Origin of the sequence: Nocardioides luti (genome assembly GCF_014212315.1) — a bacterium.
GTDB classification, from domain to species: domain Bacteria; phylum Actinomycetota; class Actinomycetes; order Propionibacteriales; family Nocardioidaceae; genus Nocardioides; species Nocardioides luti.
The window spans coordinates 2029318-2256992 of record NZ_JACKXE010000001.1; the positions used below are offsets into that span (position 1 = coordinate 2029318).

Genomic DNA, 227675 nt, shown 5'->3' on the forward strand with positions numbered 1-227675 from the left:
AGCGAGACGAAGACCAGCAGCATGAGGAATGCATAGCTGTAGAGACCCGCGAGTCTGGCGTAGATGGTTGCGGTGTCCACACCGACCACTGCCAAGACCACAACCGTGAACAGTGAGACTACCGAGAGGACCACCGAGGCACGATGCGGCGAAACGTGGCGGACGTGTGCCTCGCCGAGCGCCTTCGGGAAGATGCCGTCGGCAGCCAGGTTGAACATGTATCGGGACGTGATGTTGTGCGCGGCAAGGACGAGCGCGAAGGAACTGGTGAACAGCATGATGGTTGCGACGTCGTAGGCGAACTGGCCGGTGTAGTCCTGGACGCTGGCGGAAGCAGATCCGGCGAGGTCGTTGGTGACGACATCCATGATGGCCGCTGCCCCGTATGCGTTGATGAAACACCACGCCGTCATGGCGTACATGAAGGCGAGCAGTGCGATGACGCCGTACGTCGCGGCCGGGATGGTCCGAAGCGGGTTCTTCACCTCGTCGCGGAAAATTACGGTGGCCTCGAAGCCGCCGAAGAGGCCGATAGCAAACAGGAAGCCGATGGAGACAGAGCCCGTGTTGAACTGAGCCCAGGTGAAGGAGTCGAATCCGATGCCACTAGCTCCGCCTTGCGCGAGAACCGAGACGTCGTAGGCCGCCATCAGGACCAACTCGCACCCGAGGAACGCGGTAAGGACCTTGGCAGAGAAACTGATGTTGAAGTACCCGAGTGCGCTGGCCGCGACAAGCATGAAGAGCGCGTAGACCCACCAGGCAACTTCGGGCCCGTTCAACAGGCTCTGGACCATGCTGTCGAACGCGATGCCGCCGAGTGCATAGACGCTGATGAGCGCAACGAAATAGCACGTCAGAGCGGTGAAACCCGCTCCAAGGCCCGGTACACGGCCGAGCCCGGAGGTGATCAGCGCGTAGAAACCGCCGGGCCGGCTCAGTCGTGCCGTCATCTTCAGCAGGCCGACGGCTACCATCGTGACGACGACCCCGCACAACAGGATCGTCACTGGAGTGCCTACTCCGTTGCCGAGCAAGATCGCGGCCGGGATGAAGCCTAGGAAGACCACGACAGGGCCGTTGTAGGCCACGACCGTAAAGATCAGCTCCAGAATGCCCATGTTGCCGCGCAAAGCGCGTGGCTGATCTGTCTCCACTATCCCGACACCGGCAGGCTCTTTGACCGCACTCATATTGAATCCTTCGGTATTGATCACTTTGCACGCCGCCGCGGCCTCCGAGTCGCACGTATGGCGTGCACCACGTGAAGGTGGATAGACGAGAACCTAAGGACGGTCCAGTTACGTCTCCATTGGTAGAAGTCCGAAATAGTTGGAGCCGATCTGACATCCGTACGGTAAGCGGACGCCACTCACAAGCTTGATTACTCAATTCTCATCTGAGTGCCCGCTACTGATGTACCTCTTGAGCTCCATGGCGGCGTCAGGAGAAGGGTCGCCAGCTGCAGCCGGACGTGCTCGACGCGCGCCGCCAGGAGCGTCTTTGCGTGCGTGCCGCGAACTGGCGAGAGCCGCCGACGACTGAACCCTCGAGGGCATCTCCTCCGGCGGCCAAGCGCGAGAGCCAGCCCCGGTTTTTTGCGCTGACTGACGCTTCTGGGTTGAACTTCTTCCTGTCAGCGCGGGCGCTTGGTGATCTCCTCGCTGGCGGCCGGGAGGGGCGAGTCGCCCACGACCCTGAAGGTGAGCAGCACGAACATCGGCCCTTCCTCGTGCTAGCTGGATGTGTCCCTATTCGGCGTCCGAATCAGCAAGCCGTCTGGCGAATCTGTCGCGGGCGGTCGAGACTTCGCGACATGACTCGATCAGTACAGCTCGTAGCGCGTAGTCAATAGCACAGGGCGTCAATGGCCAGCGAGTACAACGCGTCGATTGCGGTCGGTCCGTCGTGGTTGAACATTTCCACGACTGTGCGGCCGGCGTCGGGGTTGTGAAGGCAACGGACTCGAACCCGGGAAGTTCGCCGCCGCGCCCGACCGCGTCTGTGCAGTCGAGCGAGAACACCATCGTCCCGAGCCCATATCCGGGACCGCCGTGAGGGAGGTCGCCTCGATGTTCGGTCGTCCGGGTCAGGAGGTGGTGTGGCAGCAGCTCGCCGCGGTGCAGGCCCCGGTAGAAGGTTGCTAGGTGCACGGTCGTGCTGACGACCTGGCCGGCGCCGAAGATCCCGGAGATGTCACGTGGGGTCACGTCCTTGCCGTGGGAGTTGTAGCCGTGCGCGAGTCGGTGCTCGGTGCGCAGATCGGCGGGTACGTCGGTGGCCGCTGAGCCGCGTCCGGCCTCGATGGGCGCTCCATAGGCCCCGAAGTGTTAGCTGGTGAGAAGAATCCCCGGGCGACCTCCGAGCTGCCGGCGTGCGATGGCGACGGCTGAGCCGCCGACCGTCGGGCCGACGCTGAACAGGCTGCCGAGTCGACGGCTCACCGACGCGGTGGCAGGCGAACCAGCCAGGGCCGCGACCCAACTCGGCGACGAGCCCACTGCCAGCAGTACGTCGTTCGCCTGACCTGCCACCGTCACGGGTCGACCGAGCAATGAGCCGCCGCCTCGCATCTGGTGGATGGTTGATGCCGTTCTACATCAACACGCTCTTGGAGCAGTGGTGGCCGTGCACGACGGGCACACTGCAACCTGGAGATCTCCCAATGGCACGAGCGAGGTCATCAAGCGAGCCTGACGACGGCAATTATGTGAGTTGCTTCCACCCTATAAACAGAACGCTCCCTGATGGGTGACTCCTCACAGGGACCAACGGCCGAGTCAACGACCCTCCAGTCCCTGGCATGGCTCTCCGGAGAGGAGAAGTTGTGACGCACGTCCATCTCGTGTGGACCCACCCACGAACTGACTCGCTGACTGCAGCCGTTGTTGACGAAATGTCCAAGGTCTTCGTTGAAGCAGGCGCAACGGTTGACGTACTCGACCTATACCGCGCAGGCTTCGATCCTGTCCTTGGCGTCGACGACGAACCCCACTGGGAAGACCCCGACTGGACCTACACGGCTGAGGCAGAGGGCTTGGCCGAACGTGTGAAAGCTGCTGACCTAGTGTTTATCGTCTTCCCGGTGTGGTGGTACTCCTTGCCGGCAATGGCCAAGGGCTATATCGACCGGGTGTGGAACTATCGGCTTCTGTACGGCGAAGGTCACCGCATCTCGGCGGCGGTCCGATGGGTGGGCCTGGTCGGCTGGCCCGAGCATGCGCTCGCAAAGCGGGGCTTCGACGACATGATGGTCAAGCATCTGAACTCAGGCATCGCAGGATTCTGCGGTGTCGAGGACACCCGGGTGCATCTCCTTTTCGATTCGTTGGGAGACCCTGACGTGGCACGGTTTCGCAAAGGCGCGCGCGATGCCGCGATGCAATCGTTGGCCGCGGTGAGCGACGTCGCACGTTCGATCCAACACCCGCCGACCAGATGACGTGGACCAGAACCTCCGGCTGGGAGAGCGGCTGTTCAAAGGCCACATCCACTACAGACGTTCGGCGAAGAAGGCGTCGGCCGTAGTGTCCCACGGTTCGCTTCGCGTCCAGGCGGCCTCCGCGGTGCATTCGCTCGGCTCGTCGCCGCCGGACGGGCGACGATAGCTCGTGCTTGCGGTTCTCGTCTCGCGGCCCAATGCCGCTAATCGAGCCGCGATCCGGCGTGGGAGCGGACTATGCGGGACCTCGGCATGAACAGCAATCCCGCACAAAACGTTATCACCGACACGACGACCCAGCCCATAGCGAGGCCCGACGCACGGAGTGCCACCGACATCACCAACGGTCCCAAAGCCGAGCCAAGCATGCCGCCGGACTGCAGCGCGGCCCCAGCTGCCCCGGAACGTTCGCCATTAGCCATCAGCACTAGGGCGAAGGCGAGCCCAGACCACCCCCATCCGAGTGCACAGGCGATCAGCAGACCTCCCACCGCGAGGGTGGCGTGATCGCTCGCGAGGCAGAGCGCCCCCGCCGCACCCGACCACGTCATCGCGCTTACAATCCACCAACTTGCGAGCCCCCGTCGCCGAGACAACCGTCCGCTCGAGATCCTTGTGAAGATGCCGGCGAGACTGCCCACGGCAATTGCAGACGTTCGCCCCGAATGAGTCGGTGCGGGCGGCGTCGACTCGGTCCGGTATCGGCGGTGACCGGAGAATCTTCCTCGCACATCCCAAGCCAGCGACACTCGGATGACGTCGGCACAGGACGGATCAGTTGTCGTCGGGCCTAGCAGCCAGCTCATGAAGCACGGATGCTTCGCCGAATCCCGCGAACTCTTCTCGATGCTTCACGGGACCCCACTCGATCACCGGCGACAACTTCGCCACCGATCGGTCGAACTCACTCTTAACCTGGGCGACCATCACCGCTTCCCCAACCGTAGACTCCGACGAGCGACTCCGCCTCGCACACGGAAAGGCGCTTCCAATTCCCACACCTACCTCGAACGTTTAGGCGGGCCAGTCGACGCTGAGGTACTGCGTCTCCTGGAACTCCCGCAGTCCTTCGCGGGCGCCCTCACGACCGAGGCCGCTCTGCTTAAACCCCCCGAAGGGGGCGGATGGATCGGAGACCAGGCCGCGGTTAATACCGACCATGCCGGCCTCGATCCGCTCGCCGAGGCGGAGGGCGCGGCCGAGGTCTCCCGCGAAGACGTACGCCGCGAGGCCGTACTCGGTGTCGTTGACCAGGCGGAGCAGTTCCTCCTCGTCCTCCCAGACGACAATCGGGGCGACCGGGCCGAAAATCTCCTCGCGCAGGATCGTCGCGCCCGGCGCGACGTCGGCAAGCACGGTCGGCGGAAAGAAGTAGCCGGCAGCCTCGGGCAGCGCGGCCTGGTGGGAGATCCGGGCGCCCTCGGCGACCGCCTGCTCGACGGTACGGCGTACTCGGTCGACGGCGGCCGCCGTGATGAGCGGCCCGACCTCGGCGCCGTCGACTGCCAGACCGACCGACAGCTTCTCGACTTTTGCGCCAAGACGCGCGATGAAGTCGAAAGCGACATCCGAGTGCACGTAGATGCGGTTCGCCGCGGTGCACGCCTGCCCGCCATTGCGGAACTTCGCGACCATCGTGCCGGCGACCGCCGCGTCTAGGTCCGCGTCCTCGGCGATCACGACGGGAGCGTTACCGCCCAATTCCATCGATGCGTTGAGAACCCGCTCGGCAGCTTGGTGCAACAGGGCGCGGCCGACGCCGGTCGAGCCGGTGAACGACACCTTTCGGACCCGGTCGTCTGAGAGCCACGCAGAAACGATGTCGGCGGATGTGATCGTGGTCACAACCTCGATCGCTCCCTCGGGTACGCCGGCCTCCGCGAGGATTCGTGCTATCGCGAGCGCTGTCAGAGGCGTCTCCTGTGCGGGCTTGAGCACGACGGTGCAGCCGGCAGCTAGAGCAGGCGCGATCTTGCGAGTCGCCATCGCGGCTGGGAAGTTCCAGGGCGTCACCAAGGCGGCCACCCCCACGGGCCGGTGCGACACGAGGGTGCGCGCCCCGCCGGCGGGCGCCTCGCCGTACTCGCCCGCGGGCCGAACGGCCTCCTCGGAGAACCACCGGAAGAACTCTGCCGCGTAGTTCACCTCGCCGGCGGCGTCGACAAGCGACTTGCCGTTCTCGCGGGCGATCAGCTCGGTCAGCTCGTCCTTGTCGCGCAGCATCAGCTCGAACGCTCGGCGCAGCACGTTTGACCGGTGCCGCGGCGAAGTACGCGACCAGCCGGGGAGCGCGGCAGCTGCTCGGTCCACAGCAGCACGAGCTTCGACGACCCCCTGATTCGGCACATGTGCAAGGACTTCGAGAGTTGCCGGGTCCTCAACGGAGAATGTGGGTGAGTTGGTCATGGGTAGAGCCCTCTCTGCTGGTGAGCTTCAGCGACGCGGCGAACAGCGAGGCAGGTCGCCGCTTGTCGAAGTGGGAGGTCCCGACGGTCAGCCTCTGCGAGGACCTCATTCCAGGCGCTTTCCATGCGCTCGGCGAGACGTGCCTCGACCTCAGCCTCGCTCCACCAGTAGGCCTGGTTGGCCTGGACCCATTCGAAGTAGGAGACGACGACGCCTCCGGCATTCGCCAGAATGTCCGGCACGACGACGGTTCCGGAGTCCGCGAGGATGCGGTCGGCTTCAGTAGTCGTAGGTCCGTTGGCGCCTTCGACTACGATGCGTGCCCTCACGTAGGCCGCGTTGCCTCCGTTCAGTACACCTTCGATAGCGGCGGGCACCATCAGGTCGACTTCCAGAGTCAGCAGGAGGTCGCTCTCAATGGCGGTCGCTCCATCGAAGTCGACGACCGTCCCGGTCCGGTCGACGTGACTCTCAAGTGCAGGGATGTCGATCCCATCGGGGTTCCAGATCGCGCCGTGCTCGTCACTGACACCGGTGATGACGACGCCTGCCTCTGCGAGGAAACGCGCTGCTGCCCGGCCGACCTTACCGAAGCCCTGCACCGCAGCGGTGGCTCCGTGAACGGTGATATCGAGGTGGCGCAGCGCCGCCAGAGCTGTGAAGACGACACCGCGCGACGTCGCCGCCGCCCGTCCCAACGAACCGCCCAAGCCAACGGGTTTGCCTGTCACGGTTCCCAACACGGTGTGGCCGCTCGCGACCGAGAAGGTGTCCATCATCCAGGCCATCGTCTGTTCATCCGTCCCAATGTCTGGAGCGGGGATGTCTCTGGTGGGCCCGATGACGGGGAGGATCTCGGAGGTGTACCTGCGCGTCACGCGCTCGAGCTCGGCGGACGAGTACTGAGTCGGGTCGATCGTGACGCCACCCTTTGCTCCCCCGTACGGGAGTCTCATCAGCGCGCACTTCCACGTCATCCACATGGCGAGGGCGCGGACCTCATTGAGGTTGACGTGGGGGCTATATCGGAGACCGCCCTTGGCAGGGCCGCGCGAAAAGTTGTGCTGGACACGGTGTCCGGTGAGAACCTCTATCGTCCCGTTGTCACGCCGAAGCGGGATGCTGACGGTGACCTCACGGCGGGGAGCGGCGAGCATGTTGCGCGTGCCGTCGTCGAAGCCCAAGGTGACGACCGCCTGGTCGAGCTGCTCGAGTGCATCATCGAGCGGGCCTCTTGAGGCCGCGCCCTCGGTCGCCACGAGAGCATGCAGGGTCGAAGAGGCGCTCATTCGATTACCTCGAGGGTCGCAGCGAGCACGTCAAACGCGTCGTGGAGGAGCTCGTCGGAGATGGAAAGCGGCGGAAGGAAGCGGAGCACGTTGCCGTAGGTGCCGCAGGTCAGCACGATCACGCCCTGGCGGTGCGCGGCGCTGGCGACCGTCCTGGCCAAGTCAGGGTCGGGCACGTCGGTGCCGGCCTCGACCAGCTCGACCGCGATCATCGCGCCGCGCCCGCGGACGTCGCCGATGCGGCCGTCCTGGCCCTCGATCCGGCGCAGCCGTGCCAGCACTAGCTCCTCGATCTCGCGGGCGCGGCCGACCAGGTCCTCGGCCTCGATCGTCTCGATCGCGGCAAGGGCGGCGGCGCAGGCGAGCGGGTTGCCGCCGTACGTGCCACCGAGGCCGCCGGCGTGCGCGGCGTCCATGATCTCGGCGCGGCCGGTGACGGCGGACAGCGGCAGGCCGCCGGCGATGCCCTTGGCTGTGACGATCAGGTCGGGGACGACACCCTCACGGTCGCAGGCGAACCAGTCGCCGGTTCGAGCGAAGCCGGTCTGCACTTCGTCGGCGACGAAGACCACGCCGTTCGCGCGACACCAGGCGACGAGCGCAGGCAGGAAGCCGGTGGCCGGCTCGATAAAGCCACCCTCGCCCTGGATCGGCTCGATGACGATGCACGCGAGGTTGGCGGCGCCGACCTCCTTCTCGATCACGTCGATCGCGCGCGCCGCGGCCGTGACGCCGGCGGTACTCCCGTCGCGGTACGGATAGGAGAGCGGGGCGCGATAGACCTCGCCTGCGAAGGGCCCGAAGCCGTGCTTGTACGGCATGTCTTTCGCTGTCATCGCCATCGTAAGGTTGGTCCGGCCGTGGTAGGCGTGGTCGAAGACCACGATCGCCTGACGGCCGGTGTGCGACCGAGAGATCTTGACGGCGTTCTCGACCGCTTCCGCGCCGGAGTTGAAGAGCGCCGTGCGCTTGTCGTGGTCGCCGGGGGTGAGCCGGTTCAGCGTCTCCGCGACGCCGACGTAGCCCTCGTACGGCGTAACCATGAAGCAGGTGTGCGTGAAGGCGGCGACCTGCTCCTGCACCGCCTCGACCACCCGCGGCGCGCTCGCGCCTACCGAGGTGACCGCTATGCCCGAGCCGAGATCGATCAGCCGGTTTCCGTCGACGTCCACAACGATCCCGCCGCCGGCCCGCACCGCGAAGACCGGCATCGTCGTACCGACGCCAGCTGCGACCGCCGCGCTCTTGCGCGCCATCAGTCGCCGGGACTCCGGCCCCGGGATCGCGGTGCTGAGCAGACGCTCCTGTGGGACAGCGGACTGCTGAAGTGCCAGGGAGGCGGGCGATGCGGTCATGCGCTAATTGTGCGAGCGAACGAATTATGCTGTCCAATACTTCTCTTGTAGGGTTCCCATGCTTTGGAGGCATATATGCAGTTGCGGCATGTCGAGTACTTCGTCGCGACGGCGGAGGCGGGTACCGTCAGCGCGGCGGCCGTGCGGGTGCACGTCACCCAACCTTCGATGTCGCGTCAGCTGCGGCAGCTAGAAGCTGAGCTCGGGGTCGACCTATTCGTCCGCGACACCAGTCGTCTTCGCCTCAGTCGGACGGGGCAAGCCCTACTGCCGGCGGCGCGTGCATTGCTCCAGAGCGCTCGGTCTCTTCAAGATGCGGCCGCCTTCTACTCAAGCGGACGCATCGAACACCTAGTCATCGCCGCACCTACCGTCACCCTGACGGACATCGTCTCCCCATTTGTCGCGACAATGTCCCCCAACGACCCGGTGGTGGAGGTTCGGACCGGTGACGGGCAGACCACGGCCGAGATGCTCGATGCGGGCGCCGATCTGGCGATTGGCACTCGGCGTCCGCCGAGCCATTACGAGGCGCGCGAACTTGCGGTGCTACCGGTGTGGGCCTACGTGTCACCCGACGATCCGTGGGCAAAGCGTCTTGCCGTAGACCTAGCGGACTTGGTCACCCGTCCGCTCATCGGACTCCCCTCGACCGCTCATGCACGAGAAGCGCTCGACCACGCAGTCGCGGCGCAAGGTAGGTCGTACGCGAGTTTCCTCGAAGCCACGAACGGCACAGTCGCTCAAGCACTCGCAGCCTCCGGACGGGGCGTCGCTGTGGTGTCGGATGACCGTCGCTTCGACCTCCACCCGCTCGCGATCAAGCACGGTGAGGAGGCACTGCGGTTCCGCTTGTACGTCGCGTGGCGTCCAGACAGTGTTGCAGTGTCCACGATCGCTGGCACGGCTGAGCGATTGAAGATCTGGGTATCTCGCCGCTATCCAAATTGAGACGTAGAAGTGCAAGCCTGTAGCCGAAGACTTTGAATCGCTGGTCGACCAAGACGTCCACGACGTCGCCGGGGTCTGCGAGCTCGGTGCCGTCATATAGCGGTACGCCGCCAGATCCGTAGGTGAAGGCGCCTCCGTGGCGCCAGACCGTGGCGGGGTTGAACCGGAGGCCGTGGACGGAGCCCAGAGGTTGAATACCTGGCAGACCTCGGGCTCCGGGTTGGGGTCGAGCCAGGCGACTTGCGTGACCTGTCTCAGCCTGCGCTTCGTAGCGCCTGCACGCGGACGGCGGTCTTCTGCCGTCGCAGCGTGTCAGCTGTCTCCAGCACCTTGGCGCGTGTGTTGCTGGCCCCGCGTAAACCGCCCCGCATGACGGCGGATACGACCGAGATGGGAAGGGAGCTGAGCTGGGCGACCTCTTCGACGGATACCTGAACCGGCGGATGCGGCACGTGGGGGCGCGGCTGGCATTGAGACGCCCGGCGACACCCGGGGCATACCCGGTCGTCCTCGGGCGCGATCTGCCAGTAGATCGACCAGGTAGCGGTGCTCTGCCCGCACGCAGCCTGGTCTACCCCCAAGAGCTTGAGGTGTAGGCCGTACTCGAGCGCCGCTTGGGAGTCGTCCTGCGTTGCGGAGTAGGCCCCTCGCGGACCTGTGGCGTGCCAGTACGCCGGCTCGGCGACACGGTCACCCTCCGATCCTGAGGCGAGAGCGCGTTCGAACCCATGAGCGCCGATGCGCGGGTCCGGCGCTGCGCGATGTGGAGACGGCTTCCTGAGCTCCATCAGGTCCCTGTTCGCGAGTGGAGGAGCCTGCTGACGGCGCCTGCTGCACGGTGTCCGCTGCTGATCGCGCCCTCGATCCAGATGCGCCAGATCGAGTCGTCGATGTCAGTGCCAGCAAAGACGACAGGGCCCTCGGGGACGTTCATCGCTCGCAGGAAGTCGTAGGCCTCCCCCGGCCGGTCGATGCGGTAAGTGCCGTCGAAGAGAGGGTCGGAGTTCCAGTCGTGAGCGTCGACCGCGATGACGTCGGCATCGGGGTAGTACTCGCGCACTGCGGCCTCGAGTTCCTCGCGGCTGGTCGGGTCCGCCACAGAGTTCTCGTCGCCGAAACCCATGATGAGGCAGGAGCCGTCCTCGTACTCGTAGCCCAGACACAGTGCTTGCAGCTTGCCGCTGCCGAATGCGAACGAGCGGCGAGGAATGTTGCGGACCAACATCGACGGCTTGTATGCACGGCCCAGGTGGTTCTTGGTGAGAAACCTCGACTTCTCTGGTGGCAGCGATGGGGTGAAGGCGATGTTGCGAAGGACGTTGGTGGGGACGGCGACAACGCAGCTGCGTGCCCGGACGGTGTCGTTGCTGATGGTGCGGACGGTGACCTCTCCGTCGCGTACGTCGACAGAGGCGACGGTGTGCTCGAGTCGGATCTCCAGCCCCGAGTCGCGGACGATCGCGTCGAGGAGTGTTCCGGCGCCGCCAACGAACCGTTCGGTGAGCGCCCCGTAGAACCCGAACGGGCTGTGACCGAAGCCGGCGATCTGGGCGAGGGTGCCGAGCACGGACACCTTGGTCGGTTCGGCGCCGGTGTACCAGGCGACGGTGGCATAGAAGAGCTCGCGCGTCGCGGGTCCGAGGTCGAGGGGGGCGATGAAGTCCTCGGCTGAGATGTCGAGGTCACGGATGGGTTGGCTGCTCAGTCGCTGCGACGGTGCGATGCGCTTTGAGACGTCGCGCATGTGGCCGATGACTCGCTCGAGGTCAGCGAGCTCCGCCGCGGGCACCGGGAACGCGCGCCGCTGACCCGCACTGAAGAACACGGCATTCTCACACGGAAGGTCTTCGACGAGCTGACTGCCGTAGCGCTCGATCTCCTGCCGGACGGCTGGCTGGAGTTCACGGTTAACCCAACTCCCCCCGAGTTCGGCAGTGATGTGCTCGTAACCGGCGAACGGACGGGCGTAGGTCCGTCCTCCGATCCTGGTGCCCGCCTCGAGGACCACAACAGAGCGTCCTTGATCTACGAGGTCGCGAGCGGCGGTGATGCCGGCGAACCCGGCTCCGACGACAACTGCGTCGTACTGGGCGTTCACAGCTCTACTCCTTGAGTAGTCTCAAACTCATCCTGGAATGAGGCTGGTTCGAAGGTGATCAGCGGTTTGATGTGGCCGGTCGGCCGGGCCTTCAGGTCAGCGAGGGCTCGAGGGAGGTCACCGAAGCCGTACGTGCGGGTGAGGAGTGGGGTCGGGTCGATACGTCCGGTCTCGACGAGGCGGAGCAGGCGACCCATCCGCTCACTGCCGCAGCGTTGAAAGGTGCTCAGAATGGTCTTGTCGCCGATCCCCCAGCCCCAGTGAGCGAGCGGGATCTCGAGGGCGGCGTCTGCCGGTCCGTCGTAAGCGCTGAGAACCGCGAGAACGCCCCCTTCGCGCGTGGCCTCGACAGCCATTGGAAACGACGCACGGGCGCCGGTGGCTTCGATGACGACGTCTGCGCCGAGACCACCGGTCAGGTCACGGATCTCGGCCTGAACGTCGTGGTCCGCGAGGTTGAAGGAGAAGTCTGCTCCCAACGCCTTTGCGATGTGCTCGCCGCCGGGGCGCGATTTGACCGTGATGACCAGGGCTGCTCCGACGGCTCTGGCTGTCGCCGTGGCTCCGAGACCGATGTGTCCCTGACCGAACACAACGATTACGCTCCCGAGCGGCGGCTGAGCGGCCTCCACTCCTGTGCTTCCGGACGCGATGGTGTCAGTGATACACAGGGCTGCGGCATCGGAGACCTTGTCAGGGATGCTGACGACGTTGTACCCCGCCTGCGGAACGGTGAAGTACTCCGCGAAGGTCCCGTCGCGGCTCACACCGAAGGTGTAGCCGCCCCAGACCGCTTGGCGGCAGTGTCCGCTGAACCCGCGCTGACAGTTGGCACAGATGCCGCACGGGGTAGTTGACGCAGTGGTGACCCGTTGCCCGACCTCGAACTCAGTCACCAGCGACCCAACTTCATGGACCACCCCGACGCCCTCGTGGCCGAGGACGGTGCCTTCGGCGGCTGGGAACTCGCCGGACAGGCAGGCGAGCTCCGCCGAGCACGCAGAAACCGCGGTCGCCCTCACGATGACGTCGGTGGGACCCGCCTTTGGGAGTGGCCGCTCCTCGAAGCGTCCGCGTCCCTCGTGCAGGACAAACGCCTTCATCGTCTGAGTCACTCGGACACCTTCCTTACTGTCGGCCGATCCGGGCTGGACCGCAGGACGCAAGTTTCGCCGCACTGTGGGTCAGCCCTTGCGCTTGTTGATCTCCTCGGTGGCGGCCGGGAGGACCGTGTGCAGGTCACCCACGACACCGAAGTCGACCAACTCGAACATCGGGGCCTCTTCGTCCTTGTTGACGGCCACGATGGTCTTCGAGGTCTGCATGCCGGCGCGGTGCTGGATCGCACCGGAGATGCCGTTGGCGACGTAGAGCTGCGGCGAGACCGTCTTGCCGGTCTGGCCGACCTGGAAGCTGTGCGGCATCCAGCCCGAGTCGACGGCAGCACGCGAGGCACCCACGGCCGCGCCGAGGGCGTCGGCCAGTCCCTCGATCGGCTCGAAGTTGCCGCCGGTGCCACGACCACCGGAGACCACGATCGCGGCCTCGGTCAGCTCGGGACGACCGGTCGCCTGACGCGGCTGCGACGCCACGATCTGCGCGGTCTTCGCACCGTCGGAGATGGTCGGGGTGAACTCCTCGACCGCACCCGCACCCGCGGACTCCTCCGGAGCCGCGGAGTTGGGCTTGACCGTGATGATCGGGGTGCCCTTGGTGACCTTCGCCTGGACGGTGAAGTTGCCGGCGAACACGCTCTGCGTGGTGACCGGGCCCTCCTGCACGTCGACGGCGTCGGTGATCAGGCCCGACTCGAGCTTGATCGCGAGACGACCGGCGATCTCCTTGCCCTCGGCGGAGGACGGGATCAGGATCGCGGCCGGCGACGCCTTCTCGGCGAGCTGCTGCAGCGCCTCGGCCTTGGGGGCCACGAGGTAGCCCTTCAGCGGGGCGTCGTCGATCGTGTAGACCTTCTCCGCGCCGTACGCCTTGACCTTCTCGGCCACCTCGGCGGCCTTGTCGGCCGGACCGATGAAGACCGCGGACGGCTCACCGAGACGCTTGGCGAGGGTGAGCAGCTCGTACGTCGGCTTCTTGACTGCGCCGTCGACGTGGTCGACGACAACCAGAACTTCAGACATCAGACGCTCTCTCTCAGCAACTCAGATGAACTTCTTGGAGGCGAGGAAGTCGGTCAGCGCCGTGGCGCCCGACCCGTCCTCGTCCTTGACGATCTCGCCGGCGGTGCGCGGCGGGCGGGCCGTGGTCTCCTCGACCTCGGTCCACGCGGCACCGGCGCCGACCTCGCTCGCGTCGACGCCGATGTCGCTGAGCGACCACACGTCGAGCTGCTTCTTCTTGGCGGCCATGATGCCCTTGAACGACGGGTAGCGGGCCTCGCCCGACTGGTCGGTGACCGAGAGGACCAGAGGCATCGTGCCGCCGATGACCTCGGTGGCCGTGTCGCCGTCGCGCTTGATCCGCACCTGGTCGCCCTGGAACTCGACGACCGAGGCCAGCGTGACCTGCGGCAGGCCGAGACGCTCGGCGAGCATCGCCGGGACGACGCTCATGCCGGCGTCGGTCGAGGCGAGACCGCCGACCACGAGGTCGACCTTCTTCTCGGCACCCAACTTCTCGATGGCTTTGGCGAGCACCAGCGACGTCGCGATGGCGTCGGAGCCGGCGATGGCGTCGTCGAGGACGTGGACGCCCTGGTCGGCACCCATCTGCAGCGCCTTGCGCACCGCGTCGACGGCCTTCTCCGGACCCACGCAGAGCGCGGTCACGGTGGTGTCGTCACCGGCCTTCTCCTTGATCTGCAGCGACTGCTCAACGCCGTACTCGTCGAGCTCCGACAGCAGACCGTCGACGCCCACGCGGTCCACGGTGTTGTCCGACTCGAACTGCCGATCGGCAGTGGCGTCGGGAACGTACTTCACACAAACGACAATGTTCACGAGACGCTCTCTGGGTCAGTTGGCGGCAAGGGCGGCGCCCTTGACGGCCAGCAGGTTGCTGTTCAGGACGGCGATCCCGCGGTCGGGAAACACCTGCCGGTGGGTCTCGTAGGCGGCGCTCACGATGGTGCAGCCAATCACGATGGACTGAACGTCCCCTTCGGCCGCGAGCCGAGCGACAACCTCGTCGACGGCCGTCGCAGCCCCTAACGTGTCCTCGAGGATGTTGTCGCCCTCCCGACCTATGGCCGTAACGCCAGTGCAGGCGTCGCCGTAGCCGTAGGCGTGCACCAGGCCGGCGATGACAGTCTCCGCTTCTTCGATGTCGGTGATGACAGCGAACCTGGGGCCGTGCTGGATGGCGACGCCGCACGTGAGCTGGAGGGGAGCGATGACCGGAATCTTGCTGGCGAGGCGTGCATCCGCGACGGCGGGGTCGTAGTGGCACGCGATAATCACGGCGTCGTAGCCGTCAGCGTTGGCGCGCTGGACGGCGTTGACGACAGCGACGGTCTGCGCAGCGTCATAGTCCATGCCGTCGGACTCAAAGTACTCAACGTGATCCGCGACGACGGTGTCGTCAACGGCCGGTGCGATCAGCTCGGTGACGACCGAGTCGAAGTGGTCGTCGTGCTCCTTCTTGGCAAAGTGGAACGGGGTGAGGAAGAGCAGACGCCGACTCCCGGTGGCCCTGCCCGCGGCGTCTTGCTCGTCCCCGATTCGGGTGGTCTCCTGGTCGCGCCAGTTGACCGGTGCGATCGAGAGAACAAGTTCGGTGCCGGGTTTGCCGCCGTAGCGGACCGTGGTCCCCTTCGGGAGTGCGACTAGGTCACCGGACTTCGCGAGGATCTCCGACTCTTCCGCTTCCGCGCCGACAAGAAGCGACGCCTCCCCGGCCGCCACATAGATCGACTCCTCGTACTGCACGGTCCACGGGTCGGAGTGTCCACCGTCCGGGAACGTCATCAGGTATGTGCCGAGCTCGCTAAATCCGGCCTGAGCCGTGCGGTGCTCGATTACGGCAGGGCCAAAAGGTGTCGCCCGGTCGGTGTCGACGGGCAGAATCCGTGCAGGCTGAGTCGGCATGCTGTGTCCTCGAGTAGCTGGTTCAGAAATGGTCGGCCTCCACGGCAGTTGCCATGGCGGGGCCGTCGAAAGTGCAGTTGATTTCGGAGGCATCGAGCCGCCGACGCTCTTGGATGTAGGACTGCGGGGAACGTAGGTCAGGTGTGACGAACTCGCGATCGGCGGAGTCGACTAGGGCCAGGACACACCGTCCTGGCGCACCGCCCGCGAGAACCACGAGGCACCGCTGACGGGCGGCATGAAGAGGTAGACGAGCAAACCGGCCGTCGGTGTAGGCGCTGGGCATGAAGTGTTCCTCCTCAACGATCGTGTGGCCGGCGATGTCCGACCGTGCAATAAGGAAGACGGCCCGCCGCTTCCCAGTCTGATTCCGGAGGTCACGGCCAGGAACTGTGATCTCCACGAGGTCTGCCGGGATTGGTCGTGATTCCAATAGGAGCCCGATCGTGCATGCGTACCGTGGTGTCTGTGGTGCTGGGCAAATGCGCCGCGTGGGTACCGGTTCAGGTCGGCGCGGAGCGTGTGGGCGCGAGTCGCGATAACAGCATCGACCGGTGGGTGCGGGGCCTGCGACTTGGACTGCAATTCAGTCCGGCGTGGGCACGTAGACGGGGCCGCGCTCGACAACCGGCGCGACGAGCTGGTCAGACGCGATCTGGTCAGGGGTTGCCTGGGCAATGGGGTGACGACCCTGGCCGGGGTAGCCGAGGGCCTCTCGGGGCTCCCGGGTCATGTAGTACGCCGCGTGGAGCGCGAAGATGACCCGTTCAGCGTCGTCGCCGACCCACGTCTCCAGGTCATCGAGCGTACAGGTTTCGACCGCGGCGGCCTGTTCGCCGGCTGACCGAACGCTCGCTTCCAGCCCGGGGTCGGCCTGGAGGACGAGGTCGAGCATCTCGCGGTGTGCCTCGACCGCTCGCCCGGACGGCAACTGGGCTGTGCCGGGCAGCACGAGGTCGAGGATATTAACGAGTCCGGCTCGTGTTCGTTCGTCCAGGCGAATCTTGGGCTGGATCTGCAGGGTCATACCGGTACCTTCTGGTCGTTCGCGCGGTCCATCATGTTCTCCACGGCCCGAGCGGCGAACGCCACTATCGTCGAGGTTGGGTTGACCGACGACGACGTTACGAACACGCTCCCATCGAGGACGAAAAGGTTGGGAACATCGTGGGCCCGTCCGTACGGGTCGACGACGGAGGTGGCCGGGTCGTCGCCGCAGCGCGCCGTCCCCAGCATGTGCCAGCCGACGGCCGGCATCCAGGGGACGACCTTCGTCTCAACGGCACCGGCGGCCCGGTGCGCTTCGTGCATCCGCTCCACGTTCCAGTCGAGGTTGCTGATGCTGTCCTCCGACAACTTGTAGTTGATCTTGGGGGCCGGAAGGCCGGAACTGTCGACGACCTCGGTGCTGAGCGTGACGCTGTTGCTCTCGTCGGGAAGGTCCTCGATGGAGGCAGCCCACTCGAATGCACGACCGAGCGTCTTCTCGACCAGCGCCTGGCCGGCCGCTCCGGTGCGCTCTGCCAAGGGGAGATCGGCGTAGCGCTCGAGTACCTCCATTGGTCCAGGAATGGCCATCGCGGACCACTTCGCGCCGCGGGCAAAGCCGCGGGACAGATCGGTCTCGGCGAACTGGAGGGAGTAGAGGTTGGCGCCAAAGGGCCCAAACCAGCTCTCGAGCTGCTCCTCGTAGATCCCCATCACCCCGACGAACGGGTGCATCATTAGGCGCTTCCCGACCATGCCGGAGGAGTTGGCGAGGCCGTCGGGGAACAGCGAGGACGTCGACATCTGGAGGAGTCGCGGTGTGCCGACTCCGTTCGCGCAGACAATGACGACCGAGGCGGAGGTGTGCTGCTCGTTGCCGTCGGCGTCGAGCCAGGTGGCTCCATTGGCCAAGCCCGCCTTATCAACGGTGATTTCTCGGACCCGCGCTTCCGTGCAGACGGTCGCCCCGGCAGCGATAGCGGCCGGGAACATTGCGACGTCGAAGGACCCTTTGGCACCCTCGGGGCAGCCGGACATGCAGGTCCCCCATCGTGCGCACGCACCTCGGTCGCCGTGGGTGCGGGTGGCGATGGCCTGAGTGGCGGGCCACCAGTGCCATCCGAGCTTGTTCATGCCCTCGGCCGCCTTGACGCCGATCCGACCGACCGGGACGCCTGGCATCGGCGGCTCGACCGTCGGCGGGTACGCAGGGTCGCCGGGCCTGCCCGAAACGCCGACCATCTCGTCGAGCAGCGTGTAGTACGGCTCGAGGTCCTCGTAGGTCAAAGGCCAGTCGTCGGCAATGTTGTACAGGGTCTTCACACGGAAGTCCGAGGGAATGAAGCGCGGCCACTCGGCCCCGAAAAGCACGCTACTCCCGCCGACCCCGTTGAAGTTGAGCGGGTGTACGTCGGCGTCCTTCACGTCGCAGGGGTAGTCCCAAGTGTGGTTGCGGACGTTCGGGTTCAGCGACCAGGAGCTGGCCATGAGGACTTCGCGCTCGAGCTTGTCGCTGGGGTACTCGGCTCGGTTTACCCAGCCGCCCTGTTCCAGCACCGTGACGCGGTAGCCACTCTCAGCGAGGATGCGAGCCGCTGTGGCCCCCGATGGTCCTGCCCCAACGATGAGGACGTCGGTCGCAGCCTTACTCGGCGACGGACCGAAGGATGGCATTGGGACTCCTCGCACTCGGTGGCAGTATCGCGCTCAGATCCAGCCTGTTCGCGGCTGTCTCTGCGCTCGATTTCACGATAGGAACCATGGGAGGAGCTCATAACTGTGTTTTCTCCGAATCCTCCGAGCGTCCACGGTGGGAAGTCCAACGGTGCTCGCTGGCGTCCGATAGTCGCGCGGCCCGAGTCGTCGTGACGTCGTTCGGCCACGTTCGCAGAGGGCATACGGACGCGCTTGGGGTATTGCGATCAGCTAGATGTCGTCGTAGCCGGCCGCATGTGCGTCGTCTGCGCTCTAACCGCCATCATGCTTGATCTATGGAGGTGCATACTCGCGATCACGACGCCGAGCCGTCCCGATCGGCTGGCCCGTCGAGGCCCGCACCAGGTTTTAGTGAGTCACCCCGGCAAACCGAGCGACGTCCACGACCCTTCCGGGCTTCCCGAGAGTGCAGTCCTCGGTCGACGCGGCACTGCTGAGCCGTGCGCGTCGCTGGGCGCAACCATCTGCGGCAGCGTTTGAACATCGGTCGGCGTTTCCTCAACGGCGGACGTCAAGACTATTGATCCGAATGCAGGTCCGCTGGCACCTTCAGCACATCTCATCCGGGTCAACGCACCGGGGGCGCCACGTTCCCATCGAGCGGCGGGCACCCAGGCGGGTGGAGGTGTTTCTCCGACGACGTAGTCGCGTCTCGAACAGCGTGACCGACGCGGTCTTCTCGACCCACAGCGGGACATTGCAGCAGGTCAACAAGGTCGAGCGGCGGTGGCGCCAGGTTCGCCATGAGGCCGGTCTGGACTGGTTCACCCCCGACGTCTTCCATCGAGGAGCTCGGTCTGCCTCCGCGAGCCGGGACGGCATCGAGCGTTCGTGGTCTCGATGCTGCTACGCCACCGCGTCGTCGTCGGCGTCGCGGTCGAGCGCTGCCAGCAGGGCGTCCTCGCCGAGCACGGCCGAGTGGATCAACAGGGAAGCGTCGGGCTGCTCCGGTCGAAGGGTGCGCTCGAGCTGGGCGGCCGGTGCTGGATCGATGCTGCGGTCGCATTCGATGTAGTGGCCTTCGGTGATGACCGTGGAGGTGTGTCCCAGGAACGCGGCGGCCGCGTCCGTACCGATGGCGCGCGCGATCACGGTCGCTCCGGTCCGTCGGTACCAACGCAGGCTGATACCTGTCTCGGCAAGACCGGCTAGGACGAGGAACTCCCTGAAGTGCGGCGGACGTTGTACGGGCTGAGGGGACGACCAGTGCGGTTGGCGAAGACCGTCCCGTGCGGATCACGGACGGTAGCGAGCCGGCGTCGCAGCACCACGGCTGCGAACTCGGGCACCGGAATGGTCCGGATGGAGGCAGCGGTCTTCGGTCGGTCCAGGCGCTCCGTGCCACTTCCCTTGCGTTGCACGACCGTGCCGTTGACGGTGGCGACCATGCCCGAGGGCAGTTCCTGGATATCACACGGACGCAATGCCAGAACCTCCCCGATGCGCATGGCCGTGCCTAGGAGAACCTCGATGATGTCCCGGACCTGGCGGAGGCGACCGTCGAGGTCACGGACGCGGGTCTCGGCCACGACCCGAGAGCCGTCGCGTCGAGTGTTGATCGCACCGTGGGTCCCGATGGGTGTGTGTGCGGGGTCGGCCGGTGCGCATCAACCAGCCTGGCGGGGGTGGCGTTCGGCGTCGTCGGCCTCCATCTGGGCGAGCCAGGCGTCGACTTCGATGACTCGGAACCGAAGTTCACGGCCAACGCGGAACCCGCGTGGGCCGCGGCCCTGGCTGCGCAGGTCGTACAAAGTCTGGACGGTAACGCCCCGCTGCGCGGCGAGCTGGGAGAGGGTAAGGACGGAGCCGAGTCCCGTCTCGGAAGGTGTGGTGGTCGCCATACAGACGAGGTGTGCGAGCCGCGCCGCGGCCGGTCGAGACCGGCCCAGAGGGGCCGGGTGGCCCATGCATCCGATCGACTCTGTGCTGAGTTTCTGCCGACTTGCCACTGCCTGGTCCCGCATTCAGGATCCGGCAGGGCCTCTGACCAGCGGGTGTGGTGGAGCTGAGGGTGTGTTCCATCAGGACATCCCGGACTGATCTCTCAAGACATCCCGGACAGCTGATCTCAGGATCCGGGCGGTGTACATACACCTGCCGATAGGCCTCCGGGTGTGTCGAAAGCCCGCCTGGTCATCACCGCGATCGTCATCGAGCGCCGCCCACCGGCCGAGGTCATCGCCGAGTACGGCGTCTCGAAGTCCTGGCTCTACGAACTCCTGGCCCGCTACCGCACCGAGGGCGACGCCGCGTTCGAGCCCAGGTCGAAACGACCGCACACCTCACCAACCGCGATCGACCAGGCCGCCGTCGAGCTGATCGTGCGGCTACGCAAACAGCTCACCGAAGCTGGCCTCGACGCCGGCCCCGACACCATCGCCTGGCACCTCGAGCACCACCACCAGACCAAGATCTCGACCGCGACCGTGTCCCGGACCCTCACCCGGCAAGGACTCGTCGAACCCAGCCCGAAGAAGCGACCCAAGAGCTCCTACATCCGCTTCGAAGCAGACCTACCGAACGAGACCTGGCAGTCCGACTTCACCCACTACCGACTCGCTGATGGCCGCGACGTCGAGATCATCACCTGGCTCGACGACCACTCCCGCTACGCGCTCCACGTCTCCGGCCACTCCCGGATCACCGGCCCGATCGTGCTCGCCACGTTCCGCGAAACAGCAAGCCAACACGGCCACCCCGCATCCGTGCTCACCGACAACGGGCTCGTCTACACCACCCGGTTCTCCGGTGGCCGCGGCGGACGCAACGGGCTCGAGTCCGAGCTACGACGCCTCGACATCATCCAGAAGAACACCCGCCCGAACCACCCGACCACCACCGGCAAGGTCGAGCGGTTCCAGCAGACCATGAAGAAATGGCTCCGCGCACAGCCGACCCAACCCGCCACCCTCGAGGACCTCCAAGCCCTCCTCGACGCCTTCATCGACGAGTACAACCACCGCCGCCCGCACCGCTCCCTGCCCCACCGGGCGACCCCAGCCACCGCCTACCGGGCCCGACCGAAAGCCACCCCCCGCACCGACCGCAGCACCGACACCCACTACCGAGTCCTGCACGACATCGTCGACAAAGACGGCAAGCTCAGCCTGCGGCTCAACGGCCAGCTCCACCACATCGGAATCGGCGTCGAACACCGCCGAACCCCCGTCATCAAGCTCGTCGAGGACCACCAGGTCCGGATCATCAACGCCACCACCGGCGAACTCCTCCGCGAGCTCACCATCGACCCCACCCGCGACTACCAGCCACTCGGTCGACCACCCGGCCCCAGACCCGGACAAAACAGAAGACCGGACCCAAGAAATGGGTCCGGTCTGTCCGGGATCTCCTGAGAGATCACATGGTGGAGCTGAGGGGATTCGAACCCCTGACCTTCTCGTTGCGAACGAGATGGCCTACGACGCACCAACCGCGAGTTTTCCGCGAGTTTCCCGTGACTACGGCAACGACTCCGCCGACTCAACCACCCGCAGATCGACATCTGCGCAGGTCAAGGGCTTCTGGTGGAGCCGCCTGTCGGAATCGAACCGACGACCTTCTCATTACGAGTGAGACGCTCTACCGACTGAGCTAAGGCGGCGTGCTGCCCGGGTGGTCAGGGACCCTCCGAGCAACCCGGGGAAGTATACGGATGCCCCGGGTCGCGCGCGAAACCGGCGTGCGCGCGGACGTTCCGCCGGTCTCGACAGGCGGCGTCGGCGGAGTCGATCAGGCGGCGACGGGGACGCGAGCCGAGCGCGACGCGGCACGGCCGGTGACGAGCGTCTGCTCGGCGCCGCACCAGCAGGTGAGCTCGACGATGATGCCGTGGTCGGTGTTGGTGAGCGACGTGACCTGGCTCGGGAAGATCAGCTGGCGCTTGTCGCAGGCGGTGCAGAAGTGGTCGAACATGGGTGACCTCCCTCAGAGGTGGCGGACGGGTACACCGACAATTCTGGAGCCGGTCAAGTCATAGGGGTAGCCTCTCTTTCCGTTGGTACCTCAAGGAGACGCCTATGCTTTCGCTGCACCAGCTCCGTTGCTTCCTCGCGGCCTACGAGCACGGCTCCATCACGGCCGCGGCCGAGGAGCTCGGCTACGCCCAACCCTCGGTCTCCGAGCAGATCCGCTCGCTGGAGAAGACGTTGGGCGCCACCCTCTTCCGCCGCGTCGGCCGGGGCGTGGTGGCGACCACCGTCGCCGACTCGTTGCGCCCCCACGCCGAGGCGACCATCGCGGCGTCCGAGGAGGCGCGGCGCGCGGTCCGCAGCGTCGTGGCGCTCGAGACCGGGACCATCCGGTTCGGGATGTTCGGCACCGCTCGGCTGTACGCCGGGGCCGGGCTCGTCGCCGACGTGCTGGCGCGCCACCCCGGGGTGCGGGTCGAGCTGATCGGGCAGAACTCCAACGACGTCCAGGAGGACCTGCGTCGCGGGCGGCTCGAGGCGGCGATGATCGCCGTGCCCACCGTCACCAGCGAGGGCATGCAGGTCACCCCGGTGGCCCGCGACGAGCTCGTCTACATCAGCAACGACCCCGACCGGCTCCGCTCGCCCGTCACCGCGCAGCGGCTCGCCGAGGCCTCCCTGGTGATGCCCGAGACGACCTGGCGCGCCGACGACTCCACGCGCATCGTGCTCCGCCAGATGCTGCACGAGACCGGCCGCAACCCGCAGACCCGGATCGAGGTCGAGGACGTCGAGACCGCCGTCGAGCTGGTGGGCATGGGGCTCGCCGACTCCGTCATCCCGCGCGGCGCCGCGGAGCAGCTGCTCCCCCGCCTGGCGCCCGACGCCGGCTGGGTCTCGCTGCGCCCGAAGCAGTTCGACACCCTCGCGATCGTGCACCGCTCCGGGGCGACGCTGTCCCCCGCGGCACGCCTGATGATCCAGCTCGCGACCACCCGGATCCAGGCGATCGCCGAGCCCGTCACGCCCAGGTGAACGGACAACTCCCGCCGATGGGTTAATCTTGAGTGTCTTACTAGAGATACTCAGGGAGATCAGCATGACGCTCAGCATCGCGCGCGAGACCGAGAACGAGACCGACGCCGGGACCCCCACCGAGCTCACCGTCACCCGCCTGGGCGGCCGGATCGGCGCCCGGATCGACGGCGTCCGCCTCGGCGCCGACCTCGGCGACCAGACCGTCGCCCAGATCCGCCAGGCGCTGCTGCGCCACAAGGTGGTCTTCTTCCGCGGCCAGGGCCACCTCGACGACGAGGGCCAGATCGCCTTCGCCGAGCAGCTCGGCACCCTGACCACGGCGCACCCGACGGTCAACACCGGCAGCGCCCACGTCCTCAGCCTCGCCGCCACCCAGGGCATGGCCGCCAACAGCTGGCACACCGACGTGACGTTCGTCGACCACGTGCCGGCGATCAGCATCCTGCGCGGCGTCACGATCCCGCCGTACGGCGGCACCACGAACTGGGCGAACACCGTGGCGGCCTACGACGCCCTGCCGCGGCCCCTGAAGTCGCTTGTCGACGGCCTCTGGGCCGTGCACACCAACGAGTACGACTACGTCGCCGACAGCGAGGACCCGGAGAGCGACGGCCCGGACCGCGACGCCCTGGACCGCCAGCAGTTCCGCTCGACGTACTACGAGACCGAGCACCCGGTGGTCCGCGTGCACCCCGAGACCGGTGAGCGGGCGCTGGTCCTCGGCCACTTCGTGAAGCGCTTCATCGGGCTCAACTCCAGCGAGTCGACCGCGATCTTCCAGCTCCTGCAGAACCGCGTCACCAAGCTCGAGAACACCGTGCGCTGGCAGTGGCAGCAGGGCGACGTCGCGATGTGGGACAACCGTGCGACGCAGCACTACGCGGTCGCCGACTTCGACAACCACCGCCGCGAGGTGCGTCGGGTGACGCTGGTCGGCGACGTGCCGGTCGGCATCGACGGCCGCGAGAGCCGGGTCGTCGTGGGCGACTCGGACGCCTACACCCGCATCGACGAGCTGATCAGCTGATCCCCACCAGCCCCTGCTGGCCCGCCCCAGGGAGGCGGGTCAGCAGGACAGGCCGTCCTTCGGGACGGTCCCGTCGATCAGGTAGCCCTCGACCGCGTCGTCCACGCACGCGTTGCCGGAGTTGTAGCCCGTGTGGCCGTCGCCGTCGCGGCTGACGAGCACGCCGGACGCCAGCTGGTCGGCGAGGTGCACGGCCCATTGGTACGGCGTGGCCGGGTCGCGCGTCGTGCCCACCACCACGATCGGTGCCGCACCCTCGCCGCGGACCGTGATCGGCTTCTCCGTGGTGCGGGCGACGACGCCGCCGCACGTGGTCAGGCTCCAGGCGAAGACGTCGCCGAAGGTCGGCGAGGCCTTCTCGAAGTCCGGCTCGTTGGCCGGCACCTGGTCGGCGGAGATGGCGTAGGGGTCGTCGAGGCAGTTGATCGCGTAGTTCGCCTCGAGGCTGTTGTCGTCGTACCCGCCGTCCTGCGAGCGCGAGGAGTAGAGGTCCGCGAGCAGCAGCAGCGTCGACCCGTCGCCGGAGAAGCCCTGCTTGAGCGCCTGGCTGAGGATGTACCAGTTGTCGCGGCTGTAGAGCGGCAGCACGATGCCGTAGAACGCCTGGCCGGCGGCGAGCTCGCGGTCCGTGCTGGTGTCCAGCGGCTGGTCCTCGACCTGGCCGAGGAAGTCCCTGATCTTCGTCAGCCCCTCCTCGACGGTGTCGCCGAGGAAGCAGTCGTCGGCGGAGTCGAGGCAGTTCTGCACGTAGGCCCGCAGCGCGGTCTCGAAGCCGGCGGCCTGCTCGAGGCTGAGCTCGCGGGAGCTGATCGAGAGGTCCACGGCACCGTCGAGGACGAGCCGGCCGACCTGCTTCGGGAACAGCTCGGCGTAGGTCGCGCCCAGCTTGGTGCCGTACGACGCCCCGAGATAGGTCAGCTTCGACTCGCCCAGGGCCGCCCGCAGGACGTCCATGTCGCGCGCCGCCTCGATCGTCGAGATGTGGGAGGCGAGGTCGCCGGACAGCTTCACGCAGCCGGCTCCGAGGGCCTGCACCGAGTCCTCGTAGGCCCGCACCTCGGCCGGCGTGTCCGGGTTGGGGTCGCCCGCGACGTAGGTGTCGAGGGCGGCGTCGCTGAGGCAGTCGACCGGGTCGCTCTGGCCGGTGCCGCGCGGATCGAAGCCGACGATGTCGAAGTGGTCGAGCAGCGGCTGGCGGAAGACGTCCTTCGCGGAGGCGGCGTAGCCGGTGCCGGGCTGGCCGGGACCGCCGGGGTTGACGACGAGGGACCCCTCACGCGCCGACGGGTCGGCCGCCGGCACCTTGAGCAGGGCCAGGTCGATCGTCTCGCCGTCGGGCTTCGCGTAGTCGAGCGGGACGGTCAGGGTGGCGCACTCGAAGGAGTCCTGGCAGGGCTTCCAGGCCAGCCGCTGGCCGTAGAACGCGGCGAGCGCGGCCCGCGGCGGCTTCGTCGCGCCGGGCGACGGCGTGGTCGTCGGGGCCGGCCCGCTGCTACGGGAGGACCCTCCGGCGGCGTCGTCCGCGTGCAGCGCGGTGACCGCCGCGAGCACGCCCCCACCGACCAGCAGACCGACGACGAGGACGATCGCGACGATCCGCACGACACCTGGCTTCAACGACTGCTCCCCTCGGGCACCTTCAGGGCGACCATCATGGCCTCCAGCGCCAAGGCGACCGGGACGTTGAAGTCGAGCATCTGCTCGCGCGCCTCGAAGATCCAGGCGATCCGGCGCAGGTTCAGCTCCGGGGTGGAGCCCCGCACGATGGTGTCGATGTCGCCGCGGATCTCCTCGTTGACCAGGCGCCCGGCCGCACCGACGGACACCGCGATCGCGTCGCGGTAGACGGACACGAGGTCCATCAGGCTGCGGTCGACGACGTCGAGGTGGCGCCGCTTGGCCCGGGTCTTCTGGGCCTTCTCCATCTGGGAGAGGGCGGGGGCGTACTCGCGGGGGCGCCGGCCGCGCTCGACCACGCCGTACGCCGTGTCGAGGTCGGCCTTCTCGCGCGCGTCGAGGTCGCTGGTGATCGCGTCGGCCTCCTCCTTGGTGACCTCGGCGAGGTTGGTCGCCGCGGTCATGCAGGACCCCAGGCTGGTCAGCCGGGCCGGCAGCGAGACGACCTCGCGGCGACGGTTGCGGGTCGCCTCGTCCCGGGCCAGCGCCCGGGCCCGGCCGATGTGGCCCTGGCTGGCGCGGGCGGCGTACGACGCCAGCGCGTCACCCACGCCCTCGGTGCGGACCAGGAAGGCCGCGACGTCCTCGGGCGTCGGCGTGGTCAGCGTGACGAGCCGGCAGCGGGAGCGGATCGTGGGCAGGACGTCCTCGACGGTCGGCGTGCAGAGCATCCACACGGTCCGGTCGGTCGGCTCCTCGATCGCCTTGAGCAGCGCGTTGCAGGCCTGGTCGGTGAGCCGGTCGGCGTCCTCGACGACGAGGATCTGCCAGCGCCGGCCGACCGGGGCGAGCGCGGCCCGGCGGACCAGGTCGCGGACCTCGTCGACGCCGATCGAGAGCTTCTCGGTGCGGATCACCGACACGTCGGCGTGCGAGCCGGCCAGCACGGTGTGGCAGGCCTTGCAGGTGCCGCAGCCGGCCTGGCCCGCGTCGGCGAGGTCGCACTCGAGCGCCGCCGCGAACGCGATCGCCGCGTTGGAGCGCCCGGAGCCCGGCGGCCCGGTGAACAGCCACGAGTGGCTCATCCCCCGGCCGGCCGCGGCGGTGCGCAGGGCCTCGATCACCGCGTGCTGGCCGACCAGGCCGTCCCAGACGGTCACCGGCGGGCCTGCACGAGCAGGGGGGTCACCCGGTCGCGGACCGCGGCGGCGATCGCGTCGACCGGCTCGCGCGCGTCGAGGACGAGGTAGTGGTCGGGATCGGCCGCGGCCATCGCCACGAACGACGACCGGACGCGCTGGTGGAACTCCAGGGACTCGCCCTCGATGCGGTCGCGCCCCTCGAAGCGGCCGAGCCCGCTCGCCGGCTCCAGGTCGAGCACCACCGTCAGGTGCGGGCGCAGGTCGTGGGTCGCCCAGCGGGCGACCCGCTCGACCTCGGCGACCGCCAGGGCCCGTCCCGCGCCCTGGTAGGCCAGGGTCGAGTCGACGTAGCGGTCGGTGATCACGACCTCGCCCCGCGCGAGCGCGGGCTGGACGACCGTGTCGACGTGCTCGGCCTTGTCGGCGGCGTACAGCAGCACCTCGGTGCGGTCGGACAGCACACCGGTGGCCGGGTCGAGCACGATCCGGCGCAGCTCGCGGCCGACCGGGGTGTCACCGGGCTCGAAGGTCAGGAGCGCGGCGTAGCCCTCCTCGCGCAGCCAGGTCGCCAGCAGCCGGGACTGGGTCGACTTGCCCGAGCCCTCGCCGCCCTCGAAGCACACGAAGACGCCGACCGGGGCATGCAGTCCGTCGCTCACGGGGCCCACCCTAGAGGGGTCCGCCGACCCTGCCGGGGCGGGCCGGACACCCCGGACGTGCCGAGGGTGCCCCGCCACGGACGCTGCCGTGGGCGGGGCACCCTCGTACGGTCACTTCACCTTGAGCGTCGACACCTTCGAGACGGAGGCGAGAACGATCGTGCTGCCGAGGTACTTCGCCGACAGCTTGTGCGTCCCCTTCTTCAGCTTCTTCAGGGTGAGCTTGACGACGCCCTTGGCACCGGCCGCGAGGGTGAGGGTCTTGACGAGCTTCTTGCCGTCGTAGACCGAGACCTTGCCGGTCGGGCCGCTGACCCCGGTCGCCTTGACGGTGACCGTGTAGACGACGCTCTTGCCCGCCTTGGCCTTCGCCGCCGACAGCTTGCCCACCGTCGTCGACGCCACCTTCGAGACCGTCACCACGTTGCTGGTGCTGCTCCCGTCGCTGTAGCCGGCCTGCGTGGCGGTGACGAGCACCGACAGCGCGTGGCCCACGTCGGCGAGGGTGACGACGTACGACGACCCCGTCGCTCCCGCGATGGCGGTGCCATCCCGCAGCCACTGCCGGGTCAGCGCGACCCCGGCCGGCCAGGCGCCGTCCGTGGTCGTCAGCGTCTTGCCCAGCCCCGCGGTGCCGGTGACGGCCGGAGCCGTCGTGGCCGATGCCGCGTCACCCAGCGCGCCCGTCACGGCGGCGCTGGTGGTGGTGCCGTCGGCGTACCCGGTCCGGGCACCGGTGACCCGGGCCGAGATCAGGTGGCCCACGTCGCCGGCGACCAGGGTGTACGCCGCCGTCGTGGCGCCCGCGATCGGCGTCCCGTCCCGCAGCCACTGGTAGCTGCTGGTGACGCCGGCCGCGTCCCACGTCGGGGCGTCGACCGTGAGCTGCTGCCCGGTCTTGGGCGTCCCGTGCAGCGTCGGAGCCGCCGCCGTGGCGGCGTCACCGACGACCGCGACGATCCCGGCGCTGCTGGTCAGGGCGTCCGCGAGGCCGGCCTTGGTGCCGGTGAACCGGACCGCGATCGACTTCCCGAGGTCGCCCGGCAGGACGGTGTACGTCGCGCCGGTCTCCCCCGCGATCGGCGAGCCGTCGCGCAGCCACTGGCGGCCGCCCGTCGTGACCCCGGAGGTGGTCCAGGTCGGGGCCGTCGCGGTCAGCGCGGAGCCGACCTTGCCGGAGCCGGCCGCCACCGGAGCGGCGTTCACCACGGGCGCGTCGCCCGTGACACCGGTGATCCCGTTGCTGGTGGCGAGCCCGTCGAAGAACCCGGCCTTGGTGCCGGTGTACTTCGCCGTGATCGCCTTGCCGACGTCCCCGGCGAGGACGGTGTAGGTCGTGCCCGTCTCCCCGGCGATGGCGACGTTGTCGCGGAACCACTGGGGTGCCGACGTCGTGACGCCCGTGGGGCTCCACGCGGGAGCGGTCGCGGTCAGCGCCTGGCCGACCTTGCCCGACCCGCTGATGGCCGCCGGCGTGGTGGGTGTCGGCGCGTCACCCTTGACGATCGTGACCGGCCCGCTGGTGCTGGCGCCGTCAGCGAAGCCGGGCTTCGTGCCGGTGTAGCTCACCGTGATCGCCTTGCCGACGTCACCCGCGACGACGGTGTAGGTCGCCCCGGTCTCGCCGGCGATCGGGGCGCCGTCCCGCTTCCACTGGGGCGCCGAGGAGGTCACGCCACCGAGGCTCCAGGTCGGAGCCACCGCGGTGAGCACCTGCCCGGTCTTCCCGGACCCGGTGATCGCCGCCGCCGTGCTGGCCGTCGGCGCGTCACCCTGGGCGATCGTCTTCGGGTCGCTGGTGCTGGTCCCGTCGAGGAAGCCGTCCTTGGTGCCGGTGTAGGTCACCGTGATCGCCTTGCCGACGTCACCGGCCACGACGGTGTACGTCGCCCCGGTCTCGCCGGCGATCGGTGCGCCGTCCCGCTTCCACTGCGGCGCCGAGGTCGTGACCCCGCCGATGCTCCAGGTCGGAGCCACCGCGGTGAGCACCTGCCCGGTCTTGCCGGTGCCGGTGATCGCCGCCTTCACGGTGTCCGTGGGTGCGTCGGCCTTGGACACGTTGGTCGGCGCCGAGGTCGCCGTCGCGGCGGTGAAGTCCACCGGGCCGCCACGGCCGACCTCCTGCACGAAGTCCGGACGGTCGGCGGTCTGGGTGACCGTGATCGCCTTGTTCGCGTCGGCGGGCGTCAGGACGTAGGTCGCCCCCGTCGCTCCGTCGATCGGCGCGCCGTCACGCTTCCACTGGTTGGTGACCGTGGAGGTGCTGGGCCAGCCGGTCGTGGTCGTGCTCAGCGTGTTGCCGACCTTCGGGGTGCCCGTGATCGTCGGCGTCGAGGACGGCGCCGGCGCGGTGCACTCCAGCTTGACCAGCAGGTCCACCTGGATCGGCGGCACCTGCATGGCCGGGGTCGTCGTCGGGGCACAGCCGGGGGCGGTCGCCCGCACCTTGTACCAGCCGTCGACGACGTCCCACTGGAAGTACCCGATCGCGTCCGTCGTGTCCGGGTTGCTCCGGTTGGCGGGCGACATGACGTCCGAGCCGTCCGGCACGTCGGCGTACGGGCCGCCGATGAAGTCGGACCGCGACAGCGTCACCGTGGCGCCCTCGATCGGCCGGCCGTACTGGTCGGTGACGATCCCGGACGGGTCGATGTAGATGTGGATCTGCGTGGGCGGTGTGCCCGGGTCGCAGTTCGCGGGGACGTTGGTCGAGATCGTCGCGTCCCCGTGCGCCGGGTAGAACGCCGGGATCAGCGCCGTGAAGGTGATCAGGTCACCGGTCGCGGCGCCGGTCTGCTCCAGCGCCCCCGTCAGCGGCTCGTGCCCGTCGGTGAACGTCACGGTGTACGTCGGGTTCGCGGTGGCCGCGCACCCGGTGACGTTGAACCGCTGCGGGTCACCGAAGTAGACCGTCGGCACCCCGTCGTACGACCCGTTCTGGGTCGGGATCGAGACGTTGGCCGGCGGCGGCGTCGGCTTGGTCAGCCGCACCTCCTGGCTCTTGTCACCCGTGGCGGGCGTGTCGAGGTAGAGCTGCGCGGAGTGGTGGATCCCGTCGCCCCCGTCGACCGCGAGGTAGTAGTTCGCGGCGTTGCGGACCTGGACGGTGAACTTCCCCGCACTGTCGGTCACGCCGGAGGCGAAGCAGCTCCAGTCCGAGGTGTCGCAGCCCCAGACGCCGGCTCCGGCGATCGGGTCACCGGTGTCGTCGTCGCGGACCGTGACCGTCAGGTTGCCCAGGGCGACGTCCGCCGCCACGACCGGACCGACCGTGCTCGACCAGACCGTCTTGCGGTGGCCGGGGGCCGTGGCCGTGACGAAGGCGGTGAGGTACTTGTCCTTGTCGCTCGCGACCTGCGTGTACTCGAGCCCGTCGCTGCCGGGGTCGGCGTTGCGGGTCTGGTAGCCCGACGCCCAGCGGTAGGTCAGGGTCACCGGCTCGCCGTCGGCGTCCCAGTCCCCCGGGTCGAGGGTGAGCGTCTGGCCCACCTTCGCCAGCCCGGTCAGGGCCGGGGCCGTCACCTGGTCCACCAGCGGGCGGTCGGCCACCGTCACCGGCGCCGAGTCGGCGCTGACGTTGGTGTAGCCGGCCCGCTTGGCCACGACCCGCACGAAGATGTCCCTCAGCTCGTCACCGGGGCGGACCTCGTAGGTGCTGCCCGAGGCGTCGTCGATCCGGTGGGTGCCGCGGAACCACTTGTAGACGAAGGTCAACTGGTCCTGCGCCGCCCCGTCCGCGAGCGTCCAGGTGCCCGGGGTCGCGGTGATCTCCTCACCGACGGCCGGGTCGCTGGGCGACAGCGTCGGCAGCGTGTCGTTGGTGGCGACGGGCGGACCCGCCGGCACCTTGAGCCGGTTGCTGTAGGCGTACTGGTCGTCGAAGCCGTCGCGGTGGGCGATCACGACCACGTAGATCCGGTGGTTCGCGTCGCCCGGCTGGACGACGTAGGTCGACGTGGTCGGCGTTCCGGTGACGTGGTGCCACTGGTAGGTGAAGGTCAGGCCGTCGGCCGGCTGGCCGTCGATCTCCCAGGTGCCGTTCGTGACCGAGAGCGTCTGGCCCGGCTCCGGGGTGCCGGAGAGGACCGGATCCTCGACCGCCACCGGGGCCGGGGCCATGGTGAAGTCGTACGTCGCGGCCGTGAGCCCGGTGTGCAGGGTGTTCTCCGGCGTCCGGGTGCTGGGGTAGAACTCGCCTCCCAGGGCGAACGGCTGGTGGCCGTAGGCGTAGCCCCGGAGGAACAGGTCGGCGTTCTGCGGCACGGTGACCGAGTAGTGCCCGTCCTCGTCGGTGTAGGCCGAGTCGAACTGCGCGGGGTACTCGTAGCCGTAGTAGCTCATCCACTCCGACACCGGGACCCACACGTCCTCGATCGGCGTCCCGTTCGGCGTCGTCACCGTGCCCGACAGGGTCGTGCCGCGCTGCAGGACCAGGTCGACGCCCGACAGGGTGTCCCCGCTGTCGTCGACCGTGAAGACGCCGGGCGAGTCCGGCCCGGTGGGTCGCGCGTTGCCGCGCCAGCTGCGCACGTAGCCGGGCCCGTCGTTCGGGAAGTAGGAGGCCAGCAGGGTGTAGCTGCCCGGCCCGACGTCCGTGAAGCCGTAGGTGCCGTCGTCGGAGGTCGTCTCGTCCACGTACTCCAGGTCGTAGGACAGCGCGGTCGTCCCCGGGTCGCTGCTCTCGACGAGGCGGTAGAGCGTGAGGTCGGCCGTGCCGTCGAAGGGCTGGTCGTCGCTGGTGGTCAGGCTGCCGCGCACGATCCGCATGCCCGCGCTCAGCGTGACGTCGTCGGCCACGACCTGGGCGTAGTCCGCGACGGTGTACGGCGTCGCCGCGTCGACGTCCGCGACGTCCCCGGCGAACGTCGTCCCGAGGCCGGCCGTGGGCTTGCTGGCCGACACGGTGTAGATCCCGCCGGGGTTGACCGAGAGGAAGACGTAGCGGCCGGCGGCCGTCGTCCGGGTGTTGTCCATCTCGTACCAGCAGCCCGGCTCGCCGTCGCAGTAGTTGGTCCAGAGCTTCACCTGGGCCTTGGCGAGCGGCTGGCCGGCGGCGTCGAGGACCCGCCCGGCGAGACCGGAGGGCGTGAGCGTGACGTCGTCCACCGCGGTGGTGCCGCCGACGGACGGCTGGGTGAAGGTGGTCGCGCTCTCGGCGTTGTCGGTCCCCCCGAGGAAGGTGCGCCGGAAGCCGGCGTCCTCGTTCGCCGCCGACACCGTGAAGGTGCGGTCGCGGTCGACGCGCTCGAAGGTGTAGTTGCCGTCGGCGTCCGTGGTCGTGAAGTCCCAGTCGCTCCAGCAGCCGTCGGGCTGGCAGTAGTCGTACCAGAGCACCACGTCGGCGCCCGCGACGCCGTCACCGGCGTCGTCCACGACCGTGCCGGTCACCTCGCTCACGTCGAGCGTGATGTCGGCGACGTCCACGACGCCGCCCTCCTCGGGCACGGTGTAGACCGTCGCGTCCTGCGCACGGCTGACCTGGCCGGCGAAGACCTCGTCGAAGCCGGCGGAGTACTTCTGCGCGGAGACGACGTGCGGCGTCCCCGGGGCGACGTTGCGGAAGACGTAGTGGCCCGTGGCGTTGGTGGTGGCGTAGTCGTCCTGGAACCAGCAGCCGCCCTCGTCGGGGCAGTAGTCGGAGTAGAGCTCGACCGCGGCGTTCGCGACCGGGTCGCCGGCCTTGTCGAGGACCTGGCCGCGGATCTTGTCGCCGCCGGTCTGGGGCAGCGTGATCGGGTCGAGCGTCAGGACCGGCTGCGCCTCGCTGGGCGAGAAGGTCTGCGCCGCGTCGATGTCGGTCCCGCCGCCGAGGAAGATCCCGGCGCCGTCGTACGGGTCGGCCTGCACGGTGTAGGTGCCGCCCCACGGGAGGCGGAAGGAGTAGTCGCCGTTGTCGTCGAGGTAGCGGTAGCGCACCTGCTCCCAGGTGTCGTCGTCCTGCAGCTGCCAGACCGCGATCTCGGCGTACTGCGCACCGTCACCCTCGGCGTCCACGACGGACCCGCGGATCCGGGACTGGCCCACGCCGGCGTGGATGGCGCCGACGTCGACGCTGGTGTCGCCCGCGGCGACCGGCACCACGGTGGCCCCGGACTCGGACGTGCCGTCGCCCAGGAAGGTCTCCACGCCGCCGTCGTAGTCGTAGACGCTGACCGTGTAGGAGTAGCCCTTCGTCACGGCCGGGAAGCTGAAGTCGAGCGTCTCGTTGTCGACGTACGCCGAGTCGACGTAGTCCAGCGAGCCGTCGGGGTTCTGCAGGTAGAGCGAGGCGTAGTAGTAGCCGTAGTCCACGTCGTCACCGGCAGCCGGCACGTAGGTGCCGTGCAGCTCGGCGCCCGGGCGCAGGTGGATGGCTCCCAGGGCGTACGGGTCGGAGCCGGCGGGGTGGGTGAACCGGGTCGCAGCGGTCGGGTTGGGCACGTCGCCGAGCCACGTGTCGGTGAACCCGAGCTCGTCCTCACCGTCGTTGCTCCACCAGCCGTAGGCGAGCACGGAGTAGTTGCCCTGGTGCTTGACGCTCGGGAAGGTGTAGGTGCCGGTGGCGTCGGTGACCGCGCTGTCGATGCTGTCGTAGTAGCCCCCGGCGTACATCCGGACCAGCCGGACGTCCACACCGGCCAGCGGGTTGCCCGAGCCGTCGAGGACGGTGCCGGTCACCGGCGCGCCGTGGTCGGCCACCAGCGTGGTGTCCTCGAGCGTCACGGTGTCGTCGTCCGCGACCGTCACCGGGGTCCCGGCGCCGCCGCCGTAGTAGACCGTCTCGTAGACGTGCTGCTCGGCCCACTCGGGCGAGGAGAAGCGGATCAGGTAGTCGCCGGCGGGGACGTGCAGCTGGAAGGCGCCGTGGGAGGCGGCGTCCTGGTACTCGTAGGTGAGGTCGGAGGCGACGATCTCGCCGGTGGGGTCCGCGGCGGAGTACGCGTCCACCTGGATGTCGTCGAGGAGGTTGCCCTCGCTGTCGTAGACCAGCCCGCTGATCGTCGAGTTGTAGTCGTCGAGGGTGTTGATCCCCCGGATCGTCGGCGGTGGGTCGGCCTTCTGCCCGGCGCCCGCGCCGGCGGCGACGCGCGGCGCCGCGGTGGCCGAGGTGCTGAACCCCAGGGCGAGCATGGCGGTGACCAGAGCCAGCACCACGGCGCGGACGACAACACGACTGATTGACACCATGACGATCCCCAATTTCGATGGCCGAGACGTTCCCCGGATCGGAATGTAGGGCGCGGACCGGGGTCCGTCCCGGCCTTCGTCACATGCAGGCAACAATGGCCCGAACGGGTCATGCAGGGGGTCGCCCGGGTTAGCCCGGCGGTGCCGGTCCGGGTAGTCCCTGGGGCGCGTTCAGGCCAGCCCGAGCAGGGCGTACGCCGCCAGGGGCACCACCACGGGCGCCGTCGACGCCACGAGCCGCGGGAGCACTCCCGACGCGTTGCGCCACACCAGCCACACGAGTCCCGCACCCAGCAGGGCGGCGACGACGAAGGCGAGGAACGACAGCGACTGCAGGCTGCTGTCGGAGCCGCAGACCAGTCCCTGCGTCGGCGGTGGCTCGAGCAGCGCCCCGGTGCCGTCGCCGGGGTCGAAGCAGTGCCCGAGCTGGAAGACGACGAACGCGTAGCCCGACGCGACCGCCGCCACGGCCGTGGCGGCGGTCAGCCCGAGGGCGAGGAGCACCTTCGTCACGCGGTCACGCCTTCTTCGCGGTGGCCTTCGCTGCAGTCTTCTTGGCGGCAGTCTTCTTGGCCGCCGTCTTCTTCACGGTCGCCTTCTTGACCGTGGCCTTCTTGGCGGCCGCCTTCTTGGCCGGCGCCTTCTTGGCACCCTTCTTCGCGGCCTTCTTGGCCGGCCCGCGGGCGCGGCGGTCGGCGAGGAGCTCGGCCGCCCGCTCGAGGGTCAGGTCCTCGATGCTGTCGTCCTTGCGGAGCGTGGCGTTGTACTCGCCGTCGGTGACGTACTCCCCGAAGCGACCGGCCTTCACGACCACCGGCTGGCCAGACACCGGGTCGTTGCCGAGCTCCTTGAGCGGCGGGGCGGCCGCGGCCCGCCCCCGCTGCTTGGGCTGGGCGTAGATCTTCAGCGCCTCGTCGAGCGTGACCGTGAAGAGCTGGTCCTCGGTCGTGAGGGACCGGGAGTCGGTGCCCTTCTTGAGGTAGGGCCCGTAGCGGCCGTTCTGCGCCGTGATCTCCTGCTGGTCGGGGTCCTCGGGGTCCACGCCGACCACGCGCGGCAGCGACAGCAGCTTCACCGCGTCGTCGAGCGTGATCGTGTCGAGCGACATCGACTTGAACAGCGAACCGGTGCGCGGCTTGTCGTTCTTCTTCGCGTCGTCGGGGAGGTCCTCGGTGACGTAGGGGCCGAAGCGGCCGTTCTTCGCCACGACCCGCAGCCCGGTCTCCGGGTGGGAGCCGAGCTCGATCTCCTCGCCGGCCGGGTTCGCGAACAGCTCGGTGGCCTTCTCGAGGGTCAGCTCGTCGGGCGGCAGGTCGTCGGGCACGTTCGCCCGCTTGCCGATCGGGTTGCCCTCGTCGTCGGGACCCTCGAGGTACGGCCCGTAGCGGCCCACCCGCAGGTGGATCCCGCTGTCGGGCCCGCCGACGGGGAAGGTCGCCAGCTCGCGCGCGTCGATGTCGCCGAGCTCGGTCACGAGCGGGTGCAGGCCCTTGACGGTGTCGGAGCCGTAGTAGAACTCCGCCAGCTCGGTCCCGCGGTCCTTGCGGCCGGCGGCGATCTCGTCGAGGACGTCCTCCATCACGGCGGTGAACTCGTAGGACACCTGGCGGCTGAAGTGCTCCTCGAGGAGCCGGATCACCGAGAACGCCAGCCAGGCCGGCACCAGCGCCGTGCCCTTCTTGTAGACGTAGCCGCGGTCGGTGATGGTCTTGATGATCGAGGCGTACGTCGACGGGCGGCCGATCTCGCGCTCCTCGAGCTCCTTGACCAGCGTGGCCTCGGTGTAGCGCGCCGGCGGCTTGGTCTCGTGGCCGGACGCGGAGACCGACGCGGCCGAGACGGCGTCGCCCTCGACGAGCGCGGGCAGCCGCGCCTCCGAGTCGTCCTTCGAGTCGGAGGCGTCGTCGGTGCCCTCGACGTACGCCTTGAGGAAGCCGTGGAAGGTGATCGTGCGGCCGCTGGAGCTGAAGACGACGTCCTCGCCGCTGCTCGCCGCGCCGCCGAGGCGGATCGTGACGGTGTTGCCGACCGCGTCCTTCATCTGCGAGGCGACGGTGCGCATCCAGATCAGCTCGTAGAGCCGGAACTGGTCGCCGGTGAGACCGGTCTGCGCGGGCGTGCGGAAGGTGTCGCCGGCGGGGCGGATCGCCTCGTGCGCCTCCTGCGCGTTCTTGACCTTGGAGGCGTAGGTCCGCGGGGCGTCGGGGAGGTACTCGGCGCCGTACAGCTCGCGCACCTGGGCGCGGGCGGCCTCGACGGCACCGCCCGACAGCGTCGAGGAGTCGGTGCGCATGTAGGTGATGAAGCCGTTCTCGTACAGCCGCTGCGCGACCGACATCGTGCTCGACGCGGAGAAGCCCAGCTTGCGGCTGGCCTCCTGCTGCATCGTGGTCGTGCGGAAGGGGGCGTACGGCGAGCGGCGGTACGGCTTGGACTCGACCGAGCGGACCTCGAAGGTCGACTCCTGCAGCGCGTCCGAGAGTCCCTGGGCGCGGGTCCGGTCGAGGTGCACGACCTTGCCCTGGGCCGACTCCTTGAGCAGCCCGTCCTGGCCGAAGTCTGAGCCGCGGGCGACGCGGGCGCCGTCGACGGAGTGCACGCGGGCCGGGAACATCCGCTGCTCGTGCTTGGAGCCGGCGTCGAAGGTGCCCTCGAGGTCCCAGTACGACGCGACCTTGAACTTCATCCGGTCGCGCTCGCGGTCGACGACCAAGCGGGTGGCGACCGACTGCACGCGCCCGGCGGAGAGGCCGGACATGACCTTCTTCCACAGGACCGGCGAGACCTCGTAGCCGTAGAGGCGGTCGAGGATGCGGCGCGCCTCCTGGGCCTCGACGAGGTCCATGTCGAGCTCGCGCGGGTTCTCGGCGGCGGCCAGGATCGCCGGCTGGGTGATCTCGTGGAAGACCATCCGGCGCACCGGGATGTTCTTCGGCTTCAGCTCGTCGAGCAGGTGCCACGCGATGGCCTCGCCCTCGCGGTCCTCATCGGTGGCGAGGAAGAGCTCGTCGGCGTCCTTGAGCAGGTTCTTGAGCTTGCGCACCTGCTCGCGCTGGCGGTGCGGCACCACGTAGTGCGGCTCGAAGCCGTTCTCGACGTCGACCGCCAGCCGACCCCACGGCTTGTCCTTGATCTTCGCCGGCGTGTCCGCGGCACTCTGCGGGAGGTCGCGGATGTGACCGACCGAGGACTCGACGACGTACCCCTTGCCGAGGAACCCACCGATCTTCTGGGCCTTCGCCGGGGACTCGACGATCACCAACTTGTGTGCCACTGGGGTTCGTTCTCCTGCCCTTCAGGGAAGCAACCGGGCCCCGAAGAGGGGCCACGGCCGAACACGGTAGCGCGTCGGTCGAGCCTGACCAGCGCCGATGCCGGGCGGTGGTCGCCCGGGAGGGGTCCGGCGCGCCGTCCCGGCTGACCTAGACGTCGTGAGCCTCCAGGAAGCCCTCGACCACCAGCTCCGCCACGACGGGGAGGTACGTCGCCCGGGTCTGCGCCGCGTCGAGGTCCAGCAGCTGGGCCAGCGCGTCGAGGATCTGCCCGACGCTCAGCTCCCCGTCGCAGGCCCCGACCAGGGCGGCCTCGACCGTGTCGGCCCGACGTGCCCGGCGCAGGCCGCGCTGCTGGCGCAGGACCACGGTGTCCGGGTCCTCGGCGCCGGGCTGGCCCACGGTCTCCTGCTGCACGTCCGACCGAACGACGAGGCGGGAGTCCTCGCGCACCTCCACGCCCACCGCGTCACCCCAGGCGTGGATCGCCGGCGCGATCGGCTGCTCGACGTCGTACGGCCACTCGAGGAAGTCGCGGGTGCGGGCGCCCGGCTGGTCGGCGGTCGCGGTCCGGCGCAGGTTGATCCACCCGAAGCCGACCGCCTCGATGCCCTGGTCCTCGAACCACGACAGCCAGGTGTCGTAGCGGACCAGGTAGTCCGGGGCCCCGTGCAGGCCCGCGTCCTTGAGCCAGAGCTCGACGTACGCCGCCGGGTCGATCAGCTCGCGCTGGACGACGAACGCGTCGCAGTCGTCGGCGACCCAGCCGAGCAGCCGCTCGTCCCACGGCCGGTCCCGCGTGATCACCCAGTTGGCCAGCACCTGGCACCAGCCGCCCTCGGTGAGGTGGTCGGGGGCCGCCCGCACGATGTCCTCGACGACCCGGTCGCCGGGCAGGCCCGAGTCGCGGTAGACCAGCCGCTCCCCCGTCGCCGGCGAGATGACGAACGGCGGGTTGGTGGCGATCAGGTCGAACCGCTCGCCACGGACCGGCTCGAAGAAGGAGCCCTCGCGCACGTCGATCGGCGCCGGCGCGTCGTTCAGCACGGCGTTGAAGCGGGTCAGCCGCAGGGCGCGCGTGTTCACGTCGGTCGCGACGACCTCGCGGCTGTGCGTGGCCAGGTGCAGGGCCTGCACCCCGCACCCGGTCCCGAGGTCGAGCGAGCGGCCCACCGGCTCCCGCATCGTCAGCTGCGCCAGCGACGACGAGGCCGAGCTGATGCCGAGCACGTGGTCGGTGCCGACCCGGTTCGGACGGCCGTCCAGGCCCGGGGTCAGGTCGCTGACGACCCACAGGTCGTCCTCGCCGGTGGCGTAGGGGCGGACGTCGAGCCGCGCCGCGACCTCGCCGACGGTCTGCTCGACGAGCCCCTCCGCGGCCATCCGGTCCAGCAGCCCGGGCAGGGCCGCCTCCGCGGCCGTGGCCGCCACCGGGGTCTGCAGCAGGAACAGCCGCACCAGGGTCTCGAGGGGCGAGCCGCCGGCCGTACGGCGCAGCCCCGGCACCGTCTCGTTGCGGGCCAGCGCGTCGTGCGCGAGCGGTCCGAGCACCTCGGCCACCGCGTCGTAGGTGAAGCCGGCCTGCTGGAGCGCGGCCCGCAGCCGCGTGGGGAGCTCGCTCGTGGTCACCCCGCAACGGTAGGGCCCCCGGGCGAGGACCCCGCAACGACACCGGCCCGCCCGGTCTCCGGGGAGACGCGGACGGGCCGGTGCGGCAGCCGGGCGACTAGTGCGTCGGCGGCGGGAACTGCTGCGTCGGCGCCGGGTCGTGCCCGGTCGTCGGCGGGGCGTCGTACGTCGGCGCCTGGGTGGGGGCCTGCTGCGTCGGCGTCCCCGCTGCCGGCGGCGCGGGCGGAGTGCCCGCGTCGTCGCCCAGCGAGACCTCGCGCTGCTTGGAGATGTAGACCGCGCCGGCGATGATCGCGACCGCGACCAGCGCGATCAGGACCCGCAGGCCGTCGTGCTGGTCGTCCCCGACGCTCATGGAGACGACCGCGCTCGCGATGAGCAGCGAGACGAGGTTCATCACCTTGATGAGCGGGTTGATGGCCGGGCCGGCGGTGTCCTTGAACGGGTCGCCGACCGTGTCGCCGATGATCGTGGCCTCGTGGGCCAGCGAGCCCTTGCCGCCGTGGTTGCCGTCCTCGACGAGCTTCTTGGCGTTGTCCCACGCACCACCGGAGTTGGCCAGGAAGACGGCCATCAGGGTGCCGGTGCCGATGGCGCCGGCGAGGAAGCCCGCGAGCGCCGTGGCGCCGAGGCCGAAGCCGACGGCGATCGGCGCGAGCACCGCCAGGATGCCCGGCGTGACGAGCTCGCGCAGGGAGTCCTTGGTGACGATGTCGACGACCTTGCCGTACTCCGGGCGACCGGTGCCCTCCATGATCCCGGGGATCTCGCGGAACTGGCGGCGCACCTCGTAGACGACCGCGCCCGCCGCCCGGGCGACGGCGTTGATCGCCAGGCCCGAGAAGAGGAAGACGACCGCCGCACCGAGGAGCACGCCGACCAGGACGGCCGGGTTGAAGACGCTGAAGTCGAGCAGGTTCGCCTCTTCGAGGCTGGGGTTGGCGTCGACCAGCGACTCGGCGACCGAGGTCGCGTAGGACCCGAAGAGCGCCGTCGCGGCGAGCACGGCCGTCGCGATCGCGATGCCCTTGGTGATGGCCTTGGTCGTGTTGCCGACCGCGTCCAGCTCGGTGAGGATCTGGGCGCCCTCGGGGCTGACGTCGCCCGACATCTCGGCGATGCCCTGCGCGTTGTCCGAGACCGGGCCGAAGGTGTCCATCGCGACGATGACGCCGACGGTGGTGAGCAGGCCGGTGCCGGCCAGCGCGACCGCGAACAGCGAGACCGTCAGCGCGGCCCCGCCGAGGAGGTAGGCGCCGAACACGGCCGCCCCGATGACCAGCGTCGTGTAGACCGCGGACTCGAAGCCGACCGACAGACCCGACAGGATGACGGTGGCCGCGCCGGTGAGCGAGGTCTTGCCGACGTCCTTGACGGGGCGGTACTCCGTGCCGGTGTAGTAGCCGGTCAGGGCCAGGATGCCTGCCGACATCACGATGCCGATGACCACCGCGGCCGCGGCGATGAAGCGAGGGTCGCCGTCCGCGCCCGCGAGCTCCGGGGCGATGTTCGTGAACTCCGCGAAGCTGCCGGGCAGGTAGACGTAGGACAGGATCACGCTGGCCAGGGCGGCGATGCCGGAGGACAGGTAGAAGGACCGGTTGATCGTGGTCAGGCCGTTCTCGCCGACCTTGGGCTTGGTGAGGTAGACGCCGGCGACGGCCGTGAGGGCGCCGATGGCCGGGATCAGCAGCGGGAAGATCAGGCCCTTGTCGCCGAAAGCCTGGGAGCCCAGGATCAGCGCGGCGACCAGCGTGACGGCGTACGACTCGAAGAGGTCGGCGGCCATGCCGGCGCAGTCACCGACGTTGTCGCCCACGTTGTCCGCGATCGTGGCCGCGTTGCGCGGGTCGTCCTCGGGGATGTTCTGCTCGACCTTGCCGACCAGGTCCGCGCCGACGTCGGCGGCCTTGGTGAAGATGCCACCGCCGACCCGCATGAACATGGCGAGCAGGGCGGCGCCGAAGCCGAAGCCCTCCAGCACGTTGGGGGCCTTGTCCTGGAAGATCAGGACGACGAGGCTCGCGCCGAGCAGCCCGAGGCCCACCGTCAGCATGCCGACCATGGCGCCGGTGCGCAGGCCGATCGTCATCGCGGGCTCGCGCCCGGTGGTGTTGGCGGCGGCCGCGACGCGCAGGTTGGCGCGCACGGCGAGGTTCATGCCGAGGTAGCCGACGGTCGCGGAGAAGCCGGCGCCGACGATGAAGAAGACCGACCGGAAGATCCGGACCGCCGCGTCATCGGCAGGGAGTGCGAGCAACGCGAAGAACGCGATCGCCGCGAAGATCGCCAGCGTCCGGAACTGTCGCGTCAGGTAGGCGTTGGCGCCCTCCTGCACCGCTTGCGCGATGTTCTTCATGTTGTCGGTGCCCTCACCGGCGGCGAGAACCTCCTGCCGGAACATCGCAGCCATCGCGAGCGCGCCGAGCGCGATCAGGGCGACGACGATGACCAGCACGAGGTTGCCTCCGGAGACGTCCACGACAGCGGGATAGAACCCCGTCATGTGTTTCCTCCTGGAAGTGTGATTCAGGTCTCACGGACGGTCGGGAGTCTACGCACGGGGATGCCTGAAATAGCACGGAGGTGTGACGCGGGCCACACGGCGCGTCGCGGCGGCCACGGGTCGGGCGCGCGGCATCGACGGGCGACCACGAGGGGTGCCCGGGCGTGTCGGGAACGGCCCCCGGTGGGGCCGGTCAGGAGGGGGGAGCGGGGCTGCCGGTGGTCAGGAGCCCGCGAGCGCGGCGTCGGCCGACTCGTGGATGACGAACACCTTGGCCAGGCCGGTGATCCGGAAGATCTTCAGCAGCCGGTCCTGGTTGCAGACGAGCTGCAGCGAGCCCTCGTGGGCGCGGACCTTCTTCAGGCCGCCCACCAGCACGCCGAGGCCGGTGGAGTCGAGGAACTCGACGGCCTCCATGTCGATGACGAGGTCGTAGACACCCGCCGCGACCAGCTCGGTGATCTTGTCGCGGAGCTTGGGCGCGGTGTAGACGTCGATCTCGCCCCCGACGGCAACGATGGTCTTCCCATCGGCGTCGCGCGTAGCAAGCGTCAGATCCACGTGTTTCTCCCCTGAAGGCACAGATTTTCCCGGTGCCGATGTCTCGCGGCACACAAGCCCCGAAACTCGGCCAGCAATATGAAACCACGCGCGCCCCTCCGGCGCACAAAGAAGTAAAGACCTTGTTGAGGTGTCGCGCACGCTGTCGGCGCTATTTGGGACACTTCCATCATGGCACTCACGGTCGGACGGCGCCCCCTGCCCGTGGGTGATCTGGTCGACCGGCTCTCGTCGGTCCCCGGTCGCGAGGGCCGTCTGACCCACCTCGAGGTGCGGCCGCCCCGCTCCGCGGTCACCGCCGCGTGGCCCGCCTGGGCCGCCCCGGAGGTGGTCGCGGCGTTCGAGGCCCGCGGAGTGGTCCAGCCCTGGCGGCACCAGGTCGACGCCGCCGACGCCGCCCACGCCGGCCGGCACGTCGTGCTGGCGACCGGCACCGCGTCCGGCAAGTCACTTGCCTACCAGCTCCCGGCGCTGTCGCACGTCCGGGCGTGTCGCGGCGCGCGGGGCCAGCGCGGGGCCACGGTGCTCTACCTCGCCCCCACCAAGGCGCTCGCCCAGGACCAGCTCGCCGGGCTCACGGGCCTCGGCCTGGACGTGCGCGTCACGACCCACGACGGCGACAGCAGCCGCGACCAGCGCGACTGGGCGCGCGACCACGCCGAGTACGTCCTCACCAACCCCGACATGCTGCACCGCTCCCTGCTGCCCGGCCACGCCCGCTGGGCGGCGTTCCTGGGCTCGCTGTCCTACGTCGTCGTGGACGAGTGCCACCACTACCGCGGGGTCTTCGGTGCCCACGTCTCGCACGTCCTGCGGCGGCTGCGGCGGATCTGCGCGGCGTACGGCGCGCACCCGACGTTCGTGCTCGCGTCCGCCACCGTGGCCGAGCCGGAGGTCGCCGCGCACCGTCTCACCGGGCTCGACGTCGAGGCGATCACCGCCGACGCCTCCCCTCGCGGCCAGGTCACCCTCGCGCTGTGGGAGCCCCCCTTCACGTCGTACGCCGGCGAGAACGGCGCCCCGGTCCGGCGCGCGGCCTCCTCGGAGACCGCCGACCTGCTGGCCGACCTGGTGGCGGAGGACGTCCGCACCCTTGCCTTCGTGCGCTCGCGCCGCGGGGCCGAGCAGGTGGCGATGACGGCGGCCGAGCTGCTCGCCGAGGTCGACCCGTCCCTGCCGGGGCGGGTCGCGTCGTACCGCGGCGGCTACCTCCCCGAGGAGCGGCGCGCCATCGAGGAGGCGCTGCGCCGGGGCGACCTCACCGGTCTCGCCGCCACCAACGCCCTCGAGCTCGGCATCGACATCAGCGGTCTCGACGCGGTCCTGATGGCCGGCTTCCCCGGCACGCGCGCGGCCCTGTGGCAGCAGCTCGGCCGGGCCGGCCGGGGCGCCCAGGACGCGCTCGGCATCCTCGTGGCCCGCGACGACCCGCTGGACACCTACCTCGTGCACCACCCCGAGGCCCTGCTCGGGCGACCCGTCGAGGCGACCGTCTTCGACCCGACCAACCCCTACGTCCTCGGCCCGCACCTGTGCGCCGCGGCGCACGAGATCCCGCTCACCGAGGCGGACCTCGAGCTGTTCGGCCCCACCACCGCCCCGGTGCTCGACCAGCTGACGGCGGGTGGACTGCTGCGGCGTCGGGCGCGTGGCTGGTTCTGGACCGACCGCCGCCGCGCCAGCGACCTGGCCGACATCCGGTCCACGGGCGGGTCGCCGGTGCAGCTCGTCGAGGCGGGGACCGGCCGCGTGATCGGCACGGTCGACGCGTCCAGCTCGCACGGCACCGCGCACGCCGGTGCGGTCTACGTGCACCGCGGGGAGACCTGGCTGGTGCGCTCGCTCGACCTCGAGGAGCACGTCGCCGTCATCGAGCGCACCGAGGTGGACTACTCCACCTCGGCGCGGGAGATCACCGACATCACCGTCGTGGCCGAGCGCGAGCACCGCGACTGGGGCAGCTGCCGGCTGTCCTTCGGCGACGTCGACGTCTCGCACCAGGTGGTGTCGTTCCTGCGGCGCCGCCAGCCGGGCGGCGACGTGCTGGGTGAGGAGCCGCTGGACCTCCCGGAGCGCGCCCTGCGCACCAGCGCCGTGTGGTGGACGGTCCCCGAGCACGTGCTCGCGGAGAGCGGCCTGCTGCCGGCCGACCTGCCCGGAGCCGCGCACGCCGCCGAGCACTGCTCGATCGGCCTGCTCCCGCTCTTCGCGACCTGCGACCGCTGGGACATCGGCGGCGTGTCCACGGCGATGCACCCGGACACCGGCACCCTGACGGTCTTCGTGCACGACGGCCACCCCGGCGGCGCCGGGTTCGCCGAGCGCGGCTTCCACGCCGCGCGGGCCTGGCTGGGCGCCACGCGTGACGCGATCGTCGCCTGCACCTGCCTCGAGGGCTGCCCCTCGTGCATCCAGTCACCCAAGTGCGGCAACCAGAACAACCCGCTCGACAAGGCCGGCGCCGCCCGGCTGCTCGACGTGCTGCTCGCGGGGGCCCCGGCGGCCGAGCGGTAGCCTGCCGTCATGTTGATCCTCGGCCTCCTCCTGATCGCCGCCGGCGTCGTGGCGATCCTCGCGGCCGTGGCCACGGCCAGCGGCACCGTCGAGCTCCTCGGCACCGACCTCAACGCGCTCACGATCTTCCTCGTCGGCGTCGGCGCCGGCGTGGCGATCCTGTGGGGCTTCTCGATCTCGAAGTACGGCACCAAGCGCTCCCTCCAGCACCGCCGCGAGAGCAAGCGGCTCAACGAGCTGTCCCAGAAGCTGGACCGCGTCGAGGCCGAGCGTCGTGACGACCCCGCCACCGACCTCGACCGACCGCGCGAGGACCGCCCCGGCCACTGAGGCGGCCTTCCCCCTCCGGCGCCCTCAGGCCGGGCCGGCGCGGGCCTCCGCGTCGAGGTCGGCGAGCTGGCCCAGCCAGTGCGGTCCCTCGACCCGGGCCCGGACCTCGACGACCGCCCCCTCGACCCGGCAGGCCACGAGCCGGGCGCCGTTGGCCGCGGCGATGCCGGCGCCCCTGGCGCACGGGTCCGCCCCCGAGCGCACCGCCGCGGCGACCGCGAGCGCGCTGAGATCGGCCGCCGCCTGGGCGGAGCGGTGTGCCCGGACCATCGCCGCGACCACCCCGAGGGCGGCCCCCACGAGCAGCAGCACGGCCAGGCCGACCAGCACGACCGGCGTCGCGGAGCCGCGCTCGTCGCGGCGCCTCACGGCTCGACCGCCGCGACGGCGTCCGCGTGCACCTCGACGGCCGGGAGGAAGCCGAACAGCCCACCGGGGCCGTCGACCTGTCCGCTCGCGCGGGCCGTCACCGTGTCCCCCGAGGTCGCGACCGTGATCCGGCTGCCCGGCGGCGCGACCGTGAGCCCCCGCGCCACGGCGGCGGCCTCGTCCTCGCCCCGGGCCGCCGCCCGGGCCGTCTCGCGGGCGGCGTCCACCGTGCGCACCTGGGCGGCGCCGACCGACAGCAGCCAGACCAGCCCGATCGTCACCGCGACGAGCAGCGGGACGGCCATCGCGAGCTCGGCGGTCGCGGCGCCCCGCTCGTCACCCCGACCGGACGTCACCCGACCCCCAGCAGCCCGAGCACGTGGTCGAAGAGGGTGCGCAGCAGGTGGTCGCCGAGCCCCCCGGTGAGCAGCTTGTAGAGCAGCCCGGCCAGGCCCGCGCCGGCCGCGGTGCCGACGGCGTACTCGGCCGTGGTGATGCCGGCCTCGGGGTGGCGGCGCGACGGGCGGGTGGGAAGCGACATGGCGGTCCTCCTGGTCCTCGGCCGCCCGGTGCGGCCGTCCCGACCGACCCTCGGGCAGCCGGCGTCGCGGCGCAGCCGCCCGCGTCCGGGCTGTGGAGAGGCGTGCCCGGGCCGTCGTCCGGGACGGTCGGTGGGCCGGCCCGGGACGTCACAGCGACAGCGTCGACAGCAGCCCGACGACGAGCGGCACGATGCCGACCAGCAGGAACGCGGGGAGCAGGCAGAGGCCGAGGGGCAGGGCGGCCTTCACGCCGACGGCGCGGGCGCGCTCCTCGACGTCGGCGCGCGCCTGCCGGGCGAGGTCGTCGGCCAGCCGCTCGACCGACGGGACCACCGAGGCGCCGCTGGCCTGCGCGCGGGCCAGGGTCCGACCCAGCGGTGCGAGCTCGGGGTCGTCGGCCAGGGACTCCCAGACCCGCACGGGCTCCAGGCCCAGGGCCAGGCGCGCCGAGACGCTCGCGAGACGGGACGCGGCCGGCCCCGGGAGCGCCGCGCACACGACGGTGACCGCCGCGTCCGGGGCGGCGCCGGCTCGCAGTGCCGCGGCCAGCAGGTCGACGACGTGCGGCAGGTCCCGGCGGACCTGCTCGCGTCGGCGCCGGACGGCAGGGGGTTCCGCCCGCCCGATCACCACCCAGGTCAGGACCGCGGCCACCAGGCCGACGGCGGGCGCCGCGCCTCCGCCGACGAACAGCGCGGCGCCGAGACCGGCGCACCCGCACCAGAGGAGGCGGAAGCGCAGCATCCAGCCGCGACCGGCGACGTCCGCGGATTCAGCGAGGGGCGCGGGCCGGCCCGCTCGGGCCACCACCGGGCACAGCAGGGCCGCCGCCAGCGCGGCCGCGACGACCGCGACGACCGCACCGGGCGGAGACGACCCCGTCACGCCGACCGGTCCACGTCGCGGGCGATCGCCTCGATCCAGGCGAGCCCGGCGAAGCCGAAGGCCAGACCCGCGGCCAGGCAGGCCAACCCGGCAGGCTGGCGCAGCAGGAAGCCCCACGGGTCGCCGCCGGCGCCGGAGCCCATCGCGAGCGCCACCAGGGGCAGCCCGGCCACGAGCCGGGCGGTGGCGCGCGCCGACGCGAGCTCGCCCTCGACGACGCGACGGCTCGCGGAGGCAGCGCGCAGCGCCTGGGCGACCCGGTCGACCGCCTCGGCGAGCCCCTGGCCCGTGCGGTGCGCCACCTGCCAGGCCGCGGCGACGACGCGGAGGTCCTGGGCACCGGGATCGTCGGCGAGCCGCCGCAGCGCCGTCGGGACGTCGGCACCGACGCGGAACGCCTCGGCCACCGGCGCCAGCGCCTCCCAGTCGCGCACGGCCCGGTCCAGCGCCGCGCCCGGCGGCCGGCCCGCCGTCAGCTCCGCGGCGAGCAGCTCGCACGTCGCCAGGACGTGGCCGGACACCACCAGGGCGGCGCGCCGGCGGGCCCGGCCCCGCCACAGGGCCGCAGCCGCCACGGCCGCCCCCGCCCCGATCAGCACCAGCAGGGCCACGGAGGACGCGAGCCGCAGCAGGAGCAGCCCCGCGACGGACGCAGCCACCAGCAGGGTGGCGCGCCCGGGGCCACCCCGCCGGTCGACACCCCGAGGCCGCACGGGGACCAGCAGCGCGGCCGCCAGCGCCGCGCAGGTGATCGCGACGACGGTCACGACCCGAGCCGCGCGGCGAGGGCCTCGGCCGCGGGGCCGACGGTCGTGCTCCCGTCCGCGTGGAGGTCGAGGGCGGACGCCATCACCACCAGCCCGGTCTCCTCGCGGACGGGCACCGCCACCTGCGCCAGACGGCGTACGCCGTCGGGCCCGCGCGCCAGGTGGAGCACCACGTCGACGGCGGAGGCGAGCTGGGAGTGCGCCGCCGCCCGGCCGAGGCCGGCCGCCAGGGCGAGGGCCTCGATCCGCGCCGGCACGTCGAGCGCGGAGTTGGCGTGGAGCGTGCCGCACCCGCCCTCGTGCCCGGTGTTGAGCGCCGCGAGCAGCTCGACCACCTCCCCGCCGCGGACCTCGCCGACGACCAGCCGGTCCGGGCGCATCCGGAGCGCCTGGCGCACCAGGGTCCGCAGGTCGACCGCACCGGCGCCCTCGATGTTGGCCGGCCGGCTCTCCAGGCCCACCACGTGAGGATGCTCCGGTCGCAGCTCCCCGGCGTCCTCGACGAGCACGATCCGCTCCCCGGGCGCCACCAGCGAGAGGAGGGCGGCGAGCAGCGTGGTCTTGCCGGTCCCGGTCCCACCGGTGACCAGGAAGGCCAGCCGGTGCTCGACGACGGCTCGCAGCAGCCGGGCGCCGTCCGCGCTCAGGGAGCCCGCCTCCCGGAGCTCGTCCAGGGTGAAGACGCGCGGGTGCGGCACCCGCAGCGAGACCAGCGTCCCGGGCCGGGCGAGCGGGGCGAGCACGGCGTGCAGGCGGGTGCCGTCGGCCAGCCGGACGTCGACGTGCGGGGTCGCGTCGTCGAGACGGCGGCCGCCGAGGCTCGCGAGCCGCTGCGCCAGCCGGCGCACGGCCTCGTCGTCGGGGAAGCGCACCGGGGTGAGCTCGAGCCCGGCGCCGCGGTCGAGGTAGACGTGGTCCGGCCCGTTCACGAGCACGTCGGTCACGCCGGGGGTGCGGAGCAGGGGCTCGAGCGGGCCAGCGCCCACGACGTCGCGGCGGAGCGCCTCGTAGACCGCCAGCACGGCGGCGTCGCCGACCGGCCGCCCGCTGGTCCTCAGGGCCACCGCGACGCGGTGCGGGGTCAGCTCGCCGGGTTCGCGGGCCAGCCGGTCGCGGACCGCGTCCAGGTCCCGGGCGTCGACCGCGGCGCCGGTGCTCACGCGGCGGCGCCCATCACCCGCACCGTCGTGAGGAGGTCGCCGGCCGCGCGGCCCAGCGGCCCGCGGCGCGAGCGGACCGGCCCGAGACCCAGGTCGATCGCCTCGGCGAGGCCGCGCTGGTCGGCCATCCCGGCGACGACAGGCACCCCGGTGGCCCGGGCGATCTCGGCCGGCGCGAGACCGTGGCCCCGCACCACCAGGCGCAGCCGGGTGGGGTCGGCGAGCCGGCCGCACAGCCGGCCCGCCGAGGCGACGCCGGCCACCGTCGGCGCCACGACCACGAGCACCCGGTCGCAGCGCGAGACGACCTCGTCGATCACCGGGTCGGCGGCGCGCGGCAGGTCGACCACGACCACGTCGTGGCCGCGCTGGGCCGCCGACAGCGCCTCGCGCACCGCGAAGGCCTGCAGCGAGGAGGGATGCCCCGCGTGCCAGGTGAGGACACCGAGGTCACCGCGCCGCGGGAGCGCCTCGCGCAGGGCGCGGGAGCTGAGCCGGCCGGTGGTCTGGCACAGGGCGTCCCACCGAGCACCGTCGCGGGACTCCAGCCCCAGCACCCGGTCGATCCCCGGTCCGAGCGGGTCGGTGTCGAGCACGACGGCCGGGCCCGAGCGGGCAGCCACCTGACCGAGCGCGCAGGCCAGGGTCGTGGCCCCGGCACCTCCCGAGCCCCCGACCACCCCGACCACGAGGCCCCGAGTCCGCCCGGTGTCGCCGAGGTCCGTGAGCGTCTCGACCAGCCACCCCTCCGAGTGCGGCAGCGAGGTGACGTCCTCGGCACCGACGGCGACCGCCACCCGGAAGAGGTCGTCCCGCGCCGGCCCCCACGACACGACGTGCACCCCCGGCCTCCGCACCGGGCCGGTGCGCGCGGTCTCCGCCGCCAGGTCGGCCCCGAGGAGCACCAGCGGAGCGGCCGTCCAGGAGCGCAGCGCCGCCCCGGTGTCGTGGGCGACGTCGGGCGTGATCCCGGCGGCTGCCGCCAGCCGGAGCAGCTCGTCGAGGAGGGCGTCGTCGCGGGTGACGATGAGGGGTGCGGTCATGGTGGTGAGGGTGCCCGGGCCCGGCGACGGCCCAACCCTGCGCGCTCGGCGCCTGTGGAGGAGGGTGGCCGGAGCCCGCAGGTGGGACGGCTGGTGGCCCGCCCGGGGCGGGCGTCCCCGCGGACGGCGTACGACCCACCTACGATGACCGCATGGCGCCTCGCCCGACCGCGGCCTTCTTCGACCTCGACAAGACGATCATCGCCAAGTCGAGCACGATGGCCTTCAGCAAGCCCTTCCAGGCCGGGGGGCTGATCTCGCGGCGCGCGGTCCTGCGCTCGACGTACGCCCAGTTCGTCTACGTCGTCGGCGGCGCCGACCACGACCAGATGGAGAAGATGCGGCAGTTCATGTCGGCGCTGTGCGCCGGCTGGGACGTCGCGACCGTCCGCGAGATCGTCGCCGAGACGCTGCACCACGTCGTCGACCCGCTGGTCTACGACGAGGCGGTCTCGCTGATCGAGGAGCACCACCTCGCCGGCCGCGACGTCGTCATCGTCTCGACGTCCGGCACCGAGGTCGTCGGACCCATCGGCGAGATGCTCGGCGCCGACCGCGTGGTCGCGACCCGGATGGAGATCGCGGACGGCCGCTACACCGGCGACATCGAGTACTACGCGTACGCCGAGGAGAAGGCCCGCGCGATCCGCGAGCTGGCCGAGGAGGTCGGCTACGACCTCGACCGCAGCTACGCCTACAGCGACTCGATCACCGACTCCTTCATGCTTGAGGCCGTCGGCCACCCGCACGCCGTCAACCCCGACAAGGACCTGCGCCGGCTGGCCGCTTCGAAGGGGTGGCCGGTCCTGGTCTTCACCAAGCCCGTGGCCCTGCAGAGCCGGATGGCCCTGCCGCCGCGGCAGACCCTCGCGGTGATCGCGGTCGGCGGCGTCGTGGCCGTCGGCAGCGTGCTGTGGGCCGGTGCGCGCAAGCGCCGGCTCGGCGCCTGATCCGTCTCGTCCACCGGCCAAAAGTCAACCCTTGCAGGTGGCGGCCAGGGGGCGTAGAACGGAGGACAGAACGACAGATACAGCACGTGATCGTGGTACCCACGCGGCGATCTACCCTTCCAGAAGGGCGCGAGCCTCCGGGATGCTCCCGGGGCAGCAGTTAGACAGTGCACGCCTGGTAGCCACCTGTGTCACGTGTCAGCGGCGGCATCCGAACCCTCACCGGCCCGGGTGCCGCTCGCATGTGGCGCCCGACCGTCCCGGGCACCCGCCCGACTAGTCCGCCGCGCGGCGCAGCGGGCTCGCCTCGGCGCCCGCGGCGTAGGCCTCCGCGGCGTACAGCAGCCACGCGTGCACGCCCGCCGAGCCGCCGTCGCGGTAGCCCCGCAGGTTGGACTCGTACGCCGCGCGCAGGGCCAGGTGACCGGCCTCCGGCACGACCAGCGACTTCTCGTCCACCCCGCGCGCCACCAGCACGAGGCGCTCGGCCGCCCGGGCGACCAGGCCGTTGTGCGACGCGAACGGCTCGGTCGTGGCCAGGTCCGCGTGCACGACGGCGGCGACGAGCAGCGCCGGGGCGGCGGTCGGCGCGGTCAGCAGGTCCGCGAGCGTGCGGAGGCGTTCCGAGGACACCGCGTCGCGCGGGCGGCCGAGCCGCTCGTCGGGCAGCGACCCGGTCGCGGCCAGCGCGTGGATCCGCGCGAACGCCTGCAGCGGCGAGCGTCCCAGCGCCGGCGCGAGGGACAGCAGCTCGGTCGAGACACGGACCGCCGCGGCGGACGTCTCGTCGCCGGTGCCCTCCCGCACCTCGGCCAGCGAGGAGGTCGAGCCCTCGAGCGCGGCGCTCGCGTGCGCACCGCGGAGCAGGGACTCGGCCGTGGTCTCGGGAGAGGTACGGCGCAGCCCGCGGTCCCGGAGCATCACGTCGATCCCGTCCCGGGCCGCGGCGTACGCCGAGGGCACGCCCTCGAGGGAGCTCAGCCAGGCCAGCGGATCGGTGCTCATGGGGCAGAACGCTAGTGCGCGGTGGGGATCGGGCCCCCACCGAGCCGGTAGCCTGCGGGTGATGAGTGACGAGAATCCCGCCTGGGCGAGCTCCTTCGGCTCGGTCGCCGACGCCTACGACCGCGGGCGGCCCTCCTACCCCCGCGAGGCCGCCGCCTGGCTGGTCGGCCCGGACCCCGTGACCGTCCTCGAGCTCGGCTGCGGCACCGGCAAGCTCACCGAGCAGCTCGTCGCCCTCGGCCACGACGTGCACGCCACGGACCCCGACGCCGCGATGCTGGCGGTGCTCGCCAAGCGGCTCCCCGACGTCCGCAGCACGCAGGCGTCCGCCGAGGAGATCCCGATGGCGGACGGCTCGGTCGACGTCGTGGTCTGCGCGCAGGCCTTCCACTGGTTCGACCTCGACCGCGCCCTGCCCGAGATCGCCCGGGTCCTCAAGCCCGGTGGCCGGCTCGCGCTGGTGTGGAACTGGCGCGACGAGCGCATCCCGTGGGTGCGCCGCCTCGGCAGGCTGATCGGCACCCAGGACCAGAGCCCCGAGCCGCAGGAGCCGCTCGTCACCTCCTCGCTCTTCGGCTTCGTGGAGTCCGAGCTGTTCCGCTTCTGGCAGCTGATCGACCGGTCCTCGATCCAGGATCTCGTGCTCTCCCGCTCGAACGTCGCCGTCCTCGACGCCGAGGGCCGGGCCGCCAAGCTGGCCGAGGTCGTCGCGTTCTACGACGACTTCGGGCGCGGCATGGACGGCATGCAGCTGCCCTACGAGGCCCGCTGCTTCCGCGCCGTCGTGGTGGACAGGCCCCGCACCGTCGGGGCGGACGAGCCCGACGAGCCGGCCGGCCCGGGGACCCCCGGTGACGGCGACGGCGGCGAGGAGACCCAGCCGCTGAACCGCTCGGACCTGCGGGACGGGCGCGACGTGTCGGACGGCACCGACACGGACATGCTGCTCATCGACTTCCGCTGAGGGGTGGACGACGGGGGTCGCCCTGCGGGCAACCTGCCATTAACGTGACGGCCATCACACGTCGTACCTCTCTCGGAAGGCACCACGATGGCTGCACCCCCGCCCGCCCACGACCACGCCTCGCGGCACGACCCGGTCTACGACCGGCTCGCCGCGGAGCCCGACTTCCTCGAGCTCCGCAAGCGCTACCGGGGCTTCGTGTTCCCCGCCACCGTCGCCTTCCTGGCGTGGTACCTGCTGTACGTCGTCATGTCGAACTGGGCGACGGGCTTCATGGACACCAAGGTCGTCGGCAACGTCAACGTGGCCCTGGTCTTCGGCCTGCTGCAGTTCGCCACGACGTTCCTGCTCGCCTGGCTCTACAGCCGCTTCTCCGCGGCACGGCTCGACCCGCTGGCCCGCACCCTCAACGAGGAGTACGACGCCACCGCGGCCGACGACGAAGGCCGGAGGCACTGACGTGGAAGGCCACCAGCTCCTCACCACCGTGCTGTTCCTCTCGGTCGTCGCCCTGACGGTCGCGATCACCTTCTGGGCGAGCCGCCAGACGTCCGGCACCGCCGACTTCTACGCCGGCGGACGCTCCTTCTCCCCCGTGCAGAACGGCCTGGCGATCGGCGGCGACTACATGTCCGCCGCGTCCTTCCTCGGGATCTCCGGCGCGATCGCGCTGAGCGGCTACGACGGCTTCCTCTACTCCATCGGCTTCCTGGTCGCCTGGCTGGTCGCGCTGCTGCTCGTCGCCGAGATGCTGCGCAACTCCGGCCGCTACACGATGGCCGACCAGCTGGCGTTCCGGATGAAGCGGCGCCCGGTCCGGATGGCCGCGGCCTCCTCGACCGTCGTCGTGTCGATCTTCTACCTGCTCGCGCAGATGGTCGGCGCGGGCACCCTGGTCGCCCTGCTGCTCGACGTGGACAGCCAGGCGGTCAAGAACCTCACGATCTTCGCCGTCGGCATCCTGATGATCTTCTACGTCACCGTCGGCGGGATGAAGGGCACGACCTGGGTCCAGATCGTCAAGGCGGTGCTCCTGATGATCGGCTCGGCGCTGATCGTCGTCCTGGTCCTGGCGCACTTCCACTTCAACCTGTCCGAGCTGCTCGGCGCCGCGGCGTCCAACTCCGGCAAGGGCCAGGCGTTCCTCGAGCCGGGCCTGAAGTACGGCCTCACCACGACCAGCAAGATCGACTTCCTCTCGCTCGGCATCGCGCTGGTCCTCGGCACCGCCGGCCTCCCGCACATCCTGATCCGCTTCTACACCGTGCCGACCTCCCGGGACGCGCGGAAGTCGGTGCTGTGGGCGATCGGCCTGATCGGCGTCTTCTACCTCTTCACGCTGGTCCTCGGCTTCGGCGCCGCGGCGATGCTCAAGGGCGACCAGGCCGCCGAGGTGGCGACCAGCAAGGGCAACCTCGCCTCGCCGCTGCTCGCCGAGGCCGTCGGCGGCGGTGCCGGCTCGACGGGCGGCGCCGTGCTCCTGGCGATCATCGCGGCGGTCGCCTTCGCGACCATCCTCGCGGTGGTGGCCGGGCTGACGCTGACGTCGTCGGCGTCCGTGGCCCACGACATCTACAACAACGTCATCAAGAAGGGCCAGGCGACCGAGGCCGAGGAGATCAAGGTGACGCGGTACGCCGCCCTCACCATCGGCCTGATCGCGATCCTGCTCGCGATCCCGGCGCAGAACCTCAACATCGCGTTCCTCGTGGCCCTGGCCTTCGCGGTCGCGGCGTCGGCGAACCTGCCCGCGATCGTCTACAACATGTTCTGGCGGCGCTTCAACACCCGTGGCGCGACCTGGAGCATCTACGGCGGCCTCGCGTCGTCGCTGGTGCTGGTCTTCTTCTCGCCGGTGATGTCCGGCAAGGGCGAGATCGACGGGGTCAACCAGAGCCTGCTGCCGACGAGCATCGACATCTCGTGGTTCCCGCTCGAGAACCCGGGCATCGTGTCGATCCCGCTCGGCTTCCTCTTCGGCTACCTCGGCACGATCAGCCGGCGCGAGCCGGAGGCGGAGGACCGCTACACCGAGCTCGAGGTCCGTGCGCTGACCGGCGCCGGGTCCGAGCAGGCGGTCGTGCACTGACCCACGGCGTACGGCGGGACCCGGCTGCCCCACCCCACCCCACAGCGGGGCAACCGGGTCCCAACCCCGTCGGGGGGAGGCTGGACGCCGTCCGGCCGGCACGTCCTAAGGTGACGAGAGCCACCACCGAGACACCCAGTACGACCGAGTTCGGGAGAGACCGTGAGCGAAGAGACCCTGTCCAACCTGAGTCGCGAGGACCGCACGTTCGAGCCCCCGGCCGAGCTCGCCGAGCACGCCAACGTCACGGCGGAGGCCTACGAGCGCGCCGCGTCCGACCGCGAGGCCTTCTGGGCCGAGGCGGCCGAGCGGCTGGACTGGGAGCAGACCTGGGACCGCGTCCTGGACTGGGACGACCCGCCGTTCGCCAAGTGGTTCGTGGGCGGGCGGCTCAACGCGGCGTACAACTGCGTCGACCGCCACGTCGAGGCCGGCCAGGGCGACAAGGTCGCCTTCCACTGGGTCGGCGAGCCCGCCGACGACACCCGGACGCTGACCTACCAGCAGCTCCAGGACGAGGTCTGCAAGGCCGCGAACGCCCTGACCGAGCTGGGTGTGAAGGCCGGCGACCGGGTCGCGATCTACCTCCCCATGCTCCCCGAGACGGTCGTGGCGATGCTCGCCTGCGCGCGCCTCGGTGCGCCGCACACCGTCGTCTTCGGCGGCTTCTCCTCCGACGCGCTCGCCTCGCGGCTCACCGACTGCGAGGCCAAGGTCGTCATCACCTCCGACGGCGGCTACCGCCGCGGGTCGGCCTCGCCGCTGAAGCCCGCCGTCGACGAGGCGCGGGCCAAGGCGGCCGGCGAGGGCTTCGAGGTCGAGCACGTGCTCGTCGTCCGCCGCACCGGCCAGGAGGTCGACTGGGACGACGCCGTGGACGTCTGGTGGCACGAGGCCGTCGACAACGCCTCGAGCGAGCACACCTGCGAGTTCTTCGACAGCGAGCACCCGCTGTACGTCATGTACACCTCCGGCACGACCGGCAAGCCCAAGGGCATCCTGCACACCACCGGCGGCTACCTCACGGGCACGTCGTACACCCACCACGCGATCTTCGACCACAAGCCGGAGACCGACGTCTACTGGTGCACCGCCGACGTCGGCTGGGTCACCGGCCACTCCTACATGGTCTACGGGCCGCTCGCCAACGGCGCCACCCAGGTGATGTACGAAGGCACCCCCGACACCCCGCACAAGGGGCGCTGGTGGGAGATCATCCAGGAGTACGGCGTCACGATCTTCTACACCGCACCCACCGCGATCCGGACCTTCATGAAGCAGGGCCGCGAGATCCCCGACGGCTTCGACCTGTCGTCGATCCGGCTGCTCGGCTCGGTCGGTGAGTCGATCAACCCCGAGGCCTACATGTGGTACCGCGAGGTCATCGGCGGCGACCGCTGCCCCATCGTCGACACCTGGTGGCAGACCGAGACCGGCCAGATCCTGATCTCCCCGCTGCCGGGCGTGACCGCCGGCAAGCCCGGCTCCGCGATGACCGCGATGCCCGGCATCGAGGCCGACGTGGTCGACGAGGCCGGCGAGTCCGTGCCCGACGGCTCCGGCGGCTACCTCGTCGTGAAGTCCCCGTGGCCGGCGATGCTCCGCACCATCTGGGGCGACGACGAGCGCTTCAAGGAGACCTACTGGTCCCGCTTCGCCAAGCAGGGCTACTACTTCGCCGGCGACGGCGCCAAGAAGGACGACGACGGCGACATCTGGCTGCTCGGCCGCGTCGACGACGTCATGAACGTCTCCGGCCACCGGCTCTCCACCACGGAGATCGAGTCGGCGCTCGTGTCGCACCCGAAGGTCGCGGAGGCCGCGGTCGTCGGGGCCGCCGACGAGACGACCGGCCAGGCCGTCTGCGCGTTCGTGATCCTGCGCGACTCCGCGGGCGACGGCGGCGAGGACATCGTCGAGGAGCTCCGCAAGCACGTGCAGAAGGAGATCGGCGCGATCGCCAAGCCGCGCCAGATCATGATCGTCCCCGAGCTCCCCAAGACCCGCTCGGGCAAGATCATGCGCCGCCTGCTCAAGGACGTCGCGGAGCACCGCGAGGTCGGCGACGTCACCACGCTGGCCGACTCCTCGGTGATGAACCTGATCTCCGACGGGCTCTCCTCCGAGAAGGCCGACGACTGACGCGGGCGCTCACCCGGTCGCTAGGGTGGGGCGCGGTGCGCCGGGAAGTCTGGTCGGCATGATGCCGACGACCCCGTAGCCAGGAGCACCGTGACCTCCCCCCAGCACCCCCGTGGACCCGCGCCCACGCCCCCCGAGCGCCCCCGCCTCTTCGCCCGCGGCTCGTTCCCCGAGGCCTCGCGCATCACCGGGATCCTGCGCGCCGAGACGACCGGCGGGCTGCTGCTGATCGCGGGCGCGGTCGCCGCGCTGGTGTGGGCGAACACCCCCTGGTCCGGGGCGTACGCCGACCTGCGCGACGCCACGGTCGGCCCCGCGTCCCTCCACCTCGACCTGTCCCTCGGCACCTGGGCGGCGGACGGCCTGCTCGCGATCTTCTTCTTCGTCGCCGGTCTGGAGCTCAAGCGCGAGTTCGTCGCCGGGGACCTGCGCGACCCGCGGCGGGCGGCGCTCCCGGTGGCCGCGGCCGTCGGCGGCATGGTCGTCCCGGCGCTGGTCTACGTCGCGGTCAACCTGGCCGGCGACGGCGCGCTGCGGGGCTGGGCGATCCCGACGGCGACCGACATCGCCTTCGCGGTCGCGGTGCTGGCCGTGATCAGCACCCACCTGCCGACCGGCCTGCGGACCTTCCTGCTGACGCTCGCGGTCGTCGACGACCTCCTCGCGATCACGATCATCGCGCTCTTCTACACCGACCAGCTCACCCCGGCGTACCTCCTGCTCGCACTGCTCCCCCTCGCCGGCTTCGCGGTGCTGGTGCAGCGCCGGGTCCGGTCGTTCTGGCTGCTGGTCCCGCTGGCGCTGCTGGCCTGGGGGCTCGTGCACGCGTCGGGGGTGCACGCGACGGTGGCGGGCGTGCTGCTCGGCTTCGCGGTGCCCGTACGACGGCGCGACGGTCGTGACGGTCCGGGACTCGCCGAGCACTTCGAGCACCTCGTGCGGCCGCTGTCGGCCGGCGTGGCGGTCCCGGTCTTCGCGTTCTTCGCCGCGGGCGTGACCGTCGGCGGGGCGTCCGGGCTGCGCGAGGCGCTCACCGACCCCGTGGCCGTCGGGATCGTCGCCGGGCTGGTGGTGGGCAAGACCGTCGGCATCGCCGGGTCCACCTGGCTGCTGGCGACCTTCACGCGCGCGGACCTCGACGACGAGCTGTCCTGGGTCGACGTGGTCGGGATGTCGATGCTCGCGGGGATCGGCTTCACGGTGTCGCTGCTCATCGGGGAGCTCGCCTTCGGCACGGGCAGCGCGCGCGACGAGCACGTGAAGGTGGGCGTCCTGGTCGGCTCGCTGGTCGCCACGCTGCTCGCGACCGCGGTGCTGCGGACCCGCAACCGCGTCTACCGACGGATCTGTGCCGAGGAGCGGCGTGACGACGACGGTGACGGGGTACCTGACGTGTACCAGTGAGCGCGACGGGGTTCGGTAAGGTCAGCACCGACGCGCCACCACCTGCAGCAGAAGGAACCCACCGCATGGCACACGAACCGGCCCACGACACCGATCCCACCATCGGCCGTCTGGTCACCGACGCCAGCCGTGACATCTCCACCCTGATCTCCAAGGAGATCCAGCTCGCGAAGTCCGAGCTGAAGGTCAGCGTCAAGGCGGGCGGGATCGGCATCGGCCTCTTCGCCGCCGCCGGCTTCCTCGCGGTGCTCGCCGTGATCATGCTGTCGGTCGCGATCGCCTACTTCATCAACTGGAACGGCCACGGCCTCTCGCTGCACTGGGCGTTCCTGATCGTCTTCGGCTTCTACCTGCTGCTCGCCGGCTTGCTCGTCTTCGTCGGCATCAAGAAGGTCAAGCAGGTCAAGGCGCCCGAGAAGGCGATCGGCCAGGGCAAGCAGATCCCCGCGGCCCTCAAGGGCAAGGCCTGACCGACTCGCCCGGCTGGACCTCTCAGCCTGCGCAGTCGCCCGTCGAGACCTCGGCGGTGTTGATCGTGCCGGCCGCGGCGCTCTTGGCGACCTGGTCGGCCGTCAGCGCGTAGCCCGTCTGCTGGTCGGTGACCGAGGCGGCGAAGACGACGCCCGTGACGTCGCCGGCCGAGGAGACGATCGGGCCGCCGGAGTTGCCGGGCCGCACCAGGCCGCGCAGCGAGAACACCTCGCGGATCACGGTGCCGTTGCCGTAGATGTTGGGTGAGCGGAGCCGCTGCTCGGAGCGGATCCGGCCGGGCTCCACGTCGTACGGCCCGTCCTGGGGGTAGCCCAGGATCGCGGCGTCGTCGCGCGGCGCCGCGCTGTCGTCGAAGTCGAGGTGGGGCGTGTCGCCGCTGTCGAAGCTGAGCACCGCGACGTCGATGTCGGGGTTGTAGTAGACGACCGTGGCCGGCACCGAGGAGTCGCCCGAGAAGATCTCGGGGTCCTTCACCCCGGCCACGACGTGCGCGTTGGTCATCAGCCGGTCGTCGGAGTAGACGAACCCGGAGCCCTCGACGCCCCGGCCGCAGGAGTTCGTGCCCCGCACCTTGAGCACGCTGGCCGCAGCGCGGACCACGTCGGGGTCCTTGAGCATCCGGCGGTTGCCGGGCTTGACCTCGACGATCCGCTCCGGGGCGAACGGCTCGAGGTAGCGCGGGAAGAAGCTGGTGCCGACGACGTTGTTGAAGGCCTGCAGGACGCTCCCGGCCGAGGCCGGCAGGGCCGTGTCGACCTTGCCCAGGACCGTGGAGCCCCGGACCAGCGGGGTGACGGACCCGATCCGGGTGCCGGAGATCGCGACGCCGAGCGCCCAGGCCACCAGCAGGACGGCGACGGCGGACAGCGCGGCGCCGCCGACCGCGTCGAGGGCGCGGATCGGCTGCCAGGTGATCTTGTCGCGGATCTTGGCGCCGAGGAACTGCAGCAGCGCCTGGCCCAGCGAGGCCGAGAGGATCACGATGAAGAGCGCGCCGAGCGAGACCACGAGCGACGGGGTCGCGTCGCCGAGCGCGATCGGCGCGAGCCAGACGCCGAACAGGCCGCCCAGCAGCAGCCCGGCGGTGGCGAAGGCGCCGGTCACGAAGCCCTGCCAGTAGCCCGAGAGGGCGTAGGCCAGGACCAGGACGACCAACAACCAGTCGAGCAGGTTCACCGGCGTTCCTCGAATCGGGTGTTGGTCGGGACGTCCCGGACGCAGGGCTCACCCTGCAGCATGTAGCCCGGCAGGTCACGCTGCGGCGCGTCGGGGACCTCCGAGGTCCAGCCCAGGAAGTCGAAGAGCCGCGAGATGATCCCGGCCGTGAAGCCCCAGAGGATCACGTCCTTGTCGTCGCCGATGAGGAAGCCGGGGCCGAGCCAGCCGCTGGGGTGGCGTACGGCGATCCGGTGGGCCGGGTCGACCAGCTCGCTGATCGGGACGCGGTAGACCGCGTGCACCTCGTCGGGGTCGACGACGTCCACCGGCGAGGGCTCGCGCCACCAGCCGAGGATCGGGGTGACCGCGAAGTTGCTCGGGGGCAGCCACAGCTCGGGCAGCTCGGCGAAGACCTCGACGCCCGCGGGGTCGAGCCCGGTCTCCTCCCAGGCCTCGCGCAGGGCGGCCTCGCGAGGGGTCTCCCCCTCGTCGATGGAGCCGCCGGGGAAGGACACCTGCCCCGGGTGCGAGCGCATGTGGTGGGCGCGCTCGGTGAGGAGCAGGTCGGGACCGTCGGGGCCCTCGCCGAAGAGCATCAGCACCGCGCCGTACCGGCCGTCGTGGTCGTCGGGCGGCATGAAGCGGGTCAGGTCGTGGACGGTGATGGACTGCGCGCCCTCCTCGACCGGCCGCAGCCAGTCGGGCAGGCCGCCCGGCCCACCGGCGGACGCGCTCACAGGTCGGTCCCGAGGGCGTCGTTCACGAGGTCCACGAGCTGCTGCTCGGAGGTGATCTCGACGAACTCGCGGTGCACCACCGTGCCGTCCGCGTCGACCACCGCGAGGAACGGCAGGCCCCCGATCCGGGGGATCGCGCCCTGACCGCTGAGCGAGTCGTCCGGGTCGGCCAGCAGCGGGTAGGTGACCCCGCTGGTCGCCGCCAGGTCGAGCGCCGCGCCCGGCTGCACGTCCTGCCAGTCCACGCCGAGCACGGACACCTCGTCGCCGTGGTCCTCGAAGAACTTCTGGTAGATCGGCAGCTCGCGCCGGCACGGCCCGCACCAGGACGCCCAGAGGTTCACGATCATCGGGCCGCGCAGCGTGGACAGGTCGACGTCGGCGCCGCCACCGAGGCAGGGCAGCGTGATCGCGGGCAGCCCGTCCGTGGCGGGCTCCGCCGAGCCGGCGGCGCAGTCGGGGATCCGGGTCTCGGCCTTGGCCGTCCGCAGGGCGGGGGTGTCGACGTCCACGCCCGACCCGCCGGCCTTCGGAGCGGCGTCCGGCGAGCAGCCGGACAGCACCAGCACGGCGGCGGCCAGCGCGGCCCCCACGGCGCCGGCGGTGCGCCTCACGCGCGCCCCTCGGTCCGCACCAGCTTGGCAGCGGCCTCCGGGTCCGTCGGGCCCTCGCCGTACGCCGGGCAGAGGCGTGCCAGCGGGCACGCCCCGCACGCCGGCTTCTGCGCGTGGCAGCGGCGCCGACCGTGCCAGATCAGGTGGTGGCTGAGCATGGTCCAGTCGCGCTTGGGGAAGAGCGCCCCCACGGCGTGCTCGACCTTGACCGGGTCGGTCTCCTCGGTCCAGCCGAAGCGGCGGGCCAGGCGACCGAAGTGGGTGTCGACGGTGATCCCGGGGACGTCGAAGGCGTTGCCCAGCACGACGTTCGCGGTCTTGCGGCCCACGCCGGGGAGCTTGACCAGGTCCGCCAGGCGTCCCGGGACCTCGCCGCCGTGGTCCTGGACGAGCGCCGCGCTCAGCTTCAGCAGCGACTCGGTCTTGGCCCGGAAGAAGCCCAGCGGCCCGACGATGCCCTCGAGCGCCTCGCGGTCGGCGGCCGCCATCGCGGCCGGCGTCGGGTAGGCCGCGAAGAGCGTCGGCCGCACCGCGTTGACCCGCTTGTCGGTCGTCTGCGCCGACAGGACGGTGACGACGAGGAGCTCGAAGGCGTTGTCGAAGTCGAGCTCGCAACGGGCGTCGGGGTAGGTTTCGGCCAGCACCCGGTCGATCTTGCGGGCGCGGCGGACGAGGCCGGTCCTGGTTTCGACGTGGGGCACGCAGGCCAGCCTACGGCGCCCCGCCGACGGACAACCGGGCCCGACTTCCCGCACGCGGTGGTTCCTGTGACCTATCCCACTGGTTAGGATCGGGCCACGCCCGTGTGGGGCGGCCTCGACCACGGGAGTGGTCGTCGATCTGAGGAGGACTCGTGGACAACGACGTACTGCGTCAGGCGCCGCTGTTCAGCGCTCTCGACGACGAGGCGGCCACCGCGCTGCGCTCGTCGATGTCCGAGAGCCGGCTGCGCCGCGGCGACGTGCTGTTCCACGAGGGAGACTCCGGCGACAAGCTGTACGTCGTCCTCGACGGCAAGGTGAAGCTCGGCCGCACCTCCTCCGACGGCCGCGAGAACCTCCTCGCCATCCTCGGCCCCGGCCAGATGTTCGGCGAGCTCTCGCTCTTCGACCCCGGCCCGCGCTCCGCGACCGTCACCGCGGTGACCGACGCCTCCTTCGCGTCGCTCTCCCACGAGGACCTGCTCCGCTGGCTCGAGGGGCGCCCGATGGTGGCCCGCGGCCTGCTCAGCCAGCTCGCCGGCCGGCTCCGCAAGGCCAACGACGTCGTGGCCGACCTGGTCTTCTCCGACGTGCCCGGCCGTGTGGCCAAGGCGCTGCTCGACCTCGCCGACCGCTTCGGCCGCACCGCCGACGACGGCGTGCACGTCCACCACGACCTCACGCAGGAGGAGCTCGCCCAGCTGGTCGGCGCCTCCCGCGAGACCGTCAACAAGGCGCTCGCCGACTTCGCCTCGCGCGGCTGGCTGCGCCTCGAGCCCCGCTCGGTCGTGATCATGGACGTCGAGCGCCTGGCGCGTCGCGCCCGCTGACCTCCGGGTCCTCCGAAAAGATTTCTGCACCCGGGTGACCCCCGGAGCCCCCGGCGCACGCGTCGTACGAGGTGAAAGGGGGCCCGGGTGCCAGCATCTCCAGCCGAGGACGCGTTCCACGCGTTCGTCGTCGCACGCACCCCCGCCCTGTCGCGCACGGCGTACCTCCTCACCGGGGACGCCCACCTCGCGGAGGACCTCGTGCAGGCTGCACTCTTCAAGGCGGCGCGGGCCTGGGACCGCATCGAGGACTCCCCCGAGGCCTACGTCCGGCGCATCCTCTACACGCAGAACGTCTCGTGGTGGCGCTCGCGGCGGCACGTCCGCGAGACCGCGCTGGCGTCGTACGACGCCCCGTCGGCCACGCCGGACACCGACCTGCGCCTGACGCTCGAGCAGGCGCTGGCCCGGCTCACGACGCGGCAGCGGACCGTGCTGGTGCTGCGGTTCTTCGAGGACCTGACCGAGGTGCAGGTCGGCGACGTGCTCGGGATCGGCTCCGGGACCGTCAAGTCGATCACCCGCCAGGCCCTGGGCCGGCTGCGGACGCTCACGCCGGAGCTGGCCGAGCTGATCGGGGAGCCGTCGTGACCGGCCGTCTCGCGGACGAGCTGGCCCGGGTGGCCGAGCGCGCGCCGGTCGTCGAGGTCCCGCCCGACACCTGGGCCCGGGCCCGTCGCTCGCGGTCCCGCGACCGCGTCCTCGTGGTGGCCGCCGTGGCGGCCGTCCTCGCCCTGGTCGGCGGGGTCGCCCTGCTGCCGCGGCTCGACCCGTCGGTCCCGGTGGCGGACGGGTCGGGCGGGTCAGGCGTCCCCGCCGTGCCGAGCCAGGTCTGGGGCGTGCCCGAGCGGCTCACCCAGCAGCGCGAGGACGGGTCCTGGTCGAGCGACCGGGTCGAGTCCGACCTCGCGATCGGGCGCGGCGCCGTCGCGTTCGTGACGCCAGCCGGGCTCCCCGTCGTCGTCGGCGCCGACGACGGCGCCTACCACCTGCTCGACCTGCCGGGCTTCCTGGGCAACGCGGCGCTGACCCGCGGGCAGACGGTGGGGCTGACACTCTCACCCGACGGGCGACAGCTGGCCTACGGCTGGTCCGGGCCGGTCCCGGACTCCGACGCCACCCCGATGCCGAGCGGGGTCCGCGTGCTCGACCTCGACACCGGCGACGTGCGCACGATCGCCCTCAGCGGCGGACGCGGCATCCAGGTCGACCGGCTCACCTGGTCGCCGGGCAGCTCGTGGCTGGTCTGGCAAGGCCGCGTGGCGACGTACTGGACGGGGATGTCATCGACCTACCGCAGCGAAGCCGCAGGCCGGATCGCCCCGGGGGCCGCCACCTCCGTGGAGGTCCCGACCGACAACCAGGAGGCGGTCACGGCCGTCGACGACGACGGCGTGGTGAGCCGGTTGACCACCCGGCGCGTGACCACGTGGGACGGGCGGCCCCTGTCCAGCCGGCGGGTACGGGGCGTCCAGCCGGTCGCCGCTGCCGCCGTGCAGCCGTCGGGTGGACTCGCCGTGGTCGGCACCGAGTTCGGCACCGAGGGCATCACGTCGGTCGACGTCGCGACCGGGGACACGGTCACGCACCGCTACCTCGCCGGTCTCTACCCCGCCGGCGCCGACAACGTCCCGCTCGGCTGGATCGACGACGACCTGCTCGTCGCGCTCGTGACCCCGGAGACGGCTCCTGACGAGAGCGGTGTCCCCGCCCGGCAGGTCGTGGTGACGACGCCGCGCCGCAGCGCGACGTCGACCTACCGGATCGTGGCCCGCGTCGACCAGGCCGTCCCGGACTCGCTCAGCGTCGCGGTCGACCTGATGACCCTCGCCCGCCCGACGGTCGAGCGCCCGGAGCCGGACTGGCCCTGGTCGGACGAGCGGCTCTCGCTCACGATCGGCCTCGGTGTCGCGGGCGTGCTCTCGGTGCTCTGGGGGATCCGCCAGCTCTGGCGCCGACGCGCCCTGTAACGCGGTGTCCACGTCACTGGGGCGGTGCTGCAACGCCCCCTCCGGGACGTGGACACCGCGTTACAGCGGACCCGCGCCCCGCTCCGCCAGGTAGGCCAGCTGGGCGCGGACGGAGAGCTCAGCGGCACCCCACAGGACCGGGTCGACGTCGGCGTACACGATCTCGACGACCGCGCGCGGCAGGGCCTCGGCGGCGAAGCCCTCGGGGTGCGGTTCGTCGCGCAGGGTGGCGACGGCCGCCTCGACCTGCTCGAGCCGCTGGCGGCGGTGCGCGACGTAGAAGTCCAGGGCGCCCAGGGCGTCGTCGATGACCGGGCCGTGCCCGGGCCAGATGCCGGCGAGCTCGTGCTCGGAGGCGAGCGCGTGCAGCCGGTCCAGCGAGTCGAGGTAGGCGCCGAGCCGGCCGTCCGGGTGTGCCACGACCGTGGTGCCGCGCCCCAGCACGGTGTCGCCGGTGAGGACGACGCCGTCGCCGGGCAGGTGGAAGGACAGCGAGTCGGCGGTGTGGCCGGGCGTCGCGACGACCCGCACCTCGAGCCCGTCGACCTCCACGACGTCGCCGTCGCCGAGGCCCTCCGAGCCGAGGCGGTACGCCGGGTCCAGGGCGCGCACGCCGCACCCGACCCGCTCCGCGAACTCGCGCGCTGCCTCGGCGTGGTCGTGGTGGTGGTGGGTCAGCAGCACGACGCCGACGTCGCCGGCGGCCTCGGCCACCGCGTCCAGGTGCGCCAGGATCGACGGCCCCGGGTCGACGACGACCGAGCGCCGGGCGCCCGGCTCGCGGAGCACCCAGGTGTTGGTGCCGTCGAGCGTCATCAGGTCGGCGTTCGGGGCGAGCACGCACCGGCCGCGCTCGCCGAAGGTCCCGCCGGCCCAGCTCATGCGCGCCGCTCGGCCACCAGCGGCCGCAACCGGTCGGGCATCGACAGCGTCCACGCGTCGCCGAGCGGCTCGACCGACGGCGTGAACATCTCCACCGAGCGCGAGCGCGCCACCTCGAGCACCTCCTCGGGGCCGGCGTGCGTGCCGATCTCCATCGAGGTGAGGTACGTCGGGGGCATCATCGCCAGCTCACCGGCGTCGGCCCGGTCGGCGGCCGCGCGCGCCGGCAGCCAGGTGACCGAGGAGGACTCGGACGAGACGTCGCGGGTGACCTGCCCGGCGGGCAGGGCCGCCGCGAAGAACCAGGTGCGGTACCTCTTGGGCTCGAAGACCGGCGTCAGCCAGGCGTCCCAGACGCCGAGCAGGTCCGTGCGCAGCACCAGGCCGCGCCGGTTGAGGAAGTCGGTCATCGACAGCTCACGCGACTCGAGGGCGACCCGGTCGGCCTCCCAGTCGTCCGGCGTCGTGTCGGCGACGACCGAGGTCTCCGACGTGCCGGCGAGCAGCACCCCGGACTCCTCGAACGTCTCCCGCACGGCCGCGCAGACCAGCGCCCGCGCGGTCTCCTCGTCGCACCCGAGCCGGGCGGCCCAGTCGACCGGGGACGGCCCGGCCCACCCGACGGTGGTGTCAAAGTCGCGCGGGTCGACCCCGCCGCCGGGGAAGACGTACATCCCGCCCGCGAAGTCCATCGAGACCTGCCGCCGCATGTAGTAGACCTCGGGCCCGTCCGGGGACGGGCGCATCAGGATCACCGTGGCGGCGTTGCGCGGCTCGGCCGCCGCGCGGGTGCCGTCCGCGAACTCCCTCGCCACCTCGACGAGCCCCTCGGGCAACGGCACCGGCGGCAGCGGGATGCGCACCGACTCAGACCTCGACCATGATCTCGACCTCGACGGGCGCGTCGAGCGGGAGCACCGGGACGCCGACGGCGGACCGCGCGTGCACGCCGGCCTCGCCGAAGACGCTGCCGAACAGCTCCGAGGCGCCGTTCGCGACCAGCGGCTGGCCGGTGAAGTCCGGCGTCGAGGCGACGAAGGCGACGACCTTGACGATCCGCTTCACCAGCGACAGGTCGCCGATCTCGGCCTTGACGGCGGCGATCGCGTTGAGCGCGCACTGCTGCGCGCAGGCGATGGCCTCCTCCTGGGTGACCTCGCCCCCGACCTTGCCGGTCACCATCAGCTCGCCCGAGCGCATCGGCAGCTGTCCCGAGGTGAAGACGTAGTTGCCGGTCCGCACCGCGGGGACGTACGCCGCCACGGGCTTGGCCACCTCGGGCACGGACAGGCCGAGCTCGGCCAGGCGCTCCTCGGGACTCGTCATCTCAGGCCTCCAGCGGGCGCTTGAAGTAGCCCACGAGGTTCTCCGGGTTCATCCCCGGAGCGACCTGCACCAGCTCCCAGCCGTCGGCCCCGAAGTTGTCCAGGATCTGCTTCGCCGCGTGCGTGAGGATCGGCGCTGTCAGGTACTCCCACTTGGTCATGCCCGGGACTCTACCCAGCCCCGGCCTCCCGCCGGCAGCGACGCTGCAGCGGACGCCGTCTCCCCGAATTGACCTCAAGTCGGGTTGAAGTCCTACCGTCGGTGACGTGACCCTGACGCCCACCCGCCCCGACCGGGCGGACAGCCGCCTGCTGGCGCCGGCGTACGCCGCCACGACGATCGGCACGTTCTCCCTCATCGCCTTCGTGGCGTTCGAGGCGATGGCGGTCACGACGGTGATGCCGAGCGTCGCGGCCGAGCTCGACGGGGTCGCGCTCTACGCGCTGAGCTTCGCCGCCCCGCTCGCGAGCGGCGTCGTCGGCATGGTCGCCGCCGGCCTGTGGAGCGACCGGCGCGGCCCGGCGCTCCCGCTGGTCGTCGCGCTGGCGCTGTTCTCGCTCGGCCTGCTGGTCTGCGGCACCGCCCCGTCGATGGAGGTGCTGGTCGCCGGCCGGGTGCTCCAGGGCCTCGGCGGCGGCGCCCTGACGGTCGGGCTGTACGTCGTCGTGGGGCTCGTCTTCCCGGCGCGGCTGCAGCCGGCCGTGTTCGCCAGCTTCGCCGCCGCCTGGGTCCTGCCCGCGCTCTTCGGCCCCGGCCTGGCCGCGGTGGTGGCCGACGCGTTCGGCTGGCGCTGGGTCTTCCTCGGGACCGTCGCGCTCGTGGTGGTGGCGGGGCTGCTGATCGCCCCGGCGCTGCGCTCGTTGCGCGAGCGGCACGCGGCCGACGCCATCGCCGCCGACGGCGCCGACGCCACCACCGCCACCGACGGCGCCGGACCCTCGCAGCTGAACCGCCTGGTCTGGGCGGTCGTGGGCGCCGGCGCGGTGCTGGCGCTCGAGCTGCTCGGCTCCTCCACCGGCGCGGCCGCCCTGCTCGCCGCGCTCGCGTTCGTCCTGGTCGTGCTGGCGCTGCGCCGGCTGCTCCCGCCCGGCACGCTGGTGGGCCGTCGCGGCCTGCCCGCGGTGATCGGCACCCGCGGCCTGATGAGCGCCGGCTTCTTCTGCGTCGAGGCCTACATCGTCTTCGTGCTCCAGGAGCGCTGGGGGCTGACGCCCGGGCACGCCGGGCTCGCGCTCACGTTCGTCGGCATCACCTGGGCCGCGGCCAGCCAGACCCAGGCCCGCCTCGGCGCCCGGGTGTCCCACGCGACCGCCATGCGGCTCGGCACCGCCCTGGTGGTGCTCGGCTCGGTGGGCGTCGTCGTGGTCGTCTGGACGCACGCGCACCCGGCGCTGGCCGCGGCGGCGTACGTCCTCGGCGGCGCCGGCATGGGCTTCGGCTACCCGCGCACCAGCGTGGCGATGCTGGACGCGTCGACCGACCGCGACCGGGGCGCCAACTCCTCGGCGCTCACGATCGCGGACTCGCTCGGCGCCGCGCTGGCCCTGTCGGTCTCGGGCGTGGTGTTCGCCGCGGCGCCGCGGGTCGGGCTCGACCCGTTCCTCTCGGTGCTGGTGCTGGCCGTGGCCATCGGCGCGCTCGGCACCGTGACCGCGGCCCGCACCCGCGTCGTCAGCTGATCGCGGGCTCGGTCTTCTCGCGGACCTCGTCCTCGCTCACGCCGGGCGCGAGCTCGACGAGCTTCAGCCCACCACCGTCCGGGAGCACGTCGAGGACGCACAGGTCGGTGATGATCCGCTGGACGCACCCACGACCCGTGTAGGGCAACGAGCACTCCTCGACGATCTTGTAGGACCCGTCCTTCGCGACGTGCTCCATCAGCACGATCACCCGCTTGGCACCGTTCACGAGGTCCATCGCCCCGCCCATGCCCTTGACCATCTTCCCCGGGATCATCCAGTTCGCGATGTCACCGTCCCTGCTGACCTGCATCGCGCCCAGGATCGCGGCGTCGATCTTCCCGCCGCGGATCATCCCGAACGACGTCGCCGAGTCGAAGATGCTCGCACCCGGGCGCAGCGTCACGGTCTCCTTGCCGGCATTGATCAGGTCAGCGTCCACCGCATCCTCCGACGGGTAGGCCCCCGTGCCCAGCACGCCGTTCTCCGACTGCAGCACCAGCTCCACATCATCAGCCACGTAGTTCGGCACCAGCGTCGGCAACCCGATGCCCAGGTTGACGTACGACCCGTCCGCCAGCTCCGAGGCCGCCCGCGCAGCCATCTCCTCACGCGTCCAGCTCATGCGCCGGCCTCCTTCACACTCGGTGACACGGTCCGCTTCTCGATCCGCTTGTCCGCGGCCTGCTCCGGGGTCAGCGCCACGACCCGGTGCACGAACACCCCCGGGGTGTGGACCTGCGACGGAGGGATCTCACCGGGCTCGACCAGCTCCTCGACCTCCGCGATCGTGACCCGCCCGCACATCGCGGCCAGGTTGTTGAAGTTGCCCGCCGACTCCCGGTAGACGAGGTTGCCGTGCCGGTCGCCCTTCCACGCCCGCACCAGACCGAAGTCCGCCACCAGCGCGTGCTCCAGCACGAACTCCTTCGGCCCCTCGGCCGTCTCGAACGTCTGCGTCTGCTTGGCCGGCGAGGCGACCTCGACGTTGCCCGAGTCGTCGTACTTCCACGGCAGCCCACCGTCCGCGACCTGCGTGCCGACCCCGGTCGCGGTGAAGAACGCCGCGATCCCCGTGCCACCCGCCCGCATCCGCTCGGCCAGCGTGCCCTGCGGCGTCAGCTCGACCTCGAGCTCACCGGCGAGGTACTGCCGCGCGAACTCCTTGTTCTCCCCGACGTACGACGACACCATCCGCCGGATCCGCCGCTGCGCCAACAACAACCCCAGGCCCCAGTCGTCGACACCGCAGTTGTTCGAGAACGCCTCCAGGTCGGTGGCACCGCCCGCCAGGACCGCCTCGATCAGCACCGAGGGGATCCCGCACAACCCGAACCCACCGACCGACAACGACGCGCCGTCCCCGATGTCCGCCACCGCTTCCGCCGCACTCGCCACGACCTTGTCCACGCCTGGTTCCTCCCTCGCCCGCACGCGGGCCGTTGGTCCGGCCCGGGCTGCCCCGGCCGACCCGGCGATCCTAGTCATGACGCACGTCACTCCGGCATGGTCGGGCGCCCCACACCGGCGCCACCCCGATGGGTGGGCGCGACATGATCCGCAGCACACGGGCCCCGGTCGGGGCCGACCACGGACTAGGTTCGTGACGTGCCCAGGAAGCAGTCCGACCCCACCCCCGACTGGCCGGGCGTCCGGCTCCACGTCGTCACCGGCAAGGGCGGCACCGGCAAGTCCACGGTGGCCGCCGCGCTCGCGCTGGCGCTCGCGTCGCACGGGAAGAACGTGCTGCTCTGCGAGGTCGAGGGCCGCCAGGGCATCGCCCGGATGTTCGACGTCGACCCGCTGCCCTACGAGGAGCGAAGGATCGCGACCGGCCTGCGCGGGCCTGACGGCTCCCCCGGCGTCGTGCACGCGCTGCACATCGACCCGGAGTCGGCGCTGCTGGAGTACCTCTCCATGTACTACAAGCTCGGCCGCGCCGGCCGGGCCCTGGACCGCTTCGGCGTCATCGAGTTCGCCACCACCATCGCCCCCGGCGTCCGCGACGTGCTGCTGACCGGCAAGGTCTTCGAGGCCGCCGAGCGCAACAGCCGGAACAAGAACGCGATCCGGTACGACGCCATCGTGCTCGACGCGCCGCCGACCGGCCGGATCACGCAGTTCCTCAACGTGAACAAGGAGCTCGCCGGGCTGGCCAAGGTCGGCCCGATCAAGAGCCAGGCCGACCACGTGATGACGCTGTTCCGCTCCCCGCGCACCGCGGTCCACCTGGTCACGGTCCTCGAGGAGATGCCGGTGCAGGAGACCGCCGACGGCATCGAGGACCTGCGGCGCAACCAGCTGCCCGTGGGCGGCGTGGTCGTGAACCTCGTCCGCCCCCGCGACCTCGACGCCGACGACCTCGCGGCAGCCGGCGCCGGCACCCTGGACCGCGCGGCCGTGCAGGCCGACCTGCAGGCGGCCGGTGTCGACGACGGCAACGGCCTCGTCGACGGGCTGCTGGCGGAGGCCCGCGACCACGCGGAGCGCCGCACGCTCGAGGACGCCCAGCGCCGGCTGGTCGCCGGGCTCGGCGTGCCGTCGTACGAGCTGCCCCGCCTCGCGGGCGGGGTCGACCTGGGCGCGCTCTACGAGCTCGCCGCCGCCCTCAAGCAGCAAGGACTCTCCTCATGACGAGGTCCCGTGGCCGGGTGGGCCCGCTCGCGTCCACCGACAGCCCCGCCCCCGGTCTCGACGTCGACGCCCTGCTCGACGACCCGGGCACCGGCATCATCGTGTGCTGCGGCTCCGGCGGCGTCGGCAAGACCACGACGTCCGCCGCGCTGGCGCTCCGCGCCGCGGAGCGCGGCCGCAAGGTGGTCGTTCTCACCATCGACCCGGCCCGCCGGCTCGCGCAGTCGATGGGCATCGAGGCCCTCGACAACACCCCGCGTCCGGTCGTCGGCGCCGACACCTCCGCGGGCGGCAGCCTCGACGCGATGATGCTGGACATGAAGCGCACCTTCGACGAGGTGGTCGAGAGCCAGGCCACCCCGGAGAAGGCCCGCCAGATCCTCGAGAACCCCTTCTACGTCGCCCTGTCGAGCTCGTTCGCGGGCACGCAGGAGTACATGGCGATGGAGAAGCTCGGCCAGATCCACGCCGACGCCCAGCGCGACGGCACCTACGACCTGATCGTCGTCGACACCCCGCCGTCGCGCTCCGCGCTCGACTTCCTGGACGCGCCGGAGCGGCTCTCGAGCTTCCTCGACGGCAAGTTCATCCGGTTGCTGCTCGCACCGGCGCGCGGCCCGGCGAAGCTGATGACGGCCGGGCTGGGGCTGATCACCAACGCCCTGACCAAGATCCTGGGCGCGCAGGTGCTGCGCGACATGCAGACCTTCGTCGCGGCCTTCGACACGCTCTTCGGCGGCTTCCGCCAGCGGGCGCAGAAGACCTTCGCGCTGCTGCAGGCCGACGAGACCGCCTTCCTGGTCGTCGCGGCGCCCGAGCCCGACGCGCTGCGCGAGGCGGCGTACTTCGTCGAGCGCCTCAGCGAGGACCGGATGCCGCTCGCCGGCCTGGTCGTGAACCGCGCCAGCCCGGCCCCGCAGGGCTCGATCTCGGCCGACGAGGCGATGGCCGCCGCGACCCGGTTGCGCAAGAGTGACGCGGGCTCGCTGACGGGCGGCCTGCTGCGGCTGCACGCCGACCAGACCCGGATGGTCGAGCGGGAGGCGCTGCTGCGCGAGCGGTTCGCCGCGGCGCACCCGGAGGTGCCGACCGCGGTCGTGCGGGCGCTGGCCGGCGACGTGCACGACCTCGAGGGCCTGCGCCGGGTCGGCGAGCTGCTCGCCGGAGCCTGAGGAGCCTCAGGCGTTGACGGTCGACGTGGTGTCGACCTTGGCGTCGCGTGCGGTCTCCAGCACGTTGCGCCACGAGGCGGTGGGCCGACGGCGCAGCAGCGCCCGGCGCTCACGCTCGGTCATGCCACCCCAGACGCCCCACTCGATCTGGTTGTCGAGGGCCTCGGCGAGGCACTCGGTACGCACCGGGCAACCGGCGCACAGCTGCTTGGCCTTGTTCTGCTCCGCGCCTCGCACGAAGAGCTGGTCCGGCTGCGCCTGACGGCACGCAGCGGCCGGCGTCCAATCTTCTACCCACATGTTGATGTCCCCACATCGTCCGAGATAGGCAGCGTCCCCATGACGCCTACCCGGGAAAATCCCCTCAGGTAAAGAAGGTAAAGAATGCAAGGCCGGTCTGGACAGACCTGTTCGACCCACCTTGAGTAGTCCGAAATGACTAGTGCCGGTGATCATCCCACTCCCAGGCGCTCCCTGCGGGTGGTTTGCGCCTTTTAGCAGGTGTTCGGGCGCTCACGTACGCTGGGGACCATGTCCGTCCCGCGCAACGACCGTCTCCCGATCGGCCGCGTGGCCTCCCACCTGGGCGTGATGCTGGCCGTCGCCGCCGTCATGGGCGTGGTGGTCGCCGGCCTCGCGATCCCCTTCGCCGGGGTGCTCGGCATCGGCGCCCGCAACGTCGCGCGCACGATGGACAGCCTGCCGGCCGCGCTGGAGACCCAGCCGCTGGCCCAGAAGACCCGCATCGTCGACGCGGACGGCAACGTCATCGCGTCGCTCTACGACGAGAACCGCATCAACGTCCCGCTGACCCAGATCTCGCGGACGATGGTCAAGGCGATCGTCGCGATCGAGGACTACCGCTTCTACCAGCACGGCGCCCTCGACCTGAAGGGCACGCTCCGCGCCCTGGTCACCAACCAGGCCAGCGGCGGCGTCACCCAGGGTGGCTCCTCGATCACCCAGCAGATGGTGAAGCTGACCCTGCTGAGCCAGGCCGACACCAAGGCCGAGCGCAAGGCGGCCACGGACGACACCTACGCCCGCAAGATCAAGGAGCTCCGCTACGCCATCGCGTTCGAGGAGAACCACTCCAAGGACTGGATCCTGGAGCGCTACCTCAACATCGCCTACTTCGGCGACGGCGCGTTCGGCGTCCAGGCGGCGGCACGGCACTACTTCGACAAGAACGCCAAGGACCTCGACCTGCGCGAGTCGGCGATGCTCGCCGGCCTGGTGAAGAACCCCACCGGCTACGACCCGACCAACTCGCCGGACCGCGCGCTCGAGCGTCGCAACGTCGTCCTCGACCGGATGGCCGAGCTGAACGTCGTGCGCACCGGCAAGGCGAACAAGACCAAGAAGGAGCCCCTGGGGCTCAAGGTCGTCGCCACGAAGAACGGCTGCGTCTTCTCGCGGGCGCCGTTCTTCTGCGACTACGTCCTCAGCACGCTGATGAAGGACCGCTCGCTCGGCAAGACCCCCGAGGAGCGCAAGAAGCTGCTCTACTCCGGCGGCCTCACCATCCGCACCACGGTCTCCCTGCGCGACCAGGACGCCGCCGACGCGTCCGTGCGCAGCCACGTCTTCCCGCAGGACCAGGCCATCGGCGCGCTCGCCATGGTCGAGCCCAAGACCGGCGACGTGAAGGCGATCGCGCAGTCGCGCCCGATGGGCCGCGACAAGGCCAAGGGCGAGACCTACCTCAACTACGTCGTCCCGCAGGAGTACGGCGACTCCGCCGGCTTCCAGGCAGGCTCGACGTTCAAGGCGTTCGTGCTGGCGACCGCGATCGACGACGACATCCCGCTGTCGCAGACCTTCGACGCCCAGCACACGATGACCTTCAACCAGGCCGACTTCGCCAACTGCGAGGGCGACCCGCCGTTCGCGGGCGAGTTCGACATCAGCAACTCCACGCGCGACGGCGTCATGGACGTGTACACGGGCACGCGCCAGTCGGTGAACACCTTCTACCTCCAGCTCGAGCGGGAGACCGGGGTCTGCGACCCGTTCAACCTCGCCAAGGAGATGGGCGTCCGCCTCACGAACCCCACCGGCGACAAGTACGGCAATGGCGCCGAGCGGGTCCCGACGTTCACGCTGGGTGTCGCCAACGTCAGCCCCCTGGAGATGGCCGAGGCGTACGCCACCTTCGCCGGCCGCGGCCTGCACTGCGACGCGCGCCCGGTCACCTCGATCGAGGACGCCGGCGGCACCACGATCAAGGAGTACCCCTCCCAGTGCACCCAGGTGATGCCGCAGTCGACGGCTGACGCCGTCAACGACGTCCTCCGCGGCGTCCAGGAGCCCGGCGGCTTCGGCTACGACCTCGGCCACACCAACCTGACCGTGCCGTCGGCCGCGAAGACCGGGACGACGCAGGACGGCAAGTCCGTGTGGTTCATGGGCTACACCCCCCAGCTCGCGACCGCGGCGATGATCGCCGGGGCCAACGAGTTCGGCCAGCCCATGCGGCTCCCCGGCCAGACCATCGGTGGCAACTACATCTCCGACGCCACCGGCTCCGGCTTCGCCGGCCCGATGTGGGGCGGCGCGATGCACGTCATCAACCAGTGGCTCGACGACGTCGACTTCGTCGCCCCCTCGGGCGAGGACGTCGCCGGCGTCCAGACCGTCGTGCCCACCACCTCGGGCATGAGCTTCGACCAGGCCCAGCAGGTGCTCGGCGACGCCGGCTTCACCACCGTCGACGGCGGCTACCGCGACTCCAGCGCCGCCCTCGACACGGTCGCCTACACCTACCCCGCAGCGGGCTCGTCCGCCGCCAGCGGCAGCTCCATCACGATCTACCGCTCCACCGGCCACCCCTACGTCCCGCCGCAGAACAACGGTGGTGGGGGCGGCGGGGGCCGCGGGAACGGCAACGGGAACGGGAACGGCAACGGCGGCGGGAACGGCGGCGGCGGAGGTGGCGGGCGCCGCTGACGCGGCGGGCTGGTTGCTCCTCGTGGCCGGCTGCTCCTCGGTGGGCTGCGGGGGCCGCGCCCACCCGCCGCGGCGCTTGCTCCCAGGGACCGCCCGCAGAGACCGGTGCGCTGACTGATCTGTTGCAGGGCGGGCGGTGGGGTCGCCTTTACGCCGCCGCGGCGGGTGGGCGCCGCCCCCGCACCCCGCGTGGAGCGCGTCCGTGGTCGATCACGGGTGTGAAGGAGAGGGACTGAGTCCGCTGCGGTCACTCCCACCGCACAAGTCCCACCGGCCCCCGGACCCCCCACCCACCCGCACCGTCGGACGCGGGCGCGTGACTGGCCGGGTGGGCGCGGGGAGCCCACCCACTGCGGGCGCGTAAAGGCGACCCCACCGCCCGCCCCGCAGCGGAAAGAGTCAGTGCAGCGCACACTGCGGGCGGTCCCGGGAGCAAGCGCCCGCGGTGGGTGGGCGCACCGCGCCCACCCCGCGAGCACGGCCGACCAAGGGCTGCGAAACGACCCGACCCCGTCGGAACAGACCCGGCCCCGCCGGGATCAGCTCAGCCGAGCTGCCTCCGCACCTCAGCAGCCACCGCGCCCCCGTCGGCCTTGCCCCGCACCTGCGGCTGCACGACCCCCATCACCTTGCCCATGGCCTTCATGCCCTCGCCCGCCGCGCCGGTCTGCTCGATGGCGGCGGTGACGAGGGCGGCGACGTCGTCGGCGGAGAGCTGCTCGGGGAGGTAGTCCGCGATCACGGCGGCCTCCGCCTTCTCCTTGGCGGCCATCTCGGCGCGCCCGCCGTCCTCGAAGGCGGTCGCGGCCTCGCGGCGCTTCTTGGCCTCGGTGGAGAGCACCCCGATGATGTCGTCGTCGCTGAGCTCGCGCTGCTCCTTGCCGGCGACCTCGGCGTTGGTGATCGCGGTCAGCACCATCCGCAGGGTGGAGGAGCGGATCTCGTCGCGCGCCTTCATGCTGGCGGTGAGGTCGCTGCGGAGACGGTCCTTGAGAGCACTCATGCGGGCCATTGTGGCAGCCTTGCCGCATGGTCTCCTCCGCTGACGTCCGACGAGCCGTCGGCGCGGTCCTGGGGGCGGGGACGCTCGCGGGGCTCGGGCTGACGACGTACGCCGTCTGCGAAGCGCGGGCCTACACGCTGCGGCGGGTGAGCGTGCCGCTGCTGCCGCGGGGGCACCGCGCGCTGCGGGTGCTGCACCTGTCGGACCTGCACCTGACGCCGGGTCAGACCCGCAAGCAGGAGTGGCTGCGCGGGCTGGCGACGCTGCGGCCGGACCTCGTCATCGACACCGGCGACAACCTGGCCCACCGCGACTCGGTCCCGGTGGTGCGCGACGCCCTGGGCCCGCTGCTCGACGTGCCGGGCGTGTTCGTGATGGGCTCCAACGACTACTTCGAGCCGACGCTGCGCAACCCGGTCCGCTACCTGCTGCCCGACGACGGGACGCGCCACACCACCGCCCCGCAGCTGCCGTGGCGCGACCTGCGCGACGAGTTCACCGGGCGGGGGTGGCTGGACCTGACCAACACGACCGGCGCCCTCGAGGTGCTCGGCACCCGGTTCGCGTTCGCCGGGGTGGACGACCCGCACCTGGAGTACGACCGCCTCGACGAGGTCGCCGGCCCGGCGGATCCGGACGCCGACGTGCGCCTGGGCGTGGCGCACGCGCCGTACCTCCGGGTGCTCGACCAGTTCGCCGGCGACGGCTACGACGCCGTGATCGCCGGGCACACCCACGGCGGTCAGGTGTGCGTGCCCGGGATCGGCGCGCTCACCACCAACTGCGACCTCGAGCCCGCGCGCGCCAGGGGCCTGCACCGCCACCCGGCCGACTCGCTGCCCGGCGACCCGGGCTCGGCATGGCTGCACGTGTCCGCCGGCCTGGGCACCAGCCCCTACGCCCGGATCCGGGTCGCCTGCCGGCCCGAGGCCACCCTGCTGACCCTGACCGCCCCGGACTGACCCCGCCGGCGACCACGCCGGAGGCCGATTTCGGAGGGCCGTCGGTGCTCGGGTATGCTCGCCGTGCTCGTGAGTGGGACGTCAGTCAGCGCTCACGATCGGGCTGTGGCGCAGCTTGGTAGCGCGCGTCGTTCGGGACGACGAGGCCGCAGGTTCAAATCCTGTCAGCCCGACCCAGGTGATGTTCCCCGGACATCGCACAGAACACCCGGACCCACCGATGTGGGGCCGGGTGTTCTGCGTCGCGGCCGACTCAGGCGCCGCCGACACCGACGTAGCTGATCCGCCAGCCGTAGGCGTTCCCGGCCGGCTCCACGATCGCGTAGTACGTCGTGGACGGGCTGGCCTCGAAGGGGATCTCGCAGTCGAAGGTGCCGCCCCCGTTGGCGCGGCAGGGCGCGATCTCGCCGACGCCCCCGCCGGCGGCGTAGTCGACCAGCTGGGCCCACTCGCCGTCCGCGACGACCGCCTGGTCGGCGAGGCCGGCCCGGTCGTCGGCGACGACCGCCTCGACGACGGCGGTCAGCGCCTCCTCGGCCGACGAGGTCCCGACCGCGGCCCCGGTCGAGGCGCTGCTGCTCGGATCGGTGCTGGTGTCCGCGTCCCGGGTGCGGAGCTCCCGGCAGGACGCGAGCTCCACGTCGCAGCGCGCCATCCGGGGAGCGGTCCGGCCGTCCGACGACGAGGGCACCAGGACGGCCACCAGGATGGTCTCGTCCTCCCAGGCCCACGTGTTGACGGCGAAGGCCCAGCCCGCCGGCGCCGCCAGCGTGGTCTCGTCGCCGCCGGCGACCGGCCGGGCGAGGAGGGTGTCGACCGACGCCACCTCGCCGCCGAGCGTCCCCGCCGGCGAGCGGACCAGCCGGCTGCCCCCGGGGCTGACCGCGAGGGCGTCGTACGTCGGCAGGGTGCCGGTGCGGGTGAGGGCGCCGTCCGCGCTGACCGTCGCGAGGTACGGCGCGGTGCCGGTCGCGTCGGTCGCCCCGTCCGAGCCGTCCACGACGACCAACCCGGCGGCCGTCCCCTGGAGGACCACCTGGTCGGCCGCGGTCGCGGAGAGGTCGACGACCGCCTGGCTCGGGTCCTGCGCGTGCCACAGGATGCTCGTGCGGGTGCCCTGGACGATGACGTCCCCGTCGTCGGTCACCGCACGGATGCTCGGGAGCACGCCGTCCTCGCTCCGGGAAATCTCGACCGGCGCGGCGCCGAAGCCCTCGCCGCCGGCCCCGGTGGTGAAGCCGGTCAGCGGTGTGGGGTCGCCGTTGCGGTCCAGGAAGGCGATGTAGCGCCCGTCCGGCGAGAGCACCGGCGGCTGCTCGAGCTCGGCCTCGATCCGGCTGGGCTCGACCCCGGGGCCGCCCCACCACCACGACTGGTCGAACTGCTGGGCGAGCCAGACCCCGTCGCGCGACTGGACGCCCTGCCAGGCGCCGGGCACGGCCTGCCCGTCGACGTACAGCACCTGGTCGAGCACGTAGGGCACGGTCGGCGGGGTCACCGGGATGCGCGCGTCGCTCCTCCCGGGCGACGGCGACCCGGTCGTCGGGCTGGGCCCGGACGGCGCCGGCTGCGGCTCGCCGTCTCCCTGGCGGCTCAGTGCGAGGGCCACCACACCGACGATCAGCACGACGGCCGCGGCGACCAGCAGCGGCTGCCAGACGTGGGAGGTCCGCGCCTCGCCGGCCTCGGTGACCACGCTCGGCATCGGCGGCACCTCGATGCCTCCCGCCACCGCGTCCAGCTCGCGGACCAGCATGTCCTCGATCTCGGTCGTCATCTCAGGCCTCCTCTCCGTCGTGAGCCTCGGAGCCGATGGCGGCTCGCAGGGCGGTGAGCGCTCGGTGCGCGGTGGACTTCACGGTCCCGGTGGAGCAGCCCAGCGCGTCGGCGATCTCGCGCTCGCTGAGCTGCTCGTAGTAGCGGAGGACCACGACCGCCCGCTGCCGCGGCGGCAGCGAGCCGACGTGCGCCCACAGGACCATCCGGTCCTCGGGGCCGCCGCCGGCGCCCACCGGGCGCGGCTCGGGCGGGGCGTCGGTCAGCAGCTCCAGGCGCCGGCTCTTCGGGCGACGCTGGGAGAGGAAGACGTTGGTCATCGTGCGCCGGACGTACGCCGCCGGCTGGTCGGCCCGGCTGACCCGGTCCCAGGACCGGAAGGCCTGCAGCAGCGTCTGCTGCGCGAGGTCCTCGGCGTCCGCGTGGTTGCCGGTCAGCAGGTACGACGAGCGGTACAGCCCCGGCCACGCGCTCGCGGCGTACTCCTCGAACGCAGGCCTGCCCTGCGTCTGCTTGGTGGTCGTGAACGCCATCGGGCACCCCCTTCTCTTCCCCACTTGACGCCCGCGGGGCGCCGGAGGTTGCTCCGCGGGACCGTCCGTTCTGGCACACTCGCGGCATGGCAGATGAGGAGAACGGCAACGCCGGCCCGTCGCTGGAGCTGCCCTCGCTGGGCTTCGGCCGCAAGCGTCGCAGGAAGAACGCCGACGCCGCGAGCGACACCGCGACGCCCGAGCCCCCGCCGGCCCCCGAGCCGACGCCCGAGCCGGCCCCGGAGGCCGTCGCCGACCCCACTCCTGAGCCGGTCACGGAGCCCGTCCGTGAGCCGGAGCCCGTCAGCGAGCCGGAGACCCCGAGCGCCCACGAGCCCGCGGCGCTGGCCCCGGAGCTCGCGGAGACCACGGTCGTGCCGGTCGCGGAGCCCGAGCCCGTCGCCGAGCCCGTGCCGGTCGCCCACGAGACCGCCGTCCAGGACCCGCCCGCTCCTGCCGCCGCCCACGGCACGGCGCCCGACACGGCGCCGGACGACACCGTCGTCGACGCGATGGTGCCGCCGGAGCCGAGCGCCCCGCCGCTGTTCGTGGACGAGGTCTCCCCCGCACCCCGCAGCGAGCCCGCCCGGGCCGCCGCCCCGTCGGGCGGTGCCACGTCGCTCGCCGAGGCGCCGACCGGTCAGGACGCGTCCGACGACGCCGACCCGGTCGTCGCCGACGAGCCGAAGCGCAAGGCCGCCCGCTCGATGCCCAGCATCGGTGGCATGCCCGCCGCGATCCTGACCGGCGCCGTCGTGGGCCTGGCGACGGTCGGCCTGACCTTCGCCTCGCTGCGGCTCTGCGAGGCCGCCAAGGGCACGTCGTCGTGCGGCGGGCCGGGCTTCTTCCTCCTCGTCGCCATCCTGGTGGCGATGGTGCTGCTCGGCGGCGCGCTGCTGCGCGTCTTCCGCGTCTCCGACCCCGGCAGCACGAGCTTCCTCGCCGTCGGGCTGATGGCGGTCCTCGTGCTGCTCTTCCTGGTCGACGTGATCTTCAGCTGGTGGATGGTCATCGTCATCCCGGTCTTCGCGATGGCGACGTTCGCGCTCGCGCACTGGGTCACCACCGCGTTCATCGAGCCCGCCGAGCACTGAGCGGCACGCCGCCGCCGCGTCGCGCACGAACGGACCCTCCAGCCGACGGCTGGAGGGTCCGTTCGCGCAGGGACGTCCGTGCGACGTCGAGGTTGATCAGCGCCGGGCGAGCAGCTCCGCGATCTGCACGGTGTTGAGCGCCGCGCCCTTGCGCAGGTTGTCGTTGGAGATGAACAGCGCCAGCCCGCGGTCGTCGTCGACGCCCTCGTCCTGACGGAGCCGGCCGACGTACGACGGGTCGCGTCCGGCCGCCTGGAGCGGCGTCGGGATCTCGGACAGCTCGACCCCGGGGGCGCCCGCGAGCAGCTCGCGGGCCCGGGCGACCGGCATCGGCCCGGCGAACTCGGCGTTGATCGCGAGCGAGTGGCCCGTGAAGACCGGGACCCGGACGCAGATCCCGGAGACGCGCAGGTCGGGGATGCCGAGGATCTTGCGCGACTCGTTGCGGAGCTTCTGCTCCTCGTCGGTCTCGAACAGGCCGTCGTCGACGATCGACCCGGCCATCGGCAGCACGTTGTAGGCGATGGTGCGGGCGTACTTCACCGGGTCCGGGAAGGTGACGGCCTCGCCGTCGTAGGCCAGCTCGCGCGCCTTGTCGCCGGCGGCGTCCACCTGGGTGGCCAGCTCCTCGACGCCGGCCACGCCCGAGCCGGACACGGCCTGGTAGGTCGAGGCGACCAGCCGCACCAGGCCGGCTGCGTCGTGCAGCGGCTTGAGCACCGGCATCGCGGCCATGGTCGTGCAGTTCGGGTTGGCGATGATCCCCTTGCGGGCCTCGGCGATCGCCTCCGGGTTCACCTCGGAGACGACCAACGGGACGTCGGGGTCCATCCGGAAGGCCGAGGAGTTGTCCACCACGGTCACGCCGGCCGCGGCGAAGACCGGCGCGAGGGCGCGCGAGGTGGTGGCCCCGGCGGAGAAGAGCGCGATGTCGAGCCCGGCCGGGTCCGCGGTGGTGGCGTCCTCGACGGTCACGTCGCGACCGGCGTACGACAGCACCGTGCCGGCGGAGCGCGCCGAGGCGAAGAAGCGGACCTCGTCGGCGGGGAAGCCCCGCTCCTCGAGGATCTGGCGCATCGCGACACCGACCTGGCCGGTCGCGCCGACGATGCCGATCCGCACGCCGCCGCTCATCGGCCGGTCCCGCCGTAGACGACGGCCTCGACCTCGGTGGAGTCGAGGTCGAAGGCCGTGTGGGTGGCGCGGACCGCGTCGTCCACCTGGGCCTCGTCGACGATCACGGAGATCCGGATCTCGGAGGTGGAGATCATCTCGATGTTCACGCCGGCCGAGGCGAGCGCGGCGAAGAACTTCGCGGTGATCCCCGGGTGCGAGCGCATCCCGGCACCGATGAGCGACACCTTGCCGATCTGGTCGTCGTAGAGCAGCTTGTCGTAGCCGACCTCGTCCTGGATCCGGGCGAGCGCCGCCATCGCGGACTGGCCGTCCTCGCGCGGGAGCGTGAAGGAGATGTCGGTGCGCGACGTCGCGGCGGCGGAGACGTTCTGCACCACCATGTCGATGTTGACCTCGGAGGCGGCGAGCGCCTCGAAGATGCGGGCGGCCTCGCCGACCTTGTCCGGCACGCCGACCACGGTGATCTTGGCCTCGCTGCGGTCGTGGGCGACGCCGGCGATGATCGCTTGCTCCATCTCGGTTCCTTCCGGGGGTGCGGGCAGGATCCAGGTGCCCTCCTTCTGGGAGAAGGAGGAGCGCACGTGGATCGGCATGTCGTAGCGGCGGGCGTACTCGACGCAGCGCAGGTGCAGGATCTTGGCGCCCGAGGCGGCCATCTCGAGCATCTCCTCGGTGGAGACGCGGTCGAGCTTGCGGGCGGTCGGGACGATGCGGGGGTCGGCGGTGAAGACCCCGTCGACGTCGCTGTAGATCTCGCACACGTCGGCGCCCAGCGCGGCGGCGAGCGCCACCGCGGTGGTGTCCGAGGCGCCGCGACCGAGCGTGGTGATGTCCTTGGTGTCCTGCGAGACGCCCTGGAAGCCGGCCACGATCGCGATCGCGCCGGCCTGGATCGCGGCCTCGATGCGGCCGGGCGTGATGTCGATGATCTTGGCCTTGCCGTGCGCCGAGTCGGTGATCACGCCGGCCTGCGAGCCGGTGAACGACTGCGCCTTGTGACCGAGCTGCGCGATGGCCATGGCCACGAGCGCCATGGAGATCCGCTCGCCGGCCGTCAGCAGCATGTCGAGCTCGCGCGGCGGCGGCAGCGGCGTCACCTGCTGGGCGAGGTCGCGGAGGTCGTCGGTCGTGTCGCCCATGGCCGAGACCACGACGACGACGTCGTGGCCCGCCTTGCGGGTCGCCACGATCTTCTGTGCCACGCGCTTGATGCCGGCCGCGTCGGCGACGGACGAACCGCCGTACTTCTGCACGACAATGCCCACTGCTGTGTCCTCGAGGTCGTCGGGTGGCGTTGCGGGCCGCCGTGCCCCGTCCCGGGGCTGCGCCGCGCTGCGCTGCGACCGTGGAGGAGTCTACCGGGGCGGAGCGTCCGGCCCGGGGCGCATCTCAGCCTCGAGGATCTCCTCGGCCACGGCCAACTGCTCGTCCTCGCCGGTGAAGTCCGCGTCGAGGCGGTCGTGCGAGATCACCGACAGCAGCGCGTTGAGCGCCGCGCCCGCCAGGTTGCCCCACGAGGCGACGTACGAGAACTGCCACCACCACAGGGCCTCCTCGACGTTGCCGAGGCGGTAGTGGCGCAGGCCGTTCTCGAGGTCGGTGGCGATGCTGGCGAGGTCGTCGGACAGCTGGCTGTCCACCACCTCGGGGGCGTACGGGTCGAAGACGAAGCTGTAGGTGTCGACGTTGTCGAGCATCCCGGCGAGCCGCAGGCGCAGCGCGTCGATGTCGGGCTCGGGGCCGACGTCGGGCTGGTACTCCGCACGCGGGGTGAAGTCGCGCTGCACCCCGAGGCGCGCGCCGGCGAGCAGCACCTGGCTGATCTCGAGCAGCAGCAGCGAGACGGCGCGGCCGGCGTCGGCCTCGCGGGCCACGGCCCGCAGCGCGATGAGGAAGCTCTCGACCTGGTCGGCGATCTGGGCGGCGAACTCCTCCGTGGCGCCGTCCAGCGGCACGGAGACCTCGGGTGTCGTGTCAGTCATCTGCTGATCGCCTTCCTGCGAATGCTCGGCCGAGGGTGACCTCGTCGGCGTACTCGAGGTCACCACCCACCGGCAGTCCACTCGCCAATCGCGTCACGCGCAAGCCGAGCGGCTTGAGCATCCGGGTGAGGTACGTCGCGGTCGCCTCGCCCTCGAGGTTCGGGTCGGTGGCCAGGATGGTCTCGACGATCGCGCCGTCGGCCAGCCGCACCATCAGCTCGCGGATCCGCAGCTGCTCCGGACCGATGCCGTCGATCGGCGAGATCGCCCCGCCGAGCACGTGGTAGCGGCCGCGGAACTCGCGGGTCCGCTCGATCGCGACGACGTCCTTGTACTCCTCGACGACGCACAGCAGCGACGGGTCCCGCCGCGGGTCCCGGCAGATCCGGCACTGCTCGTCCTCGGAGACGTTGAAGCAGATGGTGCAGAACTTCACCTTGGCCTTGACCTCGATCAGCACGTCCGCGAGGCGGCGTACGTCGGCGGGCTCGGCCTGGAGCAGGTGGAACGCGATCCGCTGCGCGCTCTTGGGACCCACGCCCGGCAGCCGGCCGAGCTCGTCGATCAGGTCCTGGACGACACCTTCGTACAACGCGTGGTCCCTAGAACCCGAGGCTGCCGGGCGCGCCGCCCGGGAGACCGCCGCCACCGGCGAGCGGTCCGAGCGCCTCACCGGCGAGCGCGTCGGCCTGGGCCTTCGCGTCGCGGTAGGCGGCCACGATCATGTCGCCGAGGTCGGACAGGTCGTCGGCGCTCGCACCGTCGAAGCCGCCGGCCTTGATCTCGACGCCGACGAGCTCGCCGACCCCGTTGACGGTCGCGGTGACCGCGCCGCCCGCGACCGTGCCCTGGACCGTGGTCTCGGTCAGCTTGGCCTGGGCGTCCTGGAGCTGCTCCTGCATCTGCTGGGCCTGCTGGAGGAGGGCGTTCATGTCGAAGCCGCCTCCGCCGAGGGCCTCAAAGGGGTTGTTCTGCGTCATGGGTGGGTCCTCTCGGTGGTGCCGGGGTGCCGGGGTGGGGTGGTCGGTCGTCGGTGGTCGGTCACGGGTGCCGGATCTCGTCGATCACCTGGGCGCCGAGCTCGCGGCGCAGCAGCTCCGCGCCGTTGAGCCCCTGGGTCTCCGCGTCGAGGTCGTCGGGGTGGGCGTCGGCGTCGGCGGCCGCGAGATCCTGGCCGCGGGCGACCTCGGCCCCGGCCTGGCGGGTCTGCTGGATGGCGCCGCGGGCGGCGGCGATCGTCTCCGGGCCGGCCTTGGGAGCCGCCGGGGGCGGGGGCGTCGCGGGCTCGGCGGCGGCCGGGGTCGGCGTGGCCGCGGCCTCGGGTGCCGCCGGCTCGTCGGTCGCCCAGCTGGGGGGCTCGGACGGCGAGGTGTCCTGCGGGGCGGCGAACGGGTCCGGCGTGGCCGCGGCCGGAGCCGGTGCCACGGGCCGGTGGCCGGCGTCGGCCTTGGCCCCGGGATCCACGATCGTGTCGATGCGCCAGTCGGCTCCGACGACGTCGATGGCGGCCTGGCGCACGATCTCGGCACTGCCGCCGTTGTCGAAGGAGTCGCGGGCGCCGGTGTTGGAGAAGCCCAGGGTGAGGGTGCGGCCCTCGAGGCCGACGACCTGGCAGTTCTGGGTGAGGTGCATCCAGGTGACGCGGCGGCGGAGCTTCGTCGCCTCGACGATGTCGGGCCACAGGCGGCGGACGTCGACGAGGGTGAGACCGCCGGCGGCGGCCGGGGGCGGGGGCGGGTCGTTCGTCGGGTGCTGCACGGGGGCGACGTCCGCCACCGGGGCAACGCCGGCCACGGCTCCCGCAGAGCCCCCGTCCGGCGATCCAGCTCGCTCGTTCCTCGCTTCGCCGCCAGACCCAGCCACCCCGGACGGGGGCTCTGCGTCCGCCGTGGCCGTCGTCGCGGCGGTCGCGGACGTCGCCCACGTGCCCTCCCGGTCGCCGCTCGGGTCCGTGGTGGTCAGCTCGGGCTGGGCCGGGGGGGTGGTCGGGGGGAGGGGGCGGATGACGGGGTTGATGGTGAGCGGGGGCTCGACGTTGCTGGGGGCCGAGGTGGCGGCGGGGCGGTCCTGGGCCGGGGCTGCGGGGGGCGGCGGGGCGGCGGTGACGGCGGCCGACGGGGTGCCGGTGATCGCGGCGCGCTTCTCCAGGCGGTCGAGGCGGGCCATCACCCCGCCGGTGGCGTGGTCGGCGCCGGGCAGCAGCACCCGGGCGCAGATGAGCTCGAGCAGCAGGCGCGGGGCGGTGGCGCCGCGCATCTCGGTGAGCCCGGTGGCGACCAGGTCGGCGGCGCGGCTGAGCTCGGCGGAGCCGAAGCGGGCGGCCTGGGCGACCAGGCGCTCGCCCTGGTCCTGGGAGCAGTCGATGAGACCGGTGGCGGGGGCGTCCGGGACGGCGTCGACGATGACCAGGTCGCGCAGCCGGCGCAGGAGGTCCTCGGTGAAGCGGCGCGGGTCCTGCCCGGTCTCGATCACCTTGTCGACGACGCCGAAGACCGCGGCGCCGTCCCCGACGGCGAAGGCGTCGACGACCTCGTCGAGCAGTGTGTCGGGGGTGTAGCCCAGCAGGCCGGTGGCGAGCGCGTAGGTCACGCCCTGCTCGCCGGCGCCGCCGAGGAGCTGGTCGAGCACGGAGAGGGTGTCGCGCGCGGAGCCGGCACCCGCCCGCACGACCAGCGGGACGGCGGCGGTCTCGATCGCGACGCCCTCGAGGCCGCACAGCTCGGAGAGGTACGCCGAGAGCAGCCGCGGCGGGATCAGCCGGAACGGGTAGTGGTGGGTCCGCGAGCGGATCGTCGGCAGCACCTTGTCGGGCTCGGTCGTGGCGAAGATGAAGCGCAGGTGCTCCGGCGGCTCCTCGACCAGCTTGAGCAGCGCGTTGAAGCCCTGCGTCGAGACCATGTGGGCCTCGTCGATGATGTAGACCTTGTAGCGGCTGCGGACCGGGGCGAAGAAGGCCTTCTCGCGCAGGTCGCGGGCGTCGTCGACGCCGCCGTGGGAGGCCGCATCGATCTCGATGACGTCGATCGAGCCGGGCCCGCCCCGCGCCAGGTCGCGGCAGCTGTCGCACTCGCCGCACGGGTCGGCGATCGGGGCGCGCTCGCAGTTGAGCGCGCGGGCGAGGATCCGGGCCGAGGTGGTCTTGCCGCAGCCGCGGGGGCCGGAGAAGAGGTAGGCGTGGTTGACCCGGTTGTTGGCCAGCGCCGCCCGCAGGGGCTCGGTGACGTGCTCCTGACCGATGACCTCCTGGAAGGTCTCGGGCCGGTAGCGGCGGTACAACGCGAGGGGTGACTCCACGCCTAGACCCTAACGACCCGTGCCGACAGCCGGTAGCGGGCCGTGCGGCGGCGGCCGTCCGGGAGACCAGGGGTCTCGGTTCGCGTCTCTCGCGCACTGGTCCGCTGCGCGCAAGGGGTCTCGGTTCGCGTCTCTCTCGCGCTGCTCCGCTGCGGGGAAGGGGTCTCGATACGCGTCGCGACCGGCCTCGCTGCGCTCGGCCGTTCGCCGACGCTACTCGACCTCCCGCCCTGCTCGACGCCTTCGCAAGCTCAGGCGTCGGGGCGTGAAAAGGCCCCCCGCGCACCCGACAGAGCTCGCTTACCCTTGCTGCCTTCCGGCCCTGGGGGAGTTCGGCAAGATGTCGCCACACGGGGGGTTGGCGCAGAGTCTAGGTGAGGGACGCGACGGGCTCCAAGACGGGCCCCGCGCGGGTCCGCGGAGGCGGATTTCACCTCGTCGGTCCGTGACCCGTATGCTCCTCCGCGGAGGATTCGCCTAGTGGCCTATGGCGCTCGCTTGGAAAGCGGGTTGGGTGTGAAAGCCCTCAGGGGTTCGAATCCCCTATCCTCCGCCAGTCACGCAGGGCGCCGACCTCGTCGGCGCCCTTCGTGCTTCCCGGGCACCGCCGCGAGAGCGGTCCGGTCGCGCGGTCAGTCGCGGCGGCGCGCCAGCACGGGCCGCAGCAGCAGCGCCAGGACCAGCACTCCCCCGCCCAGCAGGCCCCACCAGACCGCGTCGTGGCGGGTGCCGGCGAGGACGTCCTTCTCGGCAGCGGGGGCGCTCGCCCGGATCCGCTCGGTCTGCTGCGCCGTCGTGGTCACGGCGCCGCCGCGGGTCGGGTGCAGGGGGCGGGTGAGCGCCTCGAACGGCTGGACCACGCCCTTGCCCTGCAGCGTCGTCGGCACGTCGAGGGTGCCGTCGGCGGTGCGCTCGAGGCGGGCGACCACCTGCGCCGCGGTGTCCTTCGGGAAGTGCGCGCGCAGCAGGGCGACGAGCCCGCTGACCTCGGCGGCGGAGTACGACGTGGCCGGCTCGGCCAGCCGGCAGGTGCCGCCGTTCAGCGCGACGGACACCGACATCGCGGAGGGCGCGGCGACGTCGGTCTGGGAGTTGGCCACGACGATCTGCTTGGGGTCGGGGTACTGGTCCTGGCCGGCCGTCGTCGTGCTCACCGCGAGCACGTCGGAGTAGCCCGCCGGCCAGACGAACTTCGCGGCGTCCTCCCCGGGCCCGACCTCGGTGCCGGTGTCGCTGTTGAACGCCTCCCACAGCTCGTCGGCCTCGTCGCGCGGCCGGTTGCCGGACGAGGCCACGAGCACGACGTCGGCCGCCACCACGCGGCGTACGGCGCGCTCGAGCCGACCGTCGAGGTCCGGGGTGACCGCGAGCGACACGTTCGCGACGCCGATGTCGAGGCGGCGGGCGTTGTCCGCGACCCAGTTCAGCCCGGAGATCAGCGCCGGCGTGCTGACGCCCACCTCGCCCGAGGACTGGTCCGGCTGGTCGGCGTCGAAGACCTTGACGTCGATGATCCGGGCTCCCGGTGCGATGCCCGTCGGCTTGCCGCCGGGGCGTGCGCCCGCCGCGATCAGGCCGGCGACCTCGGTGCCGTGCGGGTCGGCGGGGTCCGTGCCGAGCGGCTTGGAGGTGAAGGACATGCCGTCGACCACCGTCATCAGGTTGCTGCGCCGCGAGACGCCGGCGTCCAGCACGGCCACGCCCACCCCAGCCCCGGGCTTCTCCCCCAGGGAGTCGAGGTAGTCGTAGACCCGGTCCATGCCGAGCAGGCCCAGCGGCACGCTGTCGCTGTCGTCGGTGCCGGGTGGGTCGTCGAGGGTGAGGTCGTCACAGAGGAAGTAGTCGCCGTCGGCGGCGTACGTCGGCGCCGGCAGCGCGACCAGCCCCGACCCCGCGAGCACCGCGGCGAGAGCGAGCGCCGGCAGGGTGCTCAGCTGCACGGCTGGTCCTTCGTGGCGGCGGGCGGGCAGAGCGCGTCGTCGATGGAGAGGTTCACGCCGGGCACGAACAGCTCGACCCAGCTGTCCGGGACGACCGCCACCGGGTAGCTGCCGTAGCCCAGCCGGGAGGCGGCGTCGGCCCCGACGAGCTGGTAGCTGGTGCCCTTGGCGTCGATCACGAACGGGGAGCCCTCGTCGGCGGAGTCCCAGTCGCCCGAGAGCACGTAGGCACCCCGGCCGGGGTCGACCCGGGGCGGGTTCGGGCCCGGCGGCAGGTCGGCGGCCGAGGCCTCCTCCGTGGGATCGGTGGCCAGCTGGACCGTGGGCGCCGAGCCGGACTCGGCGGTGAGCACGGCGCACTCCTGGCCGTTGACGGGCTCCAGCGTGCCCGCGGGCCAGCGGGCGGCGGCGTACTGCGGCTCCTCGCGCGTCACCGTGGGCGGCGCGTCCTGGGCGAACTCCACGGGGCCGGGCCCGCTGCGGCTGCCGTCCGAGGACGCCGTGACGAAGCCGTCCGGCGTGCGGGTGTGGCGGTAGACCCCCAGCGGGAACGGCGCGATCACGCTCGGGCCGCTGTCGGTGAGGAGCAGGGACTGGGTGGTGCCGTCGGGCAGGGGGTAGGTGACCAGGTCACCGATCCGCGCGCCGGGCGGCACGTTGCCGCTGTTGCCGTAGGAGACGGGGTCGCCGAAGCCGGTCAGCTCGAAGCTCGTGAAGTCGAGGTCGCCGCCCGCGGGGAACAGCGCGAGCCAGTCGTCGGAGACGTGCGCGGCGCTGGCGCGGGGAGGGAGCCCGAGCTCGGCGAGCAGGTTGTCCTGGTCGCTCTGCTGGGCGTTCTTCGGCTCCTGCGGCAGCTCGTAGCGGTAGGCGCTGGCGGTCTGGCCGACGTCGGCCGTGCCGACCGCGATCACGTAGTAGGTGCCCTTGCTCTGCACCACGAAGCCGCTGCCGGTCAGGGGACGGACCACGTCGTCCTGGGTGACGTCGACGCGGATCCCGGTGCGGTCGTCGATGCAGGCGGTCCAGCCGCTGTCGATGAGCAGGGACGGCGTCGGCAGGGTGTTCGGCGCCCCGAGGATGCCGAGGTCGCCACCGATCTTCTGCTGGTCGATCGTGTCCTGGGAGACGACCTTGGGGGCGCTGTAGGAGTCCAGCATCAGCCGCGCCGAGGTGGTGTTGAGCACCGGCCGCAGGACGGGGTGCTCGCTCTCGGTGAGGATGACGTAGTTGGCGCCGGTCTCCTTGGAGACGATCAGGCCGGGCTTGTTCCAGTCGTCGGGGTCGCGCGGGGCGAAGATGCCCGCGATGGCCGCGCCGGCCACCAGCAGCACGGCGAGGGCGAGGCCGCCGACGATGGTGCGGCCGGGGCGGGTCGGCTCGACCTCGCGCCCGCCGGGGGCGCCGGAGACGAACGCGGTGACGAGACGACGACGGCTGAACGCGTAGGCCTCGACGAGGTCCTTCTTGGTGGCCATCGCGCTCAGCCCCGGATCGAGGAGAAGATGCCGACGGCCAGGACGAGCAGCGGCAGCAGGGCGAGCAGCGCGACCGACTCGGCCACGTCACCGAAGCGGCCCCGGCGCACCGAGGGAGTCGACGGCAGCAGCGTCGCGGCCAGGAGCACGGCACCGGTCACGGCGAGGGCGACGGCCGCCGTCGGCCGCCAGTCCGGGTGCATCCAGAGCATGGAGACGGCCACCGAGACCAGCCCGAGGATGCCGGAGACGAGCCCGACGAGCACCTCGGACCCGGTGCGGTACTGCCGGGTGCGCAGCATGACGACCAGCGAGGCCATCACGGCGAGCAGGGTGCCGGAGACGCCGAGGGACACGGCCAGCGGCGCGATCAGCACCAGTAGCAGGCCGACGGTCGCCGACACGGCGACCAGGATCTCGTGCGCCACGCGGGCGTCCGCACGGACGCGGTGCGGGTCGATGTCGTCGGGGTCGGCGGTGATGTCCTCGGTGCCGTAGAGCTGGTCCACGGCGGTGCCGGTCGCGCCGAGCGCGAGCCACGGGAAGACGCTGCCCGCCATCACGACGAGCACGAGCGCGATGGTCAGCACGACGGCCGGGTCGAACTCGGCGGCCCGCATGACCAGGCCGGTGGCCAGGAAGATCGCACCCACGACCACGGGCGGGATGACCAGGGTGCGCCCCTCGCCCAGGCCCACGAGCGCGACCAGGCCGGCGATGAGCGCGCCGGCGCCCGCGCTGGCGACCGGCAGGCCGTAGAGGCCACCGTCGGAGGCGAGCATCAGCCCGGCCACCGCGGCGTAGAACGAGCCCATCCAGGCGACGGCGACCGCGGCCTCGGGCTCGCGCTGGGCGCGGGACAGCACCACCGCGCCGGTCACGAGGGCGGCGGCGACGACGGAGGCGGCGACGGCCGCGAGCGTCGAGCCGCGCTGGATGAGGAGGGCCACGGCGCCCAGCGCCATCAGCAGACCCGCGGCCGAGAGGGCGGTACGCCGGCCCGAGGCCGGCTCCCAGGGCTTGAGGTCGCGCTCCACGACGTCGGTCATCGCCTCGACGACGTCGTCGTACACGCGCGGCGGCTCGTCGTCGATGCCGGCGGTGACCGTGAGCAGCCCGCCGTCCTCGACGCCCTGGATGGTCAGGCCGGCGTCGGTGGCGAGCTCACGTCCCTCGGAGGTGACGAGGTGGTAGCCCCCGAAGACGGTGGCCGCGTCGAGCAGGCCGACGCTGCGGGCGAGCTCGGGCACGAGCTCCGCGACCGGCACGGCGCCGGGCAGCACCAGGTCGACGCGTCGGGTCCCCGACGCCACCGTGACACGCACCAGACCGGATGCGCTGACGGGCGCCTGAGTCATCGTCTCTCCCCCAAGAAGTGTGGCCCAACGTGATGTGGCCCCGCCGACCGGAGCGCAGGCGTCCGGGGCCGGACCGGTGAGATGCTACCGCCCGAGACGGCTGCAGAGGCCGTCTCGGGCGGAAGCACCGGAGCAGGGTCGTGCTCAGTCGATGACGCCGGGGGCTGCGCCCTCGTCGTCGATCCAGTCGTGCTCCTCGTCGAAGAACTCGTGGCCCTTCTGCTTCGGGTCCTTCTTGCCCTTGCCGCCCTGGCCGCCGCCGGCACCCATACCGCGGCCACCGGCCTTGCCGCGCGACCCGGACTTCCCGCCGCCGGCTCCTCCACCGGCGCTGCGGGCCCCACTGCCTCCGGCCTTGCCGCCGGCCGCACCACCGGCACCGCCGGTCGTCCGGCCGAGGGTGCTGGCGCCGGCGCTGCGCGCCGTGCTGCCGAGGGTGCCGCCGGCCGAGCCCGCGGACCCGGTCGGCATCGCCACGGCACCGCCACGGACGGCACCGGAGATCCCGGTCATGCCGCCGAGCGCACCGCCACCGAGGGCGCCGGCGAGGCCGCCCGCGGTCGCGCCGCTCGGCATCCCCGACGACGGGGTCGACGTGGAGCCCCCGGTCGACCCGCCGGACCCACCGATCGGCACGCTCGGTGTGGGCGAGCTGCTCTGGGTGCTGCCCGGGGGCAGGGTCTCGGTCGTCGTGGTCGTGGGGGTCGTCTGGGTCGTCGTCGTGGTGGTGGTCGTCGTGGTCGTGTTGTTCTCGGTCGGGTGGTGGTGGACCGGGTGGACCGTGGGGTTGCGGACGATGACGCCGTTGTGGGTGCCACCCCCACCGCCACCGCCGCCACCGGTGCCGCCACCGCCGGTGCCGCCGCCACCGCCGCCGGTGTTCTGCGGGTCCTTGGTCTCGTCGGTCTTCGGCTTGTCGGGCTCGCCGTGCACCTTCGCGAGCTGCTCGGCCGACTGGGTGTACTTCCCGTCGAGCTGCTTGGACGCGGCCTCGGACTTGCGCTCGCGCGCGTCGTAGAGGGCGTCGTACTGCGCCTTGTCGCTGTCGTACTTCTGCTGGGCCTTCACGTCGGCCTCGGAGCTGGAGCCCGGGGTGCTCTGGGGCTTCGTCGGCGCCGGGCCGATCGGGTCCTCCATCGAGTCGCGGATCATCTGCGCGTGCAGGATGGCGTCGCGGGCATCGAGCATCGCGGTGCTCGCCATCGTCATCTGCTCGCTGCGGAAGCGGACCTTCTCGGCGAGCGTCGTGAACGCCTCGGACGCGGCCTTGCCGGTCTGGTCGCCGAACTGGTTGCGGATCGCGGGGGCGGCGGCGTGCAGCGCCTGGTAGACGCTCTGCAGCACCGCGGCGCCGTCCGACCAGGCGGCCTGCGCGTGCTCGACCTTGCCGTCCTGGGCCTGCGCGAGCGTGGCCCGCAGCGCGGCCTCCTTGGGTCCCATGCTCATGCGTCCGCACCTCCGTTCGTGGGCAGGTGCTCGTTGCGCGACTGGTGGTTCGCGCGGTCGCCCTGCGAGTGGCGGGGGATGTAGCTCAGGAGCTCGGTGGCCTGCTGCTTCTTCTTCAGGTCCGCCTCGCTGGTGGAGTCGGCGTCGGCCAGGAGCGTCTCGGCCTTGACGATGCCGTTGCGGAAGCGCTCGAGGTCGACCAGGACGCCTTGGAGGGTGTCGCTGATGACCTGGTGCGCCTTGGTGTGGTGGTAGCCGAGGCTGGCTGCGGCGGAGGTGTCTCCGAACGCCGCGGGCTCGACCTCCACGTCGCTGAAGCGGTTGGCGTCCATCTGCTGCTGGGCCTTCTGCAGCTTCTCCTTGACGTCGTCGATGACCGCCTGGTCGATGATCGTCTCGCCGGCGTCGAGCAGGCCGGTGATCATGTCGCTGATGTTGGTGAACACCGTTGGTGGCATGGTGTTTTTCCTACCCCGTGTGTGATGGACAGAAACGTCCGCGACGGGGCCGACGCCCAGTGGCCGTCGACCCCGTCGAGGTCATCGCTGGATCAGATGTCGAACGATGCGGCGCCGCGCTGGTCGGCGGCCTTGTACTCGGCGTTCGACTGGTAGACCGTCTTGCTGGTCTCGTCGAGCAGGTCGCGCATCTCCTGGATGGCGCCGTCCCACTTGGCCTTGGCCTGGGTGTAGGCCGTCTGCGCCGAACCCGTCCAGTCGCTGCGCAGCGGCGCGAGCTCCTGCTCGAGGCGGTTCAGGCGGTCGTCGATGTCCTTGACCGTGCGGTACATGTCCTCCGCAGCGGTGTCGAGACCGGCGTGGTTGACGCGAAGTCCGTCGAGGCTCATTTCAGTCACTCCTGTTCCTGGGTCGTCGGTCAGCCGCCGAGGCGGCCGGCCGTCCGGTTGTAGTTGGCCGACTGGGCCTCGTCGGTGTTGATGTTGTCCTTCTCGGTGGACGTGAGCGACGCCTCGAACTCGTTGAGCGCGTTCGTGATGACGTTCTGCTTCTCCGTCCACGCCTGGTGGAGCGTGAAGAAGGCGGTGCCGCCGGCGCCGGCCCACTTGCCCTTCAGGCCCGAGATCTGGCCGTCGAGCTTGCGGCTGAAGCCGTCGAAGTCCTTCTTCGCGTCGACCACCATGCCGGCGGCCTTGGTGAGTGTCTTTTCACCCTGTCCCATTTCGGGAGCGTTGTTCGACATGTCGCCATTCCTTCCCCCGTGACGGCCAAGTCCGCCGCTCGAGAAATATCGGTAGAGGTGTCACTTGTTGGTCCGTGTGGCCGGGTCGTTCACCAACCCGACACCCAGCGATCTACCCGACCGAGGAATCGCTAAACCTGGATGTGGATCGATTCCCACAAACTGCGGAAAACCCCGGAGGCGACGAGCACGGAGGCCACCGCGGCGGACCCGCAGAGGGCCTCGCCGACCTCCGCGCGGCGCGACCACCACGCCGAGCGCCACCCGCGACCGGTCGCCACGGCCACCACGACGAGCACCAGCGCGAGGCCGATGGCGACCCCCGCGAGGATGCTCGTGGTGCCCGGCTCGAGCGTGGACAGCAGCGAGACCAGCAGGGCGACGAGGCACACCAGGCCGGCGGCGCGCAGCAGCGCACGGGCCGCGGCGTGGCGGTAGGACCGGCCTGCGAACAGCAGGCCGCAGCCGCAGAAGAAGACCAGGCAGCGGGCGCCGATCCGGTCGATCGTGAGCGGGGTGGAGGCGAGGAGCAGCGGTGCGGACACAGCGCTGACCACGAGGATCGCGACGCTGTACGCCGTCACGACGCGGGTGCCCCGTGCGGCGACGGCGGCCACGGCGGTTCGCGGCACGATCGAGCGGCCACGCCGCCCGGGTGCCCGGTCGCGTGCCGACCACGCGGTGACCGCGAGCCGCTCGAGGTCGATGAGGTAGGTGTCCGGCACGTCGACGGCGAAGCTCGGGACGAAGCGCGCGGCCAGCATCGCCGCGACGAGGAGGACCGCCCACGGGACGCGGGGCGGGAAGTCGAGCAGCGCGGCGAGGCCGGTGACGAGGAAGAGGGCCGCGCCGACGGTGATCCAGACCCGCAGGGCCTCCTCGTTGCGGCGGTCGAGGGTGCGCCCGATCGCCGCGGCCACCCCGGCCACCAGGGCCGAGACGCCCACGACGGTGGGGATCCGCGCGGGGTCCGGGTCCCACGCGAGCGCGAAGGCGGCGGCACCGGCGAAGGTCGGCGCGACGAGCGCGCGGTGCGCGGCGAACCGGCCGACCGGGAGCACGCCGATGAGGGCGGAGGCGCCGAGGACGTAGACGGCCGTGTCGCGCAGCGGCTCCGAGTCGGTCCGCGCCGCGAACCACGCGGCCAGGAGGGCGACGGCCGCGGCCAGGCAGAACCACAGGACCGAGAGCGGGCCCGGCGCGGTGGTCGACTCCTGCCAGGACGGCTCGGCCCGGTCGTCGGACCCGGGACCGGGCTGCGACGTCGTCGCCACCAGCACGTCCCCGGTGCCGACGCCGGCGTCGGCGAGGGCCAGGTCGGGGCTCAGCAGGGAGCCCAGGCGCGTGTAGAGGAAGGGGATCGAGGTCAGTCCGGACTGCTCGGCGTACTCGCGGGCGACGTCCGTCGCGGCGGCACCGGCAGGGACGAGGAGGTCCAGCACGCCGACCGGTCCGTGGACGGTCACGGCGAGTCCGTCGCCGCTCCCCTTGCCTGCCGTCACGGCCACTCCCCCCGGACCCGTGGGCGCCCGCCGCCCGACGAGAGGCAGGGTAGTCGCTCCTGGGAGCCGCGCCTATCATCGCCCGGACGGCCCATCGCCTCGGCCCACCTCTCGGGGAGAACCATGCACACGACGCACCGCGCCCGCGCCGCCCTCGGCACCCTCGCCCTCGCCGGCCTGCTCCTCAGCGGCTGCGGCGGCGGTGACGGCGAGCCGACCGGCAAGGGCTCCACGTCCGCCACCGCGTCGGGCTCGCCCTCGGCGTCCGAGAGCTCGTCGACGGCCGCCACGCCGTCCGTCGAGCCGGCCAGCGGGGACGCCATCGAGTCGAGCTTCTTCTCGCTCAAGGCCCCGCAGGACTGGGAGGTGAAGTCGCTCGGCGACGACTTCCTCTACCGGGCACGGATCTCCGACGGATCCACCATCGCGGTCGGCATCACCGACACCTACGGCCAGGCCAGGTTCCAGACCCTGGACGGCGCCGCCGGGCTCACCGACAAGTCCCAGCTCACCCGGCCCAAGCCCCGTCGCGTCGACGACACCGAGCTCGGCGGCGAGCCGGCGTACCGCTTCGAGGGCAAGTCCGGCCGCTACCAGGTGGTGGTGGTCGGGGCGCCGTACCAGGGCCAGAACATCTCGATCACGTTCCAGGTGGTCGGGTCGGCCGACGCGACCGAGGAGGTCGTCGACTCGGTGCTGGCCACCTGGCAGTGGAAGTAGCCGTCCGACTGCTGGTCGCACGTCCCCGCGCCGCCTATCATCGAGCCGCCGCCTGACGGGAGGGCGACGCACGGCGGGACACCAGGGGGAATGTGTGAGTACGACGCTTCGCGGGGCACGGGTCGATGCGCCCGAGATGCCCTCCGGCAAGATCGTGCTCCAGCCGCCACCGGAGATCGAGCCCAACGAGGGCGCCGCGGGCGTGCTCATGAACGCCATCCCGATGCTGGGCAGCCTGGGCTCCATCGTCCTGGTCGCCTCGATGGGCGGCGGGTCCGGCGGTCGCGGCTACATCGCGGCCGGCATGTTCCTCTTCGCCACGCTCGGCTTCATCATCGTCCAGCTGGACCGGCAGAAGAAGCAGCGCACCCAGCAGGTGACCGGGTCGCGCACGGAGTACCTCCGCTACCTCGGCAACGTCCGCAAGGTGGCCCGCGAGGCCGCCGACCAGCAGCGCAAGGCGCTGACCTGGCACCACCCCGAGCCCTCCTCCCTCCCCGCCCTGGCCGAGGAGCGCTCGCGGCTGTGGGAGCACGCGTCGTCCGACCCGAACTTCCTGCACGTGCGGTACGGCGTGTGCGCGCAGCCGCTCTCGCTCGAGCTCGTCCCGCCGGAGAGCGCGCCGATCGACCAGGTCGACCCGGCCGCCGCCTCCGCCCTGCACCGCCTGCTCGTCGTGCACCGGCTCCAGCCCGACCTGCCGGCCTCGATCGACCTGCGGGCCTTCGACCGCGTCGAGCTGTGCGGCGACGAGGACCCGGCCCGCTCGCTGGCCCGCGCGATGATCTGCTCGGCCGCCACCTTCCACTCCCCCGAGCACCTCGCGATCGCGGTGCTCTCCTCGGAGCAGAACCTCGCCCACTGGGACTGGATGAAGTGGCTGCCCCACGCGCTGAGCCAGCGGCAGTCCGACGCGGTCGGCCCGATGCGGATGGTCTCGACCAACCTCGCCGACCTGGCCGCGCTGCTGCCGCCGGACCTGAGCGACCGGCCCCGCTTCGGCGCCGACGAGCGCCCCGCGACGCCGCACATCCTGCTGGTGATCGACGGCGGCACGCTGCCGCCCGGCAACCACGTCGTCCCCCCCGACGGCCTGCACGGCGTCACCCTCCTCGACCTCCCGGCGCGCTGGGACGAGCTCGAGGACGCCTCGCGGCTGCGGCTGCAGCTCGACGCCGAGCCGGCCCGCGACGGCCGCTACCCGCTCAGCGCGCTGCGGCTGCGCGAGGACACCGTCCGCGGTCGCGCCGACCAGTGCGACCTCGCGACGGCCGAGGCCTTCGCCCGGCGGCTGACGCCGCTGCACACCATCGCGTCCGGCGCCGCCGAGAACACCACCGGCGAGATCACCGGCCCGACCGACTTCATGGAGCTGCTCGCCCTCGGCGACGTGCGCACCTTCGAGCCCAGCGCCGCCTGGCGCCAGCGGCCCGCCCGCGACCGGCTGCGGGTGCCGATCGGGCTCGGCGAGGGCGGCCAGATGATCCACCTCGACATCAAGGAGTCCGCCCAGCAGGGCATGGGCCCGCACGGCCTGGTGATCGGCGCGACCGGCTCCGGCAAGTCGGAGTTCCTCCGCACGCTGGTCCTCGGCCTCGCGATGACGCACTCCCCCGAGCAGCTCAACATGGTGCTCGTCGACTTCAAGGGTGGTGCGACCTTCGCCGGCATGTCCGAGATGCCGCACGTCTCGGCCGTCATCACCAACCTGTCGCAGGAGCTCACGCTCGTCGACCGCATGCAGGACGCCCTGTCCGGCGAGATGGTGCGCCGCCAGGAGCTGCTGCGCGAGGCCGGCAACTTCGCCTCGATCCGCGACTACGAGAAGGCCCGCGCCGCCGGCGAGGACCTCGAGCCGATGCCGTCGCTGTTCGTCGTCGTCGACGAGTTCTCCGAGATGCTCTCGGCCAAGCCCGAGTTCATCGACCTCTTCGTCGCCATCGGCCGCCTGGGCCGCTCGCTGGGCCTGCACCTGCTGCTCGCCTCGCAGCGCCTCGAGGAGGGTCGCCTGCGCGGCCTCGAGTCGCACCTGTCCTACCGGGTCGGCCTGCGCACCTTCAGCGCCGGCGAGTCGCGCTCGGTGCTCGGCGTGCCGGACGCCTACGAGCTGCCCGCCGTGCCCGGCCTCGGCTACCTCAAGCCCGACCAGTCCACGCTGCTGCGGTTCAAGGCGGCGTACGTCTCCGGGCCGCCGTCGGGCCGCTCGCCCGTACGCCGTGACGAGGGCGGCCACCTGCGCGGGATCCTGCCGTTCACGATCTCCGAGGTGCACACGCTCGAGGTGGCCGAGCCGGAGCCCGAGCCGACCCCGACGCCCCAGCAGGGCGACCAGGAGACGCTGCTCGACATCGCGGTCGACCACATGATCGGCCACGGCCCCGAGGCCCACCAGGTCTGGCTGCCGCCGCTGGACGTCCCCGACACGCTCGACGAGCTGATGGGCGACCTCGTCGAGGACCCCGAGCTCGGTCTGGTCTCGCCGCAGTGGCGCAACCTCGGCGGGCTCGTGGTGCCGCTCGGCACGGTCGACCGGCCGCGCGAGCAGCGCCGCGACACCCTCACCGTCAACCTCAGCGGCGCCAGCGGGCACGTGGCCGTCATCGGCGGCCCGCGCAGCGGCAAGAGCACCCTGCTCCGCACGATCGTCGCGAGCATGTCGCTGACGACCACGCCCAAGGAGACGCAGTTCTTCGTCCTCGACTTCGGCGGCGGCACCTTCTCGCCGCTGGCGCGGCTGCCGCACGTCGCCGGCGTGGGGTCGCGCTCGGAGCCCGACGTCGTACGACGCATCCTCGCCGAGGTGCAGGGCATCGTGGACCGCCGCGAGGCGTACTTCCGCGCCAACGGCATCGACTCGATCGAGACCTACCGCTCCCGCCGGGCCGCCGGCCGTGCCGACGACGGCTACGGCGACGTGTTCCTCATCGTCGACGGCTGGAGCACGCTGCGCGCGGACTTCGACGACATCGAGATGGAGCTCCAGCAGCTCGCCACGCGGGGCCTGACCTTCGGCCTGCACATCGTGGCCGGCGCCGCGCGCTGGGCGGACTTCCGCGCCGCGATGCGCGACATGTTCGGCACCCGGCTCGAGCTGCGGCTCGGCGACCCGATGGACTCCGAGATCGACCGCAAGATCGCCGCACTCGTCCCGACCGGTCGCCCCGGTCGCGGTCTGGTGCACGGCAAGCTGCACTTCCTCGCCGGCCTGCCGCGCATCGACGGCGCGCCGGACGCCGACACCCTCGGCGAGGGCGTGGACGACCTGATCAAGCGGGTCTCCGCCGCCTGGCACGGCCCGGCCGGCCCCAAGCTGCGGCTGCTGCCCGAGCGGATCGACCTCGACGCCGTACGCGCCCAGGCGCAGCCGGCCGACGACGACACCAAGCTGCTCCTCGGCATCAACGAGAAGGAGCTCGCCCCGATCGCGCTCGACGTCGACGCCGAGCCGCACCTGCTCGTCTTCGGCGACGGGCAGTCCGGCAAGAGCGGGGTGCTGCGGACCTACCTGCAGGAGATCATGCGGACGCGCACGCCGGCCGAGGCGCAGATCGTGGTCGTCGACTACCGGCGCTCGCTGCTCGGCGAGGTGCCCGACGAGTACCTCCTCAACTACCTCACCAACGCCACCCAGGCGCAGCCGGCGATCCGCGACCTCGCGACGTACCTCGAGAACCGGATCCCCGGGCCCGACGTCACGCCCGACGAGCTGCGGAACCGGTCGTGGTGGTCGGGGGCAGAAGTCTTCGTCGTCGTCGACGACTACGACCTGGTCGCGACCCAGCAGAGCTCGCCGGTCCAGACGCTGCAGCCGCTGATGGCCCAGGCGCGCGACACCGGCCTGCACATCGCGATCGCGCGCCGCTCGGGTGGTGCGTCGCGTGCGCTCTACGAGCCGGTGCTGCAGTCGATGCGCGACCTGGCGATGCCGGGCCTGCTGCTGTCCGGCTCCCCGGACGAGGGCCCGCTCATCGGCAACCAGAAGCCGCAGCCGGCGCCGCCCGGCCGGGGCCGCCTGATCACCCGCGACCGGGGCATCGAGGTCGTGCAGATGGCCTGGACCGACTCCACGCTCTGACCCGCCGCCGCTGGCGCGGCTCAGTGCGTGTGGACGCCCGGGCCGTTGAGCTTGAAGCCGGGCAGGTCGTCGAGGGAGTACTGCGCCTCGAAGGTCCGCACGTAGCCGGTGTGGGAGACCCGCCAGCCGTCCGGGGTGCGGGTGTAGCGGTCCTCGTAGAACGCCGCCCCCTCGAGCATGAAGCGGAAGGCCTCCACGATGACCTTGTCGTGGAGGTACCACCGCGCCGTCGCGGTGCCGCCCCCCTCGTCGACCGTGATCTCCGGGTGGTGGACGTGGTGCATGGTGATCAGGCCGGGGCCGAGGTTCTCGCGCATGTACGCCACCAGCGCGGCCCGGTCGGGGAACTGCAGGCCGTTGTAGTCGGCGGTGGCCTCCGGGAGGAAGCACGCCTCGAAGTCGTCCCAGCGCTTGGTGTCCAGGGTGCGGAGGTAGCGGTACTTCAGCTGGCGGATCTGCTCGATGTCGTCCACCCGTGCAAGGTAGATCACATCAGCGTGGAACACGGATGTAACCCGGGGTCAACCTCCCGGCGACGTTGCTCGCGCAGGATCTCCTGTAACGATCCAAAAGATCTGAGCGACCCAGCCGAGATCCCGCACCCAGGAGCCGACCATGGACAACAAGAAGACCCCCATCGAGCGCGACGTCGAGAAGGCCCGCCTCCAGCGCGCCGCCCTCCAGACCCGCCACTCGGCCAAGCTCACCAGCCTGATGGAGAACCGCGAGGACCTGCGCGGCGTGCACGCGCTGGCCGACTTCGTCGACGACTACGTGCGCTGGTCCGCCTGACCCGGGAGCCAGGCCCGCAGGGCCCGGCTCAGCGCCGCCCGGTCTTGAACATCCCCCGCGCGATCTCGCGGGCGGCGGTGCGCATGAAGTCCTTGAAGGCGCCCGACGTCACGACGTCGTGCACGAGCTCGCCGCCGGCGCTGCCGGTCTGCTTCGGTGCCGCCTTCGGCCTGGCCGGCTGCTTCCCCGCCGCTCCCTGACCGGCCTTCGCCTCCGCGGCGCGGTCCTCCTCGGCCTTCTTGGCGGCCCCGGCCTCCAGCCGCGCGGCGAGCTGCTCGCGCGCCGAGTCCCGGTCGACGGCCACGGCGTACGTCGCGTAGCGCGGGCTCGCCTTGACGACCGCGTCCATGGCCGCCGGGTCGGCCGGGCCCATCAGCGACTCGGGCGCCCGCAGCCGGGTCCACGCCACGGGCGTCGGGGCGCCGCGCTCGTTCATCACCGTCACGACCGCCTCGCCGATGCCGAGGCCGGTCAGCACCTGGCCGAGGTCGGCGTACGCGCTGGTCGGGTAGGTGTTGACGGTGGCCTTGAGCGCCTTGGCGTCGTTCGGGGTGTGCGCGCGCAGCTGGTGCTGGACGCGCGAGCCGAGCTGGGCCAGCACCTCGTCGGGCACGTCGGTCGGGCTCTGGGTCACGAAGAAGACGCCGACGCCCTTGGAGCGGATCAGCCGCACGGTCTGGGCGATCTGGTCGAGGAACGCGTCGGAGGCGTCGTGGAAGAGCAGGTGCGCCTCGTCGAAGAAGAACACCAGCTTGGGCCGGTCGACGTCGCCCACCTCGGGCAGGTCGTGGAAGAGGTCGGCCAGCAGCCACATCAGGAAGGTCGAGAAGATCGCCGGGCGGTCCTGCAGGTTCGGCAGCTCGACGAGGCTGATCGTGCCCCGGCCGTCGGCGGCCACCTGGACCAGCTCGGAGGCCTGGAACTCGGGCTCGCCGAAGAACGCCTCGGCGCCCTGGTCCTGCAGCGTGATCAGCTCGCGCAGGATGACGCCGGCGGTCGCCGAGGACAGGCCGCCGAGCTCCTTGAGGTCGGCCTTGCCCTCGGGGCTGGTCAGGTGCGCGACCACGGCCCGCAGGTCCGCGAGGTCGAGCAGCGGCAGCCCGGCGCGGTCGGCGTAGTGGAAGACGAGCCCGAGGCTCGACTCCTGGGTCTCGTTGAGGCCGAGCACCTTGCTCAGCAGGGTCGGCCCGAACGCCGTCATCGTGACGCGCAGGGGGATGCCGGTGCCCTCGCCGCCGAGCGCGTAGTACTCCACCGGGAACCCGGTGGCCGCCCACTGCTGGCCGACGGAGGTGGCGCGCTCGGTGATCTTCTCGGACGGGGTGCCGGCCGTGCCGATCCCGGACAGGTCGCCCTTGATGTCCGCGGCGAAGACCGGGACGCCCTGCGCACTGAGCTGCTCGGCCATCAGCTGCAGGGTCTTGGTCTTGCCGGTGCCGGTGGCGCCGGCGACCAGGCCGTGGCGGTTCAGCATCGACAGCGGGATCCGGATCCGGACGTCGGTCAGGGTCGTGGCGTCCACCATCAACCCCCCGAGCTCCAGCGCGGGACCCTCGAACGCGTAGCCCGGCGCGACCTGCGCGGCGATCGGGTTGCTCTCGGGCGTCGGGGCTGCTGCGGGCGTCTCCGTCATGCGAGGCAGCGTAGTGCCGACCCCGCGAAGCACCGGGGCGTACGCCGGTGGGCAGCCGCGCCGGACGCCGGTGGCGGAGCGTCGGGCTGGCTATAGTCGCGGCGTGATCTTCAAGCGCGTGGGCGACGGTCGTCCCTACCCCGACCACGGGATGTCCTCCCGCGGCTGGGCGTCCGTCCCGCCGCGCCAGGTCCGTCTCGACCAGCTCGTCACGATCAAGGACACGCTGCAGCTGGCCGCGCTGCTCGACGAGGACTCGACGTTCTACGGCGACCTCTTCGCGCACGTCGTGGAGTGGCGCGGGGAGTACTACCTCGAGGACGGCCTGCACCGCGCGCTGCGCGCCGCCCTGCAGCAGCGCCACGTCCTGCACGCCCGCGTCCACACGATGGAGGGCTGATGAGCCAGGGACTGCGCACCGCGATCACCGTGAGCGTGCTCGGCCTGATTCTCGTCATCGGTGCCGCGTGGGGCTACTCCTCGCTGACCGAGCCGTTCCCGGGCAAGGTCGACGCACCCCTGTGCACGAACGTCTCGGTCGCGCAGGGCGACAAGGTCTACGCCGACCAGGTCGTGGTCAGCGTCTACAACGCCGGCACCCGCGAGGGCCTGGCCGGGCGGACGATGCAGCTGTTCACCGACAAGGGCTTCACCGAGGGTGACAGCGGCAACGCGCCCGACAAGGCCGAGGTGGCCACCGCCGAGGTCTGGGCCAAGGACCCGAAGAACCCCGCCGTCCAGCTGGTCGCGGCGAAGCTCGGACCCGGCACCGAGATCCGGCGCCGGGCCACCGAGGGCGTCGGCGTGACGGTCATCGTCGGCGACGACTTCACCAAGCTGGTCAAGGGCAAGTCCTTCATCCGCTCCGCGGAGGACGCCACGATCTGCAGCCCGTCCGGCTGACGTCGTACGCCGGGGGGCGCGTGCTCAGGGACGCCGCTCGCGGTCGCCGAGCCACTGCGCCAGCCGGCCGCCGTCGCTGACCTGGCGGAGCCTGTTCTCGGTCTGCTCGCGCAGCTTGCGCGGGGTCACGACCAGCAGGTCGTCGCCGTGGCGCAGGACGGTCCGGCGCTCGGGGACCAGCGTCTCGTCGTCGCGGATCACCATCGAGATGGACGCGCCCTTCGGCAGCCGGAGCTCACCGACCTCGACGCCGTGCATCTTCGAGACGGGGCTGATCGTGACCTGCAGCAGGTCGGCCGCCACCCGCTCCAGCGGCGCCGCCTCGACCTCGAGGCCGCGCGGCTCGGAGCGGCGCGCGACCTTGAGGACGCGGGCGACGAGCGGCAGCGTCGGGCCGGTCAGCAGGGTGTAGAGCACGACCATCACGAAGACCAGGTCGAAGAGCCGTTGCGAGCCGGTCACCCCCTCGGCCAGCGGGATCGTGGTGAGGACGATCGGCACCGCACCGCGCAGCCCCGCCCACGACAGGAAGCCCAGCTCGCGCCACGGCATCGGCTGGACCACGGCGCTGACGAGCACCGAGAGCGGGCGCGCGACGAACGTGAGCACCAGCCCGGCGACGATCGCGAGCCCGACGATGGACGGGGTGATCCGCGCGGGCGAGAGCAGCAGCCCGAGCATCACGAAGAGCCCGATCTGGGCCAGCCAGGCGACCCCCTCGGTGAACGAGCGGGTCGCGCCGCGGTGCGGGAGGTCCATGTTGCCGAGGACGAGCGCGGAGACGTAGACCGCCGCGAAGCCGGAGGCGTGCACGGCGGCCGCGGTGCCGTAGGCGAGGAAGGTGAGCGTGAGGACCGCGAGCGGGTAGAGGCCCGACGACGGCAGCGCCGCCCGGCGCATCACCCAGGCGCCGCCGAAGCCGACGGCCAGCCCGAACCCGACACCGGCGACCAGCTCGTAGACGATGATCCCGAAGGCGCCGAGCACGCCGTTGTCCGCGACCGCGCCGGTGCTGATCAGGGTCACGAGGACGACCGTCGGGGCGTCGTTCAGCCCCGACTCGGCCTCGAGCGAGCCCGTCAGCCGTTTGGGCAGGGGCACCACCCGGAGCACCGAGAACACCGCCGCCGCGTCGGTCGGGGAGGTCACCGCGCCCAGCAGGACGGCGAGCTCCCACGAGAGCCCGAGCGCGTAGTGCGCGGCCAGGGCGACGACCGCGACGGACACCGCGACCCCGATCGTGGCCAGCGACAGCCCGAGCCGCATCGCCGGCCGGGCCTCGCGCCAGCTGGTCGTCAGACCACCCTCGGCCAGGATCACCGCGAGGGCCGCGAAGCCCAGGGAGTGCGCGAGCTCGGCGTTCTCGAAGCCGATGCCGACGCCGGCCTCCCCCAGACCGACCCCCATGAGCAGGTAGATCAGCAGGCTCGGGAGCCCGGCCCGCGAGGACAGGCGCACGGCCAGGATGGCCAGGAGGGTGACGGCGGAGCCCACCAGCAGAAAGGTGTCGAGCTGGTGGACGTCGAACGTCACAGGGGTCACCTCGCGCGATCGCAGGGGCGGCGGACACGCAGTCTATCGGTGACCGGCCCCGGCCCCGTGCGGCTGCGACGGGGCTGGACCGGGGCCGCTCGGGGCCGTGCGTGCCGGCTCGGCGATCAGGTGGTCGGGGTGTAGCCCGGGCGCCCCGAGGCGTCCCACTCCTCCCAGAACGAGGTGAACTCCTCGCCGAGGAACGGGTCGCCGCCGGTCATCGCGATCCCGCCGCGACGCACCGTCCAGTCCCACGGCGCCAGCGCCTGCCCCGCGGCGAGGTGCCGCCGGGCCGCGTCGGTGCGGCCGGCGCGCTGGAGGTACGCCGCCACGCGGCGCTCCGCGAGGGCCCGCTGCTCGTCGTCGGTCCGCGTGGGCGGCGGCTGGGCGGCGCTCGCGGGGAGCCGGCCCTCGCGGACCCAGGCCCGCAGCAGGTCGTGGTGCTGGCGGCTGTCGATCAACGTGAAGTCGACGAACTGGTCGTCGCCCGGCGCGATCGTGGGCGGCTTCACCACGTTGTCGTCCTCGTCGACCCACACGACCGAGGGGACGTTGGTGATCCCGAACCGCTCGGCGGTCACGTGGGCGGTGTCGATGCCGACGGGGTAGGACGGCCCGGACTCCCCCACCGCCTCGATCCACGGCCGGGAGTCCTCGGGGCTGGCGTCGAGGGCGACCGAGAACAGCCGGAGGCCCTGATCCGCGAGCTCGTCCTGCACCTGCTGCCAGCCGGCCAGCTCGTGGCGGCACCCGCACCAGGACGCCCAGGTGACGAGCACCCGCTTGGAGCCCGAGAGGTCGTCGAACGAGACCGGGTTCCCGTCGACGTCCGGCAGGGTCAGCGAGGGAGCCTTGCCGTCGGCCAGCTCGCGGGAGCGCACCGCGGCGGACGGCGCCAGCGCGGCCACGCCCTCCTCCGGGTCGTGGACGAGCAGCAGCCCGAGCGCCTCGGTCCAGGCGGCGAGGTCGATCCCGCCCGGGTGGTCGGGGTCGGTGAGGGTGCGGCCCAGGAGCGGGACGCAGACGTCGCCCCGGCACAGCCCGACCGGCTTGAGGTCCCAGCCCGTGGCCGTGGCCAGGCCGGCGGCGTCGACGTACCCCTCCGGCGCGCCGTCGGGCGCGGCGAGGTCGTGCTCGCGGCCGTCGACGTCGATGAGGGTCAGCATGCGTCCGAGGATCGCACGAAACTGAAACTTGTTCTAGATTTGGCCCATGACCTCCGCGACGTCCGGCACCACCGTCCCCGAGGTCCTCGACGCCTCGTCGCTGAGCGGGGCGCCGGCGTACGACGTGGTCGTCGTCGGCTTCGGGATCGCCGGCGGCTGCGCGGCGCTCGAGGCGGCGCGGGCCGGCGCGCGGGTGCTGCTGCTGGAGCGGGCCGCGGTGCACGGCGGGACGTCGAGCATGTCCGGCGGCCACTTCTACCTCGGCGGCGGGACCGCCGTGCAGCGGGCGACCGGGCACGGGGACTCGGCCGACGCGATGTACGACTACCTCCTCGCCACGTCGAAGGACCCCGAGCCGGACAAGATCCGCGCGTACTGCGACGGGTCCGTCGAGCACTTCGACTGGCTGGAGTCGCTGGGCTTCGCGTTCGAGCGGTCGTACTACCCGGAGAAGGCGGTGATCCAGCCCGGCACCGAGGGGCTGATGTTCACCGGCAACGAGAAGGTCTGGCCCTACCGCGACCGGGCCGTCCCGGCACCGCGCGGCCACAAGGTGCCGGTGCCCGGCGACACCGAGGGCACCCGGCTGGTCATGGACCTGCTGCGGGCGCGGGTCGAGGAGGCCGGCGTCGAGGTGCGCTACGAGACCGGGGCGACGAACCTCGTGGTGGACGGGGGACCGGCGGACGGAGCCCCCGACGGCGGCCGGGTGGTGGGCGTCGCCTGGCGGTGCTTCCAGGAGACGGGCGTCGTGGCCGCGTCGGCCGTGGTGGTCGCGGCCGGGGGCTTCGTGATGAACGCCGACATGGTCGCCGAGCACACCCCGGCACTCGGGGCGAAGCTGTTCACCCTCGGGTCGACGTACGACGACGGGCTGGGCATCCGGCTCGGCGCCTCGGTCGGCGCGGAGCTGCGGCACATGGACGAGCCGTTCATCACGGCGCCGTTCTACCCGCCGTCGGTGCTGGTGACCGGGGTGCTCGTGAACAAGCGCGGCGAGCGGTTCGTCGCCGAGGACAGCTACCACGCCCGCACGTCGGCGCACGTGCTCGCGCAGCCCGACCACGCGGCGTACCTCATCGTCGACAGCGAGCACGTCGAGCACCCGAAGATGCCGCTGGTGCCGTTCGTCGACGGCTACGAGACCGTCGCCGAGATGGAGTCCGGGCTCGGGCTGCCACCGGGGTCGCTCGCGGCGACGCTCGCGCGCTACGACGAGCACGCCGCCCGGGGCGAGGACCCCGACTTCCACAAGCACCCCGACTGGCTCGCGACGCAGTCGGTCGGGCCGTGGGGGGTCTACGACCTGACGCTCGGGACCGCGCTGTACGCCGGCTTCACCCTCGGCGGCATACGCGTCACCGTCGACGGCGAGGTCCAGCGCCCCGACGGCTCCGTCGTCCCCGGGCTGTACGCCGCCGGCGCCTGCGCCTCCAACCTCGCCCAGGACGGGGCCGGCTACTGCTCCGGCACGCAGCTCGGAGAGGGGTCGTTCTTCGGGCGGCGGGCGGGTGTGGCAGCGGCGGGGAGTCGGGAAGTTTCACCGGGTACCCGGTGAAACTGGCGCTCCTGTCATGGAACTCCGTGACACAAGCGCCAGTTCCATGACACCAGCTCGGCGGTGGCGCGGCACGCTGCGGGAGTTTCATCGGTCGACCGACGAAACCCGCGCCGGGACGGCGAAGCTTCACCCGACCACCGGGAGTTCCACCGGTCGACCGACAAAACTCCCCCACCCGCCCACCGGGAGTTTCACCGGCCGACCGACGAAACTCCCCCACCCCGCCCGCCCGTAGGGTCGCCCCATGAACCGGCTCCAGGTCGCGACCCGCGCCAACGTGCCGCCGTTCCACGTGATGGACCTGCTCGCCGCGGCGACCGAGCGGCAGCGCACCCACGGGGACCTGCTCAACCTGTTGGCGGGCCAGCCGAGCACGGGCGCGCCGGGGCCGGTCCGCGACGAGGCGATCCGGCTGCTGAACAGCGGCGACCCCCTCGGCTACACGCCCGCCGCCGGCATCCGGGAGCTCCGCGAGGCGATCGCGGGCCACCACCGGCGCGCGCACGGGGTCGAGGTGAGCGCGGACGAGGTGGTGGTGACGACGGGCAGCAGCGGGGGGTTCCTGCTGGCGTTCCTCGCGGCGTTCGAGGTGGGCGACCGGGTGGCGATGGCCCGCCCCGGCTACCCCTGCTACCGCAACGTGCTGACCGCGCTGGGCTGCGAGGTCGTCGAGATCCCGACCGGCCCGGAGACCCGCTTCCAGCCGACCGTCGAGCAGGTCGCGGCGCTCGGCGACATCCGGGGCCTCGTCGTCGCCAGCCCCGCGAACCCGACCGGCACGATGCTGCTGCCGAGCGAGCTGGCCGCGCTCGCGGCGTACTGCGAGGAGCACGGCATCCAGCTGATCTCCGACGAGATCTACCACGGCATCGAGTACGCCCCCCTCGACGGCCACGCCCCCCTCGCCCGCAGCGCCTGGGAGACCAGCCGCGAGGCCGTCGTCTTCTCCAGCTTCTCGAAGTACTTCTCCATGACCGGCTGGCGGATCGGCTGGATGCTCGTCCCCGACCGGCTGCGCCGCGCCGTCGACGTCCTCACCGGCAACTTCACGATCTGCCCGCCCGTGATCGCGCAGCGGGCCTGCCTCGCGGCGTTCGACGACGCGTCATACGCCGAGCTCGACGGCCACGTCGAGCGGTACGCCGCCAACCGCCGCCTCCTGCTCGACGGGCTGCCCCGCCTCGGGATCACCGAGCTGGCGCCGGCCGACGGCGCGTTCTACGTCTACGCCGACGTCGGGCACCTCACGGACGACACGATGGCCTTCTCCCACGACCTGCTCGCCCGCACCGGCGTCGGCGTCGCGCCGGGCATCGACTTCGACACCGCGCACGGCGGTCGCTCGATCCGGCTCAGCTTCGCCGGCCCGGGCGCCGACATCGAGCGCGCCCTGGACCGTCTGTCCACAGCCCTCACGCCCTGACGTTTCGCGTCCCCCGGTCCGGGCAGGGTTCCTGCAGACGACCCGAGGAGGAGCGATGTACGGCGACACCAGCGTCATCCGCGCCCTCGCCCGCGACCTGCGCGAGCAGGCCGCCGACATCCGCACCGAGGCCGACCGGCTGGTCGGCCAGGCGGACGCCGTCCACTGGAAGGGCCTGGCCGCCGACGCGATGCGGCACCGCACCCGCGAGCGGGCCGCGGCCCTGCGCCGCTCGGCCGGCCTGCACGAGGACGCTGCCGACGCGCTCGACCACCACGCGCACGAGGTCGACCGCCTCAAGGACCTGATCGCCGCCATCGAGCGCAAGGTGCACGGGCTGATCGAGGGCGCGCGCGACCGGCTGGCCGACCTCGGCCACGGCCTCGTCGACGGGCTCCGCAAGGTCCTGCCCGACGCCGGCGACCAGCTGCTGGACCGCTTCGTGCCCCCGCCGCCCGGCAACAAGGCCTGGCTCGACGTCGACGTCCCGGGGCTCGGCCGGTGACCCGGGTCTCGATCCGGCTCGACGGCACGCCGGCGCCGTCCCCCGGGCTGCTCGCGCGCGTGCCGCGGCGGGTCCGGCTGTCCCGGCAGGCGGTCGAGGCGCTCGCCGACCGCACCGGCACCCCCCTGCCGTGGTCGGCGTCGGCCACCGCGGAGCCGTCGCGCACCGAGCGGAGCCTGGGCCCGCAGGTGCCCACGCCCCGCGGCGGCGACGCCGCCACCTCCGACCCCGATCCCCAGCCCGACGCCGCCACCTCCGACCCCGATCCCCAGCCCGGCGACGGCACCGACCCCGAGGCCGAGCTCCGTGAGGCACGGCTGCTCACCGCCGACGGCCAGCCGCACCCGGAGGTCGCCGGCGCGCTCGCCGTCTTCGGCGCCCCCGAGGCGCTCGTCGACGTCGACCTCTCCGTGCGCCGCAACCAGGCCGCGAGCGGCTTCGCCCAGGTCCGCTCGTGGCAGCGGCTGCGCGCCGGGCGGGTCACCACGATGGCCACCGCGGGTGGTGCCGTCGAGCTCGGCTGGTTCGACGACGACCTCTGGCAGGTCGACCTGGCGCGCACCGTGACCGTCACCCGGCCGCGCACCACCGCCCGCGCCCCCGAGCAGGTGCTCGACCTGCCGCACGAGCTGCTCCTCGGCTCCGGGGAGGCGCTCCGGCTGCACCGCGGCGACGTCCTCGCCGAGCTCGTCGCCCGGCACGCGGGCAGCGTCTTCGCCGACGACGGCGACCTGCCCCTGGGCCTCGCCGGCACCGACGAGCAGGTGCGGCTGCTCAACACCAGCGCGCTGGGCCGCCTGCGCACGGTCGTCTCGGGCCTGGGCCCGACCGGCGCGCGGAAGGTCGGCTGGGTCAGCTGGCTGCTGTTCCCCGACGGGTGGCGTGCGCTCACGCCGTACTCCTCCGGCGGCGTGGCCCGGGTCCGCATCCACCCCGTCGAGCCGCTGCGGCTGGGCGTCGACGTGGCCGCCCTCGTGACGGGGGTGCGCGCATGAGCACCGAGCCGCACCCGGTCCCGATCACGGGCGTCACCGGCGGGTCCGAGGGCGTCGAGGCGACGTACGACGCCGTGCTGGCCCTCGCCGCGACGTACGACACCGCCGGCAACCAGATGCGCGACTGGGCCGGGCGCGGCGGCCGGACGCTGACCAACGGCGACCTCGTCGAGTCCGCGATCCTCTCCCCGATCAGCTTCGCCGAGGCCGAGGCCTCGGTGATCGCCGCGACGACCGGCCCCGACGGCGTCCTGGTCGAGTCCCTCGGCTGGGAGACCGACGCGATCCTGATCCGCGTCGTCGTCCGCGTCTTCCGGGAGACCGACGACCTGGCGCACGGCACCTTCGAGGTCGTCGACTACCTCGTCGGCCGGATGATCGGCTTCACCCTCGTCGTCTCCGCGCCGGCGCTGCTGGCGACGGCCCTGACCGCCGGCCCCGTGGCGTACGTCGTGTGGCAGCACCTCCCCCCGGCCCTCCAGCAGCAGCTCGAGCGCGACGCGGCCGGCGCCGGCGCGGCCCTCGAGGACTGGCTGGCCGAGCACCCCGAGGTGCTGCAGCACCTCATCAACGGCGGCGGTGGGCTGCTCGACGGCCTCTGGGACGGCACCACCCCGCTGGTGCCCGGGGGTCCGTTCGGCCTGCCGTCCTTCACCCCCGACACGGAGTCGGCGGCCGGCCTGCTCGCGGCGCTCTTCGGCCCGGACGGCGACCCCGTCGTCTCGACGACCGACCTCACGACGCCCAGCGGCGGCACCCAGCCGGGCAGCCTCGCCGACGTCGTCACCCACCTCGGCGAGACCAACGACCTCGACAACGGCACCATCGAGATCCAGACCATCGACGACGGCCAGGGGCACGTGCGGCACATCGTCTACCTCCCCGGCACCGACGACCTCACCACGATGCCGTGGACGCAGGACGGCGACGTGCGCGACATGGCCACCAACTACCTCCTCATCAGTGGCCAGGACAACGCCTACCTCGAGGGCATCCGGCTGGCGATGCAGGAGGCCGGCATCCAGCCCGACGACCCGGTGCTGCTCGCCGGGCACTCCCAGGGCGGGATGGAGGCCGCCGCGCTGCTGAGCAACGACAGCGGCTTCCACGTCACCAACGTCGTGACGGCCGGCGCCCCGACCGCGCAGGTCGACGGCTTCCCGCCCGGCACGCACGTGCTCTCCCTGGAGAACCAGGGCGACGTCGTGCCGCTGCTCGACGGCGAGGAGAACCCGGACTCGCCCCAGCAGGTGACCGTGCACTTCGACGACCAGGGCTCGAGCATCGGCGACAGCCACGGGCTCGACCACTACGCCAACGGCGCCGCCGCGGTCGACGCGTCGACGGACCCCTCGATCGTCGAGCAGCTGCAGAGCCTGCAGGACAACGGCTACCTCGGCGCGGGCGACGGCAGCGTCTCGAGCCAGGTCTTCGAGATCACCCGCGGCCCCTGAGCGCCGTACGCCGTCGGCACACCCCGCCGCAGCGGCGTTGCCTCAGAGCCCCGCGACGAGGCTCCGCGCGACGAACCCGTTGCGCACCCGCTGGGGGTGGTCGCCCACCGAGACGGTCCGGGTGACCCGGCCGGTCCGGTAGGAGATCTTCGAGACCTGGTCGGTCCCGCTCCAGGAGATGTAGCAGGTGCGGCCGTTCGCGCTGGGGGTCACCCAGTACGGCTTGCCGCCCTCCTTCTTCAGCAGCTTGCCGCGCTTGAACGTCCGTGCGTCGACGACCGTGGCGTAGTCCGACATGGTGCCGGCGACGCAGATCTTCGTGCCGCGCGGGTTCATGGCGATGCCGTGGTGGGCGGAGTCGAGGAGGTACTGCTCGCGCGGGGTGTCCTTGACGAGGTTCGGCAGGTGCTTGACCCGGACGATCTTCCCGCTGGCGCGGTCCAGCGCCACGAAGCCGTGGAAGAACGACAGCTGGAAGTAGAACGTCTTCTCGTCGGGCGACAGCGTCATCGGCCGCACGGCCGTGCTGACCTGTTCCATGCCCCGGTCGTCGAGCGCCTTGCGCAGGTCGTAGCGCCGCTCGATCTTGAACGTCCTGGCGTTGACGATCTGCAGCACCCGCTCCTGCTTGGTGTCGTCGCCCTCGGGCTGGTCGACGGGGCTGTAGACCATGCCGATGCTCGCGTGCAGGATCCGCCGCCCGCCGTCGATGAAGACGTTCTCGTGCGGGGAGCCGCCGGAGGGGAACTGGCCGACCTCGCTGCCGTCGCGCACCCGCAGCACGTGCACGACGTTCGCGGTCGAGGCGCTGACGACCACGCGCTTGCCGTTGGGCGAGATCGCCATGTGGTCGGAGCGGTAGCCCGCGACCGGGAAGCGCCAGAGGATCTTCTTGGTCTCCAGGCTGATCGCGACCACGTCGGCGAAGGACGGGCGGGACACGATCAGCCGGGTGCCGTCGTTGGAGGAGTACATGTCGTCCACGAACTGGTCGTGGCCCTCGCCGATCGCCTCGCGGACGGCCAGGAAGTAGGCCAGCCGGTCGGGGTTCGTCGAGATCTCCATCATCCGCTCGTCGTAGTCGGGGATGACGTTGATCCGGCCGAGGCGCTTGAAGGTGCCGGGGGCGAGCACGTCGGCGGTCCCGTCCCAGTTGTTGCCGACGAAGACCGCGCGACGCACGTCGCCGTCGGGCGTCTGCCCCTCGACCGCCGTGGCCGGGCCGCCGGTCAGCAGGATCCCGAGCAGCAGGGGCACCAGGCCGGCCAGCACGGCGAGGCCGGCGGTCGGTCGTGCGGCACCCCGGCAGGGGGTCGGGACTTGCGACATGGGTCCACCTCTCGACGGGCGGCACGGCGCCGCTCCCCCGGGCAACGACCGGGACCACGGCGCGGTTACGGCGTGTGCCGCCCCGCTCCGGCTCCGGTCGGACCCGGTCTGGTGGGCCCGATTGTGCACCCCCCGGCGTTTCGCGGCACCCGATTGCGGGAAGGGGCCGAGGACCCCCCGAAGGACGTGAGGCATGTACGGCGACACCGACGTGATGCGGAAGCGAGCCGCCCAGCTGCGCGAGCAGGGCGTCGACATCCGCGCGATGGCCGACCACCTGGTCGCCCAGACCGAGGGCATCGGGTGGTCCGGACGCGCCGCGGAGTCGATGCGCGAGCGGGTCCGCGACCGCGCCGCCCACCTGCGGGAGGTGGCGGCCGGGCACGAGACGGCCGCCGAGTCGCTCGAGAAGCACCTCCTGGAGGTCGACCTGCTCAAGGAGTCGATCGCCAGCACCGAGCGCCGGGCGGGCTCGATCGTCGCCGACGCCCGCACCCGGGTGGCCCGCGTCGACGCGCACGACGACCCCGACGGCGTCCGCCGCGAGGCCGACCCCGGCGACCGCGCCCTCGCCGCCTTCACCCCGCCGCCGAGCGGCCACCGCGACTGGCTCGCGGTCGAGATCCCGGGACTCTGACATGCCGACCATCGACCTCAGCACGCCTCCGCCCCCGCCGGCGGGACTGCTCGACGCGCTGCCGCGCCGGGTGTCCCTGACGCTGCCCGAGCTCCGTCTCGTCGCCGAGCGCGCCGGCGGCGCCCCCCTGCCGTTCGACCTCGTCGACGGCGGCGCGCGACCGGGTGGGAGCGCCCTGGACGGCCGCCTCGGCCAGAGCCGCGGCACGGCCGAGACCACGGCGTACGCCGCCGCGCTGGACGCCCTGCACGACCCCGAGACCTCGCTGACGCGTCGTGGCCTGCTCACCGGCCGGACCGTCGACGACGGCCTGCTCGGCGCGGTCGGCCTGCTGGCCACCCCCAGCGTGGCGCTCGACCTCGACGTGACGGTCGGAGGCGTGCAGGCCAAGGCCTGGCACCGCCAGGACGGGGCCGCGGTGGCCACGCTCGCCACCGTCGACGGCATCGTCTTCGAGCTGGCCTGGCTGCCGACCGCACTGTGGCCCGGCGAGCTGGCCCGCACCACGGTCGTGCCCGAGGACGTCACCCTGCACGAGTCCGCCGTCCCCTCGCTGGTGACGCTGCCCTTCGAGCTCGCCGACGCCGCGGGCGAGGCGCTGCGCACGGGGCGCTCCGACCTGGTCCCCGTGCTCGCCGCCCAGCACCACGGCCAGGTCGTCGACGGCACCGGCACGCTGCTCGGCGACGCCGACGTCGTGGGCCTGCTGACCGCGGTCGCCCACGAGTCCCGCGGCCGGCTGCGCGCGCTCGTCGCCGACGTGTCCGGCAGCGAGACCACCGTCGTCGGCGTCGTGTCGTGGGTGTTGCTGGCCGACGGCTGGCGCTCCCTGCGGCCGCACGAGGTGGACGGCGTGCAGCGCGTCGAGCTCCGACGGGTCCAGCCCAACGACCTCGCCGCCGACCTGGCGCCCGTGCTCGCGGAGGTCGTCGGATGACCGAGACCTCCCGCACCCCCGACGACGCGCGCACCGACCTGCTGGGCGAGCCCAGCGACGCCACCGGCGACCACCGGGCCGACCACCGGGCCGACCACCGGGCCGACGGCCCGGCCGAGGGCACGCCGCGGCCGCCGCTCACCGCGGTCGAGGCCGCGGACCTCGCCGACAAGTACGACCGGATGCTCCGCCTCGCCGACCTCTTCGACTCCTCGGGGGCCGAGATGCGCTCGCGCGCCCGCCTCGGCGCCGAGGTGCTGGGCGACCCGGACGTCGCGGACTCCGCGGAGCTGTCGCGGCCGACGTACACCCGTGCCGACGAGGACATCCGCTCCGCCACGACCGGCAAGCACGGCCTGCTGACCCGCTCCATCGAGCTCGACGCCGACGCGCTCATCGTGCGGGCGACGGTGCTGACCTACCGCTGGATCGACGAGCTCCAGGACGCGGCGTACAAGACCCTCGGCTCGATCGCGGGCCGCGCCATCGGCTACCTCGCCCCCGAGGTCGCGCTGGGCGGCGCGATCGTCTCCGCGGGGCTGATCGAGACCGACGCGCTCGACCGCGACGGGGTGGCGTCGTACCTCAGCGACCTCGCCGAGAACAACCCGCAGCTGATGGACCACGTCGCCTCCGGTGGCGGTGGCCTGCTCGACGGGCTGCAGATGCGCTCGCTGCTGACGGTGGGCGTGCTCAACGGCGAGACCGGCCGGCTGGCCGCGCGCGGGGGCCTGCGGTCCACGGGCGTCGCCGACTTCGCGCCCGACCCGGGCTTCGCGCTGCGCGACATCGCCGGCTCGGTCGTCACGGCGCCGCCGGTGTCCGCGACGGACGAGGACGCCCCCGCCGCTCCCGGCGGCGGTCGCGCTCCCGCCGCTCCCGGCACGGCCCCCCGCAGCATCGAGGAGTTGATGACGACGCTGGGCGAGACCACCCGCAGCGTCACCGTGCAGCGGGTCGCCCCGGGCCGCTTCATCGCCTACCTCCCGGGCCCCGACGGCGGCGGCAGCCGCCGGCTGCGGCTGGTCGGCGGCGACGCCTCCGGCTACGCCGCCCAGGTCGTCCGCACGCTCGAGAAGGCCGTCGCCGACGAGGCCGGCGCCCGCGTCATGCTCGTCGGCTCCGCCCGCGGCGGCGTCACCGCGGCCGAGCTCGCGGCGGTGCCGGCGTCCTCGTCCTTCAGCATCGAGCACGTCGTCATCGCCGGTGCCCCGTCCGCCCAGGTCCCGCGGATCCCCGCGGCCACCCGGGTGCTCTCGCTCGAGGACCGCGCCGACCCCGTCGCCCTGCTCGGCTCCCTCATCAACGCCGGCACCGACAACCGGCTCACGGTCGTCTTCGACAGCGCGGGCGAGCGCGGCGACGCCGCGTACGTCGTGGGCGGCCGTGCCGCCGACCGCGCGGAGCACCCCGAGCTGCGGGCGGAGATCGCGCGGATCCAGGAGCTGGGCTACCTCGCGGGGTGACCCGGTAGCCCGCGACGCCGGGGCAGGGGCAGGGGCTGTGACGCGGTGTCCACGTCACTGGTGCGGTGCTCCAGCAGCCTCGGGGCCACGTGGACACCGCGTTACATGACGCGCGCTGCGGCCTAGAGGATGTCGTGCACGAACTCCCCGAGCTGGGTGAGGTTGCGGCACTCGACCATGGGGACGACGTCGCCGTACGCCGTGGCCGCGGAGTCACCGGTGTCCCAGTGGCGGGTGTGCTCGGGGTTGAGCCACCAGCTGTGGCGCGCCGCGCCGGCCAGGTCCCGCAGGACGTCGAGGGCGAGGTCGCTGTAGTTCGACCGGGCGTCGCCGAGGATCAGTAGCGAGGACTTCGGGCCGACCGCGTCGGCGTGGTTCTCCTGGAACTTCGTGAACGCGCGCCCGTAGTTCGTCCGGCCCCACAGCGCCGCGTGCGAGGTGCTGGCAGCGAGGTCGGCCATCACGTCCGCGACGTCGGCGCCCGGCCGGAAGTGCTCGGTCACCTCGTGGACATGGTCGATGAAGGTGAAGGCGCGGACCTTCTGGAACTGGTCGCGCAGCGCGAAGACGAGCAGCAGCGTGAACTGCGCAAAGTTCGCGACCGAGCCGCTGACGTCGCACAGCACGACGAGCTCGGTGCGGTGCGGCCGCTTCGGCTTGTGGTGGGTGACGAGGGGGACGCCGCCGGTGGAGATCGAGGCGCGGACGGTACGCCGGAAGTCGAGCGGGCCGCGACGGCGGGCATGGTGCTCCTGCGTCAGCCGGGTCGCGAGGCGGCGGGCCAGCGGGTAGATCTCGCGCCGCATCTCCTCCACGTCGGAGCGCCGCGCGGCCATGAAGTCGAGCCGGTCGATGGTCGGGCGGACCGCGACGTTCGCGACGTGGTCGGGCCCCTTCTCCTCGGCGATCCGGCGGCGCGCGTCGTCCTCGACGCGGCGGGTGAAGCCGCCGACGCGACGACCCGCGGAGCGCTGCGCCTCGCCGTCGACGCGACCCTCGGCGAGCAGGGCGGCCACGATCTGCTCGGTGAGGTCGGCGGGCGAGACCCGCTGGAGGGCGGTGTACGCCGACCAGCTGGACAGACCCGGCCCACGACCCGGCATCGCGCCGAAGCGGGCGACCGCCTCGACGGCCAGCCGCGCCAGCGTCTCCTCGTCGCCCGCGACCATCGCCTCGAGCAGCTCGGCCCGGAAGTCGGCGAGGGCCTGGGCGTTGTCGCGGACGGTCTCGTCGTCGGCGTCCTCGCCGGCCTCGTCCCCGAGCGAGGTCGCCCCCTCGCCGACCAGGCGCGGGAAGTAGAGGTCGAACAGCGTGTCGAAGGTCGGTCGCTGGGCGTGCTTCTTGACCAGCGTGGCGGCGTACGCGTCGTGGATGGTGCCGCGCTCGCTCCAGTCGACCGCCGTCAGCGCGGCGATCGCGTCGAGGTCCTCGGCCAGCGAGACCGACAGCCCGGCGCCGCGCAGCGCCTCCAGGAAGGCGATGTGGCGGTCGAGCAGCCCGGAGCGCACCACGTCAGGCCCGCAGCCGGAGTTCCTTGATCGCACGCTCCTGGTCGGAGGAGTGCTTGAGGATGACGCCGAGGGTGTCCGCGATCGCCTTCTCGTCCAGGTCGCCGATCTCGAGCGCGATCAGGGTGCGGGCCCAGTCGACGGACTCCGCGATCGACGGGGCCTTCTTGAGCTCGAGCTCGCGCAGCCGCGCGACGGTGGCGACCAGCTGGCCGGCCACCTTGTCCTCCAGGCCGGGCACCTGCGAGGTGACGATCTCGCGCTCGCGCTCGGCGTCGGGGTACTCCAGGTGGAGGTACAGGCAGCGGCGCTTGACCGCCTCGGACAGCTCGCGGGTGGCGTTCGAGGTGAGCACGACGAAGGGACGGCGTACGGCGACGACCGTGCCCAGCTCGGGGATCGTGACCTGGAAGTCGGAGAGCACCTCCAGCAGCAGGCCCTCGACCTCGACGTCAGTCTTGTCGACCTCGTCGATGAGCAGCACGGTGGGCTCCTCGCGCCGGATGGCGGTGAGCAGCGGCCGCGTCAGCAGGAACTCGTCGGTGAAGATGTCGTCGTGGGTCTCCGACCAGGTCTGGTCGTCGCCCTGCGAGGCCTGGATGCGCAGCAGCTGCTTCTTGTAGTTCCACTCGTAGAGCGCCCGGGCCTCGTCGAGGCCCTCGTAGCACTGCAGCCGCACCAGCTCGGCGCCCGTCGCGGCCGCGACCGCCTTGGCCAGCTCGGTCTTGCCGACGCCGGCCGGGCCCTCCACCAGCAGTGGCTTCTCGAGCGCACCGGCGAGGAACGCGGTCGTGGACGTGGCCGCGTCGGCGAGGTAGCCGACCTCGGCCAGGCGGGTGGTCACGTCGGACGGGGAGGAGAACCAGGTCACCCTCGCGATCCTAGGGCGCGCGGCTGGTGGGCCGGTGGGGCGCCTCGGTGGGGCGGCCGGGGCGTTGCTCCATCACGGGATGCCGCAGGGCCGGGCCCGCTCAGAACACCCCGTGCCGCCCCTCGCCGGACGCGAACCGGGCCGCACCGTCCAGGGCGCCGGCGGCGAGCGAGGTGAGGCCGTGGTGGTACTCCCCGCGCAGGGCGTCGGCCTCGGCCAGGCCGCCCTGCTCGAGGAGGGAGAGCCGGTCCTCGCGCAGGCAGGTCTGGGGGTACGCCGCGAGCGTCCGCGCGAGCGCCTCGGCCTCGGCGCGGGCCGAGCCCGGGGCGACGACCCGGTTGACCAGGCCGATCCGCTCGGCCTCGGCCGCGTCCACCGGGCGGCCGGTGAGGACCAGGTCCATCGCCCGGCTGGTGCCGATCAGCCGCGGCAGCCGCACCGTGCCGCCGTCGATGAGCGGGACGCCCCAGCGCCGGCAGAACACCCCGAGGACGGCGTCCTCGGCGGCCACCCGCAGGTCGCACCACGTGGCCAGCTCGAGGCCGCCGGCGACGGCGTGACCCTCGATCGCGGCGATCACCGGCTTGGAGAGCCGCAGCCGGGTCGGCCCCATCGGGCCGTCGCCGTCCTCGGCCACCCGGTTGCCGTCGGGTCCCCCGACCGCCTTGAGGTCGGCGCCGGCGCAGAACGTCCCGCCCTCGCCGTACAGCACGGCGACGGCCTGGCTGTCGTCCGCGTCGAAGGCCCGGAAGGCCTCGGCGAGGGCGGCCGCGGTCGGGCCGTCCACGGCGTTGCGGGCGTGCGGCCGGTCGAGCACGACGGTCGTGACCGAGCCGTCGACCTCGACCCGCACGCTCATGCGCCGGCCTCGACGCGCGGTGCTCCGGCGGCGTGCCGCTGCGCGAGCTCCTGGTAGTACGGCGGGTTGGTCTCGACCCAGAACTCCGACGACGTGCCGGCGATCGGCTTGGTCGGCTTGCAGGGGATGCCGGCCGCCACGACGCCCGGCGGCAGCTCGGTGCCGGGGGTGAGGACCGAGCCGGCGGCGACCAGGGTGCCGGCGCCGACCTTCGCGTGGTCGAGCAGCGTGCTGCCGTTGCCGACCAGCGCCTTCTCCCCCACCTCGGCACAGTGGACGACGCATCCGTGGCCGACGGTGGCGTCCGGCCCGACCGTCAGGGTGTCGCCGGGACCGGCGTGCAGGACCGAGTTGTCCTGGATGTTCGAGCCCGCGCGGACCACGATCGTGCAGATGTCCGCGCGCAGGACGGCGCCGTACCAGATGCTCGCCCCCGCCTCGACGGTCACGTCGCCGATCAGGGTCGCGGTGGGTGCGACGAAGGCGTCGGGGTGGACGACGGGGCGCTTGCCCTCGAACTCGAAGAGGTTCACGCGGCCATTGTGGCCGGGCCGGAGGGCCGTGGTGTCGGCAGGCTCAGCCGCCGCAGGCGCGGGAGACCTCGGCGAGCAGGAGCGCGGAGAAGTCCGGGTCGCTCGTCACCTTCTTCGAGAAGGCCGCGGCCTGGGCGTCGCTCAGCGAGGGGTAGTCGGGCGCCTCGTCGTACGCCGCCGCGAGCTCGGCCGGGTCGTCGTACACCGTGCCCTGCACCGTGCAGATGTGCGCGGCGGTGAGCCGGAGGAACTCGTCGCGGGCGGAGTCCCCACCCGCCGCCGCGGTGCCGGCGCTCGCGCTCGTGCTGGCGGAGCCGGCCGGCTTGCCCGGCTCGGCGCTGCTGTCGCTCGCGTCACCACCGCCGCACGCCGCCAGGGACGCGAGCAGCACGGCACCCGCAACGGCGCCGGCGAGCCTCACGGCACGACCTTGACGGTCACGGTGCCGGTGAAGCTGCCGCCGGTCCAGGTGGCCTTCACGGGCAGCTGGTAGGTGCCGGCAGCGGCCGTGACGGCGGTGATGCGGACACCCGTGGAGTCGGTGACGCCGACGCCGAGCTTCGTCCCCTGCGCGAGACCGCTGGACGTGCCGTCGCCGGGGTAGACGACCTCGAAGCCGGCAGGCGCCGTGACCGTGACCCGGAAGTTCTCGAGCCCCGGTGCGTTGCCCTTGAAGGCCAGCGCGACCCAGCTCGGCGCGCCGGCCTTGAGCTGCAGGCTCGGCGTCTGCAGCGAGACCGCCGCGCCGCTGGCCGCGGTGACCGGGAGGTTGATCGTCTGCTTGACCTTGCCCGAGCTGCCCGAGCAGTTGTCGACGTCCTTGTGGACGAGGTTGTCCGACTTCTTCAGCGTCGCGGAGTCCTTGAGCCGGGTGAACGTCGCCTCGAACTCGACGGGGTAGCTGCCCGCGGCCGCCGGCGCGGTGAGCTTGAACGCCGTGTAGTCGGTGTTCGTCTCGGCCAGGGCGTTGTTGATGTAGAGCGAGGAGAAGTCGCCGGTGTTCGTCGGGTAGGTGACGACCACGTCCTTGGACTTCGTCGTGACCTCGACGTCGCAGACGTCCGTGCCCGCGGACCAGATCAGGCTGACCCAGCCCTCCTGGCCGGCCTGCAGCGAGGGCAGCGAGCCCGTGACAAGGTTGAGGTCGGCCTTGGTGTTGTTCGCCGGGTCGTCACCCGGGTCGGCGTCCCCGCCCTTGTCGGCCAGGCCCACGCCGGCCGCGGTGGGGGCCGGCGCGGCGCCCGCGGTGAGCGGCGCCAGGGCGACGAGCGGCAGCACGAGCAGCGACGCGGCGACGGTGAGGACGGCCAGACGCCGGGGACGGCGGAGGTGCGGCACGTGGGACTCCGAGACAGGAGGGGCGAGAGTGCTCACAATAGGTCCGCGCGAAGCGGACAGGGATCGTCCGATCGGTCATCCCGCGTGGCCCCGGTGAGCGGCATCAGCCCGTGGCGCAGGCGATCGCTCGCGCGCTGTCGACGGCGTCGGCGGGCCCCGCACGTTGCCAGACCAGGATCGCCCGGTCGCCGTCGACGTACGAGACCGCATAGCTGCGGGCGCCGGTCGAGTCCGGGTCCGCCCAGCTCAGGCGGCCGGTGACCGAGCCGATCCGAACCGGCACCAGCCTGCCCGGCAGGAGTCCGTCCAGGGACCGACCCGTCTCGCTGGCCGCCGCCGGAGTCACCTCGACCAGGATGCCCCCTCGGTCGAACAGCTCCGGCCGCGTCATCCCGTCCGGGTCACCGTCGACGTACATCACGGTGCCGTAGTGCGTGCCGTTCCCGTCGTCCACCGATCCGACAGCCGATGCGGGCACGTCACCGAGGTGTGCCGGCAGCCCCATCTCGGACAGACGGTCCTGGGTGACTGCCTCGGTCTCGAGCTCCGACTCCACCGGGACACTGAACATCCTCGTGGCGTACCCCGAAGGAAGGCGGAACGGGCCCGTGGCCGCCGTGCAGCCGTCGCCGGTGGCGCCAGACACCGCGGCACGAGGGGAGGCTTCGTGCTCCGACCCGCAGCCAGCCACCAGCGCGGCGGCAGAAGCCATGACGAGGCACCAGACGAGCGTGACCGGCAGCTTCATGAGGTGCCCTCGGTGGAGGTCGACGGAAGACGTGGCGAACATCAAACCCGGCCACGTCGTCGTCGACAACCACCGGCACGTCCCGACCGGCAACGCCCGGTGCGGGGGACCGACGCAGAAACCCCCGGCAGGCTCTCGCTTGCCGGGGGTTCCTGGACCTACTCAGCGGTGGCGGTGGGATTTGAACCCACGGTGGGTTTGACCCCACACAACATTTCGAGTGTTGCACCTTCGGCCGCTCGGACACGCCACCGCGGGAGAGATTACTAGAGCCCCTCCGGCGGGTGAAATCGGCCTCTCGACGCCGCCGCCGCAGCAGCTGCTACCCGCCCCGTGTGCCTGAGGACGCGCCGGAACGCGTCCTCAGGCACACGCCGCGTCCGACCGGCGAGCGCCGCGTCCGACCGGCGAGCGCCGCGTCCGACCGGCGAGCGCCGCGTCAGCCCAGCGGGCGCGGGGCCAGCCGGGCGAGCTGGGTGACGTGGGCGGGCTCGAGCTCGTCGAGGGTGGAGACGCCGAGCAGGCGCATTGTCCGCTCGACCTGGCCCTGGAGGATCTCGATCGTGCGGTCGACACCCTCGCGGCCGCCGGCCATCAGGCCGTAGAGGTAGGCCCGGCCGATCAGCGTGAAGTGGGCGCCGTGCGCGAGCGCGGCCACGATGTCCTGGCCGGACATGATGCCGGTGTCGAGGTGCACCTCGAGGTCGGAGCCGACCTCCTTCACGACCTGCGGCAGCAGGTGGAACGGCACGGGCGCGCGGTCGAGCTGGCGGCCACCGTGGTTGGACAGGATGATCGCGTCGACGCCGGCGTCGGCGAGGCGGCGGGCGTCGTCGACGCTCTGCACGCCCTTGACCGCGACCTTGCCGGGCCACTGGTCACGGATCCAGGCGAGGTCGTCGTAGGTCACGGTCGGGTCGAACATCGTGTCCAGCAGGTCGGCGACGGTGCCGGACCAGGCGTCGAGCGAGGCGAAGGCCAGCGGCTCGGTGGTCAGGAAGTTGATCCACCAGGCCGGCCGCGGGATCGCGTTCGCGACGGTGCGCGGGGTCAGGGTGGGCGGGATCGTCATGCCGTTGCGGACGTCGCGCAGGCGCGCGCCGGCGACGGGCACGTCGACCGTGACGAGCAGCGTGTCGAAGCCGGCCTTCGCGGCGCGGTCGACCAGCGCCATCGAGCGGTCGCGGTCCTTCCACATGTACAGCTGGAACCAGTTGCGGCCGCCCGGGGTGGCCGCGGCGACGTCCTCGATCGAGGTGGTGCCCATCGTCGACAGGGAGAACGGGATGCCCGCGGCCTGGGCGGCGGTCGCGCCGGCGATCTCACCCTCGGCCTGCATCATCCGGGTGAAGCCCGTGGGCGCGATGCCGAACGGCAGCGCCACCCGCTTGCCGAGGACCTCGCGGCTGGTGTCCACGTGCGAGACGTCGCGCAGGATCGCGGGGTTGAACTGCACGTCGCCGAAGGCCTCGCGGGCCCGGGCGAGCGAGATCTCGCCGTCGGCGGCGCCGTCGGTGTAGTCGAAGGCCGGCTTCGGGGTCCGCCGCTTGGCGATCCGGCGCAGGTCGTCGATGGTCAGCGCGCTCGCGAGGCGCCGCTCCTTCGGGGACAGGCTGGGCTTCTTGAACTGCAGGAGGGGTGCCAGGTCGCGCCTCGTGGGCAGCTGCCGCTTCATCGCTTCACTCCATCACGTCGACGGTCGGGGTCGTCCGGGGCCTTGCATGTGACCACTCTCTCAGATCTTGCTCAAACGTTGTACCACGTCTCGCCACACCGACGCCTCGCCGGTGGGCTCGAAGCGGCGTAGGGGGTGGGTACGCCGCACCAGCGCCCGCATCGCGGCCAGGTCCGGCAGGTCGACGCCGAGGGTGCGGGCCTGCACCAGCACGTTGCCCAGCGTGGAGGCCTCAGCGGGACCGGCGAGCACCGGCACCCCGCAGGCGTCGGCCGTGAGCTGGCACAGGAGGTCGTTGCGCGAGCCGCCGCCGACGACGTGCAGCACGTCGACGGTGACCCCGGCGAGCCCGGCGGCCTCGTGCAGGTGGCGGCGGTAGGCCACCGCGAGGCTGTCGAGCACGCAGCGCGCGACCTGGCCGGGCGTCTCCGGCACCGGCTCGCCCGCCGCCCGCGCGAGGGCGGCCAGGCGCGCGGGCATGCCGTGCGTCGGCCCCGTCCCGGGCGGCAGCAGGGAGGCGTCGTTGATGTCGACCACCGTGCGCAGCGGCTCCGCGGCGGCCGCGGCGGCGAGCACGGCGGGCAGGTCGGTGCCCGGCACGCCGTCGAGCGCCCAGCCGCGCAGCGCCTCCGAGAGGACCCACAAGCCCATCACGTTCTTGAGGAAGCGGACCGTGCCGTCGACGCCGCCCTCGTTGGTGAAGTCGGCCCGCCGCGCGGCCTCGGTCAGCACCGGCTCGTCGAGCTCGAGACCGACCAGCGACCACGTGCCGCTGGAGAGGTACGCCGGGTGCGCGTGCTCGGCCGGCACGGCGACGACCGCGGAGGCCGTGTCGTGTGAGCCGACCGCGACCACGGGGACGTCCTGCGGCAGGCCGACCGAGGCGGCCACGTCGGGCAGCAGGGTGCCCACCCGGTCGCCCGCCTCCCGCAGCGGCGGGAGGATCGCGGACGGGAGGCCGACCCGCTCGGCGAGCCCGGTCGCCCAGGTGCGCGAGCGGACGTCGTACAGGCCCGTCGTGGAGGCGTTGGTCGCCTCGGCGCCGATCTCGCCGGTGAGCCAGAAGCCCAGCAGGTCGGGCAGCAGCAGCATCGTCGACGCCTGCTCGAGCGCGGGGGTGCCGGCGGCGGCGACCAGCTGGTAGATCGTGTTGAACGGCAGCTGCTGGACCCCGGTGAGGGCATACAGCTCGGCAGCGTCGACGGTGTCGAGCACCCGCGCCGCGACCCCGTCGGTGCGGGAGTCGCGGTAGGAGAACGGGTCGCCGAGCAGCCGCTCCCCTGCGTCCAGCAGGCCGTGGTCGACCGCCCAGGAGTCGATGCCGATGCCGTCGACCGGACCCCCGGCCGCGGCCCGGCGCAGCCCCTCCAGGATCTCGCGATGCAGAGCCCGCACGTCCCAGTGCAGCGAACCCTCGACCTCGACCGCGCCGTTGGGGAAGCGGTGCACCTCGGTCAGCTCGAGCGTCTCCGGGCCGACCACGGCGACCGTCACCCGGCCCGAGGTCGCCCCGAGGTCGACCGCCACCACCCGCACGGATCCGGTCATCGCAGGAACGCTGCCGCCACGCCTGCGTCGACGGGGATGTGCAGGCCGGTGGTGTGGCTCATGTCCGGGCCGCACAGGGCGAAGACAGCGTTGGCGATGTTCTCCGGCAGCACCTCGCGCTTGAGGATCGTGCGCTGGGCGTAGAACTTGCCGAGGTCCTTCTCCTCCACGCCGTACACCGCGGCGCGGTTCGCGCCCCAGCCGCTGGCGAAGATGCCGGACCCCTGGACGACGCCGTCCGGGTTCACGCCGTTGACCTTGACGCCGTGCTCGCCGAGCTCGGCCGCCAGCAGCCGGACCTGGTGGGCCTGGTCGGCCTTGGTCGCGGAGTAGGCGATGTTGTTCGGGCCCGCGAAGATCGCGTTCTTCGAGGAGATGTAGACGATGTCGCCGCCGAGCTGCTGGTCGATCAGCACCCGCGCCGCGGCCTTGGAGACGAGGAAGGAGCCCTTGGCCATCACGTTGTGCTGGAGGTCCCAGTCCGCGGCCGTGGTGTCGAGGAGCGACTTCGACAGCGACAGCCCGGCGTTGTTCACGACCAGGTCGAGACCGCCGAAGGCGAGCACGGCCGCGTCGACCATCGCCGCCACGGCAGCCTCGTCGCTGACGTCCGCGGCCACGCCGACGGCCACGTCCGGGCCGCCGATCTCGGCCGCGGCGGCCTGCGCCTTGGCGAGGTCGAGGTCCGCGACGACGACGCAGGCCCCCTCGGCCGCGAGCCGCTTGGCGGTCGCCTTGCCGATGCCGCCGGCGGCACCGGTCACGAGCGCGATCCGGGTGGCGAGCGGCTTGGGCGCCTGCATCCGCTGGAGCTTGGCCTCCTCGAGCGCCCAGTACTCGATGCGGAACTTCTCCGCCTCGTCGATGGGGGCGTACGTCGACAGCCCCTCGGCCCCGCGCATCACGTTGATCGCGTTGACGTAGAACTCGCCGGCGACGCGGGCGGTCTGCTTGTCCTTGCCGAAGCTGAACATCCCCACGCCCGGCACCAGCACGATGAGCGGGTCCGCGCCGCGGATCGCCGGCGAGTCCGCGACGGCGTGGCGGTCGTAGTAGGCCTGGTAGTCCTCGCGGTAGGCGACGGCGAGCTCCTGCAGGCGCGCCAGGGACTCCTCGACCGTCGCGGAGGCCGGCAGGTCGAGCACCATCGGCTTGACCTTCGTGCGCAGGAAGTGGTCCGGGCACGAGGTGCCGAGCGCCGCCAGCCGCGGGTGCTCGGCCGAGGCCAGGAAGTCCAGGACCACGTCGGAGTCGGTGAAGTGGCCGACCATCGGCCGGTCCTGCGAGGCGATCCCGCGGATCGTCGCGCCCAGCCGCGCGGCCCTCTCCCGGCGCTGGTCGGCCGGCAGGGCGGCGTACCCCTCCAGCGGCGGGCCGAACGGCTCGGGCCGGGAGTGCTCGGCGATGTACGCCGCAGCGGTGTCGATGATCCAGAGCGAGGCCCGCTCGGCCTCCTCGCTGGTGTCGCCCCAGGCGGTGATGCCGTGGCCGCCGAGGACGCAGCCGACCGCCTGCGGGTTCTCCGCCTTGATCGCGGCGATGTCGAGGCCGAGCTGGAAGCCGGGGCGGCGCCACGGGACCCAGACCACGCGCTCGCCGAAGATCGTGGCGGTCAGCTCGGGACCGTCCGCGGCCGTCGCGATCGCGATGCCGGAGTCGGGGTGCAGGTGGTCGACGTGCGCGGCGTCGACGAGGCCATGCATGGCCGTGTCGATCGACGGCGCGGCGCCGCCCTTGCCGTGCAGGCAGTAGTCCAATGCCGCGACCATCTCGTCCTCGCGCTCGAGGCCGGGGTAGACGTCGACGAGCGCGCGCATCCGGTCGAGGCGCAGCACGGCCAGGCCGGACTCCTGCAGCGTGCCGAGGTCGCCGCCGGAGCCCTTGACCCAGAGCAGCTCGACCGGCTGGCCGGTGACGGGGTCGGTCTCGGTGCCCTTCGCGGAGGTGTTGCCGCCGGCGTAGTTGGTGTTCTTCGGGTCCTGGCCGAGCCGGTTGGACCGGGCGATCAGCTCGGCCGCCGTGGAGTGGGGGGTGGTCACGATCAGTTCCATCCTGCCTGGGTCCCGCCGACGCGGTCCGCCTCGATCTGCTGCTGGTAGCCGCTCGCCAGGTAGGCGCGCAGCGGGTTGCCGGCCAGTCCGCGCTCCTCGCGCCAGGCGGCGAGGTCGGCGCGGACGTCGGTGTAGAAGGCGTCCATGAGGACCTCGTTGGCGCCGAGCACGTCGCCCGCCTCCTGGGCCGCGCGCAGGGCGTCGGTGTCGAGCAGCAGGGCCCGTGCCGTCATCTCCTGCACGTTGAGGACCGACCGGATCTGGCCGGGGATCTTGTCCTCGATGTTGTGGCACTGGTCGAGCATGAAGGCGACCTGGCTCTGCCCGTCGGGGTTGGCCGGCCCGAACCCGCCGCCGCGGATCACCTCGACCATGATCCGGAAGAGCTGGAAGGGATCGGCCGCGCCGACGATCAGGTCGTCGTCGGCGTAGAAGCGGCTGTTGAAGTCGAAGGAGCCGAGCTTCCCGAGCCGCAGCAGCTGGGCGACGATGAACTCGATGTTCGTGCCGGGCGCGTGGTGGCCGGTGTCGAGGCAGACCATGGCGCGCTCCCCGAGGGCGGCCACCTGGACGTACGACGTGCCCCAGTCCGGGACGTCGGTGTGGTAGAACGCCGGCTCGAAGAACTTGTACTCGAGCACCAGCCGCTGGTCCTCGTCGAGGGCGTCGTAGATCGTCCGCAGGCTCTCGGCCAGCCGGTCCTGGCGGCCGCGCATGTCGCCCTGGCCGGGGTAGTTGGTGCCCTCCGCCAGCCAGATCTTGAGGTCGCGCGACCCCGTCGCCCGCATCACGTCGATGCACGCGAGGTGGTGGTCGACCGCCTTGCGCCGGACTCGCGGGTCGGTGTGCGTCAGGGCGCCGAGCTTGTAGTCGTCGTCCTGGAAGGTGTTGCTGTTGATCGTCCCGAGGCCGACGCCGAGGTCCTCGGCGTACCTCCGCAGCGCGGCGAAGTCGTCGACGAGGTCCCACGGGATGTGAAGGGACACCAGCGGCGCCAGCCCGGTGAACCGGTGCACCGTGGCCGCGTCCGCGATCTTCTCCTCGACGGTGCGCGGCGTGCCGGCCGAGCCGAACACCTTGAAGCGGGTGCCCGAGTTGCCGTAGGCCCAGGAGGGAACCTCGATGGCCTGGCCCTCCAGGAGCGGGGCGATCTCGCCGAAGCGGGTGGTGCTGGTCATGACGCGTCCTCGCGGCTAGGATTGAAACGTTTCACCAGTCTCGGTCCTGCCGCGGCGCGGGTCAAGGGCGACCGACCCACGCCGCGGCTGATACCACCCATGCGTCAGGAGGAGCCGTGCCCGGACGACCCGCCCGGCGGCGTACGTCGGTCACGGACGTCGCCGCCGCCGCCGGCGTCTCCCTGGGCACCGTCTCGAACGTCCTGAACCGGCCCGAGCGCGTCAGCGCCGCCACCCGGGAGCGCGTCGAGCGAGCCATGGTCGAGCTCGGCTTCGTGCGCAACGAGGGCGCCCGGGCGCTGCGCGCCGGTCAGAGCCGCACGATCGCCTACGTCATGCTCGACGCCGGCAACCCGTTCTTCACCGACGTCGCCCAGGGCATCGAGGACGCCGCCGAGGCGGCCGACCTGTCGCTGTTCCTCTGCAACAGCGACAACCGGCCCGACCGCGAGGCCAAGCACCTCGCCCACCTCCAGCAGCAGCGGGTGCAGGGCATCCTGGTCACGCCCGTCGACCCCGGGGCCGACGTGCTCGACACCATCGCCCGGCACGGCACCCCGCTGGTGATCGTGGACCGGATCCGGCACGACGGGGCCTTCTGCTCGGTCGCCGTGGACGACGTGCTGGGCGGCCGCCTCGCGGTCGAGCACCTCGTCGACCGCGGGCACCGCCGGGTGGCCTTCGTCGGCGGCCCGCTGTCGATCGGGCAGGTGCGCGACCGGTACGACGGCGCGCTGGCGGCCTGGACCGACGCCGGCCTGCCGCCCGAGGACCTGGTGGTCGTCCCCACCCGCACGCTGACCGTGGCGGAGGGTCGCTCCGCGGGCGAGCAGCTGGCCGCCCTGCCCGGACCCCGCCGCCCGACGGCGGCGTTCTGCGCGAACGACCTGCTCGCGCTCGGCCTGCTCCAGCAGTCGACCGGGTCGGGCCGCCGGGTCCCGGGCGAGCTCGCGATCGTCGGCTACGACGACATCGAGTTCGCGGCGGCCGCGGCCGTCCCGCTCACCTCGGTCCGCCAGCCCCGCCAGGAGCTCGGCGCGATGGCCGCCGACCTGGTGCTCGACGAGGCCACCAACCCGGCCCACGCGCACCGGCAGGTCACCTTCACCCCCGAGCTCGTCGCCCGGGCGTCGACGCTGGGGTGAACGGGGCCGCACGGCGCCTGTAACGCGGTGTCCACGTCACTGGTGCGGTGCTGCAGCACGCTCCTGGCTACGTGGACACCGCGTTACAGCCGGGTCGCGGCGTCCAGCAGGCCCGCGTCGAGCCGGTAGAACGACGTGGCGGTCCCGGCGAGCACCTGCTCGCGGTCGGCGGCGTCGAGGCCGAGACCGTCGAGCACCTCCATCAGCCCGGCGAAGACGCGGTCGTAGCCACCCGCGGCGACCGAGATCGGCCAGTCCCCGCCGTACATCAGGCGGGCGGGGCCGAAGAGCTCGAGCGCCCGTTCGACGAACGGCCGGACGCCGTCGGGGGTCCAGGTGTCCATCGCGTCGCCGGGGTAGAGCCCCGAGACCTTCGCGACGACCTGCGGGCTCTCCGCGGCCGCGGCGACCAGGCTCCACCACGGCTCGCGGTCGTCCGCGGACGCCCCGACCGGCGGCTTGGCCAGGTGGTCGATCACGATCCGCAGGTCCGGGTGCCGCTCGCAGAGCGTCGGCACGTGCTCGAGGTGGCGCGGCAGCACCGCGACGTAGTCGAAGGTGACCCCCGCGGCCGCGAGGACGCCGAGCCCCTCGTCGACCTCGGGGCGCAGGATCCAGTCCGGGTCGGGCAGGTCGTGGATCAGGTTGCGCACCCCGACGACCCGCGGGTCCGCCCGGAGCGCCGCGAGCCGCGCGGCCGCCTCGTCGGGCCGCTCGAGCGGGACGTACACCACGATCCCGACGACCTCCGGGTGCTCGTCGGCGACGGCCCGCATCAGGTCGGTGTCGGCGTCGTTGTCGGCCGACTGCACCATCACGGTCGCCCCGACGCCCGCGCGGGCCAGCTGCGGCGCCAGCTCCTCGAAGGTGAAGGTGCGGTTCCACTGCGGGACGTGCTCGCCGAGCCAGGGGTACGGCGCCCGCTCGAGGTCCCACACGTGCTGGTGGGCGTCGATGATCATGCGTGGTCCCCTCAGACGGCGGCGGGAGCGGCGGCACCGACGGGGCCGCCCGGGTGCCGGGTGGCCCAGTAGGAACCGTCGGGATAGGTGTACTCCGCCACGGACGCCGCGTGCATCTCGGCGGAGTAGCCCGGCAGCGACGGCAGCCGGTAGGCGCCGTCCTCCACGATGCACGGGTCGGTGAAGTGCTCGTGCAGGTGGTCGACGTACTCCGTCACGCGGTTCTCCACCGTGCCCGAGACCGCCACGTAGTCGAAGACCGACAGGTGCTGCACGAGCTCGCACAGGCCGACGCCGCCGGCGTGCGGGCACACCGGGACGTCGAACTTCTTGGCCATCAGGTAGACCGCGACGATCTCGTTGATGCTCGCCAGCCGTGCGGAGTCGAGCTGGCAGAAGTCGATCGCCCCGGCCTGGAACATCTGCTTGAAGAGCACCCGGTTCATCCCGTGCTCGCCCGTCGCCACGCCGATCGGCGCGACGGCACGGCGTACGGCGGCGTGCCCGAGCACGTCGTCGGGGCTGGTCGGCTCCTCGATCCAGAGCGGGTCGAACTGGGCGAGCTCCTTGACCCAGGCGATCGCCTGCGGGACGTCCCAGACCTGGTTGGCGTCGATCATCAGGTGCACGTCCGGGCCGATCACCTCGCGCGCGATCGAGCAGCGGCGGATGTCGTCCTCGAGGTTGGCCCCGACCTTGAGCTTGATGTGGCTGTAGCCGCTCGCGACCGCCTCGGCGCACAGCCGGCGCAGCTTGTCGTCGGAGTAGCCGAGCCAGCCGGCCGAGGTGGTGTAGCAGGGGTAGCCGGTCTCCTCGAGCGTCGCGATCCGCTCGGCGCGCGTGGGCGCGAGCTCGGTCAGCAGCGCGACCGCCTCGTCGCGGGTCAGGACGTCGGAGAGGTAGGTCAGGTCCGTGGCGTCCACAAGCTCCTCGGGCGTCATGTCGACCAGCAGCCGCCACAGCGGCTTGCCGGCGGCGCGGGCGGCGAGGTCCCACACGGCGTTCATCACGGCCGCCAGCGCGAGGTGCTCGACGCCCTTGTCCGGGCCGAGCCAGCGCATCTGCGAGTCGGACTTGAGGTCGCGGTACGTCGCCCCGAGGTCGCCCACCACGGTGGCCACGTCGCGCCCGACGAGCGGGGCGGCGCGGTGCTCGGCGGCCAGGCAGCAGACGTCGTTGCCCCGCCCGATGGTGAACGTGAAGCCGAAGCCGGACAGCTCGGGGTCGTCGGTGCGGAGCGCGACGTAGGTCGCGGAGTAGTCCCCGTCCTTGTTCATCGCGTCCGAGCCGTCCATCGACAGCGAGGTGGGGAACCGGACGTCGCTGATCTCGACGGCGGTGATGCGGGTCATGGGCCCTCCAGGGCTTCGGTGGCCGGCCGCGCGAGCGCGAGGTCGGTCCAGAGGTCGTCGGGGATCGTGCGGCGGTGCCGGTCGACGGCGTCGGCGACCTGGCCGGGGGCGGCGGCGCCGACCACGACCGAGACGACCGCGGGGTGGCGGAACGGGAAGGCCAGGGCGGCCTCGGGGAGCGAGACCCCGTGCGCCTCGCAGGCGTCGGCCAGCGCGTGCACGCGGGCCAGCAGCTCGGACGGGGCCGGCGCGTAGTTGTAGTGGGCGTCGGCGGCGGGGCGCGGGCGGGCGAGCAGCCCCGAGTTGTAGACCCCGGCTGCGACCACCCCGACACCGTGCGCGAGCGCGGCGTCGAGGAGCTCGTCGGCCTGCTCGAGCAGGGTGTGGCGACCGGCGCACATCACGAGGTCGACGTCGTGCTCGCGGACCAGCTCGGTGAGCGGGGCGGCGAAGTTCATTCCCGCACCGACCGCACCGAGCACGCCCTCCTCGCGGAGCTCGACGAGCGCCGGCAGCCCCTCGGCCAGCGCCTGCTCCCAGTGGTCCTCGGGGTCGTGGAGGAAGGCCACGTCGATCCGGTCGAGCCCGAGCCGGGTCAGGCTCTCCTCGACCGAGCGGCGTACGCCGTCACGACTGAAGTCCCAGACCCGTCGGGTGCTGGCGGGCACGTCGAAGCCCTCGGCGTCGCGGCGCCCGGCGCCGGCCGGGTCGTCGACGAGCAGCCGGCCGACCTTGGTGGACAGGACGTAGTCGTCCCGCGGTCGCTCGGCGAGCGCCCGGCCCAGACGGCGCTCGGCGAGCCCGACGCCGTAGTGGGGGGCGGTGTCGAAGTAGCGGATCCCGGCGTCCCAGGCCGCGGCGACCGTGGCGGCCGCGGTCTCGTCGCTGATCGCGCGGTAGAGGTTGCCGAGCTGCGCGCCGCCGAGACCGAGCTCGGTCAGCGCGAGCGCCCCGTGCGTCCGCGCCTTCATGACCGGCTCCCGCTGGCGCCGCGGGTCACCGCGTCGCCCAGCACGAGCTCGAGCTCGCGCCCGGCCCGAGCCAGGGCGGCGTCCGCGTCGGCGCCCTGCCACACGACCGCCTCGACGAGGTCGTTGAGCAGGTCGACGACGGTGGGCAGCTCGGGGATGCGGGGCAGCGGCCGGGAGTGGGCGTGGGCCGCCTCGAAGAGGGCGTACTCCGGGTGCTCGGCCAGCACCGTCGGGTCCGTCCACGTGCTCCGCCGCGCCCCGGAGGCGCCGGCGGCGGTCGTGGCGAGGTCCATCTCCGGACCGGCCGCGTGGCGGACGTAGGACCAGGCCCGGTCCGGGTCGGCGCAGGCCGACGTCACCGCCGTGGCCCAGAAGGCGTTGACGGTGGTGGTCGGGGTGCCGTCGTCGTGGGTCGGCGCGACGCGTGTCGTGAAGCCGGACCCGGCGACGGGGCCGGCGGCCGCCAGCGCGGCGTACCCCGCCCAGTTGACGGTGACGGCGACCCGGCCCTCCGCGAAGGCCGCGCCGCTGCCGTTGCTGTCGAGCGCGTGCGCGTCGTCGGGCACCAGGCCGGTCGCCAGCCCGCGCAGGAGGGCGAGCGCCTCGCGCGCCGCGGGCGAGTCGAGGACGACGGAGCGGCCGTCGAGCAGGTCGCCGCCGCAGCGCCACAGGTGCAGGACGAAGTCGTAGACGTTGTTGTGCCCGTCCGGCGCCCCGGCGAGCACGGTGCCGGCGCGGTCCGGGCCGTGCAGCGACACGGCCGCGGCGAGCAGGTCGGACCACGTGGCGGGCGCCGCGAGCCCGGCGTCGGCGAACGCGGCGTCGTGCGTGAACAGCAGCTGCGGGCCGTCGTGGAAGGGCACGCCCCACACCGAGCCGCCCCAGGTGACGCCCTCGCGGAACGACGCCGGCCAGGCGTCCGGCCAGTCGTGCGGGGGCCGGTCGACGAGCAGGCCGGTCAGCGGCCGGATCGTGCCGGCCGCGGCCAGGGCCGGGAGCCAGTCGGCCGGGACGACGAGCAGGTCGGCCGCCGCGGCCCCTGCTGCCACCGGCCCGAGCACGGCGGCCTGGAGCTCGGGCAGGCCGAGCCACGTGGCCTCGACGCTCCCGTCGGCCCAGGCGTCGCCGTGGGCGGCCACGGCCCGACGGAACCCGTCGAAGTCGCGGCCGAGCAGGCGCAGGGGCTCGCTCACGCCGCCCGCTTGTTGACCAGGTAGAGGTGGGTCAGCACCAGCACGGTCTCGCCGCGCTGGTTGGTCACCGAGACGAGCTCGTGGACGTAGCCGTGGGTGTCGGCCATCCGGGGGTGGTCGGCCTTCTCGGTGATCGCGGCGGTGACCGTGATGGTGTCGCCGATGAAGACCGGCTTGATGAAGCGGACCTTGTCGTAGCCGTAGGACATCGACTGCGGGTTGATGTCGCCCGCGGTCATCCCTACGGCGACCGACATGATCAGCGTCCCGTGCGCGATGCGCTGCCCGAACGGCTGCGTCGCGGTCCACTCCGCGTCCATGTGGTGGGGGAAGAAGTCCCCGGTCTGGCCGGCGTGCAGCACGATGTCGGCCTCGGTGATCGTGCGGCCCACCGAGGTGCGGCTCTCGCCGATCTCGTGGTCCTCGAACCAGCGGTCCTCGGTCCTCATGCGGACTCCTCGCTCAGGTGGTGGGTGGGGGCCGGCACCAGCAGGCGCTCGGCCTGCTCGCTCATCCGGCGGACCAGCTCGGCGTCGGTGATCTCCCCGCGCAGCGCCGCGGTCACCCAGGGGGACGTGGTGTCCTGGAACTCGATGTAGCCGGCGTACCGCGGCCGCACCCAGGCCTGCTCGAGGGTCTGGCGGGTGCCCCGGAAGAACTCCCAGGAGTCGGCGTTGAGCCGGTCGTCGTCCCAGGCCGGCGCGTAGCCCGGCTGGCCGCCGGCGTCGTAGTAGACCCCGGCCTGCACCTCGGGCGAGGCCACCCAGAGGGCGTACGCGCGGGCCGCGTCGAGGTCCGAGGCGTGCGCCGAGACGGCCACCCCCGCTCCCCCGAGCAGCGAGCCCGCGACACCGCGCGGACCGCGCGGGATGTCGACGTACCGCAGGCGGTGCGGGCGGAAGCCGGCGCGGGAGTAGTTCGTGTAGCCGAAGGCCAGCGGCGCGTAGGACCAGGTGTCCCCGGCGCTCAGCGCCTCGGCGACCTCGATCGGGTTGGCCGCCAGGCACCAGTCCGGCACCCGCTCGGCGAGCCGGTGCATCAGGTCCAGCAGCGGGGCCGCCTGCTCGGGCGTCAGGAAGGTGCCGGGCTCCGCGTTGACCGGGGTGCCGTGGTTGGCCGCCAGCGTCATCAGCGTCGAGAAGGCGTCGATCGGCTTCGCCGGCCAGAGCACCCGCCCCTCGTCGGCGAGGGCGAGGACCGCGTCCCAGTCCTCCGGGACGACGTCGAGCAGGTCCGGCCGGAGCACGGCGACCTGGGCGGCCGAGTCGGTGGCCAGGCCGTACTGCCGGCCCTCGTGGGCGTACGACGTGTGCGCGCTGCCGACCGCGGAGGCGGCGAGCGCCGCCAGCCGGTCGTCCAGCCCGTGGCCGTCGAGCGGGGCGAGCAGGCCCTCCGCGGCCGCGAGCGGCACGTGCGGGTGGTCGATCACGAGCAGGTCGTAGGCCGCGGCCAGCTCCTCGAGCGGGGCGTCGGCGAAGGCCTGCAGCGAGCGGAACTCCCACGTGACCTCGACGCCGGTCCGCCGGGCGTACTCCGCCGCAGCCGCCACCTGGCAGTCGTAGCCGCGGGGGTGCTCCCACGTCATGCCGCGCAGCCGGGTCGTCACGAGACGCCCTCGTGCTCGCGGGCGGCCGCCACCTCGCGGCGGACGGCCTCGGTGTGCTCGCCCAGCCGCGGTGCGGCGCGGTCGCTGCGCAGGTCCCGCCCGTCGAGCCGCAGCGGGCCACGCGTCGTGGTGAGGCTGAGGTCGCCGGTGGACACCTGCTGCGTCATCGCGATCGCACGGAAGCCGTCGTGGGCGACGAGCTCCTCGAGGGTCAGCACCGGCGCGCACCACACGTCGGCGACGTCGAGCACGGCCAGCCACTCGTCGCGGGTGCCGGTCACGAGGCGCTCGGAGATGAGCCGCTCGATCTCGTCCTGCAGCTCCCACCAGGCGGTCGGGTCGGTCATCGACGCGAGCTGGTGGATGTCGAGCAGCCGCCCGATGGTGGGGACGGGGTTCATCGCGATCGCGAGATAGCCGTCGCTGCACGGGTAGATGCCGTACGGCGCGGAGAGGAACGCGTGCGCGGACCGCTCGCCCTTGCGCTGCACCGCGATGGTCGGGTCGTTGAGGCGCGTGGTGAGCAGCTCGAACTGCAGGTCGAGCAGCGCCTCGAAGAGGCTGGTCTGCACGAGCCCGCCCCGACCGGTGCGGAAGCGCCGCACGAGCAGGGCGGTGATGCCCTGGGCGAGGTGGCAGCTGGCGAGGTGGTCCGCGACCGCGACGCCCACCGGGACCGGCGGGTCGTCGCTGGAGCCGTTGAGCCACGGCAGCCCGGAGATCGCCTGGGCCAGGAGGTCCTGGCCGGGCCGGTCCTTGAACGGTCCGCTGTCGCCGTACCCGCTCACGCTGCCGTAGACGAGCGTCGGGTTGAGCGCGCGCACGGAGTCGTAGTCGAGCCCGATCCGCTCCATCACGCCGGGGCGGAAGTTCTGGATCATCACGTCGGCGGAGGCCACGAGCTCGCGGACGAAGGCGAGGTCGTCGGGGTCCTTGAGGTCCGCCGTGACGGACTCCTTGTTCCGGTTCATGGCGTGGAAGGACATGCTGTCGTCGCCGGCCATCCGGCCGGCGAAGGCCAGCGTGCGGCCGAGGTCGCCGCCGCCGGGCCGCTCGACCTTGATCACACGGGCGCCGAGGTCGGCGAGGCGCAGCGCGGCCACCGGCCCGGCGAGGAACTGGCTGAAGTCGAGGACGGTGATCCCCTCGAGCGGCAGCGGCAGCTCGCTCACGACCCGGCTCCGCTCTCGTCGGTCTTCTGCACCGGGCGCACGCGCAGGTGCGTGACGCCGCCGTCGACCTCCAGGGCCGTGCCGGTCGTCGAGCCAGAGCGCGGGCTGGCGAGGTAGGCGACCGCGTCGGCCACCTCGGCCGGGGAGACCATCCGGCCGGTCGCCTGGCGGGCGTCCATGGCGGCCTTCTCGCGGACGGGGTCGGGGAACTTCGCGAGCATCCGGTCCACGAACCCGGTGTGCACGGTGCCCGGCGAGACGCAGTTGACCCGGATGCCCTCGCCGACGTGGTCGGTGGCCATCGCGTAGGTCAGCGCCAGCACGGCGCCCTTCGAGGCGTTGTAGAGCACCCGTTGCGGCAGCCCGTTGAGCGCGCCGATCGAGCACATGTTGACGATCGCCGGGTGCTCGGAGGCGCGCAGCAGCGGCAGCGCGGCGGCGGTCGCCCGCGCGATGCCGACGACGTTGACGTCGAGCACGCGGTGCCAGTCGTCGTCGCTGAGGTCCTCGACGGTGCCGACCGCGCTGATGCCCGCGTTGTTGACCAGCACGTCGAGCCCGCCCAGCTTCTCGGCGACCTCGTCGATCGCCGCCTGCACCGAGGCCCGGTCGGTGACGTCGCACCGCACCCCGGTCAGGTGCTCGGGCAGGGCGGAGGTGTCGAGGTCGAGCGCGGCGACCCGGGCGCCCCGGGCGGCGAGCTCCTCGGCGATGGCCAGGCCGATGCCCGCGCCACCGCCGGTCACGGCGGCGACCAGGCCGGCGTACTCGCCGGTGCCGCTCGCGGCGTCCACGGTGCTCATCACGCCTGCCCGAAGGTCTGGCAGGCGCGGCCGAGGCCGGTGATCTCGAGCTCGACGACGTCGCCGGCGCGGAGGTACGGCGCGTCCGGGAGGCCGAGCGCGACGCCGGCCGGCGTGCCCGTGTTGATGACGTCACCGGGCTCGAGCACCATGAACTGGCTGAGGTACCAGATGACGTGGTCGACCCCGAAGAGCATGTTCGCGGTGGTGCCGTCCTGGCGCTTGACGCCGTTCACGGACAGCGAGAGCCGCAGGTCCTGCGGGTCCGGCAGCTCGTCGGCGCTCACGAGCTCCGGGCCGAGCGGGTTGAAGGTCTCGCAGCTCTTGCCCTTGTCCCACTGGCCGCCGCGCTCGAGCTGGAACTCGCGCTCGGACACGTCGTGGCTCAGGACGTAGCCGGCCACGTGGCCGCGGGCGTCGGCGGGCGAGTCGAGGTAGCGGGCGGTGCGGCCGACGACGACGCCGAGCTCGACCTCCCAGTCGGTCTTGGTCGAGCCGCGCGGGACGAGCACCTCGTCGAAGGGGCCGACCACCGTGGAGGGGTCCTTCATGAAGACGACGGGCTCCTCGGGCAGGGTCGCCCCGGTCTCCTCGGCGTGGTCGCGGTAGTTCAGGCCGATGCAGACGATCTTGCCCGGGCGCGCGAGCGGCGCGCCGACGCGCAGCCCCTCGGCACCGGCGAGCGGCTCCAGGGTGCCGGCCTCGAGGGCCGCGGCCACCAGGTCGAGGCCGCCCGCGGCGAAGAACGCCGGACCGACGTCGCCGCCCGCCCCGGTGCCCGGCGTCCCGAGGACGGGGCGCAGGTCGAGGTGGGTGCCGTCGACGACGACGGTGGGGATCTCCGCACCGGCGGGGCCGAGTCGGGCGATTCTCATGGTGGTTCCTTCCGGGGAGGTGCGGGGGTGCGCCGGGTGGCGCTCAGTGCGGGGCGGCGTCGTACGGCGGGGGCACCCCGCCGGCGGCCGTGGCGAGGTAGCCGGCCTCGACGACGGCCATCGTGCGGAACACGTCGTCCACCGAGGTCGGCAGCGAGTCGATCGAGCCCTCGAGGTAGCGCTGCAGGACGCCCATCGAGCCGATGAACGCGTCGGGGAACCACGAGCCCTCGAACGGCACCGGCTGCCAGCCGGCCTCCGGGTCGTCGGCGAGCCACGCCTCGAGGACGTCGGGGCCGCCGCGCGGGTAGTCGAGCAGAAGGCCGAGCTGGGCGCGGACGGCACCGCGGGTGCCCTCCCACTTCACGAAGCTCTCCTCGTAGCCGTCGCCGAAGGTGTGGTCGTGGTTGGTCGAGACCACCACGCGCACCGGCCGGTCGCCGTAGTGCAGGACGAGGTTCGTGCGGCTGTTGGCGTGGCTGCGTGCCGGGTTGCGCACGGTCGTGCCCGAGACGCCGGTCGGGTCACCGAGGAACGAGCGCACCAGGTCGAGGTAGTGGACGCTGTGCATGTTGATCTCGAGGCGGTCGAGGTCGAGGACGTAGGGGAACAGCTCCCAGGGGGTGTTCACCGAGACGCGGACCTCGAGGTCGTAGAGCTCGCCGATCGCCTCGCTCGCCACGAGGGCACGGGCGGCCGCGACGTACGGCGCGAAGCGGAGCTGGGTGTTGACCGCGGCGACCAGGCCCTTGCGGTGGCAGACCTCCAGCGTGCGCAGGCCCTCGTCGAGGTGGTTGCCGAGCGGCTTCTGCAGCAGCACGGCGGCACCGTCGGGGAGCTGCTCGAGGACCTCGACGTGGGCCTCGGGCGGCAGCGCGACGTCGTACACCGCGTCCGCGGGAGCGGCCGCCACGGCCGCGGCGACGTCGGCGTGCACCTGGTCGACGGCGTACTCGTCCGCGAGCGCCCGGGCGCGGTCGACCTGCAGGTCGACGATCGCGGCGACCGGGAAGCCGGCCTTGGCGTACGCCGGGAGGTGGGCGTCCCGCACGATGCCGCCGGCCCCCACGACCACGATCGGCCGCGGGGCGGTCGGCAGGTCGAGGGTGTACCCGGGGTGCGGGCGCAGCTCGGGGCGGTCGTACCCGGCGCTCACCCCTTCACCGCCCCCACGGTCTCGCCCCGGATGAGGTAGCGCTGGGCGAAGATGAAGACGGCGAGCAGCGGCAGCATGCTGAGGAACGTCGCCATCGCGAGCTGGGGCATGTAGAGCTTCACGTCGAGGCCGGCCGCGACCGTCGGGTTGAAGAGCGGGCTGGCGCCGATGAGCTCCTGCAGGCCGATGGAGACGGTCTTGTTGTCCTGGTTCGACGAGAGCAGGGCGAGCGGCAGGAAGAAGTTGGTCCAGTTCGCGACGAAGGCGAAGAAGACCACGAGGACCGTCGCCTGCTTGCTGATCGGCAGCGCGATGCGCAGGAAGATCGAGACCTCGCTGAGCCCGTCGAGCCGGGCCGCCTCGACGAGCTCGGCCGGCATCGTCGTGAGGTAGTGGATGTAGGAGAGGTAGACCCCGAACGGGAAGAACCCCATGATCACCGCGACCGGCCACAGCTCGCCCACGGCGCCGACGGCGTTGACCTCGAGGAACAGCGGGATCACGAGCACCGTGTTGGGCATGACCATCGTGATCAGCGTGACGATCAGCATCAGCCGGCGGCCGCGGTAGCGCAGCCGGGCCATCGCGTAGCCCGCGGGCAGCGCGGCGACCACCGCGATGATGGCGCCGCTGCCGGCCACGATCAGCGAGTTGGTCATCCACTGCGTGAAGAGCCCGCCGTTCGGCCCGAAGCCGTTGACCTGCGACCAGCTGAAGACGGCGTTGTCCCAGGAGACCCCGCCGAGGCCGAGGAAGCCGTCCTTGCCGGCCTGGACGTTGTCGTTGTCGCGGAAGGCCATCGCGATGAAGCCGACCATCGGGAAGACGAAGATCGCCGCGACGAACAGCATGGTGACGACCCGGGCGAGGCGTCCGACGGTCCACGCGCCGGGGCCGGGGCCCGTGCGACGGGCGGCGCCCTTCGTGGACCGGGGTGCCCGGGTGGCGGCCTGCGTGCTCATCAGCTCTCCTCGCCGAAGAGGCCGCTGCGGAAGACGATGACCATGCCGATCCCGAGGGTGATGACCAGGAGGATCAGCGACATCGCGGCCGCGGCGGGGAAGTTGTAGTTGCTGAAGGCGAACGCGTAGCCCAGCTGGGTGGGCGTCCACTGGTCGGGCAGCGCGTTCGAGGCCACCTGGTCGAGCAGCTGCGGCTCGAGGAACAGCTGGAAGCCGTAGGCCAGGTTCATCAGCGCGGCGTAGCCGAGCCACGGCCGGATGATCGGCAGCTTGACGTGCCAGGCGAGCTGCCAGGCGTTGGCCCCGTCGAGGCTCGCGGCCTCGAGGGTCTCGGCGGAGATGCCGTTGAGGCCGCCGTTCACGACCACGATCCACGAGCCGACGCCCTGGAAGAACATCATCGCCGTCAGCACGAACGGCAGCTGGCCGGGCGTCGCCACGGCCTGCTTGATGGTCTCGACGCCCATCGCGTGCCAGAAGCCCTCGATCGGCGACTGGCTCGGGTTGAGGAGGTAGACCCACAGGACGAAGTTCGCGATCCCGGCGAGCGCACCCGGGATGAAGTAGACGAAGCGCATCGCGGAGCCGAAGCGGCCCGGGCTGGCGTGGATCAGCAGCGCCAGCGAGACGATGCCGATCATCATGATCGGCAGCCAGATCACCAGGACCGCGCCGATGTTCATGAACGTGTCGACGAAGCGGTAGTCGCTGACGACGGTCTTGTAGCTGTCGATCCCGCCGAAGCCGCTGGTCGGGTCGAGGGGCGTGGGCGCCCGCTTGAGCGACGTCTCGACGGCATACCCGATCGGGATGACGCCGGCGATCATCAGCAGGACGACGTACGGCGACATCAGCAGCCAGGCGCCGCGGGCCTCGCTGGGCCGCGAGACCCGGGTGCGTGGCCGGCGGGTCGGGGTCGGCGCCGGCGGGGGTGGAACTGCCTGCCGTTCCTCTGTCAGACCCGTCGTCATGCTGGCTTCTCCTTGGTCGTCACGGCTGCGTCTCTCCTCGGTGCAGGGGTGATGAGGGGTGGTGCGGGAGTGGAGCGGGCCGGGTCGAGGAGACGCCCCGACCCGCTCCGGTCCTCACTTGACGGTGTAGCCCATCGCCTTGGCCTGGTTGTTCAGCTCGTCGTCGAACGCCGACCAGGCGTCGTCGATGCTCTTGCCGTCGACCAGCGCCGGCGTGATCGTCTCGGTCCAGACGCTGCCGGTGTTGTAGAGCATGTAGGCGTGGTCCGGCTTGACGTAGCCGATCGCCGACTTGAACGCCGCGAAGGTGGTGTCGTTGTCCGCGAAGTAGTTCGCCTTGGCCTGCTTGGCGATCCACTGGTCCTGGACCGGGCCGTACGCCGGGAGGCCGGTGGTCAGGTCGACCTGCCAGGCCGGGTCGGTCGCGACGAACTCGGCGAACTTCAGGGTGTTCTCGAGCTCCTTGCCCTTGATGTGGTTCGAGACGCCCCACAGGCCGCCGCCCTCGTCACCGGTGCTGGGCTCGCTGTCGCCCTCCCAGGTGAGCGGGTCCACGGCGGTCATCTGGCCGGCCGGGATCTTCCACGTCTGGTTGAAGAGGTAGTCGCCCCACCAGACGGCGCCGGGGCTCATCACGAGGTCCTTGCCGGCGGTCGCGGCGTCGGCGTCGAAGATGCCGAGCGTCGAGAGGGCCTTGCCGTCGAGCATCGTCGAGAGCAGGTCCTTGGCCCGGGTGCAGGTCGGGTCCGACAGGTCGATCTTCACGTCGGTCGCCGACTGGCGCGCGTTGGTCGGGCAGCCGCTGGCCCACAGGTAGCGGTCGGGGGCGTAGGCGTCGCCGGTGAACCCGCTGATCTTGCCGGGGTTCTCCTTGGCGATCTGCACGGCGAGCTGGGCGTACTCCTCCCACGTGGTGGGCACCTTGTAGCCGTTGTCGTCGAAGAACTTCTTGTTGTACCAGAACACGTCCGGGGCGGCGTCGTTGCGCAGGCAGCGGATCTGGTCGTCGATGTTGCACGGCTCGATGACGGCCGGGTCGTAGCCCGAGATCACGTCGGGGAGCAGGTCGGTGAGGTCGGCGGTGTAGTTGATCTGCGCGCCGGCCGCCCAGGCGATGTCGTCGTTGGACGGGAAGAAGATCGCGTCCGGCCAGCCCTTCTTGGCCTGGTTGAACTGCGCGAACTGCTGCTGCAGCGACTTGCCGCCGACGGTGCCGTCGATCTGGTTGATGGTGATGTCGATGTCGGGGTTGGCCTTCTTGAACGCCTCGGCGGCGGGCACCCGGGGCGGGTCGACCCACACCGTGATCGCGCCGCCGGAGTCGGTCTGGTTCGACGCCCCCGTGCTCGCGTCGTCACCGCCGCCGCAGGCGGCGAGGGCGAACATGGCCGTGGCGCTGAGCACCGCGGCCGACAGGCGCTTCTTCCCGAGACGAGCGCTGGATGACTTCATGGGACTTGCTCCTTTGGGATTCTGGTCCTGCCGCGTCTGTTCTCGGTCGATGGCGCCCTCGCGGCTGCTCAAACGTTAGACCTACGTCACAGGTTGGTCAATCGTTTGACGTGACGACGTTCACTTTTTTCCGACGAGCTTCCCGACACCCCTCTCAGGAGGGGTACGGCGCCGTGGACTCACGCACGATCAGCTCCGGCGCCGGGTCTGTGATGACCTCGTCGACCATCGCCCCGGTCTCGATGCGGGCGATCACGCCCCGCACCGCGGTGCGCCCCATCGCGTAGAACTGCATCTTCACCGCGGTCAACGGGGGCCAGGTGTTCTCCGCGGTCCAGGAGTCGTGGACGCACACGACCGACAGGTCGTCCGGCACCCGGATCCCGTGGGCGCGGGCCTCCGCCAGCAGGCCGACGGCGGCGTTCACGTTGGCCACGACGACCGCGCTCGGGCGCACCTCGAGCGCGAGCAGCCGGCGTAGGGCGGCCCGACCGTTGGCAGCGGTGTAGCCGAGCCGCAGCTCGCGGGTCCGGTCCACCGCGATCCCGGCGTCGGTGAGGGCCCGCTGGTAGCCGACCCGGCGGCGCTTCGCGGTGAACGAGCGCGGCAGGCCGTTGGCCAGCACGATGTCGCGGTGCCCCAGGTCGACCAGGTGCTGGGTGGCCAGCCGGGCGCCGGTCTCGTCGTCGAGGGCGACCGAGCCCACGTGCCCGGGGTAGGCCGAGTTGATGAGCACGATCGGCGCGTTGGAGGCGAGCAGGTCGCCGAGCCCGGCGGGCGGCACGCCGTCGCCGACCTGGACCACCATGCCGTCGACGCGGCCCTCGCCGATCAGCCGTTCGATCACCTCGCCTCCGGGGCGCACGTCGTCGGAGCGGCCGAGGAGCACGGTGTAGTCGCACGCCCGGGCCTCGTCCTCGGCGCCGTGCATGAGCTCGGTGAAGAGCGCGTTGGTCAGGTCCGGCACGACCAGGCCGATCACCTGGGTGCGCGCCGACTTCAGCGCCCTGCCGGCGAAGTTGGGGCGGTACTGCAGGTCGCGCGCGGCGTCGACGATCCGGACCCGGGTCGCCTCGCTCACCCGTGCCGAGGGGTGGTTGCTGAGCACGCGCGACACGGCCGAGATCGACACGCCGGCACGTGCCGCGACGTCACCCAGCGTGGCCATGGTCCGCAGCCTACTGTCGCCGGGCCCTGCCGGGACCGGACCCGCGGAGTCCCCCACGATCTCAGCCGCGATCTCCCCCACCGTCCCGCAGCAGGTCGTGCACGTCGCCGTCCTCGCCGAGACGGGGGGCCGCCTTGCGGTTGCGGAGGACCTGGCCGTCCAGCCGGATCGGGCTGCGGGTGGTCGTGAGCCGGACGGGGTCGCCGCCGGCCGGATCCGGCCGCTCGACCTCCTGCGTCATGCCGATCGCCGCGAACGCCTCGTGCTCGAGCATCGCGTCGAGGGTGAGCACCGGGGCGCACCAGACGCCCGCCGGGTCCAGCACGTCGAGCCACGCCGCGGTGCTGCGGGTCGCGAGGACGGCGGCGAGCTCGCGCTCGATGCTCGCGCGCTCGCTCCACCACCGCTCGGGGTCGTCGATCGCGGCGAGCGTGTCGCTGCCGACGAGGCGGCCCAAGTCGTCCACGCGGGCCATCGCGATCGCGAGGTGGCCGTCGGCCGTCGGGTAGGTGCCGTACGGCGCCGCCAGGTGGGCGTGGGCGGAGTGGGGACCGCGGGCGGGGGCGGGCGCCTCGGGCGTCCCCGGCGCGTCGTTCAGCGTGGTCGTGAGGAGCTCGAGCTGCAGGTCGAGCATCGCCTCCAGCAGGCTGGTCTCGACCAGGCCGCCGACTCCGGTGCGGACCTTGCGGACCAGCAGCGCGGTGACGCCCTCGGCGATGTGGCAGCTCATCAGGTGGTCGGCGATCGCGAGGCCCACCGGGACGGGGTGCTCCTGCGTGGCGCTGAGCCACGGGACTCCCGCCACCGACTGGGCCAGCAGGTCCTGGCCGGGTCGTGCCGCCCACGGGCCGGCGGCGCCGTACCCCGTCGCGGAGGCGTAGACGAGCCCCGGGTTCAGCGCCAGGGCGGAGGCGGCGTCGAGGCCGATGCGCTCCATCACGCCGGGGCGGAAGTTCTGGATCAGCACGTCGGCGCGGGCCACCAGCTCCTTGACGGCGGCGAGGTCGTCGGGGTCCTTGAGGTCGGCGACGACGGCCTGCTTGTTGCGGTTCATCGCGTGGAACGACAGCGTGTCGCCGTCGCGCCAGCGGCCGGCGAAGGCGAGGGTGCGGCCGATCTCCCCGGCGCTCGGCCGCTCGATCTTGACCACGCGGGCGCCGAGGTCGGCCAGGCGCAGGGCCGCGACGGGGCCGGCGAGGAACTGGCTGAAGTCGAGGACGAGCAGGCCGGCGAGGGGCAGCTCCGGGGTGTCGCTCACGGGCCCTCCTTACAGGGCGGCCCGGGGGTCGCTCCTTGACATCTGATCAATCGTTTGCGCAACAATAGGCCCCGGCCCGGTCCCCGGCAACCCGCCCCGCACCAGTGGCCCACCGAGCACGAGGAGCACCATGCAGAGCGCGGCGTACGTCGGAGACAGGACCATCACGGTCGACGAGGCGGAGGCCGTGGCCCCCGGGCCCGGGGAGGTGCAGGTGGCGGTGGCCTACGTGGGCATCTGCGGCACCGACCTGCACATCCTGCACGGCGCCATGGACGCCCGGGTCAGCCTGCCGGCGGTCATCGGGCACGAGATGTCCGGCACGATCGCGGTCCTCGGCGAGGGTGTCGCCGACTGGTCGGTGGGCGACGCCGTGACCGTGATGCCGCTGGCCTGGGACGGCACCTGCCCGGCCTGCCTCGCGGGCCACCAGCACATCTGCCAGAACCTCGACTTCGTCGGGATCGACTCCCCCGGCGCCCTCCAGGGCCGCTGGAACGTCCGGGCCGACCTGCTCGTCGCGCTGCCCGAGGGCCTCTCCCTCGAGCACGCCGCGCTGGTCGAGCCGGTCGCGGTCGCCGTGCACGACGTACGCCGCTCCGGGCTCGGCGCGGGCGACCGCGTCGTGGTCCTCGGGGGTGGCCCGATCGGCGTCCTCATCGCCGTCGTCGCCCGCGACGCCGGGGCCGAGGTGCTGCTCGGCGAGCCGGACGCCGGCCGTCGGGCCGCGGCCGAGGCGCTCGGCTTCGACTGCACCGACCCGACCAGCGGCAACCTCACCGACACGGTCGAGGCCTGGACCGGCGGTGCCGGCGCCGACGTCGTCTTCGAGGTCTCGGGGGCTCCCTCGGCCGTGCTGGCCGCGACCGACATCGCCCGCGTGCGCGGCACCGTCGTGGTCGTCGCGATCCACCCGCAGCCGCGACCGGTCAACCTGCAGCGCGTGTTCTGGCGCGAGCTCACCATCGTCGGCGCCCGGGTCTACGAGCGCACCGACTTCGAGCGCTCGGTCGAGCTGCTGCACGCCGGAGTGGTCCCGGCCGACGCGCTGATCACCCAGGTGGTGCCGCTGACCGAGGTCGCCGAGGCGTTCCACACGCTCGAGCAGGGTCGCGCCATGAAGATCCTCGTCGACTGCCGGGCCGGCGCATGAGCGGCCTGTTCGACCTCACCGGGTCCCTCGCCGTCGTGACCGGCGCCCGCCGCGGCATCGGCCGCGCGATGGCCGAGGCGCTGGCCGCCGCCGGCGCGGACGTCATCGGCGTCAGCGCCCAGCTCGAGGACGACAGCGAGGTGGGCCGGGCGGTCGAGGCGACCGGACGGTCCTTCGAGGGTCGTCGCTGCGACTTCGCCGACCGGGACGCCGTCGTGGCGCTGGGCACCGAGCTCGCCGGCCGGGAGCGCACGCCGGACATCCTCGTCAACAACGCCGGCACCATCCGGCGCCAGCCCGCCGCCGAGCACGGCCTCGACCTCTGGGACGAGGTGATCGCGGTCAACCTGTCGTCGCAGTTCGTCCTCACCCAGCTGCTCGCGGCGCCGATGCTCGCGCGCGGGCGCGGCAAGGTGGTCTTCACCGCCTCGCTGCTGAGCTTCCAGGGCGGCATCAACGTCCCTGGCTACACCGCGTCGAAGTCCGGGATCGCGGGCCTCACCAAGGCCCTCGCGAACGAGTGGGCGCCGCGCGGCGTCAACGTGAACGCGATCGCCCCCGGCTACATCGCCACCGACAACACCCAGGCGCTCCAGGACGACCCGGAGCGCTCGGCCTCGATCCTCGGCCGGATCCCGGCCGGGCGCTGGGGCCGCGGCGAGGACCTGGCGGGCGCGACGGTGTTCCTCTGCAGCGCCGCCTCCGACTACGTCGACGGCGTCACGCTGCCCGTCGACGGGGGCTGGCTCGGCCGGTGAACGCCCTCGTCGAGCGCCTGGGCCGGGACCGGTTCCTCCCGGTCGCGGTGCTCGACACCCCGGGTGACGCCGTACCCCTGGTCGAGGGGCTGGCGGCCGGCGGACTCGGCCTCGTCGAGGTCACGCTGCGCTCGGCGGCCGGGCTGCCGGGGCTCGCGCTCGTCGCGGGGCGCACGGACGTCCTCGTCGGCGCCGGCACCGTCCTGACCGTGGCGCAGGTCGACGCGGTGGTGGCCGCGGGGGCGGCGTACGTCGTGACGCCGGGCTTCAGCCCGGCCGTCGTCGAGCGCTGCCTCGAGCTCGGGGTCCCCGTGCTGCCCGGGGTCGCGACGCCCGGCGAGGTGATGGCGGCGCTGGCGCTCGGCCTCGACACGGTCAAGCTCTTCCCCGCCCGCGAGCTCGGCGGTCCGGCGATGGTCGACGCCCTGCGCGGGCCGTTCCCGGGGCTGCGGGTCGTGCCGAGCGGGGGCATCACGCGGGACGTCGCACCGGACTACCTGCGGCGACCTGGCGTGCTGGCCGTGAGCGGCAGCTGGGTCACACCGCGCGGCCCGGTCTCCGCCGAGGCCGTCCGGCAGGCGGCCCGGGCGACCGTGGCGCACCTGTCCGCCGGGGTGGACGCCTGATGGCCGGGCTGCTCACGCTCGGCGAGACGCTGGCCCTGGCCGGCGGCGCCGCCGTCGGGTCGCTGGCGCACGTGCCGTCCCTGCAGCTGGGGATCGGGGGCGCCGAGAGCAACGTCGCGATCGGCGTCCGACGCCTCGGCGGCGAGGCGGCCTGGATCGGCCGGGTCGGTGCCGACTCCCTGGGCGAGCGGGTGCTGCGCGAGCTCCGCGCCGAGGGGCTGGCCCTGCACGCGACCGTCGACGACACCGCTCCCACCGCGCTGATGGTCAAGGAGCGCCGGACCGCCGCGACCGCGCGGGTCTGGTACTACCGGACCGGCAGCGCCGGCAGCCGGCTGGACCCGGCCGACGTCCCGTCCGACCTGGTGGCCGCCGCCTCCGTCCTGCACGTCACCGGGATCACCCCCGGGCTGTCGGCGTCGGCCCTGGCCGCCACGGAGCGGGCGCTCGACCTCGCCGCGGAGCACGGCGTCCCGATCTCCTTCGACGTCAACCACCGGGCCGCGGTCTGGGCGGGACGCGACCCCGGGCCGACGTACCGCTCGATCGCGGAGCGCTCCGCCGTCGTCTTCGCCGGCGACGACGAGGCCCGGATCCTGCTCGGCACCACGGCCACCGACCCGGCCGAGCTGGTGGCGGGGCTCGCGGGGCTGGCCGGCGGCGCTGCCAGCGCTGGCGACGCGGTGCTCAAGCTCGGCGCCGACGGCTGCCGGGCCCGGATCGACGGCGTCGACCACGAGGTCGCGGCGGTGCCGGTGGCCGTGGTCGACAGCGTCGGCGCGGGCGACGCGTTCGTGGCGGGCTACCTCGCCGAGCTGATGGCCGGCCGTCCCGCCGCGACCCGGCTCGCGACCGCCGTCCGCTGCGGCGCCTTCGCCTGCCTGACCACCGGCGACTGGGAGGGCCTCCCCCGCCGCGCCGAGCTCGCGCTCCTCGACGGTGGGGAGCCGGTCGTCCGCTGAGGGTGCCGCGCGGTGTGCGGCCCTTGTCACGCCCGGTTATGGGATCTGGGGACCCGTTCGAACGGGACCCTGGTTGCCATAACCGGGCGTTACAAGCCCGGTCAACGCCCGCCCGATCAGCCCCGGTGCTCGCGGAAGAACGCCTCCAGCAGCGCGGTCGACTCCTCGGCGAGGACGCCGGAGATGACCTCGGGGCGGTGGTTGAGGCGGCGGTCGCGGACGACGTCCCAGAGGCTGCCGACGGCGCCGGCCTTGGGATCGAAGGCGCCGAAGACGACGCGGTCGACGCGGCTGAGGACGGCGGCGCCGGCGCACATCGTGCAGGGCTCGAGGGTGACGACGAGGGTGCAGCCGTCAAGGCGCCACTCCCGGCGTACGCCGGCAGCCGCGCGCAGCGCGACCACCTCGGCGTGCCCGGTGGGGTCCGCGTCGGCCTCGCGGACGTTGCGGCCGGTGCCGAGGACGGCGCCGTCGGGGCCGAGCACCACCGCACCGATCGGGACGTCGCCGGTCGCGAGGGCGGCGCGCGCCTCGGCCAGGGCGGCGAGCATCGGCTCGCTCCAGGCGGCGCGGCTCACGCGGTGGTGAGGCCGATGGCGTCGTCGAACAGCTCGCCGAAGCCGAGGCGACGGGCGATGTCGGAGAGCATCTCGTCGGGGTACAGGTCGACGTCGTCGAGCAGCACCGCGAGGTCCATCGCGTGCATGCCGAGGTCGCCGAGCAGCTCCAGGTCGCCGGCGGGGGCGGACTCGTCCTCGTCCTCGGGCATCGGCAGGTGCAGGAAGTCGACGGCCGAGCTGGCCAGCTCCCACTCCTCGGCGGCGGTGAAGTCGGAGAGCAGCACCCGCACGTGCGCGCCCGCCACCCGGACGATGACGAAGAAGTCCTCGTCGATCGCGATCATCCCGACGGCGCCGCCGTCCCCGGGGAAGCGTCGCAGCGCGTGGGCGAGCGTGCCGATCTCGGTGAGGACGTCGTGGGCGAGCTCCTGGACCTGCCAGACGCCCTCCTCGCGGTAGGCGGCGACGGCGAAGTCGACGGCATCGGTCTGTTCGGACATGTCGCTCCTTCGCTGGGCACGGCCGGCCGCACGGGGCCTGCGGACGCTCCCAGAGTGACAGAGACGGACCCCACGGCCAACCCCCTTCCGGGCCGGTGCCCACGGGGGCGTCCGCCCCGGCTGGACTAGGGTTCGCCCATGCGCACCCATGTCGTGGACCACCCCCTCGTCGCCCACAAGCTCACCGTCCTGCGCGACGAGCGCACCGACTCCCCGACGTTCCGTCGGCTGGCCGACGAGCTGGTGACGCTGCTGGCCTACGAGGCCACCCGCGACGTGCGCGTCGAGCCCGTGGACATCGTCACGCCGGTGTCGCCGACGACCGGCGTACGCCTCGCGACCCCCAAGCCCCTGGTCGTCCCGATCCTGCGCGCCGGCCTCGGCATGCTCGACGGCATGATGCGGCTGCTGCCGACCGCCGAGGTGGGCTTCCTCGGGATGGTGCGCAACGAGGAGACGCTCGAGGCGTCGACGTACGCCGAGCGGCTGCCCGACGACCTGTCCGGCCGGCAGTGCTACGTCCTGGACCCGATGCTGGCGACCGGCGGCACGCTCGCAGCGGCGATCCGCTTCCTCACCGACCGCGGCGCCGACCACATCACCGCGATCTGCCTGCTGGCCGCGCCCGAGGGCTGCGAGCGGCTCGAGCGCGACCTCGAGGGCATCGACGTGCCGGTCACCGTCGTGACCGCGGCGATGGACGAGAAGCTGAACGAGAAGGGCTACATCGTGCCCGGGCTCGGCGACGCGGGCGACCGGCTGTACGGCGTCGCGGCGGGCTGACCGCACGCCTGCGGGCGCCCGTGGACGACCGCGGGCGAACCGCGGGCGACCGGGACCCGACGGGCTCAGCCGCCGGGGAAGATCTGCACGGTGCCGGTCGCGACCAGCACCATCATCAGGACCACCAGGATCCCGAGGGCCGCGTAGGCCCACTCCTTGTTGATCCGCGTGTCGTCGGACTCCGGCGCGTCGTAGCGGTGGCCGTCCGGGCGGGCGAAGCGGTCGTCGTCCTCGTCAGTCATGCCTCGTCAACGAGCCGGCGCCCCGAAGGTGATCCGTGACGGTCGCCACGGGTGCCGGAAGTCGCGGTTTGGTCACCAACCGCACGTCCAGGGCCCCGAAACATGCGGTTGGTGACCAAACCGCACACCTCCGCGGCCGGCCTCAGAGCGCCTTGACCGCGTTCAGCAGCTTGCCGAGCGACTCCTTGGCGTCGCCGAAGAGCAGGGTGGTGGACGGCTCGAAGAGCAGCTCGTTCTCGATGCCGGCGAAGCCGGGGCGCATCGAGCGCTTCATGAAGACGACCTGCTTGGCCTCGTCGGCGTTGAGGATCGGCATGCCGTAGATCGGGGCGCCCGGGGTGGTCTTGGCGGCCGGGTTGACGACGTCGTTGGCGCCGACGACGAGGACGACGTCGGTGTTCTTGAACTCGCCGTTGATGTCGTCCATCTCGATCAGCTGCTCGTAGGGCACCTGGGCCTCGGCGAGCAGGACGTTCATGTGCCCGGGCATCCGGCCGGCGACCGGGTGGATCGCGTAGTCGACCTGGGTCCCGCGGGCGATCAGCACGTCGACGAGCTCGCGCAGCGTGTGCTGGGCCTGGGCGACGGCGAGGCCGTAGCCGGGCACGATGATCACGCGGTCGGCGTACCCGAGCAGGATGGCGACGTCCTCGGGCCCGGCGGACTTCACCGGGCGGTCGGAGGCCTCGCCGGCGCCGAGCGTCGAGCCGCCCTTGAGGGCCCCGAAGAGGATGTTGGCGACGGAGCGGCCCATGGCCTTGGCCATCAGCAGCGTGAGGAACGTGCCCGAGGCACCGACGAGCGTGCCGGCGACCAGAAGCAGCGTGTTCGACAGGACGTAGCCACCGGCGGCCACGGTCAGGCCGGTGAAGGCGTTGAGCAGCGAGATGACGATGGGGACGTCGGCACCGCCGACCGGCAGCACCAGCAGGGCGCCGACGAGGAGCCCGAGCAGGGCCAGGGCGATGCCGCCCCACATCATCGGCTCGCGGACCATCAGCACGGAGATCACGACGGCGGCGACGAAGCCGCCGCCGAAGAGGACCGGGAGGCCGGGGAAGACCACCGGGCGGGAGGTCATCAGCTCCTGGAGCTTGGCGAAGGTGACCACCGAGCCGGCGAACGACACCGACCCGACCAAGATCGTGAACGCGGTCGCGACCAGCGTGAACGACTCCACGTCGTAGCCCGGGAAGCGGTCGTGCAGCTCGACGATCTCGTGCAGCTCGAGCAGGGCCACGAGGGCCGCCGCGCCGCCGCCGACGCCGTTGAACAGCGCCACCATCTGGGGCATCTGGGTCATCTGCACGGTGCGGGCGCCGTACAGCCCGCCCGCCGTGCCCACGGCGATCGCGGCCAGGATCAGCGGCACGTGGTCGAGGTCGGCGTAGAAGAACGGGATGGCGCAGGCCAGGACGGCCGCGACCGCCCCGATCAGGTTGCCGGTCCGGGCCGTCTTCGGCCCGGAGAGTCCCTTGAGCGCGAGGATGAAGGCGACCGCGCCGAGGAGGTAGAGGAGCTGGGCCCAGGTGGGGATCATGCGTCGTCTCCCTTGGGGGCGGCCGGCTTGCGGCGCGTGAACATCTGCAGCATCCGGTCGGTCACGACGAAGCCGCCGACCATGTTCACGGCGGCGAGCACGATCGCGACGAGCCCGACCACGAGCGCCACGGTGTTGTCGGTGCTGCCGGTCACCAGGATCGCGCCGAGCAGGATCACCCCGTGGATCGCGTTGGCGCCGGACATCAGCGGCGTGTGCAGCGTCGAGGAGACCTTGGAGATCACCTCGACGCCGACGAAGACGGACAGCACGAAGATCGTCAGCCAGACGACTGCCTCGCTCATGACTCGGCCTCCTGGTCGAAGGGGGCGTCGGACGCCCCCGGGTCGGGCTCCGGGGCGGGTACGCCGGCGGGCTCGGGGTCCGGGCCCTCGATCGCCTCGCGGGTCGGTCCGTGGTGGATCGCGCCGTCGCGCGTGACGCAGGCGCCGGTGACGATCTCGTCCTCGAAGTCCGGCGCGAAGCGGGCGGCGCCGGCCTCCTCGGACGACTCGGTCATCAGCGTGACGAGGTTGACGATGTTCTGGGCGTAGAGCCGCGAGGCCGGCCCGGGCATCTGGCTGGGCACGTTGCGCCCGCCCCACACCTGGGCGTTGCCGAGCCGGACCACCTCGCCGGCGACCGAGCCCTCGACGTTCCCGCCGGTCTCGGCGGCGAGGTCGACGACGACCGAGCCGGGGCTCATCGCCTCGACCATCTGCCGCGTGACGAGCATCGGTGCGGTGCGCCCGGGGACGGCGGCGGTGGTGATGAGCGCGTCGGCGGCGGCGATGTACGGCGCGAGCAGCTCGCGCTGGCGGGCCGCGCGGTCCTCGGTCATCTCGCGGGCGTAGCCGCCCGCGCCCTCCAGGGTCTCCAGCTCCAGCTCGATCGCAACCGCGCCCATCGAGCGGATCTCCTCGGCGGCGGCCGCGCGGACGTCGTACGCCTTGACGACCGCGCCGAGGCGCTTGGCCGTGGCGATCGCCTGGAGCCCGGCGACGCCGGCACCGAGCACAACGACCTGCGCGGGCTTCACCGTGCCTGCGGCGGTCATGTTGAGGGGGAAGAAGCGGCGCAGCAGGCCCGCGGCCACGATCGCGCAGCGGTAGCCGGACACCAGCGCCTGCGAGGACAGCGCGTCCATCGACTGGGCGCGGGAGATGCGGGGCACCAGCTCCATCGCGAACGACGTCACGCCGCTGTCACGCAACTGCCGGACGATCTCCGGCTCCTGGCCGGTCGGCAGGAAGGACACCGTCGCGGCCCCGGCGGGCAGCCGGCGGATCGCGTCGGTGCCGAGGGGCTGGACCGAGACGACCAGGTCGGCGTCGTCGAGGGCACCGTCGTCGACGGTGGCACCGGCGGAGCGGTACTCCTCGTCATCGATGAGTGCGTGGCGTCCGGCGTCTGGCTGCACCGCGACGGCGTACCCCAGACCGGTCAGCTTCTCGACCAGCTCGGGCACCATCGCGACGCGCGACTCACCGTCACGGGTCTCCCTTGCTACAGCGATCTTCACCCGCCGCAACCTAGGGCAGATCCCGGCATCCGAACAGGGATCTCACGGCCCGGCGTCGTGACGAATGCCATGCCCGGGCGGCGCCCGGTCAGATCTGGGTGCCGACCAGCTGCCCGATGAGGAACGTCACGAGCATCGCGAACAGCCCGCCCGCCATGTTGCGGAGCACCGCCTTCTTCGCGGGTCCGTAGCCGAAGCGGGCGCTGGCCCAGCCGGTGAGGGCCAGGGCCCCCACGACCGCGACGACTGTCACCGGGACCCGCCAGCCGGCGACCACGAGCACGATCGTGAGCAGCGGCAGCAGCGCGCCGACCGTGAAGGACAGCATCGAGGCCCAGGCGGCGGACCACGGGTTGGTGAGGTCGTCGGGGTCGATGCCGAGCTCGGCCTCGGCGTGCGCGCCGAGCGCGTCGTGCTCGGTCAGCTGGCGGGCGACCTGCAGGGCGAGCTCCTCGGAGAGGCCCTTCTGCACGTAGATGTCGGCCAGCTCGGCGAGCTCGTCCTCGGGGTCCTCGGCCAGCTCGCGGCGCTCCTTGGCGAGCAGGGCGTGCTCGGAGTCGCGCTGGGTGCTCACGGAGACGTACTCCCCCGCGCCCATGCTCAGCGCGCCGGCGGCCAGCCCCGCGATCCCGGCGACGAGGATCGCGGTGCGGTCGGTGGTGGCGCCGGCGACGCCGACCACGAGGCCGGCGGTCGAGACGATGCCGTCGTTGGCGCCGAGCACGGAGGCGCGCAGCCAGTTCAGCCGGTTGTTCAGGCCGCTGTCGTGCGGCTCGTCCTCGTGCGGCCCGACGGGCTGGGCGACGTCGGGCGCGTCGGTGGCGTCGGTGGTCATGGCGCCATCCTCCGCATCGCCCGACGCGCTCGCAAGCAAGGCGAGGCTGGGCTCAGGTCTCGATACGCTCGCTGGCGCTCGCTACTCGACCAGCGAGTGCCCGGACGCTCGCTACTCGACCGACGAGAGGCTCGGGTCTCGATACGCTCGCTGGCGCTCGCTACTCGACCGACGCGTGCCCGGACGCTCGCTCCTCGACCGACGAACGGCTCAGAGGCCGAGGTCGCGGCCGATGAGCTCCTTCATGATCTCGTTCGAGCCGGCCCAGATCTTCGAGACGCGGGCGTCGCGCCAGGCGCGGGCGACGCGGTACTCGTTCATGAAGCCGTAGCCGCCGTGCAGCTGCACGCAGTGGTCGAGGACGTCGTTCTGGATCTGCGAGGTCCACCACTTGGCCTTGGCCGCGTCGATGGGCGTGAGCTCCTTGGCGGCGTGCGCCTCGACGCACTGGTCGACGTACGCCTGGGTGACGTCGATCTGCGTGAACAGCTCGGCGAGCAGGAACTTGTTGTGCTGGAAGGAGCCGACGCCCTGGCCGAAGGCCTTGCGGTCCTTGGTGTACTGCAGCGTCTCCTCGAGGATCTGCTTGGCGTGCGCGAGGTTCGAGATCGCGCAGCCCAGGCGCTCCTGGGGGAGGTTCTGCATCATGTGGATGAAGCCGTTGTCGAGCTCGCCCACGATGTCGTCGTCGGTGCAGCGGAGGTTCTCGAAGAACAGCTCGGCGGTGTCGGACTCGTCCTGGCCGACCTTGTCGAGCTTGCGGCCGCGGCTGAAGCCCTCCTTGGCGGTCTCGACGCCGAAGAGCGTGATGCCCTTGGCCTTCTTCTCCGGCGAGGTGCGCGCCGCGACGACCACGAGGTCGGCGGAGTAGCCGTTGGTGATGAAGGTCTTGGAGCCGTTGAGGACCCAGTCGTCGCCGTCGCGGACCGCGGTGGTCTTGAGGGCGGCGAGGTCGGAGCCGCCGCTGGGCTCGGTCATGCCGATGGCGGTGAGAATCTCGCCGGAGGCGACGCCGGGCAGCCAGCGCTTGCGCTGCTCCTCGGTGGTCAGCTCGACGAGGTACGGCGCCACGATGTCGGCGTGGATGCCCACGCAGGACGAGAGGGCGGCGTTGACCTTGGAGAGCTCCTCCATCAGCACCGCGTTGAACCGGTAGTCGCCGGCCTCGCTGCCGCCGTACTCCTCCGGCACCTCGAGGCCGAGGAACCCCTGCTTGCCGGCCTCGAGCCAGAACTCGCGGGGCAGGGCCTTGTCGGCGGCGTGCTGGTCCACGTGCGGGACCACCGACCGCTCCAGGAACTCGCGGACGGATCCGCGGAAGGCTTCGTGGTCCTCGTCGTAGATGCGGCGCTTCATGGACCGGATCCTACTGCTCGGTAGCGGGCTCCACGAGACGTCGCGGCATGAGCAGGCCCACACCCAGCAGCACCACCGAGACGACCGCGGAGGCGACGAACACGGCGTGGATCGCCGGGTCCAGGACGCCGGACGGCAGGTGCTCGAGGTCGGGCACGGTGCCCCCCGTGCGCGAGGCGACGATCGAGTTGACGATCGCGCCGAAGACGGCGATGCCGACCGCGCTGCCGACCGAGCGGGCGAACATGTTGGCGCCGGTCGCGACGCCGCGGTGCTGCCAGGCCACCGAGCTCTGGGCGGCGACGACCGCGGGGCTCGCCACGAAGCCGAAGCCGATCCCCATCACGAAGCACGGCAGCGCGAGGTGCAGCAGGGACGCGTCGGGGCCGACCGTCAGCAGCAGCATCGCGCCGGCGACCGCGAAGCCGGCCCCCATCAGCATCGTCAGCTTGAAGCCGATCGAGAGGTAGAACCGCCCCGAGGTGGTCGCCGCGATCGGCCAGCCGATCGTCATCGCCGCGAGCGCCAGCCCGGCCATCACGGCGCCGTGGCCGAGCACGGACTGCGCGTAGAGAGGGACGTACGACGACAGCCCGAGCATCAGGACGCCGACGACGAACGACGCGGCGGCCGCGGCGTTCAGCACGCGGTCGCGGAAGATCCACAGCGGCAGCACCGGCTCCGGCGAGCGCCGTTCGACCTGGACGAAGCCGACCAGCAGGAGCGCAGCCACGACGAAGATCCCGACGCTCTGCGGGGAGCCCCAGCCCCAGCGCACGCCGCCCTCGAGCAGCCCCAGCAGGAGCAGGGTGCCGCCGACCGCGAGCAGCAGCGCGCCCGCGACGTCGACGTGGTGCCGGCTGCGCACGATCTTCTCGTCGAAGCGGCGCCACAGGACCCACGCGGCCGCCATCCCGATCGGCAGGTTGACCAGGAAGATCCAGCGCCACGACAGGTAGTCGGAGAAGACCCCGCCCAGCGTCGGGCCGACCAGCGAGGCCGCGGCCCAGACACTGGCGATGTAGCCCTGCACCTTGGCGCGCTCCTCGAGGGAGTAGATGTCGCCGACGATCGTCATGCCGATCGGCTGGACCGCGCCGGCGCCCAGGCCCTGGAGCACCCGGAAGGCGATCAGCGAGCCCATCCCCCACGCGACACCGCAGAGCAGGGAGCCGACCACGAACAGGCCGACACCCACGAGCATGATCGGCTTGCGGCCGACGAGGTCGGCGAGCTTGCCGTAGATCGGGACCGAGACGGCTTGCGCGAGCAGGTAGACCGAGAACAGCCACGGGAACTGCGCGAAGCCGCCGAGGTCGTCGACCACCGCGGGCACCGCGGTCGCGAGGATCGTGGAGTCGATGGCCACCAGGCCCACCGAGAGCATCACCGCGAGCAGGATCGGTCCGCGCTCGCTGCGCAGCCCGACGCTGGCCCGTGTGATCTCCACCCCATCGCGCGAAACAGTCATGACAGGCGGCAACTCGGGGTACGCCTGAGTCATTCCCCGGCCGGGGCAGGTCCCCGGTCACACCCCCGGTCCTCGGGGGACGGCACCGGCGACCGTGGGTGGGCCTCTCCGGGAAGCACCACCTTGCGCTGTCTGTGCTTTGATCGTTCCAATGACCAGCGCCTGAGGAGGCAATCGTGGTGGAGATCTGGCCCGGTACGGCGTACCCCCTGGGCGCGACGTTCGACGGCAGCGGCACCAACTTCGCACTGTTCAGCGAGGTGGCCGAGCGCGTGGAGCTCTGCCTGTTCGACGCCGACGGCACCGAGACCCGGCTGGAGCTGACCGAGGTCGACGCCTACGTCTGGCACGGCTACCTGCCGATGGTCCAGCCCGGTCAGCGCTACGGCTACCGCGTGCACGGCCCGTGGGACCCGAGCAAGGGCCAGCGCTGCAACCCGAACAAGCTCCTGCTCGACCCCTACGCCAAGGCGACCAGCGGCGACATCGAGTGGGACCAGTCGCTGTTCTCCTACGACTTCGGCGACCCGGACTCGCGCAACGACGACGACTCCGCCGCCCGGATGATGAAGAGCGTCGTCATCACGCCGTTCTTCGACTGGGAGGGCGACCGCCACCTGGCGATCCCCTACAACGAGTCGATCATCTACGAGGCCCACGTCAAGGGGCTCACGCAGCTGCACCCGGACATCCCGGAGGAGCAGCGCGGGACGTACGCCGGTCTCGCGCACCCGGCCGTGACCGAGCACCTCACCAAGCTCGGCATCACCGCGATCGAGCTGATGCCGGTGCACCAGTTCGTCCAGGACAGCACCCTCGTCGAGAAGGGCCTGCGCAACTACTGGGGCTACAACACCATCGGCTTCTTCGCCCCCGAGGCGTCGTACGCCGCCAGCGGCGAGGGCCAGCAGGTCCAGGAGTTCAAGTCGATGGTGAAGGCCATGCACATGGCCGGCATCGAGGTCATCCTCGACGTGGTCTACAACCACACCGCGGAGGGCAACCACCTCGGCCCGACGCTGAGCATGCGCGGCATCGACAACGAGGCGTACTACCGCCTGGTCGAGGACGACGAGCAGTTCTACATGGACTACACCGGCACCGGGAACTCCCTCAACGTCCGGCACCCGCACTCGCTGCAGCTGATCATGGACTCGCTGCGCTACTGGGTCACCGAGATGCACGTCGACGGCTTCCGCTTCGACCTCGCCTCGACGCTCGCCCGCGAGTTCTACGAGGTCGACCGGCTCGCGACGTTCTTCGAGCTCGTGCAGCAGGACCCGGTGGTCAGCCAGGTCAAGCTGATCGCGGAGCCCTGGGACGTCGGCCCCGGCGGCTACCAGGTCGGCGGCTTCCCGCCCCAGTGGACGGAGTGGAACGGCGCCTACCGCGACACCGTGCGCGACTTCTGGCGCGGCGAGCCCTCGCTGGGAGAGTTCGCCAGCCGGATCGCCGGCTCGTCCGACCTCTACGAGCACTCGGGCCGCCGGCCGTTCGCCAGCATCAACTTCGTCACCGCCCACGACGGCTTCACCCTGCGCGACCTCGTGTCGTACAACGAGAAGCACAACGAGGCCAACGGCGAGGACAACAACGACGGCGAGAGCCACAACCGCTCGTGGAACCACGGGGCGGAGGGGCCGACCGACGACCCCGAGATCCTCGAGCTGCGGGCACGCGAGCAGCGCAACTTCCTCGCCACCCTGCTGCTCAGCCAGGGCGTGCCGATGCTGCTGCACGGCGACGAGATGAGCCGCTCGCAGGACGGCAACAACAACACCTACGCCCAGGACTCCGAGATCGCCTGGATGCACTGGGACAAGGCCGACAAGCCGCTCGTGGAGTTCACCGCCGCCGTCACCCGGCTGCGCAAGGAGCACCCGACCTTCCACCGCAAGCGCTTCTTCACCGGCAAGACCGTGCGCATCGGCGACGGCGACAGCGAGCGCCTCAACGACATCGTCTGGCTCTCGGTCTGGGGCAAGCCGATGGAGGAGGACGACTGGGAGAGCGGCACCAAGGTCATCGGGATGTACCTCAACGGGCACGGCATCGCCGGCAAGGACGCCCGCGGCGGCACCATCACCGACGACCACTTCCTGCTCTACTTCAACGCCGACGGGCCGGCCGAGGTCACCCTCCCGGCCGACGAGTACGCCGCCGCCTGGGACGTGGTCATCGACACCGGGGGCTCGGCCGACGACGCCGACACCTACCCGGCCGGGTCCACGGTCCAGCTCGAGACCCGCAGCCTGGTCGTGCTCCGCGAGCACGCCGAGCCCGAGTCCGAGCCCGACCACTCGGTGGCCGCCTCGCTGGCCGCACTGTCCGGGTCGACGGCCGCGAACGACGCGGTCGCGTCCACCACCCGGCGTACGAACGGCTGAGCCGGACCGCACCACACCAGCACGAGACGGCACGAGACGACGGGGAGAGCATGCGCAAGCCGACAAGCACCTACCGGTTCCAGATCACCGAGGACTTCGACCTGTTCGAGGCCACCAGGCGGTTGCCGTACCTGCAGGAGCTCGGGGTCGACTGGGTCTACCTCTCCCCGTTGCTCGCCGCCGAGCCGGGCAGCAGCCACGGCTACGACGTCGTCCGGCACGACCGCATCGACCCCGCCCGCGGCGGGGCTGAGGGCCTCGCGGCGCTGTCGGCCGAGGCCCGGCGACTCGGGCTGGGCGTGCTCGTCGACATCGTGCCGAACCACGTCGGCGTGGCAACGCCCCGCGAGTCGACGTGGTGGTGGGACCTCCTGCAGCACGGCCGCGGGTCGGCGTACGCCGAGGCCTTCGACGTCGACTGGGAGGCCGGGGGCGGCCGCCTGCGGATCCCCGTCGTCGGTGACGACGACGAGGCCGCGATCGAGGTCGCCGACGGCGAGCTGCGCTACCACGACATGCGCTTCCCGCTCGCGCCCGGGACGTCGACGCACGACGAGCAGCACTACGAGCTGGTCAACTGGCGCGTCGCCGACAGCGGGCTGAACTACCGCCGCTTCTTCGCGGTCAACACGCTCGCCGCAATCCGGGTCGAGGACCCGCAGGTCTTCGACGCCTCGCACGTCGAGATCCGGCGCTGGTTCGACGAGCACCTCGTCGACGGGCTGCGCGTGGACCACCCCGACGGCCTGCGCGACCCGCAGCACTACCTCGACGACCTCTCGGACCTGACCCGCGACGCCTACGTGCTCGTCGAGAAGATCCTGGAGCCCGGCGAGGAGCTGCCCACCGACTGGGCGACCGCCGGCACGACGGGGTACGACGCCCTCGCCCACATCGACCGGGTGCTCACCGACCCCGCCGGGCAGGAGCCGCTCGACGCGCTCGAGGCGCGGCTCAGCGGTGGAGCGGTCGACTGGCCCCTCGACTGGCAGAGCCTGATCCACGACACCAAGCGCGCCGTCGCCGACGGGATCCTGAACTCCGAGGTCAACCGGATCACCCGCGAGGTGCTGGCGGTCCTCGGCGAGCCCGTGGTCGAGGACGGCGCCCCGGCGTCGACCCCGGTGGTTGAGGAGGGCGCCCTGGCGCCCGTCTCGAAACCACGCCTCGCCGACGCGGTGGCCGAGCTGGTGGCGTGCTTCCCGGTCTACCGCTCCTACCTCCCCGGCGGCCGCGACCACCTCGAGCAGGCGTTCGCGCTGGCCCGCGAGCACCGCCCCGACCTCGCGGCGCCGCTGGACGCCCTGCTGCCGGTGCTCTCCGACCCGGACGCCGCGCCCGCGCAGCGCTTCCAGCAGACCAGCGGCATGGTGATGGCCAAGGGTGTGGAGGACTGCGCGTTCTACCGCTACAACCGGCTCACCTCGCTCAACGAGGTCGGCGGCGACCCGAGCATCTTCGCGCTCGACGCCGACGGCTTCCACGCGCACATGGCCGAGCGGCAGCGGTCCTGGCCGGACGCCATGGTCACCCTGTCGACCCACGACACCAAGCGCGGCGAGGACGTGCGCGCCCGGATCACCGCGCTCGCCGAGATCCCCCACGTCTGGGAGGCGCACCTGGACGAGCTGCTGACGCTGTCGCCGCTCCCCGACCCGTCGTTCGGCGCGCTGCTCTGGCAGGCGATCCTCGGCGCCTGGCCGGCACAGCCGCAGACCGACCTGCGCGAGCGCCTGCACGGCTACGCCGAGAAGGCGATGCGCGAGGCCGGGGACCGCACGCAGTGGACCTCGCCGGACGAGCACTACGAGCGCGCCGTGCACGCGGCCGTCGACGCCTCGCTCGACTCCGAGCCGGTCCGCCGGGTGCTGGCCGAGCTGCTGCAGCACGTCGTCGCGCCCGGCTGGAGCAACGCGCTCGCGGCCAAGCTGCTGTCGATCACGATCCCCGGCGTGCCCGACGTCTACCAGGGCAGCGAGCTGTGGGAGCAGAGCCTGGTCGACCCCGACAACCGACGCCCGGTCGACTTCGGCGTGCGCCGCGACCTGCTCGACGCGGTCCGCGACGGTGCCCGGCTGCCGCTGCACCACTCCGAGGAGGACGGCGGCGGCGCCAAGCTGGCCGTCACGCACCACGCGCTGACGCTGCGCCGCGACCGGGCCGAGCTGTTCACGTCGTACGCCCCGGTGGGCGCGTCCGGCGACGCGGCCGGCCACGTGCTCGCCTTCGACCGCGGCGGCGCCGTCACCGTCGTCACCCGGCTGCCCATCGGGCTCGCCGCCCGCGGGGGCTGGGGCGACACCACGCTCGACCTGCCCGCCGGCACGTGGCGCGACGCGCTCACCGGCCGTCTGGTGGTCGAGGAGGTTGCCCAGCACCCGTCTCGAAGCCACGGCGTACGCCTCGCCGAGCTCCTCGCCGACCTGCCCGTCGCCCTGCTCGTGAAGGAGTCCTGAGATGACCCGTGGTCCGTTCGACGTCTGGGCGCCGCGCGCCTCCCGGCTCCGCCTGTCGGTGGCCGGTGCGACCGTCGAGATGGCGCGTGGCGAGGGCGACTGGTGGTCGCCCGTCGAGCCGGTCCCGGACGTCACGCAGGAGGAGGTGGACTACGGCTACCTGATCGACGACGAGGACACGCCCCGACCCGACCCGCGGTCGCGGCGTCAGCCGGCGGGCGTGCACGAGCGCTCGCGAACCCACCGTCCCGAGGCCTTCGCGTGGACCGACCAGGACTGGACGGGACGCCAGCTGGCCGGCGCGGTCGTCTACGAGCTGCACGTCGGGACCTTCACCCCGGAGGGCACCTTCGACGCGGCGCTCGGCCGGCTCGAGCACCTGCGCTCGATCGGCGTCGACTTCGTCGAGGTGATGCCGGTCAACGCCTTCAACGGCACCCACAACTGGGGCTACGACGGCGTGCTCTGGAACGCCGTGCACGAGGGGTACGGCGGCCCCGACGGCTACCAGCGCTTCGTCGACGGCTGCCACGCGGCCGGGCTCGGCGTGATCCAGGACGTGGTGCACAACCACCTCGGGCCGTCGGGCAACTACCTGCCGCTGTTCGGGCCGTACCTCAAGTCGGGCGCGAACACCTGGGGCGACCTGCTCAACCTCGACGGCGAGGGCTCGGCGGAGGTGCGCCGCTACATCCTCGACAACGTCCGGATGTGGCTTGAGGACTACCACGTCGACGGGCTGCGGCTCGACGCCGTGCACGCGCTCGACGACTCCTCCGACGTGCACCTGCTCGAGGAGATGGCGATCGAGGTCGCCGCGCTCTCGGCGCACCAGCGCCGGCCGCTGACCCTCATCGCGGAGTCCGACCTCAACGACCCGCGCCTGGTCACGCCGCGCGAGGCGGGCGGCTACGGCCTGGACGCGCAGTGGAGCGACGACTTCCACCACGCGGTGCACGTCGCGCTGACCCGGGAGACCAAGGGGTACTACGCGGACTTCGAGCCGCTGGGCGCGCTGGCCAAGGTCTGCGAGCGCGGTTTCTTCCACGACGGCACGTTCTCGTCGTTCCGCGAGCGCGACCACGGTGTCCCGATCGACACCGCGGCGATGCCCACGTGGCGCCTGGTCGTCGCGAGCCAGAACCACGACCAGATCGGCAACCGCGCCGTCGGCGACCGGATCACCGAGGTGCTCGACGACGACCAGCTCGCCTGCGCGGCGCTGCTGACGATGGCGGGGCCGTTCACCCCGATGCTCTTCCAGGGCGAGGAGTGGGCGGCCTCGACGCCGTTCCAGTTCTTCACCTCGCACCCGGAGCCCGAGCTCGGGAAGGCGACGGCCGACGGCCGGATCGCGGAGTTCGAGCGGATGGGCTGGGACCCGGCCGTCGTCCCGGACCCGCAGGACCCCGAGACCTTCCGGCGCTCGAAGCTGGACTGGGCCGAGGTCGAGGGCGGCCGGCACGCGCGGATGCTCGAGGTCTACCGGCAGCTCGGTGCCCTGCGCCGCGCCCGCACCGAGCTCACCGACCCGTCGTTCCTCACCACCTCGTGCACCGTCGACGAGGAGTCGCGGCTGTTCACGATGCGCCGCGGCGACCTGCTCGTGGTCGTGAACTTCGCCGACGAGCCCGCCACCCTGCCGCTCGGCGACCCGGCCCCGGGTGCCGGTGCCTGGGAGCTGCTCTTCGAGACGCTGGCCGGCGTCGACCTCGCGGCCGGCACGCTCACCCTGCCGGCCCACGCCGGCGCGGTCGTCGCCCCGGCCTGACCGCCGAGTCGGCGCATCTGCAGACGCCAGGACCGCCGAGTCGGCGCATCTGCAGACGCCAGGACCGCCGAGTCGGCGCATCTGCAGACGCCGGGACCCTCGAGTCGGCGCATCTTCCGCTGCAGATGCGCCGACTCGGCGGTGCTGGGCTGCTCACCGAGCGCGCGCCATGATCGGAGGGTGACCTCCTGGACCCGGCGCGGGCTGCTGGCCGCCGGCGCGGCCGCGGCGCTGTCCGCGTGCTCCGGCGACCCGTCGGGGCAGGCTGCCAGCGGCGGCGGCCGGCTGACCGGCGCGACCGGCACGACCGGCAGCCCGAGCCCGTCGGCCGCGGGTCGCCCGGCCTGGGGCCGGCTCGCGCGGCACGTGGACGGCACGCTGAGCCTGCGGCGCGACGGGTCGTACGACACCGTCCGCTTGACGGAGAACCCCCGCTTCGACGGTGCCCGCCCGCTGGCCGTGCTCACCGTGGCCTCGGCCGCGGACGTCGCCACCGCGATCCGCTTCGCGCAGGACGCCGGGGTGCCGGTGGCGATCCGGTCGGGCGGGCACAGCTACCCCGGCTGGTCGGCCGGGGGTGGCCGGGCCGTCGGGCTCCCCCGCGCGCTGGTGCTCGACTGCCGGGCGCTCGACGGCGTCCGGCTCCGCAGCGACGGCACCGCCAGGATCGGGGCGGGGGCGGCCCTGGCACCGGTCTACGACACGCTCGGCCGCCGCGGGCGGGCCCTCGCCGGCGGCTCCTGCGCGACCGTCGGGATCGCCGGCCTGACCCTCGGAGGCGGCGTGGGGGTGCTGACCCGGGCCATGGGACTCAGCTGCGACATCGTGACCGGCCTCGAGGTCGTGACGGCCGACGGCACGGTGCGCCGGGTCTCCGCGGACGACGAGCCCGACCTGTTCTGGGCGCTGCGCGGGGGCGGCGGCGGGCACGTCGGCGTCGTCACGTCGTTCGACGTCGCCTCCCGTGCCGCCCCGACCCTGCAGACCGTCTACCTCCAGTGGCCCGTCTCCGCCGCACCCGAGGTGATCACCGCGTGGCAGTCGTGGGCACCGGACGCGGATCCCCGCCTGTGGTCGACGCTCAAGGCGCTGGGCGGGCGCAAGCACCCCGACGGCCCGGTCCTGCTGCTGTCGGGCACCTGGACGGGGCCGGCGTCCCGCTTCGACCACCAGCTCGCGGGGCTGCTCGACCACGTGCCGACGCCGAGCGTCAGGTCGACGCACCGTCGCGACTACCGCTCCGCGATGCTGGCGTACGCCGGGTGCTCGGACGTGCCGGTCGCGCAGTGCACCACGGGGCCCGGCGGGGCGCTGCAGCGCGAGGCGTTCGGCGCGACGTCCCACGTGGCGTACGACCCGCTGAGCAGCGCCGGGATCGACGACCTGCTCGGTCGGGTCGAGGCTGCCCAGACGTCCGGGCTGCTCGAGGCTGGCCTGTCGATGGACGCCCTCGGGGGTCACGTCCGCGACCTGGGCCCGCAGGACACGGCGTTCGTGCACCGCGAGGCGCTCGCGACGGTGCAGTACACCGCGACGTACACCTCCGGCGGCCCCGCCGCCGCCGATTCCTACGTGCGCGGCTTCCGGGCCGCGATGCGACCCCACTGGGGCGACCACGCCTACGTGAACTACGCGGACCCGACCATCCACGGCTACCGCCGGGCCTACTTCGGCGCCAACGCGCCGCGGCTCGCCGAGGTCCGGGAGGCCTACGACCCGGACGGCTTCTTCACCCAGCCCCAGCCGTGGTGACGCACCGACGCGGCTAGGCGCTGCCGGCCAGCTCGGCGGCCATCGCCTCGATGAGGGCGCCGAGCCCCTTGAGCGGGCGGACCATCACGGTGAACGACGTCAGCCGGCCGTCGGCGCCCCAGCGCAGCATGTCGACGCCGTGCACGCTCCGGCCCGCGACCACGGCCTCGAACTCCAGCACGGCCGAGCCGTCGGCGTACCACTCGTCGAGGTAGGTCAGGGTCGGGCCGAGAACGACCATGGCGGCCGAGAGGTACGCCGTGGTGAGGGCCTTGCCCTCCTGCGGGGTGTGCACCGCGGGCGAGCGGAAGACGCAGTCGTCCGCGATCAGGTCGGCCAGGCCGGCGGGGTCGCGCGACGCGGCCACGCGGTGCCAGGCGGCGACGGTCTCGGGTCGGGAGGTCATGGTCGTGAGTCTCCCCCGAGCGAGGCCAGCAGCTCGTCCACCCACGCGGGGACCAGGTCGCCGGCGCGGCCGTGGCGGCACTCGTCGAAGAGGTGGCTGCCGTCGCTGGGGACCAGGTTGAGCTCGAGGGTGCGGGCGCCGTACCCCGCGGCGTACTGCACGAAGCCGGCCGCCGGGTAGACCGCGCCGGACGTGCCGACCGAGACGAACAGGTCGGCCTCCGCGAGGGCGTCCTGGATCTCGTCCATGCCGTAGGGGATCTCGCCGAACCACACGACGTCCGGGCGCAGCTCGGTGACCCCGCAGGACGGGCACGGCGGGAAGTCGCCGAGGTCGCCGGTCCACGGCGTCCGGCCGCCGCAGCCGCGGCACAGCGCCGAGCGCAGCTCGCCGTGCATGTGGTGCACGCGGGTCGAGCCGCCGCGCTCGTGCAGGTCGTCGATGTTCTGGGTGACCAGCAGCAGGCCGTCGCCGAGCGCGGCCTCGAGCCGGGCCAGCGCGGTGTGCGCGGGGTTCGGCGCGACCGCGTCCAGGGCGGCCCGGCGGGCGTCGTAGAAGCGGTGCACCGCCGCCGGCGACGCCTCGTAGGCCTCGGGCGTCGCGACGTCCTCGACCCGGTGGCCCTCCCAGAGGCCGTCGGCGTCGCGGAACGTCGGCACCCCGCTCTCGGCGGAGATGCCGGCGCCGGTCAGCACGACGACCTTCAGGGGAGCCTTCAAGGGCGGGTCAGGCCGTCTTGTAGTTGAAGTTCACGAGCAGGCCGTCGACGGAGGTGACCGTGACGTTCAGCGTGCCGTCGCCGTCGGCCGGCGACGCGGTGCACGTGGTCGTCTCGTCGAGGACGCCGAGCAGCTCGTCCTCGCACTCGACGGTGTCGACCGTGTAGCCCTGGTCCAGGAGACCCTGCTCCAGGGTCTCGGCGACCGTGTCCGCCGGCACGAAGGGCGTGGTCTTGAAGTTGACGTCGCCGTCCGCGACCTTGGTGACCGAGACGCGGACGTCGGCCTCCTGGTCGCCGACCGTCATGTGGCAGTCCTGCGTCGCGTCGGTCTTGGCGGCCAGGGCGCCGGCGCAGTCCGCGGAGACCTCGGCCTCGGGGTCGTCCGGCGTGAAGGTGCTCGCGAGCTGCTTCTCGAGCGAGGCCTTGCTGACGCTGTTGCTGCCGGTGGACACCTCGGCGTTGCAGCCAGCGAGGACCGGAGCCGCGAGCAGGAGGGTCGCGAGGACGGCGTACTTCTTCATGCGGGGCTCCTCAGTAGTACCAGGGGAAGGGCGACCAGTCGGGCTCGCGCTTCTCCAGGAACTGGTCGCGACCCTCGGCTGCCTCGTCCGTCATGTAGGCGAGACGGGTGGTCTCGCCGGCGAACAGCTGCTGGCCGACGAGTCCGTCGTCGATCAGGTTGAACGAATACTTCAGCATCCGCTGCGCCGTCGGGGACTTTCCGTTGATCTTGCGGCCCCAGTCCAGCGCCACCCGCTCGAGCTCGGCGTGCGGCACCACGCGGTTGACCATGCCCATCCGGAAGGCGTCCTCGGCGTCGTACTCGTCACCGAGGAAGAAGATCTCGCGGGCGAACTTCTGGCCGACCTGGCGGGCGAGGTACGCCGACCCGAACCCGCCGTCGAAGGACCCGACGTCCGCGTCGGTCTGCTTGAAGCGCGCGTGCTCGGCGCTGGCGAGGGTCAGGTCGCTGACGACGTGCAGGCTGTGCCCGCCGCCGGCGGCCCAGCCGGGCACGACGGCGATCACGATCTTGGGCATGAAGCGGATCAGCCGCTGGCACTCGAGGATGTGCAGCCGGCCGAGCTTCGCCTTGTCGATCGGGTTCGGCGCGGCGCCGGCGTCGACGTGCCCGTCGGTCTCGTACTGGTAGCCCGCGCGGCCGCGGATCCGCTGGTCGCCGCCGGTGCAGAAGGCCCACTTGCCGTTCTTGTCGCTCGGGCCGTTGCCGGTGAGCAGGACGCAGCCGACGTCGCTGGAGATCCGGGCGTGCTCGAGGACGCGCAGCAGCTCGTCCACGGTGTGCGGGCGGAAGGCGTTGAGGATGTCGGGTCGGTCGAAGGCGATCCGGACGGTGCCGTGCTCGCGGGCGCGGTGGTAGGTCAGGTCGGTCAGGTCCTCGAAGCCGGGGACGTCGTCCCACGCCTCCGCGTCGAAGATCTCGGAGACTCCCTCGATGGCACTCATGGCGCCCAAGGTAGTGGTCGCGACGGGCCCGGCCCGCCAGGGGCACTGGAATCCCGCCGGGCCCCGTGGTGTTCTGGGGGGCATGGCACTCCAAGGAACCTACGTCCCCAGCAAGACCCAGTGGGTCCGCGACAACGTGGCCGAGTACGAAGCGACCGACGGCGAGCAGGGCTACGAGCTCAACGGCTACCCGGTCGTCGTCATCACCTCGGTGGGCGCGAAGTCGGGCAACCTGCGCAAGAACCCCGTGATGCGCGTCGAGCGCGACGGCGCCTACGTCGCGATCGCCTCCAAGGGCGGCGCCGACGAGCACCCCGAGTGGTTCCACAACTTCGTGGCGAACCCCGAGGTCGACCTCCAGGACAAGGCCGAGAAGCACACCTACCGCGCCCGGCGCGTCGAGGGCGAGGAGCGCGCGGAGTGGTGGGAGTACGCCGTCGCCACGTGGCCGACGTACGGCGAGTACCAGAAGAAGACCGAGCGCGAGATCCCCGTGTTCGTGCTCGAGCGCGTCTGAGCGCCCGGTCCGCCGGATCGACCACGGAAAGTAAAGAACTGTGACACCTTCCGGGCATGATCACTCCCCGCCGTCAGCTGTCCACGCTCGCCCTCGCGACCGCCGCCCTCGCCGTCACCTTCTCCAGCGTCGCCGCCCCGGCGGACGCCGCCGGCCGTCACTTCGGTGACGTCGCGACGTACTACAAGGCGACGATCCAGTCGTGCAAGACCTCGATCGAGGACGGCACCAAGTGGCGCATCTTCATGCGCCTCGACAACACGGCCAACCGCCCGGCCCTCAAGCGCTCGGGCTCGGTCATCGTGGTCAAGAACGGTGAGACCACCGACCGTCGCATCGACACGCCGTACATCCCGGGCCGCAAGGTCTCGAAGGTGAAGTCGATCGACGTGAAGAAGGGCGACGCCTGGTCGCTCGCCATGGGCGTCGGGGCGGGCCAGATGGGTGATGGCGGCCCCGTCGACTTCAGCGACCTGCGCCACTGCTGAGACACGACCGGCCCGCATGACCGGAGCCGGGCTGCGACGCCGGCTCCGGTCATCGGCGAGACCTCACGCGAGCTCGCTCGTTGGTCCTGCATGCGACGACCGTCACTGCTCCCGTCCGTGCTGACCTCCGGCCTGCTCGCCGCCCTCGTCCTGGCGGGCGGACCGGCCTCGGCCGGGCCCGACCCGTCGAGCCCGGAGTACACCGCTCGCGACACGCAGAACATCGCCGACGCCTACGGGCGCGTGACCGAGGGTCAGCTGCAGAACCCGGCGTACCTCCCGGCGCTGGTGCAGGCGTCGACGCAGCGCCACGTCGACCAGCTGCTCGCACAGGCGGCCGCGCCGAACCGGCCGGCGATCACGCCGGGCAACCTCTTCCCGGGGTGGAACGTCGGCAACCCGCTGCGGGCCGGCTGGGACGGCACCCGCGGACTGTCGCGGAAGGTCGCCTTCACGAACAGGTACGGCGCGCTCCTGCGCGGGCACGTCTACCGCCCGAAGCCCGGCGCCCGCGATCCCTACACCGGCCGGAAGCTGACCGGGCCGTTCCCCGGCGTGGTGCTGACCGAGGGCTCGGTGCAGGGCTCGGAGGGCATGTACGAGTGGCTCGCGCAGGACCTCGCCGAGCGCGGGTACGTCGTGCTGACCTACGACGTCCAGGGCCAGGGGACCAGCGAGACGCTGCCCCACCAGGACGGGCCGGTCGACACGAACGCGCTGCCGTTCTGCAACCCCTTCGCCGCCCCCGAGGACGGCGAGTCGTCCGGCTGCCCCGGCGTGCCCTCGCAGCAGCTGTCCAACTTCGTGGTCGGCACCCGCAACGCCCTGTCGTTCTTCACCTCGACCCCGGACCAGCACTACCGCAACCCCGGTGCGGGCGACACGGCCGTGTCGGCGTACAACCCGTTCTGGCGGCAGTTCGACCGCTCCCCCGACCCGCACCCCGCGACGCCGGGCCGCACCAGCCGGATCGCGATCATCGGCCACTCGATGGGCGCGGCGGCGGTGTCGAAGGTGCAGGGCACCGACGACCGCGTCGCCGCCGTCGTGGCGCTCGACAAGCTCACCGGCCCGGGCTCGGACGGCCCGCTCGACGGGTCCGGCAACACGCCGGTCGTGCCGGCCCTCGCGGTGCAGTCGGAGTACGGCTTCACCGTGTCGCCGTGGTACCTCAGCGGCGGCTCCTCGCTCAACCCCACCCCCTCGCCGGAGGGTCCGGACCCGATGCGCGAGCGCCGGACCGGGTACGACGCGTGGCGCGCCGCCGGCGTCGACTCGATGCTCGTGGTGCCGCGGGCCTCGACCCACCTGGAGTACACCGACATCCCGCTCGTGCTGCCCGCCAGCCGCTACGGCCAGGACCTCACCAGCGTCTACGTCCAGCGCTGGCTGGACCGCTACCTCAAGCACCGCGACAACACCGACAGCCTGCTGGGGCGCTCGTTCCGCTACCTCGAGCCGACCGGCGACGGCCAGTGGTCGCCGGTGCGGCTGCACCGCGACCGGCTGCTGAGCTTCTACTACTGCTCCGCCTACGGGCTCGCGACCGACGGCGGCACCCGCGCGAGCGGGGACGTCACCGACGTCGGCTGCTGACCAGACCGCCCGCACGATCGGGGGTGAAGTCCCCCGCCGCACGCCGCGGCGGCGGCAGGATGACCGCGTGACCGTCCCGCCGGCTGCCGGCGTACGCCGCTCGGCGCTGGCCGAGCCCCTCGTCGATCCCTCGACACGGTGGGTGGCGGCGCTGACGCTGGCCAGCATCGGGCTGTGGGCCGGCTTCTTCGGGCCGATCCAGGTGCTGCTCGCGCAGCAGGCCGAGGCGATCTCCGCGACCGACAAGAAGGAGATCCTCTCGGTCGTGCTGGGCCTCGGTGCCCTCACCTCGGTTGTCTGCAACCCGCTCTTCGGCGCCTTCTCGGACCGCACCACGCTGGTCCGCGGCCGCCGCCTGCCGTGGATCGCCGGCGGCGCGCTCGGCGGCGCACTCTCGCTGCTGGTGCTCGCCTCGGCGGACGGCGTGGTCGTGATGGCGATCGGCTGGTGCGGCGTGCAGGCGACCCTCAACGCGATGCTCGCCGCGGTCACCGCCACCATCCCCGACCAGGTGCCCGTCGGATCGCGCGGCCGGGTCGGCGGCATCCTCGCGATCGCCCAGACCCTCGGCGTGGTCGGCGGCACCGGCATCGCGTCGGCCAGCGGCAGCATCGCGCTCGGGTACGCCGTCACGGCGCTCGTCCTGGTGCTGAGCGCCGTGCCGTACTGCCTCGGGTCGCAGGACGTGCCGCTTGCCGCCGACGAGCGGCCGGGGCCCTTCGCGTGGGGTCCGTTCGTCCGGTCGTTCTGGGTCTCGCCCTCGGCGTACCCCGACTTCGCCTGGGCCTGGCTGACCCGCTTCCTGGTCAACCTCGGCAACGCGCTCGGTCTGCTCTACCTCCTGTACTACCTGCAGGACGTGGTCGGGGTGTCGAAGGACGACGCGCCCGGCCGGGTGTTCGTGCTGACCGCGATCTACGCCGCCACGCTGGTGCTGACCACCGTCGTCTTCGGGATCTGGAGCGACCGCACCGGCCGGCGCAAGGTGTTCGTGATCTGGTCCGGCGTGGTCGCTGCCCTGGCCGCGCTGCTGCTCGCGGTCGGGCAGACCTGGGCGACCGCCGTGGTCGCGGCCGCGGTGATGGGGTGCGGGTTCGGGATCTACACCTCCGTCGACTTCGCGCTCATCACCCAGGTGCTGCCCGGGGCCGTCGACCGCGCCAAGGACCTCGGCGTCATCAACATCGCCAACGCGCTGCCCCAGGTGGTCGCCTCCTTCGTCGCGACCCTCGTCCTGCAGGCCGTCGAGGCGGCCGGCGGCTCCGTCGAGACGGGAGGCGACGGGTTCTCGACCGGCTACTGCCTGCTCTACCTGACCGCCTTCGCCGTCGCCCTGCTCGGCTCGGTCTTCGTCACCCGGATCCGGTCGGTGCCCTGACCCTCCTGCCGAGTCGGCGCATCTGCAGACGCCGAGGGGGTCGAGTCGGCGCTACTGCAGGGAAAAGTTGCTGGTCGGCGCACTGACGGGCAGAAGTTTCTGCAGATGCGCCGACTCGGCGATGCTCCGGCCTGCAGATGCGCCGACTCGGCGATGCTCCGGCCTGCAGATGCGCCGACTCGGCGGGTCAGCCGGCGCGCGAGATCGACATGGCGAGCGCGGCCAGGTGGCCGAGGCGGGCCAGCTCGCTGTCGAGGAACTCCGGACCGCCGCGGCGGCCGATCACGACGGTCTCGTGCTTGTTGAGGCGGGCGCCGCAGTGGACGTTGTCGTCGCCGGTCTCGAGGCGGGCGGCCTTGCCGCCGCCGAGGCGGGGGAAGGCGAGCTCCTCGGGGGCCGCGTCGGTGGCGTGCACGACGCCGCCGGTGTCGTGGACGCGGGCCGCCCAGTCGGCGCGGAAGGTGATCGGCAGCAGGTCGACGAGGCGGTCGAGCGCGCCCTCGGGGTCGGCCGTCAGCTCCTCGACGGCCTCGAGGTCGAGGAAGAGGTTGCCGCCGGCGGCGTACCTGCTGATCCAGACGACCCGGACGCCGTCGAGCGCGTTGCAGGCGGACACGATCGAGTCGGGCATGGTGCCGGGCGCGACCTCGAGCAGGACGTCGTCGACCGCGACGTGGTCGTCGTGACGCTTCTCGACGATCTCGATCGCCTCGATGTCGCCGCCGGACTCACCGATCGCGCTCGCGACGCGGCCCAGCGAACCGGGTACGTCGGGCAGCTCGACGCGCAGCAGGAAGGGCATGGGTGACTCCAGTCGTCTCGTCCTCGACCCTAACGGCCGCGCGTTGCGGCGACGTTTCCGTGGTCAGGGTGTGGTCAGCGCCCGGTCAGCGCACGGCGAGCCGCTGCCGCAGCCCGGTCGCCCGCTGGGCCCGGGTGCCGACGGCGGCGCGCACGGCGGCCTCGGTGCCGACCACCCGGACGTGGTGCTGGGCGCGGGTCACCGCGGTGTAGAACAGCTCGCGGGTCAACAGCCGGGACCCGGCGTCGGGCAGCAGCACCGTCACCCGGGAGGCCTGGCTGCCCTGGGCCTTGTGGATCGTCATCGCGTGCATGGTGTCGACGGCGTCGAGTCGGCCGGGGGCGAACTCGTGCAGCCCGCCGGAGCCGGAGATCACCGCGCGCAGCCCCTTGGTGGCGCTCAGCACCGCGGCCCCGGTCTCGCCGTTGTAGATCTCGAGCGCGTAGTCGTTGCTGGTGACCAGGACGGGACGGCCGACGTACCACTCGGACCAGATCTCCTGGCCGGTCTCCTCGGCGAGCCAGTGCTCGACCTGGCGGTTCCAGTGGCGTACGCCGTGGGGTCCCTCGCGATGGGCGCAGAGCAGCCGGTGGTCGTCGAGCGCGGCGACGACGCCGGCGCGGTCGTCGACCTCGGCCGCGGCGCGGATCGCCAGCGCGCTCGCCAGGCAGTCCGCGCGCAGGACGCCGGCCGGCTCGTCGGTCTCGACGTACTCGACCTCGGCCGACGGCGTCCGCAGGGCGGCCAGCACCTCGTCGGCGTCCCCGTCCCGCAGCGCCTCGGCGAGCGCCTTGATGTCCTCGGTGGAGCGGAAGTTCTCGGTGAGCGACACGACCGGCGACGCGGGGTCGCCGTCGTAGCCGGCCACGAGGTCGGACAGCACCGCGCCGGCGCCGACCGAGGTGAGCTGGCGCGGGTCGCCGACCAGCACCAGGCGGGCCTGCGGCCGGACGGCCTCGAGCAGGCGGGCCATCATCGTCAGCTCGACCATGGAGGACTCGTCGACGACGACGAGGTCGTACTTCAGGCGGTTGCCGCGGTCGTGCCGGAAGCGGGTGGTGTTGTCGGCGCGCCAGCCGAGCAGCCGGTGCAGGGTCATCGCCTCGACCCGCCCGACACGGTCGCGGTCCTCGGGGGCGAGCACGGCGAGCTCCTGCTCGACCGCCTCCTGCAGCCGCGCCGCGGCCTTGCCGGTGGGCGCGGTCAGCGCGACCGACAGCCGTTCCCCGCGGGCGGCCGCCTGGTCGGCGAGCAGCGCCAGCAGCCGGGCCACCGTCGTGGTCTTGCCGGTGCCGGGGCCGCCGGTCAGCACGGTCGTCCACTGGCGCACGGCGCGGACCGCCGCCGCGCGCTGCTCGTCGCTGAGCCGACCGGCGCGGATCCGCTCGACGGCGGCGGCCAGCGCGGCCTCGTCGACCTCCGGCGCCGGCTGGGCGGTCCGGGCCCGCAGGTCGTCGCAGACCTGGGTCTCGAGCCGGTGGTAGCGGTCGAGGTAGAGCAGGCCGTCCTCGAGGCGCAGCGCACCGGCCGCGACCAGCGGCGAGGCGGCGAGCGCGGCGCGCCAGGCCGCGGGCTCCGGCCACGCCAGCTCGGGCGCCAGCTCGGCGACGGTGTCCAGGTCGAGGCAGACCGAGCCGTGCCGGACGGCGCGCACCGCCAGGGCCACCCAGAGCAGGACCGACGCGTCGGGCTCGCCACCGAGGTCGCCGACGCGCTGCGCGACGTGCACGTCGGAGGCGGCCAGCACCCCCGCGGCGTTGAAGGCGGCCGGCAGCCCGGAGACGCCCGCGACCAGCCGCCAGTCGTGGTCGCCGACGGGCTCGAAGAGCTCGGTCACCGGGCACCTCCCGTGCTGGTCGTGCCGCTGGCGCGGGCGCCGCTGGTCGACCCGTCGAGGAGGTCGGAGAGCGCCTCCACGAGGGCGACCGGCGGGCGCCACGCGAAGATGCCGCACGGCTCGCCGTCGACGAGCGGGGTGTCGGGTCCGCACATGCCGCGGAGGTAGAGGTACAGCACGCCGCCCAGGTGGACCGCCGGGTCGTAGCCCGGCTGCCGCCAGCGCAGGAAGCGGTGCAGCACCGCGGCGTACAGCAGCGCCTGCAGGGGGTAGTCGGAGTGCCCCATCGCGCCGGCGAGCGCCTCGGGGCGGTAGGCGTGGGCGGTCAGCGGCTCGTCGTGCCCGCCCAGCCAGTTGGTCTTGTAGTCGACGACGACGTAGCGCGGCCCGGCGTCGGTCGCCAGCCGGAGCACGACGTCGACCGAGCCGGTGAGGTAGCCGCGCAGCGACTGGCCGCCGAGGGTCGGTCGGTCGAGGGCGTCGGCGTACGCCCGCACGGGGTCGCCCTCGGGCAGGTGCCGGCGCAGCAGGGGTGCGAGGTCGCCGAGGCGAGCCCCGTCGTGCACCCGGTCGCCGCCGGCCAGCGGCAGCTCGAACTCCATCTCGCGCAGGCGGTCGCGCAGCGGGACCTGGCGCAGGGTCGTGGGCGCCAGGCTGCCGAGCGGGGAGTCGCAGACGGCCACCAGCGCGTCGGCCAGCGCCTCGCGGTCCACGGCGACCGGCCAGCGCACCAGCTGCTCGTCGACGTGGCCGAGCAGCTCGGCCCGGAGGTCGGGCGCCTCGGGGTCGGCGTGCTCGAGCACCGCGTGGACGAGCGAGCCGAAGGTCGCGCCCACGGGCAGGTCGGCCATGGGCGAGAGCACCGAGCGCTCGGCGGGGGCCCCGTCGGGCTGCGCGGTGACGTCCTCGTCGTCGCGCGCCACGACCTCGGGCTCGCTGGTGACGCCGCCCTGGGCCGCGGTCGCGAAGGGGGCGACCGGCTCGACGTGGGTGAGCGAGGAGTAGGAGGTACGACGCCAGGCGACGTCGACGTCGCGGGTGAAGCTCCGCACCGCGAGCGAGGGGTCACCGGCCCGCGGCGGGTCGGCGCCGGGCTCGACCGGAACGGCCGGCTCGGGGGTGGGACCGCCGGCGGCACGCCAGCGCTCGAAGAAGTCGGCCGCCTCGGGGTCGCTGCGGTTGGGGAACTCGGCGGGCACCGTGGGCAGCCGCGGGCGCCGGCCCTGCACCATCCGCTGCAGGGGCGAGGCCGGGGTGTTGCGGGTCGGCGCCCACCAGCAGACGACCTGCGACTGGGCGCGGGTGATGGCGACGTACAGCAGCCGCAGCCACTCGCCGGCCTCCTCGTCGGCCCAGCGCCGGACCTGCTCCTGCCAGCCGGAGCCCCCCGGGCCGCCGACGCCGAGGCAGCGGGCGCCGTCGGCGTCGTGGAACAGCGGGATCGACGGCTTGGGGACGTTGCGGTCGGCGAGGGCGGGGAGGTAGACGATGGGGTACTCGAGGCCCTTGCTGGCGTGGATCGTCACCAGCTGGACCGCGGCCGCGTCGGAGTCCAGGCGACGGGTCCGCTCGGCGCCGCGGCCGTCGGCGGCGGCCGCGATCTGCGCGCGCAGCCAGGCGAGCACGGCGACCGGCCCGAGGTGCTCGGTGAGCGCCACCTCGTGCAGCGCCTCGCCGATGTGACGGAGGTCGGTGAGCCGGCGCTCGCCGTCGACACGGGCCAGGACCCGGGCGGGCAGCCCGGCGGCCGTGGCCGCCTCGAGCACCGCGGCCACGCCGCGCAGCGCGAACACCTCGCCCCAGGTCCGCATGGTCTCGGCGACCTCGTCGGTCAGGTCGTCGCCGCGCTCGTCGAGCTCGCGGGCGGTGTGGCCCAGGAAGCAGGTCAGGGCCGCCGTCCGCACCCGCGGGCTGCGGTGCGGCTGCTCGAGCGCTTCGAGGAGCTCGAGCCACTCGGTGGCCGCGGGGGTGGCGAAGACGCTGCCCCCACCCGCGATGACGGCCGGCACCCCGACGGCGCGCAGGGCGTCCTGCGCGGCGGCGAGGTCGACGTGGCGGTAGCAGATCACCGCCACGTCCCGCGGGAGCAGCGGCCGGCCCTCGAAGGTCGCGCCGGAGGCCAGCAGCGCCCGGATGTCGAGCGCGAGGTCGCGGGCGATGTGCGGGCGGGTCTGGCTCACCAGCAGGGGCTGGTCGCCGCGCTTGCCGAACAGCTCGCGGCTGACCACCCGCAGGCGGAACGGCGCCGGGTGCGGCACGCTCTGCAGGCGGGTGCCGGGGTGGTGGGCTTCGACGTCGTGCACGACGATCCGCGGGTCACCGAGCTCGGCGCCGGCCAGCACGGTCTGGAACGCGTCGAGCAGGTCGCCGTCGCTGCGCCAGTTCACCGGCAGGGTCTGGCGGGTGGTGGCGGTCTCGGCGGCCTGGAGGTACGTCGTGACGTCGCCGCCCCGGAAGGCGTAGATCGCCTGCTTCGGGTCGCCGATCAGCACCATCGTCGCGTGCCCGGAGAACGCCCGGTCGAGCACCTGCCACTGCACCGGGTCCGTGTCCTGGAACTCGTCGACGAGCACGATCCGCCAGCGCTGGCGCATCCGGACCCGCGCCGGGGCGTCGTCGTGCTCGAGGGCGTCGGCGAGCTGGCCGAGCAGGTCGTCGTACGACAGCACGCCGAGGCGGCGCTTGCGGTGCTCCATCTCCGCCCGGACCGCGCGGGCGAAGGCCACCCGAACGCCTGCCGGCGTGCCCGGGTCGTCGGTCGCGGGCTCCAGCCGGGCCTGCGGGTCGCCCGCGGCCTTGCGGGCCAGGGTGAGGGCCTCGGCGTACGAGAAGGTCGGGTCGGTGTCGGCGAAGGCGAACTTGCGGACGTACAGGTCGTCGACCACCTCGCCGAGGAGCTCGTCGAGGTCCTCGACCAGGCGGGCGCGGGCGTCGGTGTCGCCGGCGACGCCGAGCGAGCCGAGCACCATCGAGCAGAACTGGTGGGTGGTCGCGATGGTCGCCGCGTCGAAGCTCGCCAGCGCCTCCGTGGTGCGGCGGTGCCGCCGGGCCCGCTCGGCCGGGTCGCAGGCGCGCAGCAGGTCCAGCAGGTCGGACGGCTCGGCCGGCAGCACCTCGTCGACCGCGAGGGCCCGCTCGGCCTCGACGAGCTGCGCGCGCACCCGCTCGCGGAGCTCCTGGCTGGCGGCGCGGCCGAACGTGACCACGAGCATCTGCTCCAGCGTGCACACGCCCTCGGCGACGTAGCGCGTCACGAGCGCGCCGATGGTCCAGGTCTTGCCGGTGCCGGCGCTCGCCTCGAGCAGCGTGGTGCCGCTCGGCAGCGGGTCCCGGATGTCGAACGGGTGCGTGGCCACGGGAGCGCTCACAGCTCCTCCTGGTGAGCTCGCAGTTCGGCCGCAGACTCGCGGTCGGCGGCAGGGTCCGGGCCACAGCGGCCTCGCGCTTCGCTCACAGGCTGGCCACCCGCTCCCCACCCGTCAGGAGCGGCTCCCAGACCTGCCAGGCGTACGTCGCCAGGCCGGCGTCCAGGAGCGTCGCCACCGGCGCGTGCTCACCCCACACGCGGACGTGCCAGGCGTCGGCGTCCTCGCCGGTGATGCCGTAGGAGTTGTTCGGGTCGGTGACCCAGGCGCGCTCGGCCGCCACGGCCGGCGGGCGGTCGTTGCCCATCAGCTCGAGCACGTGGGCCTCGGCCCAGGCGAGGCCGGTCTTGAGCGGGACGGGCAACGGCTGGCGCATCCCCAGGTCGCGCAGCTCGACCAGGCCGCGCAGGATCTCGACGGCCCGGTGGTCCAGCGGCCCGGCCAGGGCGCGCTTGGGGCCGGCCCGGTCGCGCCCGACCGCGTGGGCGGTCCAGGCCTCGTCGGGGTGGCCGGCGGCGAGCGCGAGCAGGTCCAGCCACGAGGTCAGCCGCTGGCGGGCGGCGAGCCGGGAGTAGCCGAGGCTGACGACCTTGGTGCCGTGCACGCCGGCGACGGTGCCGGTCAGCCGGCGACCTCCCCCGAGGTCGATGTCGACGTCGAGGCTGCGCGGGGTGCCCGCGCGCAGGTCGGCGGCGCGGGTGAGGAGCTTCTGCGCCTCGGTCGTCACGGTGGTGAGCGACCGCATCCCCAGGCCCCCGGGCGGCAGGGTGCCGCGCAGCTGCTCGGCGGTCATCACCGCCGCCGGGTCCTGGCCGGCGAGCACCTCGTGCAGCAGCCGGTCGCCGACCTCCCAGAGCTCCAGCGCGTCCAGGTCGATCGGGATCGCGTCGCCGACCTCCTCGGCCGCGAGCGGGTTGGCCAGGTCGAGGCGGCCCCGGAGGAAGGCGCGCACGGGGTGGGTGAGGAACGCCTTGAGGTCGACCAGCGACACGTCGCCGGCGGGCCGCTCGGCGAGGGCGCCGTCGAGGAACGGCGGCCGGGGCTCCCGGGGGCGCACCGCGGACCGGGCGCCCGCGAGTGCGGCCCGGTCGAAGCTGAAGGGCCGGCTGCCGCCCAGCGCGCCGGGGGTGAGGTTGCGGGCGTCGTACGGCTGGAGCGGGTGGCGGACCAGCACGTGCTCGCGCACGGGGGCGTCGGTGGTGCGGTCGGCGGCGTCGAGGATCTCGCCGAGCGGGACGGCCGGCGGGCGGCCGGCGCCCGAGTGCTCGTTGGCGCCGGTGTACGTCACGACGAGCGTCTCGCCGGCCGCGAGCACCGCGTCGAGGAGGAGCTGGCGGTCCTCGCTGCGCAGGTCCCGTTCGCCGGTGAGGGGGCGGCGGGCCAGGGCGTCGTCGCCGTCGAGCGAGCCCGTGCGGGGGAAGACGCCGTCGTCGAGCCCGACCAGGCAGACCACGCGGTGCGGGACCGAGCGCATCGGCACCATGGTGCAGACCGTGAGGGTGCCGGTGCGGAAGTTCGCGCGCGTGGGCCGACCACCGAGGCGCGAGGTGAGCAGGGCGCGGACGTCGGCGAGGCGGAGGGGGACGCCGGTGCCGCTGCCCGTCCCGGTGCCGGCCCCGTTGCCGGCGGCGTCGACGGCCCGGGCCAGCTCGCGCTCGAACTGCGGGACCTGCCAGGCGTCGTCCAGCGGCACGTCGGTGAGGCCGCGGACGCCCTCGCGCAGGGCGTCCATCCAGTCCTGGACGTCCCGCGCGTCGCCGAGGGCACCGAGGCAGGTGTCGAGCCGGTGGACGAGCTCGGCGAGGCGCCCGGCGAGCTCGATGTCGTTGCTGCCGACGTCGTCCAGGGGCAGCCCGCGGCCGAGGTGGCGGTGGTCGTCGCCGCTCATCACCACGCCGAGGAGGATCCGGTCGAGACCGGAGCGCCAGGTGTTGTGGGCGAAGCCGCTCATCGAGAAGTCCGCCCGCTGCTCGGCGTCGAGGCCCCAGCGGATCCCGGCCTCGCCCACCCAGGTCGCGATCCGGGCCAGGTCGTCGTCGGAGAGCCGGAACCGCTCGCGGACCGGGTCGGTGCCGGCCAGGTCGAGCACCTCGCTCGCCGTGACGCGGCTGCCGGCCAGCTCGACCAGCCGGGTGGCCACGGCGAGCAGCGGGTTGGTGCTGGTGAGGGCGCGGTCGGCCAGTCGGACCCGCAGCCGGTGGGCTGGGTGACCACCCTGCTCGACCACGTCGGCGAGGCCGAAGCCCGCGGAGATCAGCGGCGCGAAGGTCTCGATGTCGGGGCACATCACGAGGATGTCGCGCGGCTCGAGGGTCGGGTCGTCCTCCAGCAGCCCGACCAGCACCTCGCGCAGCACGTCGACCTGGCGGGCGGCGCCGTGGCAGGCGTGCACCTGCAGGGAGCGGTCGGCCGGGTCGTGGGTGCGGGCGGCGCGGGCCTCGCGGTCGGGCGCCGCGTTGGCCCGCAGGTCGGCCTGGAGGCGGGCGAGCAGCGTGGTCGGCGTCGTCGGCGCCGCCGCGTCGTCGGTCGCCGGGTCGGTCGCGACCCCGTCGAGCGTGCGCGCGAGCTCACGGGTGTCCCGGCCGAGGGAGGCCAGCAGCGGGTGGTGGACCCGCTCGACCGAGTCGTCCTCGGCCCGCGGGAGGGGACCACCGACGCCGGCGAGGTCGTCCCAGAGGCGGGGCGAGGGCTGCGGCAGCCACAGGTGGACGTCGCGCGTCTCGCCCAGGGCCCGGAGCAGCTCGACCTCGGTGACCGGCAGCCGGGTGTGGCCGAACAGCGAGAGCCGGGGCGGCAGGTCCAGCCCGGCGCCGCCGTTGCGCAGCCGCTCGACGGTGCTCGCGTGGCGGACGTCGGGGGCCGGCTCGTCGACGTGGTCGAGCAGGCGGCGCCAGAGCTCGGCCTGCCAGCGCAGGTCCTCGTCGAGGGCGTCCCCCGCGCCGTCGGTGTCGCGGCCCTCGCGCCAGTCGGTCACCAGGGTGGGTCGCTGGACGGCGTACGACGCGAACAGGCCGGCCAGCCGGCGCGCCACCGACCAGCGGCGGTTGCGACGCAGCTGCGCCTCCTCGCCCTCGCGGCCGTGACCGAGGTGGGCGGCCAGCGTGGCGCACCAGGGCTCGTCGAGGCTGGCGTCGATCACCTCGAGCAGCGGCCAGACCAGGCGGTCCGGGTCCCACACGTCGTCGCGCTCGCGGTCGAGCAGCAGCGAGACCAGCGAGCGCGGGTTGAGGAACCGCACGCCCGCGCAGACCCCGTCGCCTCCGGACGGCCCGGCTCCGAGGCGGTGCGAGAGGCGCTGGGTCAGCCACCGCTCCACGCCCTTGGCCGGCACCACGACGACCTCCTGGGCGAACGGGTCCTCCAGCGGGCGCGCCAGCAGGTCGCCGAGCTCGTCGGCGAGCTGGTCGGTCCGCGCGGCGCGGTGGAGGTGGAGGGGCACGGCGGCCACCCTAGGAGACCGCGCCGACGGTCCGCCCCGGGCGTCGGGCGCGCCGCGGGACGTCATACGGACGGTGGAGGCGCTTGCTCCCTCCGTATGACGTCCTCGGGCCGCACCGCCGGACGTCATACGGACGGTGCAGGCGCTTGCCCCCTCCGTATGACGTCCCTCAGCACGCCGCGGGAGGCCCCGCCGGGAGCAATCGTCCGAAACGGTCGCGGGCACCGGGGCGGGTGCTCCAGAATCGAAGCGCTGGGGAGCGGACGGGGGCGGACGTGGGGCAGACGCAGGTGGCGGGCTCGCCGGCCCGGGGCGCGGACGCGCACCGCTGGTCCGACTCGTCGGCGCGCGCGGTGCTGCAGCTGATCGTCGAGTCGGTCGCGGAGATGATCGGCTTCGAGGTCGCGGTGCTGTCGGTGGTGCTCGACGGGCAGCTTGTGACGGCGGCGTACGCCGGCCCCGAGGAGTTCCGCGAGTTCCTCATGGAGGACGACCCGGTCGACATCCTCGACCCGGTCCTCGCGCAGGCCGAGTCCTGGGGGCGCTTCTGCTTCCTGCCCGGCGAGGAGTTCGACCGCACCGACCCCGACGGGCACTGGGTCGTGATGTCGCCCGAGCAGGGCGAGCACCCCGACTCGTGGCACCCCAAGGACGTCCTCCTGGGACGGCTCTGCGACGAGGACGGCGCCCTCGTCGGCGTCCTGTCCGTCGACGCCCCGATCTCGGGGCGCCGGCCGGACGCGTCCACCCGGGTCCTGCTGGAGAGGTACGCCGCCCAGACCGAGCGCGCCGTCCTGACCGCCTTCGAGCGCGAGCGGCTGGTCCAGCAGGTCGCCCACGCGGAGGCGGCGCGGCGGCTGATCCGGGCCGCGTCGATGCCGGCGCACGCCTCGCTCGAGACCGTCCTGCAGCTGACCCACGAGCCGCTCGTCACCGGCTTCGGCGCCTCCGGCACCTGGCTCCAGCTGCTCGACGGGACGACGGGCGCCCTCGGGTGCGCCCGCGACCGGCACGGCACCGAGGTCCCAATCGCCGACGAGCTGGTCGACCTGGCCCGCTGCCTGGCCCCGGTCCTGTGGCGCGAGCAGCGCGTGCTGGTCGTGAGCGACCCGGACGACGAGGACCCGACCACGACCCCGGGCGCCGACACCACCAGCGACCCGCTCACCGTGGCCGCCCGTACCCATCTGCGCCCGCTCGGGCTGGCGACCGCGCTGGCCGTCCCGCTCGGCGCGGGTGCCGAGTGCCTGGGCTTCCTGGTGCTGACCCGCCGCGCCCAGGACCCGCCCTGGTCGGACCTCGAGACCTCCTCCGCCCTCGAGATCGGCCACGACCTCGGGACCGCGCTCACGGCCGCGGCCGCCCTGGAGCGGGAGCGGGCACTGGTCCGCGAGCTGCAGCAGCTCGACGACTACCGGACCCACCTGATCGCCACGCTGTCGCACGAGCTGCGGACGCCGCTGTCGGTGATCTCCGGCAACCTCGAGATGCTCGGCGACCTCGACCTGGACCGGCAGGACACCGAGGCCGCCCGCCACCACGCCGCCATGGTGCGCGGCACCGTCCGGATGCAGCGCGTCGTCGACGACCTGCTCCTGCTCGCCCGGGTCGGCGACCCGCAGCACCCGCTCGACGCCTCGCCGGTCGACCTGGCCGCCGTCGCCCGCGGAGCGCTGGCCCTCGTCGAGTCGACCGCCCGGGCCAAGGGGCTGCACCTCGAGTCCCGCCTCGACCCGACGCCGGTCGTCGTCCGCGGCGAGCCCGCCGAGCTCGACCGCCTGGTGACGAACCTCGTCAGCAACGCCGCGAAGTACACCCCCGCCGGCGGGACCGTCACCCTCTCGCTCGCGCGGCGCGGCCCCGACGTGGTCCTCGAGGTGGCCGACACCGGGCTGGGCATCTCGGAGGAGGACCAGGCCGGCCTGTTCCGGGCGTTCTTCCGGACCACCAACCCCGACGCGCTGCGCGAGCCCGGCACCGGCCTGGGGCTCGCGATCGTCGCGACGGTCGCCCAGCGCCACGGCGGCGACATCCGGGTGCGCTCGCGGCTCGGCGAGGGCACGACCTTCACCGTCGTCCTCCCCGGCGCCTGACCGCGCCCCGGGTCGGCGGGCGTCAGCCCTCGGCGGCCATCTCGTCGAGCACCCGGGACGCGACGCGGAAGGCGGAGTTGGCGTCCGGGACGCCGCAGTAGATCGCGGTCTGCAGCAGCAGCTCCTTGATCTCCTCGACGCTGACGCCGTTCGTGCGGGCCGCGCGGACGTGCATCGCGAGCTCCTCGTGGTGCCCGCGCGCGACCAGGGCGGTGAGCGTGATCAGCGAGCGGCTGCGGCGGTCCAGCCCCGGGCGGGTCCAGATCGAGCCCCAGGCGTACTCCGTGATCAGCTGCTGGAAGTCCCGCGTGAAGTCGGTCGTCCCGGCCTCGGCGCGGTCGACGTGCGCGTCGCCCAGCACCTCCCGGCGTACGCCGAAGCCGGCGGCCCGGACCTCGCCGACCGTCAGGTCGTCGCGGGGCGACGGGCCCGAGGCACCCGCGCCCGGCCCCGCGGCCGGTGCCTCCCCCAGCAGGTGCTCGCGCAGCAGCGCGGCGACGGCACCGGGCGCCTCGGCCGGGGCCAGGTGGGCCACGCCGGGCAGCTCGACGAGCCGGCCGTCGCGGACGCCGGAGGCGATCTCCTGCAGCCCCGACGTGGGCGTGACCGCGTCGGCCGCGCCCGAGACCGCCACCACCGGGGCCGTGATCTCGCCGAGCCGGTCGCGCACGTCGAAGCCGGCGAGCGCGCCGCACACCTGGACGTACCCCTCGTCGGAGGCCGACTGCAGCGCGTGCAGCAGCGCCGAGCCCCGCTCGGGCTCGCGGTCGAGGAAGCCGGGGCCGAACCAGCGCTCGGCGGAGCCCGGCACCATCACCGGCGTGCCCGAGACCGAGACCTGGCCGATCCGGCCGGCCCACATGTCCGGCTCGCCGATCCTCGCGCCCGTGCAGAGCAGTGCGGCGGCCGCGACCCGCTCGGGGGCGTCGAGCAGCAGCTGCAGCCCGACCGCGCCGCCGACGGAGTCGCCGGCGTAGAAGAAGGTGCCACCGGGCTCGCCCCGCGCGACGAGCAGGTCGTCGACGACGCGGAGCACCCCGACGGCCAGCTCGGCCATCGTGAACCCCTCCTCGGGCACGGCGGTGTTGTGGCCGTGGCCGGGCAGGTCCCAGCCGACGAGGTCGAACGACGCCGTCAGCTCGGCCGCGCAGGCGCTCCACAGCGCGGTCGCCGAGGTGCCGAGCGAGGGGCCGAGGACCAGCAGCGGCAGCTCGTCGCGGTTGCGGGCGCCGGTGAGGCGGACGGCGGTGATGCTCGGGGTCACGGGGTCTCCTCGTGGGTGGCCAGGACGCCGGCGGCCCGGGCCAGGGGGGCTTCCAGGAACGCGGCGCTCGCGCCGAGGTAGTCGCCGCCGGCGGCCGACCCGGCCAGGGCGGCCATCGAGCGCTGCTCGGCGCGTACGTCGTCAGCCGCGGCGTGCAGGGTGGCCGCCATCCGCTCACGGTGCACGTGCAGGCCGGCGACGAGGTCGGTGGTCTGCGAGCCCGCGACGACGGCCCGGCGCAGCAGGGTGCGCAGCGTGGCCCACTCCGCGTGCCAGGCGCCGTCGGCGCGCTCGTCGACCTGGCCGGCCGACGCCAGGTGCAGCGTCGCCGCCAGCGCGGGCGTCGTCAGCGCGGCCCGGCGGACCAGGACGGAGAGGACCGGGTTCGCCTTGTGCGGCATCGTCGACGAGCCGCCACCGGTGCCCTCGGCGAGCTCGCCGATCTCCGGCCGGCCCAGCAGCAGCACGTCGTTCGCGATCCGCGCCCACGCGTCGGTGCAGGTGGTGGCGGCGTCGCCCAGCCGGGTGACGGTCGCCCGTGAGGTGTGCCAGGGCGTCGAGGCGGTGAGCCCCAGGCGCGTGGCCAGCTCGAGCGTCAGCATGGTGGCGGTCTCGACGGGGTTCCGCTGCGCCCCGGCGAGCTCGACGGTCGCGGCCATCGTGCCCGCCGCGCCGCCGACCTGCACGGGCAGCACCAGCGCCGCCACGTCGTCGTACGCGTCGAGCACGCCGGTCAGCCACTGCGCCGCCTTGAGCCCGAAGGTCGTCGGGACGGCGTGCTGGGTCAGCGTGCGGGCGACCATGGGGGTGCCGCGGTGCTCCTCGACCAGCGCCGCGAGCAGCGCGACCTGCGCGCGCAGCGACGCCCGCAGCGACGCGACCGCCGCCCGGGCCCCGAGCATCAGCGCGGTGTCGACGACGTCCTGGCTGGTGAGGCCGCGGTGCAGCCAGCGGGCGGCCTCGGCGTGGCCGCCGGCCGCCAGGCCGTCGCGCAGCAGGGCGACCAGCGCCATCGCCGGGTTGCCGCCGCCCTCGGACTCCGCGGCCAGCCAGTCGGCGTGGTGCGCGCCGACGAGCGACCAGAGGTCCTCCTTGGCGGCCTCGACGGGGGCGATCCCGGAGCCGACCAGCGCGTCGAGCCAGGCCTCCTCGACCGCCACCATCGCCGCCAGCAGGGCGTCGTCGGTGAGGACGTCGCCCGCGCGGTCGTCCCCGGGCCAGAACAGGTCAGCCATGCCCCCAGTCTCACCCATGCGTCAGGAAGACGGTCTCGCCCTCGCCCTGGAGCCGGATGTCGAAGACGAAGCCGTGCTCGTCCGCCGTCGCGACCAGCGTGCCGCGGCGCGCGGGGTCGACCGAGGCGAGGAACGGGTCGTCGTCGGTGGCGGGACCGGGCAGGTAGGCCCGGGTCAGCAGCCGGTGCAGGAGGCCGCGCGCGAACACCGTCACGGCGACGTACGGCGCGTGGCCCGGCGTCGTGGCCCCCGGGACGACCGTCGAGAAGGTGTAGGTCCCGGCGTTGTCCGTCGCGGCGCGACCCCACCCGGTGAAGGTGAAGCCGTCGCGGTGCCAGGAGCCGGCCGCCCGGGACACCACGCCCGCGGCGTCGGCCTGCCAGATCTCGACCAGGGCGTCCGGGACCGGGTCGCCGGCGCCGTCGAGGACCCGCCCGTGCAGGCGGACCGCGTCGGCCCGGCCCGGCGGGACCAGCTCGCTGTCCCCGTCGTACGGCAGCGCGTAGCCGAAGAACGGACCGACCGTCTGGCCGGGCGTGGGCTCGAGCGTGCTCATGCGTCGTCCCCCTCGTCCAGCGGCGTGCGGTGGCTGCCGGTGAGCACGATGTCCCAGCGGTAGCCGGTGGCCCACTCCGGCGAGGTGAGGTCGTGGTCGTAGGTCGCCACGAGCCGCTCGCGGGCGGCCGGGTCGACGATCGACTGGTAGATCGGGTCGAGCGCGAAGAGCGGGTCGTTCGGGAAGTACATCTGCGTGATCATTCGCTGGGTGAACTCCGTCCCGAACAGCGAGAAGTGGATGTGCGCCGGCCGCCACGCGTTGCGGTGGTTGCGCCACGGGTAGGGCCCGGGCCGGATCGTGGTGAACGCGTAGACCCCGTCGCCGTCGGTCAGGCAGCGCCCGACGCCGGAGAAGTTCGGGTCCAGCGCGGCCGGGTGCTGGTCGCGCTGGTGGAGGTAGCGCCCCCCGGCGTTCGCCTGCCAGATCTCGACGAGCTGGTGGCGCACCGGGCGTCCGTCGCCGTCGAGGACCCGACCGGTCACGAGCATCCGCTCGCCCACCGGCTCGCCGCGGTGCTGGATCGTCAGGTCGGCCTCCAGCGGGTCGACGTCCTGGTGCCCGAAGACCGGCGCCCAGAGCTCGATGCCCTCGGGGTCGGCGGGCTGCGGCGCCTTGGTGGGGTGGCGCAGCAGGCTGGAGCGGTACGGCGCGTAGTCGAGCCGCGGCTGGGTCTCCGGGCGGCCGGCGGCGGCGAAGTCGTCGGCGATCGCCGCCATCTCCGCGCTCACGTCGGCCTGGGTGGTCTCGGTCATGGCGGGAGGCTAGGTCCGGCCCGGGCGCGCCGACGACCACCCCCTTCCGGCCAGTGGAACACTGACCGGATGGCCGGCAACTCCTCCACCCCCGGCGCGAGCGTCACCTCGAAGGCGCTGGCGCTGCTCGGGGCCTTCGACGAGCAGCACCGGCGACTCACGCTGACCGAGCTCGCCGCCCGGGCCGACCTCCCCGTCCCGACCACCCACCGGCTCGTCGGCGAGCTGGTCGCGTGGGGGGCGCTGGCGCGGACGCCGTCGGGGCAGTACGTCGTCGGGCGGCGGCTCTGGGACCTGGGCCTGCTGGCGCCGGTGCAGACCGGGCTGCGCCAGCTGGCCTCGCCGTTCCTGCACGACCTGTACGGCGCCACGCTCGCCACCGTGCACCTGGCCGTCCGCGACGGGCTCGAGGTGCTGTACGTCGACCGGCTGGCCGGCCACGCGTCGGTGCCCGTCGTCAGCAGCGTGGGGTCCCGGCTGCCGCTGCACGCGACCGGCGTCGGCAAGGTGCTGCTCGCCCACGCCCCGCCCGAGGTGCAGGCGGCCGCCCTGGTCGACCCGGTGCGGATCACGGCGTACACCGTCACCCAGCCGGGGCGTCTGCACCGCCAGCTCGCGCGGACGGTCCGCGACGGCTACGCCACGACCGTGGAGGAGATGAGCCTGGGCGCGTGCTCCGTGGCGGTGCCGATCCGCCGGGGCGAGGACGTCGTTGCGGCGCTCGGCATCGTGGTGCCGCGCTTCGGCAACGACCGGCCCCGCCTGGTCGCGGCCCTGCAGGTCGCCGCCCGCGGCATCGGCCGGCAGCTGGCCTGAGCCGCGGGCGGGACGTGCGACGACGCCCGACCTGACGGGTGACGGGTCAGGGGAACACCGTGGTCTGCGCCAGGCCGGACGCCGTGCTGACGCCGGCCCTCGGGGGAGCGGTCCGACGCCACGTCCCAGTCTGGAAGGGCGCCCCCGCCCCCGCATGACACGGACAGGCCTGATCGCGGTGGTGCATGGGTACCAGTCCAGACCGGTCCGGTCCCTGGGGTCGGCCCCGGCGAGGCCGCGTCAGCTGTCCGGGAGCAGGCCCTCGCGCACGGCGATCGACAGCGCCTCGAGCTTGGAGTGCGCGCCGAGCTTGGCCGAGAGGTTGGCGATGTGGTTGCGCACGGTGTGCACACTGACCACCAGGCGCTCGGCGATGGCGGAGTTGGTGAGGCCGTCGGCGACGAGGTCGAGGACCTCGCGCTCGCGCTCGGTGAGCTCCTCGTGGCGGCTGCGCCCGCCACGGTGCAGGCGGGGCAGCAGGCGGGCGAGCATCTCGGGGGAGATCACCGCCTCGCCGCTGGCGGCGGCGCGCACGGCCGCGGTCACCTCGTTGAGGCTGCGGGTCTTGGAGACGAAGCCCGACGCCCCGGCCTCGATGGCCGAGACCAGCACGTGGTCGGCAGCGCTGGCGGTGAGCATCACGATCCGCAGCGAGGGCCGCAGCCGGAGCAGGTCCGCGATCGCGGCCACCCCGTCGCCGTCGGGCATCCGGTGGTCGAGCAGGACGACGTCGGGCGTGGTGGTGCGGACCAGGCTGCGGGCCTTCTCCAGCGTGGGCGCGACCCCGACGCTGCGGAGGTCGGGCTCGCGGTCGAGCACGGCGGCCAGGCTCGTCGCCAGCACCTCGTGGTCGTCCACGACCAGCACCCGGATCGGCGCGTCTTCGCCGGGCTCCGGCCCGTCGTGCTGCCCGCTCACCGGTCGGCCCCCAGCTCGCGGTCGGACACGACCGGCGCGGGCCGGTTGATCAGCACGTCGTGCACGGCCGCGCCGGTGGCCGGCGAGCCGGTGATGACCAGGGTGCCGCGCGCGGCGTTGGACTCCCGGTCGGTGGCGCGCTGCAGGTCCTCGAGGGTCTCCCAGAAGACGGTCGCCGAGACGGAGCCGGTCTCGCGCTCCACCAGGACCGTCACGCCGGCGTACCCCGGCAGCACCTCGATCTCCGGCAGCAGGACGTCCAGCATCGCATCGAAGGCCTCCCGCGTGGGGTGGGCCTCGGTCGGGAAGTGCCAGGTCCGCGCCAGGAGGGAGCGGGACCGCGGAGGCTCGCTCACGGGCAGTCCCCGAGTGCTGCCGCGTGCTCCATGGAATCCCCCGTCGAGCCGGACTGCGCGTGCAGTCGGACTGAAGTAGTGCCAAGGTACTAGATGAGGTGGTGCCCGCGCGTCCCACACGGGAAACCTCCACGCGTCACGATGGACGTCTGCCCAGGAAGGAGGTCGTGCATGTCGGTCATCCGTGTCGTCGTGGCCGATGACGACCCCGCTTTTCGCGGCGCGCTCCACGACGTCCTCCAGGCCGACGCCCGCTTCGAGGTCGTCGGCATCGCCGCGACCGGCCACGAGCTGGCCGAGCTGGTGCGCGACCTCCAGCCCGAGGTCGTGCTGCTCGACGTCCGGATGCCGGGAGGCGGCGAGGTCGCCGCCCGCGCGCTGACCGGGCCCGACGCCGTCGGCGAGGTCCCGACCGTCGTGGTCGTCTCCGCGCAGTCCGGGGCGGCCGGCATCCTGTCGATGCTCCGGGCCGGCGCCGTCGGCTTCCTCGGCAAGGGGCGCCTCGGCGCCCAGCTGCCCGACCTGCTTGCCCGCATCATGGAGGGCGAGGTCGTGCTCGCCGTGCCCGGTGCCGCGGAGGCCCTGCGCCAGCTCGTCCGCGACGGGGACGCCGCGGTGACCACCGACGCCCGCTGACGCACCCCCCTCACCTCTCTCGGAGCAGACGATGACCGCAGCACCGCCGTGGCGCGAGGAGCCGCGGTCGGTCTACGACATCCTCGACGCCGCGCCGAGCGCGGTCGTCGGCGTCGACGCGTCCGGGACCATCGACTACGTCAACGGCAACGCCCTGGCCATCTTCGACCACCGGGCCGAGGAGCTGCTGGGCCAGCCGATCGAACTGCTGCTGCCCGCCGGCAGCCCGGTCCACGAGGTCGACGGCGCCACGGCGTACGCCGGGCTCGCCTCCGCCCGGGTGCTCAGCGTCGACGAGCCGACCGAGGGGCGGCGCCGTGACGGCAGCACGGTGCCGGTCGACGTCCGGGTCACCGCGCTGACCACCGAGCTCGGGCCGTGGTTCCTGCACGCGTTCGTCGACGTCTCGACGCGACGCGAGCGCGAGCAGCGGATGGAGGGGCTGAGCCGGGCGTACCTCACGCTGGCCCGGATCAACCAGGCCATCGTCCGGGCCGGGACCCCCCAGCAGCTCTTCGACGAGACCTGCCGGGTGGCGGTCGAGCAGGGCGGCTTCCTGGCCGCGTGGGTGGGGGTGCCCACGGCCGACGGCCGCGTGGAGACCGAGGCCCGCGCCGGCGTGCTCGACGACTACATCGACGGGCTGCACATCACCCTCGACCCCGACGACGAGCGCGGCCGCGGCCCGACCGGGCGGGCGCTGCGCTCCGGGCTGCCGGCGTACGCCGCCGACTACCTCGCCGACGAGACCACCCGGCGCTGGCACGCGGCCGGCGAGCTCGCCGGCGTCAAGGGCTCGGCGACGCTGCCGCTGCTGCGCGGCGGGCGGATCGTCGCCGGGCTGACCTTGTACGCCGACGACGTCCACTTCTTCGACGAGCAGATGCGCGAGCTGCTGGAGGGGATGGCGCGCAACGTGTCGTACGCCCTCGACGCGTGCGACGCCCGGGACCGCCTGGAGAGCGCCGCCGCCCAGCGCAGCGAGCTGCTGCGCCGGCTGATCCGGGCCCAGGAGCAGGAGCGCGCCCGGATCGCGGCCGACGTGCACGACGACTCCGTGCAGTCGCTGGCCGCCGTCGACCTGCGCCTCGGGCTGCTGCTCGGCGCGGCGCGGTCCACCGCTCCCCACCTCGAGCCGGCCATCCTCCAGCTGCAGGACATCGTCGCCGACGTGTCGAGGGGGCTGCGCGGGCTGCTGTTCGACCTCGAGCCGCTGCCGCCCGGCGCGACCCTGACCCAGCTGCTGCGCGACGTGGCCGCGCACGCGCTGGAGGACGCGCCGACGACGTGGTCGGTCGACGAGCCCGACGGCCCCCTCCCCCCACTGCCACACGAGGCCGTCACCCCCCTCATCCGGATCGCGCAGGAGGCGCTGGCCAACATCGTCAAGCACGCCCGGGCGCGCCACGTCCGCATCGAGGTCGCGGGCGAGGCCGACGGGGTGGCCGTCCGGATCGCCGACGACGGCGTCGGCCTGGCTCCCGGCGACCTGGGGCCCCGGCCGGGCCACCGCGGCGTCACGACGATGGTCGACCGGGCCACCGTGGCCGGGGGCCGGTGCGACGTCACGAGCAGCGGGACCGGCACGACTGTGGCGGTGTGGCTGCCGCTCACGACCCCGCACACGGTCATCGTCTGAGCCGATCCGGTCACCTGCGTGGGAGGCCCGGCGTGGTCACCGCGGGTGGCGCGCGTGGTGCATGCGTACTACGCGAGACCACACCTCGGGCCCTGACCGCGGAGCCGCCGCTTCGCGAGGCTGGTGCCATGATCACCGTTCTCGGGCTCCTGCTGCTCTCCTCCACCGCGGTCGCGGTGGTCTGGCATTCGCAACCGGGGCCGTCGCGCCCCCGCCGCCACGTCCGCCGACCCGCCCCCCAGCCCGCCCGCCGGATCCACCACCTCGAGCGACGCCCGGAGCGCGCGCACCGCGCCGACCTGCAGCGGCTGCTCGCCGCCCAGGTGCCGTCCTCGGTGGCCTGCTTCGTGCTGCAGCGCGGCGAGCGCGACCAGCTGCCGACCGGGCTGCTGTGGGCGTGGACCTACCGCCACGGCGGGATGCTGCTGGCGCTGGCGCTGGCCGCCGGCCTGGGTCGCGAGGACCTCGAGTGGCACCTGAGCGACGCCGGCACCCTGGACCGCGGGTCGCTGGCCCTGCACGCCGAGCTCAACGGCTACCTCTTCCGCACCCCCTCGATGAGCGACCTGTGGCGGCTCGTGCCGCTCGAGGCGACCGTCGACCGCCAGCTGTGAGCGGGCCGGACCACTTCCGCGCCGCGTTCACCCAGTTCACCGTCGGCGCGCTGGTGCTGACGCCGGTCGCGGACGGTCTCGAGGTCGTCGACGCGAACCAGGCCGCCGCCGAGCTCCTGGGCGTCGACCTCCCGAGCCTGCTCGGACAGCCCAGCGGCCACGCCAGCAAGCAGGAGGACCTCGCCCGGATCCTCGCGGCCGTCGACCGCCTGCTGGCCGGCTCCCTCGACCGGTGGGAGGCCGAGCTCGAGCTGCACGACACCCCGGTCCGCTGGGTGCGGCTGGTGCTCACGGCCCTCCCGCCCGACGGCGTACGCCCCCTGCTGCTGGCGCAGCTCAGCGAGCTGGACCGCGCCCGCTCCGACTTCGTGTCGTCGGTGAGCCACGAGCTGCGCACCCCGCTGACGACCGTCCTGGGCTACACCGAGGTGCTGCTCAGCGGTGCCGCCGGACCGCTGACCGACCAGCAGACGGGGATGCTGCTGCGCATCGAGCAGAACGGCGACCGCCTGCTCGCGCTGCTGGAGGACCTCCTGACGCTGTCGCGGATCGAGGCCGGCAGCTTCCGCATCGAGCGCCGCGAGGTCGACCTCGTCGCCACCGTCGCCCGCGCCGTGCGCACCACCTCGCCCCTGCTCGACGGCCGCCGGCTCGGGCTGACCGTCAGCACCGACCGGATCGCCGTGAAGGTGCCCGGCGACGCCGAGCAGCTCGAGCGCGTGGTCGTCAACCTGCTGTCGAACGCCGTGAAGTTCACCCCCGACGGCGGCCAGATCTCCGTCAGCGTCGAGGGCGACGACCACGGCGGCACCGTGCACGTCACGGACACCGGCATGGGCGTGCCCGCCGAGGACCACGAGCAGCTGTTCACCCGCTTCTTCCGCAGCAGCACGGCCTACGACCGCGCCATCCCCGGCACCGGCCTGGGCCTGTCGATCGTGAAGTCGATCGTCGACGGCCACGGCGGCGCCGTCAGCGTGCGCTCGGCGCCGGCGCGCGGCTCCCGCTTCTCCGTGCGGCTGCCGGCCCGGTAGCCCATCGCTCCGCCTGCCGCCGGCCTGCGGCCCGGGACGCCCCGGCCCTTCTGTACCCCCGTGACGGGGGCCGGGGTGTCCCCGACCGCAGGCCGGTGGCGGTGGGCTGGCGGTGGGCTGGCGGCGGACGGCGCGGGCCTCAGAAGGGGTACGGCGCGATGTCGGGGCGCACGGTGAGCCACTGCAGCTCGGTGAACGAGTCCAGGTTGGCCCGGGCGCCGCCGATGCGCGAGCCGTTGCCCGAGCTCTTCATCCCGCCGAACGGCGCGTTGGCCTCGTCCATGACCGTCTGCTCGTTGATGTGCACCTTGCCGGAGACCAGCCGGTCCGCGATCCGCATCGCCTGGCCCACGTCGCCGAGGATGCCGACGGACAGGCCGTACTCGTTGGCGTTGGCCAGCTCGACGGCCTCGTCGACGGTCGAGAACCGCATCACCGGCGCCACCGGGCCGAAGATCTCCTCGCTCCACGCCGGGCTGTCGGTGGTGACGTCGACGAGGACGGTCGGCTGGTAGTACGGCCCGTCGATCGAGCCGCCCGCCGCCACCCGCGCGCCCTGCGCGACGGCGTCGCTGACGATGGCGTCGATGCGCTTGAGCTGCTTGGCGTCGATGACCGGGCCGAGCGCGACCGTGCCGGAGGCCGGGTCGCCGACCGGCAGGTGCCGCGCCTTCTCGGCCAGCGCCTCGACGTAGGCGTCGTAGACCGACTCGTGCACCAGGTGGCGCCCCGACGTCATGCAGATCTGGCCCTGGTGCAGGAAGCTGCCGAAGGCGCCGGCCGAGGCCGCCAGCGCGAGGTCGGCGCCCTCCAGCACGATGAGGGCGTTGTTGCCGCCGAGCTCGAGGTGGGCGCGCTTGAGGTGCCGCGCGGCCAGCTCGCCGACGGTGCGGCCGGCCGCGGTGGAGCCGGTGAACGAGACGACCCGCACCTCCGGCGCCTCGACGACGGCCGCGCCGATGTCGGCGCCGCCGGGCAGCAGCGCGAGCAGGCCGCTGGGCAGGCCGGCCTCCTCGAAGATCCGCACCAGCGCCACGCCGCCGCACACGGCCGTGCGCGGGTCGGGCTTGAGCAGGACCGCGTTGCCGAGCGCGAGCGCCGGGGCGACCGCGCGGATCGACAGGATCAGCGGGAAGTTGAACGGCGCGATGACCGACACCACCCCGACCGGACGGCGCCGGGAGAACGACCAGCGGTCGTCGTTGCTGGTGAGCACGTCGCCCGCCGGGTGCGAGGTCAGCGCCGCCGCCTCGAAGCACTCCTGGGCCGCGATGTGCGTCTCGAGCGCGGCCTTGGCGCCGATGCCGCCGGACTCGCGGACGATCCAGGACTCGACGTCGGCCGCGTGCTCCTCCCAGAGGGCGCCGGCCCGGCGCAGCACGGCCGCGCGGACCTCGGGCTTCTCGGCCGCCCACGCCGCCTGGGCCGCGGCGGCCACCCGGGCGGCCTCGCGCACGTCCTCGGGGTCGGCGACGCCGTACGTCCCGAGCACCTGCCCGGTCGCCGGCTCGACCGCGTCGGCGGTGCCGCCGCGGCCGTCGCGCCAGCCGTCGATGTTGATCTTGCCGTGCCAGACGGTCGTGTCGAGGAGGGTCATGCACCAGTCCTACTCCCCCGCCGGTCGCCGCACGAGCCCCGGCCGGCCGGCTTCCGGCCAGCGGAAGGGGGCGGTGGTGGCGCCGGCGTACGCCCCGCGAGACTGCGCCGCATGACGACCCTGCCCGCCGACGACCTGCGCACCCGCGTCGCCATCATCGGCGCCGGCCCCGCCGGCATGCTGCTCGCCCACCTGCTCGCCGCCGAGGGCATCGAGTCGGTGGTGGTGGAGACGCGCTCGGAGGAGTACGTCGCCAGCCGGATCCGCGCCGGCATCCTCGAGCACTCGACGGTGGACCTGCTCCGTGCGGCGGGGCTGGGCGAGCGCCTGGACCGGGAGGGACACGAGCACCGCGGCATCTACCTGCAGTGGCCCGAGGAGCGGCACCACCTCGACTTCGTCGACCTGACCGGGCGGTCGGTGTTCGTCTACGGCCAGACCGAGGTGCAGAAGGACCTGGTCGCGGCCCGCCGGGCCGCCGGGCAGTCGGTGCACTACGAGGTCGCCGACACCGCGCTGCACGACCTGGAGACCGACCACCCGTCGGTCACCTTCACGGACTCCACCGGGCGCCCGCGGCGGCTGGTGGCGGACGTCGTCGTCGGGTGCGACGGGTCGTTCGGGCCGAGTCGTGGCGCCGTACCCGCCTCCCTGCGGCGTACCTCCGAGCGCGTCTACCCCTACTCCTGGCTGGGGATCCTCGCCGACGTCGCGCCGTCGACCGACGAGCTGATCTACGCCTGGCACGACGACGGCTTCGCGATGCACTCGATGCGCTCGGCGACGGTGAGTCGGCTGTACCTCCAGGTCCCGAACGACACCGACGTCGCCGACTGGTCCGACGACCGGATCTGGGACGCGCTCGCGACCCGGCTCGGCCACGGCCAGGACGGCTGGCAGCTGACGCCCGGCCCGGTCACGGAGAAGAGCGTGCTGCCGATGCGCTCGTTCGTGCAGACCCCGATGCGCCACGGGCGGCTCTTCCTCGCCGGCGACGCCGCCCACATCGTCCCGCCCACCGGCGCCAAGGGCCTCAACCTCGCGGTCGCGGACGTCGGCCTGCTCGCGCCCGCGCTGGTGGACCTGCTCGGGCGCGGCGACGCGCGGCTGGCCGACGCCTACTCCGACACCGCCCTGCGACGGGTCTGGCGCTGCACGCACTTCTCCTGGTGGATGACCTCGATGCTGCACCGCTCCGGCGACGACTTCGACGCCCAGCTCCAGCTCTCCCAGCTGCGCTGGGTCACCTCCAGCGAGGCCGGCGCCACCGGCCTGGCCGAGAACTACGCCGGACTGCCGATCGGGATGTGACCGCAGGCGGGCCCGGGGCGATCGCCGAGTCGGCGCATCTGCAGATCCCGGAGGCGTCGAGTCGGCGCGTCTGCAGATGCGACCCGGCCGGCGGTGGGCCATCAACCTCTGCCGGCCGGCACTCGGTTGACGGCGCACCGCCGGCGCCTGAACGTGCCTCGGCCGATCTGCAGATGCGCCGACTCGGCACTCCCAGCGTCTGCAGATGCGCCGACTCGGCACTCCCAGCGTCTGCAGATGCGCCGACTCGGCACCCCCAACGTCTGCAGATGCGCCGACTCGGCTCAGGTCAGGGTGACGCGCAGCAGCTTGTCGTCGTGGGGGCCGGGGGTGGCGCGGCCGTCGCGGTTGGAGGTGCCGACCCACAGCGAGCCGTCGGGCGCGAGGGCGACGGCGCGGACCCGGCCGAGCCGGTCGTCGACGAGGTGGCGGCGGACGGTGCCGCGCTCGTCACCGTCCAGCTCGACGGAGAAGACGCACTGGCCCTGCAGGGCGCCGAGCCACGCCCGGCCCTGCGCGACGGCGATGCCGCTCGGGGAGCAGTCGTCGGGCAGCCAGGTCGCGAGCGGGTCGACCAGCCCGCGACCGCCGCCGGTGCCCTCGACCTGCGGCCAGCCGTAGTTGCCGCCGGGCTCGATGAGGTTGAGCTCGTCGGCGGCGTCCTCGCCGAACTCCGAGGCCCACAGCCGGCCGTCCTCGTCGAGGGTGATCCCCTCGACGTTGCGGTGCCCGTAGCTCCACACCGGGTTGCCGAAGGGGTTGCCCTGCGGCGTGCCCCCGGTGTCGGTGATCCGCAGGACCTTGCCGTTGAGCGACTCCCGGTCCTGCGCGCTCGCGGAGTTCTCCGCGTCGCCTGTCGAGACGAACAGCAGCCCTTCCGCCCCGAAGACCAGGCCGCCGCCGTTGTGGTGCACCGACGTCGCGATGCCGGTCAGCAGCGGCTCGGGCTCGCCGAGGCCGGAGCCGGCGTACCGCATCCGCACCACCCGGTTGTCCGACGCCGTCGAGACGTAGGCGTAGAGCCACGGCTCGTCGGGGTACGACGGGTGCAGGGCGAGCCCGAGCAGTCCGCCCTCCCCACCCTGGGCGGCGCCGCTGACGACGCCGGGCACGGTCCCGATGACGTCGGCACCCTCGGGCCCGACGAGCAGCACCTCGGCGGTGTCGCGCATCGAGACCAGCGCGCGCCCGTCCGGGAGGAACGTGATCCCCCACGGCACGGCCAGGTCCCGCGAGAGCTCGCCCGCGATCGCGGGGCGGACCTCGACCGGGGGCTCGGCGGTCTCGCCCGGCGACGGGTCGGCGGAGGTCGCCGAGGACGACGGGGACCCGGGTGACGTCGGCGTCCCCGACGGGCGGGCGGACGGCGTCCCCTCGCTGTCGCACGCGGCCAGCCCCGCCAGGCCCACGAGTGCCCCGGCCCGCAGGAAGGTGCCGCGTCGCATGCTCCAGGTCGTCACGGCCGAAACGGTAACCAACGCCCGCACATCCCCACTCACAGCGGACCGACAGACGGCTCATCCGTCGTTGTCAGGTCGGCGTACTCCACTGGGGACCATGGACAACGACCCCTTCCTCCCCCAGCAGCCCCCGCCCGCCACGCCGGACCACGCGACCGGCCCAGGACCCGCCGAGGCGGCCACCCCCGCACCCCGCCGCCACGGCTGGCGCGGGGTGCTCGCGGGCGCCGCGGCCGGCGCGCTGATGGCCACCGCCGTGGCCGTCCCGGTCGCCTGGCGCGTCGCCGGGCACCAGGACGCAAGCACCGGCTCGACCGCGGTCGCCACTTCCCCCGTGGCCGGCACGACCGACGGCACCACCGACGGGGGCACGGCCACGCTGCCGGACACCGGCACCCTCCCGGACCAGGGCACCCTTCCCGGCCAGGCCCCGGGCAGCGGCACCGGGGGCGGCACGACGTACGGCGGCCCCGCCCAGTCCTCGTCGGCCACCCGGACCGACGCGACGGACGCGCAGTCCGCCGGCGTCGTCCTCATCGACACCACCCTCACGGACGGCACCGGCGCGGGCACCGGCCTGGTGATCGGCAGCGACGGCCTGGTGCTCACGAACTACCACGTCGTCGAGGACTCCACGGACGTCCAGGTCACGATCGCCACCACCGGCAAGACGTACGACGCCGAGGTGGTCGGCCACGACGAGGCGGCCGACGTCGCGCTGCTGCGGCTCGACGACGCGAGCGGCCTCACGACGGTCGCCCTCGACGACGACGGCGGCGCCGCGGTCGACGACGCGGTCACGGCGATCGGCAACGCGGAGGGCCAGGGCTACCTGTCGGCCTCCTCCGGCGACGTCGTCGCGGTGGACCAGGACATCACCACGAGCAGCAGCGACGGCAGCGCCGACGAGAGCCTGACCGGACTGCTCGAGATGGACGCCGCCGTGGTGCCCGGCTACTCGGGCGGGGCGCTGCTCGACGCCGAGGGCGAGGTCGTCGGCATCACGACCGCGGCGTCCAGCGGCCAGGTGGCGGAGAGCTACGCCGTCCCGATCGCCACGGCGCTCGCCGTCGTCGACCAGATCGAGTCCGGCACCGAGACGTCCGCGGTCGAGATCGGTCCGTCGGCCTACCTCGGCATCGGCGTCGCCTCCCAGGGGACCGGCGGCGTCACCGTCGCGGAGGTCGAGAGCGGCCAGGCGGCGGCCGGCGCCGGCATCGTCGCCGGCGACACGGTCACGGGGCTCGGCGGCACCCGGATCACGTCGTACGACGACCTCCGCAGCGTGCTGGCCGCCCACGAGCCGGGCGACTCCGTACGGATCGCCTGGACCGACGCCGACGGCGCCGCCCACCACGCGACCGTCACGCTCGGCTCGTCCCCGGTGAACTAGAAGAGGCGCGGGTCAACCGAACTGCGCGAGGTACGCCGCGCCCTCGTCGTCCAGGTTGCCGTGCTCGCGGGCGATCCGGGCCCACCGCACGGCCATCCGGGCGAAGCGCATCGGGTTGTAGACGTCCTCCTCGGCGCTGAACAGCCCGTCGCCGGCGTACGTCATGATCGTGAGGTTCGGCTCCTCCAGCATCGTGCCGTCGCCGGGGTCGGGCATCAGGTTGCGGACCTCGCAGATCAGCCGCGAGGTCGGTGCGTCCACGACCTGCCAGGCCAGCGGGAAGCCGGTCATCACCGACCCGGGGAAGCTCGTCATCGTGCGCACCGACCACGCGCGGATCTCCTCGCGGCCGCGGAAGGTGCCGAACGCGTGCTCGGTGTAGACGGCGTCCTCGGTGAAGAGGTCCGCGAAGCCGGTCCAGTCGCCGGTGGCGGCGAACCGCTCGACGTGGCCGTGCAGGAGGGCGTACGCCTCGGTGATCTCCTCCGCGGAGAACGACCCGGGCCCGCCCGTCCCGCGCCCGGTCACGGCCGGAAGCGCCGGTAGCTGTAGACGATCATCCCCAACGCGAAGAGCCCGGACAGCACCTGCGTGACGCCGGTCCACATCCCGCCCGCGAGCCACCACTTGTCGGCGATCGGCCACCAGCCGGGAGCCGGGGGCTGGAGGATCCACAGGACGCCCGCGGCCACGAGGAGCAGCGCGAAGATCGACGAGACGATGATCCGCGGCCAGGTCTCGACGCTGTCGGCGGCGCCCTTGAGAGCCTTCTCCTTGACGGGCTCGACGCGCCGCTCGGCCCACTCGTACTGCTGCGAGAGCAGCACCAGGCCCGCGAAGATCCCGAGCAGCCCGGGCCCGGGCAGGACGAGGGCGGCGATGCCCGCGACGACGAGCAGCCAACCGAGCGTCTCGAGGGCGACGCGCTTGGCCGCTGCCCCTCCGGGAGCCTTCATGCGCTCAGCCTGTCAGAGCGGTCCAACGGGCGGGGCCCCACGCGCCGCCGCCCGGCCCTGCGAGTGGCCCGGCACGGGGGATGACCGGGCCACTCACAGGACCGGGCGACTGGCGCCTCGGTGCGGGTGGAAGGGGATGGACCACCTGCACGGTCGGGGTGTGCCCACCACTCTGCCCGCGGTCGGGCCCGGCGAGATGGGCCCGAGGTGCGAACTCGTCTGGTGCCGATGCACTAGATCGCCGCCCGTCAGGATTCCGTCAAGGAACGCCGGCGCGGGTCGGGACCGCCCGACGCTGGCCGGGTGAGCCTCCACGTCGACCTCCGCCGCCCCCACCACGACACCCTCCGCACCCAGGTGCTGACCGCGCCGCCGTACCGCCTGTTCGTCGCCCTGTGGGGCGGGCTCGCCGCGGTCGACGTCGGCCGAGCCGCGCACGCGTCACCGACCGTCCAGGTGGCTCTGCTCGCGCTGCTCGTCGGCGCCTGCAGCGTGGGCCAGCGCCCGCTGCCCGCGCTCACGGTCGCCGGCGTCGCCTGGTTGGTGGCGACGGGGTTCGTCGCCCACGACGACGGCCGGCTCGCGCTGTCCGGCAGCGCCGACGCGGTCCGCCTCACGGTGCTGGCCGGCGTCGCCCTGCTCGCGACGGAGGTCCGTCGATGAGCGCCCTCGTGCGTCCGGACGCCCGCACCGACGCCCGCCCTGACCCCCGCACGACACCGGCGCCCGCCGAGGAGGGCCACAGCTGGTGGCGGGTGATGTGCCTGACCGGCGTCGACTACTTCTCCACGCTCGGCTACCAGCCCGGCATCGCGGCGCTGGCCGCCGGCCTGCTCAGCCCGCTGGCCACGATCGTGCTGGTGCTGCTGACGCTGCTCGGCGCGCTGCCGGTCTACCGCCGCGTCGCCGAGGAGTCCCCGCACGGCGAGGGCTCCATCGCCATGCTCGAGCGGCTGATGGGGTTCTGGAAGGGCAAGCTGTTCGTGCTCGTCCTGCTCGGCTTCGCGGCCACCGACTTCATCATCACGATGACGCTCTCGGCCGCCGACGCGAGCGCCCACCTGATCGAGAACCCGAACCTCAACAGCGTCCTCGACGGCCACCAGCTCGTCATCACGCTGGTCCTGCTCGCGCTGCTCGGCGGCGTCTTCCTGCGCGGCTTCGGCGAGGCGATGGGCGTCGCGGTCGCGCTCGTCGTGGTCTACCTCGCGCTCAACGTCGTGGTGATCGGCGTGGCCCTCGCGCACGTCGCCACCCACCCCGCCGTCGTCACCGACTGGACCGACGCGCTCACCCGGCAGCACGGCGACCCGCTCGCGATGGTCGCGATCGCGCTGCTGGTCTTCCCCAAGCTCGCGCTCGGCATGTCCGGCTTCGAGACCGGCGTCGCGGTGATGCCGCACGTGCGCGGCGACGCCAGCGACACCGCGAGCAACCCCGCCGGGCGGATCCGCGACACCAAGCGGCTGCTCACCACCGCGGCGGTGATCATGAGCTGCTTCCTCGTCACCAGCTCGTTCGCCACCACGCTGCTGATCCCGGAGGCGGCGTTCCAGGACGGCGGCCCGGCGAACGGCCGCGCCCTGGCCTACCTGGCGCACGAGTACCTCGGCAACGCCTTCGGGACGACGTACGACGCCTCCACCATCGCCATCCTGTGGTTCGCCGGTGCCTCGGCGATGGCCGGGCTGCTCAACCTGATCCCGCGCTACCTGCCGCGCTACGGCATGGCGCCGAACTGGGCCCGCGCCGTGCGGCCGCTCGTCCTGGTGCTGACCTTCACGGCCTTCCTCATCACCTGGATCTTCGACGCCGACGTCGACGCGCAGGGCGGTGCCTACGCGACCGGGGTGCTGGTCCTCTTCACCAGCGCCGGCGTCGCGGTCACGCTGGCGGCCCGCCGCGCGGGGCAGCGCCGGCTGACGGTGGCATTCGCGCTGATCACCGCGGTCTTCGTCTACACGACGGTCGACAACGTGGTGGAGCGCCCCGACGGGCTGAAGATCGGGCTCTGCTTCATCGGCGCGATCATCGCCGTCTCGATCGCGTCGCGGCTGCGCCGGGCCTTCGAGCTCCGGGTCAGCACGGTCGAGCTGGACGCCACCACGCAGGTGTTCGTCCGCGACTGCGCGCGCCGCACGATCCGGCTGGTCGCCAACGAGGCCGACGACCGCGACCCGCAGGAGTACGACGACAAGATCCGCCAGATCCGGCGCGACCACGACCTCCCCCACGACCCGGACGTCATCTTCGTCGAGGTGACCGTCACCGACCCGAGCGACTTCGAGGCACCGCTGGTGGTGCATGGCGAGGTGCTGCACGACCGCTTCCGGGTGATCACGCTCGAGTCCTCGTCGGTGCCGACCGCGCTGGCCGCGCTGCTGCTGGAGGTCCGCGACCTGTCCGGCGCCCAGCCGCACATCTACTTCGAGTGGACCGAGGGCAGCCCCCTCGCCCAGCTGCTCCGCTTCCTGCTCTTCGGGCAGGGCGAGGTCGCGCCGGTCACCCGGGAGGTGCTCCGCCGCGCCGAGCCCGACCGCGCGCGGCGACCGCACGTCCATGTCGGATGATGGCGGGGTGACGGTCCTTCCCGACGCGGGAGCGGGGTCCCTGACCCGGACCCGGGTGTACGCCGGCTGGTCGCTCGCCGTCGTCGGGACCGGCCTGCTGACCGCCGTGCTGGTCCCGCTGCACCAGGGCGCCGCGCCGACCTTCGAGGCGATGCTGTTCCTGGCGCTGGCGGTCGCCTGCGCCCTGGTCGGGGGGCGCTGGCCGGCGCTGGGCGCCTCGCTGCTCGGCACCCTGTCGCTGAACTACTTCTTCACCGCGCCCTTCCACACGCTCGCGGTCGAGAGCGGGCTCAACGTCCTGACGCTTATGCTCTTCGCGGCGGTCTCGGCCTCGGTCGCCTCCGTGGTCGACTCCGCCGCCCGGCGCCGCCACCAGGCCGGCCGCGCCCGCGCCGAGGCCGACACGCTGGCGATGCTGAACCGCCGGGTGCTCGGCGGGGAGTACGCCGAGCCCGAGCTGCTCGCCCTGGCCCGGGACACCTTCGGTGCGCGGGCGGCCGAGCTGGCGCCGTACGACACGGCGGTGCCGGCGGGCGACACCGCCGTGCCCGCGGCCGCCCGGACGCTCCTGGTGCTCCGCGGCGTCAGCCTGGCGCCGGCCGAGCGGCGGGTGCTCGCGGCCTTCGCGTCGCACGTGGGCGTGCTCGGGCAGCGCGAGGAGCTGGCCCGGCAGACCGCCGCCGCCCGCTCGCTCGAGGCCGGCAACCGGACCCGCACCGCGCTGCTCGCGGCCGTCTCGCACGACCTGCGCACCCCCCTCGCCGGGATCCGCGCGGCGGCGGAGACGCTGCGCCACCACGACGCGCGGCTGCCCGCCGAGGAGCGCCGCGAGCTGCTCACCGCGATCGAGGAGTCGGTCGGCCGGCTGACCACGATCGTCGCGGACCTGCTCGACATGAGCCGCCTGCAGACCGGCGCCGTGGTGCCGCTGCTCACCGCCGCGGTCCCGGACGACGTCGTCGAGGCCGCGCTGGCCGGCGTCGACGCCGACGCACGGCGCCGGGTGCACGTCGCCGGGCCGCTGCCAGCCGTCGTGGCCGACGTCGCCCTGCTGGAGCGGGTGCTGGCCAACCTGCTCGGCAACGCCCTGCGGCACTCCGCGACGGCGGTCGAGGTGACCGCCGCGACCGACGCGGGCCGGGTCCGGATCGACGTCGTCGACCACGGCCCCGGGGTCCCGCCCGACCAGCGGGCCCACATCTTCGAGCCGTTCCTCCGTCTCGGCGACCAGCACCGGGGCGAGGGCGTCGGGCTCGGGCTGGCGGTCGCCCGCGGCCTGGTCGAGGCGCAGGGCGGCACGCTCCACGTCGAGGAGACGCCCGGGGGCGGGCTGACCGCCGTCGTCGAGCTCGCGGCGGCCCCGGCCGGCCCGGCCGGCCCGGCCCCGGCGGTCGACCGATGAGGGTCCTGGTCGTCGAGGACGACCCGGTCCTGCGGCGCACGCTCGCCATCGCGCTGCGCGCCGAGGGCCACACCGCGCTCACGGCCGCCGACGGCCGCACGGCGCTGCAGGCCTGCCGCGAGGACGACCCCGACCTGGTGGTCCTCGACCTCGGGCTGCCGGACCTGTCCGGCGTCGAGGTGCTGCGCTCCCTGCGCGCGTGGACCCGGCTGCCCGTGATCGTGCTGTCCGCCCGCGCCGAGTCGTCCGACAAGGTCGGGGCGCTGGACGACGGGGCAGACGACTACGTCACCAAGCCCTTCGGCATGGAGGAGCTGCTGGCGCGGGTCCGGGCCGCCGGGCGACGGGCCGACGTGGACGTGCCCGTCCTCGAGACCGGATCGCTCCGCATCGACGTCGGCGAGCGGCGCGCCACCCGCGACGGGGCGCCGGTCCGGCTGACCCCGCACGAGTGGGGGCTGCTCGAGGTGCTGCTCCGCGCACCCGGCCGGCTGGTGGCGCGCGCCGACCTGCTGCACGAGGTGTGGGGGCCGGGCTACGAGCGGGAGACGAACTACCTCCGCACGTACGTCGCCACGCTCCGCAAGAAGCTCGAGGAGGACCCCGCCCACCCGCGGCACCTGATCACCGAGCCGGGGATCGGTTACCGCTTCGAGCCCTGAGCCCGCGGCACCGACGCCGCGGCCGGGCTCAGGGGTTGCGCAGCCGGATGACGGCCTCGGCGAGCTGGGTCTCGCTGATGCCGGCGCGGTCGGCGGCCTCGCGGATCCGGTTGCGGGCCATCGGGACCGAGACCTGCTGCTCGGCCGACACGATCTCGGCGGCCCGGTCGATCGTGGAGGCGGAGCGCAGCTTGCGCGGCGCCCGGAGCGCCTCGCGCAGGCTGGCGAAGGGCAGGTCGGCGTTGGTGACGGCGCCCTCGACCCACGCGCCGAGCGCCTCGGCGAGCTCCTCGTGGTGGCCGGCGAAGGCACGCCGCGAGGCGCCGTACAGGCTGATCGCGCCGGCGACGCGACCGCCGTCGACCAGCGGCATGGTCAGGGTGCTCTTCACGCAGGGGGCGGCGTTCAGCAGCGCACGCTCCTGCCAGGAGTCCTCGTCGAGGAGGTCGTCGGTGGTGCTGGGCTCGGGGGCGGCCACGGCGTCGGACCCGGAGCCGGAGGGGCGCTGGAGGGCGTCGAAGACCGCGCGCTGGGCGTGGGAGGCGAGCAGGGTGAACGTCACGCCGTGCTCGGCCGACTCCATGCTCAGCCCGACGATGTCGGGCACCACGGCGGAAGCGCGCTCGCCGAGGTCCGTGAGCTCCTCGAGCAGGTCGCCGTCGTGGACGAACGGCCCGAGCTCCTCGATCGCCCAGACGGTCTCCGGGATGGGTTCCATTGGTTTCCCCCTAGACCTCTGGGCGTACCCGCCCACCGCGCCGTCATGCACCGCGCGGGCGTCGGTCTAGCGGGTGAGATGCGCCAGCGCCGCGCGCGCGGCGTTCCAGCCGCACATCCCGTGCGCCCCGGCGCCCGGCGGCGTCGCCGCGGAGCAGAGGAAGACCCCGGGCACGCCGGTCGCGTAGGGGTCCGCGGCCAGCCGGGGGCGGAACACCACCTGGAGCGGATCGTTGGCGCCCGTGAGGATGTCGCCGCCGACGAAGTTGGCGTTGTCGGCCGCGATCCGCGCGGTCGACCGGACGTGCGTCGCGAGCACCCGCTCGCGGAAGCCGGGCGCGAACCGCTCGAGCTGCGCGGTGATCGCCGTGGTCGCGTCGCCGGTGAAGCCGGCGGGGACGTGGGCGTAGGTGTAGACGGGGTGGACGCCGTCGCGCGTCCGCCCCGGGTCGGCCACGCCCTGCTGCCCGACGAGGACGAACGGCCGCTCGGGCATCCGGCCCCGGGTCACCTGCCTCTCGGCGGCGGCGACCTCCTCGAAGGAGCCGCCGACGTGCACGGTCCCGGCCTGCCGGGACTCCCCGTGCGCCCACGGGACCCCGCCCTCGACGGCATAGTCGACCTTGAAGGCGCCGGGCCCGTGGCGGTAGCGGCGGTAGGCACGGGCGACCCCGGCCGGCAGCCGGTCGCCGATGATGTCGGCGGCGGCGCGCGGCGCGGTGTCGAGCAGGACCAGGTCGGTGTCGAGGTCGGCGAGGTGGTCGACGCGGCGACCGGTCTCGAAGGTGACGCCGCGCTGCCGGGCCAGCGCGACGACCGCGCGGGCGATGGCCGCCGAGCCGCCCTCGGCGACCGGCCAGCCGTAGGCGTGCGCCGAGGTCGCCAGTGCGACGCCGACGGCCGACGAGAAGGGCGTGCCGAGCGGTCGGAACGCGTGTGCCGCGGCGCCGGCGAAGAGCGCCCGCGCCTCGGGGTGCTCCCACCTCCGCGCCAGCGTGCGCGCCGGCAGGGCGGCGTACGCCCCGAAGCGGGCGAGGTGGAACGGGTGCCGCGGGACGTGCAGCATCGGCTGCACGAACTCCTCGACGACCGTGTCGAAGCGGTCGGTCAGCGGGCCGAACATCCGCTGCCACGACGTGCCGTCGGTGCCGAGCCCCGCGGCCGTGACCTCGACCGAGCGCCGCAGGGCGGCTCCGGTGCCCCCGTCCAGCGGGTGCGAGAACTCCACCGGCGCCCAGCGCCAGGTCAGGCCGGCTCCGGCCAGGTCGAAGGCCCGGGCGAACGCCGTGCCGACCGCGAGCGGGTGGAAGCCGGAGCACTCGTCGTGCACGAGCCCGGGCAGCGTGAGCTCGGCCGAGCGGACCCCGCCCCCGAGGGTGTCGGCCGCCTCGACGACGTGCACCTGCACCCCCGCCTCGGCCAGCGTCAGCGCGGCGGCCAGGCCGTTCGGTCCGCTGCCGACGACGGTCGCCGTGGTCACGAGACGCCCCACCTCCGCCGGCGCGCGGGCGGCGCCGTGCGGGCAACGTAGCGCAGGCGACGGGCGCCCGGCGTACGGCTGGCCTCAGGCGGTGGCGGCGAGATCCGCGAGCGCGGCGTCGAGCCCGTCGGCGAGCTCCCGGGCCGAGGCGAAGACCGCGACGGCCCCCGCCTCGCGCAGCTCCGCCTCCGAGAAGCCGCCCGAGAGCAGGCCCCAGCACGGGAGGCCGGCCTCGTGCGCGGCCGCGACGTCCCAGACCGCGTCGCCCACGACGACGGCACGGCCGCCTCCGGCCTCGACGGCACGCGCGACCAGCTCACCGGACGGCTTGCTCCGGTCGGCGTCGGAGCCGGTCAGGACCTCGTGGACGAGCGTGTCGGCGCCGTCGACGAGGTCGAGCAGGCGGTGCGTCAGCTCGCGTCCCCCCGAGCTCGCGAGCACGACGTCGAGGCCGGCGGCGCGGAGGCCCGCCAGCAGCTCGACGGCACCGTCGGTGGGCACGATCTCGTGGAAGCGCTCGTCGAGGTGCCGGGCGTGCTGGTCGCGGACCGTGTCACCGACGGCGGCCTCGACGGCGTCGCTGGTGAGGTGGGCGACCAGCCGGTCGCCGCCCATGCCGATCCCGCGGTGGATGCGGTGCGCGGGCACGTCCACGCCGACGTCGCGGAAGGCCGCCTTCCAGGCCAGCGTGTGGACGTAGACCGAGTCGACGAGGGTGCCGTCGAGGTCGAGGACCACGGTGTCGACGTGGGAGCTCATGTCTGCCTCCGGGGTGGGGGTGCCTGGTCGGACCCGATCCCCGTCCCGTGCCCCTCGGCGTGCCCGCCCAATCCACCCTCCAGGGTGTGTCCCGCCGCCGGGATGCCGAGGTGCAATGGCGGTACGCCGTCGTGGCCCCCGGGGTGCGGGCTCGTGACTTACGCAGTCCGTTCGGGAGGACCCGTCCGCCGCGCATCGTGGGCCATGACGGCGCCCATGCCTCGCTCCACCTAGAATCTGCCCATGCCCGACACGCACGGACGGATCCGCATCGCGGTCCTCAACGACTACGAGATCGTGGTCCGCGGGGTAGCCGCTGCGCTCGACCCGTTCGCGGACCGGATCCACGTGGTGGAGCTCGACAGCCAGATGCCCGTGGTGAGCGACGTCGACATCGTCCTCTACGACACCTTCGGCCAGGTCCAGGGCGACGCGGTCGAGGTGGAGAAGCTGCGCTCCGGGGACGCGAAGCTCGTCGTCTTCTCCTGGAACGTCGCCCCCGAGCTGGTCGAGAAGGCCCTGGCCCGCGGGGCCGCGGGCTACCTCTCCAAGGGTCTCGACGCCGAGGACCTCGCGACCTCCATCGAGCGGGTCTGCCGGGGCGAGGTCGTGGTGCCCGAGGGCGCCACCGCCGCGGACCCGGAGGCCTTCGGCCGCTGGCCCGGCGACGAGCACGGTCTGTCGGCACGCGAGGCCGAGATGATCGCGTTGATCGTGCAGGGCCTGCGCAACCAGGACATCGCCGAGCGCAGCTACCTCTCGATCAACTCCGTGAAGACCTACATCCGCACGGCCTACCGCAAGATCGGCGTGAACACCCGCGCCCAGGCCGTGGTCTGGGGCATGGGCCACGGCTTCGAGCCCGACCGGAGCCGGCAGCTCGAGCCGTGACCCGGCCCGTCGGCCTCAGGCCGACGCGTCCCCAGCACCCCGGGCCACCAGCGCCGCGAACTCGCGGTTGAACGCCGGCAGGTCGTCGGGGTTGCGGCTCGTGACGAGGTTGCCGTCCACGACGACCTCGCGGTCGACCCAGGAGCCGCCCGCGTTGCGGATGTCGGTCTGCAGGCTCGGCCACGACGTCAGCTCGCGGCCCTTCACGGCGTCCGCCTCCACCAGGGTCCAGATCGCGTGGCAGATCGCGGCGACGGGCTTGCCCGACTCCACGAAGGCCCGCACGAAGTCGACGGCGGGCGCGCTGGTGCGCAGGACGTCGGGGTTGGCGACGCCGCCGGGCAGCACGAGGCCGTCGTACTCCTCCACCGTGACGTCGTCGACGACCCGGTCCACCTCGAACGTGTCGCCCTTGTCGAGGTGGTCGAAGGCCTGCACGCGGCCGGTCTCGGTGCTGATCAGCACGGGCGTGCCGCCGGCCTCCTCGACCGCCTGCCACGGCTCGGTGAGCTCGATCTGCTCGATCCCCTCGGTCGCCACCAGGAACGCGATCGTCCTGCCCTGCATGCCGTTGTCGCTCATCGTGCACTCCTCTCGTCGGTGTCCTCGCTGCGTACCCGTCCGCCTCCCGCTACAGCACCGCCCGTTGGGGTGTGCCCGCCCCGGGGACGGGTACCGGACTGCATGACCACCCGCACCGACGACGCCGTCCCCGCCCGCGAGACCCTGCCGTTCGGCCCGCTCGAGATCGCCTTCGACAGCCGCCTCCTGCGGCCCCGGGCGTGGACCGCCGCGCAGTCGTCCTGGGTCGCGGAGCTGCTGCCGGGCGCGCCCGCGGGTCCGGTGCTCGAGCTGTGCTCGGGGGCCGGGCACATCGGGCTGCTCGCCGTGCTCGACGCCGACCGGGACCTCGTCTGCGTGGACGTGAACCCCGCCGCCGCCGAACGCACCCGGGAGAACGCGCTGGCCGCCGGACTCGGCGACCGCGTCGAGACCCGCTGCGCCCCGATCGCCTCCGCCCTGCACGAGGACGAGCGCTTCGCGGCGGTCGTCGCTGACCCGCCGTGGGTGCCGGCGGCCGAGACCGGCCGCTTCCCCGAGGACCCGCTGCTCGCCATCGACGGCGGGGTGGACGGGCTCACCGTCGCGCGCGAGTGCGTGGCCGCGATCGGTCGCCACCTGCTGACGGGCGGCTCGGCGGTCCTCCAGCTCGGCACCACCGCGCAGGTGGCGCAGCTCGAGCACCTCGTGGCGGCGTACGACGGGCTGGGCGTGGTCGAGGTCCGCACCTTCGAGCGCGGCGTGCTGGCCCGGCTCACGCGCTAGCCGCCGGGTCTGCGTCAGCGGGGGCGGAGGTTCTCCGGGAGCAGCTTGTGGCTGCCGTCGCACCACGGCTTCGTGGAGGAGCGGTGGCAGCGGCAGACCGCGGAGACCGGCCGGGTGGTGGCGTGCCGAACGCCGTCGGCGTCCTCGATGACGTGGTCGCCGCGCAGCAGCATCGGCCCGCCGGGACAGAGCACGACGTCCGGGTGACCGGTCGGCCCGCTCACGCGACGGCCGCCCGGTGCTCGACCTGCCAGCGCGCCAGCAGGGTGTCGGCGAGCCGGTCCTCGAGGTCGAGGCAGGTGTAGGCGCCGAAGAAGACGTCGGGCAGCAGCGCCGGGTCGTCGGCGACGAGCGAGCCGCAGATCGTCCGGACGGCCAGCTGCTCGTGCACGGCGTCGGCCTCCACGTGCTCGCGGTAGTAGCCGGACATCTCGGCCGGGAACCCGAGCCGGTCGAGTCCCTGGACGAGCCGGGCCGACGGTCCGGAGCTGGTGACCTCGAAGGCCGCCAGGTGGCCGAGCGCCGCCCCGCGGAGCCGGCGCTGCAGCCCGAACATCGTCATCGCGTTGTTCTGCTCGAGGATCTCGTACGGCGCCTCGTCGGCGTACGCGCCGTACGCCGCCTCCAGACCGCTGGCCGCGAGACCGCGCGCGAAGAGCCCGGCGTGGTGCCGGGACGGGTCGCCGGCGCCGTACTCGTCGAACATCAGCTCCATCAGCGCGGCCTGGGTCGACCCGGGCAGCCGCGGCAGCACCCACGCGGTCGGGTCGGACTCCTTGAGGTGGTAGATCGAGCGCAGCCGCAGGAGCTCGCGCACCTGGTCGGCGTCGGCGTCGCGCTGCACGAAGCGGGCCAGCGACGGCCCGTCGTGGTCGGCGACGAAGCCGAAGAACCCGTCCGCGAGGTCGGCGTCGCCGGAGCCGCCCGCGTCCTCGCCGGGCAGCCCGTCGCCGGCGTGGGCCGCGGCGAAGCGACGGCGCAGCTCGGCCTCGAGGTCCCGCTCGAGGTCGGCGCGGACGGCCAGCAGCTCGGGCGACCACTCGAGGGCGTCGTCGACGTCCTCGAAGCCGCGGTAGTGCAGCTCGTGCAGGACCCACAGGGTCAGGGCGGCGTCCTCGCGGTCCGAGGCGGTGGGGCGCCCCAGCGACCCCGGGGCGGCGGCGCCGGTCAGGACCTCCAGCACCGCGCCGCTCAGGGCGCCACGCGCGGCGGGGGTCAGCATCCCCGGGTCCAGCCTGTCGACGTCATCCTCCAGTTGTACCCGCCACCGCCGCGGCCCACCCCGCCCGATGGGGTGTGGCCGGCTCACTCAGGCGTCGGGCCCCTCAGGAGCCGGGCGGTCAGGAGTCCGGGCCGAGCCCGTGCGCCATCCCCCAGGCGACCGCCTGGGTGCGCCGCGAGACGCCGATCTTGCGGTAGCCCGACCGGATGTAGGTCTTGACCGAGTTGATCGAGAGGTAGAGCGCCGTCGCGATCTCGGTGTTGGTCAGGCCCCGCGTGATCAGCCCGAGGATCTCGGCCTCGCGCGGGGTCAGCTCGCGCTCGTCGCCGCGCAGGTCGTCCAGGTCCTCCAGCGGGCTCCGCTCGTCGACCGCGACCGCCTCGATCGCCGCGACCAGCTCGGCCGCGGTCAGCACCCGCGGCACCCGGGGCCCGACCCCGGAGTGGCCGTTGCGCTGGGTCCGCGCGTCGTTCCAGGTGTACGCCGAGGAGCGGGCGCCACTGTCGCGCACCAGGTCGCGCAGGGCCCGGCGCGTGGCGTCCGACTGGCCCTCGGGCTCGAAGAGGATCACCTCGGCGGCACGCTCCCCCACGACCCGGACATCGACCACGACGACCTGCTCCGGGTGCCGCTCCAGGAGGGCCCGGAAGCCCGCGACCGCGACCTCGTGGTCGTCGGTGACGACGACGCGGACGGGGCGGGGCGCTGACACGTCGTGAACCTATGGCCGCGGCCGCTCCGGGGCCTCGCGTGTCGCCTCACCCAAACAGGTGGAAGTGGTCGCTGTCGGTCCGGATCGCCATGATGGGGCGGTGTCCAGCACCCTCGCCGACCTCCTCGACCTCGTCGGTCAGCTGCCCGAGGTGGCCCGGACCGACCGGGGCCGCTACCTCCGGCTGGAGGTGGCCACGCGTCCGTTCGGCTACGTCTGGGAGCCGACGCGCACGGTCGGGCTCAAGCAGACGCTCGCCGAGCAGCTGGCCCTGGTCGCCGAGCGCCCGGACGTCTTCGAGGTGCAGTTCACGACGGGCGCCTTCGGCTGGGTCGTCGTCCACCTCGACGGCGTCGAGCGCGACGAGCTGGCCGAGCTGACCTTCGAGGCGTGGCGGCTCACCGCCCCGACGGTCCTCGTCGAGGCGCGCGCCGACCGGCTGCCCGTCTGACCGGGCAGCTCAGACGAGCTGCAGCGGGCGGGCCGGCCCGCCGCGCAGCATGGCGTTCCAGACGTAGACCTCCGGGGCGCGGAGGACCGGCGAGCGCCAGGTCTCGTGGTGCACGGCGTCGGGGTAGAGCCCCGGCTCGAGGGCGACGCCCCGGACGGGCTCCCCGCCCGTGTCCGGCAGGTCGTGGGCGGTGTAGACGTGCAGCCCCGGCTGGTCGCTGGACATCCGCACCTCGACGTCGCGGCCGCGCAGGCGCGCGACGGGACGCATGCCGGTGCCGTCGACCGCGTAGGTGTGGTCGACCCCGCCGGTCGCCCCCACGAGGTCGGCCAGCGAGCGCCCGGGCCGCAGGTCCGCGGGGTGGCCGTCGAGCGGCTCGACCACGCCCGTCGGCACCTTGCCGGCCGCCGGCAGCCAGGCCGCGGCCGGCACCCACAGCCGCGCGTCGGCCGGGTCGTCGGCCACGTGGAGGTAGGGGTGCACCGTGAGGGCGACGCAGGTCGGCCGGTCGGTGGTGGCGCGGAAGCGCACGCCGAGCCGGTCGCCGACGACCACGAACCGCGCGGTGACGACCACCCGGCCGGGGAAGCCCTGGTCGCCGTCGGGGCTCTCCAGGCGCAGCACGGCACATCCCGACGTCGTCGACACGACCTGCCAGGTGCGGCGGTCGAAGCCGTCGCCGCCCCCGTGCAGGGTGCGCCCGTCGTCGTTGCGGTCCAGCTCGTACGCCGTCCCGTCGATGTCCAGGCGCCCCCCGGCGATCCGGTTGGCGACGCGGCCGATGGTGGCGCCGGCGTACGACGGCGAGGCGAGGTAGCCCTCGTCGTCCGCCGGTCCGCTCAGCACGTCGCGCCACCGGCCGCTCGACGTCCGTGCCCACATCCGGACGAGGCGGGCGCCCCGCGGCGACAGGTCGACGACCAGGTCCCGCGAGGCGATCCGCACGCCCGTGCGCAGCGGCTCCTCCACCTGCGCGACGCTGGTCATCGACCGGCCCTCCGTTCGGGTGCCGCTAGCGGGCGGAGCCGCTGGAGCCAGGTGGACCGGCGTTGAGCTTCTCGAGCAGCTCGTCCGGTGGTGGCGCCGTGGCCTGCTGCTTCTCGGCCCCGGCCCCACCGCCCCCGGCCGTGCGCTTCTTGTTCCACACGTCGAACGCGACGGCGCCGAGCAGCACCAGGCCCTTGATGGCCTGCTGCCAGTCGATCGAGACGCCCTGCAGGGACATGCCGTTGTTGAGGACACCCATGACGAGACCACCGATGATGGCGCCGATCACGGTGCCGACGCCGCCGGTGACGGCCGCGCCGCCGATGAAGGACGCCGCGATCGCGTCCAGCTCGAAGTTCACGCCGGCCTTGGGGTTGGCGGCCGTGAGGCGGGCGGTGGTGACCAGGCCGGCGAGCCCGGCGAGCATGCCCATGTTCACCATGACCATGAAGTCGACGCGCTTGGTGTTGACGCCCGACATCGTCGCGGCGTCGACGTTGCCGCCGATGGCGTAGACGTGACGGCCGATCACGGTCTTGCTCATGATGAAGGTGTAGAGGCCGATCAGGGCGAAGAGGATGACGCCGACGATCGGCAGGCCGCGGGCGGCGGCGAGCAGGTAGCAGAACTCGAGGATGACCGCGGCGAGGACGACCTGCTTGACCAGGAAGATCCACATCGGCAGGACCTCGAAGTTGTAGGTCAGGGCGGCCTGGCGCTTGCGGTAGTCGAGCACCACGAGGACCGCGACCACGACGACCCCGAGGACCAGGGTGAGGTTGTGCAGGCCGGTGTCCGGGCCGATCTCGGGCAGGAAGCCGTTGCCCATCGACTTGAAGCCCTCGGGCAGGCCGCCGACCGTCGCGCCGTTGAGCACGACCAGCGTGAGGCCGCGGAAGAGCAGCATGCTGGCCAGGGTCACGATGAACGCCGGGATGCCGACGTACGCGACCCAGAAGCCGTGCCAGGCGCCGATCAGCGCGGCGAGCACGAGGCAGAGGATCACCGCCAGCGGCCACGGGACGTCGTGCTTGGTCATCAGGATCGCGCCCACGGCGCCCACGAACGCCGCCACCGACCCGACCGACAGGTCGATGTGGCGGGCCACGATCACGATGACCATGCCGATCGCCAGGATCAGGATCTGGGCGTTCTGGACGACGAGGTTGGACACGTTCAGCGGCTTGAGCAGGACGCCGCTGGTCGAGAGCTGGAACAGCACGATGATCGCCGCGAGGGCGATGATCATGCCGTACTGGCGGACGTTGCCGCGCAGGATGCTGGTCAGACTTGTCATGAGGGTCTCGGCTTGTCTCGGTGGGGACGGCGGGTCAGCGGGCGTCGGCGGTCATGTGGCGCATCAACGCCTCCTGGGTCGCCTCGTCGCGGGTGAACTCATGGGTGATGGCGCCCTCGGCGAGGGTGTAGATCCGGTCGCACAGGCCGAGCAGCTCGGGCAGCTCGGAGGAGATCACCAGGACGCCCTTGCCCTCGCGGGCGAGCGCCTGGATGATCCCGTAGATCTCGAACTTCGCGCCGACGTCGATCCCCCGGGTCGGCTCGTCGAGGATCAGCAGCCGGGGTTGGGTGTAGAGCCACTTCGACAGCACCACCTTCTGCTGGTTGCCGCCGGAGAGCTTGCCCACGCCGGCCGTGACGCTGGGGGCCTTGATGTTGAAGCTCTTGCGGTACTCCTCGGCGACGACCACCTCGCGGTGCTCGTCCACCATCACCTTGCCGACGCCGGTGCGGAGCTGGTCGAGCCCCGCCGCCGAGATCGACGTCTTGATGTCGTCGAGCAGGTTGAGGCCCAGGCCCTTGCGGTCCTCGCTCACGTAGGCGATGCCGGCGCCGATGGCCTCGTGCACGGACTTGAGGTGCAGCTCCTTGCCGTCGAGCAGGACGGTGCCCGAGTGCTTGCTGCCGTAGCTGCGGCCGAAGATGCTGCGGGCGAGCTCGGTGCGCCCGGCCCCCATCAGCCCGGCGATGCCGACGATCTCGCCGCGACGGACCGAGAGGTTCGCGTCCTGGATGACCGTGCGGGAGCGGTCGTCGGGGTGCGCGACGTTCCAGTCCTTGAGCTCGAAGAGCACGCCGCCGATCTCGGGGGTGTGGTCCGGGAAGCGGTGGTCCAGGTCGCGACCGACCATCCCGCGGATGATGCGGTCCTCGTCGACGCCGCCCTGGGCGACGTCGAGCGTCTCGATCGTCCGGCCGTCGCGGATGATCGTGATCGCGTCGCTGACGCGCTCGATCTCGTTGAGCTTGTGGCTGATCATGATCGAGGTGATGCCCTTGCCCTGCAGCCCCTTGAGCAGGTCGAGCAGGTGCGTCGAGTCGTCGTCGTTGAGCGCCGCGGTCGGCTCGTCGAGGATGAGCAGCTTGACGTCCTTGCTCAGCGCCTTGGCGATCTCGACGAGCTGCTGCTTGCCGATGCCGAGGTCCTTGACCGGGGTGAGCGGGTTGTCGCGCAGCCCCACGCGGGCCATCAGCTCGATGGCCCGGTGGTGGGTGGAGTCCCAGTCGATGACGCCCCCGATGACGCCGCGCAGCAGGCCGCGGCGACGCGAGCCGGCGCCGTTCTCGTTGCCGAGGAAGATGTTCTCCGCGATCGACAGCTCGGGGATGAGCGCCAGCTCCTGGTGGATGATGACGATCCCGGCGGCCTCGCTGTCCCGGATGTTCGAGAACTGCACGGGCTGGTTCTCGAAGAGGATCTCGCCGTCGTAGGAGCCGTGCGGGTAGACCCCGCTCAGCACCTTCATCAGCGTGGACTTGCCGGCGCCGTTCTCCCCGCAGATCGCGTGGATGGCCCCGCGCTGCACCGTGAGGTTGACGTCGTTGAGCGCGAGCACGCCCGGGAAGCGCTTGGTGATCGAGCGCATCTGGAGGATCGGCTCCATGGTGCGCGCTCCTTTCGTCGCAGGTCGTCGCGTGTCGACGCCGTTCGTTGCGGTGTCCCCCGGGGTGGCGTGTGTGGGAGCACGCTCCCCCACCCCGGGGGACAGTCTGGTGCGGAGGTGCTACTTCAGCTCGTCCGCCGTGTAGTAGCCCGAGTCCACGAGGGTCTCGGTCACGTTGGACTTGTCCACGGTCACCGGGTCCAGGAGGTACGACGGGACGACCTTCTTGCCGTTGTCGTAGGTCTTGGTGTCGTTGACCTCGACGTCGGTGCCGTCGTTGATCGCCTTGATCATGTCGACGGTGACCTTCGCGAGCTCACGGGTGTCCTTGAAGATCGTGGAGTACTGCTCGCCGGCCTCGATCGACTTGACCGACTGCAGCTCGGCGTCCTGGCCGGTGACGACCGGGAGCTCCTTGCCGCCGCCGCCGTAGCCGTTGCCCTGCAGCGCGGCGATGATGCCGAGCGAGAGGCCGTCGTACGGCGAGAGCACGCCGTCGACCGTCTCGGACGCGTAGGTGCGGGTGAGGATGTCCTCCATGCGCTTCTGCGCGGTGGCCGGGTCCCAGCGCAGGATGGCGACCTGCTCGAAGTCGGTCTGCTCCGACGGAACGACGATGTCGCCCGAGTCGATGAGGGGCTGGAGCACCGACATGGCGCCGTTGAAGAAGAAGGTGGCGTTGTTGTCGTCCGGCGAGCCGGCGAAGAGCTCGACGTTGTAGGGGCCGTCGCCGCGCGACTTCAGGCCGTCGACGAGCGACTCGGCCTGCAGGACGCCGACCTTGAAGTTGTCGAAGGTCGTGTAGTAGTCGACCGTGTCCGAGTCGCGGATCAGGCGGTCGTAGGAGATCACGTCGATGTCCTGGCTCTCGGCGGTGTCGAGCACCTCGCCCAGCGCCGTGCCGTCGATCGCGGCGATGACGAGCATGTCGACGCCCTTGGTGACCATGTTCTCGATCTGCGAGACCTGGGTCGGGATGTCGTCCTCGGCGTACTGCAGGTCGACGCTGTAGCCCGCGTCCTCGAGCTGCTTCTTGATGTTGTTGCCGTCGGCGATCCAGCGCTCCGAGGACTTCGTCGGCATGGCGACGCCGATGGTGCCCTTGCCGCCGTCGCCCGAGCCGCTGTCACCGCCACAGGCGGCCAGGCCGAGCACCAAGGTCGCCGCGACAGCGGTGGTGAGTAGCTTGCGCACGATGTTTCTCCATTTCACTACTCGGGTCGGGGAGGTCCCGAACCCTGCGGCCAGGCCATTCATCAGAAGCCCTGGGCCAGTCGGTGGTAGGCGGCACCCCAGCGCAGCTCCTGGGCGAGCCTGCGGGTGGTGGTGTCGCCGTCGATCAGGACCAGCTCGGTCCCGGTCATGTCCGCGAGGTCGTCGAGGTGCTCGCGGTCGAGTGCGGTCGTGAGGACCGTGTGGTGCGGTCCGCCGGCCATCAGCCACGACTCGGTCGAGGTCCGCAGGTTCGGCAGCGGCCGCCACACGGCGTGGGCGACGGGCAGCTTCGGCAGCGGGGCGTCGGGGGCGACGACCTCGACCTCGTTGGCCACGAAGCGGAAGCGGTCGCCGAGGTCGGCGAGGCCGAGGACGACCGCGGGCGCGGGAGCGGCGCTGAAGACCAGGCGGACCGGGTCCTCGCGGCCGCCGATGCCCAGCGGGTGCACCTCGAGGCTCGGCCTCCCCTCCGCGATGGACGGGCAGACCTCGAGCATGTGCGCGCCGAGGATCTTCTCCTCGCCCGGCACCAGGTGGTAGGTGTAGTCCTCCATGAAGGACGTCCCGCCCGGCAGGCCCTCGGCGGTGACCTTCAGCGTCCGCAGCATGAGCGCGGTCTTCCAGTCGCCCTCGCCGCCGAAGCCGTAGCCGTCGGCCATCAGCCGCTGCACGGCCAGGCCGGGCAGCTGGCGCAGGCCGCCGAGGTCCTCGAAGTTCGTCGTGAAGGCGCCGAAGTCGCCCTCCTCCAGGAAGGTGCGCAGGCCGGCCTCGAGCCGTGCGCCGTAGCGCAGCGACTCGTGCCGCTCGCCGCCGGGCAGCAGCTCCGCGGCGACGTCGTAGCTGTCGGCGTACTCCGCCACGAGCGTGTCGATCGCGTCGTCCCCGACGCGGTCCACGACCTCGACGAGGTCGTTGACACCCCAGGTGTTGACCGAGGCGCCGAAGCGGCGCTCGGCCTCGACCTTGTCACCCTCGGTGACCGCGACGTTGCGCATGTTGTCGCCGAACCGGGCGACCCGCATCGAGGCCATGGCGGCGCGGCCACGGGCGGCGCGCGTCCAGGCGCCGACGCGGCGCGAGACCACCGGGTCGGAGACGTGGCCGGACACCGTCTTGCGGGAGATCCCCAGACGGGTCTGCACGGCCGCGAACTCGCGGTCGCCGTGCGCGGCCTGGTTGAGGTTCATGAAGTCCATGTCGATCTCGGACCACGGGAGCGCCTCGTTGGCCTGCGTGTGCAGGTGCAGCAGCGGCTTGCCCAGCGCCTGCAGCCCGGAGATCCACATCTTCGCGGGGCTGAAGGTGTGCATCCAGGCGATCACGCCGATGCAGGAGTCGTCCGCGGTGGCGTCGAGCAGGGCACGCCGGATCGCGGTCGCGTCGGTGAGGACCGGCTTGAGCACGATCGGGACGGCGGCGTCGCCACCCTCGACGAGGCCGCGCACGACCTCGCCCGCCTGGCTCGCCACCTGGTCGAGGACCTCGGGTCCGTAGAGGTGCTGGCTCCCGGTGAGGAACCAGATCTGCTGCGCGGTGCTCACAGGGTGTCTCCTGAGGTGGCGAGGGCCTGCTGGCCGTAGACGTTCTGGTAGCGGTCGTAGAGGGCGTCGATGTCGGCGGACGACATCGCGACGGGCTCGGCGAGCTGGCGGGAGAGGTGGACCGTGCGGGCGACGTCCTCGACCATCACGGCGGCCTTGACGGCGGCGCGAGCGTCACGGCCGATCGTGAAGGGACCGTGGTTGGCCATCAGCACCGCCGGCGAGCGGCTGTCGCGCAGGGTCTCGACGATCCCCCGGCCGATCGAGTCGTCGCCGATCAGCGCGAAGGGGCCGACCGGGATGTCGCCGCCGAACTCGTCGGCGATCATCGTCAGCACGCAGGGGATCGGCTCGCGCCGGGCGGCCCAGGCGGTGGCGTACGTCGAGTGCGTGTGGACCACGCCGCCGACCTCGGGCAGGTGGCGGTAGACGTAGGCGTGGGCGGCGGTGTCGCTGCTCGGTGCGCGGGTGCCCTCGACCAGGTTGCCGTCGAGGTCGCACACGACCATGGCCTCGGGGGACAGCTCGTCGTACGAGACGCCCGAGGGCTTGATGACGAAGAGCTCCTCTCCCGGGACCCGGGCGGAGACGTTGCCGGCCGTCCACACGACCAGGTCGTAGCGCGTCAGCTCGCGGTGCAGCTCGGCGACCTCGGCGCGGACCGCGTCCAGCGTGCTCACTGCGCGGCCCCCGACAGGACCTCGCGACGGCGGGCGCGCAGGCGCCGCATCAGGGCGTCGGTCCGGCCGAAGTGGTCGTGCAGGCGGGTGTACTCGGCGAAGAGGTCGTCGTAGAGGCGGACGTTGTCGGGGTCCGGGACGAACGAGTGGTGGTCGACGCCGCCCATCGCGGCCGCGGCCGCGTGGATGTCGGGGTAGCAGCCGGCGGCCACCGCCGCGTGGATCGCGGAGCCGAGCGCCGGACCCTGCTGCGAGCGGATCGTCGAGATCGGCATCCCGAGCACGTCGGCGTAGACCTGCATGAGGAAGGAGTTGCCCGCCAGGCCGCCGGCGACCACGAACTCCGAGACCGGGAGGCCGGAGGCCCGGAAGGTCTCGACGATCGTGCGGGTGCCGAAGGCCGTCGCCTCGATCAGCGCGCGGTAGATCTCCTCGGGCCGGGTGGCCAGTGTGAGCCCGAGCACCAGGCCGCTGAGCTCGTGGTCGACGAGCACCGAGCGGTTGCCCGAGTGCCAGTCGAGGGCGACCAGGCCGTGCTCGCCGACCTGCTGGCGCGCGGCGCGCTCGCTGAGCACGTCGTGCAGGCTGACGCCCTCGCGCGCGGCGACGTCGTGGTACTCCGGCGGGACGGCCGAGGTGACGAACCAGTTGAAGATGTCGCCGACGCCCGACTGGCCGGCCTCGTAGCCCCACAGGCCGGCGGTGATGCCGCCGTCGACGACCCCGCACATGCCGGGGACGTCGCGCAGGACGTCGGCGTTCATGACGTGGCACGTCGAGGTGCCCATGATCGCGAGCATCTGGCCGGGCGCGGTCGCCTGGGCGGCCGGCGCGGTGACGTGGGCGTCGACGTTGCCGACGGCCACCGCGATGCCCTCGGGGAGGCCGGTCCAGGCCGCGGCCTCGGCGGTCAGGTGACCGGCGACGGCGGCGAGCTCGCCGACCTCCTGGTCGAGCTTGTCACCGACGAAGCCGGCGAAGGCGGGGTTCAGCTCGGCGAGGAACTCGCGACCGGGGTAGCTGCCCTCCTGGTAGATCCCCTTGTAGCCGGCGCTGCACGCGTTGCGCACGTAGCTCCCGCACAGCTGCCACACGATCCAGTCGGCGGCCTCGACCCATCGGTCCATGGTCGCGTAGACGGCCGGTGCTTCCTCCAGCACCTGCAGCGCCTTCGCGAACTCCCACTCCGAGGAGATGAGGCCGCCGTACCGGGGGAGCCACGGCTCGCCGCGCTTGGCCGCCAGGGCGGTGATCCGGTCGGCCTGGCCCTGCGCCGCGTGGTGCTTCCACAGCTTGACGTAGGCGTGCGGCTCGTCGGCCAGCCCGGGCAGCTCGCACAGCGGCGTCCCGTCCGCCGTGGTCGGGACCATCGTGCAGGCGGTGAAGTCGGTGGCGACGGCGACCACGTCGGCCGGGTCGATGCCGGCGCGGCGGACCGCCTCGGGGACGGCGGTGCGCAGCACGGAGACGTAGTCGGCCGGGACCTGCAGCGCCCAGTCCGCCCCGAGCCGACGGCCCGAGGGGAGCGCCTCGCTGAGGACCGCGTGCTCGTAGTCGTGGGTCGCCGTGCCGAGCTCGGCGCCGTCCGCGACCCGCACCACCACGGCGCGGCCGGACAGGGTGCCGAAGTCGACACCCACGACGTACTGACCGACAACGCTCAACGCCGTGCCCCTCATCCTGTGACCGCCCTCACGAATGTGAGCGCTAACGTGAAGTGTTAGCGGTCACATCGGATCTGTCAAGACCGGTCTACCCGGCCCCGGGCGATGGGCTCAGCCGGCCGCCCGAGGGGGCGACGCGACCTCCCGGTCGGCTCAGCCGGCCGGGACGGCGCGCCGGGGCGCCGTGGACGCGCGGACGACGAGCGAGGTCGGCACGGGCCGGAAGACGCTGGGCTCCGAGCCGTGGACCAGCTCGGTCACCATCGCCACCGCCCGCCGGCCCAGCTCCCCGAAGTCCTGACGGACCGTCGTGAGCGGCGGCTGGAAGAAGGGCGCCTCGGGCAGGTCGTCGAAGCCGACGACGCTGACGTCGCCCGGCACCGAGCGGCCGGCGTCGGCCAGGGCCGCGACCAGCCCGAGCGCCATCTGGTCGTTGGCCGCGAAGACGGCCGTGACGTCGGGCTCGCGGGCCAGGGCGCGCCCGGCAGCGTGCCCGCTGCGTGCCGACCAGTCCCCCGCCCAGCGCAGCGGCGGCACGGGACGCCCCTGCGCCAGCAGCTCCTCGCGCCATCCCCGGACCCGGGCACCGGACTCGGTCCAGTCCGTCGGCCCGGCCACGTGCACCACGGTCTCGTGCCCGAGCTCGAGCAGGTGCCGGGTCGCGAGGCGGGCGCCCTCCTCGTTGTCGATCGTCACGCAGGAGGTGTCCGTGCGGCCGCCGCCCTCGAGGACCACGACCGGGACGTCGAGCCGCTCGGAGCCCGCCACCCGCACGGCCGTCTCGTGGGGCACCAGCACCAGGACGGCCTCGACGCCGTGCTGCAGCAGCTCGTGCAGCCGGACCCGGATCGCCTCCTCGGTGATCTCGTGGACCGTGCGCACGACCAGGTCGAAGCCTGCGGCCCCGGCCGCCAGGTCGACCGCGAGCAGCGTCTGCTGCGGGCCGAACTGGCCCGAGGCCCAGACCACGACGCCGATCAGGCCCGAGCGGCGCGAGGCCAGCAGCCGGGCGGACAGGTTGCGGCGGTAGCCCAGCTCCTCGATCGCCGCACGGACGCGCTGCTCGGTGGCGGGACGGACACCGGCCATCTCGTTGATCACGCGCGACACGGTCTGGTGGGAGACCCGGGCCCGCAGGGCGACGTCGGCCATGGTGGGCTGGCGACCGCGATCAGGCATGGCGCGATGATAGGGCCGCGCCTGGCCGTGTCCCTACGATTCAGCGGCGCCGTACGACCCGATCCCCCACGGGGAACAGGGTGTTCCTCGGCTTCGCCGGCGACCGCGGCCCGCGCCGAGGTGATGGCAGGCATCCAGCCGATCGCCTTCCCGACCGGCGCACGCTCCCCCTAGCGTGCGAGGCCCGCCCACCGACCCGTCGAGGAGGAGTCCCGTCGTGCTCCTGAGCCAGATCCGCATGCGTGACCCGTTCGTCCTGGCCGTGCCCTCGGGAGGGTTCGTGCTCTTCGGCACGACGGACGAGAACCTGTGGGGAGGGCCGGCGACCGGGTTCGACTGCTGGACGAGCGACGACCTCGTGACCTGGGACGGCCCCTTCCCCGCCTTCCGGCCCCCGGCCGGCTTCTGGGCGGACACCCAGTTCTGGGCCCCCGAGGTCGTCGCACACGGTGGTCGGTACGTCATGCTCGCGACGTTCGCGAGCACCGACCCCGCCGCCGGCCCGCGCGGGGTCCAGGTGCTCGTGTCGGACCAGCCCACCGGACCGTTCCTCCCCTGGAGCGAGGGACCCGTGACGCCTCGGGACGTGCCCTGCCTGGACGGCACGCTCTTCGTCGACGACGACGGCGTCCCGTGGCTCGTCTACAGCCGGGGAGCCGAGGGCGCACCGGGCGGCCCGCCCGGGATCACGGACGGCGAGATGTACGCCCTGCGCCTGGCCGACGACCTCGCCGCGCCCGCCGGCTCGCCCGTGCTGCTGTTCCGGGCGTCGGCCGCCGCGTGGAGCAAGCCGCTGTGGTTCCCCGAGGGCGTCGAGCCCCCGGAGCAGCTCAACCTGGGCAAGGACCCGCTCTTCACCGACGGCCCCTGCCTCCTCCGCACGGAGGGCGGCGCCCTGCACATGCTCTGGTCCAGCTTCGGCGAGGAGGGCTACGCCATCGGGGTCGCCACCTCGCCCGACGGGGAGGTCACCGGGCCGTGGCACCAGCGCGACGAGCCCCTGTGGGCCCGCAACGGCGGCCACGGCATGGTCTTCACCGACCCGGCCGGCGGCCGGCACCTGGTCTTCCACTGGCCCAACGACACCCCGCACGAGCGGGTCGTGATGGTCGACGTCGAGGTCTCCGACGACGGCGTGCGGCTGCTGGGCGACCCGACGGGCGCCTAGACCCCCGCCCGGACCCCCGCCCGGACCGCGTCCCGCTCGGCCGCGAGCCGGCGCAGCAGCGACTCGCCCTCGATGTCGAGGTCGGGGGTGATCCGCTCGAACCAGCGCGGCATCCACCAGATCCGCTCGCCGACGATCAGCATCAGCGCCGGGACGATCAGCATCCGCACCAGGAACGCGTCCGCCAGGACACCGACGGTCAGCGCGAAGCCGATGGTCTTGATGATGACGTCGTCGGTCAGCGCGAAGCCCGCGAAGACGCCCATCATGATCACGGCGGCCGCGGTCACGACCCGGGCGCTGTGCTGGAAGCCCTCGAGCACGGCCTCGCGCGCCGGCCGGCCGTGCACGTGCGCCTCGCGCATCCGGGTGACGAGGAAGACCTCGTAGTCCATGGCCAGGCCGAACAGGATGCCGGTCAGCAGCAGCGGCAGGATGAAGACGACCGGGGAGGTGACGTCCAGCCCCAGCAGGCCGTTCAGCCAGCCCCACTGGAAGACCGCCACGGTCGCGCCCAGCGAGACCCCCAGCGAGATCACGAAGCCGAGCGCCGCCTTGACCGGCACCCACAGCGAGCGGAACACCGCGATGAGCAGGAAGATCGCGAGGCCGACCACGATGACGAGGTAGAGCGGGAAGACGTCGAGCAGCTTCTGCGAGATGTCCACCCCGACCGCGGTCTGGCCGGTGACCAGCGCCCGGGCGCCGGTCTCGGCGGGCAGGTCCGAGAGCCGGGTGCGGATCGTCTCGACCAGGTCCTTGGTCGCGGCGTCGGACGGTCCGCTCACGGGGACCACCGTGACGGTGGCGTACTGCACCGCCTGCAGCTGTCCCGCCAGCGCCTTCTCGGCGGCGGCGTCCCCCGGCGTGGCAGGAGGTACGACGGCAGCCACGCCGGACCGGATGGTGCCGAGCTCGGCGACGACCGCGTCCACCGCGCCGGCGGGGTCGGCGGCGCCCCGGGTGTCCACGACCACGACGAGCGGCCCGTTGGAGCCGGCCCCGAAGCTGTCGGAGATCGCGTCGAAGGCGACCCGGGCGTCGCTGCCCGCGGTCGCGGTGCCGTTGTCGGGGAGCGCCAGCTCCATCTTCGTGACCGGCAGCGACACGACGGCGGCGAACAGCAGCCCGCCGACCAGCATCGGCACCTTGAACCGGGCGACCAGCTCGACCCAGCGCCGGCCCGCCGTGCGCCGGTCGTCGCTCTCGGGGTCGCGCTGCCTGAGGAACCTCAGCCGTCCTCCGGCCACACGTGCACCGGTGAAGCCGAGGAGCGCCGGCAGGAGGGTGAGCGCGATCAGCACCGCGATGACGACGGTGAAGGCACCGCCGAGGCCCATCTGGGTGAGGAAGCTGATGCCGGTGACCGAGAGCCCCGCCAGGGCGATGACGACGGTGAGCCCGGCGAAGACGACGGCGGAGCCGGCCGTCCCCACGGCGACGCCGGCCGCCTCGGCGAGCGGCCGTCCGCGGGCGACCTCGCTGCGGTAGCGCGACATGATGAACAGGGCGTAGT

General features: G+C 72.7%; 200 protein-coding genes, 5 tRNA genes and 1 other RNA gene (2 of these 206 only partly in view). 68 read left to right on the plus strand and 138 right to left on the minus strand.

All coding sequences use genetic code 11. The annotated features are described in order from the left end of the window. Positions 1-1193 carry the 5' portion of an APC family permease gene (locus H5V45_RS09705; RefSeq protein ID WP_185252738.1) on the minus strand. It extends 256 nt beyond the left edge of the window, so the window shows 1193 of its 1449 coding nt (coding positions 1-1193); the start codon lies at positions 1191-1193; its stop codon lies beyond the left edge, outside the window. A 1610-nt stretch (positions 1194-2803) separates the two neighbouring features. On the opposite strand from H5V45_RS09705, the gene H5V45_RS09710 reads away from it, so the two are divergent. After that, entirely contained in the window at positions 2804-3442 is a 639-nt protein-coding gene (locus H5V45_RS09710; RefSeq protein ID WP_246415888.1) for an NAD(P)H oxidoreductase, read from the plus strand. Between the two features lie 1014 nt (positions 3443-4456). On the opposite strand, the gene H5V45_RS09715 is transcribed toward H5V45_RS09710, so the two are convergent. The 3 genes from H5V45_RS09715 to gabT are packed head-to-tail and all read right to left on the minus strand — an operon-like array spanning position 4457 to position 8492. Continuing rightward, positions 4457-5848 (minus strand): NAD-dependent succinate-semialdehyde dehydrogenase, encoded by a 1392-nt coding sequence (locus H5V45_RS09715; protein WP_185252740.1) that lies wholly within the window; start codon positions 5846-5848, stop codon positions 4457-4459. Then, on the minus strand, positions 5845-7107 hold the full coding sequence (locus tag H5V45_RS09720) for a Glu/Leu/Phe/Val family dehydrogenase (RefSeq protein ID WP_221633974.1): 1263 nt from the start codon (positions 7105-7107) through the stop codon (positions 5845-5847). Before H5V45_RS09720 ends, H5V45_RS09715 begins: the two co-directional genes overlap by 4 nt. Positions 7108-7133: 26 nt before the next feature. Beyond that, complete coding sequence (gabT, locus tag H5V45_RS09725; RefSeq protein WP_185252742.1) at positions 7134-8492, minus strand: 4-aminobutyrate--2-oxoglutarate transaminase; 1359 nt, start codon at positions 8490-8492, stop codon at positions 7134-7136. Positions 8493-8567: 75 nt separating this feature from the next. On the opposite strand from gabT, the gene H5V45_RS09730 reads away from it, so the two are divergent. Next, positions 8568-9443, plus strand: coding sequence for a LysR family transcriptional regulator (locus H5V45_RS09730; RefSeq protein ID WP_185252743.1), 876 nt, complete (start codon positions 8568-8570; stop codon positions 9441-9443). A 787-nt stretch (positions 9444-10230) separates the two neighbouring features. On the opposite strand, the gene H5V45_RS09735 is transcribed toward H5V45_RS09730, so the two are convergent. The 10 genes from H5V45_RS09735 to H5V45_RS22870 all read right to left on the minus strand — a co-directional run bounded on the left by H5V45_RS09735 (position 10231) and on the right by H5V45_RS22870 (position 20251). Then, on the minus strand, positions 10231-11541 hold the full coding sequence (locus tag H5V45_RS09735) for an FAD-dependent oxidoreductase (RefSeq protein WP_185252744.1): 1311 nt from the start codon (positions 11539-11541) through the stop codon (positions 10231-10233). Continuing rightward, positions 11538-12656 carry an alcohol dehydrogenase catalytic domain-containing protein gene (locus H5V45_RS09740; protein ID WP_185252745.1) on the minus strand — a complete coding sequence of 373 codons (1119 nt, stop codon included), beginning with the start codon at positions 12654-12656 and terminating at the stop codon, positions 11538-11540. Before H5V45_RS09740 ends, H5V45_RS09735 begins: the two co-directional genes overlap by 4 nt. 69 nt (positions 12657-12725) lie before the next feature. Continuing rightward, positions 12726-13679 (minus strand): electron transfer flavoprotein subunit alpha/FixB family protein, encoded by a 954-nt coding sequence (locus tag H5V45_RS09745; RefSeq protein WP_185252746.1) that lies wholly within the window; start codon positions 13677-13679, stop codon positions 12726-12728. Positions 13680-13700: 21 nt separating this feature from the next. Continuing rightward, on the minus strand, positions 13701-14480 hold the full coding sequence (locus tag H5V45_RS09750; RefSeq protein ID WP_348869134.1) for an electron transfer flavoprotein subunit beta/FixA family protein: 780 nt from the start codon (positions 14478-14480) through the stop codon (positions 13701-13703). 33 nt (positions 14481-14513) lie between these two features. Beyond that, positions 14514-15677, minus strand: a complete 1164-nt coding sequence (locus H5V45_RS09755; RefSeq protein WP_343061494.1) for an aspartate/glutamate racemase family protein — start codon at positions 15675-15677, stop codon at positions 14514-14516. A gap of 493 nt (positions 15678-16170) precedes the next feature. Next, a complete protein-coding gene (locus tag H5V45_RS09760; protein ID WP_185252749.1) occupies positions 16171-16611 on the minus strand; it encodes a hypothetical protein in 441 nt (146 codons plus the stop codon). After that, a complete protein-coding gene (locus tag H5V45_RS09765) occupies positions 16608-18245 on the minus strand; it encodes a GMC family oxidoreductase (RefSeq protein ID WP_185252750.1) in 1638 nt (545 codons plus the stop codon). Before H5V45_RS09765 ends, H5V45_RS09760 begins: the two co-directional genes overlap by 4 nt. Positions 18246-19133: 888 nt before the next feature. Beyond that, positions 19134-19379, minus strand: coding sequence for a hypothetical protein (locus H5V45_RS09770; protein ID WP_185252751.1), 246 nt, complete (start codon positions 19377-19379; stop codon positions 19134-19136). Positions 19380-19435: 56 nt separating this feature from the next. Continuing rightward, positions 19436-19816 carry a tyrosine-type recombinase/integrase gene (locus H5V45_RS09775; protein WP_185252752.1) on the minus strand — a complete coding sequence of 127 codons (381 nt, stop codon included), beginning with the start codon at positions 19814-19816 and terminating at the stop codon, positions 19436-19438. A 78-nt stretch (positions 19817-19894) separates the two neighbouring features. Then, complete coding sequence (locus H5V45_RS22870; RefSeq protein WP_425491431.1) at positions 19895-20251, minus strand: helix-turn-helix transcriptional regulator; 357 nt, start codon at positions 20249-20251, stop codon at positions 19895-19897. A 150-nt stretch (positions 20252-20401) separates the two neighbouring features. Between H5V45_RS22870 and H5V45_RS09785 the strand changes: the two genes are divergently transcribed. Further along, entirely contained in the window at positions 20402-21640 is a 1239-nt protein-coding gene (locus tag H5V45_RS09785) for an IS481 family transposase (RefSeq protein WP_185252754.1), read from the plus strand. A 9-nt stretch (positions 21641-21649) separates the two neighbouring features. On the opposite strand, the gene H5V45_RS09790 is transcribed toward H5V45_RS09785, so the two are convergent. The 3 genes from H5V45_RS09790 to H5V45_RS09800 form a co-directional block, all read right to left on the minus strand. Then, positions 21650-21761: transfer RNA gene (locus H5V45_RS09790), tRNA-Ala, on the minus strand. Between the two features lie 51 nt (positions 21762-21812). Beyond that, a tRNA-Thr gene (locus H5V45_RS09795) sits at positions 21813-21888 on the minus strand. A gap of 128 nt (positions 21889-22016) precedes the next feature. After that, positions 22017-22199 carry a hypothetical protein gene (locus tag H5V45_RS09800; protein ID WP_185252755.1) on the minus strand — a complete coding sequence of 61 codons (183 nt, stop codon included), beginning with the start codon at positions 22197-22199 and terminating at the stop codon, positions 22017-22019. Between the two features lie 104 nt (positions 22200-22303). Between H5V45_RS09800 and H5V45_RS09805 the strand changes: the two genes are divergently transcribed. Both H5V45_RS09805 and H5V45_RS09810 read left to right on the plus strand, forming a co-directional pair. After that, positions 22304-23230 carry a LysR family transcriptional regulator gene (locus H5V45_RS09805; protein WP_185252756.1) on the plus strand — a complete coding sequence of 309 codons (927 nt, stop codon included), beginning with the start codon at positions 22304-22306 and terminating at the stop codon, positions 23228-23230. Between the two features lie 64 nt (positions 23231-23294). Continuing rightward, the gene (locus H5V45_RS09810) at positions 23295-24260 is read left to right on the plus strand and encodes a TauD/TfdA dioxygenase family protein (protein ID WP_185252757.1); all 966 of its coding nucleotides are present in this window, start codon (positions 23295-23297) and stop codon (positions 24258-24260) included. A 39-nt stretch (positions 24261-24299) separates the two neighbouring features. On the opposite strand, the gene H5V45_RS09815 is transcribed toward H5V45_RS09810, so the two are convergent. From H5V45_RS09815 to H5V45_RS09855, 9 genes are all read right to left on the minus strand, one after another. After that, a complete protein-coding gene (locus tag H5V45_RS09815) occupies positions 24300-25877 on the minus strand; it encodes an alpha/beta hydrolase (RefSeq protein WP_185252758.1) in 1578 nt (525 codons plus the stop codon). Further along, the gene (locus H5V45_RS09820; RefSeq protein WP_185252759.1) at positions 25874-27037 is read right to left on the minus strand and encodes a DNA polymerase III subunit delta'; all 1164 of its coding nucleotides are present in this window, start codon (positions 27035-27037) and stop codon (positions 25874-25876) included. The genes H5V45_RS09815 and H5V45_RS09820 overlap by 4 nt, the downstream gene beginning before the upstream one ends. Beyond that, positions 27034-27678 (minus strand): dTMP kinase, encoded by a 645-nt coding sequence (tmk, locus tag H5V45_RS09825; protein WP_185252760.1) that lies wholly within the window; start codon positions 27676-27678, stop codon positions 27034-27036. Before tmk ends, H5V45_RS09820 begins: the two co-directional genes overlap by 4 nt. A gap of 111 nt (positions 27679-27789) precedes the next feature. Continuing rightward, a complete protein-coding gene (locus tag H5V45_RS09830) occupies positions 27790-34812 on the minus strand; it encodes a carboxypeptidase regulatory-like domain-containing protein (RefSeq protein WP_185252761.1) in 7023 nt (2340 codons plus the stop codon). A gap of 204 nt (positions 34813-35016) precedes the next feature. After that, positions 35017-35358 carry a hypothetical protein gene (locus tag H5V45_RS09835; protein WP_185252762.1) on the minus strand — a complete coding sequence of 114 codons (342 nt, stop codon included), beginning with the start codon at positions 35356-35358 and terminating at the stop codon, positions 35017-35019. Between the two features lie 4 nt (positions 35359-35362). Then, positions 35363-38119 carry a type I DNA topoisomerase gene (gene topA / locus H5V45_RS09840; RefSeq protein WP_185252763.1) on the minus strand — a complete coding sequence of 919 codons (2757 nt, stop codon included), beginning with the start codon at positions 38117-38119 and terminating at the stop codon, positions 35363-35365. 148 nt (positions 38120-38267) lie between these two features. Further along, positions 38268-39746, minus strand: a complete 1479-nt coding sequence (locus H5V45_RS09845) for a DUF7059 domain-containing protein (RefSeq protein ID WP_185252764.1) — start codon at positions 39744-39746, stop codon at positions 38268-38270. Between the two features lie 97 nt (positions 39747-39843). Continuing rightward, the gene (locus H5V45_RS09850) at positions 39844-42252 is read right to left on the minus strand and encodes a sodium-translocating pyrophosphatase (RefSeq protein WP_185252765.1); all 2409 of its coding nucleotides are present in this window, start codon (positions 42250-42252) and stop codon (positions 39844-39846) included. 222 nt (positions 42253-42474) lie between these two features. Beyond that, complete coding sequence (locus H5V45_RS09855; protein ID WP_185252766.1) at positions 42475-42813, minus strand: anti-sigma factor antagonist; 339 nt, start codon at positions 42811-42813, stop codon at positions 42475-42477. Positions 42814-42984: 171 nt separating this feature from the next. Here H5V45_RS09855 and H5V45_RS09860 point away from each other — a divergent pair, with 171 nt between their 5' ends. Further along, positions 42985-45327 (plus strand): DEAD/DEAH box helicase, encoded by a 2343-nt coding sequence (locus tag H5V45_RS09860; protein ID WP_185252767.1) that lies wholly within the window; start codon positions 42985-42987, stop codon positions 45325-45327. Between the two features lie 9 nt (positions 45328-45336). Beyond that, on the plus strand, positions 45337-45657 hold the full coding sequence (locus H5V45_RS09865) for a LapA family protein (RefSeq protein WP_185252768.1): 321 nt from the start codon (positions 45337-45339) through the stop codon (positions 45655-45657). 24 nt (positions 45658-45681) lie between these two features. Here the strand turns inward: H5V45_RS09865 and H5V45_RS09870 are convergent, their stop codons facing one another. From H5V45_RS09870 to ssd, 7 genes are all read right to left on the minus strand, one after another. Beyond that, a complete protein-coding gene (locus tag H5V45_RS09870; protein ID WP_185252769.1) occupies positions 45682-46026 on the minus strand; it encodes an Rv3654c family TadE-like protein in 345 nt (114 codons plus the stop codon). Next, positions 46023-46382 carry a TadE family type IV pilus minor pilin gene (locus H5V45_RS09875; protein ID WP_343061495.1) on the minus strand — a complete coding sequence of 120 codons (360 nt, stop codon included), beginning with the start codon at positions 46380-46382 and terminating at the stop codon, positions 46023-46025. Before H5V45_RS09875 ends, H5V45_RS09870 begins: the two co-directional genes overlap by 4 nt. Then, a complete protein-coding gene (locus H5V45_RS09880; protein ID WP_185252770.1) occupies positions 46379-46567 on the minus strand; it encodes a DUF4244 domain-containing protein in 189 nt (62 codons plus the stop codon). The genes H5V45_RS09875 and H5V45_RS09880 overlap by 4 nt, the downstream gene beginning before the upstream one ends. Positions 46568-46715: 148 nt before the next feature. Then, complete coding sequence (locus tag H5V45_RS09885; RefSeq protein ID WP_185252771.1) at positions 46716-47453, minus strand: type II secretion system F family protein; 738 nt, start codon at positions 47451-47453, stop codon at positions 46716-46718. Continuing rightward, complete coding sequence (locus H5V45_RS22640) at positions 47450-48220, minus strand: type II secretion system F family protein (RefSeq protein ID WP_185252772.1); 771 nt, start codon at positions 48218-48220, stop codon at positions 47450-47452. The genes H5V45_RS09885 and H5V45_RS22640 overlap by 4 nt, the downstream gene beginning before the upstream one ends. After that, entirely contained in the window at positions 48217-49380 is a 1164-nt protein-coding gene (locus H5V45_RS09895; protein WP_185252773.1) for a TadA family conjugal transfer-associated ATPase, read from the minus strand. The genes H5V45_RS22640 and H5V45_RS09895 overlap by 4 nt, the downstream gene beginning before the upstream one ends. After that, entirely contained in the window at positions 49377-50423 is a 1047-nt protein-coding gene (ssd, locus tag H5V45_RS09900; RefSeq protein WP_185252774.1) for a septum site-determining protein Ssd, read from the minus strand. Before ssd ends, H5V45_RS09895 begins: the two co-directional genes overlap by 4 nt. A gap of 152 nt (positions 50424-50575) precedes the next feature. Here ssd and H5V45_RS09905 point away from each other — a divergent pair, with 152 nt between their 5' ends. Beyond that, positions 50576-51373 carry an HAD family hydrolase gene (locus H5V45_RS09905; protein ID WP_185252775.1) on the plus strand — a complete coding sequence of 266 codons (798 nt, stop codon included), beginning with the start codon at positions 50576-50578 and terminating at the stop codon, positions 51371-51373. Between the two features lie 276 nt (positions 51374-51649). On the opposite strand, the gene H5V45_RS09910 is transcribed toward H5V45_RS09905, so the two are convergent. After that, on the minus strand, positions 51650-52378 hold the full coding sequence (locus H5V45_RS09910; RefSeq protein WP_185252776.1) for a Fic family protein: 729 nt from the start codon (positions 52376-52378) through the stop codon (positions 51650-51652). Between the two features lie 61 nt (positions 52379-52439). On the opposite strand from H5V45_RS09910, the gene H5V45_RS09915 reads away from it, so the two are divergent. The 6 genes from H5V45_RS09915 (at position 52440) to H5V45_RS09940 (ending at position 59447) form a co-directional block, all read left to right on the plus strand. Further along, a complete protein-coding gene (locus tag H5V45_RS09915) occupies positions 52440-53342 on the plus strand; it encodes a class I SAM-dependent methyltransferase (protein ID WP_185252777.1) in 903 nt (300 codons plus the stop codon). Between the two features lie 87 nt (positions 53343-53429). Further along, positions 53430-53801, plus strand: a complete 372-nt coding sequence (locus H5V45_RS09920; protein ID WP_185252778.1) for a DUF485 domain-containing protein — start codon at positions 53430-53432, stop codon at positions 53799-53801. A 1-nt stretch (position 53802) separates the two neighbouring features. After that, complete coding sequence (locus H5V45_RS09925) at positions 53803-55431, plus strand: sodium:solute symporter family transporter (protein ID WP_185252779.1); 1629 nt, start codon at positions 53803-53805, stop codon at positions 55429-55431. Between the two features lie 162 nt (positions 55432-55593). Further along, on the plus strand, positions 55594-57573 hold the full coding sequence (gene acs / locus H5V45_RS09930) for an acetate--CoA ligase (RefSeq protein WP_185252780.1): 1980 nt from the start codon (positions 55594-55596) through the stop codon (positions 57571-57573). Positions 57574-57663: 90 nt separating this feature from the next. Then, complete coding sequence (nhaA, locus tag H5V45_RS09935) at positions 57664-58977, plus strand: Na+/H+ antiporter NhaA (protein ID WP_185252781.1); 1314 nt, start codon at positions 57664-57666, stop codon at positions 58975-58977. Between the two features lie 65 nt (positions 58978-59042). After that, the gene (locus tag H5V45_RS09940; RefSeq protein ID WP_185252782.1) at positions 59043-59447 is read left to right on the plus strand and encodes a phage holin family protein; all 405 of its coding nucleotides are present in this window, start codon (positions 59043-59045) and stop codon (positions 59445-59447) included. 22 nt (positions 59448-59469) lie between these two features. Here the strand turns inward: H5V45_RS09940 and H5V45_RS09945 are convergent, their stop codons facing one another. From H5V45_RS09945 to nth, 4 genes are read right to left on the minus strand one after another with little or no spacing between them, the layout of a single operon-like run. After that, positions 59470-60645 carry a MarP family serine protease gene (locus H5V45_RS09945; RefSeq protein ID WP_185252783.1) on the minus strand — a complete coding sequence of 392 codons (1176 nt, stop codon included), beginning with the start codon at positions 60643-60645 and terminating at the stop codon, positions 59470-59472. Then, positions 60642-61364: an NUDIX hydrolase gene (locus tag H5V45_RS09950; RefSeq protein ID WP_343061496.1), complete on the minus strand. Its 723-nt coding sequence runs from the start codon at positions 61362-61364 to the stop codon at positions 60642-60644. The genes H5V45_RS09945 and H5V45_RS09950 overlap by 4 nt, the downstream gene beginning before the upstream one ends. Continuing rightward, positions 61361-61978 (minus strand): redoxin domain-containing protein, encoded by a 618-nt coding sequence (locus tag H5V45_RS09955; RefSeq protein WP_185252784.1) that lies wholly within the window; start codon positions 61976-61978, stop codon positions 61361-61363. Before H5V45_RS09955 ends, H5V45_RS09950 begins: the two co-directional genes overlap by 4 nt. Then, entirely contained in the window at positions 61975-62679 is a 705-nt protein-coding gene (gene nth, locus H5V45_RS09960) for an endonuclease III (RefSeq protein WP_343061497.1), read from the minus strand. Before nth ends, H5V45_RS09955 begins: the two co-directional genes overlap by 4 nt. Positions 62680-62831: 152 nt before the next feature. Here nth and H5V45_RS09965 point away from each other — a divergent pair, with 152 nt between their 5' ends. The 3 genes from H5V45_RS09965 (at position 62832) to H5V45_RS09975 (ending at position 65479) form a co-directional block, all read left to right on the plus strand. Then, complete coding sequence (locus H5V45_RS09965; protein ID WP_185252786.1) at positions 62832-63509, plus strand: cyclic nucleotide-binding domain-containing protein; 678 nt, start codon at positions 62832-62834, stop codon at positions 63507-63509. Between the two features lie 87 nt (positions 63510-63596). Next, positions 63597-64100: a SigE family RNA polymerase sigma factor gene (locus H5V45_RS09970; protein WP_185252787.1), complete on the plus strand. Its 504-nt coding sequence runs from the start codon at positions 63597-63599 to the stop codon at positions 64098-64100. Beyond that, entirely contained in the window at positions 64097-65479 is a 1383-nt protein-coding gene (locus H5V45_RS09975) for a hypothetical protein (protein WP_185252788.1), read from the plus strand. Before H5V45_RS09970 ends, H5V45_RS09975 begins: the two co-directional genes overlap by 4 nt. Positions 65480-65539: 60 nt before the next feature. On the opposite strand, the gene H5V45_RS09980 is transcribed toward H5V45_RS09975, so the two are convergent. From H5V45_RS09980 to sp36, 4 genes are read right to left on the minus strand one after another with little or no spacing between them, the layout of a single operon-like run. Continuing rightward, positions 65540-66361: an MBL fold metallo-hydrolase gene (locus H5V45_RS09980; protein ID WP_185252789.1), complete on the minus strand. Its 822-nt coding sequence runs from the start codon at positions 66359-66361 to the stop codon at positions 65540-65542. Beyond that, the gene (locus tag H5V45_RS09985; RefSeq protein WP_185252790.1) at positions 66358-67224 is read right to left on the minus strand and encodes an NUDIX hydrolase; all 867 of its coding nucleotides are present in this window, start codon (positions 67222-67224) and stop codon (positions 66358-66360) included. The genes H5V45_RS09980 and H5V45_RS09985 overlap by 4 nt, the downstream gene beginning before the upstream one ends. Positions 67225-67228: 4 nt before the next feature. Next, positions 67229-67687 carry a RidA family protein gene (locus tag H5V45_RS09990; protein WP_185252791.1) on the minus strand — a complete coding sequence of 153 codons (459 nt, stop codon included), beginning with the start codon at positions 67685-67687 and terminating at the stop codon, positions 67229-67231. Between the two features lies 1 nt (position 67688). Further along, complete coding sequence (gene sp36 / locus H5V45_RS09995; RefSeq protein ID WP_185252792.1) at positions 67689-67847, minus strand: Sp36 family protein; 159 nt, start codon at positions 67845-67847, stop codon at positions 67689-67691. A 106-nt stretch (positions 67848-67953) separates the two neighbouring features. On the opposite strand from sp36, the gene H5V45_RS10000 reads away from it, so the two are divergent. Further along, positions 67954-69366: an MFS transporter gene (locus tag H5V45_RS10000; RefSeq protein WP_185252793.1), complete on the plus strand. Its 1413-nt coding sequence runs from the start codon at positions 67954-67956 to the stop codon at positions 69364-69366. On the opposite strand, the gene H5V45_RS10005 is transcribed toward H5V45_RS10000, so the two are convergent. Both H5V45_RS10005 and H5V45_RS10010 read right to left on the minus strand, forming a co-directional pair. Next, positions 69359-69991: a 3-oxoacid CoA-transferase subunit B gene (locus tag H5V45_RS10005; RefSeq protein ID WP_185252794.1), complete on the minus strand. Its 633-nt coding sequence runs from the start codon at positions 69989-69991 to the stop codon at positions 69359-69361. The two genes, H5V45_RS10000 and H5V45_RS10005, sit on opposite strands and share 8 nt — an antisense overlap. Further along, entirely contained in the window at positions 69988-70776 is a 789-nt protein-coding gene (locus tag H5V45_RS10010; protein WP_185252795.1) for a 3-oxoacid CoA-transferase subunit A, read from the minus strand. The genes H5V45_RS10005 and H5V45_RS10010 overlap by 4 nt, the downstream gene beginning before the upstream one ends. Before the next feature lie 198 nt (positions 70777-70974). Between H5V45_RS10010 and bagA the strand changes: the two genes are divergently transcribed. Then, the gene (gene bagA / locus H5V45_RS10015; RefSeq protein ID WP_185252796.1) at positions 70975-72000 is read left to right on the plus strand and encodes an ATPase BagA; all 1026 of its coding nucleotides are present in this window, start codon (positions 70975-70977) and stop codon (positions 71998-72000) included. After that, entirely contained in the window at positions 71997-73172 is a 1176-nt protein-coding gene (bagB, locus tag H5V45_RS10020; protein WP_185252797.1) for an ArsA family ATPase, read from the plus strand. Before bagA ends, bagB begins: the two co-directional genes overlap by 4 nt. A gap of 6 nt (positions 73173-73178) precedes the next feature. Here bagB and H5V45_RS10025 read toward each other — a convergent pair whose 3' ends face one another. Beyond that, the gene (locus H5V45_RS10025) at positions 73179-73472 is read right to left on the minus strand and encodes a WhiB family transcriptional regulator (RefSeq protein WP_185252798.1); all 294 of its coding nucleotides are present in this window, start codon (positions 73470-73472) and stop codon (positions 73179-73181) included. A gap of 231 nt (positions 73473-73703) precedes the next feature. Between H5V45_RS10025 and H5V45_RS10030 the strand changes: the two genes are divergently transcribed. Further along, the gene (locus H5V45_RS10030) at positions 73704-76121 is read left to right on the plus strand and encodes a penicillin-binding protein (RefSeq protein ID WP_185252799.1); all 2418 of its coding nucleotides are present in this window, start codon (positions 73704-73706) and stop codon (positions 76119-76121) included. Between the two features lie 544 nt (positions 76122-76665). On the opposite strand, the gene H5V45_RS10035 is transcribed toward H5V45_RS10030, so the two are convergent. Then, entirely contained in the window at positions 76666-77124 is a 459-nt protein-coding gene (locus tag H5V45_RS10035; protein WP_185252800.1) for a GatB/YqeY domain-containing protein, read from the minus strand. A 26-nt stretch (positions 77125-77150) separates the two neighbouring features. Between H5V45_RS10035 and H5V45_RS10040 the strand changes: the two genes are divergently transcribed. Further along, complete coding sequence (locus tag H5V45_RS10040) at positions 77151-78086, plus strand: metallophosphoesterase (RefSeq protein WP_185252801.1); 936 nt, start codon at positions 77151-77153, stop codon at positions 78084-78086. Between the two features lie 99 nt (positions 78087-78185). Further along, positions 78186-78259, plus strand: a tRNA-Pro gene (locus H5V45_RS10045). 80 nt (positions 78260-78339) lie between these two features. Here H5V45_RS10045 and H5V45_RS10050 read toward each other — a convergent pair. Next, entirely contained in the window at positions 78340-79863 is a 1524-nt protein-coding gene (locus H5V45_RS10050) for a hypothetical protein (RefSeq protein ID WP_185252802.1), read from the minus strand. Between the two features lies 1 nt (position 79864). Continuing rightward, entirely contained in the window at positions 79865-80395 is a 531-nt protein-coding gene (locus H5V45_RS10055; RefSeq protein WP_185252803.1) for a SigE family RNA polymerase sigma factor, read from the minus strand. 86 nt (positions 80396-80481) lie between these two features. On the opposite strand from H5V45_RS10055, the gene H5V45_RS10060 reads away from it, so the two are divergent. Further along, positions 80482-81489 carry a hypothetical protein gene (locus H5V45_RS10060; RefSeq protein ID WP_185252804.1) on the plus strand — a complete coding sequence of 336 codons (1008 nt, stop codon included), beginning with the start codon at positions 80482-80484 and terminating at the stop codon, positions 81487-81489. A 96-nt stretch (positions 81490-81585) separates the two neighbouring features. On the opposite strand, the gene H5V45_RS10065 is transcribed toward H5V45_RS10060, so the two are convergent. The 7 genes from H5V45_RS10065 to ffs form a co-directional block, all read right to left on the minus strand. Beyond that, positions 81586-82623: an aspartate-semialdehyde dehydrogenase gene (locus H5V45_RS10065; protein ID WP_185252805.1), complete on the minus strand. Its 1038-nt coding sequence runs from the start codon at positions 82621-82623 to the stop codon at positions 81586-81588. Further along, positions 82620-83891 (minus strand): aspartate kinase, encoded by a 1272-nt coding sequence (locus tag H5V45_RS10070; RefSeq protein ID WP_185252806.1) that lies wholly within the window; start codon positions 83889-83891, stop codon positions 82620-82622. The genes H5V45_RS10065 and H5V45_RS10070 overlap by 4 nt, the downstream gene beginning before the upstream one ends. A gap of 90 nt (positions 83892-83981) precedes the next feature. Next, positions 83982-84608 carry a DUF5063 domain-containing protein gene (locus H5V45_RS10075; RefSeq protein WP_185252807.1) on the minus strand — a complete coding sequence of 209 codons (627 nt, stop codon included), beginning with the start codon at positions 84606-84608 and terminating at the stop codon, positions 83982-83984. Further along, positions 84601-85200 (minus strand): recombination mediator RecR, encoded by a 600-nt coding sequence (gene recR, locus H5V45_RS10080; protein WP_185252808.1) that lies wholly within the window; start codon positions 85198-85200, stop codon positions 84601-84603. Before recR ends, H5V45_RS10075 begins: the two co-directional genes overlap by 8 nt. Before the next feature lie 10 nt (positions 85201-85210). Beyond that, positions 85211-85588 (minus strand): YbaB/EbfC family nucleoid-associated protein, encoded by a 378-nt coding sequence (locus tag H5V45_RS10085; RefSeq protein WP_185252809.1) that lies wholly within the window; start codon positions 85586-85588, stop codon positions 85211-85213. Positions 85589-85649: 61 nt separating this feature from the next. Then, a complete protein-coding gene (locus tag H5V45_RS10090; protein WP_185252810.1) occupies positions 85650-87902 on the minus strand; it encodes a DNA polymerase III subunit gamma and tau in 2253 nt (750 codons plus the stop codon). A 269-nt stretch (positions 87903-88171) separates the two neighbouring features. Then, an RNA gene (gene ffs / locus H5V45_RS10095) (signal recognition particle sRNA small type) lies at positions 88172-88262 on the minus strand. Between the two features lie 106 nt (positions 88263-88368). Here ffs and H5V45_RS10100 point away from each other — a divergent pair. Continuing rightward, positions 88369-88458 (plus strand) — tRNA-Ser (locus tag H5V45_RS10100). A gap of 76 nt (positions 88459-88534) precedes the next feature. On the opposite strand, the gene H5V45_RS10105 is transcribed toward H5V45_RS10100, so the two are convergent. The 8 genes from H5V45_RS10105 to H5V45_RS10140 form a co-directional block, all read right to left on the minus strand. Then, complete coding sequence (locus H5V45_RS10105; RefSeq protein WP_185252811.1) at positions 88535-89842, minus strand: S8 family serine peptidase; 1308 nt, start codon at positions 89840-89842, stop codon at positions 88535-88537. Next, positions 89833-91317 carry a type VII secretion protein EccB gene (eccB, locus tag H5V45_RS10110; protein ID WP_185252812.1) on the minus strand — a complete coding sequence of 495 codons (1485 nt, stop codon included), beginning with the start codon at positions 91315-91317 and terminating at the stop codon, positions 89833-89835. The genes H5V45_RS10105 and eccB overlap by 10 nt, the downstream gene beginning before the upstream one ends. Positions 91318-91322: 5 nt before the next feature. Next, positions 91323-92675 carry a type VII secretion integral membrane protein EccD gene (gene eccD, locus H5V45_RS10115; protein WP_185252813.1) on the minus strand — a complete coding sequence of 451 codons (1353 nt, stop codon included), beginning with the start codon at positions 92673-92675 and terminating at the stop codon, positions 91323-91325. A gap of 144 nt (positions 92676-92819) precedes the next feature. After that, entirely contained in the window at positions 92820-94121 is a 1302-nt protein-coding gene (locus H5V45_RS22355) for a hypothetical protein (protein ID WP_185252814.1), read from the minus strand. Then, positions 94118-94579, minus strand: a complete 462-nt coding sequence (locus H5V45_RS10125) for a hypothetical protein (protein ID WP_185252815.1) — start codon at positions 94577-94579, stop codon at positions 94118-94120. Before H5V45_RS10125 ends, H5V45_RS22355 begins: the two co-directional genes overlap by 4 nt. Positions 94580-94671: 92 nt before the next feature. Further along, positions 94672-94968: a WXG100 family type VII secretion target gene (locus tag H5V45_RS10130; protein ID WP_185252816.1), complete on the minus strand. Its 297-nt coding sequence runs from the start codon at positions 94966-94968 to the stop codon at positions 94672-94674. 29 nt (positions 94969-94997) lie between these two features. Continuing rightward, positions 94998-95300: a WXG100 family type VII secretion target gene (locus H5V45_RS10135; protein WP_185252817.1), complete on the minus strand. Its 303-nt coding sequence runs from the start codon at positions 95298-95300 to the stop codon at positions 94998-95000. 152 nt (positions 95301-95452) lie between these two features. Continuing rightward, a complete protein-coding gene (locus tag H5V45_RS10140; protein ID WP_185252818.1) occupies positions 95453-96787 on the minus strand; it encodes a hypothetical protein in 1335 nt (444 codons plus the stop codon). A gap of 159 nt (positions 96788-96946) precedes the next feature. Here H5V45_RS10140 and H5V45_RS10145 point away from each other — a divergent pair, with 159 nt between their 5' ends. Together H5V45_RS10145 and eccCa are read left to right on the plus strand one after the other, a co-directional pair. Further along, positions 96947-97543, plus strand: a complete 597-nt coding sequence (locus H5V45_RS10145; protein ID WP_185252819.1) for a hypothetical protein — start codon at positions 96947-96949, stop codon at positions 97541-97543. A gap of 94 nt (positions 97544-97637) precedes the next feature. Beyond that, positions 97638-101618: a type VII secretion protein EccCa gene (gene eccCa / locus H5V45_RS10150; RefSeq protein ID WP_343061498.1), complete on the plus strand. Its 3981-nt coding sequence runs from the start codon at positions 97638-97640 to the stop codon at positions 101616-101618. A gap of 20 nt (positions 101619-101638) precedes the next feature. Here the strand turns inward: eccCa and H5V45_RS10155 are convergent, their stop codons facing one another. After that, a complete protein-coding gene (locus tag H5V45_RS10155; RefSeq protein WP_185252820.1) occupies positions 101639-102091 on the minus strand; it encodes a nuclear transport factor 2 family protein in 453 nt (150 codons plus the stop codon). 142 nt (positions 102092-102233) lie between these two features. Between H5V45_RS10155 and H5V45_RS10160 the strand changes: the two genes are divergently transcribed. After that, positions 102234-102410: a hypothetical protein gene (locus H5V45_RS10160; RefSeq protein ID WP_185252821.1), complete on the plus strand. Its 177-nt coding sequence runs from the start codon at positions 102234-102236 to the stop codon at positions 102408-102410. Positions 102411-102438: 28 nt separating this feature from the next. Here the strand turns inward: H5V45_RS10160 and H5V45_RS10165 are convergent, their stop codons facing one another. After that, complete coding sequence (locus H5V45_RS10165; RefSeq protein WP_185252822.1) at positions 102439-104043, minus strand: helicase HerA-like domain-containing protein; 1605 nt, start codon at positions 104041-104043, stop codon at positions 102439-102441. A gap of 103 nt (positions 104044-104146) precedes the next feature. Here H5V45_RS10165 and H5V45_RS10170 point away from each other — a divergent pair, with 103 nt between their 5' ends. Beyond that, on the plus strand, positions 104147-104443 hold the full coding sequence (locus tag H5V45_RS10170) for a type II toxin-antitoxin system VapB family antitoxin (protein WP_185252823.1): 297 nt from the start codon (positions 104147-104149) through the stop codon (positions 104441-104443). Beyond that, positions 104443-104946, plus strand: coding sequence for a LytR C-terminal domain-containing protein (locus tag H5V45_RS10175; RefSeq protein WP_185252824.1), 504 nt, complete (start codon positions 104443-104445; stop codon positions 104944-104946). Before H5V45_RS10170 ends, H5V45_RS10175 begins: the two co-directional genes overlap by 1 nt. Positions 104947-104970: 24 nt before the next feature. On the opposite strand, the gene H5V45_RS10180 is transcribed toward H5V45_RS10175, so the two are convergent. After that, positions 104971-106479 (minus strand): potassium/proton antiporter, encoded by a 1509-nt coding sequence (locus H5V45_RS10180; RefSeq protein WP_185252825.1) that lies wholly within the window; start codon positions 106477-106479, stop codon positions 104971-104973. Between the two features lie 125 nt (positions 106480-106604). Next, positions 106605-107645 (minus strand): TlpA disulfide reductase family protein, encoded by a 1041-nt coding sequence (locus tag H5V45_RS10185; protein WP_185252826.1) that lies wholly within the window; start codon positions 107643-107645, stop codon positions 106605-106607. Positions 107646-107691: 46 nt separating this feature from the next. Between H5V45_RS10185 and H5V45_RS10190 the strand changes: the two genes are divergently transcribed. From H5V45_RS10190 to H5V45_RS10210, 5 genes are all read left to right on the plus strand, one after another. After that, positions 107692-109203 (plus strand): FAD-binding protein, encoded by a 1512-nt coding sequence (locus tag H5V45_RS10190; protein ID WP_185252827.1) that lies wholly within the window; start codon positions 107692-107694, stop codon positions 109201-109203. 247 nt (positions 109204-109450) lie between these two features. Next, complete coding sequence (locus tag H5V45_RS10195) at positions 109451-110629, plus strand: pyridoxal phosphate-dependent aminotransferase (protein WP_185252828.1); 1179 nt, start codon at positions 109451-109453, stop codon at positions 110627-110629. 55 nt (positions 110630-110684) lie between these two features. Then, on the plus strand, positions 110685-111134 hold the full coding sequence (locus H5V45_RS10200; protein WP_185252829.1) for a WXG100 family type VII secretion target: 450 nt from the start codon (positions 110685-110687) through the stop codon (positions 111132-111134). Beyond that, positions 111131-112129: a hypothetical protein gene (locus H5V45_RS10205; RefSeq protein WP_185252830.1), complete on the plus strand. Its 999-nt coding sequence runs from the start codon at positions 111131-111133 to the stop codon at positions 112127-112129. The genes H5V45_RS10200 and H5V45_RS10205 overlap by 4 nt, the downstream gene beginning before the upstream one ends. After that, positions 112126-113583 carry a type 1 periplasmic-binding domain-containing protein gene (locus H5V45_RS10210; protein WP_185252831.1) on the plus strand — a complete coding sequence of 486 codons (1458 nt, stop codon included), beginning with the start codon at positions 112126-112128 and terminating at the stop codon, positions 113581-113583. The genes H5V45_RS10205 and H5V45_RS10210 overlap by 4 nt, the downstream gene beginning before the upstream one ends. Before the next feature lie 42 nt (positions 113584-113625). Here H5V45_RS10210 and H5V45_RS10215 read toward each other — a convergent pair whose 3' ends face one another. Next, positions 113626-114912, minus strand: a complete 1287-nt coding sequence (locus H5V45_RS10215) for a YncE family protein (protein WP_185252832.1) — start codon at positions 114910-114912, stop codon at positions 113626-113628. 193 nt (positions 114913-115105) lie between these two features. Between H5V45_RS10215 and H5V45_RS10220 the strand changes: the two genes are divergently transcribed. From H5V45_RS10220 to H5V45_RS10230, 3 genes are read left to right on the plus strand one after another with little or no spacing between them, the layout of a single operon-like run. Then, positions 115106-115549 carry a hypothetical protein gene (locus H5V45_RS10220; RefSeq protein ID WP_185252833.1) on the plus strand — a complete coding sequence of 148 codons (444 nt, stop codon included), beginning with the start codon at positions 115106-115108 and terminating at the stop codon, positions 115547-115549. A 1-nt stretch (position 115550) separates the two neighbouring features. After that, complete coding sequence (locus H5V45_RS10225; RefSeq protein ID WP_185252834.1) at positions 115551-116486, plus strand: hypothetical protein; 936 nt, start codon at positions 115551-115553, stop codon at positions 116484-116486. After that, complete coding sequence (locus H5V45_RS10230) at positions 116483-117952, plus strand: hypothetical protein (protein WP_185252835.1); 1470 nt, start codon at positions 116483-116485, stop codon at positions 117950-117952. Before H5V45_RS10225 ends, H5V45_RS10230 begins: the two co-directional genes overlap by 4 nt. Before the next feature lie 122 nt (positions 117953-118074). On the opposite strand, the gene H5V45_RS10235 is transcribed toward H5V45_RS10230, so the two are convergent. From H5V45_RS10235 to rhaI, 12 genes are all read right to left on the minus strand, one after another. Then, on the minus strand, positions 118075-119463 hold the full coding sequence (locus H5V45_RS10235) for a vWA domain-containing protein (protein ID WP_343061499.1): 1389 nt from the start codon (positions 119461-119463) through the stop codon (positions 118075-118077). Position 119464: 1 nt separating this feature from the next. Then, positions 119465-120331, minus strand: a complete 867-nt coding sequence (locus H5V45_RS10240) for an AAA family ATPase (protein ID WP_425491432.1) — start codon at positions 120329-120331, stop codon at positions 119465-119467. Between the two features lie 100 nt (positions 120332-120431). Further along, entirely contained in the window at positions 120432-121190 is a 759-nt protein-coding gene (locus H5V45_RS10245; RefSeq protein WP_185252836.1) for a crotonase/enoyl-CoA hydratase family protein, read from the minus strand. Continuing rightward, complete coding sequence (locus H5V45_RS22645) at positions 121187-121723, minus strand: gamma carbonic anhydrase family protein (protein ID WP_185252837.1); 537 nt, start codon at positions 121721-121723, stop codon at positions 121187-121189. The genes H5V45_RS10245 and H5V45_RS22645 overlap by 4 nt, the downstream gene beginning before the upstream one ends. A gap of 43 nt (positions 121724-121766) precedes the next feature. After that, positions 121767-122144, minus strand: a complete 378-nt coding sequence (locus tag H5V45_RS10255) for a hypothetical protein (RefSeq protein ID WP_185252838.1) — start codon at positions 122142-122144, stop codon at positions 121767-121769. Then, the gene (locus H5V45_RS10260; RefSeq protein WP_185252839.1) at positions 122141-123061 is read right to left on the minus strand and encodes a hypothetical protein; all 921 of its coding nucleotides are present in this window, start codon (positions 123059-123061) and stop codon (positions 122141-122143) included. Before H5V45_RS10260 ends, H5V45_RS10255 begins: the two co-directional genes overlap by 4 nt. Positions 123062-123164: 103 nt before the next feature. Continuing rightward, positions 123165-123809 (minus strand): hypothetical protein, encoded by a 645-nt coding sequence (locus H5V45_RS10265; RefSeq protein ID WP_185252840.1) that lies wholly within the window; start codon positions 123807-123809, stop codon positions 123165-123167. A 166-nt stretch (positions 123810-123975) separates the two neighbouring features. Beyond that, positions 123976-124062, minus strand: a tRNA-Ser gene (locus H5V45_RS10270). 186 nt (positions 124063-124248) lie between these two features. Continuing rightward, entirely contained in the window at positions 124249-125484 is a 1236-nt protein-coding gene (locus H5V45_RS10275) for an alpha-hydroxy acid oxidase (RefSeq protein WP_185252841.1), read from the minus strand. Positions 125485-125544: 60 nt separating this feature from the next. Then, entirely contained in the window at positions 125545-127032 is a 1488-nt protein-coding gene (locus H5V45_RS10280; RefSeq protein WP_185252842.1) for a rhamnulokinase, read from the minus strand. Then, positions 127029-129071 (minus strand): bifunctional aldolase/short-chain dehydrogenase, encoded by a 2043-nt coding sequence (locus H5V45_RS10285; protein WP_343061500.1) that lies wholly within the window; start codon positions 129069-129071, stop codon positions 127029-127031. The genes H5V45_RS10280 and H5V45_RS10285 overlap by 4 nt, the downstream gene beginning before the upstream one ends. A gap of 2 nt (positions 129072-129073) precedes the next feature. Continuing rightward, entirely contained in the window at positions 129074-130261 is a 1188-nt protein-coding gene (rhaI, locus tag H5V45_RS10290; RefSeq protein ID WP_185252844.1) for an L-rhamnose isomerase, read from the minus strand. 116 nt (positions 130262-130377) lie between these two features. On the opposite strand from rhaI, the gene H5V45_RS10295 reads away from it, so the two are divergent. Continuing rightward, positions 130378-131406 carry a substrate-binding domain-containing protein gene (locus H5V45_RS10295; RefSeq protein WP_185252845.1) on the plus strand — a complete coding sequence of 343 codons (1029 nt, stop codon included), beginning with the start codon at positions 130378-130380 and terminating at the stop codon, positions 131404-131406. 83 nt (positions 131407-131489) lie between these two features. Here the strand turns inward: H5V45_RS10295 and H5V45_RS10300 are convergent, their stop codons facing one another. From H5V45_RS10300 to H5V45_RS10370, 15 genes are all read right to left on the minus strand, one after another. After that, on the minus strand, positions 131490-132368 hold the full coding sequence (locus tag H5V45_RS10300; RefSeq protein ID WP_185252846.1) for an amidohydrolase family protein: 879 nt from the start codon (positions 132366-132368) through the stop codon (positions 131490-131492). Positions 132369-132379: 11 nt separating this feature from the next. Continuing rightward, complete coding sequence (locus tag H5V45_RS10305) at positions 132380-133720, minus strand: L-fuconate dehydratase (RefSeq protein ID WP_185252847.1); 1341 nt, start codon at positions 133718-133720, stop codon at positions 132380-132382. Then, complete coding sequence (locus tag H5V45_RS10310; protein ID WP_185252848.1) at positions 133717-134691, minus strand: aldo/keto reductase; 975 nt, start codon at positions 134689-134691, stop codon at positions 133717-133719. Before H5V45_RS10310 ends, H5V45_RS10305 begins: the two co-directional genes overlap by 4 nt. Further along, a complete protein-coding gene (locus tag H5V45_RS10315; RefSeq protein WP_185252849.1) occupies positions 134688-135884 on the minus strand; it encodes an extracellular solute-binding protein in 1197 nt (398 codons plus the stop codon). The genes H5V45_RS10310 and H5V45_RS10315 overlap by 4 nt, the downstream gene beginning before the upstream one ends. Next, positions 135881-136333, minus strand: a complete 453-nt coding sequence (locus tag H5V45_RS10320; protein WP_185252850.1) for a MaoC family dehydratase — start codon at positions 136331-136333, stop codon at positions 135881-135883. Before H5V45_RS10320 ends, H5V45_RS10315 begins: the two co-directional genes overlap by 4 nt. Beyond that, positions 136330-137490 carry an extracellular solute-binding protein gene (locus H5V45_RS10325; protein WP_343061501.1) on the minus strand — a complete coding sequence of 387 codons (1161 nt, stop codon included), beginning with the start codon at positions 137488-137490 and terminating at the stop codon, positions 136330-136332. The genes H5V45_RS10320 and H5V45_RS10325 overlap by 4 nt, the downstream gene beginning before the upstream one ends. After that, complete coding sequence (locus tag H5V45_RS10330) at positions 137487-138662, minus strand: CoA transferase (protein ID WP_185252851.1); 1176 nt, start codon at positions 138660-138662, stop codon at positions 137487-137489. Before H5V45_RS10330 ends, H5V45_RS10325 begins: the two co-directional genes overlap by 4 nt. Next, entirely contained in the window at positions 138659-139465 is an 807-nt protein-coding gene (locus tag H5V45_RS10335) for an SDR family NAD(P)-dependent oxidoreductase (protein ID WP_185252852.1), read from the minus strand. The genes H5V45_RS10330 and H5V45_RS10335 overlap by 4 nt, the downstream gene beginning before the upstream one ends. Further along, positions 139465-140340, minus strand: coding sequence for a fumarylacetoacetate hydrolase family protein (locus tag H5V45_RS10340; RefSeq protein ID WP_185252853.1), 876 nt, complete (start codon positions 140338-140340; stop codon positions 139465-139467). Before H5V45_RS10340 ends, H5V45_RS10335 begins: the two co-directional genes overlap by 1 nt. A gap of 43 nt (positions 140341-140383) precedes the next feature. Beyond that, positions 140384-141496 carry a Gfo/Idh/MocA family protein gene (locus H5V45_RS10345; protein ID WP_221633976.1) on the minus strand — a complete coding sequence of 371 codons (1113 nt, stop codon included), beginning with the start codon at positions 141494-141496 and terminating at the stop codon, positions 140384-140386. Beyond that, on the minus strand, positions 141493-142458 hold the full coding sequence (locus H5V45_RS10350) for a carbohydrate ABC transporter permease (protein WP_185252854.1): 966 nt from the start codon (positions 142456-142458) through the stop codon (positions 141493-141495). Before H5V45_RS10350 ends, H5V45_RS10345 begins: the two co-directional genes overlap by 4 nt. Beyond that, positions 142458-143429 carry a carbohydrate ABC transporter permease gene (locus H5V45_RS10355; RefSeq protein WP_185252855.1) on the minus strand — a complete coding sequence of 324 codons (972 nt, stop codon included), beginning with the start codon at positions 143427-143429 and terminating at the stop codon, positions 142458-142460. Before H5V45_RS10355 ends, H5V45_RS10350 begins: the two co-directional genes overlap by 1 nt. Before the next feature lie 114 nt (positions 143430-143543). Further along, entirely contained in the window at positions 143544-144881 is a 1338-nt protein-coding gene (locus H5V45_RS10360) for an ABC transporter substrate-binding protein (protein WP_221633977.1), read from the minus strand. A 154-nt stretch (positions 144882-145035) separates the two neighbouring features. Continuing rightward, on the minus strand, positions 145036-146049 hold the full coding sequence (locus H5V45_RS10365; RefSeq protein ID WP_185252856.1) for a LacI family DNA-binding transcriptional regulator: 1014 nt from the start codon (positions 146047-146049) through the stop codon (positions 145036-145038). Positions 146050-146110: 61 nt separating this feature from the next. Then, positions 146111-147307, minus strand: coding sequence for a CoA transferase (locus H5V45_RS10370; protein WP_185252857.1), 1197 nt, complete (start codon positions 147305-147307; stop codon positions 146111-146113). Positions 147308-147437: 130 nt separating this feature from the next. On the opposite strand from H5V45_RS10370, the gene H5V45_RS10375 reads away from it, so the two are divergent. From H5V45_RS10375 to H5V45_RS10390, 4 genes are read left to right on the plus strand one after another with little or no spacing between them, the layout of a single operon-like run. After that, positions 147438-148460, plus strand: coding sequence for a zinc-dependent alcohol dehydrogenase (locus H5V45_RS10375; RefSeq protein WP_185252858.1), 1023 nt, complete (start codon positions 147438-147440; stop codon positions 148458-148460). Next, positions 148457-149218 carry an SDR family oxidoreductase gene (locus H5V45_RS10380; protein ID WP_185252859.1) on the plus strand — a complete coding sequence of 254 codons (762 nt, stop codon included), beginning with the start codon at positions 148457-148459 and terminating at the stop codon, positions 149216-149218. The genes H5V45_RS10375 and H5V45_RS10380 overlap by 4 nt, the downstream gene beginning before the upstream one ends. After that, on the plus strand, positions 149215-149844 hold the full coding sequence (locus H5V45_RS10385) for a bifunctional 4-hydroxy-2-oxoglutarate aldolase/2-dehydro-3-deoxy-phosphogluconate aldolase (protein WP_185252860.1): 630 nt from the start codon (positions 149215-149217) through the stop codon (positions 149842-149844). Before H5V45_RS10380 ends, H5V45_RS10385 begins: the two co-directional genes overlap by 4 nt. Beyond that, on the plus strand, positions 149844-150806 hold the full coding sequence (locus tag H5V45_RS10390) for a sugar kinase (RefSeq protein WP_185252861.1): 963 nt from the start codon (positions 149844-149846) through the stop codon (positions 150804-150806). Before H5V45_RS10385 ends, H5V45_RS10390 begins: the two co-directional genes overlap by 1 nt. Positions 150807-150922: 116 nt before the next feature. Here the strand turns inward: H5V45_RS10390 and H5V45_RS10395 are convergent, their stop codons facing one another. Both H5V45_RS10395 and H5V45_RS10400 read right to left on the minus strand, forming a co-directional pair. Further along, positions 150923-151357, minus strand: a complete 435-nt coding sequence (locus H5V45_RS10395; RefSeq protein WP_185254585.1) for a nucleoside deaminase — start codon at positions 151355-151357, stop codon at positions 150923-150925. 23 nt (positions 151358-151380) lie between these two features. Further along, the gene (locus H5V45_RS10400; protein WP_185252862.1) at positions 151381-151866 is read right to left on the minus strand and encodes a tRNA adenosine deaminase-associated protein; all 486 of its coding nucleotides are present in this window, start codon (positions 151864-151866) and stop codon (positions 151381-151383) included. Between the two features lie 138 nt (positions 151867-152004). Here H5V45_RS10400 and upp point away from each other — a divergent pair, with 138 nt between their 5' ends. Then, positions 152005-152649, plus strand: coding sequence for a uracil phosphoribosyltransferase (gene upp, locus H5V45_RS10405; RefSeq protein ID WP_185252863.1), 645 nt, complete (start codon positions 152005-152007; stop codon positions 152647-152649). A 65-nt stretch (positions 152650-152714) separates the two neighbouring features. Here the strand turns inward: upp and H5V45_RS10410 are convergent, their stop codons facing one another. The 7 genes from H5V45_RS10410 to H5V45_RS10440 form a co-directional block, all read right to left on the minus strand. Further along, positions 152715-152891, minus strand: a complete 177-nt coding sequence (locus H5V45_RS10410; protein ID WP_185252864.1) for a hypothetical protein — start codon at positions 152889-152891, stop codon at positions 152715-152717. A gap of 142 nt (positions 152892-153033) precedes the next feature. Further along, positions 153034-154431, minus strand: a complete 1398-nt coding sequence (locus H5V45_RS10415) for an NAD(P)(+) transhydrogenase (Re/Si-specific) subunit beta (protein ID WP_185252865.1) — start codon at positions 154429-154431, stop codon at positions 153034-153036. Continuing rightward, on the minus strand, positions 154428-154736 hold the full coding sequence (locus tag H5V45_RS10420; RefSeq protein ID WP_185252866.1) for an NAD(P) transhydrogenase subunit alpha part 2: 309 nt from the start codon (positions 154734-154736) through the stop codon (positions 154428-154430). Before H5V45_RS10420 ends, H5V45_RS10415 begins: the two co-directional genes overlap by 4 nt. Continuing rightward, the gene (locus H5V45_RS10425; protein WP_185252867.1) at positions 154733-155953 is read right to left on the minus strand and encodes a Rossmann-fold NAD(P)-binding domain-containing protein; all 1221 of its coding nucleotides are present in this window, start codon (positions 155951-155953) and stop codon (positions 154733-154735) included. The genes H5V45_RS10420 and H5V45_RS10425 overlap by 4 nt, the downstream gene beginning before the upstream one ends. An 88-nt stretch (positions 155954-156041) precedes the next feature. After that, the gene (locus H5V45_RS10430; RefSeq protein WP_185252868.1) at positions 156042-156788 is read right to left on the minus strand and encodes a VIT1/CCC1 transporter family protein; all 747 of its coding nucleotides are present in this window, start codon (positions 156786-156788) and stop codon (positions 156042-156044) included. 210 nt (positions 156789-156998) lie between these two features. Next, the gene (locus tag H5V45_RS10435; protein WP_185252869.1) at positions 156999-158144 is read right to left on the minus strand and encodes an acyl-CoA dehydrogenase family protein; all 1146 of its coding nucleotides are present in this window, start codon (positions 158142-158144) and stop codon (positions 156999-157001) included. 10 nt (positions 158145-158154) lie between these two features. Next, positions 158155-159594 (minus strand): MDR family MFS transporter, encoded by a 1440-nt coding sequence (locus H5V45_RS10440; RefSeq protein WP_343061502.1) that lies wholly within the window; start codon positions 159592-159594, stop codon positions 158155-158157. A gap of 200 nt (positions 159595-159794) precedes the next feature. Between H5V45_RS10440 and glgX the strand changes: the two genes are divergently transcribed. From glgX to H5V45_RS10460, 4 genes are all read left to right on the plus strand, one after another. Beyond that, a complete protein-coding gene (gene glgX / locus H5V45_RS10445) occupies positions 159795-162002 on the plus strand; it encodes a glycogen debranching protein GlgX (protein ID WP_185254586.1) in 2208 nt (735 codons plus the stop codon). Between the two features lie 50 nt (positions 162003-162052). Further along, positions 162053-164458, plus strand: coding sequence for a malto-oligosyltrehalose synthase (gene treY, locus H5V45_RS10450; RefSeq protein ID WP_185252871.1), 2406 nt, complete (start codon positions 162053-162055; stop codon positions 164456-164458). A gap of 1 nt (position 164459) precedes the next feature. After that, positions 164460-166229, plus strand: a complete 1770-nt coding sequence (gene treZ, locus H5V45_RS10455; protein WP_185252872.1) for a malto-oligosyltrehalose trehalohydrolase — start codon at positions 164460-164462, stop codon at positions 166227-166229. A 180-nt stretch (positions 166230-166409) separates the two neighbouring features. After that, on the plus strand, positions 166410-167981 hold the full coding sequence (locus H5V45_RS10460; RefSeq protein WP_185252873.1) for an FAD-binding protein: 1572 nt from the start codon (positions 166410-166412) through the stop codon (positions 167979-167981). Positions 167982-167994: 13 nt separating this feature from the next. On the opposite strand, the gene H5V45_RS10465 is transcribed toward H5V45_RS10460, so the two are convergent. The 4 genes from H5V45_RS10465 to H5V45_RS10480 are packed head-to-tail and all read right to left on the minus strand — an operon-like array spanning position 167995 to position 170575. Beyond that, entirely contained in the window at positions 167995-168387 is a 393-nt protein-coding gene (locus H5V45_RS10465) for a nuclear transport factor 2 family protein (protein WP_185252874.1), read from the minus strand. Then, positions 168384-169106 carry an NAD-dependent deacylase gene (locus tag H5V45_RS10470; protein ID WP_246415889.1) on the minus strand — a complete coding sequence of 241 codons (723 nt, stop codon included), beginning with the start codon at positions 169104-169106 and terminating at the stop codon, positions 168384-168386. Before H5V45_RS10470 ends, H5V45_RS10465 begins: the two co-directional genes overlap by 4 nt. A gap of 7 nt (positions 169107-169113) precedes the next feature. Next, the gene (locus H5V45_RS10475; RefSeq protein WP_185252875.1) at positions 169114-169629 is read right to left on the minus strand and encodes a DUF4333 domain-containing protein; all 516 of its coding nucleotides are present in this window, start codon (positions 169627-169629) and stop codon (positions 169114-169116) included. Positions 169630-169639: 10 nt separating this feature from the next. Then, the gene (locus H5V45_RS10480; RefSeq protein WP_185252876.1) at positions 169640-170575 is read right to left on the minus strand and encodes a 1,4-dihydroxy-2-naphthoyl-CoA synthase; all 936 of its coding nucleotides are present in this window, start codon (positions 170573-170575) and stop codon (positions 169640-169642) included. A gap of 82 nt (positions 170576-170657) precedes the next feature. On the opposite strand from H5V45_RS10480, the gene H5V45_RS10485 reads away from it, so the two are divergent. The 4 genes from H5V45_RS10485 (at position 170658) to H5V45_RS10500 (ending at position 174554) form a co-directional block, all read left to right on the plus strand. After that, a complete protein-coding gene (locus H5V45_RS10485) occupies positions 170658-171092 on the plus strand; it encodes a nitroreductase family deazaflavin-dependent oxidoreductase (protein WP_185252877.1) in 435 nt (144 codons plus the stop codon). A 56-nt stretch (positions 171093-171148) separates the two neighbouring features. Further along, positions 171149-171580 carry a hypothetical protein gene (locus H5V45_RS10490; RefSeq protein WP_185252878.1) on the plus strand — a complete coding sequence of 144 codons (432 nt, stop codon included), beginning with the start codon at positions 171149-171151 and terminating at the stop codon, positions 171578-171580. Positions 171581-171670: 90 nt separating this feature from the next. After that, positions 171671-173176: an alpha/beta hydrolase family protein gene (locus tag H5V45_RS10495; RefSeq protein WP_185252879.1), complete on the plus strand. Its 1506-nt coding sequence runs from the start codon at positions 171671-171673 to the stop codon at positions 173174-173176. 67 nt (positions 173177-173243) lie between these two features. Then, entirely contained in the window at positions 173244-174554 is a 1311-nt protein-coding gene (locus H5V45_RS10500; protein ID WP_343061503.1) for an MFS transporter, read from the plus strand. A 187-nt stretch (positions 174555-174741) separates the two neighbouring features. Here the strand turns inward: H5V45_RS10500 and H5V45_RS10505 are convergent, their stop codons facing one another. The 4 genes from H5V45_RS10505 to recC all read right to left on the minus strand — a co-directional run bounded on the left by H5V45_RS10505 (position 174742) and on the right by recC (position 183997). Continuing rightward, positions 174742-175356, minus strand: a complete 615-nt coding sequence (locus tag H5V45_RS10505; RefSeq protein WP_185252880.1) for an ACT domain-containing protein — start codon at positions 175354-175356, stop codon at positions 174742-174744. An 85-nt stretch (positions 175357-175441) separates the two neighbouring features. Further along, a complete protein-coding gene (gene recD, locus H5V45_RS10510) occupies positions 175442-177193 on the minus strand; it encodes an exodeoxyribonuclease V subunit alpha (protein ID WP_185252881.1) in 1752 nt (583 codons plus the stop codon). Next, positions 177190-180561 carry a UvrD-helicase domain-containing protein gene (locus H5V45_RS10515; RefSeq protein ID WP_343061504.1) on the minus strand — a complete coding sequence of 1124 codons (3372 nt, stop codon included), beginning with the start codon at positions 180559-180561 and terminating at the stop codon, positions 177190-177192. The genes recD and H5V45_RS10515 overlap by 4 nt, the downstream gene beginning before the upstream one ends. Before the next feature lie 82 nt (positions 180562-180643). Continuing rightward, complete coding sequence (gene recC, locus H5V45_RS10520; RefSeq protein ID WP_185252882.1) at positions 180644-183997, minus strand: exodeoxyribonuclease V subunit gamma; 3354 nt, start codon at positions 183995-183997, stop codon at positions 180644-180646. Positions 183998-184272: 275 nt separating this feature from the next. On the opposite strand from recC, the gene H5V45_RS10525 reads away from it, so the two are divergent. After that, positions 184273-186090, plus strand: a complete 1818-nt coding sequence (locus H5V45_RS10525; RefSeq protein WP_185252883.1) for an ATP-binding protein — start codon at positions 184273-184275, stop codon at positions 186088-186090. A 22-nt stretch (positions 186091-186112) separates the two neighbouring features. Here the strand turns inward: H5V45_RS10525 and pcaDC are convergent, their stop codons facing one another. Genes pcaDC through pcaH form a run of 4 tightly spaced genes read right to left on the minus strand, consistent with a single transcriptional unit; the run spans position 186113 to position 189900 of the window. Continuing rightward, a complete protein-coding gene (pcaDC, locus tag H5V45_RS10530; RefSeq protein WP_185252884.1) occupies positions 186113-187354 on the minus strand; it encodes a bifunctional 3-oxoadipate enol-lactonase/4-carboxymuconolactone decarboxylase PcaDC in 1242 nt (413 codons plus the stop codon). Next, positions 187351-188589 carry a lyase family protein gene (locus tag H5V45_RS10535; protein ID WP_185252885.1) on the minus strand — a complete coding sequence of 413 codons (1239 nt, stop codon included), beginning with the start codon at positions 188587-188589 and terminating at the stop codon, positions 187351-187353. Before H5V45_RS10535 ends, pcaDC begins: the two co-directional genes overlap by 4 nt. A 10-nt stretch (positions 188590-188599) precedes the next feature. Beyond that, the gene (gene pcaG, locus H5V45_RS10540; protein WP_185252886.1) at positions 188600-189145 is read right to left on the minus strand and encodes a protocatechuate 3,4-dioxygenase subunit alpha; all 546 of its coding nucleotides are present in this window, start codon (positions 189143-189145) and stop codon (positions 188600-188602) included. Further along, positions 189142-189900 (minus strand): protocatechuate 3,4-dioxygenase subunit beta, encoded by a 759-nt coding sequence (gene pcaH / locus H5V45_RS10545; RefSeq protein WP_185252887.1) that lies wholly within the window; start codon positions 189898-189900, stop codon positions 189142-189144. Before pcaH ends, pcaG begins: the two co-directional genes overlap by 4 nt. Before the next feature lie 69 nt (positions 189901-189969). Here pcaH and H5V45_RS10550 point away from each other — a divergent pair, with 69 nt between their 5' ends. Continuing rightward, positions 189970-190716: an IclR family transcriptional regulator gene (locus tag H5V45_RS10550; protein ID WP_185252888.1), complete on the plus strand. Its 747-nt coding sequence runs from the start codon at positions 189970-189972 to the stop codon at positions 190714-190716. Positions 190717-190956: 240 nt separating this feature from the next. Here H5V45_RS10550 and H5V45_RS22650 read toward each other — a convergent pair whose 3' ends face one another. Together H5V45_RS22650 and H5V45_RS22655 are read right to left on the minus strand one after the other, a co-directional pair. Beyond that, positions 190957-191634, minus strand: coding sequence for a response regulator (locus H5V45_RS22650; protein ID WP_185252889.1), 678 nt, complete (start codon positions 191632-191634; stop codon positions 190957-190959). Further along, positions 191631-191990, minus strand: coding sequence for a hypothetical protein (locus H5V45_RS22655; RefSeq protein ID WP_185252890.1), 360 nt, complete (start codon positions 191988-191990; stop codon positions 191631-191633). Before H5V45_RS22655 ends, H5V45_RS22650 begins: the two co-directional genes overlap by 4 nt. Positions 191991-192161: 171 nt before the next feature. Between H5V45_RS22655 and H5V45_RS10565 the strand changes: the two genes are divergently transcribed. The 4 genes from H5V45_RS10565 to H5V45_RS22660 all read left to right on the plus strand — a co-directional run bounded on the left by H5V45_RS10565 (position 192162) and on the right by H5V45_RS22660 (position 195913). Next, the gene (locus H5V45_RS10565; protein ID WP_185252891.1) at positions 192162-192626 is read left to right on the plus strand and encodes a response regulator; all 465 of its coding nucleotides are present in this window, start codon (positions 192162-192164) and stop codon (positions 192624-192626) included. Between the two features lie 31 nt (positions 192627-192657). Further along, the gene (locus H5V45_RS10570) at positions 192658-194265 is read left to right on the plus strand and encodes a sensor histidine kinase (protein ID WP_185252892.1); all 1608 of its coding nucleotides are present in this window, start codon (positions 192658-192660) and stop codon (positions 194263-194265) included. Positions 194266-194393: 128 nt separating this feature from the next. Next, positions 194394-194879 carry a hypothetical protein gene (locus H5V45_RS10575; RefSeq protein ID WP_185252893.1) on the plus strand — a complete coding sequence of 162 codons (486 nt, stop codon included), beginning with the start codon at positions 194394-194396 and terminating at the stop codon, positions 194877-194879. Then, positions 194876-195913 carry an ATP-binding protein gene (locus H5V45_RS22660; RefSeq protein ID WP_185252894.1) on the plus strand — a complete coding sequence of 346 codons (1038 nt, stop codon included), beginning with the start codon at positions 194876-194878 and terminating at the stop codon, positions 195911-195913. Before H5V45_RS10575 ends, H5V45_RS22660 begins: the two co-directional genes overlap by 4 nt. 139 nt (positions 195914-196052) lie before the next feature. Here H5V45_RS22660 and H5V45_RS10585 read toward each other — a convergent pair whose 3' ends face one another. Continuing rightward, a complete protein-coding gene (locus H5V45_RS10585) occupies positions 196053-197510 on the minus strand; it encodes a benzaldehyde dehydrogenase (RefSeq protein WP_185252895.1) in 1458 nt (485 codons plus the stop codon). A gap of 111 nt (positions 197511-197621) precedes the next feature. On the opposite strand from H5V45_RS10585, the gene H5V45_RS10590 reads away from it, so the two are divergent. Beyond that, positions 197622-198821: a 4-hydroxybenzoate 3-monooxygenase gene (locus tag H5V45_RS10590; RefSeq protein ID WP_221633979.1), complete on the plus strand. Its 1200-nt coding sequence runs from the start codon at positions 197622-197624 to the stop codon at positions 198819-198821. 284 nt (positions 198822-199105) lie between these two features. Here H5V45_RS10590 and H5V45_RS10595 read toward each other — a convergent pair whose 3' ends face one another. Then, positions 199106-200281 (minus strand): PQQ-dependent sugar dehydrogenase, encoded by a 1176-nt coding sequence (locus tag H5V45_RS10595; protein WP_343061505.1) that lies wholly within the window; start codon positions 200279-200281, stop codon positions 199106-199108. A gap of 97 nt (positions 200282-200378) precedes the next feature. Here H5V45_RS10595 and H5V45_RS10600 point away from each other — a divergent pair, with 97 nt between their 5' ends. After that, the gene (locus H5V45_RS10600) at positions 200379-201674 is read left to right on the plus strand and encodes a S1C family serine protease (protein WP_185252896.1); all 1296 of its coding nucleotides are present in this window, start codon (positions 200379-200381) and stop codon (positions 201672-201674) included. 12 nt (positions 201675-201686) lie between these two features. Here the strand turns inward: H5V45_RS10600 and H5V45_RS10605 are convergent, their stop codons facing one another. Continuing rightward, entirely contained in the window at positions 201687-202202 is a 516-nt protein-coding gene (locus H5V45_RS10605) for a nuclear transport factor 2 family protein (protein ID WP_185252897.1), read from the minus strand. Continuing rightward, a complete protein-coding gene (locus H5V45_RS10610) occupies positions 202199-202630 on the minus strand; it encodes a PGPGW domain-containing protein (protein ID WP_185252898.1) in 432 nt (143 codons plus the stop codon). Before H5V45_RS10610 ends, H5V45_RS10605 begins: the two co-directional genes overlap by 4 nt. 303 nt (positions 202631-202933) lie before the next feature. On the opposite strand from H5V45_RS10610, the gene H5V45_RS10615 reads away from it, so the two are divergent. From H5V45_RS10615 to H5V45_RS10630, 4 genes are read left to right on the plus strand one after another with little or no spacing between them, the layout of a single operon-like run. Then, positions 202934-203293, plus strand: coding sequence for a hypothetical protein (locus H5V45_RS10615; RefSeq protein WP_185252899.1), 360 nt, complete (start codon positions 202934-202936; stop codon positions 203291-203293). Beyond that, entirely contained in the window at positions 203290-205200 is a 1911-nt protein-coding gene (locus tag H5V45_RS10620; protein WP_343061506.1) for an APC family permease, read from the plus strand. Before H5V45_RS10615 ends, H5V45_RS10620 begins: the two co-directional genes overlap by 4 nt. Before the next feature lie 7 nt (positions 205201-205207). Continuing rightward, positions 205208-206602: an ATP-binding protein gene (locus tag H5V45_RS10625; RefSeq protein ID WP_185252900.1), complete on the plus strand. Its 1395-nt coding sequence runs from the start codon at positions 205208-205210 to the stop codon at positions 206600-206602. Then, the gene (locus H5V45_RS10630; RefSeq protein WP_185252901.1) at positions 206599-207264 is read left to right on the plus strand and encodes a response regulator; all 666 of its coding nucleotides are present in this window, start codon (positions 206599-206601) and stop codon (positions 207262-207264) included. Before H5V45_RS10625 ends, H5V45_RS10630 begins: the two co-directional genes overlap by 4 nt. A gap of 28 nt (positions 207265-207292) precedes the next feature. Here the strand turns inward: H5V45_RS10630 and H5V45_RS10635 are convergent, their stop codons facing one another. The 3 genes from H5V45_RS10635 to H5V45_RS10645 all read right to left on the minus strand — a co-directional run bounded on the left by H5V45_RS10635 (position 207293) and on the right by H5V45_RS10645 (position 210220). Next, complete coding sequence (locus tag H5V45_RS10635; protein ID WP_185252902.1) at positions 207293-207982, minus strand: GAF domain-containing protein; 690 nt, start codon at positions 207980-207982, stop codon at positions 207293-207295. A gap of 66 nt (positions 207983-208048) precedes the next feature. After that, positions 208049-209461, minus strand: a complete 1413-nt coding sequence (locus tag H5V45_RS10640) for an NAD(P)-binding protein (RefSeq protein WP_185252903.1) — start codon at positions 209459-209461, stop codon at positions 208049-208051. Positions 209462-209545: 84 nt separating this feature from the next. Then, entirely contained in the window at positions 209546-210220 is a 675-nt protein-coding gene (locus H5V45_RS10645; protein ID WP_185252904.1) for an HAD family hydrolase, read from the minus strand. A gap of 243 nt (positions 210221-210463) precedes the next feature. Between H5V45_RS10645 and H5V45_RS10650 the strand changes: the two genes are divergently transcribed. Beyond that, a complete protein-coding gene (locus tag H5V45_RS10650; RefSeq protein ID WP_185252905.1) occupies positions 210464-211111 on the plus strand; it encodes a response regulator transcription factor in 648 nt (215 codons plus the stop codon). A gap of 15 nt (positions 211112-211126) precedes the next feature. Here the strand turns inward: H5V45_RS10650 and H5V45_RS10655 are convergent, their stop codons facing one another. Continuing rightward, the gene (locus H5V45_RS10655) at positions 211127-211693 is read right to left on the minus strand and encodes a type 1 glutamine amidotransferase domain-containing protein (RefSeq protein WP_185252906.1); all 567 of its coding nucleotides are present in this window, start codon (positions 211691-211693) and stop codon (positions 211127-211129) included. A gap of 102 nt (positions 211694-211795) precedes the next feature. Between H5V45_RS10655 and H5V45_RS10660 the strand changes: the two genes are divergently transcribed. Further along, positions 211796-212437 carry a methyltransferase domain-containing protein gene (locus tag H5V45_RS10660; RefSeq protein ID WP_185252907.1) on the plus strand — a complete coding sequence of 214 codons (642 nt, stop codon included), beginning with the start codon at positions 211796-211798 and terminating at the stop codon, positions 212435-212437. A gap of 14 nt (positions 212438-212451) precedes the next feature. On the opposite strand, the gene H5V45_RS10665 is transcribed toward H5V45_RS10660, so the two are convergent. From H5V45_RS10665 to H5V45_RS22665, 3 genes are all read right to left on the minus strand, one after another. Further along, a complete protein-coding gene (locus H5V45_RS10665; protein WP_343061507.1) occupies positions 212452-212661 on the minus strand; it encodes a CDGSH iron-sulfur domain-containing protein in 210 nt (69 codons plus the stop codon). Beyond that, positions 212658-213659: an iron-containing redox enzyme family protein gene (locus tag H5V45_RS10670; protein WP_185252908.1), complete on the minus strand. Its 1002-nt coding sequence runs from the start codon at positions 213657-213659 to the stop codon at positions 212658-212660. The genes H5V45_RS10665 and H5V45_RS10670 overlap by 4 nt, the downstream gene beginning before the upstream one ends. Before the next feature lie 118 nt (positions 213660-213777). Continuing rightward, positions 213778-214371 carry a LuxR C-terminal-related transcriptional regulator gene (locus H5V45_RS22665; RefSeq protein ID WP_185252909.1) on the minus strand — a complete coding sequence of 198 codons (594 nt, stop codon included), beginning with the start codon at positions 214369-214371 and terminating at the stop codon, positions 213778-213780. A 100-nt stretch (positions 214372-214471) separates the two neighbouring features. Between H5V45_RS22665 and H5V45_RS10680 the strand changes: the two genes are divergently transcribed. Further along, entirely contained in the window at positions 214472-214822 is a 351-nt protein-coding gene (locus tag H5V45_RS10680) for an MmcQ/YjbR family DNA-binding protein (protein WP_185252910.1), read from the plus strand. Between the two features lie 9 nt (positions 214823-214831). On the opposite strand, the gene H5V45_RS10685 is transcribed toward H5V45_RS10680, so the two are convergent. The 8 genes from H5V45_RS10685 to H5V45_RS10720 form a co-directional block, all read right to left on the minus strand. Beyond that, positions 214832-215809, minus strand: a complete 978-nt coding sequence (locus H5V45_RS10685; RefSeq protein WP_185252911.1) for an aldose epimerase family protein — start codon at positions 215807-215809, stop codon at positions 214832-214834. Between the two features lie 25 nt (positions 215810-215834). Continuing rightward, the gene (gene mmsB, locus H5V45_RS10690) at positions 215835-217106 is read right to left on the minus strand and encodes a multiple monosaccharide ABC transporter permease (RefSeq protein WP_185252912.1); all 1272 of its coding nucleotides are present in this window, start codon (positions 217104-217106) and stop codon (positions 215835-215837) included. 34 nt (positions 217107-217140) lie between these two features. Continuing rightward, a complete protein-coding gene (gene mmsA, locus H5V45_RS10695) occupies positions 217141-218712 on the minus strand; it encodes a multiple monosaccharide ABC transporter ATP-binding protein (RefSeq protein ID WP_185252913.1) in 1572 nt (523 codons plus the stop codon). Between the two features lie 120 nt (positions 218713-218832). Further along, entirely contained in the window at positions 218833-219906 is a 1074-nt protein-coding gene (chvE, locus tag H5V45_RS10700) for a multiple monosaccharide ABC transporter substrate-binding protein (RefSeq protein ID WP_343061509.1), read from the minus strand. 62 nt (positions 219907-219968) lie between these two features. Next, positions 219969-221468 (minus strand): L-arabinose isomerase, encoded by a 1500-nt coding sequence (gene araA, locus H5V45_RS10705; protein ID WP_185252915.1) that lies wholly within the window; start codon positions 221466-221468, stop codon positions 219969-219971. After that, the gene (locus tag H5V45_RS10710) at positions 221465-222148 is read right to left on the minus strand and encodes an L-ribulose-5-phosphate 4-epimerase (protein WP_185252916.1); all 684 of its coding nucleotides are present in this window, start codon (positions 222146-222148) and stop codon (positions 221465-221467) included. Before H5V45_RS10710 ends, araA begins: the two co-directional genes overlap by 4 nt. Continuing rightward, positions 222145-223812 (minus strand): ribulokinase, encoded by a 1668-nt coding sequence (araB, locus tag H5V45_RS10715; protein WP_246415892.1) that lies wholly within the window; start codon positions 223810-223812, stop codon positions 222145-222147. The genes H5V45_RS10710 and araB overlap by 4 nt, the downstream gene beginning before the upstream one ends. A gap of 153 nt (positions 223813-223965) precedes the next feature. Further along, the gene (locus H5V45_RS10720; RefSeq protein WP_185252918.1) at positions 223966-224991 is read right to left on the minus strand and encodes a LacI family DNA-binding transcriptional regulator; all 1026 of its coding nucleotides are present in this window, start codon (positions 224989-224991) and stop codon (positions 223966-223968) included. Positions 224992-225208: 217 nt separating this feature from the next. On the opposite strand from H5V45_RS10720, the gene H5V45_RS10725 reads away from it, so the two are divergent. Beyond that, the gene (locus H5V45_RS10725; protein ID WP_221633980.1) at positions 225209-226159 is read left to right on the plus strand and encodes a glycoside hydrolase family 43 protein; all 951 of its coding nucleotides are present in this window, start codon (positions 225209-225211) and stop codon (positions 226157-226159) included. On the opposite strand, the gene H5V45_RS10730 is transcribed toward H5V45_RS10725, so the two are convergent. Further along, positions 226156-227675 carry the 3' portion of an MMPL family transporter gene (locus H5V45_RS10730; RefSeq protein WP_185252919.1) on the minus strand. Its footprint extends 727 nt past the window's final position, so only the last 1520 of its 2247 coding nucleotides appear in the window; its start codon lies beyond the right edge, outside the window; its stop codon occupies positions 226156-226158. The genes H5V45_RS10725 and H5V45_RS10730 overlap by 4 nt on opposite strands.

Excerpts from the sequence above, each read along its gene's own strand:
- H5V45_RS10040 (WP_185252801.1), top strand. The coding sequence starts at position 77,151 with ATGGTCTCCTCCGCTGACGTCCGACGAGCCGTCGGCGCGGTCCTGGGG.
- H5V45_RS10130 (WP_185252816.1), bottom strand. The coding sequence starts at position 94,968 with ATGAGCCTCGACGGACTTCGCGTCAACCACGCCGGTCTCGACACCGCT.
- H5V45_RS10200 (WP_185252829.1), top strand. The coding sequence starts at position 110,685 with ATGTACGGCGACACCAGCGTCATCCGCGCCCTCGCCCGCGACCTGCGC.
- H5V45_RS10505 (WP_185252880.1), bottom strand. The coding sequence starts at position 175,356 with ATGCCCTTCCTGCTGCGCGTCGAGCTGCCCGACGTACCCGGTTCGCTG.
- sp36 (WP_185252792.1), bottom strand. The coding sequence starts at position 67,847 with ATGACCAAGTGGGAGTACCTGACAGCGCCGATCCTCACGCACGCGGCG.
- H5V45_RS10570 (WP_185252892.1), top strand. The coding sequence starts at position 192,658 with ATGACCGCAGCACCGCCGTGGCGCGAGGAGCCGCGGTCGGTCTACGAC.
- H5V45_RS10245 (WP_185252836.1), bottom strand. The coding sequence starts at position 121,190 with ATGAGCGTGCGGGTCGAGGTCGACGGCTCGGTCACGACCGTCGTGCTC.
- H5V45_RS09755 (WP_343061494.1), bottom strand. The coding sequence starts at position 15,677 with ATGCCTCCGAAATCAACTGCACTTTCGACGGCCCCGCCATGGCAACTG.
- H5V45_RS10335 (WP_185252852.1), bottom strand. The coding sequence starts at position 139,465 with ATGAGCACCGTGGACGCCGCGAGCGGCACCGGCGAGTACGCCGGCCTG.
- H5V45_RS09760 (WP_185252749.1), bottom strand. The coding sequence starts at position 16,611 with ATGACCCTGCAGATCCAGCCCAAGATTCGCCTGGACGAACGAACACGA.
- H5V45_RS10650 (WP_185252905.1), top strand. The coding sequence starts at position 210,464 with ATGCCCGACACGCACGGACGGATCCGCATCGCGGTCCTCAACGACTAC.
- H5V45_RS10160 (WP_185252821.1), top strand. The coding sequence starts at position 102,234 with ATGGACAACAAGAAGACCCCCATCGAGCGCGACGTCGAGAAGGCCCGC.
- H5V45_RS10230 (WP_185252835.1), top strand. The coding sequence starts at position 116,483 with ATGACCGAGACCTCCCGCACCCCCGACGACGCGCGCACCGACCTGCTG.
- H5V45_RS10350 (WP_185252854.1), bottom strand. The coding sequence starts at position 142,458 with ATGAGCACGCAGGCCGCCACCCGGGCACCCCGGTCCACGAAGGGCGCC.
- H5V45_RS10490 (WP_185252878.1), top strand. The coding sequence starts at position 171,149 with ATGATCACTCCCCGCCGTCAGCTGTCCACGCTCGCCCTCGCGACCGCC.
- H5V45_RS10465 (WP_185252874.1), bottom strand. The coding sequence starts at position 168,387 with ATGACCTCCCGACCCGAGACCGTCGCCGCCTGGCACCGCGTGGCCGCG.
- H5V45_RS10430 (WP_185252868.1), bottom strand. The coding sequence starts at position 156,788 with ATGACCACCGACGCCACCGACGCGCCCGACGTCGCCCAGCCCGTCGGG.
- H5V45_RS10300 (WP_185252846.1), bottom strand. The coding sequence starts at position 132,368 with ATGATCATCGACGCCCACCAGCACGTGTGGGACCTCGAGCGGGCGCCG.
- H5V45_RS09765 (WP_185252750.1), bottom strand. The coding sequence starts at position 18,245 with ATGCCATCCTTCGGTCCGTCGCCGAGTAAGGCTGCGACCGACGTCCTC.
- H5V45_RS10005 (WP_185252794.1), bottom strand. The coding sequence starts at position 69,991 with ATGAGCTGGACGCGTGAGGAGATGGCTGCGCGGGCGGCCTCGGAGCTG.
- H5V45_RS09715 (WP_185252740.1), bottom strand. The coding sequence starts at position 5,848 with ATGACCAACTCACCCACATTCTCCGTTGAGGACCCGGCAACTCTCGAA.
- H5V45_RS10340 (WP_185252853.1), bottom strand. The coding sequence starts at position 140,340 with ATGAGAATCGCCCGACTCGGCCCCGCCGGTGCGGAGATCCCCACCGTC.
- H5V45_RS10355 (WP_185252855.1), bottom strand. The coding sequence starts at position 143,429 with ATGACGACGGGTCTGACAGAGGAACGGCAGGCAGTTCCACCCCCGCCG.
- H5V45_RS10125 (WP_185252815.1), bottom strand. The coding sequence starts at position 94,579 with ATGCCACCAACGGTGTTCACCAACATCAGCGACATGATCACCGGCCTG.
- H5V45_RS10390 (WP_185252861.1), top strand. The coding sequence starts at position 149,844 with ATGGCCGGGCTGCTCACGCTCGGCGAGACGCTGGCCCTGGCCGGCGGC.
- H5V45_RS10590 (WP_221633979.1), top strand. The coding sequence starts at position 197,622 with ATGACGACCCTGCCCGCCGACGACCTGCGCACCCGCGTCGCCATCATC.
- mmsB (WP_185252912.1), bottom strand. The coding sequence starts at position 217,106 with ATGACAAGTCTGACCAGCATCCTGCGCGGCAACGTCCGCCAGTACGGC.
- H5V45_RS10480 (WP_185252876.1), bottom strand. The coding sequence starts at position 170,575 with ATGAGTGCCATCGAGGGAGTCTCCGAGATCTTCGACGCGGAGGCGTGG.
- H5V45_RS10485 (WP_185252877.1), top strand. The coding sequence starts at position 170,658 with ATGGCACTCCAAGGAACCTACGTCCCCAGCAAGACCCAGTGGGTCCGC.
- H5V45_RS22355 (WP_185252814.1), bottom strand. The coding sequence starts at position 94,121 with ATGAGCATGGGACCCAAGGAGGCCGCGCTGCGGGCCACGCTCGCGCAG.
- H5V45_RS10550 (WP_185252888.1), top strand. The coding sequence starts at position 189,970 with ATGGCCGGCAACTCCTCCACCCCCGGCGCGAGCGTCACCTCGAAGGCG.
- H5V45_RS10575 (WP_185252893.1), top strand. The coding sequence starts at position 194,394 with ATGATCACCGTTCTCGGGCTCCTGCTGCTCTCCTCCACCGCGGTCGCG.
- H5V45_RS10165 (WP_185252822.1), bottom strand. The coding sequence starts at position 104,043 with ATGACGGAGACGCCCGCAGCAGCCCCGACGCCCGAGAGCAACCCGATC.
- H5V45_RS09990 (WP_185252791.1), bottom strand. The coding sequence starts at position 67,687 with ATGACGAGTCCCGAGGAGCGCCTGGCCGAGCTCGGCCTGTCCGTGCCC.
- H5V45_RS10085 (WP_185252809.1), bottom strand. The coding sequence starts at position 85,588 with ATGACGCAGAACAACCCCTTTGAGGCCCTCGGCGGAGGCGGCTTCGAC.
- H5V45_RS10210 (WP_185252831.1), top strand. The coding sequence starts at position 112,126 with ATGAGCACCGAGCCGCACCCGGTCCCGATCACGGGCGTCACCGGCGGG.
- H5V45_RS10175 (WP_185252824.1), top strand. The coding sequence starts at position 104,443 with ATGAGCCAGGGACTGCGCACCGCGATCACCGTGAGCGTGCTCGGCCTG.
- H5V45_RS10635 (WP_185252902.1), bottom strand. The coding sequence starts at position 207,982 with ATGGAACCCATCCCGGAGACCGTCTGGGCGATCGAGGAGCTCGGGCCG.
- H5V45_RS09880 (WP_185252770.1), bottom strand. The coding sequence starts at position 46,567 with ATGTCGCTTCCCACCCGCCCGTCGCGCCGCCACCCCGAGGCCGGCATC.
- H5V45_RS10375 (WP_185252858.1), top strand. The coding sequence starts at position 147,438 with ATGCAGAGCGCGGCGTACGTCGGAGACAGGACCATCACGGTCGACGAG.
- H5V45_RS10415 (WP_185252865.1), bottom strand. The coding sequence starts at position 154,431 with ATGATCCCCACCTGGGCCCAGCTCCTCTACCTCCTCGGCGCGGTCGCC.
- H5V45_RS10400 (WP_185252862.1), bottom strand. The coding sequence starts at position 151,866 with ATGTCCGAACAGACCGATGCCGTCGACTTCGCCGTCGCCGCCTACCGC.
- H5V45_RS10535 (WP_185252885.1), bottom strand. The coding sequence starts at position 188,589 with ATGGCTGACCTGTTCTGGCCCGGGGACGACCGCGCGGGCGACGTCCTC.
- H5V45_RS10215 (WP_185252832.1), bottom strand. The coding sequence starts at position 114,912 with ATGTCGCAAGTCCCGACCCCCTGCCGGGGTGCCGCACGACCGACCGCC.
- H5V45_RS10720 (WP_185252918.1), bottom strand. The coding sequence starts at position 224,991 with ATGCCTGATCGCGGTCGCCAGCCCACCATGGCCGACGTCGCCCTGCGG.
- H5V45_RS10395 (WP_185254585.1), bottom strand. The coding sequence starts at position 151,357 with ATGCTCGCCGCCCTGGCCGAGGCGCGCGCCGCCCTCGCGACCGGCGAC.
- H5V45_RS09730 (WP_185252743.1), top strand. The coding sequence starts at position 8,568 with ATGCAGTTGCGGCATGTCGAGTACTTCGTCGCGACGGCGGAGGCGGGT.
- H5V45_RS10065 (WP_185252805.1), bottom strand. The coding sequence starts at position 82,623 with ATGAGCGGCGGCGTGCGGATCGGCATCGTCGGCGCGACCGGCCAGGTC.
- H5V45_RS10565 (WP_185252891.1), top strand. The coding sequence starts at position 192,162 with ATGTCGGTCATCCGTGTCGTCGTGGCCGATGACGACCCCGCTTTTCGC.
- bagB (WP_185252797.1), top strand. The coding sequence starts at position 71,997 with ATGACGAGGTCCCGTGGCCGGGTGGGCCCGCTCGCGTCCACCGACAGC.
- H5V45_RS09910 (WP_185252776.1), bottom strand. The coding sequence starts at position 52,378 with ATGAGCACCGATCCGCTGGCCTGGCTGAGCTCCCTCGAGGGCGTGCCC.
- H5V45_RS09940 (WP_185252782.1), top strand. The coding sequence starts at position 59,043 with ATGGCACACGAACCGGCCCACGACACCGATCCCACCATCGGCCGTCTG.
- H5V45_RS10410 (WP_185252864.1), bottom strand. The coding sequence starts at position 152,891 with ATGACTGACGAGGACGACGACCGCTTCGCCCGCCCGGACGGCCACCGC.
- H5V45_RS10145 (WP_185252819.1), top strand. The coding sequence starts at position 96,947 with ATGCACACGACGCACCGCGCCCGCGCCGCCCTCGGCACCCTCGCCCTC.
- pcaG (WP_185252886.1), bottom strand. The coding sequence starts at position 189,145 with ATGAGCACGCTCGAGCCCACGCCCGGCCAGACGGTCGGTCCGTTCTTC.
- H5V45_RS10600 (WP_185252896.1), top strand. The coding sequence starts at position 200,379 with ATGGACAACGACCCCTTCCTCCCCCAGCAGCCCCCGCCCGCCACGCCG.
- H5V45_RS10185 (WP_185252826.1), bottom strand. The coding sequence starts at position 107,645 with ATGCTGACCCTCATCGACGTCGACGGCCGCGAGCACGACCTCGCCGCG.
- H5V45_RS10495 (WP_185252879.1), top strand. The coding sequence starts at position 171,671 with ATGCGACGACCGTCACTGCTCCCGTCCGTGCTGACCTCCGGCCTGCTC.
- H5V45_RS10685 (WP_185252911.1), bottom strand. The coding sequence starts at position 215,809 with ATGACCAGCGTCGCGCAGGTGGAGGAGCCGCTGCGCACGGGCGTGCGG.
- H5V45_RS10050 (WP_185252802.1), bottom strand. The coding sequence starts at position 79,863 with ATGACGACCGAGATCGAGGACATGCTGGTCCGCGAGCTGGACGCGGTG.
- H5V45_RS09710 (WP_246415888.1), top strand. The coding sequence starts at position 2,804 with ATGGCTCTCCGGAGAGGAGAAGTTGTGACGCACGTCCATCTCGTGTGG.
- H5V45_RS09980 (WP_185252789.1), bottom strand. The coding sequence starts at position 66,361 with ATGAGCTGGGCCGGCGGGACCTTCGGCGAGCGCGGCCGGTGCGTGCTC.
- H5V45_RS10190 (WP_185252827.1), top strand. The coding sequence starts at position 107,692 with ATGACCTCCGCGACGTCCGGCACCACCGTCCCCGAGGTCCTCGACGCC.
- H5V45_RS10055 (WP_185252803.1), bottom strand. The coding sequence starts at position 80,395 with ATGGCGTTCACGACCACCAAGCAGACGCAGGGCAGGCCTGCGTTCGAG.
- H5V45_RS09920 (WP_185252778.1), top strand. The coding sequence starts at position 53,430 with ATGGCTGCACCCCCGCCCGCCCACGACCACGCCTCGCGGCACGACCCG.
- H5V45_RS10305 (WP_185252847.1), bottom strand. The coding sequence starts at position 133,720 with ATGACCCGCATCACCGCCGTCGAGATCAGCGACGTCCGGTTCCCCACC.
- H5V45_RS10475 (WP_185252875.1), bottom strand. The coding sequence starts at position 169,629 with ATGAAGAAGTACGCCGTCCTCGCGACCCTCCTGCTCGCGGCTCCGGTC.
- H5V45_RS10620 (WP_343061506.1), top strand. The coding sequence starts at position 203,290 with ATGAGCGCCCTCGTGCGTCCGGACGCCCGCACCGACGCCCGCCCTGAC.
- H5V45_RS10630 (WP_185252901.1), top strand. The coding sequence starts at position 206,599 with ATGAGGGTCCTGGTCGTCGAGGACGACCCGGTCCTGCGGCGCACGCTC.
- H5V45_RS09850 (WP_185252765.1), bottom strand. The coding sequence starts at position 42,252 with ATGACGGGGTTCTATCCCGCTGTCGTGGACGTCTCCGGAGGCAACCTC.
- H5V45_RS10585 (WP_185252895.1), bottom strand. The coding sequence starts at position 197,510 with ATGACCCTCCTCGACACGACCGTCTGGCACGGCAAGATCAACATCGAC.
- H5V45_RS09915 (WP_185252777.1), top strand. The coding sequence starts at position 52,440 with ATGAGTGACGAGAATCCCGCCTGGGCGAGCTCCTTCGGCTCGGTCGCC.
- upp (WP_185252863.1), top strand. The coding sequence starts at position 152,005 with ATGCGCACCCATGTCGTGGACCACCCCCTCGTCGCCCACAAGCTCACC.
- H5V45_RS10365 (WP_185252856.1), bottom strand. The coding sequence starts at position 146,049 with ATGGCCACGCTGGGTGACGTCGCGGCACGTGCCGGCGTGTCGATCTCG.
- H5V45_RS09810 (WP_185252757.1), top strand. The coding sequence starts at position 23,295 with ATGACGCTCAGCATCGCGCGCGAGACCGAGAACGAGACCGACGCCGGG.
- H5V45_RS10645 (WP_185252904.1), bottom strand. The coding sequence starts at position 210,220 with ATGAGCTCCCACGTCGACACCGTGGTCCTCGACCTCGACGGCACCCTC.
- H5V45_RS10310 (WP_185252848.1), bottom strand. The coding sequence starts at position 134,691 with ATGAAGGCGCGGACGCACGGGGCGCTCGCGCTGACCGAGCTCGGTCTC.
- treY (WP_185252871.1), top strand. The coding sequence starts at position 162,053 with ATGCGCAAGCCGACAAGCACCTACCGGTTCCAGATCACCGAGGACTTC.
- H5V45_RS22870 (WP_425491431.1), bottom strand. The coding sequence starts at position 20,251 with ATGCGGGACCAGGCAGTGGCAAGTCGGCAGAAACTCAGCACAGAGTCG.
- H5V45_RS09800 (WP_185252755.1), bottom strand. The coding sequence starts at position 22,199 with ATGTTCGACCACTTCTGCACCGCCTGCGACAAGCGCCAGCTGATCTTC.
- treZ (WP_185252872.1), top strand. The coding sequence starts at position 164,460 with ATGACCCGTGGTCCGTTCGACGTCTGGGCGCCGCGCGCCTCCCGGCTC.
- gabT (WP_185252742.1), bottom strand. The coding sequence starts at position 8,492 with ATGACCGCATCGCCCGCCTCCCTGGCACTTCAGCAGTCCGCTGTCCCA.
- H5V45_RS09860 (WP_185252767.1), top strand. The coding sequence starts at position 42,985 with ATGGCACTCACGGTCGGACGGCGCCCCCTGCCCGTGGGTGATCTGGTC.
- H5V45_RS10360 (WP_221633977.1), bottom strand. The coding sequence starts at position 144,881 with ATGAAGTCATCCAGCGCTCGTCTCGGGAAGAAGCGCCTGTCGGCCGCG.
- H5V45_RS09805 (WP_185252756.1), top strand. The coding sequence starts at position 22,304 with ATGCTTTCGCTGCACCAGCTCCGTTGCTTCCTCGCGGCCTACGAGCAC.
- H5V45_RS10660 (WP_185252907.1), top strand. The coding sequence starts at position 211,796 with ATGACCACCCGCACCGACGACGCCGTCCCCGCCCGCGAGACCCTGCCG.
- H5V45_RS10420 (WP_185252866.1), bottom strand. The coding sequence starts at position 154,736 with ATGAGCGAGGCAGTCGTCTGGCTGACGATCTTCGTGCTGTCCGTCTTC.
- H5V45_RS10435 (WP_185252869.1), bottom strand. The coding sequence starts at position 158,144 with ATGAAGCGCCGCATCTACGACGAGGACCACGAAGCCTTCCGCGGATCC.
- H5V45_RS09905 (WP_185252775.1), top strand. The coding sequence starts at position 50,576 with ATGGCGCCTCGCCCGACCGCGGCCTTCTTCGACCTCGACAAGACGATC.
- H5V45_RS10320 (WP_185252850.1), bottom strand. The coding sequence starts at position 136,333 with ATGAGGACCGAGGACCGCTGGTTCGAGGACCACGAGATCGGCGAGAGC.
- H5V45_RS10280 (WP_185252842.1), bottom strand. The coding sequence starts at position 127,032 with ATGACCGGATCCGTGCGGGTGGTGGCGGTCGACCTCGGGGCGACCTCG.
- H5V45_RS10380 (WP_185252859.1), top strand. The coding sequence starts at position 148,457 with ATGAGCGGCCTGTTCGACCTCACCGGGTCCCTCGCCGTCGTGACCGGC.
- mmsA (WP_185252913.1), bottom strand. The coding sequence starts at position 218,712 with ATGGAGCCGATCCTCCAGATGCGCTCGATCACCAAGCGCTTCCCGGGC.
- H5V45_RS10030 (WP_185252799.1), top strand. The coding sequence starts at position 73,704 with ATGTCCGTCCCGCGCAACGACCGTCTCCCGATCGGCCGCGTGGCCTCC.
- H5V45_RS09745 (WP_185252746.1), bottom strand. The coding sequence starts at position 13,679 with ATGTCTGAAGTTCTGGTTGTCGTCGACCACGTCGACGGCGCAGTCAAG.
- eccD (WP_185252813.1), bottom strand. The coding sequence starts at position 92,675 with ATGACTCAGGCGCCCGTCAGCGCATCCGGTCTGGTGCGTGTCACGGTG.
- pcaH (WP_185252887.1), bottom strand. The coding sequence starts at position 189,900 with ATGACCGAGACCACCCAGGCCGACGTGAGCGCGGAGATGGCGGCGATC.
- H5V45_RS10670 (WP_185252908.1), bottom strand. The coding sequence starts at position 213,659 with ATGCTGACCCCCGCCGCGCGTGGCGCCCTGAGCGGCGCGGTGCTGGAG.
- H5V45_RS10655 (WP_185252906.1), bottom strand. The coding sequence starts at position 211,693 with ATGAGCGACAACGGCATGCAGGGCAGGACGATCGCGTTCCTGGTGGCG.
- H5V45_RS10075 (WP_185252807.1), bottom strand. The coding sequence starts at position 84,608 with ATGACTGACACGACACCCGAGGTCTCCGTGCCGCTGGACGGCGCCACG.
- rhaI (WP_185252844.1), bottom strand. The coding sequence starts at position 130,261 with ATGACCAGCACCACCCGCTTCGGCGAGATCGCCCCGCTCCTGGAGGGC.
- H5V45_RS10265 (WP_185252840.1), bottom strand. The coding sequence starts at position 123,809 with ATGAAGCTGCCGGTCACGCTCGTCTGGTGCCTCGTCATGGCTTCTGCC.
- H5V45_RS10225 (WP_185252834.1), top strand. The coding sequence starts at position 115,551 with ATGCCGACCATCGACCTCAGCACGCCTCCGCCCCCGCCGGCGGGACTG.
- H5V45_RS09865 (WP_185252768.1), top strand. The coding sequence starts at position 45,337 with ATGTTGATCCTCGGCCTCCTCCTGATCGCCGCCGGCGTCGTGGCGATC.
- H5V45_RS10275 (WP_185252841.1), bottom strand. The coding sequence starts at position 125,484 with ATGAAGCGGCAGCTGCCCACGAGGCGCGACCTGGCACCCCTCCTGCAG.
- H5V45_RS10060 (WP_185252804.1), top strand. The coding sequence starts at position 80,482 with ATGGCAGATGAGGAGAACGGCAACGCCGGCCCGTCGCTGGAGCTGCCC.
- eccB (WP_185252812.1), bottom strand. The coding sequence starts at position 91,317 with ATGGCCACCAAGAAGGACCTCGTCGAGGCCTACGCGTTCAGCCGTCGT.
- H5V45_RS10220 (WP_185252833.1), top strand. The coding sequence starts at position 115,106 with ATGTACGGCGACACCGACGTGATGCGGAAGCGAGCCGCCCAGCTGCGC.
- H5V45_RS10610 (WP_185252898.1), bottom strand. The coding sequence starts at position 202,630 with ATGAAGGCTCCCGGAGGGGCAGCGGCCAAGCGCGTCGCCCTCGAGACG.
- H5V45_RS10195 (WP_185252828.1), top strand. The coding sequence starts at position 109,451 with ATGAACCGGCTCCAGGTCGCGACCCGCGCCAACGTGCCGCCGTTCCAC.
- ssd (WP_185252774.1), bottom strand. The coding sequence starts at position 50,423 with ATGACCGCACCCCTCATCGTCACCCGCGACGACGCCCTCCTCGACGAG.
- H5V45_RS10135 (WP_185252817.1), bottom strand. The coding sequence starts at position 95,300 with ATGGGACAGGGTGAAAAGACACTCACCAAGGCCGCCGGCATGGTGGTC.
- H5V45_RS10025 (WP_185252798.1), bottom strand. The coding sequence starts at position 73,472 with ATGTGGGTAGAAGATTGGACGCCGGCCGCTGCGTGCCGTCAGGCGCAG.
- H5V45_RS10035 (WP_185252800.1), bottom strand. The coding sequence starts at position 77,124 with ATGAGTGCTCTCAAGGACCGTCTCCGCAGCGACCTCACCGCCAGCATG.